The 223559-nt window shown below is 63.0% G+C and carries 222 protein-coding genes, 1 tRNA gene and 2 pseudogenes (2 of these 225 cut by a window edge); 113 read left to right on the forward strand and 112 right to left on the reverse strand.

Annotation, left to right across the window (positions count from 1 at the left end):
• The 3 genes from ACWBU6_RS26730 to ACWBU6_RS26740 all read right to left on the reverse strand — a co-directional run.
• Positions 1–385 carry the start of a DUF4331 domain-containing protein gene (locus ACWBU6_RS26730; protein WP_452646356.1) on the reverse strand. 1079 nt of this gene lie to the left of the window's left edge, so only the first 385 of its 1464 coding nucleotides appear in the window; it begins with the start codon at positions 383–385; the stop codon falls past the left edge of the window.
• A 66-nt stretch (positions 386–451) separates the two neighbouring features.
• Complete coding sequence (locus tag ACWBU6_RS26735; protein ID WP_452646357.1) at positions 452–1924, reverse strand: cyanophycinase; 1473 nt, start codon at positions 1922–1924, stop codon at positions 452–454.
• A gap of 80 nt (positions 1925–2004) precedes the next feature.
• On the reverse strand, positions 2005–2520 hold the full coding sequence (locus ACWBU6_RS26740; RefSeq protein WP_452646358.1) for a hypothetical protein: 516 nt from the start codon (positions 2518–2520) through the stop codon (positions 2005–2007).
• Positions 2521–2582: 62 nt separating this feature from the next.
• On the opposite strand from ACWBU6_RS26740, the gene argH reads away from it, so the two are divergent.
• Positions 2583–3980: an argininosuccinate lyase gene (gene argH / locus ACWBU6_RS26745; RefSeq protein ID WP_452646359.1), complete on the forward strand. Its 1398-nt coding sequence runs from the start codon at positions 2583–2585 to the stop codon at positions 3978–3980.
• Here the strand turns inward: argH and ACWBU6_RS26750 are convergent.
• The 3 genes from ACWBU6_RS26750 to ACWBU6_RS26760 all read right to left on the reverse strand — a co-directional run bounded on the left by ACWBU6_RS26750 (position 3962) and on the right by ACWBU6_RS26760 (position 5514).
• Positions 3962–4453 (reverse strand): hypothetical protein, encoded by a 492-nt coding sequence (locus ACWBU6_RS26750; protein ID WP_452646360.1) that lies wholly within the window; start codon positions 4451–4453, stop codon positions 3962–3964. The genes argH and ACWBU6_RS26750 overlap by 19 nt on opposite strands.
• Positions 4450–5118: a class I SAM-dependent methyltransferase gene (locus tag ACWBU6_RS26755; protein WP_452646361.1), complete on the reverse strand. Its 669-nt coding sequence runs from the start codon at positions 5116–5118 to the stop codon at positions 4450–4452. The genes ACWBU6_RS26750 and ACWBU6_RS26755 overlap by 4 nt, the downstream gene beginning before the upstream one ends.
• A gap of 81 nt (positions 5119–5199) precedes the next feature.
• Positions 5200–5514 (reverse strand): metalloregulator ArsR/SmtB family transcription factor, encoded by a 315-nt coding sequence (locus ACWBU6_RS26760; RefSeq protein ID WP_452646362.1) that lies wholly within the window; start codon positions 5512–5514, stop codon positions 5200–5202.
• Between the two features lie 253 nt (positions 5515–5767).
• On the opposite strand from ACWBU6_RS26760, the gene ACWBU6_RS26765 reads away from it, so the two are divergent.
• Positions 5768–6310 carry a TRAP transporter small permease subunit gene (locus tag ACWBU6_RS26765; protein WP_452646363.1) on the forward strand — a complete coding sequence of 181 codons (543 nt, stop codon included), beginning with the start codon at positions 5768–5770 and terminating at the stop codon, positions 6308–6310.
• Positions 6307–8007: a TRAP transporter large permease gene (locus tag ACWBU6_RS26770; RefSeq protein ID WP_452646364.1), complete on the forward strand. Its 1701-nt coding sequence runs from the start codon at positions 6307–6309 to the stop codon at positions 8005–8007. The genes ACWBU6_RS26765 and ACWBU6_RS26770 overlap by 4 nt, the downstream gene beginning before the upstream one ends.
• Before the next feature lie 42 nt (positions 8008–8049).
• On the opposite strand, the gene ACWBU6_RS26775 is transcribed toward ACWBU6_RS26770, so the two are convergent.
• Genes ACWBU6_RS26775 through ACWBU6_RS26785 form a run of 3 tightly spaced genes read right to left on the reverse strand, consistent with a single transcriptional unit; the run spans position 8050 to position 9606 of the window.
• The gene (locus ACWBU6_RS26775) at positions 8050–8520 is read right to left on the reverse strand and encodes a hypothetical protein (protein ID WP_452646365.1); all 471 of its coding nucleotides are present in this window, start codon (positions 8518–8520) and stop codon (positions 8050–8052) included.
• 5 nt (positions 8521–8525) lie between these two features.
• Positions 8526–8903 (reverse strand): glyoxalase superfamily protein, encoded by a 378-nt coding sequence (locus ACWBU6_RS26780; RefSeq protein ID WP_452646366.1) that lies wholly within the window; start codon positions 8901–8903, stop codon positions 8526–8528.
• Between the two features lie 40 nt (positions 8904–8943).
• Entirely contained in the window at positions 8944–9606 is a 663-nt protein-coding gene (locus ACWBU6_RS26785) for a hypothetical protein (RefSeq protein WP_452646367.1), read from the reverse strand.
• 348 nt (positions 9607–9954) lie between these two features.
• Here ACWBU6_RS26785 and ACWBU6_RS26790 point away from each other — a divergent pair, with 348 nt between their 5' ends.
• The 3 genes from ACWBU6_RS26790 to ACWBU6_RS26800 all read left to right on the forward strand — a co-directional run bounded on the left by ACWBU6_RS26790 (position 9955) and on the right by ACWBU6_RS26800 (position 16547).
• On the forward strand, positions 9955–12477 hold the full coding sequence (locus tag ACWBU6_RS26790) for a M4 family metallopeptidase (RefSeq protein WP_452646368.1): 2523 nt from the start codon (positions 9955–9957) through the stop codon (positions 12475–12477).
• A 195-nt stretch (positions 12478–12672) separates the two neighbouring features.
• The gene (locus ACWBU6_RS26795; RefSeq protein ID WP_452646369.1) at positions 12673–15195 is read left to right on the forward strand and encodes a M4 family metallopeptidase; all 2523 of its coding nucleotides are present in this window, start codon (positions 12673–12675) and stop codon (positions 15193–15195) included.
• 116 nt (positions 15196–15311) lie between these two features.
• Positions 15312–16547 (forward strand): M24 family metallopeptidase, encoded by a 1236-nt coding sequence (locus ACWBU6_RS26800; RefSeq protein WP_452646370.1) that lies wholly within the window; start codon positions 15312–15314, stop codon positions 16545–16547.
• Positions 16548–16562: 15 nt separating this feature from the next.
• Here the strand turns inward: ACWBU6_RS26800 and ACWBU6_RS26805 are convergent, their stop codons facing one another.
• Together ACWBU6_RS26805 and ACWBU6_RS26810 are read right to left on the reverse strand one after the other, a co-directional pair.
• The gene (locus ACWBU6_RS26805) at positions 16563–17006 is read right to left on the reverse strand and encodes a DUF2846 domain-containing protein (RefSeq protein WP_452646371.1); all 444 of its coding nucleotides are present in this window, start codon (positions 17004–17006) and stop codon (positions 16563–16565) included.
• Between the two features lie 9 nt (positions 17007–17015).
• Positions 17016–17417 carry a hypothetical protein gene (locus tag ACWBU6_RS26810; protein WP_452646372.1) on the reverse strand — a complete coding sequence of 134 codons (402 nt, stop codon included), beginning with the start codon at positions 17415–17417 and terminating at the stop codon, positions 17016–17018.
• A gap of 42 nt (positions 17418–17459) precedes the next feature.
• Here ACWBU6_RS26810 and ACWBU6_RS26815 point away from each other — a divergent pair, with 42 nt between their 5' ends.
• Complete coding sequence (locus tag ACWBU6_RS26815) at positions 17460–17969, forward strand: hypothetical protein (RefSeq protein WP_452646373.1); 510 nt, start codon at positions 17460–17462, stop codon at positions 17967–17969.
• A complete protein-coding gene (locus tag ACWBU6_RS26820) occupies positions 17959–18225 on the forward strand; it encodes a hypothetical protein (protein WP_452646374.1) in 267 nt (88 codons plus the stop codon). The genes ACWBU6_RS26815 and ACWBU6_RS26820 overlap by 11 nt, the downstream gene beginning before the upstream one ends.
• 102 nt (positions 18226–18327) lie before the next feature.
• On the opposite strand, the gene paaZ is transcribed toward ACWBU6_RS26820, so the two are convergent.
• From paaZ to paaA, 12 genes are all read right to left on the reverse strand, one after another.
• Positions 18328–20373: a phenylacetic acid degradation bifunctional protein PaaZ gene (gene paaZ, locus ACWBU6_RS26825; RefSeq protein ID WP_452646375.1), complete on the reverse strand. Its 2046-nt coding sequence runs from the start codon at positions 20371–20373 to the stop codon at positions 18328–18330.
• 14 nt (positions 20374–20387) lie between these two features.
• The gene (gene paaY / locus ACWBU6_RS26830; RefSeq protein WP_452646376.1) at positions 20388–21005 is read right to left on the reverse strand and encodes a phenylacetic acid degradation protein PaaY; all 618 of its coding nucleotides are present in this window, start codon (positions 21003–21005) and stop codon (positions 20388–20390) included.
• Positions 21006–21007: 2 nt separating this feature from the next.
• Complete coding sequence (pcaF, locus tag ACWBU6_RS26835; RefSeq protein WP_452646377.1) at positions 21008–22222, reverse strand: 3-oxoadipyl-CoA thiolase; 1215 nt, start codon at positions 22220–22222, stop codon at positions 21008–21010.
• A gap of 2 nt (positions 22223–22224) precedes the next feature.
• Complete coding sequence (gene paaK / locus ACWBU6_RS26840; protein WP_452646378.1) at positions 22225–23535, reverse strand: phenylacetate--CoA ligase PaaK; 1311 nt, start codon at positions 23533–23535, stop codon at positions 22225–22227.
• Between the two features lie 17 nt (positions 23536–23552).
• Complete coding sequence (gene paaI, locus ACWBU6_RS26845) at positions 23553–23999, reverse strand: hydroxyphenylacetyl-CoA thioesterase PaaI (RefSeq protein ID WP_452646379.1); 447 nt, start codon at positions 23997–23999, stop codon at positions 23553–23555.
• Positions 23992–25545 (reverse strand): 3-hydroxyacyl-CoA dehydrogenase PaaH, encoded by a 1554-nt coding sequence (paaH, locus tag ACWBU6_RS26850; protein ID WP_452646380.1) that lies wholly within the window; start codon positions 25543–25545, stop codon positions 23992–23994. Before paaH ends, paaI begins: the two co-directional genes overlap by 8 nt.
• Before the next feature lie 2 nt (positions 25546–25547).
• The gene (gene paaG / locus ACWBU6_RS26855) at positions 25548–26339 is read right to left on the reverse strand and encodes a 2-(1,2-epoxy-1,2-dihydrophenyl)acetyl-CoA isomerase PaaG (RefSeq protein ID WP_452646381.1); all 792 of its coding nucleotides are present in this window, start codon (positions 26337–26339) and stop codon (positions 25548–25550) included.
• Positions 26340–26430: 91 nt separating this feature from the next.
• Positions 26431–27507 (reverse strand): 1,2-phenylacetyl-CoA epoxidase subunit PaaE, encoded by a 1077-nt coding sequence (gene paaE, locus ACWBU6_RS26860; RefSeq protein ID WP_452646382.1) that lies wholly within the window; start codon positions 27505–27507, stop codon positions 26431–26433.
• Between the two features lie 4 nt (positions 27508–27511).
• On the reverse strand, positions 27512–28150 hold the full coding sequence (gene paaD / locus ACWBU6_RS26865; protein WP_452646383.1) for a 1,2-phenylacetyl-CoA epoxidase subunit PaaD: 639 nt from the start codon (positions 28148–28150) through the stop codon (positions 27512–27514).
• Entirely contained in the window at positions 28150–28902 is a 753-nt protein-coding gene (gene paaC / locus ACWBU6_RS26870) for a 1,2-phenylacetyl-CoA epoxidase subunit PaaC (RefSeq protein WP_452646384.1), read from the reverse strand. Before paaC ends, paaD begins: the two co-directional genes overlap by 1 nt.
• A 10-nt stretch (positions 28903–28912) precedes the next feature.
• Entirely contained in the window at positions 28913–29197 is a 285-nt protein-coding gene (gene paaB, locus ACWBU6_RS26875) for a 1,2-phenylacetyl-CoA epoxidase subunit PaaB (protein ID WP_055929062.1), read from the reverse strand.
• 11 nt (positions 29198–29208) lie between these two features.
• The gene (gene paaA / locus ACWBU6_RS26880) at positions 29209–30198 is read right to left on the reverse strand and encodes a 1,2-phenylacetyl-CoA epoxidase subunit PaaA (RefSeq protein WP_452646385.1); all 990 of its coding nucleotides are present in this window, start codon (positions 30196–30198) and stop codon (positions 29209–29211) included.
• 123 nt (positions 30199–30321) lie between these two features.
• On the opposite strand from paaA, the gene paaX reads away from it, so the two are divergent.
• Both paaX and ACWBU6_RS26890 read left to right on the forward strand, forming a co-directional pair.
• Positions 30322–31248, forward strand: coding sequence for a phenylacetic acid degradation operon negative regulatory protein PaaX (gene paaX, locus ACWBU6_RS26885; protein ID WP_452646386.1), 927 nt, complete (start codon positions 30322–30324; stop codon positions 31246–31248).
• A 151-nt stretch (positions 31249–31399) separates the two neighbouring features.
• Positions 31400–32527: a M14 family metallopeptidase gene (locus tag ACWBU6_RS26890; protein WP_452646387.1), complete on the forward strand. Its 1128-nt coding sequence runs from the start codon at positions 31400–31402 to the stop codon at positions 32525–32527.
• A 3-nt stretch (positions 32528–32530) separates the two neighbouring features.
• Here the strand turns inward: ACWBU6_RS26890 and ACWBU6_RS26895 are convergent, their stop codons facing one another.
• Positions 32531–33262: a helix-turn-helix domain-containing protein gene (locus ACWBU6_RS26895; protein WP_452646388.1), complete on the reverse strand. Its 732-nt coding sequence runs from the start codon at positions 33260–33262 to the stop codon at positions 32531–32533.
• A 131-nt stretch (positions 33263–33393) separates the two neighbouring features.
• On the opposite strand from ACWBU6_RS26895, the gene ACWBU6_RS26900 reads away from it, so the two are divergent.
• Together ACWBU6_RS26900 and ACWBU6_RS26905 are read left to right on the forward strand one after the other, a co-directional pair.
• A complete protein-coding gene (locus ACWBU6_RS26900; protein ID WP_452646389.1) occupies positions 33394–33792 on the forward strand; it encodes a hypothetical protein in 399 nt (132 codons plus the stop codon).
• A gap of 3 nt (positions 33793–33795) precedes the next feature.
• On the forward strand, positions 33796–34575 hold the full coding sequence (locus ACWBU6_RS26905) for a DUF2145 domain-containing protein (protein ID WP_452646390.1): 780 nt from the start codon (positions 33796–33798) through the stop codon (positions 34573–34575).
• Here the strand turns inward: ACWBU6_RS26905 and ACWBU6_RS26910 are convergent, their stop codons facing one another.
• The 4 genes from ACWBU6_RS26910 to ACWBU6_RS26925 form a co-directional block, all read right to left on the reverse strand.
• Positions 34576–34752, reverse strand: a complete 177-nt coding sequence (locus ACWBU6_RS26910) for a hypothetical protein (RefSeq protein ID WP_452646391.1) — start codon at positions 34750–34752, stop codon at positions 34576–34578.
• Positions 34753–34891: 139 nt separating this feature from the next.
• Complete coding sequence (locus tag ACWBU6_RS26915) at positions 34892–35449, reverse strand: hypothetical protein (protein ID WP_452646392.1); 558 nt, start codon at positions 35447–35449, stop codon at positions 34892–34894.
• A gap of 45 nt (positions 35450–35494) precedes the next feature.
• Positions 35495–36076 carry a DUF4241 domain-containing protein gene (locus tag ACWBU6_RS26920; RefSeq protein ID WP_452646393.1) on the reverse strand — a complete coding sequence of 194 codons (582 nt, stop codon included), beginning with the start codon at positions 36074–36076 and terminating at the stop codon, positions 35495–35497.
• 12 nt (positions 36077–36088) lie between these two features.
• Positions 36089–36919, reverse strand: a complete 831-nt coding sequence (locus tag ACWBU6_RS26925) for a type 1 glutamine amidotransferase domain-containing protein (protein ID WP_452646394.1) — start codon at positions 36917–36919, stop codon at positions 36089–36091.
• A 102-nt stretch (positions 36920–37021) separates the two neighbouring features.
• On the opposite strand from ACWBU6_RS26925, the gene ACWBU6_RS26930 reads away from it, so the two are divergent.
• The gene (locus ACWBU6_RS26930) at positions 37022–37921 is read left to right on the forward strand and encodes a LysR family transcriptional regulator (RefSeq protein ID WP_452646395.1); all 900 of its coding nucleotides are present in this window, start codon (positions 37022–37024) and stop codon (positions 37919–37921) included.
• An 82-nt stretch (positions 37922–38003) separates the two neighbouring features.
• Here the strand turns inward: ACWBU6_RS26930 and ACWBU6_RS26935 are convergent, their stop codons facing one another.
• Positions 38004–38243 carry a hypothetical protein gene (locus tag ACWBU6_RS26935; protein ID WP_452649623.1) on the reverse strand — a complete coding sequence of 80 codons (240 nt, stop codon included), beginning with the start codon at positions 38241–38243 and terminating at the stop codon, positions 38004–38006.
• Between the two features lie 82 nt (positions 38244–38325).
• On the opposite strand from ACWBU6_RS26935, the gene ACWBU6_RS26940 reads away from it, so the two are divergent.
• Positions 38326–39726: an aminotransferase-like domain-containing protein gene (locus ACWBU6_RS26940; protein WP_452646396.1), complete on the forward strand. Its 1401-nt coding sequence runs from the start codon at positions 38326–38328 to the stop codon at positions 39724–39726.
• A 55-nt stretch (positions 39727–39781) separates the two neighbouring features.
• Here ACWBU6_RS26940 and ACWBU6_RS26945 read toward each other — a convergent pair whose 3' ends face one another.
• Together ACWBU6_RS26945 and pmbA are read right to left on the reverse strand one after the other, a co-directional pair.
• Complete coding sequence (locus ACWBU6_RS26945) at positions 39782–40873, reverse strand: TRAP transporter substrate-binding protein (RefSeq protein WP_452646397.1); 1092 nt, start codon at positions 40871–40873, stop codon at positions 39782–39784.
• 51 nt (positions 40874–40924) lie between these two features.
• Positions 40925–42277 (reverse strand): metalloprotease PmbA, encoded by a 1353-nt coding sequence (gene pmbA, locus ACWBU6_RS26950; protein ID WP_452646398.1) that lies wholly within the window; start codon positions 42275–42277, stop codon positions 40925–40927.
• A gap of 95 nt (positions 42278–42372) precedes the next feature.
• Here pmbA and yjgA point away from each other — a divergent pair, with 95 nt between their 5' ends.
• The 3 genes from yjgA to ACWBU6_RS26965 are packed head-to-tail and all read left to right on the forward strand — an operon-like array spanning position 42373 to position 44244.
• A complete protein-coding gene (yjgA, locus tag ACWBU6_RS26955) occupies positions 42373–42978 on the forward strand; it encodes a ribosome biogenesis factor YjgA (RefSeq protein WP_452646399.1) in 606 nt (201 codons plus the stop codon).
• Positions 42971–43579: a molybdopterin adenylyltransferase gene (gene mog, locus ACWBU6_RS26960; protein WP_452646400.1), complete on the forward strand. Its 609-nt coding sequence runs from the start codon at positions 42971–42973 to the stop codon at positions 43577–43579. The genes yjgA and mog overlap by 8 nt, the downstream gene beginning before the upstream one ends.
• Positions 43576–44244 carry an alpha/beta hydrolase gene (locus ACWBU6_RS26965; protein WP_452646401.1) on the forward strand — a complete coding sequence of 223 codons (669 nt, stop codon included), beginning with the start codon at positions 43576–43578 and terminating at the stop codon, positions 44242–44244. Before mog ends, ACWBU6_RS26965 begins: the two co-directional genes overlap by 4 nt.
• A 29-nt stretch (positions 44245–44273) precedes the next feature.
• Here the strand turns inward: ACWBU6_RS26965 and ACWBU6_RS26970 are convergent, their stop codons facing one another.
• From ACWBU6_RS26970 to ACWBU6_RS27000, 7 genes are all read right to left on the reverse strand, one after another.
• Positions 44274–44828 (reverse strand): hypothetical protein, encoded by a 555-nt coding sequence (locus tag ACWBU6_RS26970; protein ID WP_452646402.1) that lies wholly within the window; start codon positions 44826–44828, stop codon positions 44274–44276.
• A 24-nt stretch (positions 44829–44852) separates the two neighbouring features.
• Positions 44853–45296, reverse strand: a complete 444-nt coding sequence (locus tag ACWBU6_RS26975) for a MarR family winged helix-turn-helix transcriptional regulator (RefSeq protein WP_452646403.1) — start codon at positions 45294–45296, stop codon at positions 44853–44855.
• Positions 45297–45328: 32 nt separating this feature from the next.
• Positions 45329–46084, reverse strand: a complete 756-nt coding sequence (locus ACWBU6_RS26980) for an alpha/beta fold hydrolase (protein ID WP_452646404.1) — start codon at positions 46082–46084, stop codon at positions 45329–45331.
• Between the two features lie 124 nt (positions 46085–46208).
• A complete protein-coding gene (locus ACWBU6_RS26985; RefSeq protein WP_452646405.1) occupies positions 46209–48419 on the reverse strand; it encodes a xanthine dehydrogenase family protein molybdopterin-binding subunit in 2211 nt (736 codons plus the stop codon).
• Entirely contained in the window at positions 48416–49402 is a 987-nt protein-coding gene (locus tag ACWBU6_RS26990) for an FAD binding domain-containing protein (protein ID WP_452646406.1), read from the reverse strand. The genes ACWBU6_RS26985 and ACWBU6_RS26990 overlap by 4 nt, the downstream gene beginning before the upstream one ends.
• An 11-nt stretch (positions 49403–49413) precedes the next feature.
• On the reverse strand, positions 49414–50004 hold the full coding sequence (locus tag ACWBU6_RS26995; RefSeq protein WP_452646407.1) for a (2Fe-2S)-binding protein: 591 nt from the start codon (positions 50002–50004) through the stop codon (positions 49414–49416).
• Between the two features lie 80 nt (positions 50005–50084).
• The gene (locus ACWBU6_RS27000) at positions 50085–50639 is read right to left on the reverse strand and encodes a carboxymuconolactone decarboxylase family protein (RefSeq protein ID WP_452646408.1); all 555 of its coding nucleotides are present in this window, start codon (positions 50637–50639) and stop codon (positions 50085–50087) included.
• Between the two features lie 95 nt (positions 50640–50734).
• Here ACWBU6_RS27000 and ACWBU6_RS27005 point away from each other — a divergent pair, with 95 nt between their 5' ends.
• Positions 50735–52072, forward strand: a complete 1338-nt coding sequence (locus ACWBU6_RS27005; RefSeq protein WP_452646409.1) for an aspartate aminotransferase family protein — start codon at positions 50735–50737, stop codon at positions 52070–52072.
• 94 nt (positions 52073–52166) lie between these two features.
• Here ACWBU6_RS27005 and ACWBU6_RS27010 read toward each other — a convergent pair whose 3' ends face one another.
• From ACWBU6_RS27010 to ACWBU6_RS27020, 3 genes are read right to left on the reverse strand one after another with little or no spacing between them, the layout of a single operon-like run.
• Entirely contained in the window at positions 52167–53012 is an 846-nt protein-coding gene (locus ACWBU6_RS27010) for a fumarylacetoacetate hydrolase family protein (RefSeq protein ID WP_452646410.1), read from the reverse strand.
• A gap of 30 nt (positions 53013–53042) precedes the next feature.
• The gene (locus ACWBU6_RS27015) at positions 53043–54356 is read right to left on the reverse strand and encodes an MFS transporter (RefSeq protein WP_452646411.1); all 1314 of its coding nucleotides are present in this window, start codon (positions 54354–54356) and stop codon (positions 53043–53045) included.
• A 9-nt stretch (positions 54357–54365) separates the two neighbouring features.
• On the reverse strand, positions 54366–55742 hold the full coding sequence (locus ACWBU6_RS27020) for a KamA family radical SAM protein (protein ID WP_452646412.1): 1377 nt from the start codon (positions 55740–55742) through the stop codon (positions 54366–54368).
• Positions 55743–55913: 171 nt separating this feature from the next.
• On the opposite strand from ACWBU6_RS27020, the gene ACWBU6_RS27025 reads away from it, so the two are divergent.
• Positions 55914–56363 (forward strand): cache domain-containing protein, encoded by a 450-nt coding sequence (locus ACWBU6_RS27025; protein ID WP_452646413.1) that lies wholly within the window; start codon positions 55914–55916, stop codon positions 56361–56363.
• Between the two features lie 9 nt (positions 56364–56372).
• A complete protein-coding gene (locus ACWBU6_RS27030) occupies positions 56373–58202 on the forward strand; it encodes a methyl-accepting chemotaxis protein (protein ID WP_452646414.1) in 1830 nt (609 codons plus the stop codon).
• On the opposite strand, the gene ACWBU6_RS27035 is transcribed toward ACWBU6_RS27030, so the two are convergent.
• Entirely contained in the window at positions 58131–58700 is a 570-nt protein-coding gene (locus ACWBU6_RS27035; protein ID WP_452646415.1) for a DNA-3-methyladenine glycosylase, read from the reverse strand. The two genes, ACWBU6_RS27030 and ACWBU6_RS27035, sit on opposite strands and share 72 nt — an antisense overlap.
• Before the next feature lie 121 nt (positions 58701–58821).
• On the opposite strand from ACWBU6_RS27035, the gene ACWBU6_RS27040 reads away from it, so the two are divergent.
• From ACWBU6_RS27040 to ACWBU6_RS27055, 4 genes are all read left to right on the forward strand, one after another.
• Positions 58822–59697 (forward strand): HDOD domain-containing protein, encoded by an 876-nt coding sequence (locus ACWBU6_RS27040; protein WP_452646416.1) that lies wholly within the window; start codon positions 58822–58824, stop codon positions 59695–59697.
• A 5-nt stretch (positions 59698–59702) separates the two neighbouring features.
• Complete coding sequence (locus ACWBU6_RS27045) at positions 59703–60818, forward strand: hypothetical protein (RefSeq protein ID WP_452646417.1); 1116 nt, start codon at positions 59703–59705, stop codon at positions 60816–60818.
• A 42-nt stretch (positions 60819–60860) separates the two neighbouring features.
• On the forward strand, positions 60861–62039 hold the full coding sequence (locus ACWBU6_RS27050; protein WP_452646418.1) for a tetratricopeptide repeat protein: 1179 nt from the start codon (positions 60861–60863) through the stop codon (positions 62037–62039).
• Positions 62040–62162: 123 nt separating this feature from the next.
• Positions 62163–64082, forward strand: a complete 1920-nt coding sequence (locus ACWBU6_RS27055) for a CocE/NonD family hydrolase (protein WP_452646419.1) — start codon at positions 62163–62165, stop codon at positions 64080–64082.
• Positions 64083–64090: 8 nt separating this feature from the next.
• On the opposite strand, the gene ACWBU6_RS27060 is transcribed toward ACWBU6_RS27055, so the two are convergent.
• A complete protein-coding gene (locus ACWBU6_RS27060) occupies positions 64091–64690 on the reverse strand; it encodes a YdeI/OmpD-associated family protein (protein WP_452646420.1) in 600 nt (199 codons plus the stop codon).
• Between the two features lie 87 nt (positions 64691–64777).
• Between ACWBU6_RS27060 and ACWBU6_RS27065 the strand changes: the two genes are divergently transcribed.
• Positions 64778–65623 carry an alpha/beta hydrolase gene (locus ACWBU6_RS27065; protein ID WP_452646421.1) on the forward strand — a complete coding sequence of 282 codons (846 nt, stop codon included), beginning with the start codon at positions 64778–64780 and terminating at the stop codon, positions 65621–65623.
• A gap of 79 nt (positions 65624–65702) precedes the next feature.
• Entirely contained in the window at positions 65703–65948 is a 246-nt protein-coding gene (locus ACWBU6_RS27070) for a DUF3297 family protein (RefSeq protein ID WP_130310317.1), read from the forward strand.
• Here the strand turns inward: ACWBU6_RS27070 and ACWBU6_RS27075 are convergent.
• From ACWBU6_RS27075 to ACWBU6_RS27085, 3 genes are read right to left on the reverse strand one after another with little or no spacing between them, the layout of a single operon-like run.
• Positions 65939–66277 carry a carboxymuconolactone decarboxylase family protein gene (locus ACWBU6_RS27075; protein WP_452646422.1) on the reverse strand — a complete coding sequence of 113 codons (339 nt, stop codon included), beginning with the start codon at positions 66275–66277 and terminating at the stop codon, positions 65939–65941. The genes ACWBU6_RS27070 and ACWBU6_RS27075 overlap by 10 nt on opposite strands.
• A gap of 45 nt (positions 66278–66322) precedes the next feature.
• Positions 66323–67606 (reverse strand): glycosyltransferase, encoded by a 1284-nt coding sequence (locus ACWBU6_RS27080; RefSeq protein WP_452646423.1) that lies wholly within the window; start codon positions 67604–67606, stop codon positions 66323–66325.
• On the reverse strand, positions 67603–68541 hold the full coding sequence (locus ACWBU6_RS27085) for an NUDIX domain-containing protein (RefSeq protein WP_452646424.1): 939 nt from the start codon (positions 68539–68541) through the stop codon (positions 67603–67605). The genes ACWBU6_RS27080 and ACWBU6_RS27085 overlap by 4 nt, the downstream gene beginning before the upstream one ends.
• Positions 68542–68674: 133 nt before the next feature.
• Between ACWBU6_RS27085 and ACWBU6_RS27090 the strand changes: the two genes are divergently transcribed.
• Positions 68675–69400 (forward strand): YebB family permuted papain-like enzyme, encoded by a 726-nt coding sequence (locus tag ACWBU6_RS27090; protein ID WP_452646425.1) that lies wholly within the window; start codon positions 68675–68677, stop codon positions 69398–69400.
• Here the strand turns inward: ACWBU6_RS27090 and ACWBU6_RS27095 are convergent.
• A complete protein-coding gene (locus ACWBU6_RS27095; RefSeq protein WP_452646426.1) occupies positions 69363–70136 on the reverse strand; it encodes a hypothetical protein in 774 nt (257 codons plus the stop codon). The two genes, ACWBU6_RS27090 and ACWBU6_RS27095, sit on opposite strands and share 38 nt — an antisense overlap.
• 11 nt (positions 70137–70147) lie before the next feature.
• Positions 70148–70660: a DNA-deoxyinosine glycosylase gene (locus ACWBU6_RS27100; RefSeq protein ID WP_452646427.1), complete on the reverse strand. Its 513-nt coding sequence runs from the start codon at positions 70658–70660 to the stop codon at positions 70148–70150.
• A gap of 76 nt (positions 70661–70736) precedes the next feature.
• On the opposite strand from ACWBU6_RS27100, the gene ACWBU6_RS27105 reads away from it, so the two are divergent.
• From ACWBU6_RS27105 to ACWBU6_RS27120, 4 genes are all read left to right on the forward strand, one after another.
• A complete protein-coding gene (locus ACWBU6_RS27105) occupies positions 70737–71174 on the forward strand; it encodes an Mpo1 family 2-hydroxy fatty acid dioxygenase (protein ID WP_452646428.1) in 438 nt (145 codons plus the stop codon).
• Positions 71175–71258: 84 nt separating this feature from the next.
• Positions 71259–72200 carry a DMT family transporter gene (locus ACWBU6_RS27110; RefSeq protein ID WP_452646429.1) on the forward strand — a complete coding sequence of 314 codons (942 nt, stop codon included), beginning with the start codon at positions 71259–71261 and terminating at the stop codon, positions 72198–72200.
• A complete protein-coding gene (locus ACWBU6_RS27115; protein WP_452646430.1) occupies positions 72197–72679 on the forward strand; it encodes an N-acetyltransferase family protein in 483 nt (160 codons plus the stop codon). The genes ACWBU6_RS27110 and ACWBU6_RS27115 overlap by 4 nt, the downstream gene beginning before the upstream one ends.
• Before the next feature lie 241 nt (positions 72680–72920).
• Positions 72921–73079 (forward strand): hypothetical protein, encoded by a 159-nt coding sequence (locus ACWBU6_RS27120; protein WP_452646431.1) that lies wholly within the window; start codon positions 72921–72923, stop codon positions 73077–73079.
• Here ACWBU6_RS27120 and ACWBU6_RS27125 read toward each other — a convergent pair.
• The 7 genes from ACWBU6_RS27125 to hutU form a co-directional block, all read right to left on the reverse strand.
• Positions 73033–74616 carry a glycine betaine ABC transporter substrate-binding protein gene (locus tag ACWBU6_RS27125; protein ID WP_452646432.1) on the reverse strand — a complete coding sequence of 528 codons (1584 nt, stop codon included), beginning with the start codon at positions 74614–74616 and terminating at the stop codon, positions 73033–73035. The genes ACWBU6_RS27120 and ACWBU6_RS27125 overlap by 47 nt on opposite strands.
• Before the next feature lie 2 nt (positions 74617–74618).
• Positions 74619–75875 carry an imidazolonepropionase gene (gene hutI, locus ACWBU6_RS27130; RefSeq protein ID WP_452646433.1) on the reverse strand — a complete coding sequence of 419 codons (1257 nt, stop codon included), beginning with the start codon at positions 75873–75875 and terminating at the stop codon, positions 74619–74621.
• Positions 75876–75878: 3 nt separating this feature from the next.
• Positions 75879–76463 (reverse strand): HutD/Ves family protein, encoded by a 585-nt coding sequence (locus ACWBU6_RS27135; RefSeq protein ID WP_452646434.1) that lies wholly within the window; start codon positions 76461–76463, stop codon positions 75879–75881.
• A complete protein-coding gene (locus ACWBU6_RS27140; protein ID WP_452646435.1) occupies positions 76460–77827 on the reverse strand; it encodes a formimidoylglutamate deiminase in 1368 nt (455 codons plus the stop codon). Before ACWBU6_RS27140 ends, ACWBU6_RS27135 begins: the two co-directional genes overlap by 4 nt.
• Entirely contained in the window at positions 77824–78612 is a 789-nt protein-coding gene (gene hutG, locus ACWBU6_RS27145; RefSeq protein ID WP_452646436.1) for an N-formylglutamate deformylase, read from the reverse strand. The genes ACWBU6_RS27140 and hutG overlap by 4 nt, the downstream gene beginning before the upstream one ends.
• 9 nt (positions 78613–78621) lie before the next feature.
• The gene (gene hutH, locus ACWBU6_RS27150) at positions 78622–80163 is read right to left on the reverse strand and encodes a histidine ammonia-lyase (protein ID WP_452646437.1); all 1542 of its coding nucleotides are present in this window, start codon (positions 80161–80163) and stop codon (positions 78622–78624) included.
• Positions 80164–80284: 121 nt separating this feature from the next.
• On the reverse strand, positions 80285–81991 hold the full coding sequence (hutU, locus tag ACWBU6_RS27155; RefSeq protein WP_452646438.1) for a urocanate hydratase: 1707 nt from the start codon (positions 81989–81991) through the stop codon (positions 80285–80287).
• 239 nt (positions 81992–82230) lie between these two features.
• Between hutU and ACWBU6_RS27160 the strand changes: the two genes are divergently transcribed.
• Genes ACWBU6_RS27160 through ACWBU6_RS27185 form a run of 6 tightly spaced genes read left to right on the forward strand, consistent with a single transcriptional unit; the run spans position 82231 to position 87472 of the window.
• Positions 82231–83025: a 1-deoxy-D-xylulose-5-phosphate synthase N-terminal domain-containing protein gene (locus tag ACWBU6_RS27160; RefSeq protein ID WP_452646439.1), complete on the forward strand. Its 795-nt coding sequence runs from the start codon at positions 82231–82233 to the stop codon at positions 83023–83025.
• On the forward strand, positions 83022–83906 hold the full coding sequence (locus ACWBU6_RS27165; RefSeq protein WP_452646440.1) for a transketolase family protein: 885 nt from the start codon (positions 83022–83024) through the stop codon (positions 83904–83906). Before ACWBU6_RS27160 ends, ACWBU6_RS27165 begins: the two co-directional genes overlap by 4 nt.
• Before the next feature lie 4 nt (positions 83907–83910).
• Positions 83911–85875: an NAD-dependent epimerase/dehydratase family protein gene (locus ACWBU6_RS27170; protein ID WP_452646441.1), complete on the forward strand. Its 1965-nt coding sequence runs from the start codon at positions 83911–83913 to the stop codon at positions 85873–85875.
• On the forward strand, positions 85872–86771 hold the full coding sequence (locus ACWBU6_RS27175) for a class I SAM-dependent methyltransferase (RefSeq protein ID WP_452646442.1): 900 nt from the start codon (positions 85872–85874) through the stop codon (positions 86769–86771). The genes ACWBU6_RS27170 and ACWBU6_RS27175 overlap by 4 nt, the downstream gene beginning before the upstream one ends.
• A 12-nt stretch (positions 86772–86783) precedes the next feature.
• Positions 86784–87149, forward strand: coding sequence for a DMT family transporter (locus ACWBU6_RS27180; RefSeq protein WP_452646443.1), 366 nt, complete (start codon positions 86784–86786; stop codon positions 87147–87149).
• Entirely contained in the window at positions 87146–87472 is a 327-nt protein-coding gene (locus ACWBU6_RS27185) for a hypothetical protein (RefSeq protein WP_452646444.1), read from the forward strand. The genes ACWBU6_RS27180 and ACWBU6_RS27185 overlap by 4 nt, the downstream gene beginning before the upstream one ends.
• On the opposite strand, the gene ACWBU6_RS27190 is transcribed toward ACWBU6_RS27185, so the two are convergent.
• Complete coding sequence (locus ACWBU6_RS27190; protein WP_452646445.1) at positions 87473–89131, reverse strand: amidohydrolase; 1659 nt, start codon at positions 89129–89131, stop codon at positions 87473–87475.
• 93 nt (positions 89132–89224) lie between these two features.
• Here ACWBU6_RS27190 and ACWBU6_RS27195 point away from each other — a divergent pair, with 93 nt between their 5' ends.
• A complete protein-coding gene (locus tag ACWBU6_RS27195; protein WP_452646446.1) occupies positions 89225–89863 on the forward strand; it encodes a glutathione S-transferase family protein in 639 nt (212 codons plus the stop codon).
• Positions 89864–90019: 156 nt separating this feature from the next.
• On the opposite strand, the gene ACWBU6_RS27200 is transcribed toward ACWBU6_RS27195, so the two are convergent.
• Both ACWBU6_RS27200 and ada read right to left on the reverse strand, forming a co-directional pair.
• Positions 90020–90748: a 2OG-Fe(II) oxygenase gene (locus tag ACWBU6_RS27200; RefSeq protein ID WP_452649624.1), complete on the reverse strand. Its 729-nt coding sequence runs from the start codon at positions 90746–90748 to the stop codon at positions 90020–90022.
• A complete protein-coding gene (ada, locus tag ACWBU6_RS27205) occupies positions 90748–91827 on the reverse strand; it encodes a bifunctional DNA-binding transcriptional regulator/O6-methylguanine-DNA methyltransferase Ada (protein WP_452646447.1) in 1080 nt (359 codons plus the stop codon). The genes ACWBU6_RS27200 and ada overlap by 1 nt, the downstream gene beginning before the upstream one ends.
• 117 nt (positions 91828–91944) lie before the next feature.
• Here ada and hutC point away from each other — a divergent pair, with 117 nt between their 5' ends.
• From hutC to ACWBU6_RS27250, 9 genes are all read left to right on the forward strand, one after another.
• Entirely contained in the window at positions 91945–92664 is a 720-nt protein-coding gene (gene hutC, locus ACWBU6_RS27210) for a histidine utilization repressor (protein WP_452646448.1), read from the forward strand.
• 58 nt (positions 92665–92722) lie between these two features.
• Positions 92723–97405 carry a PAS domain S-box protein gene (locus tag ACWBU6_RS27215; RefSeq protein WP_452646449.1) on the forward strand — a complete coding sequence of 1561 codons (4683 nt, stop codon included), beginning with the start codon at positions 92723–92725 and terminating at the stop codon, positions 97403–97405.
• Positions 97398–97805: a response regulator gene (locus ACWBU6_RS27220; RefSeq protein ID WP_452646450.1), complete on the forward strand. Its 408-nt coding sequence runs from the start codon at positions 97398–97400 to the stop codon at positions 97803–97805. Before ACWBU6_RS27215 ends, ACWBU6_RS27220 begins: the two co-directional genes overlap by 8 nt.
• Positions 97806–98048: 243 nt before the next feature.
• Entirely contained in the window at positions 98049–98375 is a 327-nt protein-coding gene (gene trxA / locus ACWBU6_RS27225) for a thioredoxin TrxA (RefSeq protein ID WP_057260987.1), read from the forward strand.
• Positions 98376–98512: 137 nt separating this feature from the next.
• Positions 98513–99775: a transcription termination factor Rho gene (gene rho / locus ACWBU6_RS27230; RefSeq protein ID WP_130310289.1), complete on the forward strand. Its 1263-nt coding sequence runs from the start codon at positions 98513–98515 to the stop codon at positions 99773–99775.
• A gap of 289 nt (positions 99776–100064) precedes the next feature.
• Positions 100065–100334 (forward strand): type B 50S ribosomal protein L31, encoded by a 270-nt coding sequence (locus ACWBU6_RS27235; RefSeq protein ID WP_130310288.1) that lies wholly within the window; start codon positions 100065–100067, stop codon positions 100332–100334.
• Positions 100335–100426: 92 nt separating this feature from the next.
• A complete protein-coding gene (locus tag ACWBU6_RS27240) occupies positions 100427–102151 on the forward strand; it encodes an ArnT family glycosyltransferase (protein ID WP_452646451.1) in 1725 nt (574 codons plus the stop codon).
• A 57-nt stretch (positions 102152–102208) separates the two neighbouring features.
• A complete protein-coding gene (locus ACWBU6_RS27245; protein ID WP_452646452.1) occupies positions 102209–102946 on the forward strand; it encodes a substrate-binding periplasmic protein in 738 nt (245 codons plus the stop codon).
• A 183-nt stretch (positions 102947–103129) separates the two neighbouring features.
• Positions 103130–105043 (forward strand): AAA family ATPase, encoded by a 1914-nt coding sequence (locus ACWBU6_RS27250; RefSeq protein WP_452646453.1) that lies wholly within the window; start codon positions 103130–103132, stop codon positions 105041–105043.
• A gap of 3 nt (positions 105044–105046) precedes the next feature.
• Here the strand turns inward: ACWBU6_RS27250 and ACWBU6_RS27255 are convergent, their stop codons facing one another.
• Positions 105047–105433 (reverse strand): hypothetical protein, encoded by a 387-nt coding sequence (locus ACWBU6_RS27255; protein WP_452646454.1) that lies wholly within the window; start codon positions 105431–105433, stop codon positions 105047–105049.
• Between the two features lie 430 nt (positions 105434–105863).
• Between ACWBU6_RS27255 and ACWBU6_RS27260 the strand changes: the two genes are divergently transcribed.
• A tRNA-Leu gene (locus tag ACWBU6_RS27260) sits at positions 105864–105948 on the forward strand.
• A gap of 232 nt (positions 105949–106180) precedes the next feature.
• Complete coding sequence (locus ACWBU6_RS27265) at positions 106181–107686, forward strand: hypothetical protein (RefSeq protein ID WP_452646455.1); 1506 nt, start codon at positions 106181–106183, stop codon at positions 107684–107686.
• Positions 107687–107692: 6 nt separating this feature from the next.
• Here the strand turns inward: ACWBU6_RS27265 and ACWBU6_RS27270 are convergent, their stop codons facing one another.
• The 6 genes from ACWBU6_RS27270 to ACWBU6_RS27295 all read right to left on the reverse strand — a co-directional run bounded on the left by ACWBU6_RS27270 (position 107693) and on the right by ACWBU6_RS27295 (position 116506).
• Positions 107693–109609 (reverse strand): hypothetical protein, encoded by a 1917-nt coding sequence (locus tag ACWBU6_RS27270; protein ID WP_452646456.1) that lies wholly within the window; start codon positions 109607–109609, stop codon positions 107693–107695.
• A complete protein-coding gene (locus ACWBU6_RS27275; RefSeq protein ID WP_452646457.1) occupies positions 109606–110037 on the reverse strand; it encodes a GtrA family protein in 432 nt (143 codons plus the stop codon). Before ACWBU6_RS27275 ends, ACWBU6_RS27270 begins: the two co-directional genes overlap by 4 nt.
• A gap of 10 nt (positions 110038–110047) precedes the next feature.
• Positions 110048–112036, reverse strand: a complete 1989-nt coding sequence (locus ACWBU6_RS27280) for a hypothetical protein (protein ID WP_452646458.1) — start codon at positions 112034–112036, stop codon at positions 110048–110050.
• Positions 112033–113601: an NAD(P)/FAD-dependent oxidoreductase gene (locus tag ACWBU6_RS27285; protein ID WP_452646459.1), complete on the reverse strand. Its 1569-nt coding sequence runs from the start codon at positions 113599–113601 to the stop codon at positions 112033–112035. The genes ACWBU6_RS27280 and ACWBU6_RS27285 overlap by 4 nt, the downstream gene beginning before the upstream one ends.
• 127 nt (positions 113602–113728) lie before the next feature.
• Positions 113729–114181 (reverse strand): DUF2214 family protein, encoded by a 453-nt coding sequence (locus ACWBU6_RS27290; RefSeq protein ID WP_452646460.1) that lies wholly within the window; start codon positions 114179–114181, stop codon positions 113729–113731.
• A 9-nt stretch (positions 114182–114190) separates the two neighbouring features.
• Positions 114191–116506 (reverse strand): NADP-dependent malic enzyme, encoded by a 2316-nt coding sequence (locus tag ACWBU6_RS27295; protein ID WP_452646461.1) that lies wholly within the window; start codon positions 116504–116506, stop codon positions 114191–114193.
• Between the two features lie 325 nt (positions 116507–116831).
• Here ACWBU6_RS27295 and ACWBU6_RS27300 point away from each other — a divergent pair, with 325 nt between their 5' ends.
• Together ACWBU6_RS27300 and thiL are read left to right on the forward strand one after the other, a co-directional pair.
• Positions 116832–117026, forward strand: coding sequence for a hypothetical protein (locus ACWBU6_RS27300; protein WP_452646462.1), 195 nt, complete (start codon positions 116832–116834; stop codon positions 117024–117026).
• A gap of 9 nt (positions 117027–117035) precedes the next feature.
• On the forward strand, positions 117036–118001 hold the full coding sequence (thiL, locus tag ACWBU6_RS27305) for a thiamine-phosphate kinase (RefSeq protein ID WP_452646463.1): 966 nt from the start codon (positions 117036–117038) through the stop codon (positions 117999–118001).
• On the opposite strand, the gene ACWBU6_RS27310 is transcribed toward thiL, so the two are convergent.
• Complete coding sequence (locus ACWBU6_RS27310) at positions 117991–118812, reverse strand: DUF6597 domain-containing transcriptional factor (RefSeq protein WP_452646464.1); 822 nt, start codon at positions 118810–118812, stop codon at positions 117991–117993. The two genes, thiL and ACWBU6_RS27310, sit on opposite strands and share 11 nt — an antisense overlap.
• A gap of 96 nt (positions 118813–118908) precedes the next feature.
• Between ACWBU6_RS27310 and ACWBU6_RS27315 the strand changes: the two genes are divergently transcribed.
• Together ACWBU6_RS27315 and ACWBU6_RS27320 are read left to right on the forward strand one after the other, a co-directional pair.
• On the forward strand, positions 118909–119295 hold the full coding sequence (locus tag ACWBU6_RS27315; RefSeq protein WP_452646465.1) for a DUF3224 domain-containing protein: 387 nt from the start codon (positions 118909–118911) through the stop codon (positions 119293–119295).
• Positions 119296–119733: 438 nt separating this feature from the next.
• Entirely contained in the window at positions 119734–120138 is a 405-nt protein-coding gene (locus tag ACWBU6_RS27320; protein ID WP_452646466.1) for a hypothetical protein, read from the forward strand.
• 104 nt (positions 120139–120242) lie between these two features.
• Here the strand turns inward: ACWBU6_RS27320 and ACWBU6_RS27325 are convergent, their stop codons facing one another.
• The 3 genes from ACWBU6_RS27325 to ACWBU6_RS27335 are packed head-to-tail and all read right to left on the reverse strand — an operon-like array spanning position 120243 to position 125373.
• On the reverse strand, positions 120243–122837 hold the full coding sequence (locus ACWBU6_RS27325; RefSeq protein ID WP_452646467.1) for an EAL domain-containing protein: 2595 nt from the start codon (positions 122835–122837) through the stop codon (positions 120243–120245).
• Positions 122834–124861, reverse strand: a complete 2028-nt coding sequence (locus tag ACWBU6_RS27330; RefSeq protein WP_452646468.1) for an ATP-binding protein — start codon at positions 124859–124861, stop codon at positions 122834–122836. Before ACWBU6_RS27330 ends, ACWBU6_RS27325 begins: the two co-directional genes overlap by 4 nt.
• Entirely contained in the window at positions 124858–125373 is a 516-nt protein-coding gene (locus ACWBU6_RS27335) for a YfiR family protein (protein WP_452646469.1), read from the reverse strand. The genes ACWBU6_RS27330 and ACWBU6_RS27335 overlap by 4 nt, the downstream gene beginning before the upstream one ends.
• 253 nt (positions 125374–125626) lie before the next feature.
• On the opposite strand from ACWBU6_RS27335, the gene ACWBU6_RS27340 reads away from it, so the two are divergent.
• Entirely contained in the window at positions 125627–126109 is a 483-nt protein-coding gene (locus ACWBU6_RS27340; RefSeq protein WP_452646470.1) for a CinA family protein, read from the forward strand.
• Here the strand turns inward: ACWBU6_RS27340 and ACWBU6_RS27345 are convergent.
• A complete protein-coding gene (locus ACWBU6_RS27345) occupies positions 126106–128073 on the reverse strand; it encodes a 3'-5' exonuclease (protein ID WP_452646471.1) in 1968 nt (655 codons plus the stop codon). The genes ACWBU6_RS27340 and ACWBU6_RS27345 overlap by 4 nt on opposite strands.
• Before the next feature lie 19 nt (positions 128074–128092).
• On the opposite strand from ACWBU6_RS27345, the gene ACWBU6_RS27350 reads away from it, so the two are divergent.
• The 9 genes from ACWBU6_RS27350 (at position 128093) to ACWBU6_RS27390 (ending at position 137412) form a co-directional block, all read left to right on the forward strand.
• Positions 128093–128995, forward strand: coding sequence for a metallophosphoesterase family protein (locus ACWBU6_RS27350; protein WP_452646472.1), 903 nt, complete (start codon positions 128093–128095; stop codon positions 128993–128995).
• Between the two features lie 14 nt (positions 128996–129009).
• On the forward strand, positions 129010–129738 hold the full coding sequence (locus tag ACWBU6_RS27355) for a hypothetical protein (protein WP_452646473.1): 729 nt from the start codon (positions 129010–129012) through the stop codon (positions 129736–129738).
• A complete protein-coding gene (locus ACWBU6_RS27360) occupies positions 129738–130160 on the forward strand; it encodes a hypothetical protein (RefSeq protein ID WP_452646474.1) in 423 nt (140 codons plus the stop codon). The genes ACWBU6_RS27355 and ACWBU6_RS27360 overlap by 1 nt, the downstream gene beginning before the upstream one ends.
• A gap of 115 nt (positions 130161–130275) precedes the next feature.
• Positions 130276–130593, forward strand: a complete 318-nt coding sequence (locus ACWBU6_RS27365; protein ID WP_452646475.1) for an ArsR/SmtB family transcription factor — start codon at positions 130276–130278, stop codon at positions 130591–130593.
• Entirely contained in the window at positions 130590–131612 is a 1023-nt protein-coding gene (locus tag ACWBU6_RS27370; protein ID WP_452646476.1) for a cation diffusion facilitator family transporter, read from the forward strand. Before ACWBU6_RS27365 ends, ACWBU6_RS27370 begins: the two co-directional genes overlap by 4 nt.
• A 219-nt stretch (positions 131613–131831) precedes the next feature.
• Positions 131832–133103: a dicarboxylate/amino acid:cation symporter gene (locus ACWBU6_RS27375; protein WP_452646477.1), complete on the forward strand. Its 1272-nt coding sequence runs from the start codon at positions 131832–131834 to the stop codon at positions 133101–133103.
• A 25-nt stretch (positions 133104–133128) separates the two neighbouring features.
• The gene (locus tag ACWBU6_RS27380; protein ID WP_452646478.1) at positions 133129–134223 is read left to right on the forward strand and encodes a porin; all 1095 of its coding nucleotides are present in this window, start codon (positions 133129–133131) and stop codon (positions 134221–134223) included.
• Positions 134224–134248: 25 nt separating this feature from the next.
• Positions 134249–136090, forward strand: coding sequence for a sensor histidine kinase (locus ACWBU6_RS27385; RefSeq protein ID WP_452646479.1), 1842 nt, complete (start codon positions 134249–134251; stop codon positions 136088–136090).
• A complete protein-coding gene (locus ACWBU6_RS27390; RefSeq protein ID WP_452649625.1) occupies positions 136090–137412 on the forward strand; it encodes a sigma-54-dependent transcriptional regulator in 1323 nt (440 codons plus the stop codon). The genes ACWBU6_RS27385 and ACWBU6_RS27390 overlap by 1 nt, the downstream gene beginning before the upstream one ends.
• A gap of 1 nt (position 137413) precedes the next feature.
• On the opposite strand, the gene ACWBU6_RS27395 is transcribed toward ACWBU6_RS27390, so the two are convergent.
• Entirely contained in the window at positions 137414–137938 is a 525-nt protein-coding gene (locus ACWBU6_RS27395; protein ID WP_452646480.1) for an FKBP-type peptidyl-prolyl cis-trans isomerase, read from the reverse strand.
• 33 nt (positions 137939–137971) lie between these two features.
• Between ACWBU6_RS27395 and thpR the strand changes: the two genes are divergently transcribed.
• Positions 137972–138481, forward strand: coding sequence for an RNA 2',3'-cyclic phosphodiesterase (gene thpR, locus ACWBU6_RS27400; protein WP_452646481.1), 510 nt, complete (start codon positions 137972–137974; stop codon positions 138479–138481).
• A 54-nt stretch (positions 138482–138535) separates the two neighbouring features.
• Here thpR and tcdA read toward each other — a convergent pair whose 3' ends face one another.
• A complete protein-coding gene (tcdA, locus tag ACWBU6_RS27405; RefSeq protein ID WP_452646482.1) occupies positions 138536–139396 on the reverse strand; it encodes a tRNA cyclic N6-threonylcarbamoyladenosine(37) synthase TcdA in 861 nt (286 codons plus the stop codon).
• A 62-nt stretch (positions 139397–139458) separates the two neighbouring features.
• Here tcdA and pdxH point away from each other — a divergent pair, with 62 nt between their 5' ends.
• The 6 genes from pdxH to ACWBU6_RS27435 all read left to right on the forward strand — a co-directional run bounded on the left by pdxH (position 139459) and on the right by ACWBU6_RS27435 (position 145393).
• Positions 139459–140643 carry a pyridoxamine 5'-phosphate oxidase gene (pdxH, locus tag ACWBU6_RS27410; RefSeq protein WP_452646483.1) on the forward strand — a complete coding sequence of 395 codons (1185 nt, stop codon included), beginning with the start codon at positions 139459–139461 and terminating at the stop codon, positions 140641–140643.
• 29 nt (positions 140644–140672) lie between these two features.
• The gene (locus tag ACWBU6_RS27415; protein ID WP_452646484.1) at positions 140673–141881 is read left to right on the forward strand and encodes a class I SAM-dependent methyltransferase; all 1209 of its coding nucleotides are present in this window, start codon (positions 140673–140675) and stop codon (positions 141879–141881) included.
• A complete protein-coding gene (locus ACWBU6_RS27420) occupies positions 141868–142302 on the forward strand; it encodes a GFA family protein (RefSeq protein ID WP_452646485.1) in 435 nt (144 codons plus the stop codon). The genes ACWBU6_RS27415 and ACWBU6_RS27420 overlap by 14 nt, the downstream gene beginning before the upstream one ends.
• A gap of 100 nt (positions 142303–142402) precedes the next feature.
• Positions 142403–144619, forward strand: coding sequence for a catalase/peroxidase HPI (gene katG, locus ACWBU6_RS27425; RefSeq protein ID WP_452646486.1), 2217 nt, complete (start codon positions 142403–142405; stop codon positions 144617–144619).
• 43 nt (positions 144620–144662) lie between these two features.
• Positions 144663–144845 carry a hypothetical protein gene (locus tag ACWBU6_RS27430; protein WP_452646487.1) on the forward strand — a complete coding sequence of 61 codons (183 nt, stop codon included), beginning with the start codon at positions 144663–144665 and terminating at the stop codon, positions 144843–144845.
• A gap of 17 nt (positions 144846–144862) precedes the next feature.
• Positions 144863–145393: an N-acetyltransferase family protein gene (locus ACWBU6_RS27435; RefSeq protein WP_452646488.1), complete on the forward strand. Its 531-nt coding sequence runs from the start codon at positions 144863–144865 to the stop codon at positions 145391–145393.
• A gap of 48 nt (positions 145394–145441) precedes the next feature.
• Here ACWBU6_RS27435 and ACWBU6_RS27440 read toward each other — a convergent pair whose 3' ends face one another.
• Positions 145442–148210, reverse strand: coding sequence for a M12 family metallo-peptidase (locus tag ACWBU6_RS27440; RefSeq protein ID WP_452646489.1), 2769 nt, complete (start codon positions 148208–148210; stop codon positions 145442–145444).
• A gap of 190 nt (positions 148211–148400) precedes the next feature.
• Here ACWBU6_RS27440 and ACWBU6_RS27445 point away from each other — a divergent pair, with 190 nt between their 5' ends.
• The 3 genes from ACWBU6_RS27445 to ACWBU6_RS27455 are packed head-to-tail and all read left to right on the forward strand — an operon-like array spanning position 148401 to position 149864.
• Complete coding sequence (locus ACWBU6_RS27445) at positions 148401–148919, forward strand: hypothetical protein (protein ID WP_452646490.1); 519 nt, start codon at positions 148401–148403, stop codon at positions 148917–148919.
• A gap of 3 nt (positions 148920–148922) precedes the next feature.
• A complete protein-coding gene (locus tag ACWBU6_RS27450) occupies positions 148923–149483 on the forward strand; it encodes an exonuclease (RefSeq protein WP_452646491.1) in 561 nt (186 codons plus the stop codon).
• Positions 149484–149492: 9 nt separating this feature from the next.
• Complete coding sequence (locus tag ACWBU6_RS27455; protein ID WP_452646492.1) at positions 149493–149864, forward strand: cupin domain-containing protein; 372 nt, start codon at positions 149493–149495, stop codon at positions 149862–149864.
• A gap of 117 nt (positions 149865–149981) precedes the next feature.
• Here the strand turns inward: ACWBU6_RS27455 and ACWBU6_RS27460 are convergent, their stop codons facing one another.
• On the reverse strand, positions 149982–150530 hold the full coding sequence (locus tag ACWBU6_RS27460) for a 2OG-Fe(II) oxygenase (protein ID WP_452646493.1): 549 nt from the start codon (positions 150528–150530) through the stop codon (positions 149982–149984).
• A 120-nt stretch (positions 150531–150650) separates the two neighbouring features.
• Here ACWBU6_RS27460 and ACWBU6_RS27465 point away from each other — a divergent pair, with 120 nt between their 5' ends.
• The 7 genes from ACWBU6_RS27465 to ACWBU6_RS27495 are packed head-to-tail and all read left to right on the forward strand — an operon-like array spanning position 150651 to position 153846.
• Positions 150651–151391 carry an NUDIX hydrolase gene (locus ACWBU6_RS27465; RefSeq protein ID WP_452646494.1) on the forward strand — a complete coding sequence of 247 codons (741 nt, stop codon included), beginning with the start codon at positions 150651–150653 and terminating at the stop codon, positions 151389–151391.
• 6 nt (positions 151392–151397) lie between these two features.
• Positions 151398–151850: a hypothetical protein gene (locus ACWBU6_RS27470; protein WP_452646495.1), complete on the forward strand. Its 453-nt coding sequence runs from the start codon at positions 151398–151400 to the stop codon at positions 151848–151850.
• Positions 151843–152181: a ribonuclease E inhibitor RraB gene (locus ACWBU6_RS27475; protein ID WP_452646496.1), complete on the forward strand. Its 339-nt coding sequence runs from the start codon at positions 151843–151845 to the stop codon at positions 152179–152181. The genes ACWBU6_RS27470 and ACWBU6_RS27475 overlap by 8 nt, the downstream gene beginning before the upstream one ends.
• Positions 152182–152183: 2 nt before the next feature.
• The gene (locus tag ACWBU6_RS27480; protein ID WP_452646497.1) at positions 152184–152615 is read left to right on the forward strand and encodes an HD domain-containing protein; all 432 of its coding nucleotides are present in this window, start codon (positions 152184–152186) and stop codon (positions 152613–152615) included.
• The gene (locus ACWBU6_RS27485) at positions 152612–153058 is read left to right on the forward strand and encodes a hypothetical protein (protein ID WP_452646498.1); all 447 of its coding nucleotides are present in this window, start codon (positions 152612–152614) and stop codon (positions 153056–153058) included. Before ACWBU6_RS27480 ends, ACWBU6_RS27485 begins: the two co-directional genes overlap by 4 nt.
• A gap of 25 nt (positions 153059–153083) precedes the next feature.
• On the forward strand, positions 153084–153488 hold the full coding sequence (locus tag ACWBU6_RS27490; protein ID WP_452646499.1) for a cupin domain-containing protein: 405 nt from the start codon (positions 153084–153086) through the stop codon (positions 153486–153488).
• 1 nt (position 153489) lies between these two features.
• Positions 153490–153846: a hypothetical protein gene (locus ACWBU6_RS27495; RefSeq protein WP_452646500.1), complete on the forward strand. Its 357-nt coding sequence runs from the start codon at positions 153490–153492 to the stop codon at positions 153844–153846.
• Here the strand turns inward: ACWBU6_RS27495 and msrA are convergent.
• On the reverse strand, positions 153839–154363 hold the full coding sequence (gene msrA, locus ACWBU6_RS27500) for a peptide-methionine (S)-S-oxide reductase MsrA (protein ID WP_452646501.1): 525 nt from the start codon (positions 154361–154363) through the stop codon (positions 153839–153841). The genes ACWBU6_RS27495 and msrA overlap by 8 nt on opposite strands.
• 151 nt (positions 154364–154514) lie before the next feature.
• Between msrA and ACWBU6_RS27505 the strand changes: the two genes are divergently transcribed.
• Positions 154515–155021: a flavin reductase family protein gene (locus ACWBU6_RS27505; protein ID WP_452646502.1), complete on the forward strand. Its 507-nt coding sequence runs from the start codon at positions 154515–154517 to the stop codon at positions 155019–155021.
• 35 nt (positions 155022–155056) lie between these two features.
• Positions 155057–156235, forward strand: a complete 1179-nt coding sequence (locus ACWBU6_RS27510; RefSeq protein WP_055933847.1) for an acyl-CoA dehydrogenase — start codon at positions 155057–155059, stop codon at positions 156233–156235.
• A gap of 38 nt (positions 156236–156273) precedes the next feature.
• On the opposite strand, the gene ACWBU6_RS27515 is transcribed toward ACWBU6_RS27510, so the two are convergent.
• From ACWBU6_RS27515 to ACWBU6_RS27525, 3 genes are read right to left on the reverse strand one after another with little or no spacing between them, the layout of a single operon-like run.
• A complete protein-coding gene (locus ACWBU6_RS27515) occupies positions 156274–156708 on the reverse strand; it encodes a hypothetical protein (protein WP_452646503.1) in 435 nt (144 codons plus the stop codon).
• Positions 156709–156719: 11 nt separating this feature from the next.
• Positions 156720–157268 carry a hypothetical protein gene (locus ACWBU6_RS27520; RefSeq protein WP_452646504.1) on the reverse strand — a complete coding sequence of 183 codons (549 nt, stop codon included), beginning with the start codon at positions 157266–157268 and terminating at the stop codon, positions 156720–156722.
• Entirely contained in the window at positions 157268–158704 is a 1437-nt protein-coding gene (locus ACWBU6_RS27525; protein ID WP_452646505.1) for a hypothetical protein, read from the reverse strand. Before ACWBU6_RS27525 ends, ACWBU6_RS27520 begins: the two co-directional genes overlap by 1 nt.
• Positions 158705–158844: 140 nt before the next feature.
• Between ACWBU6_RS27525 and ACWBU6_RS27530 the strand changes: the two genes are divergently transcribed.
• The gene (locus ACWBU6_RS27530) at positions 158845–159315 is read left to right on the forward strand and encodes a group II truncated hemoglobin (protein WP_452646506.1); all 471 of its coding nucleotides are present in this window, start codon (positions 158845–158847) and stop codon (positions 159313–159315) included.
• 106 nt (positions 159316–159421) lie between these two features.
• Here the strand turns inward: ACWBU6_RS27530 and ACWBU6_RS27535 are convergent, their stop codons facing one another.
• From ACWBU6_RS27535 to ACWBU6_RS27545, 3 genes are all read right to left on the reverse strand, one after another.
• Positions 159422–160102, reverse strand: a complete 681-nt coding sequence (locus ACWBU6_RS27535; protein ID WP_452646507.1) for an OmpW/AlkL family protein — start codon at positions 160100–160102, stop codon at positions 159422–159424.
• A gap of 21 nt (positions 160103–160123) precedes the next feature.
• A complete protein-coding gene (locus ACWBU6_RS27540; protein WP_452646508.1) occupies positions 160124–161497 on the reverse strand; it encodes an SGNH/GDSL hydrolase family protein in 1374 nt (457 codons plus the stop codon).
• A gap of 169 nt (positions 161498–161666) precedes the next feature.
• Positions 161667–162584, reverse strand: coding sequence for a LysR substrate-binding domain-containing protein (locus ACWBU6_RS27545; protein WP_452646509.1), 918 nt, complete (start codon positions 162582–162584; stop codon positions 161667–161669).
• A gap of 72 nt (positions 162585–162656) precedes the next feature.
• Between ACWBU6_RS27545 and ACWBU6_RS27550 the strand changes: the two genes are divergently transcribed.
• Positions 162657–164000: a S41 family peptidase gene (locus ACWBU6_RS27550; RefSeq protein ID WP_452646510.1), complete on the forward strand. Its 1344-nt coding sequence runs from the start codon at positions 162657–162659 to the stop codon at positions 163998–164000.
• Here the strand turns inward: ACWBU6_RS27550 and ACWBU6_RS27555 are convergent.
• Positions 163960–165441, reverse strand: coding sequence for an alpha/beta hydrolase family protein (locus tag ACWBU6_RS27555; RefSeq protein ID WP_452646511.1), 1482 nt, complete (start codon positions 165439–165441; stop codon positions 163960–163962). The two genes, ACWBU6_RS27550 and ACWBU6_RS27555, sit on opposite strands and share 41 nt — an antisense overlap.
• 326 nt (positions 165442–165767) lie before the next feature.
• Between ACWBU6_RS27555 and ACWBU6_RS27560 the strand changes: the two genes are divergently transcribed.
• Positions 165768–167459, forward strand: a complete 1692-nt coding sequence (locus tag ACWBU6_RS27560) for an esterase/lipase family protein (protein ID WP_452646512.1) — start codon at positions 165768–165770, stop codon at positions 167457–167459.
• A complete protein-coding gene (locus tag ACWBU6_RS27565) occupies positions 167452–168543 on the forward strand; it encodes a T6SS immunity protein Tli4 family protein (RefSeq protein ID WP_452646513.1) in 1092 nt (363 codons plus the stop codon). Before ACWBU6_RS27560 ends, ACWBU6_RS27565 begins: the two co-directional genes overlap by 8 nt.
• Before the next feature lie 14 nt (positions 168544–168557).
• Here ACWBU6_RS27565 and ACWBU6_RS27570 read toward each other — a convergent pair whose 3' ends face one another.
• The 10 genes from ACWBU6_RS27570 to ACWBU6_RS27615 all read right to left on the reverse strand — a co-directional run bounded on the left by ACWBU6_RS27570 (position 168558) and on the right by ACWBU6_RS27615 (position 178040).
• On the reverse strand, positions 168558–169613 hold the full coding sequence (locus ACWBU6_RS27570; RefSeq protein ID WP_452646514.1) for an L-threonylcarbamoyladenylate synthase: 1056 nt from the start codon (positions 169611–169613) through the stop codon (positions 168558–168560).
• Entirely contained in the window at positions 169610–170773 is a 1164-nt protein-coding gene (locus ACWBU6_RS27575) for a 5-(carboxyamino)imidazole ribonucleotide synthase (RefSeq protein ID WP_452646515.1), read from the reverse strand. The genes ACWBU6_RS27570 and ACWBU6_RS27575 overlap by 4 nt, the downstream gene beginning before the upstream one ends.
• Positions 170774–170789: 16 nt before the next feature.
• A complete protein-coding gene (purE, locus tag ACWBU6_RS27580) occupies positions 170790–171284 on the reverse strand; it encodes a 5-(carboxyamino)imidazole ribonucleotide mutase (protein ID WP_452646516.1) in 495 nt (164 codons plus the stop codon).
• A gap of 3 nt (positions 171285–171287) precedes the next feature.
• Positions 171288–172184, reverse strand: coding sequence for a phosphoribosylaminoimidazolesuccinocarboxamide synthase (locus ACWBU6_RS27585; RefSeq protein ID WP_452646517.1), 897 nt, complete (start codon positions 172182–172184; stop codon positions 171288–171290).
• 87 nt (positions 172185–172271) lie between these two features.
• On the reverse strand, positions 172272–173336 hold the full coding sequence (gene fba / locus ACWBU6_RS27590; RefSeq protein WP_452646518.1) for a class II fructose-bisphosphate aldolase: 1065 nt from the start codon (positions 173334–173336) through the stop codon (positions 172272–172274).
• A gap of 40 nt (positions 173337–173376) precedes the next feature.
• Entirely contained in the window at positions 173377–174846 is a 1470-nt protein-coding gene (gene pyk / locus ACWBU6_RS27595) for a pyruvate kinase (RefSeq protein ID WP_452646519.1), read from the reverse strand.
• Between the two features lie 64 nt (positions 174847–174910).
• Positions 174911–176104: a phosphoglycerate kinase gene (locus ACWBU6_RS27600; protein WP_452646520.1), complete on the reverse strand. Its 1194-nt coding sequence runs from the start codon at positions 176102–176104 to the stop codon at positions 174911–174913.
• Between the two features lie 90 nt (positions 176105–176194).
• Positions 176195–176923 carry a substrate-binding periplasmic protein gene (locus ACWBU6_RS27605; RefSeq protein WP_452646521.1) on the reverse strand — a complete coding sequence of 243 codons (729 nt, stop codon included), beginning with the start codon at positions 176921–176923 and terminating at the stop codon, positions 176195–176197.
• Between the two features lie 57 nt (positions 176924–176980).
• On the reverse strand, positions 176981–177310 hold the full coding sequence (locus ACWBU6_RS27610; RefSeq protein ID WP_452646522.1) for an AzlD domain-containing protein: 330 nt from the start codon (positions 177308–177310) through the stop codon (positions 176981–176983).
• Complete coding sequence (locus tag ACWBU6_RS27615; protein ID WP_452646523.1) at positions 177303–178040, reverse strand: AzlC family ABC transporter permease; 738 nt, start codon at positions 178038–178040, stop codon at positions 177303–177305. The genes ACWBU6_RS27610 and ACWBU6_RS27615 overlap by 8 nt, the downstream gene beginning before the upstream one ends.
• 98 nt (positions 178041–178138) lie before the next feature.
• On the opposite strand from ACWBU6_RS27615, the gene ACWBU6_RS27620 reads away from it, so the two are divergent.
• The 5 genes from ACWBU6_RS27620 to ACWBU6_RS27640 are packed head-to-tail and all read left to right on the forward strand — an operon-like array spanning position 178139 to position 182256.
• On the forward strand, positions 178139–178327 hold the full coding sequence (locus ACWBU6_RS27620) for a zinc-finger domain-containing protein (RefSeq protein ID WP_452646524.1): 189 nt from the start codon (positions 178139–178141) through the stop codon (positions 178325–178327).
• Positions 178328–178348: 21 nt separating this feature from the next.
• Positions 178349–178771 carry a YybH family protein gene (locus ACWBU6_RS27625; protein WP_090435536.1) on the forward strand — a complete coding sequence of 141 codons (423 nt, stop codon included), beginning with the start codon at positions 178349–178351 and terminating at the stop codon, positions 178769–178771.
• Between the two features lie 42 nt (positions 178772–178813).
• Positions 178814–179776: a YheT family hydrolase gene (locus ACWBU6_RS27630; protein WP_452646525.1), complete on the forward strand. Its 963-nt coding sequence runs from the start codon at positions 178814–178816 to the stop codon at positions 179774–179776.
• A gap of 3 nt (positions 179777–179779) precedes the next feature.
• Positions 179780–180385, forward strand: a complete 606-nt coding sequence (locus ACWBU6_RS27635) for a DUF2946 family protein (protein ID WP_452646526.1) — start codon at positions 179780–179782, stop codon at positions 180383–180385.
• Between the two features lie 56 nt (positions 180386–180441).
• Positions 180442–182256, forward strand: coding sequence for a DUF885 domain-containing protein (locus ACWBU6_RS27640; RefSeq protein ID WP_452646527.1), 1815 nt, complete (start codon positions 180442–180444; stop codon positions 182254–182256).
• On the opposite strand, the gene ACWBU6_RS27645 is transcribed toward ACWBU6_RS27640, so the two are convergent.
• Entirely contained in the window at positions 182257–183813 is a 1557-nt protein-coding gene (locus tag ACWBU6_RS27645) for a beta-barrel assembly-enhancing protease (RefSeq protein WP_452646528.1), read from the reverse strand. It abuts the gene before it with no gap.
• A 36-nt stretch (positions 183814–183849) separates the two neighbouring features.
• Between ACWBU6_RS27645 and moaC the strand changes: the two genes are divergently transcribed.
• Genes moaC through ACWBU6_RS27660 form a run of 3 tightly spaced genes read left to right on the forward strand, consistent with a single transcriptional unit; the run spans position 183850 to position 186299 of the window.
• A complete protein-coding gene (gene moaC, locus ACWBU6_RS27650; protein WP_057263124.1) occupies positions 183850–184326 on the forward strand; it encodes a cyclic pyranopterin monophosphate synthase MoaC in 477 nt (158 codons plus the stop codon).
• Positions 184326–185543, forward strand: a complete 1218-nt coding sequence (locus ACWBU6_RS27655) for an AGE family epimerase/isomerase (protein WP_452646529.1) — start codon at positions 184326–184328, stop codon at positions 185541–185543. The genes moaC and ACWBU6_RS27655 overlap by 1 nt, the downstream gene beginning before the upstream one ends.
• Before the next feature lie 57 nt (positions 185544–185600).
• A complete protein-coding gene (locus tag ACWBU6_RS27660; protein ID WP_452646530.1) occupies positions 185601–186299 on the forward strand; it encodes a flagellar brake protein in 699 nt (232 codons plus the stop codon).
• 476 nt (positions 186300–186775) lie between these two features.
• On the opposite strand, the pseudogene ACWBU6_RS27665 reads toward ACWBU6_RS27660, so the two are convergent.
• Positions 186776–187043: pseudogene (locus ACWBU6_RS27665) on the reverse strand (transposase domain-containing protein); the annotation flags it as partial.
• A gap of 73 nt (positions 187044–187116) precedes the next feature.
• On the opposite strand from ACWBU6_RS27665, the gene tnpA reads away from it, so the two are divergent.
• A complete protein-coding gene (gene tnpA / locus ACWBU6_RS27670; RefSeq protein ID WP_452646531.1) occupies positions 187117–187371 on the forward strand; it encodes an IS66 family insertion sequence element accessory protein TnpA in 255 nt (84 codons plus the stop codon).
• Positions 187346–187930: pseudogene (locus tag ACWBU6_RS27675) on the forward strand (IS4 family transposase); the annotation flags it as partial. The gene tnpA and the pseudogene ACWBU6_RS27675, both read left to right, overlap by 26 nt.
• A 141-nt stretch (positions 187931–188071) precedes the next feature.
• Here ACWBU6_RS27675 and ACWBU6_RS27680 read toward each other — a convergent pair.
• From ACWBU6_RS27680 to recA, 9 genes are all read right to left on the reverse strand, one after another.
• A complete protein-coding gene (locus ACWBU6_RS27680; protein ID WP_452646532.1) occupies positions 188072–188551 on the reverse strand; it encodes a pilin in 480 nt (159 codons plus the stop codon).
• A gap of 615 nt (positions 188552–189166) precedes the next feature.
• Positions 189167–189655 carry a pilin gene (locus ACWBU6_RS27685; protein ID WP_452646533.1) on the reverse strand — a complete coding sequence of 163 codons (489 nt, stop codon included), beginning with the start codon at positions 189653–189655 and terminating at the stop codon, positions 189167–189169.
• Between the two features lie 324 nt (positions 189656–189979).
• Entirely contained in the window at positions 189980–190468 is a 489-nt protein-coding gene (locus ACWBU6_RS27690; RefSeq protein WP_452646534.1) for a pilin, read from the reverse strand.
• Between the two features lie 189 nt (positions 190469–190657).
• On the reverse strand, positions 190658–191308 hold the full coding sequence (locus tag ACWBU6_RS27695) for an FHA domain-containing protein (protein WP_452646535.1): 651 nt from the start codon (positions 191306–191308) through the stop codon (positions 190658–190660).
• Between the two features lie 63 nt (positions 191309–191371).
• A complete protein-coding gene (sucD, locus tag ACWBU6_RS27700) occupies positions 191372–192253 on the reverse strand; it encodes a succinate--CoA ligase subunit alpha (RefSeq protein WP_452646536.1) in 882 nt (293 codons plus the stop codon).
• A gap of 13 nt (positions 192254–192266) precedes the next feature.
• Complete coding sequence (sucC, locus tag ACWBU6_RS27705) at positions 192267–193433, reverse strand: ADP-forming succinate--CoA ligase subunit beta (protein WP_452646537.1); 1167 nt, start codon at positions 193431–193433, stop codon at positions 192267–192269.
• A gap of 58 nt (positions 193434–193491) precedes the next feature.
• The gene (locus ACWBU6_RS27710) at positions 193492–194058 is read right to left on the reverse strand and encodes a DUF2889 domain-containing protein (RefSeq protein ID WP_452646538.1); all 567 of its coding nucleotides are present in this window, start codon (positions 194056–194058) and stop codon (positions 193492–193494) included.
• Between the two features lie 130 nt (positions 194059–194188).
• Entirely contained in the window at positions 194189–194647 is a 459-nt protein-coding gene (gene recX, locus ACWBU6_RS27715; protein ID WP_452646539.1) for a recombination regulator RecX, read from the reverse strand.
• A gap of 108 nt (positions 194648–194755) precedes the next feature.
• On the reverse strand, positions 194756–195829 hold the full coding sequence (gene recA, locus ACWBU6_RS27720; RefSeq protein ID WP_452646540.1) for a recombinase RecA: 1074 nt from the start codon (positions 195827–195829) through the stop codon (positions 194756–194758).
• Positions 195830–195962: 133 nt separating this feature from the next.
• Here recA and ACWBU6_RS27725 point away from each other — a divergent pair, with 133 nt between their 5' ends.
• The 8 genes from ACWBU6_RS27725 (at position 195963) to ACWBU6_RS27760 (ending at position 206393) form a co-directional block, all read left to right on the forward strand.
• Positions 195963–196655, forward strand: a complete 693-nt coding sequence (locus ACWBU6_RS27725; RefSeq protein WP_452646541.1) for a response regulator — start codon at positions 195963–195965, stop codon at positions 196653–196655.
• Positions 196652–198166: a sensor histidine kinase N-terminal domain-containing protein gene (locus ACWBU6_RS27730; RefSeq protein WP_452646542.1), complete on the forward strand. Its 1515-nt coding sequence runs from the start codon at positions 196652–196654 to the stop codon at positions 198164–198166. Before ACWBU6_RS27725 ends, ACWBU6_RS27730 begins: the two co-directional genes overlap by 4 nt.
• Positions 198159–198410, forward strand: coding sequence for a DUF4212 domain-containing protein (locus tag ACWBU6_RS27735; RefSeq protein ID WP_452646543.1), 252 nt, complete (start codon positions 198159–198161; stop codon positions 198408–198410). Before ACWBU6_RS27730 ends, ACWBU6_RS27735 begins: the two co-directional genes overlap by 8 nt.
• Entirely contained in the window at positions 198407–200443 is a 2037-nt protein-coding gene (locus ACWBU6_RS27740; RefSeq protein WP_452646544.1) for a sodium:solute symporter family protein, read from the forward strand. Before ACWBU6_RS27735 ends, ACWBU6_RS27740 begins: the two co-directional genes overlap by 4 nt.
• A 107-nt stretch (positions 200444–200550) precedes the next feature.
• Positions 200551–202533 carry an alpha/beta hydrolase family protein gene (locus tag ACWBU6_RS27745; RefSeq protein ID WP_452646545.1) on the forward strand — a complete coding sequence of 661 codons (1983 nt, stop codon included), beginning with the start codon at positions 200551–200553 and terminating at the stop codon, positions 202531–202533.
• 31 nt (positions 202534–202564) lie between these two features.
• The gene (locus tag ACWBU6_RS27750) at positions 202565–203011 is read left to right on the forward strand and encodes a DUF4124 domain-containing protein (protein ID WP_452646546.1); all 447 of its coding nucleotides are present in this window, start codon (positions 202565–202567) and stop codon (positions 203009–203011) included.
• Between the two features lie 125 nt (positions 203012–203136).
• A complete protein-coding gene (locus ACWBU6_RS27755; RefSeq protein ID WP_452646547.1) occupies positions 203137–205137 on the forward strand; it encodes an alpha/beta hydrolase family protein in 2001 nt (666 codons plus the stop codon).
• Between the two features lie 41 nt (positions 205138–205178).
• Positions 205179–206393 carry a 6-phosphofructokinase gene (locus ACWBU6_RS27760; protein WP_452646548.1) on the forward strand — a complete coding sequence of 405 codons (1215 nt, stop codon included), beginning with the start codon at positions 205179–205181 and terminating at the stop codon, positions 206391–206393.
• Here the strand turns inward: ACWBU6_RS27760 and ACWBU6_RS27765 are convergent.
• The gene (locus ACWBU6_RS27765; RefSeq protein WP_452646549.1) at positions 206390–207283 is read right to left on the reverse strand and encodes a LysR family transcriptional regulator; all 894 of its coding nucleotides are present in this window, start codon (positions 207281–207283) and stop codon (positions 206390–206392) included. The genes ACWBU6_RS27760 and ACWBU6_RS27765 overlap by 4 nt on opposite strands.
• A 101-nt stretch (positions 207284–207384) precedes the next feature.
• Between ACWBU6_RS27765 and ACWBU6_RS27770 the strand changes: the two genes are divergently transcribed.
• A complete protein-coding gene (locus ACWBU6_RS27770) occupies positions 207385–208347 on the forward strand; it encodes a cyclase family protein (protein WP_452646550.1) in 963 nt (320 codons plus the stop codon).
• 4 nt (positions 208348–208351) lie between these two features.
• Here ACWBU6_RS27770 and ACWBU6_RS27775 read toward each other — a convergent pair whose 3' ends face one another.
• Both ACWBU6_RS27775 and ACWBU6_RS27780 read right to left on the reverse strand, forming a co-directional pair.
• Positions 208352–209254 (reverse strand): hypothetical protein, encoded by a 903-nt coding sequence (locus ACWBU6_RS27775; protein ID WP_452646551.1) that lies wholly within the window; start codon positions 209252–209254, stop codon positions 208352–208354.
• Between the two features lie 125 nt (positions 209255–209379).
• Positions 209380–210102: a sterol desaturase family protein gene (locus ACWBU6_RS27780; RefSeq protein ID WP_452646552.1), complete on the reverse strand. Its 723-nt coding sequence runs from the start codon at positions 210100–210102 to the stop codon at positions 209380–209382.
• A 161-nt stretch (positions 210103–210263) separates the two neighbouring features.
• Here ACWBU6_RS27780 and ACWBU6_RS27785 point away from each other — a divergent pair, with 161 nt between their 5' ends.
• A complete protein-coding gene (locus ACWBU6_RS27785; protein ID WP_452646553.1) occupies positions 210264–210842 on the forward strand; it encodes a hypothetical protein in 579 nt (192 codons plus the stop codon).
• A 103-nt stretch (positions 210843–210945) separates the two neighbouring features.
• On the opposite strand, the gene purM is transcribed toward ACWBU6_RS27785, so the two are convergent.
• Both purM and ACWBU6_RS27795 read right to left on the reverse strand, forming a co-directional pair.
• The gene (gene purM / locus ACWBU6_RS27790; protein ID WP_452646554.1) at positions 210946–211989 is read right to left on the reverse strand and encodes a phosphoribosylformylglycinamidine cyclo-ligase; all 1044 of its coding nucleotides are present in this window, start codon (positions 211987–211989) and stop codon (positions 210946–210948) included.
• 95 nt (positions 211990–212084) lie between these two features.
• Positions 212085–213113 carry an ankyrin repeat domain-containing protein gene (locus tag ACWBU6_RS27795; RefSeq protein ID WP_452646555.1) on the reverse strand — a complete coding sequence of 343 codons (1029 nt, stop codon included), beginning with the start codon at positions 213111–213113 and terminating at the stop codon, positions 212085–212087.
• Between the two features lie 119 nt (positions 213114–213232).
• Between ACWBU6_RS27795 and ACWBU6_RS27800 the strand changes: the two genes are divergently transcribed.
• The 7 genes from ACWBU6_RS27800 to ACWBU6_RS27830 all read left to right on the forward strand — a co-directional run bounded on the left by ACWBU6_RS27800 (position 213233) and on the right by ACWBU6_RS27830 (position 219255).
• Complete coding sequence (locus ACWBU6_RS27800) at positions 213233–214318, forward strand: AI-2E family transporter (RefSeq protein ID WP_452646556.1); 1086 nt, start codon at positions 213233–213235, stop codon at positions 214316–214318.
• A gap of 51 nt (positions 214319–214369) precedes the next feature.
• The gene (hda, locus tag ACWBU6_RS27805; RefSeq protein ID WP_452646557.1) at positions 214370–215038 is read left to right on the forward strand and encodes a DnaA regulatory inactivator Hda; all 669 of its coding nucleotides are present in this window, start codon (positions 214370–214372) and stop codon (positions 215036–215038) included.
• Positions 215038–215709, forward strand: coding sequence for a histidinol-phosphatase (locus ACWBU6_RS27810; RefSeq protein WP_452649626.1), 672 nt, complete (start codon positions 215038–215040; stop codon positions 215707–215709). Before hda ends, ACWBU6_RS27810 begins: the two co-directional genes overlap by 1 nt.
• A complete protein-coding gene (gene pcnB / locus ACWBU6_RS27815; protein ID WP_452646558.1) occupies positions 215702–217198 on the forward strand; it encodes a polynucleotide adenylyltransferase PcnB in 1497 nt (498 codons plus the stop codon). Before ACWBU6_RS27810 ends, pcnB begins: the two co-directional genes overlap by 8 nt.
• Entirely contained in the window at positions 217198–217674 is a 477-nt protein-coding gene (folK, locus tag ACWBU6_RS27820; protein ID WP_452646559.1) for a 2-amino-4-hydroxy-6-hydroxymethyldihydropteridine diphosphokinase, read from the forward strand. Before pcnB ends, folK begins: the two co-directional genes overlap by 1 nt.
• 194 nt (positions 217675–217868) lie before the next feature.
• Complete coding sequence (panB, locus tag ACWBU6_RS27825; protein ID WP_452646560.1) at positions 217869–218711, forward strand: 3-methyl-2-oxobutanoate hydroxymethyltransferase; 843 nt, start codon at positions 217869–217871, stop codon at positions 218709–218711.
• Positions 218712–218715: 4 nt separating this feature from the next.
• Positions 218716–219255 (forward strand): UPF0149 family protein, encoded by a 540-nt coding sequence (locus ACWBU6_RS27830; RefSeq protein WP_452646561.1) that lies wholly within the window; start codon positions 218716–218718, stop codon positions 219253–219255.
• Here the strand turns inward: ACWBU6_RS27830 and ACWBU6_RS27835 are convergent.
• The 4 genes in view from ACWBU6_RS27835 to ACWBU6_RS27850 are tightly spaced (at most 49 nt apart) and all read right to left on the reverse strand, a layout consistent with a single transcriptional unit that may run on beyond the window.
• Positions 219252–220742: an aldehyde dehydrogenase gene (locus ACWBU6_RS27835; protein ID WP_452646562.1), complete on the reverse strand. Its 1491-nt coding sequence runs from the start codon at positions 220740–220742 to the stop codon at positions 219252–219254. The two genes, ACWBU6_RS27830 and ACWBU6_RS27835, sit on opposite strands and share 4 nt — an antisense overlap.
• 3 nt (positions 220743–220745) lie before the next feature.
• Positions 220746–222128, reverse strand: a complete 1383-nt coding sequence (locus ACWBU6_RS27840; RefSeq protein ID WP_452646563.1) for an aspartate aminotransferase family protein — start codon at positions 222126–222128, stop codon at positions 220746–220748.
• Positions 222129–222138: 10 nt separating this feature from the next.
• Positions 222139–223509, reverse strand: a complete 1371-nt coding sequence (locus ACWBU6_RS27845; RefSeq protein ID WP_452646564.1) for a glutamine synthetase family protein — start codon at positions 223507–223509, stop codon at positions 222139–222141.
• Between the two features lie 49 nt (positions 223510–223558).
• Position 223559, reverse strand: a 1-nt sliver of a protein-coding gene (locus ACWBU6_RS27850) for a gamma-glutamyl-gamma-aminobutyrate hydrolase family protein (RefSeq protein WP_452646565.1). It continues 755 nt past the right edge of the window; a 1-nt sliver of its 756-nt coding sequence is all that appears in the window; its start codon lies beyond the right edge, outside the window; the stop codon is cut by the window's right edge — 1 of its three bases falls inside, at position 223559.

Raw genomic sequence — 223559 nt, forward strand, 5'->3', positions numbered from 1 at the left:
CGCCATTGATTACCAGCGGAATCGGCACCTTTTTGCCGCCCACGGTGAACGCGGCATTCTTGAACGTATTGGTGAAGCGGAACTGGAAACTCAGGTCTTCCCGCGCGTCGCCATTGTTGTCGATGTGGATCTCGTACAGCGCATCAGGATCCATCATGAAATAGTTCGGCCCGCCGTACGCATCCTGCAGGGGCACGTAATTGGCGATCAGGGTCACGAATTGCTCGCGCCCCGGTTCATAACTGCGGAACATGTAGAAATCTGTCCCGTCAACCTTGGGTTCGCGCGCGATGAACGGTGCTTCGCGGTGGCTCGATGCCTGCGCTGCCGGCGCCAGGGCCGACAGCAGGGCTAATTGGACAGCAGCTTGCTTGATGGGTGCCATGGTTTCCTCCCGAGTGGTTGGTTGCCCTGGCATATACGCAGCGCCGGCGCTGCCGGATTCAAATCCTCATTTATATTTATAGAGCGGCCGCGTGATTTCGATAGGCCGGATATCCAGCCGGATATTCAGCACCGAATACGCCTCGGCAACGCTGGAGACATAACCCACGCTTTCCGGCGTCTTGGTGAAGCGGAATTCGAAGCCGACCTCGGTCCCGCTGGCACGCGGGTTGCCGCTGGCGATGCCGATTGCCTCCTCCTGGTTGCTGTCGATCAGCCGTTCCATCAAGTCGATCACAGCGTTGTTGCCCAGCACATCGTTGCTGAACACTGCACCCCGGCCCAGCGTACGGGTTGGGTCGATCCGGCCGCCAGCCTTGTCGTTGGACGGCAGGAACATATGGGTGCCGATATTGAACTTGTCCCCGCGGTCGAGATAGCTGATCACGGCATTGCGCACGCCAAAGTGCGGCGTCTCCCTGTCCCATTCCGCGCGCGACAGGTCGATCAGCAAGGCGCCCTTGTAGCCGATGATCTCCACCTCGCGCTGGGCATTGACCACCATGGCGCTGTCCTCGTCGATGCCAAGTCCGATCTGGTAACCCTTGGCCAGCATGGCGGGGATCATGCGCGCAAAGCGCCCGCGCACCAGCAAGTGCTGGTCCACGAACACGTCGTCGCCGATGAAGCCCAGGCCCGGGCCCAGCTCGCGGCCATCCGCAATACCGGTCTGCAGCATGGACAAGATGGCCTTCGGATTGGCGAACATGGTGCTGCTCATGATGGCCGCGCCGGCAGAAGAACCGGCGACCACACCGCCGCGGCGGTACACTTCCCATACCGCTTCCAGCACCGCGGTCTGGGTGCCGTCTTCACGCAGCAGCGCCTTGGTAATGCGCCCCTGGTCGCCACCGGCGAAGTAGATGCCGTCCGCTTCGCGGATTCTTTTGGCCAGCACGGCATCGTCCGCATTCTTCCTGTAGTCGCTGCCCGTCAGGCGCACTGCAACGGGTACCAGGAAAGCATCCGCACCCCACTTGCGCAGGTAGCCGATGATGGTCTGGGCCGAGCGCTCCGGATTGCCGGCCGCCGAAGGGAACACCGCGATGCGCGAGCCCTTGCCGCCAGCCAGTTTCACCACCCGCTGCCACACGTCCGCATTGTCGCCGCGCAGGCCGCCGCCGATGATGACCAGCGAACCCTGGTGCGCCGCAACGGGTGAAGGCGCGATCGCAGCCGATCCGCCGCTGACGGTGGCGCTGGCGCCGGCCACGATGCGCACGGGGGCGACCGTGTCGGGCAGGATTGCGGGAGTCGAAGGCGGTGCAGTTGGATGTCTGGACGGCGCCTCCGGCGGCGGCGTGGTGCTGGTGCGGCCGCTGGCGGCAGGAAGGGGATTCTTGGGCGGCGCTTCGCGGGCATGGATCGGGAGACCGCATGCGGCTAGCAAGGCCAGGCCCAAACGGGCCAGGCCGGCGGGGGAGTACAGCTTCACGATGGCCTCCTGTTCTGCTTGCTCGCTGGCATCGCTGCTAGACATCTGAGTAATACCTTTCCCACAGTGTAGCCGGACCCAACGGCGGAGTAAAACCCTATCGCGTATCCGCGCACACTTAATTTTTATTGCGGCTTCAGGTAGCGCTCGGGCAGCGGGGTCTTCGCCCCTTCCGGCTGCCACAAAAGTTGTGAAATCCACCAGCGCTTGCCGTCATTGACCAGCTGGATCGAATTGATGCCGCGCACAAAAGGCTGGTCCGCCGGCGCATGACGCGCCTCATAAGTACTGAAAACCTGGGCAATCTGTCCATATTCCTCGCCCTTGCGCGCCACTTCGGACTCGTAAAAACCTTCCTTCGCAAACACCGGCGTCACGCGGGTGATGTAGTCCTCCAGCGACAGGACCCGGGTATTGATCGCGCCATCCTTGCCGCTGCTGTGCACCACCATGCGGCCATCGTTGCGGAACAGGGAACGCAGGCGGTCCCAGTCCCGCGCCTTGCCGGCAGGGCCGGAAATGGTGTCGTACAGGGCGGCCACGATGCCGTCCACCGTCGCCACGTCGGACGGCCGCGCCCCTTGCGCCAGGGCGCTACTGCTGGCCAGCACCAACAGTAGCAAACTTGCTAACTTCTTCATTGACTCTCCTACTAATTTATAATCGTTTGAATTTCTCGTGCAAATCTCACCGCAAAGCCACTATGACAGATCAATTCTCCAAGAAGGCCGAAGCCTGGTCCGCTCGCTTCTCCGAACCTGTTTCCGACCTCGTGAAACGTTACACCGCCTCGGTGTTTTTTGACAAGCGCATGGCCAAGGCCGACATCCAGGGTTCCCTGGCCCACGCCGACATGCTGGCTGCGCAGGGCATCATCCCGGCCGCCGACCTGGCCGCGATCCAGAAAGGCCTGGCCCAGGTCGGCGCCGAAATCGACGGCGGCCAGTTCGAATGGCAGCTTGACCTGGAAGACGTGCACCTGAATATCGAAAAGCGCCTGACCGAGCTGGTTGGCGACGCCGGCAAGCGCCTGCACACCGGCCGCTCGCGCAATGACCAGGTGGCCACCGATATCCGCCTGTACGTGCGCTCGGCCATCGACGACATCACCGGCCTGCTGCAGCAGCTGCGCGGTGCCCTGGTCGACCTGGCCGAAAAGAACGCCGACGTGATCCTGCCGGGCTTCACCCACATGCAGGTGGCGCAGCCGATCACCTTCGGCCACCATATGCTGGCTTACGTTGAGATGTTCGGCCGCGACGTCGAGCGCATGCAGGATTGCCGCAAGCGCGTGAACCGCCTGCCGCTGGGCGCCGCGGCGCTGGCCGGCACCACCTTCCCGATCGACCGCCTGCGCGTGGCCCAGACCCTGGGCTTCGACGATGTGTGCCACAACTCGCTGGATGCGGTATCCGACCGCGACTTCGCAATCGAGTTCACCGCTGCCGCTTCGCTGGTCATGATGCACGTGTCGCGCATGTCGGAGGAACTGATCATCTGGATGAGCCCAAGGGTCGGCTTCATCGACATCGCCGACCGCTTCTGCACCGGCTCCTCGATCATGCCGCAGAAGAAGAACCCGGACGTGCCGGAACTGGCGCGCGGCAAGACCGGCCGCGTCTACGGCCACCTGATGGGCCTGCTGACCCTGATGAAAGGCCAGCCGTTGGCCTATAACAAGGACAACCAGGAAGACAAGGAGCCGCTGTTCGACACCGTCGATACCGTGGTCGATACCCTGCGCATCTTCGCCGACATGGCCGGCGGCATCACTGTCAAGCCGGAAGCGATGCGCTCGGCCGCACTGCAAGGCTATGCCACCGCGACCGACCTGGCTGACTACCTGGTGAAAAAGGGCCTGCCGTTCCGCGATGCGCACGAAGCGGTGGCGCACGCTGTGCGCGCCTGCGATGACCTGAAGATCGACCTGGCCGACATGTCGCTGGACCAATTGCGCGCCTTCTCGCCGCTGGTGGGCGAGGACGTGTTTGCGGTACTGACGCTGGAAGGCTCGGTAGCGGCGCGCGACCACGTCGGCGGCACGGCACCGAACCAGGTGCGTGCGGCTATCGCACGCGTGCGTCAGCAGCTGGCGGGTTGAATCTTGCGGGCATGGCGAATGCTTTCCGCCATGTCCCCCATGACGAAGCGGTGCATGGAACGAATGATGTGATCCACGATCAGCCGGCGCACCAGGTTGCCTGATCCCTTGGGCTGATAACTGGTGGCCATGCGCACCAGCGTCCGCCCGTCCGGCATGCTTTCCAGGTTGATGCTGCCGCCTTGCAAGTCAAGGTGGCGCCGGAACTGCTCGCTGGCATCCGTCACGCTGAATTCGAGCGCCGCGTTGTGCTCCGATTTCGTGATGCGCTTCATGATGTACTGCTCGTCGCCGTACTCGCAACGGCACAAGGTGCCCACGGTCTTGTGGTCGCCGACTGTCCTCACAGGCAAAGGCAAGGTCCATCGCAGGAACCAGTTTGGGCGGGCTTTGACTTCCTCATAAAAGCATACTTTGTCCCATACTTCCGCGATATCGGCGTTGATAATGCGTTCCGTTCGAGCGATGTTCATCTTGTAGCACCCCTATGGTTTTTAGCAGTAAAGAAAGCGTTACATCCAACCAGCCAGACCTCGGCCTGGCTGAATCGTTGCGATAATTCGGCATGCAGGGAATCCAGGGAGTCGCCGCGGTTGTTCACCACCTTCAGCCGGTTCATGAATCCCATCAGGACCCTGGCGTGCCAGGACATGACCGCGCCATTGCCGATCAGCGTGTAGCCGAACAGCGTCGTCGCGGGCGTGCACAGCGGCGCGATGGCGTCGAAAATCCGGCCCTTGTCCCGCATCGTTCCCGGCGCACAGTGGATCAAGCCGCCGATGCAAACCGAATCGACCTTGCGCCCGATGGCAATGGTCTCGAAGGCATTGCGTACGAAGCAGTCCGGCGAATAGCGCTGCAGGCGCTGCGCCGTGTGGCGCAGGCAGTTCCGATTCAGGTCGATCAGGGCGATCTGCTGCTCGCTTGCATCAAGCCCGGCATGGTCAAGGAAGTACCCGGTCCCCACGCCGATATCCGCGTGGCGCAGCCCTGCGTGCCGGCGGTAGATGTCGACGTAATGCTGCCCTGGGCACTTCCAGAAGCAGCGGGTGAAAATCCCGATCACCAGGAAATCGTACAAGTGGAGAAAAAAAGGCGTGTAAGCCTTGATCCCGTTTCGGTACGTTCCGACGTCCATACACCGCCCCTTCCGAAAAAAAGCATGCAGAAGCCCCTGGCCTGAAATCGGCCATGCCAGCAGTCCATGTGTATTGGCGAATTACGCTTCGCTGGCCTTTTTCCTGGCCTTGCTTTCGCGCTTGAGAGGCCCGGCGGCCGGGCACAGCGCAAAGGCAAACTGCGTCAGCGTATTCACGAGGTTGTCGGGCACCAGCCTGTAGTACACGTACTGGCCGCGACGCTCGCTGCTCACCAACCCTGCCCCTTCGAGGACGGATAAATGACGGGAAACCGCAGGCGCACTCATTTCAAAGCGGGCAGCAACCTCCCCAGCCGTCATCTCATGTTCAGAGAGATAGGCGAGAATCAGTCGCCGCGGCGACGATGCCAATGCTTCAAATACTTTGTCCGACATGCTGGTTTTCTGTTGAGGGCGCCGCAGTGCGCGGCGGAGCCTCTAGTCTATACCCGAAGGGCGCTCCAGCCAATGCCGGAGTACTACCTTTTCTTTAATTAAGCATTTAACGAATATCTTAAATATTTAATTGTCCCCCGTCCAGCTTTTTTGCATGGTTACAATGGCAAGTTCGCAATATCGCTGGTGGACGTGATTCGTGCGCAGAAGGCTGATATCCTTGCAACAACTAATCCAATAATCAGGAGATGCAATGCAGGGCTTTCTCAAGCTGTCGCATTGGCTCGACCGCATCGGCTATCGCTGCGGGCAACTGGCCAATGTGATGATCCTCGCTTCATGCTTCATCAGCGCCAGCAACGCCATGATCCGTTACGGCTTCGACTGGAGCTCCAACGCCCTGCTTGAAATGCAGTGGTACCTGTTTGGCGCCGCCGTCATGCTGGGCGCCAGCTACACCTTCCAGCGCAATGAACACGTGCGCGTCGACCTGATTTACGGCCATGTCTCCGAACGCAAGCAATTGTGGATCGACGTCTTCGGCATCATCTTCTTCCTGTTCCCGGCCTGCGTGCTGTTTGCCTGGCTGTCTTGGCAATCGCTGTTCCTGCCTTCCTGGGCCATCATGGAACAATCGAGCAACGCCGGCGGCCTGGCGCGCTGGCCGATCAAGTTCATTGTCCCCTTCGGCTTTGCCCTGCTCACGCTGCAAGGCTTGTCTGAACTAATCAAGCGCATCGCCCACCTCGCGGGCCGGGCAAACCTGGACAGCAAATACGAAAGGCCAGTGCAATGATTCCGTTGGAGATGATGCCGCCCCTGATGTTCGGCGGCCTGGTCGTATTCATGCTGGTCGGTTTCCCGGTGGCGTTCTCGCTGCTGGCGGTGGGCCTGTTCTTCGGTTTGATCGCCATCGCCGAAGGCTTTTTCGGCGTGCCCTTCCTGCAGGCGGTGCCGCAGCGCATTTTCGGCAGCGTGCTGGCCAATGACCTGCTGCTGGCCATCCCCTTCTTCACCTTCATGGGCGCAGTGCTGGAGAAGTGCCGCCTGGCGGAAGACATGCTCGACTCCATGGGTCGCCTGTTTGGCGGCGTGCGCGGAGGCCTGGGCTACTCGGTGATCATCGTCGGCTTCATTCTCGGCGCGATTACCGGCACCGTAGCGGCGCAGGTGATCGCCATGGCCATGATCTCGCTGCCGGTAATGATGCGCTACGGCTACCACATGCGTTATGCCACCGGCGTGCTGGCCGCCTCGGGCACCATTACGCAGCTGGTGCCACCATCGCTGGTGCTGGTGGTGCTGGCCGACCAGCTCAAAACCCAGACCGCAGCCGCCGACGTGGGCAGCATGTACCTTGGCGCCTGGGGTCCTTCGCTGATGCAGATCGGCCTGTTCGCCCTGTATACCTTTGCCCTGTCGCGCATCAAGCCGGCATGGCTGCCAGCTGCGCCGCAAAGTGAACTGGGGCCGCGCGGCTGGGCACTGTGGAAGCAGTGCCTGCAAGGCATCGTGCCGGCAGCAGTGCTGATCTTCATGGTGCTGGGCACCATGATGCTGGGTGTGGCCACCCCAACCGAGTCGGGGGCCATGGGTGCGCTGGGCGCGGTGATCCTGGCGGCGCTGCGCCATCCCGAATTCAACCGGCGCGACAAGATCTTTTTCCGCGTCGGCATGGCGGCCTTGTTCGCTGCCGCCTTGCTCGGCGCCTTTGTCGATGGCGCCAAGCCTATGGTGCAGGGCGCGCTGGGCGTGCTGTACGTGTGCGTGGCATGGGTGGTGTTTCGTGCCAGCCGTATCAAGCCACTGCGCGAACTGATCGTCCTGAGCTACCAATCCACCATGCGCCTGACCGCCATGGTGGTGTTCATCCTGATCGGCTCCACCTGCTTCTCGGTGGTGTTCCAGGGCGTCGATGGCGGGGTGTGGGTCGAACACCTGTTCAACGGCATCCCGGGCGGCTGGATCGGCTTCCTACTGGTGGTGAACCTGTTCGTGTTCTTCCTGGCTTTCTTCCTCGATTTCTTCGAGATCGCCTTCATCGTGGTGCCGATGCTGGCGCCGGTGGCGCAAAAGATCCTGGCGCCGCAGCTGGAACCGATGATGGGCAGCCCGGAGGCGGCGGCATCGGCGGCCCTGGTATGGTTCGGCGTAATGCTGTGCGTGAACATGCAAACCTCCTTCATGCATCCCCCGTTCGGCTTTGCCCTGTTCTACCTGCGCGGCGTGGCGCCGAAAGAAGTGAAGTCGTCGGATATCTACTGGGGCGCGCTGCCCTGGGTCGGCTTGCAAATGCTGATGGTGCTGCTGGTGGCTGCGCTGCCGCAAACCGTTACCGCCTTCCTCGACCGGGGCACGGGCGGCAAGGTGGAATCGGGCGACCTGCGCATCGAGCAGCCGGCGCTGCCTGATTCGCTGCCGGCGCAAAAGCAGGACGAGGAACAGCCGCCGGAACTCAATTTCTCGCAGCCGGAAGAAGAGAGCAAGAAGTGATGGCAGGCGCCGGCGCAGGCTGCGCCGGCGCATCGGCCGGAATCAGTCCAGCGGACCGCAGGCGGCCTTGGTGTATTCGGCTTCCAGCTTGTCGATGTCGTTCTGGGTCCTGGACATCGCATCGAGCTGGGAATTGCGCCGGTTATCGTTGCGCTGGCCGTACAGCTCCGCACGGCGGGTGCGCAGCGCGTCGCAGCTCTGCTTGGGTGCCGGCTTGCTGTCGGCAACATCGCGCGCCGGCTCCGCTTCCTCCCTGCTCTTCTTCTCGCGCGCCTCGCGGTTGCGCGCCGCCAGTTCGTCCGCACGCTCACGGTCTTCCTGGGCACGCGTCTGGGCCGCCTTGACCTGGGCCGCGGTTGGCGGCGGAGGTACGTCAAGGGCTTCCCCGCCTTTGGCGCACGGCATGGACTGGTATGTCACCTTGCCGTCTACCGTACACTTGAATAGCCCCTGCGCGCTGGCCTGCGATACGGCGGCCATGCCAAGGACTGCGAACAACAGCGCTTTCTTCATTGCGCTTACTCCCAATGGGTCTGGGTCAAAAATTTGAGCCGGTTGTTGTCTGGATCGAGAACGGACATGACGCGCAGGTCCGCTCCCAGGTCATTGTTCGGCGCTTGCTCGACGTTTACGCCGTACTCCAGGAAGTCGTCATACAAGGCATCGACGTCCGGAACATAAAAGTGTACCAGTCCGCCGGCTTGGCAGTCGCCCGAATGTTCTGAAAGGAAAATTTGCATGCCGTCGAGCATCATCGCGGCAAACGCCGGCAAGCCCGGCTCAAAGTGCTGGGTCCACTCCTCGCGAAAGCCAAGCGATTCATAGAACGGCTTGCTGGCGGCGTAGCTCGTCACCCGCAATGCCGGCACTACCCGCTGCGTGTCTTTCAAGCCCATGCTGGCTCCCCTGTAGGTTCTCCTTACAGGGAAGTGTACATCAGTGCTTGTGCGCGATCATGTTGGAGAGGACGCTGAAGGCGGCGCCGGTATGTTCCTTCTCCAGCAGCAGGGTGAGCTCGGTGTGGGTCGAGATCAGGTTGATCAGATTGACCTTGTCCCATGCCAGCTTTTTCAGGATGGCGTGGTAGATCCCCGGCGTGCGCCAGGAATCGGCGGTCAGTTGCAGCGTGACGGCGTTCAGGTTCTCCAGCCGCGCCAGCAGGCGTTCGCTGGCGAAGATCTGTTCGACCAGGCCGATGAACGGGCGGCTGCAGATCACCACCACTTCTTCGCTGCCGCGGGTCACGGTCAGGTACAGGCCGTGGCCGGTACCGGAGCGCTCCAGCAGCTGGCGGTGGCAGTCATCGATGCGGTCCGAGCGGCGGAAGGTGAACTCGACGAGGTCGGTGCGTGCCGTCAGCTGGCCGGACTGCTGGGCCAGCACCAGTTCCTGGGCATCCTTGTCCGGCAGGCGTCCGGCCACACGGCGCAAGGCCATGACCACGGCCGCCTGGCCGACAGGCTTCCACAGGTCGTTCTGGAGCTGCGGCTGCAGCTGGCGCGCCAGTTCCGACAGGTTGATCAGGCCACGACGCAATCCTTCACTCAGGAAGGGCGACTCCGTGACGATCCTTTCGACTTTGGTAGATATAGACAACATGAGTGATGCGCCCTCACTAAGTAGTACGTCAAACGAATGACGGGCTAGTGTAAATCGCAAAATTCAACTAGTGCAACATGAGTGTGACAATTTGATACATATTTCTGTTGCGTCAAACACGAAACTAGAAAATACCCTCTATTTCGTTGTAACTTCCCTACAAATCGCCCCAATCGTGCGCCATTTGGTCGCAAGGCGAGCTAGTTAAGCAACGCGGCAAATGTAATCAAATGTCTAAAACTGAACAAAAAGTGTAGAGCCGACTTATTTTGCAACTTTTTTGACTTGCATAAGGAACAGGCATAACTTCCCGCTCTCCCTACAACCCCACGCTCACAAGGAGAGCTGATGAAACTTCGCAAAAGCCTGCTGGCTGCAGCCGTAGCCGCTTCTTTCGCCCCCGCATATGCAGGCGTCCTGCCAGAAAACATGATGGCCGCACCGGCCCAGCCGATGAGCCTTGAAGCCAAGGCCAACCTGGCTTCCCGCCTGGATGCGCGCCGCGCCGCTGCTGGCCTGGACAGCGAGCATGGCTACAAGATGCGTGAACAACACCCTGGCGTCAACGGCCAGCGCGTCCTGCGCGCCGATCACACCTTCCAGGGCCTGCGCGTCTTCGGCTCCGATTCCGTGGTCGTTACCGATGAAAGCGGCGACATCGTCAGCGAGTCCGCTTCCGACCGCCGCAATGGCCTGGACACGCACCGTTCCGCCAGGGCCACCGGCAAGAGCGCACCTGAAACCACCCCAGCCTTTGGCGCCGACGAAGCGATCCGCATCGCCGTCTCGCGCAACGGCGGCAAAACACACCGCGTCAAGCCGCAAGCCGAACTGCTGATCTGGCCAGTGGTCAAGACCCAGCGCACCGCAGCTGCCGCCAACAAGGCCGAAAGCGCACTGAACGCACTGGACGTGGAAGACGTGGTCGACCACTACGAACTGGCCTATATGGTCAAGACGCGCATGAACAAGGATGGTCGTCCGGTGTTCCGCGACACCGTGATCAACGCCACCACCGGCGCCGTGATCAAGCAGTGGGATGCGCTGCAGACCGTGGTCGGCGTCGGGCGCAGCCAGTACAACGGCGATGTGCCGATCAACACCACCCTGTCCGGCTCCAGCTACAAGATGCTGGACTCCTCGCGCGGCGTGGGCGGCACCTTCGGCGGCATGGCGATCACCAACGCCAACCACTCGCCGGAAACCAACCCGCAGCCAGGCTCGATCTACACCAACAGCACCAACACCTGGGGCGACGGCCAGCAATACATCAGCGGCGGCAGCACCACCAACGCCAACGGCCAGACCGCTGCCGTCAATGCGCTGTGGGGCCTGATGAACACCTACGACACGCTGAAGAACGTGATGGGCTGGTCTTCGCTGGACGGCAACAACACCGCAACCTACATCGCAGTCCACGTCGACAACAACTACGACAACGCCTTCTTCGACCCGAACTGCAAATGCATGTACATCGGCGACGGCGGCTCCAGCTTCAACAACCTGGGATCGATCGACGTGATCGGCCACGAAATGGGCCACGGCGTGACCGACGCCACCTCCAACCTGACCTACTCCGGCGAGTCGGGCGGCCTGAACGAATCGAACTCCGACATCATCGGCGAAGCAGTGGAAGCCTATGCCCGCGCCGGCGGCACCGGCACCACCATCCCGTCGACCGGCAACGACTGGATGATGGGCAAGGAAATCGCCAAGAACGGCCAGCCGCTGCGCTGGATGTGGAAGCCATCCAAGGACGGCGCATCGAAGGATGCCTGGAGCAGCACCCTGGGCAACCTGAACGTGCACTACTCCTCCGGCCCGAACAACCGCATGTTCTACTTCCTGGCCAAGGGTTCCAACTCCTCCTCCTCGAGCGAGATGTACAGCCAGTACCTGAACAAGCAGCCGCTGGCCATGACCGGTATCGGCACCGACAAGGCCTTCCGCATCTGGTTCAAGGCCAACACCACCAAGTTCACCTCTTCGACCAACTACGCCAACGCGCGCCTGAAGATGATCGAATCGGCTGAACAGCTGTACGGCGTGGGCAGCCCGGAATCGATCGCGGTCAAGCGTGCTTACGCTGCGATCAACGTCGGCACCGACGTCGACGAAGCCGGCACCGGCAGCGGCGTGTCGATCAGCACCCAGCCGAACAACATCACCGTGGCAGCGGGCGGCACCGCCAGCTTCACCGTGGGCGCAACCGGCGGCACTTCGCCTTACAGCTACAAGTGGTACCGCAACGGCACCCAGATCTCGGGCGCCACTTCGGCTACCTACTCGTTCACCGCGCAATCTGCCGACAACGGCGCCGTGTTCAACGCCGTGGTGACCGATTCGTCTTCGCCGGTGAAGACTGCCACCTCGAACAACGCCACCCTGACCGTGGGCACCACCCAGCAAACCGAGAAGGTTGTAAACGGCGGTTTCGAGTCCGGCACGACGCCATGGGCCGGCAGCACCGGCGTGATCGGCAACTACAGCGGCCAGACCGCGTACGAAGGCACCCGCTTCGCATGGCTGGGCGGTAACGGCGCCACCGCTACCGAAGCGCTGTACCAGAGCGTGGCCATCCCATCGACCGCAACGTCGGCCAACTTCTCGTTCGCGCTGCATATCGATACCGCCGAATCGGGCAGCACCGCGTACGACAAGATGACCGTGACCGTGAAGAACTCTTCCGGCACCACCCTGGGCACCCTGGCAACCTATAGCAACGCGAATGCCGCCAGCGGTTACCAGATCCGCAGCTTCAACCTGCTGCCGTACAAGGGCCAGACCGTGCGCCTGCACTTCAACATGACCGAAGACTCGTCGCTGCAGACTTCCTTCGTGGTGGATAAGGTCAGCCTGCAAGTCCAGTAATCAGCGGATCAAGCAGCAAGACAGGGCGGCTTACGGGCCGCCCTTTTTTTTGCCGAGTCACTATAGGTATGTAATCTATTGTCTAAAAATATACAAAAACTGTAAAACTGACTCATTTCGCAAGTTTTTTGACTTGCACAAAAAACAGGCATAACTTCATCTCTCCCACCAACCCAAGTTCCCCAAGGAGAGTCGATGAAACTTCGCAAAAGCCTGTTGGCCGCAGCCGTAGCCGCCTCGTTCGCCCCTGCATTTGCAGGCGTCCTGCCAGATACCCTGATGGCCTCTCCAGCTCAGCCGATGAGTGTTGAAGCCAAGGCGAACTTGGTATCGCGCCTGGAGTCCCTGCGCTCCGCAGCCGGCCTCGATAGCGAGCACGGATACAAGCTGCGCGAACAGCACCCGGGCGTCAACGGCCAGCGCATCGTGCGCGCCGACCACACCTTCCAGGGCCTGCGCGTATTCGGTTCCGATTCCGTCGTTGTCACCGATGAAAACGGCAATATCGTCAGCGAATCCGCCTCTGACCGCCGCAATGGCCTGGACGCTTCGCGCGCCGCCAAAGCTTCCGGCAAAGGCGCACCTGAAACCACGCCAGCCTTTGGCGCCGACGAAGCGATCCGCATCGCCGTCTCGCGCACGCCAGGCAAGCAGCATCGCATCAAGCCGGAAGCCGAGCTGCTGATCTGGCCAGTGGTCAAGACCCAGCGCACCGCAGCTGCCGCCAGCAAGGCCGAGAGCGCGCTGAATGCGACCGATGTGGAAGAGGTAGTCGACCACTACGAGCTGGCCTACCTGGTCAAGACCCGCATGAACAAGGATGGCCGTCCGGTGTTCCGCGACACCGTCATCAACGCCACCACCGGCGCCGTGATCAAGCAGTGGAACGCCCTGCAGACCGTAGTCGGCGTCGGCCACAGCCAGTACAACGGCGATGTGCCGATCAACACCACCCTGTCCGGCTCCACCTACAAGATGCTGGACACCTCGCGCGGCGTGGGCGGCACCTTCGGCGGCATGGCAATCACCAACGCCAACCACTCGTCGGCCAACAACCCCAACCCTGGCGCGATCTATACCAACAGCACCAACACCTGGGGCGACGGCCAGCAATACATCAGCGGCGGCAGCACCACCAACGCCAACGGCCAGACCGCTGCCGTCAATGCGCTGTGGGGCCTGATGAACACCTACGACACGCTGAAGAACGTGATGGGCTGGTCTTCGCTGGACGGCAACAACACCGCAACCTACATCGCAGTCCACGTCGACAACAACTACGACAACGCCTTCTTCGACCCAAGCTGCAAGTGCATGTACATCGGCGACGGCGGTTCCTACTTCAACAACCTGGGATCGATCGACGTGATCGGCCACGAAATGGGCCACGGCGTGACCGACGCCACCTCCAACCTGACCTACTCCGGCGAGTCGGGCGGCCTGAATGAATCGCACTCCGACATCACCGGCGAAGTGGTGGAAGCCTATGCCCGCGCCGGCGGCACCGGCACCACCATCCCGTCGACCGGCAACGACTGGATGATGGGCAAGGAAATCGCCAAGAACGGCCAGCCGCTGCGCTGGATGTGGAAGCCGTCCAAGGACGGTTCGTCGCGCGATGCCTGGAGCAGCACCCTGGGCAACATCGACGTTCACTATTCCTCCGGACCGAACAACCGCATGTTTTACTTCCTGTCCAAAGGCTCGAACTCCTCCTCGTCGAGCGAGATGTACAGCCAGTACCTGAACAAGCAGCCGCTGGCCATGACCGGTATCGGCACCGACAAGGCCTTCCGCATCTGGTTCAGGGCCAACACCACCAAGTTCACCGCCTCGACCAACTACGCCAACGCGCGCCTGAAGATGATCGAATCGGCCGAACAGCTGTACGGCGTAGGCAGCGTTGAATCGATCGCCGTCAAGCGCGCTTATGCTGCGATCAACGTCGGCACCGACGTGGACGAAGCCAATCCCAACGTCGTGACGATCACCACGCAGCCGAACAACGTCACGGTCGCCGCGGGCGGCACCGCCACCTTCACGGTGGGCGCAGCCGGCGGCACCGCGCCTTACAGCTACGCCTGGTACCGCAACGGCACGCTGATTCCGGGCGCCACCTCGGCCACCTACTCGTTCACCGCGCAGACTGCCGACAACGGCGCCGTGTTCAAGGCCATCGTCAGCGACTCCTCGTCGCCGGCCAAGACCGCCACCTCGAACGATGCCACCCTGACCGTGGGCGTGATTCCGCCGACGAACGAGCTGATCGTCAACGGCGGCTTCGAGTCCGGCACTGCGCCATGGGCCGGCAATACCGGCGTGATCGGCAACTACAACGGCCAGACCGCGTACGAAGGCACCCGCTTCGCATGGCTGGGCGGCAATGGCACCACGGCTACCGAAAACCTGTACCAGACCGTGACCATTCCATCGACCGCAACCTCGGCCACCCTGTCGTTCGCGCTGCATATCGACACTGCGGAAAGCGGCAGCACCGTGTACGACAAGATGACCGTGACCGTGAAGAACTCTTCCGGCACCACCCTGGGCACCCTGGCCACCTACAACAACACCATGCCGGCCAGCGGCTACCAGATGCGCAGCTTCAACCTGCTGCCGTACAAGGGCCAGACCGTGCGTATCCACTTCAACATGACGGAAGACTATTCGCTGCAGACTTCCTTCGTTGTTGATAAGGTAAGCCTGAAAGTCCAGTAAGCTCACCCGCCTGGCCGGTGTGCGGCTATCGTCATCCACGGATACGATAGCTGCATAGCCGGCTTTTTCGCGTCCGGGCGGTGCTATGATGGCTCCCTTGTATTCAAGGAGGCAGCATGGGCATTGGTATTGGCGGCAAGACTATCGAAGAGGCATTGGCATCCCTGTCGGACATGACGGCGGGCGCCACACCGATCGGCAAGGACGAACACCTGGCACGTATCGAAAAGGCACAGGCCTTCATGCGCCAGCAAGGCATCGCGGCCATTTACATCAATGCCGGCTCCAGCCTGCTCTACTTCACCGGCACCAAGTGGTATCCGAGCGAGCGCATGGTCGGCGCCATCCTGCCGGCCCGCGGCGCGGTGGAGTACATCGCCCCCGCTTTCGAAGAAAACACCCTGCAGGACTTCATGCTGGTGGAAGGCGCGGTCAACTGCTGGCACGAGCACGAAAGCCCATACGCCTTGTTTATCGCAGTGCTGAAAAAGATGGGCATTATGCCGGACGCCGCACAGGCGCCGCGCATCGGCATCGACGAGAGCGCCGCCTTCTTCATCTTCGACGGCATCCGCCCGCTGGCGGAAGGCTACGCACTGGAAAACGCGCGCCCGGTAACGGCCCACTGCCGCACCCGCAAATCCAAGGCGGAAATCGCCCTGATGCAGCGCGCCAAGGACATGACGCTTGCCGTGCATATCGCCACCGCCAGCATCCTGCGCGAAGGCATCACTACCACCGAAGTCGCTGAATTCATCGACAAGGCGCACCGCAAGGTGGGCGCGCCGGCCGGCTCCTACTTTGTGATCGTGCTGTTCGGCGTCGCCAGTTCCTTCCCGCACGGCGTTTCGTATGTGCAGACGCTAAAGCAAGGCGACACGGTCCTGATCGACACCGGCTGCAAGCTGCACAACTACATTTCCGACATCACCCGCACCTATGTGTACGGCGAAGCCAGCGAGCGCCAGCGCGCCGTGTGGAATGCCGAGAAGGCGGCGCAACTGGCCGCCTTTGAAGCGGCCCGGCTGGGCGTGCCGTGCGAAGAAGTGGACCTGGCCGCGCGCCGTTCGCTGCAGGCTGCCGGTTTTGGACCGCAATACAAGCTGCCAGGCCTGCCGCACCGCACCGGCCACGGCATCGGCCTGGACATCCACGAATGGCCTTACCTGGTGGGCGGCGACAAGACCCCGCTGGACGTCGGCATGACGTTCTCGAACGAACCGATGATCGTGGTGCCGGGCGAATTCGGCGTGCGCCACGAAGACCACTTCTACATGGCGGAAGACGGCCCACGCTGGTTTACCAAGCCTTCGCACTCGATCGACGATCCCTTTGGATTACGGGCCGCCTGACGCCTGCGGGCTCGGTTAGTTGGCCTTGGCAGCGCCGGTGAAGCTAAGAGATGGCAGTTCCTTCTGGGCTTCGTCGGCGCTGACCAGTTCCGGGATCACGTGGCCAGCCAGCATGCCCATTTGCACTTTGGTGCGCACGTACTTGATCTCGCCCTTGTCCAGCACGAAGGTCAGCTTGTTGGTCGCTTCGGTGCTGGTGGCCGCTTCATGGCTGCCGGCGGCGGCGTCAACGAAGAAGTAGCCGCCCGGTACCGAATCGCCTACCGCAACGCCGTCCACCTTGACCGAGGGGCGCACGGCCGCACCCAACATGCTATCGACGCGGTAGAAGTATACGCGGCCCTGTTCCGCTGCCAACTTCGGCATCACGGATTCCTGTTGGGCGAACTTGGGGCCGGTCGCGGCGCAACCGGTCAACACTGCTGCAGCGGCAATCGCCGCCAGGGATGCAAACTTCATGTAAGTCCTTTAAGGTTTGAAAGAAAGGTGAACCGGATCTTGCGCTGAAAACGCGCGCTCCGCAGGCAAATAGAAACCAATCAGCTGGCCATCCCGGACCACGATCCAAGCTTCATGGATATGGCTGCCTTCCACTGTCAGCACGTGTTGGAAAGGGCGCAGAACTTCGCCTTGCGCGACCTGGCCGGCACGACGCCATTGGCTGCCCTCTTTCAGCGTGCGCCGGTAGCCCGTCGCCAGGCGCAGCGGTACTTCGGCTTCCAGCGTGAGCAGGCCGCCTTCTGCGATGGGCGTCATCGCGATGGGTTGGTGTACGACAGCGGCGCAGCCGCACAGGATTGCCGCGAGCAGCAGGAAGCAAGGGAAGGAAGATTTCATGGCGGGGCAAATGATAATCGCCAGCTTCGCCATAAATACTCACACATAAACACACTGTTGTAATTTTGGAACGCCATGTTGCCGCTGCAGCGCTTGCGGACAGCGGCGCGACTTCTCGCCCATTTCATACTGGCCGCACACTGGCGCGCTACAGTGCAGGCCATGGACATCTCTCATTCCCTGCAGCGCGTCGTGTACGCCCACCTTCTTGCGGTAAGCTGCGCCGCAGTCACTTTCGTCTTCGGCAATGAATTGTGGGACTTCGCCGTCAACGGCGACCGCACCTTCCGCTTTCCGCTTGCCACGCTTGTGCTGGCATGGATCATGGCATTCGCCGCTTCGGTCATGCCGTATGCTGCCGCGATGACGCTGGCCGTTCGCCGCAGGATCCGCAGCCCCTACTTCTTTATCGGCGGCGCAATCATCACCGGGCTGGCGTTCCTCCCGCTGCTGGCATGCGCCTACTCCCCACGTCACCTGTTGCGACTTGCCCCCATGCTCCTGATTGCCGGGCTCGCAGCGGGTAGCGCCTGCTCGCTTGTGCTAAAGTCGGCGCACGATGAAGATACTGTTCATGCTGTTTAGTGCGCTGCTCGTGGCGGCGCTGGTGACGGACCGGCTGCGGCAATGGCGCGGCCGAACGCGCAATCAACGCGGCGCCTGTGCACTGTGCGCCGCCGAAATCAAATGGAATACCTACGAAGAGCTGCCGTTGGCAAGCGGCGCTGGCGCGAAGATGCGGGTTTGCCAACGCTGCCATGCGCGCCATTACAAGTTGAAGTGGTCGGCAGTGGTGCTGATCATCCTGGCGTTTGCAGGCGTCGCGTATCTGATGGTGTAGCAGCGCTTCAAAAGAGTACTCGCCCGGAATGCTGAACCTGTTGCTTCAGATCGCCGCAAGCGGCGCCGCTGGCGGCACCGCCTGCTGGCTCGCACCGCGCCTTCAGGCGCGCTTGGACACCAGGGTGAGGATATCGTAGCTGGCTACGAGTTCCTCGTTCTGGTTGGTGACCTGCACGTCCCACGCCACAACGCCCTGGCCGCGGCCTTTGTCGTCGGTTCTGTTGCGGTCGACCTTGCGCTTGCAGGTCAGGCGGGCACGGATGGTGTCGCCGATCGCCACCGGGGTGATGAAGCGCAGGTTATCCAGGCCATAATTGGCCAGCACAGGGCCCGGCGCCGGCGACACGAACAGGCCGGCCGCAGCCGACAGCACGAAGTAGCCGTGGGCGATACGCTTGCCGAACTGGGTATCCTTGGCTGCGATCTCGTCGAAGTGCATGTAGAAGTAGTCGCCCGAAATACCGCCGAAGTTGACGATATCGGCTTCGCTCACCGTGCGGCGATGGGTCAGCAGCGAATCGCCGATTTCCAGGTCTTCAAAACACTTGCGGAACGGATGGATATCGCCTTCCTTGACCGCGCCGCCGCGCACATACTCGCCGGTGATGGCAGTCAGCATGGTCGGCGACCCCTGCACCGCAGCGCGCTGCAGGAAGTGGCGCACGGCGCGGATGCCGCCCAGTTCCTCGCCGCCGCCTGCGCGGCCGGGACCGCCGTGCTTGAGTTGCGGCAGCGGCGAACCGTGGCCGGTGGAGTCGACCGAAGCCTCGCGGTCCAGCACGTGCACGCGGCCATGCGAGGCAGCGGCAATCGGTACGGCGTAGGCGGCGGTGGCAGGGTCCCTGGTCACCAGGGTGGACACCAGCGAGCCCTTGCCGCGTGCGGCCAGCTCCAGCGCTTCATCGATGGAATCGTAGGTCATCATGGTGCTGACCGGGCCGAAAGCTTCCACGTCGTGCACCGCATCGTTGTCCAGCGCGTTGCGGCACAACAGCAGGGTGGGCGCGAAGAAGGCGCCGTGCTCGACACCCTGTCCCACCAGCTTCAACGCGCCCGCGCCGCCGAACAGGATTTCATTGCCCTGCGCCAGTTGCGCCACGCGTTCGGCCACATCGCGCTGCTGGTCTTTCGAGGCCAGTGCCCCCATGCGCACGCCTTCCACCGAAGGGTCGCCCACCACGACTTTGGCCAGGCGCTCGCGCAGTTTCTCCGCCACGGCGTCTGCATGCTGGCGCGGCACGATGATGCGGCGCACCGCGGTACATTTCTGCCCTGCCTTGGTGGTCATCTCGCGCTGCACTTCCTTCACGAACAGGTCGAACTCGGCATCGTCCGGGGTGACGTCAGGTGCCAGGATGGCGCAGTTCAGCGAGTCGGCTTCGGCCGTGAATGGTACGGAGCTGGCGATCAGGTTGCGGTTGGAGCGCAGCTTGGCCGCGGTGTCGGCGGAGCCGGTGAAGGTCACCACGTCGGCGCCGCCCAGGCGGTCCAGCAGGTCGCCGGTACTGCCGATGACAAGCTGCAGCGAGCCATCGGGCAGCAGGCCGGAATCATTGATCATGCGGATCAGGGCTTCGGTCAGGTAGGAAGTGGCGCTGGCAGGTTTGCCGATGCATGGCATGGCCGCCAGGAAGGACGGCGCGAACTTTTCCAGCAAGCCCCAGATCGGGAAGTTGAAGGCGTTGATGTGGACCGCGATGCCGCCGCGCGGCACCAGGATATGGGTGCCGGAGAAGCCGCCGCGCTTGCCCAGCGCCATGGCCGGGCCTTCATGCAGCACGTTCGACGACGGCAGCTCGCGGCTGCCCATGCTGGCGTATGCGAACAGGGTGCCGATGCCGCCCTCCACGTCGACCCAGCTGTCCGGGCGGGTGGCGCCGGTCAGGTGCGAGATGGCATACAGTTCTTCCTTGCGCTCCATCAGGTACATCGCCAGGGCTTTCAGGCGCTGGGCGCGGGTCTGGAAGTCCAGCTTCATCAGGGCCGGGATGCCGGTCTTGCGGCCGTAATGCACGGCTTCCGCGAAGTCCAGCTGCTCGGCGTGGGTGTGATAGATGACGCGGTTGTCCAGGGCGCTGTGCAGCGCGGTCGCCGCTTCCTTGCCTTGCCAGCGGCCGCCGATAAAGCTTTGCAGGGTGTGTACCATGTGTAGTCTCCGATTTACTGTTTATTGTCGAATGCTTGCTTATGCAGGTGCATCGGCAGCGAAGTGTCCCATTGCATGCGCTGGCGCCCCGGTGACGCCTCGCTGTCGGGCTGGCACTCCACCATGGTCTGCATCGAGCGCACGGCCAGTTCGTGGTACTGGCCGGTGCCCAGCGTTTTCCATGCGATCTCGCTGTCGCTGACCTGGCGCAGGATCTTGGCCGGTGCGCCGACCACCATGCTGCGCGGCGGGATTTCCATGCCGGCCTTGACGAAGGCCGCCGCGCCAACGATGCTCTCGGCACCGACCAGCGCGTTATCCATCACCACCGCGTTCATTCCTACCAGCGCATTGCGGCCGATGCGGCAGCCGTGCAGCACGGCGCCATGCCCGATGTGCCCGTCCTGCCCGACCACCGTGTCGCCCCCGGGAAAGCCGTGCATCACGCAGGTGTCCTGCACGTTGGCGCCTTCTTCCAGGATGAGGCGGCCGAAGTCGCCGCGCAGCGACGCCAGCGGCGCCACATAGCAGCGCGGGCCGACGATCACGTCGCCAACCAGCACCGCGGTCGGGTGCACATAGGCCGTCGGGTGCACCACCGGCCGTACGCCGTTGATTTCGTAGCAGGGCATGGTCAGGCTCGTTCGCAACGTTCGATAACCAGCGCGATGCCCTGGCCGACGCCGATGCACATGGTGCACAAGGCGTAGCGGCCGCCGATGCGTTCGAGCTGGTTCAGCGCCGTGGTTACCAGGCGGGCCCCGGAGGCGCCCAACGGGTGGCCGATGGCGATGGCGCCGCCGTTCGGGTTGATTCGGGCGTCGTCGTCCGCCAGCCCAAGGTCGCGGGTCACCGCCAGGCCCTGCGCGGCAAAGGCTTCGTTCAGTTCGATCACGTCCATCTGCTCGATGGTCATGCCCAGCTGCGCCAGCAGCTTCTTGCTGGCAGGCGCAGGGCCAAAGCCCATGACGCGCGGCGCCAGCCCTGCGGTGGCCATGCCAAGCACCTTTGCGCGCGGCTTCAGGCCGAACTTGTCGACTGCGGCAGCCGACGCCAGCAACAATGCGCAGGCGCCGTCGTTGACGCCGGAGGCATTCCCGGCGGTGACGGTGCCTTCGGGCTTGACCACGCCTTTCAGCTTGGCCAGCGCCTCGATGGTGGTATCGGGACGCGGATGCTCGTCGGTGTCGATCACCTTCGGCTCGCCTTTTTTCTGCGCGATGGTGACCGGCACGATCTCGCCCTTGAAGAAACCGGCTGCTTGGGCTGCGGCCCAGCGCTGCTGGCTGCGAATGGCGAAGGCATCCTGGTCGGCGCGTGCAACGGACCATTGCTCGGCCACGTTCTCCGCCGTCTCCGGCATGGAGTCGATGCCGTACTGCGCCTTCATCAGCGGGTTGACGAAACGCCAGCCGATGGTGGTGTCCTCGATCTTCGCACTGCGGGAAAAGGCGCTATCGGCCTTGCCCATCACGAAAGGAGCGCGTGTCATGCTTTCCACGCCGCCGGCGATGACCAGCTGCGCTTCGCCCGCCTTGATGGCGCGGGCCGCAATGCCCACCGCATCGAGCGAGGAACCGCACAGGCGGTTGATGGTGTTGCCCGGCACTTCCACCGGCAAACCGGCCAGCAGGCCTGCCATCCGTCCCACATTGCGGTTGTCCTCTCCGGCGCCGTTAGCGCAGCCGTAGTAGACGTCGTCCACCTGCTTCCAGTCCACGGCGGGATTGCGCGCCATCAGGGCGGCGATCGGGATCGCCGCCAGGTCGTCGGCGCGCACGCCTGCCAGTGCGCCGCCGTAGCGGCCGAACGGTGTGCGAACGGCGTCGCAGATGAATGCTTCGGTCATTGTTATTCCTTAGGTCGTTTGTCGATTACTCGTTTGGCCTTGCCGGTCGCCGTGCGTTCGATGCCGCCCACGCCAACCAGCGTAACGGTCGTGCTTACGCCGACATTGGTCTTGATGCGCTGTTCCAGCTCGCGCGCCACATCGCCAGCGTCGGCGCGGGCCAGCCCGGCGCGCAGTTCCACCAGCACTTCCAGCTTGTCGAGGTGGCCCTCGCGGCTCACCACGAGCTGGTATTGCGGCTCGAGCCTGGGCAGCTTGCAGATCTGTTCTTCGATCTGGGTCGGGAAGACGTTCACGCCGCGGATGATCAGCATGTCGTCCGAGCGGCCGGTGATCTTGCCGATGCGGCGCATCGAACGTGAAGTCGGCGGCAGCAACCGCGTGAGGTCGCGCGTGCGGTAGCGGATCACCGGCATGGCTTCCTTGCTGAGGGACGTGAATACCAGCTCGCCCTCTTCGCCGTCGGGCAGGACTTCGCCCGTTTCCGGATCGATGACCTCAGGGTAGAAATGATCTTCCCAAATCACCGGCCCGTCTTTCGATTCAATGCATTCGCTGGCAACACCGGGGCCGATGACTTCCGACAGGCCGTAGATGTCCACCGCGTCGATGCCGGCGCGCCGTTCGATCTCGCCGCGCATGGCATTGGTCCACGGCTCGGCGCCGAATATGCCGACCTGCAGCGATGACTTGGCGCAATCGAGGCCCTGGCGCTGGAACTCTTCGACGATGTTCAGCATATAAGACGGCGTCACCATGATGATCGACGGTTTGAAATCTTGGATCAACTGCACCTGCTTTTCCGTCTGGCCGCCGGACATCGGGATCACGGTGCAGCCCAGGCGCTCGGCGCCATAGTGCGCACCGAGGCCGCCCGTGAACAGGCCATAGCCGTAGGAGACGTGCACCATGTCGCCGGCGCGCCCGCCCGCGGCGCGAATGGAGCGTGCTACAACGTCGGCCCACATATCGACATCGCGCCGTGTATATCCGACCACGGTTGGCCGGCCGGTCGTGCCGCTGGACGCATGCACCCGGACGACTTTCTCACGCGGCACTGCAAACAGCCCGAAGGGATAGTTGTCGCGCAGGGTTTTCTTGTCCGTGAATGGAAACCTGGCCAGGTCCGACAGCGACTTCAGGTCGTTCGGATGCACGCCCTTCTCGTCAAAGGCCTTGCGGTAGTGCGGCACGTTCTCGTATGCGTGCATCAGCGACCATTTCAGGCGTTCGAGCTGGAGCGCCTGCAATTCGTCACGGCTGGCGCGCTCGATCGGCTCCAGGTCGGAAGGGGCGGGAATGCGTTGGACCACGGTGCTACCTCCATCAACTAGCTGTGGGTTGGAACCACCTCTCCGGCTACGCGGTGCGATTTGCCGCGGAAAGTGGCGATCATCTTGCCCTCCTGGTTGCTGACGGTGACATCGTAGATGCCGGTTTTACCGACCAGCGTGCGTTCAACCGCCTCCGCCGTCAACATGTCATCCATCCGCCCGGGAGCGAGGTAGTCGATCGAGCATCCCGCGCCAACCGTCGTGTGGTTATGGCTGTTGCACGCAAATGCGAAAGCACTATCGGCCAACGCAAAGATAAAGCCGCCGTGGCAACTCTGGTGCCCGTTCAGCATATCGCTGCGCACCGGCATGGTCATGCGCGCATAGCCGGGGCGGATTTCCACCAGTTTCATACCGAGAGCCTGGCTGGCGGCGTCGCGCGCGAACATGGCCGCGCCGGCCGCTTCGGCCAGGGCCTGCGGGTGCATCTTCGGGTTATGCATGGATCCGGGCTCCGCTCTGCTCGCGGCGGCGCAGCAGCGGCGACACGCGGTAGCGGTCCTCGCCATAGCTGTGTGCCAGGTTCTCCAGCACCTTCACGATGTGCCTGACGCCAACCATGTCCGCCCAGGCCAGCGGGCCGCGCGGATAGTTGACGCCCTTTTGCATCGCCACATCGGCCGCCTGCGCGCTGCAGACGCCCTGGTTGACGGCATCGGCGGCTTCGTTGGCCAACATGGCAACAGTGCGCATCACGGCCAGGCCTGGCACGTCGTCCAGGCGGGTGACGGTGAAGCCGGCCGCCTGGAACATGCCGATGGCGGATGCCATGGCGCGCGGATTGCATTGGTCGCTGCAAGCGATGGCGATGCGCGGCGATGCGTTGAAGTCGAACACCAGGTCGTACACCACCATGTCGTCATGTTTGTCGTCGCGCGCGCGCTGGGTTGCGCTGCGGCCGTCGGTCAGGTAGATGGCGGCGCCGTTGCAGTGAAAGGCCGGTGCTTCCGACGAGCGGTGGCCTTCGGCGGAATTGCGCCTGGTAACCGCGATGCCGCGCGCCTTCAGGCGTTCGATGATCATCGTCGCAATGGCAGTATGGTCGCCCGGCTCGAAGCTGTAGCCGATGTACTCGGGCAGCGGCTGCGGCGCTTCGGATCGCGGCAGCGGCGCCGCGGCGCCTACGCTGTAATCGTAGAACCCGCGGCCCGACTTGCGGCCCAGGAAGCCGGCATTCACCATCTCCTGCTGCAACACGCACGGCGTGAAGCGCGGATCGTTATAGTAGGCGCGAAATACGGACTCGGTGACGGAGTAATTCACGTCGTGGCCGATCAGGTCCATCAGCTCGAATGGGCCCATGCGGAATCCGCCGCCTTCGCGCATCACGGCGTCGATGGTGGCCGCATCGGAGGCCTGCTCGTTCAGCAGGCGCCATCCTTCCGCGTAGTAGGGGCGCGCTACGCGGTTGACGATGAAGCCCGGAGTGGACTTGGCGTACACCGGGTTCTTGCCCCAGGCGATGGACGTGTCGTACACGGTCTCGGCAACGGCAGCATCGGTCGCCAGGCCGCTGACCACCTCCACCAGCGCCATCAGCGGCACAGGGTTGAAGAAGTGCATGCCGGCCACGCGTTGCGGCTTGCGCAGCTTGGCGGCAATGGCGGTCACCGAAATCGAGGAGGTGTTGGTGGCGAGAATGGCGTCGTCGGCGACAATACCTTCCAGGTCGGCGAACAGGCTGCGCTTGACGTCCAGGTTTTCGACGATGGCTTCCACTACCAGCCTGGCATCGGCAACGTCGGCCAGGCCGGCTACGCCATGCAGGCGGCTGCGCGCTGCATCCGCATCGGCGCCGGACATCTTGCCCTTTTCAACCAGCTTGCCATACACCTTGCCGATGTCGGCAATCGCCCTCTCAACCGCTTCGGCACGGGTGTCGAACAGTTTGACCGTATAGCCGGAGGCCGCTGCGACCTGCGCTATGCCGGAACCCATTGCCCCGCTGCCGATCACGGCAACGACGCTGTCTTTCGCCAGAGCCGCCATGCTTATTCCCCCTTGAAGTTTGGAGCGCGCTTGTTGATGAAGGCATCCACGCCTTCGCGGTAGTCATGGCTGTAGCCAAGCTCGCGCATCATTTCGCCTTCCAGTTTCAATTGATCGGCCAGGGTGTTGCCATAGCTCGCTTGCAGTGCGTGCTTGGTAAAGGCCAGCCCCTTGGTCGGGGCGGCGGCGAAGTGCCGGGCCATGGCCATGGTTTCGTTCATCAGTTCTTCGTCCGGAACCGCCTTCCAGATCAGGCCCCATTGCTCGGCGCGTTCGGCGGACAGCTTTTCACCCAGCATGGTGAGACCGGTTGCGCGGGCATGGCCGATCAGGCGTGGCAGGTGCCAGGTGCCGCCGGTGTCCGGGATCAGGCCAAGCTTGCAGAAGGCTTCGATAAAGCTGGCGGATTTCGCCGCCAGCACGATGTCGCAGGCCAAGGCCAGATTGGCGCCGGCGCCGGCTGCGACGCCATTTACGGCGCAGATGACGGGCATGGGCAGTTCGCGCAGCGCCAGCACCAACGGGGCGTAGAATTTCTCGACGGATTCGCCGAGGTCGACGGCGGCGCCGCCTGGGGCGACAGCGCGGTCGCCCAGGTCCTGGCCGGCGCAGAAGCCGCGGCCGGCGCCGGTCAGCACCAGTACGCGCACGGATTTGTCGGCGCGCAGCTGGGACAGGGCTTCGCGCACTTCCAGGTGCATGGCCTGGGTGAAGCTGTTCAGCTTGTCGGGACGGTTCAGGGTCAGTGTGGCGACGCCCGCTTCGATTTCAAATTTGATGTTCTCGTAGCTCAATTCTTGTCTCCTCTCTTTAAAACCGGTAAATCAGTGTCTGACCCGCAGGGTCGGACACTGCTACGCGGCGGTCGCAGGCCAAGTGCCGGTTTTATTCCGCCTGGTCGAAATCGATAACCACTTTATCAGTGACCGGAAATGCCTGGCAGCTCAATACGAAGCCGCGCGCAATCTCGTAGTCTTCCAGCGCGTAGTTGACGTCCATGTCCACCTTGCCGTCCACCATCTTGCAGCGGCAGGTAGAGCATACGCCCCCTTTGCAGGAATAGCGCATGTCCAGCCCCGCGCGCAGGCCGGCATCCAGGATCGACTCCTTGTCCTTTTCCATGGTAAAGCTGGCGGCGCTGCCGTCCATGATCACGGTGACTTCGGTGAGGTGCGGCGTCGCGTCAGCCTGCACGCGGGGCTTATGCTGGTGCTTTGGAATGCTGGCGGCAAACAGTTCGATCTTGATGTCCGACTTCGGCATGCCAGCCTCCTGCAAGGCGGCGGAAACGCCAAGCATCATGTCTTCCGGACCGCAGATGAAGGCAGTGTCGTAGTCCTTGATATCGATCCAGTGCTGCAGGAATTGCTCGGTCTTTTCCTTCGTGATACGGCCATTGAACAGCTCAATGTCCTGCTGTTCGCGCGACATCACGTAGACGATGTTCAGGCGCTCGAGGTAAGCATCCTTCAGCTCCATCAGCTCCGTCTTGAAGATCACCGACGAGGAAGCGCGGTTCCCGTAGAACAGGGTGAAACGGCTGGTCGGCTCCGTCAACAGCGTAGTCTTGATGATCGACAGGATAGGCGTAATGCCGCTGCCGGCGGCGAAAGCCAGGTAGTTCCTGCATTGCGCGGCGTCGAGCGGCACGTTGAAGTGGCCCATTGGCGGCATCACCTCGATGGTGGCGCCGGCCTTCAGCGACTCATTGGCCCAGGTGGAGAACGTCCCGCCCGGCGTGCGCTTGATCGCCACGCGCAAGGCGCCGTCCTGCACGGCGGAGCAGATCGAGTACGAGCGGCGCACGTCTTCGTTATTGATGCTCGTGCGCAGGGTCAGGTGCTGGCCTTGCTGGTACTTGAAGCTGTCCTGCAGTTCGGTAGGCACGGCGAAAGTGACGGCGATGCAGTCGCGGGTTTCCTGCTGCACCTTGGCGACGGACAGTGGATAGAATTTGCTCATGGTGTCAGTGGCACTTGAAGTAGTCGAACGGCTCGCGGCAATCGAGGCACTTGTACAGGGCTTTGCAGGGCGTCGAGCCGAACTGGCTGGTGATTTCGGTGTGGTTGGAGCCGCAGTGCGGGCAGATCACTTTCGGCGCAGGCACGGCACCGCGCGCGACGCCGGCGCGCAGGGCCTCGGGCGAACCCGTTGCCGGCTGCACCGCATCGATGCGGCGCGGCGCATTTGCGCGAAGGCCGCTGATGTCGACCACCTTCTGCGCCGGCGGCGCGATGCCGTAGCCTTTCAGCTTGGCTTTGCCGGAATCGCTCATCCAGTCGGTCGTCCAGGCCGGTGAAAGGCGGGTGATGATGTCGACCTGCCCGATGCCGGCGTCTTTCAGCGCACCTTGCACCGCTTCGGCGATCACCTGCATGGCCGGGCAGCCGGAGTATGTCGGCGTGATCGTGACAGCGCACGACGAAGAGCCGGTAACCTGCACATCGCGCACGATGCCCAGGTCCACCACGGAAATTACCGGGATCTCAGGGTCGGAAACCTGTTCCAGCAGCGCCCAAACCCGCGCGGCATCGAGCGGCGTTGCGGCGGCGCCCTGGCCTGCCGGGGCTACTCCCGGCTGAAGACTGCGCTGCGGCGCGTCCATCACCACTCCGAACCGGGGTAAGCCCGCTGCAGGAACTGCATCTCGGCCAGCAGGTAACCCAGGTGCTCGGTGTGGCGTCCCTGCTTGCCGCCCTTCTGCATCCAGGCATCGGCCGGCGGCATGGCCAGCGTCGCCTCGCCGAGGATGTCCGAGACATGCGACAGCCACTGTTCGCGCAGCATGGCGGCCGGCGGCGCAACACCTTCGGCCACCATGGCCTCATCGATGGCGTCGTAATTGAATACTTCGCCGGTGTACATCCAGAGTTCATCGACCGCAGTCTGCGTGAACTGGTGCGAAGCATCGGTGCCGTCGCCCAGGCGCACTACCAGGTCGCCGCTGCGGCGCAGGTGGTAAGTGACCTCCTTCAGCGACTTCTCGGCGATTTCCGCGATGCGCTGATCGGACGAGCGGGTCAGCGCGCCGATCAGGAAGTAGTGCCAGGTATCGAAGAAGAACTGCCGCACCAGGGTGTGCGCATAGTTCCCGTTCGGCTGCTCGACCAGCAGCACGTTCTTGTAGTCGTGCGCGTCGCGCAGGTAAGCCAGCTTGTCCTCGTCGCGGCCGGCGCCCTCCAGTTCGGCGGCATAGCTGTACCACAGGCGGGTCTGGCCCAGCAGGTCGAGCGACACGTTGGACAGTGCCATATCCTCTTCCAGCGCCGGCCCCTTGCCGCACAACTCGCACAGCCGCTGGCTCAGCACCATGGCATTATCGCCCAGGCGCAGCAGGTAATTGACCTTGTTATCCATGGAGTTCGCCTTACAGGTTCTTCACTTCTTCCGGCATCGGGAAGAAGGTCGGGTGGCGATACACCTTGCTGTTGGAAGGCTCGAACAACGGCCCCTTGTCGGCCGGCGCGCTGGCAACGATATCGGCGGCGCGCACCACCCATATGCTCACGCCTTCATTGCGGCGCGTATAGACGTCGCGCGCATTGTTGATTGCCATCTCCGCATCCGGAGCGTGCAGGCTCCCCACATGCTTGTGCGCCAGGCCGTGCTGGCTGCGAATGAAGACTTCCCACAGTGGCCATTCTTTGCTCATCTTGTCTCCTCTCAGGCCGCGGCCCGATCCTTATTGTGTTTGTCGGCGTAGGCAACCAGCGCGTCGCGGAACCAGGCGCCGTCTTCATAAGCTTTGACGCGGGTGCGCAGGCGCTCGCGGTTGCAAGGGCCATTGCCCTTCAAGACCTGGTGGAATTCCTCCCAATCGATTTCTCCGAAGTCGTAAGAGCCGCGCTCCTCGTTCCATTTCAGGTCCGGGTCGGGAATGGTCAGGCCCAGGAATTCGGCCTGGGGCACGGTCTGGTCGACCATGCGCTGGCGCAGTTCATCGTTGGAGAACAGCTTGATGCGCCACTGCGCCGATTGGGCGCTGTTGACGGAAGCGGCGTCGGAAGGACCAAACATCATCAGCGAAGGCCACCACCAGCGGTTCAACGCATCCTGCGCCATCGCCTTCTGCTCCGGCGTGCCCTTGGCCAGCGACATCATGATGTCGTAGCCCTGGCGCGCGTGGAAAGACTCCTCCTTGCAGACGCGGATCATGGCGCGCGAATACGGGCCGTAAGAGCAGCGGCACAGCGGGATCTGGTTAATGATGGCCGAGCCATCCACCAGCCAGCCGATGGCGCCCATGTCCGCCCAGCTCAGGGTCGGGTAGTTAAAGATGGAGGAATACTTGGCTTTGCCGCTGTGCAGGGCCGCTAGCAATTCGTCGCGCGAGACGCCCAGGGTTTCGGCGGCGCTGTACAAGTAGAGGCCATGGCCGGCCTCGTCCTGGATCTTGGCCAGCAGGATGGACTTGCGTTTCAGGGTCGGCGCACGGGTCACCCAGTTACCTTCGGGCAACTGACCAACGATTTCGGAGTGGGCGTGCTGGGAAATCTGGCGGATCAGGGTCTTGCGGTAAGCCTCCGGCATCCAATCCTTCGGCTCGATCTTGACGCCGGCGTCGATGCGCGCCTGGAATGCGCGCTCCTGCGCGTCCATATCTTCTGCGGCCTGGACCTTTTTCAGGCCGGTTTCCACCATTTGTGCGTACATAAGGAGGGCCTCCTTGTTCGGGATAGCTTCATAATACGATACAAAAACTGCTTTGCAAACGAATTTTGTGTGTCATTTAAAAATTCTGTATCCAGATCAATGACAGTGTATAAAATCGGTTCTATGCAAAAAAACCAGAAAATCAATGGCTGGATCGAAGCATTCCTGGCCAGCGACCCGCCACGCTCGAAATCGCTGGTGATGACCATCTTCGGCGACGCCATCGTCCCGCACGGCGGCATGGTCTGGACCGGCAGCCTGATCGAACTGCTGGCCCCCTTCGGCGTCAACGACCGCCTGCTGCGCACCGCCGTATTCCGCCTGGCGCAAGAAGGGTGGCTCGGCGCCCAGCGCGACGGCCGCCGCAGCAGCTACGCCATCACGCCCGATGCCATGCGCCGCTTCAGCCGCGCCTTCCGCCGCATTTACGCCCCGCTGAACGTGCACTGGAACGGCCGGTGGACCCTGGTCCTGGCCACCGACGGCCTCGACGCCCCCGCACGCGGCCAGTTGCGCAAGGAGCTGTTGTGGGAAGGTTACAGCGTGATCGCCCCCGGCATTGCCGGTCATCCCGCCGGCGATGCCGAGGCGCTGGAAGCGCTGCTGTCGCGCCTAGGCCTGCTGCAGAAGGTGTATGTAGTGCAGGCCAGCGAAGTGCCCGGCCTGCGCGCGCGGCCGCTGGGCGAGATGGTGGCGGAAGGGTGGGATCTCAGCGAAGTGGCGGCCGGCTACGAGAAGTTCGTTGCCACCTTCAGCGTATTGCCCGCCCTGCTGGCTGACGCAAACGGGATCGATCCCGAGCAAGCCTTCGTGCTGCGCACCCTGCTGATCCACGCCTACCGCCGCGTGCAGCTGCACGACCCGCAGTTGCCGATCGAACTGCTGCCCGAACCCTGGCCCGGCGCCCGCGCCTACGAACTGGCCAGCCAGCTCTACCGCCAGCTCAGCGCCCCCGCCGAGCATCACATCTTCACCGCCCTGCGCCGCGAAGACCCCAGCGCCCCGCAACCCGAAACCAGCTTCCACCACCGCTTCGGCAGCCTGCAGTAGAGCCCGTGTCAACCTTGGGGTCAGACCCTTTGCTTGCCATAAATGGCAAGCAAAGGGTCTGACCCCAAGGTTGACACGGGCGCGGCCGTAGGGGCTGGTGTATCATGTCGGGCTTCGCGCGCCGCGCTTTATTTTTCCGACAGGACACACAATGTCTATCAAGATCAGCAGCCAGTTCGATGCTGGCGCCATCGATGTGGTCAGCGTTACCTCCGCTGGCGATATCGACGTCAATATCCGCAAGGATTCCCACGCGGACATCATCCAGTGGTTCTATTTCCGTGTTCAGGGCGCGCAGGCCGTGCCGCTGTCCATCCGTTTCCTGAACGCTGGCAAAGCTGCCTATGCCGAGGGCTGGAAGGGCTATAACGCTGTCGCTTCCTACGACCGCGACAACTGGTTCCGCGTCCCGACTTCCTTCGATGGCGAAGTGATGACCATCGAGCACGCGCCGGAGCACGATTCCGTCTACTACGCTTACTTCGAGCCGTATTCGTGGGAACGCCACCTGTCCCTGCTCGATTCCGCGCAATTGCATCCGCTGGCCGAGCTGGTCGACCTGGGCAGCACCGTGGAAGGCCGCGACATGAACCTGCTGGTCATCGGCGACCAGCAGGCCGAGAAAAAGGTGTGGGTTATCGCGCGCCAGCACCCTGGCGAAACCATGGCTGAATGGTTCGTGGAAGGCATGGTCGAAGCCCTGCTCGATGCGTCCAACCCGTATGCCCGCCAGTGCCTGCAGGACGCCTGCTTCTACATCGTGCCGAACATGAACCCGGACGGCTCCGTACGCGGCAACCTGCGTACCAACGCCGCCGGCGCGAACCTGAACCGCGAGTGGAACGAGCCGACCATGGAGCGTTCGCCTGAAGTGTTCCTGGTCAAGGAAAAGATGAAGGAAATCGGCTGCGACCTGTTCCTGGACGTGCATGGCGACGAAGGCCTGCCTTACGTCTTTGTGGCCGGCAGCGACGCCCTGCCGAATTTCACCAGGGAGCAGAAGGCGGCGCAGGACAAGTTCATCGCCGACTTCAAGCTGGCATCGCCGGACTTCCAGTCCGAGTTTGGCTACCCCGATTCGCCTTACACGCCGGAAGTGCTGACCATGGGTTCCCCGCACATCACCCACCTGTTCGGCTGCCTGTCGCTGACCCTGGAACTGCCGTTCAAGGACAACGCCAACGATCCGGACGAACTGGTGGGCTGGAACGGCGCCCGTTCCGCCAAACTGGGTGCGGACGTGCTGCAGCCGGTGCTGCGCTCCCTGCGCCGTTTTTAAGCTTTAGCGCAGCAGCGCCCTGAATGCCTTCGGTATCCACGGGCGCGCTGCCAGCATGATGGTCACGGCGCGGCGCTGTTCCCACGGCAGCCGCGCATCATCCTGGTGCTGCAGCGAGAATTCGTCTGCCACCTGCTTCAAACGGTCCAGCAAGAGACGCGTCGATTGCTGCGACAGCATCACGCTCACCAGCCGCTGCACCTCATGATGGCCGTCGAACCGGCTGTCGAAATAATCGCTGTATGCTTCGTCGCGGAAGAAACCCTGGATCGGCCCATTCGGCAGCCAGCTGAAGGTGCGCGACACCAGCAGCTTGACCTTGTTGTTCGGCTTGAGCATCAGGAAGCCGATCTTGTCCAGTCTTAGCAGGCAGGCCGTCGCTTCGGCGGCGCTGATCTTGTAGTTGGCCACCACTTCTTCAATCGGCACCTGGTTCAGCGCCAGCACCGCCACCACCAGCAGCTTGGTGTCGCTGATGATTTCCTTTTCCTGCGCATAGGTGAGCTGCGAGATCAGTTGCGGCGTGTCGGCGCTGGCTTGCGCCAGTTCGGCGAAATCCATCTCCAGCACCGCCAGGACCTGCTCCAGCCGGTCGAGGGTGAAATTGCGGGCTGCGAACATGCGCTTGATGCTGGGCTCGGAGAGGCCGATCTTCTGTCCGAGGACTGCATAGGTGATGCCGCGTGCCTTGAGCTGGCGCTTGAGCGCGTCGACCAGGCGGATGACGTTGGACATGCTTGAAATTCCCACAATAAGTATCGGAATATGATACCACCAGCATGAGCCGACGCTACAGTGCGCACGACGATTGCCCGGCCGCCGCCGCGGCAGCAAGATGGCCGCTCCTTTAACCTGTGGAGCAAAAAATGAAACGCACCCTGATCGCCGCCCTGCTCGCTGTCGCTTGCGCCAGCAGCCAGGCGGCGGATGGTTCGCAAGCTTTGAGCAAGGGCGTTGGCGGCTTGTCCGCTGTCGTGGTGGCGGGTTCCGTGCTGACCGTGTTTGCCGGCGGTTCGCTGGTGGTCGAATCGGTCGAGGTGATCGGCGAAGGCGTGGTGGTCGTGCTGAAGGCCGTGGGCGACGGCAGCAAGGCCACCGTCGAATTCAGCGGCAAGGCGCTGGAAGGCGTCTCGGTGGCTACCGGCACCGCAGTCAGCGCCGTGGCCATGTCGGCCGGCCACGCGTTGGTAGTATCGGGCAAGGTGATTGCCTTCATCCCGAACGAGTTGGGCAAGGCCCTGCTGCACCATAGCCGCGTGAGCTAAGCCATGAAGCGCCTGCTCCTTTCAGTTTCGTTGGCCTGCGCGATGGCCGGTACGGCCCATGCTGGCCAGCACTGCGAACACAAGCCGCTGTCGGTGGACGAAGTGCAACGCTCGCTGGACCTGGCCCAGCGCAGCATGCGCAAACTCGATGACAGCGGTGCGCAGGTTGCGATCATCGCCCGCGCCGGACAGGACCTGTCGAAGTACGGCCTGCGCTATTCGCACGTCGGCCTGGCGTGGCGCGATCATCCGGCAGGCCGCTGGGTGGTGGTGCAGCTGCTGAACGATTGCGGCACTGCGAACTCCGCGTTGTACAACGACGGCCTGGGCAACTTCTTCCTTAGCGGCCTGTATCAGTACAAATCGCAACTGATCCTGCCTTCGCCGGAGGTGCAGGAACGACTGGAACAGGTGCTGGCATCGCGCACACCCATGCGCCTGCACGAACCGAAGTACAGCATGCTGTCTTATGCCTGGTCGACACGCTACCAGAACTCCAACCAGTGGGTGCTCGAGACGCTGGCCGCCGCCAGTGCCGCGCCGGGCAAGGTGGAAACCCGCGCCGAGGCACAGAAATGGCTGAATGATGCGGGCTTTCGTCCGTCGGGCATCGACATCGGCCTCGGTTCGCGCGTCGGCGCGCGCCTGTTCCGCGCCAACGTCGCCTTCGACGATCATCCGACCGGCCCGCGCATCCGCGGCCACTTCGACACCATTACTGTGGATGAGATCGAGCAATTCGTGCGCAGCTACGACCGCGGCGCACGCGTGATCGAACTGTGACTATTTACGGCTGAGCTTACGCACGCGCGTGACGTGCTGGCGGCGCAGCCGTTCCAGTTCGCGTGCCTGCGGGTACCCGGGCTGGCCGGGAGCGCGCATATGCGGCGGGACAATGGATGGCGCCTCGGGCTCGAAATGCAGCGCAGGCAGGCGCTCAATCTGGCGTTTGCTGGTCATGCTTCATGTTAGGCGCGGGTCCGGGAAGTTGCCAGTTTCGAGCCCGCGCAAAGCCTGTGCTGTGAACTGCGCCGAACATGGGCCTTTCTGGACGCGAACAGGAAGGTATTCGTTTCCCCGCTGGCTTGCGCTTTGCTCCTTAACCCAGGCGCTGCCCGAATGGCCGCGTGTGGTGAGCCACGGAATGCGCTTTGCAAATGATCTCGTAGACCTTGCGCGCTTCGGCGATGGTGTCGAAACGCGGAAGCTCTTCAACGCCTGGCCAAGAGGCGAGCCCGCTGAACATATTCCCCGCCGGAGAAACGCCGAACGCGATCGTGCCTTCGCCCTTGCTGTTTTCGGTCAGTGAGAATTCGCCCAAGGCGCGCAAGTCCAGGGTTTTCATGCGGCGCTTGAATATGCCCGAGCGGATGACGATGCGCTCATTGGTCACCGTATAGTCGATATAGGCACGTTGCCAGGCTTCGACCGCGAAGCGGCCGGCAATCATGTACAGGCCAACCAGCACAAAGGGAATGCCCCACAGGCGGAACAAGAGCGGCGCATTGGAGCTGAAGACGGAATACTCCCAGAACAGCGCAAAGCCGCCCCACAACAGGCTGAATGGAATCATCAGCAAATCGGAAGCGCGCAGCACCAGGCCCTGTCGCGGGGCGCCGCTCCATAAGACGCGTTCATTGGTTGACAGATTATCCATACCGCCATCTTACCCGGCAGGAGTGCCTTCAATTCTGGCAGATTGTCACTTCCAGAAGAACAGTAAGCGTTTCCACCAACTGCGGCCCGACGGCGGTGCGTCGTGTATGTTGGGAACCACAGCGAAGTCCGTTACCAGGCTGACGACGCGGCCATCGGCGCTGTAACCGAAGTAGGAAGCGTAAGGGCCGCTTTCGCCGCCGGCGGGAAAAGTGACGGCATTTTCCGGACCGTCCTGGGGGTCCATGAAGCAGGCTGTTCCCGACTCCAGGCTGTAGCCGAAGACGTCGCCCGGCTTGAGCGTGCGCGCGTCCTGCGCGGCGGTCAGCGCCGGGTACCAATGGGCGACCGGCACGCCGCCAAGCTGTACACGGGCATATGCAATACGTTCGTCGCCGTTTTCCAATCTGGCCATGGCCAGCGTGACGGGATATACCCCGTTCGGCACGCATTGCGTGAATGGCTGCGGCGCACTTTCGGCCTTGGCATCGCCGGCAGCGACCTTGCCGGAGCAGATGGCCAGTTGGCCGGCTTCGGCCAGCGAGAATTGAATGGTTGTCTCTTCAAACGTGAAGCGCTCCGCAGCAAACGCGGAGCGCAGTCCTTCGGGATTGGGCGCATAGCTCATGCGCCCATCATATTACTTTTGAAGACGTGCCAGCAATTCCTTGCCCACCAGCGGGGCCGAAGCGGGATTCTGTCCGGTGATGAGTTCACGGTCGGTCACCATATTGCCCTGCCAGTTGGCGGCCTTGGAGAATTGCAGGCCAGCCTTTTGCAGCGCAGTCTGCGGGTAGAACTTCATCTCTCCGCCGCCCAGCTGGCCCTTGGATGCTTCCTCTTCATCATTGGTGAAGACGGTGACCTTGTAGCCGGAGTAGATCCATTTCGGCTGGGTTGGCGTGGCGCCTTGCGCCAGCTTCATGGTGAAGCCTTTGGCATCCGGCATGGCAGACAGCAGTGCGATCGGGCCATGGCAGACCAGGGCAGTCGGCTTGCCATCCCGGTGGAAAGCTGCCAGCACTTTGCCCAGGGCGGGGCTGGTCAGCAAGTCCTGCATAGGCGCGTGGCCGCCCGGCACATAGACCGCATCGTACTTGCCATAGCCTTGCTGCTCAACGCGCGCCAGGCTGACCACCGGCGAATGGGCGCTGTCGGTCAGGCGCAGTTGCTCCAGCAGCTTGCGGTGCGCATCCAGTGCTGCCTGGTCGCCGCCGAAAAACATGGCGTTGACCGAACCTTTGTCCAGTGTCGGCGCTTTGCCGTTGGGGGTGGCGAAGGTCACCGTGTGGCCCGCATCCAGCAGCATTTTCACCGGCTGCATCAGCTCATTCAGGTAAAAGCCGGTCTGGAAGGTCTTGCCGGCTTTCAGGTCCAGCGTGGCTTCGTCGGACAGCACGACCAGCACATTGCCGGCGTGCGCGTTCAGTGCAGCGGCAGCAAGGGTGATGGCAGCGAGTTTCTTCATCATTGTTGACTCCTTCGTATTCAGGGTTGATGCCGCCACTTTATTCACTACACCGAAGGATATAAACTGTCCAAAACTCACATTATTTTTCCCTTAAAGGCAAAAATGAGTCGCAAATACGACCATCTGAGCGATGTCGAGGCCTTTATCACCGTCGTCGAGCGCGGTTCGATCAGCGCTGCTGCAGTTGCCATGTCTACCACGCCATCGGTTATCAGCCGTTCACTTGCCCGCCTGGAGAAACGTTTGGGCCTCCAACTGCTTCGCCGAACAACGCGCAGCATGGGCCTGACCGACGCCGGCGCGCTCTACCACGAACAAGCTCGCGCTGCCCTGACCATGATCGACGAGGTGGAGCGCGCCGTGCAAAGCCAAGGCGGTGAGGTAAGGGGGCGCATTCGCATTAGCGCCCCCACGACTTACGGTCATTTCCGCCTTCCAGATCAATTACAGCGTTTCAAGCTGCGCTATCCCTCTGTGCGGGTGGATCTCAATATCAGTAATCGCAATGTCGACCTGGCGGCCGAAAAATTCGACTTCGCCATCCGGCAGGGAGAACTGAAGGACAGCAGTATGATTGCGCGCAAACTGGAAGATGCCGAACTGGTCCTCGTATGTTCGCCCTCCTATGTTCAACGACGCGGTCTGCCGCGCGACCTGGAGACGCTGGCGCAGCACGATTGCCTGACCTTCCTGCTGCCACGCACGGGGCGCGCCGTACCCTGGCAGTTCATGCGCAATGGCGATCAACTGGATTGGCCGCCTGCTTCGGCGCTGGAGGTGACGGAAGATGCGCTGGGCGTGGTATCGCTGGCGGAGGCCGGCCTGGGCATATGCCAGACCTTCCGCTTCATCGCACAAGACCGCCTTGAACGCGGCGCGCTGGTGGAAGTATTGCCGGAATTGAAGGGCCGCAGCCGGCCCTTCTCGCTGATCTACACGCCGCAGCGCCGCATGACGGCGGCGGCCCGCGCCTTCATTACTTGCCTCACCGGCCAGCCTTAAGGCTATGAACCAGATTACAACTCATATTCCATCGACCGTATTTTTCACCGATATCGATCTACACTAAGCGGCATCCTCGCCGTCATGGGAACGACAAGCCCAAACCGAGCATCCTGCTAAGGCCGACGGTGGCGCCCCCAAGGCATAAAAGCGATAGCAAAAAAACGACGGCCACTTGGCCGCCGGCGCGTAGCACCGCGCGCTTTTCCTTCCCCTTCTTCTTCACCCCTTGATCGTAATGCCACTTGATGGCGAAGAACATGCCGGTGCCGAGCACGAGAAACTTGAACGTAACTAAGACTATCGGGATCCAATCCATCATTTCGAGTATTTCCAGGCGATTACTTGACAGTTGCTGCACGTTTTGAGCATACTTGAAAGCAAGATCCATACATTGAGACAAAATGCCCCAGCTAAAAGCCATACAAGATAAGCATTTGCCAATGTGGTTGCCGCGATTGGCAGCGCAGGGCGGGCCACGTTTCTTGCAGATTGCGGATGCGTTGCAGGCCGCGCTGGCAGACGGATCGCTGAAACCAGGCGACCGCCTGCCTCCGCAGCGCCAGTTGGCAGCACAGCTGGACGTCGACCTGACGACCATCACGCGGGCATACGACGAAGCCCGGCGCCGCAACTTGCTGGAGGGCCGCGGCGCGCGAGGCACTTATGTGGCAGTGCCGAAAGTTGAATTGACCTCGCTCCTAGACCTCAGCATGAATACCCCACCGCCGCCGGATGGCGTGGACTTCGACGATATGTTGAAACAAGGTTTGTCTCAAGTACTGATGCGGGCAGATAATGAATTGCTGATGACTTACCACTTGGCTGGGGGCAGCGGTGCCGATCGCCAGGCGGGAGCCAAATGGCTTCAACCGATGTTTGGACACCTGGATTCTGGACAGATTGTGGTCTGTCCGGGTGCGCAAGCGGCAATTGCCGCATTGATCTTGGCGCTGACGGAGCCTGGCGATACTATCCTGGCCGAGCCAATGAGTTATCCCGGCTTGCGTGCCGCTGCGGCCCAATTCAGCCGTCACATCATTGCGGTGGAAGCGGACAAGCATGGGATGGTGCCTGGAATGCTTGAGGAAGCTTGCCGCCGGCACAGGCCTCGGCTGGTCTACCTCAATCCGACATTACAGAACCCGACCGCCATCACCATGCCCGAACACCGGCGCAGGGAAATCGCCAGCATCGCGGGGCACTGCAATGTACGCATCATCGAGGACGATCCCTACTGGCGCCTTGCCGATACGCCGCCGCCACCGATCGCCACGTTTGCCCCGGCACAGGTGTACTACATCTCAACCCTGTCAAAATGCCTGACGCCCGGCTTGCGTGTCGCCTTCGTGCTGATACGCGACCCGAACGAACGTGAGCGTTTTCTGGCCGCCCTGAGATCATTTGCGCTGATGGTGGCGCCTCTGACGGCAGCTCTGGCCACCCAGTGGATCTTCGAAGGTTCGGCTGACGGCTTGATGGAAGGCGTACGCAACGAGGCGCGGCTGCGCCACCGGATGGCTCGGGATATCCTGGCGGGGCGGTACGGCGGCGCTGGCGACGGCCTTCATGTATGGCTCGAGTTGCCGGGGTACTGGAGCGCCTCGCAGCTCGCACGCGCAGCCGACAATGAAGGCATCGCCGTTTCGCCGGCGGAGGCATTCGCCACCGGCAGCGCATCCGTGAATGCCATTCGGATCTGTTTGGGCAACATCAAGGACCGTGGGCGCTTGCAGGCGGGGCTTCAACGGCTGTCCCACCTGCTTGCGCGGCGGCCCGAGTCTGTCAACGCTGCAGTGGTTTAGCTGCCACTGGTCGACACGCCGCAGCGCCGGATGACTGCTGCGGCGCCTGCTGCGATTACTTGCCTCCTCGCCCGGCCTTGATCAAGAAGTTCTGCATGGTCGATTCCGCCACCGACGCCCATTGGTTCTGGTCGCTGCGGAAGCGCTTCCATGGCTCGTAGATCTTGGCGAACTTGGCGTTTTTCGACGCTTCCTCTGCCATCAGCTCATTGCTAGCCTTGTAGGCAGCTTCCATGATGTCGTTGGAATAGTTGCGCAGCTTGACGCCGTTCTTCATCAGGCGCCCCAATGCGCTTGGATTCTTGAAGTCATACTCGGCCTGCATCACCACGTGCGCCTCATAAGCCGCGGCTTCGATGGCGCCCTGGTATTCCTTCGGCAGCTTCTCCCACTCCTTGATGTTCACGTACAGCGTGAAGGAAGCACCCGGCTCCCACCATCCCGGATAGTAGTAGAACGGCGCGACCTTGTAGAAGCCCAGTTTTTCGTCGTCGTACGGACCGACCCACTCCGCCGCATCGATGGTGCCTTTTTCCAGCGCAGGATAGATGTCGCCGCCGGCCAGTTGCTGCGGCACCGCGCCCAGGCGCTCCATCACCTTGCCAGCCAGGCCGGCGATGCGCATCTTGGTGCCCTTCAGGTCGGCCACGGATTTCACTTCCTTGCGGAACCAGCCCCCCATCTGGGTGCCCGAATTGCCGGCGATGAAGTTCATCACGCCGTAGTCCTTATAGAAAGCGCGCAGCAGTTCCTTGCCGCCACCCTGGTCGTACCAGGCAGTGTGCTGGCGGGAAGTCAGGCCGAACGGCACCGCGCAGTCAAGGGAGAACGTCGCGTCCTTGCCGTAATAGTAGTAAGACGCGCTGTGGCCGCATTCCACCGTTCCCGCCTGTACCGCATCAAGCACCTGCAGGCCCGGAACGATCTCGCCGGCGGCGAATACGCGGATATTGAACTTGCCGCTGGTCAGCTGCGCGACGCGCTTGGTGAACGTGTCGGCAGCGCCGTAAATGGTGTCGAGGGATTTGGGAAAGCTCGATGCCAGGCGCCAGGTAATGGCCGGCAATTCGGCGGCGATAGCCGGTGCGGCGATAACTCCTGCGCCCGCACCTGCTGCGGCCTTCTTGATAAAGGAACGACGTTCCATACGTACTGTCTCCTTATAAGGGTTTTATCTCGGGACAGTGTATGGAAATATTTAGTTTCCGGCAACCACCATCTTTTCAAGCAAGATCGAGCCCGTTTGCTTGGTGCCACGCACCAGGACGTCGGTGCCGATACCGACGATATCCTTGAACATATCTTTCATATTGCCGGCGATGGTGATCTCTTCCACCGGATACTGGATCACGCCGTTCTCCACCCAGTAGCCGGAGGCGCCGCGGCTGTAATCGCCGGTGACATAGTTGGTGCCCTGGCCCATCAGTTCGGTGACCAGCAGGCCCGTACCCATCTTGCGCAGCATGCCCTCGAAGTCGTCGTTCTTCTTCGTCAGCGAGGAAGTAATGGACAGGTTGTGCGAGCCGCCGGCATTGCCCGTGGTTTTCATGCCCAGCTTGCGCGCCGAATAGGTGGACAGGAAATAGCCCTGCAGCACGCCGTTCCTGACCACGTCGCGCTTCTGGGTACGCACGCCTTCTTCGTCGAACGGCGCGGAGCCGATGGCGCCCACCACGTGCGGGTCTTCCTTGACCTGGATGTGCGAAGGGAAGATGTCCTTACCCAGCGAGTCGACTAGGAAGGAGGACTTGCGGTACAGTGCGCCGCCCGAAGTAGCCTGGACGAAGGCGCCCAGCAGGCCGGCGGCCAGTGGCGCCTCGAACAGCACCGGGCAGGTGCGGGTTTCCAGTTTGCGCGCATTCAGTCGCGCCAGCGAGCGTTCGGCAGCATAACGGCCGACGGCTTCTGCGCTGGCCATCTTTTTCGGGTCACGGACCGAGGTGTACCAGTCGTCGCGCTGCATCCTGGCACCCTTGCCGGCGATCGGGGTCACCGACAGCGTGTGGCGGGAGTATGGGTAGCCGCCGATGAAGCCGCGCGAGTTGGCCGACACGAAGTGCGACTGCTGCACGTGCACGCCGGCGCCTTCGCTGTTGGTCACGCGCGGGTCGACCGCGAAGGCAGCAGCTTCGGCGCGCTGCGCCAGCTCCACTGCTTCTTCCGTGGAGATCGCCCATGGATAGAACAGTTTCAGGTCTTGCGGATTCTTTTCCAGCAGCTCTTCTTCCGCCAGGCCGGCGCAATCGTCTTCCGCCGTGAAACGGGCGATATTGTACGCCGCCTCCACGGTGGCCTTGAGCGAAGCCGGCGAGAAATCGGAGGTGCTGGCATTGCCGCGCTTCTGCCCGATGAACACCGTGACGCCGATGCCCTTGTCGCGGTTTTGTTCGATGGTTTCGATCTTGCTCTTGCGGACCGAGACCGAAAGACCGCTGCCTTCGCTGATTTCGACGGCAGCATCGGTACCGCCCTGCTCGCGCGCGTACTTCAAGACGTCGCGGGCAAGCTGTTTCAACTGGTCCTGGGAGTAGGAGAAGGCGGATTCGCTCATGGGGTCTTTTTGGGGGTCTGGGCGTTAAAACAGTTATCATAGCAGCCGTTTACCGTTTTTACAGGTAGGGTGTGTAAGCCCCTACCCCTCCTATCATGCCTAATCCAAACCGCGGCTCCTGTGGCTTCCAGTCCAGCGAGTTCGAACAAGAATACGAACGCCCATCCAAAACCGAGATGAAACGCCAGTCCGACGCCCTGCAGGCGCTGGGCCAGGAACTGGTGGAAGCACCGCGCGACCGCGTCAAGCGCGTGCCGATGCCGGAAGATGTGCGCGATGCCATCCTGGAATGTCAAAACATCAAGAATCACGAGGGGCGCCGCCGCCAGATGCAGTTCATCGGCAAGAAGATGCGTTCCCTGAGCGAAGAAGAAGTGGCAGTAATCAAGCGCACCATTGAAGGCTGGAAAGGCGCTTCCAAAGCCGATACCGCCGCCCTGCACGCGCTGGAACGCCGCCGCGATAAGCTGCTGGCCGACGACAAGGCCCTCACCGCCCTGCTGGAAGAGGCGCCGCACCTGGACGTGCAGCACCTGCGCACCCTGATCCGCAACGCCCGCAAGGAACAGGCCGAAAACAAGCCGCCGAAAGCTTACCGCGAAATCTTCCAGATCCTGAAGGATCTGAACAAATCGGCAGCCGCCCCGTCGCCAGGCGAGGAGGCGGACGTTGACGCGCCTGAGGGCGATGAAGATGAGTGACGAAACCCTGCTCGTTGGCCTGGTATCGATCTCCGACCGCGCCAGCGGCGGTGTGTACCAGGACCAGGGCATCCCGGCGCTGGAAGAGTGGCTGCGCAGCGCCCTGACCACCCCGGTGCGTTTTGAGACACGCCTGATTCCCGATGAGCGCGCACAGATCGAATCGACACTGGTGGAGCTGGTCGACAATGTGCGCTGCCACCTGGTGCTCACCACCGGCGGCACCGGCCCGGCGCGGCGCGACGTGACGCCGGAGGCCACGCTGGCCATCGGCACCAAGGAAATGCCGGGCTTCGGCGAGCAGATGCGCCAGGTCAGCCTGGCCTTCGTGCCGACCGCCATTCTGTCGCGCCAGGTCGCCGTGATCCGCGAAACCGACGGCCACGCCGCCCTGGTAATCAACCTGCCGGGACAGCCGAAAGCCATCAAGGAAACGCTGGAAGGCCTGAAAGATGCCGATGGCAAGCAGCTGATCGGCGGCGTGTTTGCGGCCGTCCCCTACTGCATCGACCTGATCGGCGGTCCTTACGCTGAAACCAACGACGCCGTCTGCAAGGCATTCCGCCCCAAATCCGCCATTCGCAAGAAGGACAACGCATGACCCACCTGCTGGAATCCATTGTTCACGATACCAAGCCCAACCCGGAGGTCTCCGTCATCTGGATGCACGGCCTGGGCGACAGCGGCGCCGGCTGGGCCGGTGCAGTCCACGACCTGGATCTGGCCGGCCTGCCGGGCATCCGCTTCATCTTCCCGCATGCGAACCACATGCCGGTGACGCTCAATGGCGGCTATGTCATGCGTTCCTGGTACGACATCGTGCATACCGACCTCGGTCGCCAGGAAGACGAGAAGGGCCTGCGCGAATCGCAGATCCTGGTCGATGCCCTGATCGACCGTGAGATCGGGCGCGGGGTTCCAGCACATCGCATCGTGCTGGGCGGCTTCTCGCAAGGTTGTGCCATGACGCTGCAGGCCGGCCTGCGCTATCCAAAGAAGCTGGCGGGCTTGATGTGCCTTTCCGGCTACGTCCCGCTGGCCGACAAGGTGGCCGCCGAGCGCCACGCCGCCAACCAAGAGACTCCGATCTTCATGGCGCACGGTACGATGGATACGGTGATCCCGATTAACCTTGCCATGGCCTCGCGACACCTGCTGACGCAACTGGGGTACACGGTCGAGTGGCACGACTATCCGATGCCGCACGCTTCCTGCTCGGAAGAAATGCGTCACATCTCGGCATGGCTGAAGAAAGTGCTTGCCTGAATCCGTGACACGCGAGCCAGCCCCCGCCCTCATGTGGTCTTGCCAATGAGGGCGAGCTGTTCGGCTTTCAGGCTGCGAAACGCCTCCGCTGCATACTCTGAAACCTTGGCCGGATAGGGTATCAGGGCGAACTGTTCGGCTATGTTGCCCTCGTTCCATTTCTTGATGACTGCTTTCCAAGCCGCGATATGTGCAATAAGCTGAAGCAGGCAGTCGGGAACTTCATGCTCCCGAATCAGATGAGCACTATTGAGAATGAGCTTTTCCTGCGTTGCATTCATTGGCATCAGTACCTCCAGCACCCAAAGACGCCATTCCCGCATTGCAGGCGTGTCGCCATCCGTTGAACTCAGTGGAAAGCCTTGTCTGAATGTTGCGCCAAGCTTGGCCGTCATCGCTGAATAAGCAATGGCACTCGCCCGCGTTGAGAGATAGAGGGGACCGTAAAACTCATTGAGCTGCCTGGATACCAGGTCCAGGCGTTCGCGTCGGCGCGCCAGCAGCAGGTTGTTTGTATAGGTGGCCAGATAGCCAACGAATGCAACTGCAACTGTTGTTGCCAGCGAGATGTATGCAATTTCCATGATTGCGCCCCTTTGCCGACAGAATCATCCGCCCATCCCACCAAGGTTGCGGCTCAATTTATCAAGGCCTTCTGCCAGGCGCTCCACGTCGCCTGCAGTGATCGCGCAAGCCTTTGCAATCTGCTCGTTTACTTTCAAGCCTTCGGCGCGAAGCGCGCGGCCTTTCGCCGTTAAGGTCAGCACACGGTTACGCTCATCGTTCGGGTCGCGGTCGCGCACCAGGTAGCCTTCCGCCTCCAGCCGTTTGACCAGCGGCGTTATCGAGCCCGGGTCCTGCTGCAAACGCTCGGCCAGCCCCTTGATGCCCAGCCCCTCCTGCTCCCACAACACGACCATCACCAGGTACTGAGGATACGTCAGATTGAGCGGGGCCAGGATAGGTTTGTAAAGCTGCGTCATCTTCAGCGAAGTCGAATACAGCTTGAAGCAGAGATGCTGGTCCAGCGTAGGGGGCGTGCGTTTTTCCATGGCGCGTACTGTAGCACAGCCCCCAGCGGGATTTAACGTTTGACCGCGGCCAGAATCACCTTGGCCACAGCTTCAGGCTGCGACGCCATCGGCACGTGGCTGGCCGTCAGCGTGGTGGTGGTCGCGTTGATCTTGGCTGCAAAGGCTTTCTGCAGACCCGGATCGATCATGCGGTCCTTGCTGGCCACGATGTAGTAGCTGGGCTTGGTCTTCCATGCAGCCACGTCCACCTTGTCGCCAAAGGCGCTGGCCTTGATCGGGCCTTGGGTCGCGGTCATCAGGCGGTGCTCGGCCGGGGTCAGGTCTTGCGCGAAGTTGACTGCCATCGACTCGGCCGACAGGTAAATGAAGCCGCTATTGTCAGGTTTCAGGGATGCGATACCCGGTGGCAGCGGGAAGTCCTTGCCCAGTTCACCAACCACTTCACCTTCCGAGGGTGCGAAAGCTGCCACGTAGACCAGCGATTTCACCTTGTCGCTGGCGCCAGCCTGGGTGATCACAGCGCCGCCCCAGGAGTGACCCACCAGCACCACCTTGCCGCTTTGCGCATCGATCACGCGCTGGGCAAAAGCCACGTCGTCGGCCAGTGAAGTCAGCGGGTTCTGCACCGAAACCACCTTCACACCCTGCTTCTGCAGGATCGGGATCACCTTGTTCCAGGCCGAGCCGTCGGCGAAGGCGCCGTGCACCAGGACGACGGTGGTGTCTTCGGCTGCATGGGCGGGCGCCAGGGCGGCGCCGGCGATCAGGGAAGCAGCAAACAGGGCGGATTTGATGGTCGATTTCATGGCAAAGCTCCTTATGTATAGTGTGTTAATGATTAGCGCGCTTAGCTCTTAAGTTGAAATATAGCGCACAATTCATTAGCGTGCAAATTATTTTTGCAGCACGATCGTTCCTTTGGAATCCGGGTCAAAGCAGCTTGTCGAGGGTAATCGGCAGCTCGCGCACCCGTTTGCCGGTGGCGTGGTAGACCGCATTGGCCACCGCGGCGGCCACGCCGACGATGCCGATTTCGCCGATGCCGCGCGCTCCCAGCTCGTTGAAGCGGGTGTCGTTGCCCGGCAGCGCGACCACGTCGATATCGCCCACGTCCGCATTCACCGGCACATGGTAGTCGGCCAGGTTGGCGTTGGCGGCACGGCCGTAGCGCCAGTCCATTTCTGTCTTCTCCATCAATGCCATGCCCAGGCCCCACACAATGCCGCCAATGAACTGGCTGCGCGCGGTCTTCGCATTCAGCACAGTGCCCACGTCGTAGCAGGCCACGATGCGCGGCACGCGCACCGTGCCGAGGTCGGAGTCAACGTTGACCTCCACGAAGACGGCGCCGAAGGAATGCATGGAGTATTGCTTCTTTTCTTCGCCGGGCCCGGCTTCCGCATCGCCGGACACGGCCTGGCCGCCATTGCGCGCAATGACCGCCGCCACGGGTTCGCCGCGCTCCGGCGTGGCGCGCAGCCGCAGCCAGCCGCCTGCAGCTTCCACTTCGGCAGCATTAAAACCATGCAGCGGCGATGCCTTGTCGGTCACCGCCAGCGCCACCAGCTTGTCGCGCGCAGCCATGCAGGCACGGTGCACGGCCGGTGCTACGCTGGCTGCGGTCATCGAGCCGCCCGAAACGGGCGCCTCCGGCATTTTTGTATCGCCCAGTTCAAAGCGCACCTTTTCCAGCGGCAGGCCAAGCGCATCGGCTGCCACCTGGGTCATGATGGTGTAGGTGCCGGTGCCGATATCCTGCGATCCGCAACGCACCAGCGCAGAGCCGTCCGGCGCGATGCTGGCCGTGGCTTTGGCCGGCATGCGATTGGCCGGATACGTGGCGGTGGCCATGCCCCAACCGAGCAGGGTGCCGCCGGCCTGCATGGCGCGCGGCGCCGAAGTGCGCCTGGCCCAGCCGAAGCGTTCCGCAGCCACCTTGTAGCACTCGCGCAGTTGCTTGGACGAGAAGGGAATGTTTTTCTCGGGGTCCTGCTCAGCGTAGTTCTGCAGCCGCAGGGCTATCGGGTCCATGCCCAGCGCATAGGCCATTTCATCGATGGCGCATTCGAGGGCAAAGCTGCCGGTCGCCTCGCCCGGGGCGCGCATATAGGTCGGCACGCCCACGTTCAATGTCGCCAGTTGCTGCGTGGTCTGCAGGCTGTCGCTGGCATACATCATGCGGGTCGGCGAACTGCATGGCTCGGTGAAATCGTCCTGCACGGAAGTGTGCGAGATCGTGTCGTGCACGAGCGCCAGCAGGCGGCCGCCGGCGCTGGCGCCAACGCGCAAGCGCTGTTCCGTCATTGGCCGCGCACCCACGGGTGCGAACATCTGCGGCCGCTCGAGCGCCAGTTTCACGGGCCGGCCGGCTATGCGCGCGGCCATTGCGGCCAGCACCACGTGCGACCACATATTGCCCTTGCAGCCAAAGCCGCCGCCGACATAGGGCGACACCACCCTCACCTTTTCCGGCGGGATGCCTAGCGCACGGGCGCAATTTTTCTTCACGCCGGACACGTATTGCGTGGCGTCGTACAGCGTAAGGCGGTCGCCGTCCCAGGCTGCGATGGTGGCATGCGGTTCCATCGGGTTATGGTTCTCGATCGGGGTGGTGTACAAAACGTCGATGCGCTGCGCCGCCTGCGACAGGCTGGCCTGGACATTGCCTCGCTGCGTTTGCATGGGCCGGTCAGGCTGCTCTTTCGGCTTGCGCAGCCTGCGCTTGGCAGCCTGGAAGTCCAGCAGGGCCGGCTGCGGCGCGTAGCGCACCTTGATCGCGCGCGCCGCATCCTGCGCCTGTTCCAGCGTTTCCGCTATCACTACCGCAATCGGCTGGCCGTTGTATTTGATCTCCTCGTCCTGCAGCAGGTTCAATTTCGGCGGCGGCGGCTTTTGCTCCTCGCCTCCCGGCTTCTCGCGCGGCAGGCGCGGGGCATTCCTATGCGTCATGACCGCCAGGACCCCGCGCATGCTGCCTGCGCGCGCAGTGTCAATCACGCTGATGCGGCCCTTGGCGATGGTGCTGAGCACCAGCACGGCGTGGGCCACGCGCGGCAAGGCATGCTCGGCGGCGAAGGTGGCCGCGCCGGTGACTTTCTGGCGTCCGTCAGTACGGGGAATGGCTTGCCCGGTCTGTTTCATGCGCCTTCTCCTGCAATGCGCAGCGTACGCACAATGGCGCGCTGCGCGAGTTCGACCTTGAAGCGGTTGCCTTCCAGCGGTTGCGCCCCCGCCAGCAGCCGCTGGGCAGCGGCACGGCATTGCGCGTCGTCGAGCGGATGGCCGCGCAGCAGCGCTTCCGCCTCAGGGCGCCGCCACGGCTTGTGCGCCACGCCGCCCAGCGCAATGCGCGCTTCGCGCACCTTGCTGCCGTCCATTTCCAGCGCTGCGGCCACGGACACCAGCGCAAAAGCATAGCTGGCGCGGTCGCGCAGCTTGAGGTAGTGGCTGTGGCGCGCCATGTGCGACGGCGGCAGGTCGACGGCCAGGATCAGTTCGCCGGGCAGCAGCACCGTGTCCCGCTGCGGCGTATCTCCCGGCAGGCGGTGGAAGTCGCCCAGTGCGACTTCGCGATTTCCTTGCGGTCCGCGCAGCAGTACGACCGCGTCCAGTGCGGCCAACGCCACGCTCATGTCGGACGGGTTCACTGCCACGCAAGCGGGACTGGCGCCAAGGATCGCGTGCATACGCTGGTATCCCTGGCGGGCATCGCAGCCGGAGCCGGGCTGCCGCTTGTTGCAGCCGCTGAACGCCGTATCGGTGAAGTACGGGCAACGCGTGCGCTGCATCAGGTTGCCGCCGATGGTCACCATATTGCGCAGCTGTGCGGAAGCACCGGACAGCATGGCTTGCGACAGCAGGGGATAACGCTGGCGTACCAGCGCATGGCGCGCAGCGTCGGCATTGCGCACGCCGGCACCGATGCGCAGGCCGCCGCCGGGCAGCTCGTCGATCCGGTCCAGGCCTGCATGGGTGATGTCGACCAGCCGCAGGGGATGCTCGACATCGCCCTTCATCAAATCCAGCAGGTTGGTGCCGCCGCCGATAAAGCGGGCGCCGTCCTGCTGCGCCAGGCGCAAGGCGTCTTCCGCGTCGCGGGTACGTTCATAATGGAAGGATTGCATGGCGTGCCCGCTTAGCTGCGCCGCAATGCCACTGCGCGGATGGCGGCGACGATGTTGGGATAAGCGCCGCAGCGGCAGAGATTGCCGCTCATGCGCTCGCGAATCTCGTCGCCGGTACATCCGGCGCCGTCGGCACGCAGCTCTTCCAGCAGCGCCGTCGCGGAACAGATCTGCCCCGGCGTGCAATAGCCGCATTGGAAAGCATCGTGTTCGAGGAAAGCTTGTTGCATCGGCGTCAGCGTGCCGCCTTGCGCCAGGCCTTCAATCGTGGTGATGCGCTGGCCCTCGTGCATGATGGCCAGCGTCAGGCAGGCGTTGATGCGGCGGCCGTCCACCAGCACCGTACAGGCGCCGCATTGGCCGCGGTCGCAGCCCTTCTTGGTGCCGGCCAGGCCGATATGCTCGCGCAGGGCGTCGAGCAGCGTCACCCGTGGTTCCAGCGACAGGCTGTAGTCGCGGCCATTGATGCTCAGGCGGACCGGCCGGGGTGGCGCGGCCGCAGCTGCCGGGGTGGCCGGCGCAGGTGCGCCGGTGGCGGCGGGAACGTGCGTGGCGCCGACGACGGCCAACGCGGATTGCAGGAAACTTCGGCGGTCAGGCATCGTTCGCTCCCCTGAAAAAGCAGCGCTATCGATGGTGCCGCGTCGTGCGCCGGGCTTCCGTTAGCCCGCGCACACAAAAGCTAAACGTCCAGCGGCGCTGCCGTGGAAGGCGGCGCTGCCGAGCGCGCGCCATTCATCACCATGGCCAGCAGAGTGTAGTAGCCGTTGATGCCCATCAGGTCCGTCACGCCCTTTTCGCCGAACTGCAGCATGGCGGCGGCCCAGGTGGCGTCACCGACCTGCTTCGTGCTGTGCAGCTCATGGCAGAAGTCGTAGACGGCCTGCTCGTCCGGCTGCAGGCCCTGCGGCGCCTGCCGCGCCGCGATGGCATCGATGACCGGCTGCGGCACGCCCGCCTGTGCCGCGATGGGCGCATGGATCGCCCATTCCACCTGCTGGTCCCAATGGCGCGATGTCACCAGGATGGCCAGCTCGGTGAGCCGGGTGCCGATGGCGCTGCGGTAGCGCAAGTACTCGCCCAGCCGCTGGGTGCATGCCATCAGCTCGGGACTGTGCAGCAAGGGCACAAAGGGGCCGTACAGCGCGCCGCGCGGGCCATCAATGACCGCTTGCGCGGCCGCGCGCTGCTCGGCTGTCATATCGGAAGGGGGAATCGGGCCTAGTCGTTCACTCATAGCCACAAATGGTCGCACAGGACAGGAGAAAAATCAAAACGCCGCTGCGGCGCGCAGGCTAATGTCGCTGGACCACCAACCTGCGAGGAGCTGCCATGACCCACCTGATCCACCGTGACCTGCGCCGCACACCACCCGTTGCCGTCTGCGCTTTCGGCATGCAAGTACGCGACAGCGAAGGCAAGACCTATCTCGATGCCAGCGGCGGCGCCGCTGTCTCCTCGCTGGGGCATAGCCATCCGGACGTGCTGGCGGCAATGCAGTCGCAGCTCAAGGTGGCGGCCTACGCGCACACCTCCTTCTTCACGACCGAGGTGGCCGAAGAGCTGGGCGACCGGCTGGCGCAGGATGCGCCGGGCGACCTGAATCACGCTTATCTGGTGTCCGGTGGATCGGAAGCCATCGAGGCTGCGCTGAAGCTGGCACGCCAGTATTTCGTCGAGCACGGCGACAGCGAGCGCCGGGTTTTCATCGCGCGGCGCCAGAGCTATCACGGCAATACGCTGGGCGCGCTGGCGCTCGGCGGCAACGAATACCGCCGCCGTCATTTCGAACCCATGCTGATGGATGTGGCGCGCGTATCGCCCTGCTTTGAATATCGGGAACGCCGCGCCGGGCAGGACGTGCACGAATATACCGCCAACCTGCTGCAGGAACTGGAAGCCAAGATCCTTGACCTCGGGCCGCAGCATGTGATCGGCTTCTGCGCCGAGACGGTGGTGGGCGCCACCAGCGGCGCAGTACCGCCGACACCGGGCTACTTCAAGGGTGTGCGGGCGCTGTGCGACAAGTATGGGATCCTGATGATCGCCGATGAAGTGATGTGCGGCATGGGCCGCACTGGAACGCTGTATGCTATCGAGCAGGAAGGCGTGGTGCCGGATATCGTTGCATTGGGCAAGGGATTAGGCGCGGGTTACCAGCCGATCGGTGCGGTCGTTGCGCGTGACCATATCGTGCAGCGGCTTCGTTCGGGCAGCGGCGTGTTCCAGCATGGGCATACTTATGTAGGGCATCCGGTGGCGGCAGCGGCGGCACTGGCGGTGCAGAAGGTGATCCGGCGCGATTCGCTTCTGGGCGCCGTGACCGTGCGCGGGGCTTCCTTCAAGCGCATGCTGCGCGAAGCGTTTTCATTGCATCCGAATGTGGGGGATATCAGGGGGCGCGGCATGCTGCTGGCACTGGAACTGGTGCAGGACCGGGAGGGTAAGCGTCCGTTCGATCCGGATCTGCGGCTGCATGCGGCGGTGAAGGATGCCTGCATGGAGTGCGGCTTGATGGTGTATCCGATGGGCGGGACGATCGACGGCAGGCGCGGGGACCATGTGCTGCTGGCGCCGCCCTTTATTGCGACCGAGGTGGATTTGCAGCAGATCGTGGCACGGCTGAGCGATGGGCTGGAGCGGGCCCTGCTTCGCGTGCGGCCTGGCTAGAGCCGGTCACCCGGGGTCTGCCCCAAGGGTCAGACCCGATGCGAGGCTGCCGCGGGCCAGGGGCGGGGCCTTCGACCTGAGCGGGATTTGCCGTTTAAAACTCCTGGTAGCCGATCACGTCCTGCTGCTGCTCGCCCAGGCCGGCAATCCCCAGGCGCACGAAATCGCCCTTCTTCAGGAAGCGCTTGCGCGCCAGCCCTACGCCGGGCGGCGTGCCGGTGGCGATGATATCGCCCGGCTCCAGCGTCATGAAGCGCGAGATGTAAGCCACCAGCTGCGGCACCTTGAAAATCATGGTTTCGGTGCAGCCGGTCTGCATGCGCTTGTCGTTCACCTCAAGATACAGGTCCAGTTTGTCCAGGTCCCACACCTCATCGCGTGTCACCAGCCACGGGCCAACCGGGCCGAAAGTATCGCAGCCCTTGCCTTTGTCCCAGGTGCCGCCGCTCTCCATCTGGAATTCGCGCTCGGAGACGTCATTGACCACGCAGTAGCCGGCGATATGTTTTTCCGCGTCTTCCTCGCTGACATTGCGGGCGCGGGTGCCGATCACCACGCCCAGTTCCACTTCCCAGTCGGTCTTCTTCGAGCCTTTCGGCAGCATGATCGGATCGTCCGGGCCGGAGAGGCAGGTAATCGCCTTCATGAAAATGATCGGTTCGCTCGGGATCGGCTGGCCGGCCTCCTTCGCGTGGTCGGCGTAGTTCAGGCCCACGCCGATGAACTTGCCGACCTTGGCAACCGGTACGCCAAAGCGCGGGTTGCCGCGCACTACCGGCAGCGTTTCGGGATCGATTTTGGCCAGCTTGCGCAGCACCTTGTCGGACAGGTTGGCGCCGGCGAAGTCGCTGATCTCGCCGGACAGGTCGCGCAGTTTGCCGAATTCATCGATCAGGCCAGGTTTTTCTTTGCCTATACGGCCGTAACGAACCAGTTTCATAACGTCTTCCTTCTTGTTGAAGGCGACATTTTACCGGAAGCGTCGGAGCAGGTAGCGGCACAGGCCCGGCAACTGGATCAGCACCAGCAAAGCGAAGGCGAACTGGTAGGCGGCCTGGGGATAGTGTCCGAGCGGTGAAGGGGTCCACAGTCCAATCACCTGCCCGAAGCCCGCCTGCACCACGAAGGCGCCGACGAAGATCAGCAGGTTCAGGCAGGTCGAAGCGCGGCCCGTCAATGCTGGCGGCATGGCTTGCGCGACGATCGAATATTCCATGCCGGTGACGCAGCCGACCAGCATGAACAGCACTGGCAGAACCTGATGCGCCGGGCGCCATCCGGATGCGAAAGCGCATTGCAGCAGAACGAACAGCAGCACACCCGCAGCCGCCACGTCCAGCGTGCGCCAGCCACGCTTTGCCGCCCATTCGGTCAGCATGCCGACCGCGATCGAGCCGAAAATCACTGCCGCCATCCCGAGATAGAGCAGCCAGGCAATGGCTTGCTCGCCGTAGCGCGGCACGTCAGCCAGCCAGCGTGCGATCCACAGGCCCTGCACGCCGAAGAAGACAGTATGCGGCAGCAATACCAGCAGCGCGGTTTCGCGGAATACCGGATGGGTGAAAGTATCGGCCAGCGCACTGAGGGTGAATGGGCGCGGCGGCGCGGCCGGCGGCGTCGGGGCAAGCAGGAGGATCATCAGCGCAACCAGGACACAGGCGCCAGCAAGTCCTATCATCAGCCATTGCCAGCTCATATGGTGCAAGGCCAGGCGCACCGGCAAGGTGGCGGTTGCGGCGCCCAGACCGCCGGCTGCGATCAGGTAGCCCTGTACCGAAGGGACCTTGTGCGCTGGCAGCCATGTGGTCAGGGCTTTGATGGCGGACATGAAGCAGGCGGCGAAGCCCAAACCCATGAGCGCGCGGGCGATCGCCAGTCCGGTGAAGTCCCTGCCGCCGGCAAAGGCCAGGGTGCCAATGGCGGCGACCAAGAGCAGTACGAACTGCACTCGGCGCGGACCATAGCGGTCCAGCGCAATGCCGATCGGCAGTTGGGCGAAGGCAAAGGCAAGGAAGTAGGTGCTGGTCAGCATGCCAAGCTGTGCGGGGGTCAGGTTCGCCTGCGCCACAAGTTCCGGCGCCAGCATGGCGTTCACGCTGCGCAGCAGCCACGAGATGAAGTGGCCCAATGCAAACGGAATGAACACCAGGCATAGCGTAGCGGGGCCGGACAGCGTACCCGGCACCCGTTCCCGGCCGCGCCACCAGCGCACCGGTGCCGCCGCCCATCGCTCTCGCCAATCGCCGGGCGGCTGCGGCACGGGAGCGGCGGCGGGCGCGCGCATCGCATGCTCCTAGGCCACCAGCGGGATGACGCGGCGCGGCAGGACGGGCACCGTCGCCACACCGGGTAGGTGCCCTGCCCCTTGCTCGCCCTCCTCGAAGAAGAACTTGTCGCGCCCGAAGGCGGGACGAAGCTGGTCGAACCAGGTCGCCGTGGGGTCGTACTTCGCGTAGAACGGCTTGCGTACCCAGTCCGCATTGCGCGCCTGCAGGAACTGCAGCGCGAACACCTTCTCGCCGCCAATCTGCGCCACGCCATCGATCACCACCTTGCCGGGAAAGGCGCTCATGGACGGCCCGCGCACCGTGCGCGCCAGGCCGGACACCATCTGGTACGCCTGCTGGAACACTTCATGCGCGCGCGCCAGCGGCAACTGGAAGTATTCGCGCGGCCCGGTATCGCGTTCCACGAACATGTAATACGGGATCGCCCCCAGCCTCACGCCCGTGCGCCACAGCTCCGCCCAGCTGGCCGGGTCTTCGTTGATATGCCTGATCAAAGGTCCTTGCATGCGCAAGGTGGCGCCGGTGCCGACAATCCTCTTGACGGCCTGCTGCGCCACCTCGTGCCGCAGCTCCACGGCATGGTTGTAATGCCCCATGATCGCCATGTTCTTGCCCGATGCGACCACGCGCTCGAACAGGCGCAGCAAATCGTCGGCATCGCGGTCGCTGACGTAGCGCTGCGGCCAGTACGACACCGACTTGGTGCCGACGCGGATATTCTGGATATGCTCCAGCCCCGGCCCGAGCAGGGGCACGATGATCTCCTCCATCGATCGCGTGTTCATGATCATCGGGTCGCCGCCCGTGATCAGCACGTCCGTCACGTCCTTGTGCGTCTTCAGGTACTCCACCAGCTCGGTGGTCTCGCGCGCATCGAACTTCATGTCGTCCATGCCGACAAACTGCGGCCAGCGGAAGCAGAAGGTGCAGTAAGCGTGGCAGGTCTGTCCCGCGCTGGGAAAGAACAGGACCGTCTCCTTGTACTTGTGCTGCAGGCCGCGCAAGGGCGCATCGTTCACGCGCGGCACGTTGTGCGTCATCTGCCCGGCCGGATGGGGATTCATGCGCAGCCGGATCTGCCGCACCAGCTGTTGCGCGGCCGCGTCATCCTGCTTCACCAGCACCAGGTCGCGCAGTTGCCAGTATTCATGCGCCGGCAGCATGTCGCGATGCGGAAACACCAGGCGGTAAATCGGGTCGTCCGGCACCTTGTCCCAGTCGATCAGCTGGTCCAGCACATACTGGTTGGTGCGGAATGGCAGCACGTGCGAGATGACCTGCACCGCCTCCTGCTGCTCGGGCGTCAGCAGTTCCCACTGCGGCGCCTGGCGGATGGTTTGGCGGGTGTATGGCTTGAACTTGAGCAGGGCATCGGCGGTCATGACGTACTCCTGAGTGGGTGGGCTAGGACTTCATGATGGTCCGATTAAGAAACGGCCTATTGCCGTAGCTCAATACCTAGCCGGAAAAATCCTACGCGCTTGCGTTTGCGCAATTGCTGACCAGGTGTGCAGACGTACAGTTGGGCTTCCATCCCATCCAAGGAGCCCGGCATGAAACACATCCTGACCGCATCGCTGATCTTGCTGGCCGCAGCAGCGGCCCACGCCAGCGAACCAACTGAGAAAGACGCCATCGCCATGGTGGAGAAAGGCGCCGCCTTCATCAAGCAGCATGGCAAGGACAAATTTATCGAGAAGGTCGCGGCCAAGGATCCCGAATTCATCCAGGGCGCACTGTACGTCGACATCCGCGACCTGCAATCGGGCATCGTGCTGGCGCACCCGGTAAATCCGACCATCGTCGGCAAGGACCTGACCGACGTGCCGGACGCCAGCGGCAAGAAGTACCGGCGCGAGATCATCGAACTGGCGGCCAGGAAGGGCAAGGGCTGGGTCGACTACATGTACAAGAACCCCACCACCGGCAAGATTGAGCCCAAGACCACCTACATCCAGCGCGTCGGCGACGCGGTGCTGGAAGCAGGCATCTACAAAAAGTAGGAGGCCGCCATGCTGAACCGACTGCGGATTGGACCCAAGCTGTTGTTGGCGCCGGGCGTAGTACTGGCGCTGCTGCTGGCGACAGCGGCATGCGCCTGGTTCGGCATGGTGCGGCAGAACGCTTCGATGGAAAACCTGGTGCAGTTGCGTGCCGCGCGGCTGCAGGCGGTGGCCGACGTGGCGGGCGAGGCGCGCATGGCGCATGCCAACATCTATCAGCTCCTGGCCTGGATCAACGGCAGCTTTGCGCAAGCGCGGCTCGATGCGCTGACGGCGCAGATACGCAACCGGCATGGCGCAATTGGCACACGGCTGCAGCAGCTCGTCCGCGATGCCGCGGCCGACGAGCGCGGTTTGCTGGCGGGGTCGCAGGAGGCGCTGGCGAACTATCGCAAGGCGGTGCAGGAGACCATCGAACTGGCACAAGTGGACCAGTCGATTGCGACCAATGCCATGGCCAAGGCGGAGCGTCAGTTTGCCGCATTGGACCTGCAATTGTCGCAACTGGCCGCGCTCGAGAAGGCACTCAGCGAGGCGGCGTATGCGGGGGCGCGGCAGGAATTCCGCTTGCTGGGAATCACGATGGCAGGCTTGCTGGCGCTGTCGGTGGCCTTGTCGCTGGCGGTGTCGATGCTGGTACGGCGCGCACTGTTGCGGGACATCCACTCCATCGGCGAAGGCGTACGCAGCCTGGCGTCGGGCCGGCTGGCGCCGCGGCCGCCGGCGCGCGGGCGCGATGAGGTTGCCGATACGGCACGGGCGCTGGATGGCAGCGTGGCGCAGCTTAACAGCACCATCCGCGCGATCCGCGGCGCGGTGCAGCAGATCGATCTTGCCTCGCGCGAGATCGCTTCCGGGAATATGGATCTATCGGCGCGCACCGAGCTGCAGGCAAGCTCGCTGGAGGAAACGGCCAGCGCCGTCGACAGCCTGGCGGCGGCGGTACGCAGCAATGCCGAACATGCGCGCGAAGCCTGCCAGGTGGCGGCCAATGCCAATGACCTCGCGGCGCGCGGCGGGGCGGCGGTGTCGGATGCGGTGCAGACCATGGAAGCGATTCGTGCCTCGTCGCGCAAGATTGTCGAGATCATCGGGGTGATCGACGGGATTGCGTTCCAGACCAATATCCTGGCGCTGAACGCTGCGGTGGAAGCGGCACGGGCGGGCGAACAGGGGCGCGGGTTCGCGGTGGTTGCGGCCGAGGTGCGCACGCTGGCGCAGCGCAGCGGCACTGCGGCGCATGAGATCAAGGCGCTCATCAATGCCTCCGTGGCCACCATCGACAGCGGCGCGGCATCGGTCGGCATCGCCGGCGGCAGCATGGGCGATATCGTGGCCGCGGTGCAGCAGGTTGGCAGCATCATCCAGCGTATCAGCAATGCCAGCGCGGAGCAGGCGCGCGGGATTACGGAAGTCAACCAGGCGGTGGGGCAGATCGATGATGTCACGCAGCAGAATGCCGCCCTGGTCGAGCAGGCGGCGGCCGCGGCAGCAAGCTTGCAGGAACAGGCGGCGGGGCTGGCGCAGGCGGTGGCCGTGTTCGAACTGGGCGACGAGGCAGCACCCGGCGCGGATGGGGCCCCGGCCAGCGGCCAGCCCGGCGTCGGCAGTGGCAATGCCGACAATGCCGGCGCCGGGCCACGCCGTCGCAACGGCGCCGATGGCGGCGCGCAACAGGCGGCAGGCGACGACCCGGCTGCGTGGCGCGACGTGGCGCACGATGGCGAGCGGCGGGGCGCGGCCAGTCCGATGCGCGCGCGGCAAGGGCTAGCGGAATGGGCGGCTGACAAACGGCGAACCGGCCAGTCCAAAACGCCAGGGAACGTCCACCGCCTTTGAAATGCCGATGCGCGGCCCGGCCACGACCTGCACCCGTCCCTTGCGCGGCAGCAGTTCGAACGGCGCCGCGCCCAGCGACATGGCATTCTGCTCGCGCGTCACGCCCATTGCCTGCGCCAGCCGCCCAGGACCCGAGCACAGCAGCCGCACATCCTGCATGCCGCGCCGCGCCTGCATCTGCGCGATGCCTGCCAGCGGTTCGATGGCCCGGATCAGCACCCCGGCCCCATGTCCCTCTTCCCGGCAGACAAAATTCATGCACCAGTGGATGCCATGCGACAGGTAGACATAGGCATGGGCCGGCGGCCCGAACATGGCGAAATTGCGCGCCGTCCTGCCGACAAAGGCATGCGATGCCGGATCTTCCCGGTCATATGCCTCCACCTCGACAATGCGTCCGCCCACGCCATTGACGAGCACCGTCACGCCGATCAGGCGGCGCGCCACTTGCTGTGCGGGGGCACTGAAATCGATACCGGCCAAAATGTGGGAAGACATGCTATCGATTGTAGCAATCCTGCCATTTAGACATGAAAAAATTCTCAGTCGTGCCCCGGGTTGCAGGCAAAAAACAGGCGATAATGGCGGGGCCTACCAGCAGAACAACCCTCGAAGCAAAATGACAACAGCAGCAGCCCGGCTCCCGGCCCAAAACACGACCGTAGCGACCGCAGAAGACGCGCTGTTGCGCTCCATCCGCATCCCGCCGCGTCCCAGCCTGCTGGTCGACCTGCAGCGTGAACTGGCGCAAAACGACCCGTCGCCGCGCGCCATCGCGCGCATCATCGGCAACGACGTGGGCATGTCGGGCGCCCTGCTGAAGCTGGCCAACTCGCCCTTTTATGGCGCGGCGCGCAAAGCCAAGTCGGTCGAGCAAGCCATCAACTTCCTCGGCATTAACCAGTGCGCCGCCATGTTGACCGGCATCCTGGCGCGCGAAGCGGTGGGCGCCAACAATCCCGCCCTGAACCAGTTCTGGGAAGTGTCTTCCTGCCGCGCCCAGGCCATGGTCTTCATTTCGCGCAAGCTGCGCCTGGCGCCGCCCGATATCGCGCATACCTTCGGCCTGTTCTGTGACATCGGCATACCGATCCTGATGGCGCGCTTTGAAGACTACGGCCAGACGCTGGACATCTGCAACGGCGCCGCCACGCGCAAGTTCACCGAGATCGAAGACGGCCGCCACACCACCAACCACGCCGCCATCGGCTGCCTTCTGGCGCGCAACTGGGGCCTGTCGCCGGACGTCTCCTGGGCTATCCTGCACCACCACGATTACGAAGTGCTGGGCGACGACGCCACCGATGACGCAATTCGCTCGCTGGTCGCCGGCGCCGTGCTGGCCGAACGCGCCATCCAGCGCTACCACGGCAACAGCGCCGCGCTGGAGTGGGAAAAAGGCGGCGAGGCCGCCTGCCGCCACCTCGGCATGAACGAGGACGAAACCGCCGACCTGCTGGACGAACTGCACGAAACCTTCCACATTGAACACTGAGCCGCATGCAAAAGACGAAGAACAAGCGCCCAGCACCACGCAAACCGAATACGCCGCCCGCCGATAAAGACGAAATCCTGAGCCAGGAACTGTGCAGCCTTGCGCTGGCACAGGAAGACGACCTGCGCCACGCCGTGCGGCGCTACCTGCGCCAGGGCAAGGATGCCATCCTGTACGGCGCCATCGAACTGGCGCGCGGCGAGGATGCCGAGGCTTACCGCACGCTGAAGGAAGCCATCGAAGAGGACGCCGGCACCGTCATGCTGCGCAAGGGCGACGCACCGGAAATGGAAATCAATGCCTTTGCCATTCCCGTCTTCGTGCACAGCCAGGGCGGCCTGCGCGAGGCGGAAGGCTTCCAGGACGAAGCAGCCTACGCCGCCCTGCTGGAGAGCTTTACCGGCGCCGGCCTGGAAGGCCCGCAAGCCAGGGTGGTACTGGTGCAGCACGCCTACGACCTGGCCGAAATGGAACGCATCAGCGCCAGCCAGTTGAACGCGATGGTGCACGAAGCGGCAGCCGCCATGCTGGACAAGAAAGTGGCCGAAGCCCCGGCCCTGCTGCGCAGCATCGCCGGCTGGCAGCCCTCCGCTTTCGGCGCCGGCGACGAAGCGGTCGAGCTGCGCTTCCTGCTGGGCTTTGCCCTGAAGCGTGCCGACGATCCGTTCTACGCCATGCCGGCCGCCGGCAAGAAGCAGGATGCCTGGTTCGAGGCACGGATGCAGCGCTACCAGGACTGGACCGTTTCGGCCGCGCCGCTGGTGCAGCGCTGCCTGGCCGGCGCCGGCCGTGCCGCCGGACTGCGCCTGAACTTCCTGTACCAGGACCTGTTCTACGGCGCCCTGCAGCAAGGCAGGTCCGAGCACTGGATGCTGGCCATGATGGCCCAATTCGGCGCTGCCCTGGACAGCCACGGCCCTGCCCGCGCCGTCATCACCCTGGTGGAAACCGACGAAGATGCAGCCCTCGGCGTGCAGCTGATCGGCGCGGCCGGCGAGCTGGCGCATGCCGACCGCCGCCTCGATGTCGGCGACGATGTGGAAGCGGAAATCGACGACCTGCGCGACGCCCTGGCCACCCTCGGCATCGACGACATTGCCGTCGAATTGACAGCCCCCTGAGACGCGCACATACTAGTTTCATAGAGGTGAGGAGACGCCACCATGAAACTACTGTCAACATTGATGTTCGCTGCATTGCTGGCCGGCTGCGCAAGCGGTCCGCCGGCAGTCACCGTTCCCGAGCGCGCGCTCTTCGCCGACGCGGCTTTCCGCAAACCGGCCGACCTGATTACGCCAGAGCAGGTCTTTGAGCTCTCGCCTGAGATGAAGGCGTATGCCAACAAGCTGCGCACATCGCTTAGCACCAAGTCGAAACACCAGGCGCTGTATGAGGCGCTATACCAGCGCGACCAGCTTCGCCTCGAATACGACTCCGAAACGACGCGCACAGCCGCCCAGGCCTTTGAAGCCCGCGCCGGCAACTGCATGTCGCTGGTGATCATGACTGCAGCCTTTGCCCGGGAACTGGGGCTGGAGGTGCAGTTCCAGCGCATCACCAGTGAAGACACCTGGAGCCGTTCCGGCTCGCTTTACTTCAGCAGCGGCCACGTCAACCTGGTATTGACCAAGCCCAATCCAGCCTCGGAGCGCTCCTACGACACGGCGCGCTCGATAGTCATCGACTTCCTGCCGCCGCCGGATGCGGAATTGATGGCAACCGAAGTCATTTCGGAACGCACCGTGGTGGCCATGTACATGAACAACCGCGCCGCGGAAACGCTGGTGCAGGGCAAACTGGACGAAGCGTACTGGTGGGCCCGTTCCGCCATCGAGTACGAGCCCAGTTTCCTGATGGGGTATAACACCCTGTCCACCATCTACCAGCGCCACGGTGACATCGAGCAGGCCGAACGCACGCTGCGCTTCGCCCACCAGCATGCACCGCTCAATACGGTCATCCTGTTCAACCTGTCCGAAGTAAGCAAAGCGCTCGGCAAGACGGAAGAAGCGGCCAGGTTCAAGGCCGAACTGGAACGCCTGGAGCCTTATCCACCGTTCCACTTCTTCCACATTGGCCAGAAGGCGATGGCTGAGGGCGACTACCCGAAAGCGCGCTCCATGTTCGTGCGCGAAGTACAGCGGGCGCCGTATTATCACGAGTTCCACTTCTGGCTGGCCAAGGCCTCCTTCGCGCTGGGCAACCTGAAAGAAGCCGACAAGCATATGGCGCTGGCCCTGATGAACAGCACCACGCGCGGCGACAGCGCCATCTACGCCGGCAAGCTGGCCAACCTGCGCCTTTACGAAACCCGAGCCCGTCTTCGACCGGGAGAAATCTAAATAAACCCGGTGCCAGCTCTGGACACGCGTAGCGTGTTTGGACCTGGCATCGCCATATATAAACCCGGTGCCAGCTCTGGACACGCGTAGCGTGTTTGGACCTGGCATCGCCCCATATCCTCCATGCTCTCAAGACTCAGCCCCCTCGCCCTTTCCCTTGCACTGGCCTTCGCAGGCGCCGCCCATGCGGCCCCTGATGAAAAGCAGGATCTTCGCTCCTCCTACACCAAGTACGAATTCCGCATCCCGATGCGCGACGGCGTGCGCCTGTTCACCGCCGTGTACATGCCGAAGGATGCCAGCAAGACCTATCCCTTCCTGGTCGAACGCACACCTTACAGCGCGGGCGTCACCGTGGACGGCCAGCTCCGGTACGGGCCGGACTTCTTCCCGCGCCGCCTGGGCCCATCGCCCGACTTCAGCGACGCCGGCTACATCTTCGTCAAGCAGGACGTGCGCGGGCGTTACATGTCCGAAGGGAAGTGGCAGGAGATGACGCCGCATGCCAAGACCTCGCTGGCAGCGGGGGAAGGCAATGAGAGCCGCGACATGCACGACACTGTCGACTGGCTGCTCAAGCACGTGGCCAACAACAATGGCAAGGTCGGCATCTACGGCATCAGCTATCCCGGCTTCTACACCGCTGCCAGCATCATCGACTCGCACCCGGCGATCAAGGCCGCCTCGCCGCAAGCCCCGGTCACCGACCTGTACATGGGAGACGACTCCTACCATGGGGGCGCCTTCATGCTGGCGGCAAACTTCGACTTCTATGCCGCCTTCACCGAAGAAAAGAATCCCACGCCCCTGCCCAGGACCTGGAGCGATTTCGATTACGGCACCACCAGCGGCTACGACTACTTCCTGCAGCGGATGACGCTTTCGAACATCCTGGCCGGCTTGCAGCCAAAGCAGCTCGCCTATCTGAAGCCGACCATCGAGCACGACACCTACGACGAGTTCTGGAAATCGCGCAACCTGGCGCCGCACATGAAAAACGTCAAAGCCGCCGTCATGACGGTCGGCGGCTGGTTCGATGCGGAAGATCCGGCCGGACCGTTTTCCATCTACCGCGCAGTAGGCAGGAACAACCCCGGCACCTTCAACAGCCTGGTGATGGGCCCGTGGTCGCACGGCGGCTGGGCCAGCGGCGAAGGCAAGCGCCTTGGCCACGTGAAATTCGACAGCAAGACCAGCGAGTATTTCAACAAGAAGCTGCTGTTCCCCTTCTTCGAAGAGCATTTGAAAGGGGTCAAACCCGCGCAGCCGATTGCCCAGGTCAATACCTTCGAAACCGGCACCAATGTCTGGCGCCAGTACAGCGCATGGCCGCCAGTGCAAGCCAAGGCCAGGATGCTGTACCTGGGCCCGAACGGCACCCTGAGCTGGACCCAGCCTGCCGCCGGCAGCGCCGCCTTCGATGAATACGTCAGCGATCCGCGCAAGCCGGTGCCTTACATCGGCTATCCGGCAACCGGCGTACCGCGCGAGTACATGGTGTCCGACCAGCGCTTTGCTTCCACCCGCCCCGACGTGCTGGTGTACCAGAGCGAAGTGCTGGAAGAAGACGTAACCATCGCCGGTCCCGTGACGCCAAAGCTGTTTGTCTCCAGCACCGGCACCGACAGCGATTTCGTGGTCAAGCTGATCGACGTCTACCCGACCGACTACCCGCAGGATAAGGACGAAGAAAAGCACAAGGACGTAGCGCCGCCGTCAGTGAAGATGGGCGGCTACCAGCAGCTGGTGCGGGGCAATCCGCTGCGCGGCAAGTTCCGTAACAGCTTCGAGAGGCCCGAGCCATTTGTGCCTGGCAAGGTGGAGCCGCTCAGCTACCAGCTGGGCGAGGTGCAGCACACCTTCCGCCGCGGCCACCGCATCATGCTGCATGTACAGAGCAGCTGGTTCCCTCTGGTGGACCTGAACCCGCAGACATTCACCAGCATTCCGACCGCGAAACCGGAAGACTTCGTGAAGGCCACCCAGCGTGTCTACCGCGCGCCGGGCACCGCCTCCGGCCTGCAACTGATGGTGATGCCTTAAGCGGCAGCTTAGCAGCTCTCGTACTTCCAGTGCCGCTTCTTGCCCTCGGCAATCCACTCAACCGCCTGGGCCATGCGCTTGCCGCGCGTGGCCTCGGTCTTGGCTTGGGTCAGCCAGTCGCAATAATCACGTTTGGCGCTGGTTGAGAATTCGTTGAAAACTTCATATGCGGCGGGATTGGCCTCCAGCGCTGCGATGAAGTAATCCGGCACCAGCAACTCACGCGGCGCAGCTTTCGGCCGCGCGACCTTGACGCCCGCCTCATTGAGCTTCATCGCCTTCTTGATATAGGCCGTCAGCTCCTTCTTCGGCGGCAGGTCCTTGACGGAGGTAATGCGGCCAAACTGGCCCATCGCCTCCTTGCCCTTGTCGTCTTCTTGCGCAATCAACAGCTCGCCTTTCCAGAAATTCAAGGCGCAGTGCTGCTTGAAGGCAGCGAAGCTGCAGATGATCCCGTGATAGTCGAAATTCGGCATGCTCCACTTGATGGTTTCCTTAACCTCCGGACAGGCGGCGTGAATCACCCCGCGCAGGTGGGCCAGGATAGGCTGGGCGAATTCGGCAGCGTTGGCGATGTACTCGTCGACGCGCGGATCGGTAGTGGGCATGGTCGTCCTTATAATTGTGTTGCCGCAATCTGACATTCGTGCGTTGCATAACGCAGTTTGCTCAGCATTAGGAGCATACTAAAACACATGAACCATTCACGCAAAGTCGCCGCCGCCGCTGGCGCCGTGGGTTTCGTCTGGGCCGGATTGACCGCCCTTCTCATGGCCGGCCAGCGCAAGCTGCTGTTCAATCCAACGGTCAAGCGCGAGGTGCAAAGCCCGCGCAGCAGCGGCCACCGCACGCGCGCGATCGTGCTGCGCGGCGCCGACGGGACCCGTCTCGCCGGCTGGCTGATGACACCGCGCGAACCGGGTGTGCGGCCGGCAGTCGTGTATTTCGGCGGGCGTTCGGAAGAGGTGTCATGGCTGGTGCGCGACGCCGGTACCCTGTTCCCCGGCATGACGGTGTTGACCCTGAACTACCGCGGTTACGGCGATTCGCATGGCGAGCCCGGCGAAGAAATGCTGGTAGCCGACGCCTGCATGCAACTGGACTGGCTGTGCAAGCACCACAAGGTGGATCCGACCCGCATGGCGGTGGTGGGGCGAAGCCTTGGCTCCGGCGTGGCGGTGCAGCTGGCCATGCAGCGCCGGGTGCAGGCCACCGTGCTGATCACGCCTTACGATTCGATCCTGGCGCTGGCGCAACGCAGATTCCCGGCCCTGCCGGTGTCGATGCTGCTGCAGCATCGCTTCGAATCGGTCAAACACGCGACGCAACTGGCGGCGCCAACCTATGTGCTGCGCGCGGCCAGCGACGATATCGTGCCGCACTCCCACACCAATGAACTGGTCAGCAAATTGTCCTGCCTGCATCACGACGAAATCATCCCCGATTCCGATCACCTGAACATCCCCTACCTGCCGACCACCCAGCAGAAGATCGCCAGTTTCCTGCAGACGCAGTTCCTGCGCGCCGCCGCGGAAACCTAGACCGCCCTGCTTCCTGCCAGCACGGGCCGGGCGTGGCCAATCCGAAACCCGCGGCTGGCATCCGGTATAATCCTGCCTCATGAACGATACTACCCGCCCAGAACTCCCGGACCACCTGTCGATCGATCCACGCAGCCCGCACCACGTGGCAGCCGTGTTCGAGCACGACATTGGCATCAAATTCAACGACAAAGAGCGCTTTGACGTTGAGGAATACTGTATCAGCGAAGGCTGGATCAAAGTCCAGCACGCGACGGCCAAAGACCGCCGCGGCCAGCCGATGCTGATCAAGCTGAAAGGCAAGGTAGACGCCTTCTACCGCTGATATTCCTCCCCAGGCCAGCCTTCGCTGGCCTTTTTCATGGCCAACAGGCCATGGCCAGCTGCCGCGCCGGCCCGTAGCGCGGCGGCGATAAAGACCACTTCCGCGATTTCCTGCCGCGTGGCGCCTGCCGCGAGCGCGTTTTTTGTGTGCGCATCGATGCAATACGTGCATTGGGTGGTCAGCGCCACCCCGATCGACACCAGTTCGCGGTATTTGGCGGGAATCGCGCCATCCGCGCGCTCTGCCGCGCCCTTCAGGCCCAGGAAGGCTTTCGCCTCCTGTGGCGCAAACTCAATCAGGTCTTTGGCGTACTTCAGGTCGTCCATCATGTCTCCTTTGCTGGTTGAAATCACCAGCTAAGAGGCGGCGGGACGTCAAAAGGATTCGCGGCCGATGAGAATTTCGATTTGCCGCACCGCTTGCGCGACGCCATGCTCCTGCCGCATCGCTGCGCCGACGCGGCGCGCCCGCTCGCCCATCGCCGGCGCGCTGCGCAACTGGCGAATTTGCGCAGCGAGGCTGGCCGCCGTCACATTGCGGCGTTTAGCCGGCTTGCCTGCGATGCCGATACGTTGCAGCTCCCGCCCCCAGTGTTCCTGCTCACTGAGATTGGCGACCACTATCGAAGGTTTGCCGGCCAGCGTTGCGGACTGGGTCGTCCCTGCGCCGCCATGGTGAACGATCGCCTGGCAATGGGGGAAAATCTGGTGGTGCGGCGCCGCAGCGACGTACATGATCCGGTCGTCAGGGCCGAAGCCGCAGGCTTGCCAGTCGCTGCACTGGATGATCGCACGGCAGTTCGCCTTGCGCGCTGCATCGGTCAGCAAGCGCAGCGCCGAGGTTTGCCCCTTGATGTCTTTGGGCATCCAGCTGCCAAACGTCATATACACCGGTGCCTCCCCGCCCGCCAGGAAGCCGGCCAGCGATGGCGGCAACACGCCCTCCAGTTCACAGTTCGGCCGATCCAGGAAGCCGCAGACCTGGATCGACTCCGGCCAATCCGGCTGCCGTGGGCAGAGCTGGGGGCTGACCGCCACCAGCGCAAGGTGGCGCGACACCCAGACGTCCGACACGATGTCGCGCATGGGCGCCATGCCCAGTTGCTTGCGTAAGCGGTCCGGATAGTGCCGCAGCGTACGGTTCAGCAGAGTGCGAGTCAGCCACCACAACAGGCGATTGCCGTGCCGCCCGAGCATCGACAAGCCGAGCGGGTTGACGTAATCGCTCGGCACGCCGGCGTGGGACAACAGGACGCTGACGTAAGGCAGGCCGGCATGTTCCGCCGCGATCTGCAGTGGATGCATGAAGTAATGCCCAATCAGCAAATCCGATTCGGCGCACAGGCGCTGGGCGGCTTCAAACATGGCGTCTTCGGCGGGGGCAAACGCAATGCGCAAGATCGCCGCCATCTGTTTCATGGGATCGCGGATGCTGTACGCGGCCTGGCCGAAGGCCTCCGCCTGCTCGGGGCTGAACGTATGCGGCGTGAGGACGGTAATTTTCGCCCCCTCCGCGGAACGTACCTGGTCGTAGGTTCCGGCTTCGAGGCTGGTGATCACCAGGTGAACATCATGGCCGGCGGACTGCAGGCCGTCGGCAAGGGCAAGGAAGGGACGGATGTCGCCGTGGCTGCCCCATGTCAGCATGCCGATATTCATCGGACGTCCGGAATATCCGACAGTTCGCGATACACCAGCAGGCCGCGCTGGCGCGCCTGGTCCACCATCGCATCCGCGCCGGCGGAAGGGCCACCAATGCGCAGGACGGCATGGCAGTGAGCAAGTAAGCGCTCACAATGCGGATGGAAAATCTCTTCGTACAAGGCATCCCCAACGGCCTTCGAGCCGGCCGCGCGCAGCACAGGCAGCGCCAGCCACTCTCCCAGCACCGGCATATGGCCTTTGCGATACAGCGGAAGGACATAGGACTCCATCGCGGCCACGTTGGCGGCCATGCGCGCAGGGTCGTCGCCGGTGCCCGAGCGGTAGGGGCCGGCGACCAGGATCATCATGCTGCGCGGCGGCAGCAAGTGCAGGTGCAGGTATTGCAGCAGCATGACGGTCTTGGCATCCATGATCTCGCCATTGGCAGTCATCGCCAGCGCCTTGTCCGCATCCAGCTCGATCACTTCGATATCTTCGCCTTCCTGTTCCAGACCGCCGCCGCTGCCGATCTTCGACCCGGCATCGTACTCGCCGACGAAGAAATGCAGGCGCTCGGTGACGGAACCCGGACTCATGAACACATCGAAAACCTGGTGCAGCTGGTCCACCTTGTAGCCGGTTTCCTCTTCCAGCTCGGCATGCATGCGCTGTTCGGGATGGGCTTCGTCCAGCAGGCCGGCCGGTGCTTCGATCAGGTAGCCATCGTGCTGGTTGACGTAGGCGGGAAAGCGGAACTGGCGCGTCAGCAGCACCGTGCGGCGGGCGCGGTTATAAAGCAGGGCCACGGCGCCATTGCCGCGGTCATACGTTTCCCGGCTCATGGTCTGCCAGCGGCCATCGCGGCGCTTCAGATCGAAGGTGGTCGTCTTGAGCACGTACCAGTTGTCGGACAGCAGCTTGACCGCCTTGATGCGGACATATTCTTGCATGGGGTTTTCCTAGTAAGTATCGCCTGGTGATACCAAGCCAGCACAGCGATGATATCTTGGAAATAAAACTTCTGCTTTCCTCACCTTTTAGCCACACTCCGCCACATCATCGCTATCGCTCAAGGAGAACATCATGTGGGGATCAAACACTGTGCGGCGCCGCTGCCGCAGTCTCGCCTTCCTGGCCATCGGAATGCTCGCACTGGGTACGCCGGCCGCTTCCGAACTGCCATCGATTTCCAGGCCGGCTCTGGCCCAGCAATTGCTGGTCGGCGACCTGGTCTTCATCAGGGTCGGCGCCCTTCCCTTCCGCAAAGTCGCCGAGACGACGAACAGCTGGACCAACCATGTCGGCATCGTCATCGCAACCGATGGGGCCGAACCCGTAATCGCGGAAAGCACTTTTCCGGTTTCCAAGCGCGGCAGCCTTGAGCACTTCCTGGCGCGTTCCGAAGGTGGCCGCGTCGAAGTGGCCCGCCTGAATACGCCGCTGACCGCCGACCAGCAGCGAAGCCTGGTCCAGGCAGCACAGGCACGCATGGGAATCTTGTACGACACCGGCTTCAACCTGCGCTCGCCGCGTCAATTCTGCTCACGCTTTGTACACGAGGTGCTGCGTGAGGCGAGCGGCGTCGAAGTGGGCCAAGCCGAAACCTTCGCCACCCTGCTGGCGCGCAATCCCAATGCCGACCAGGCCTTCTGGAAGTACTGGTACTTCGGGCAGATTCCATGGGAGCGTGAGACCGTGACGCCGGCCAGCGTCATGCACAGCACGCAGGTGCATGCCGTCTTCGACGGCGTTGTCGCCGGCAACCAGGGGATTAAACATCCTGTTCGAACAGCTGGTCGAACAATGTGAAACGGCCTGTACATCTCGGGCAGCTTGCCTCACCGAAGAGGAAGGGAAGCTTGGCATGTACGAGCGCCAAGCTCGGGACATTGGCGCACTGCTGCTCAAGCCATCGCCAATCGTCCTGCCGTTTAGCCCGGCCGCGAATGCCAGGGACCAGCAATGTACGTTCGGCCGGCTCGCGGCTGGCTGGATCGTCGGCACCGACCAAGAAACCTTCCGGGCAGGGCCATACATACAGCTCTGACGAGCAGGCAGGGCATTCAAGCACGAATTCGTCGCTTGTGAAGCCCTCCAGGGCTCGCGCCAGGACCGGCATTTTCTGAAACGCCGCAATGGACTTGAGCAGGTAGGCTGCTGCGCTCGGATCCAGGCTCGTGCGCAGCGCAGCCTCGGCGAGAGCAATCGCAGGCGGCAAGGCCTCCTCTAGCGCAGCGGCAAATTCGGAGCTCTGCAGCTCATGCTCAAACTCCCGGCTTTCACAAATTGCGCCGGCGAGGCAAAGTATTTCCACCTGCAGCGAGGGATCCGATTCAAGCGTGGCCGAAATGGCAACCAGATGAGGGAATGCCGCAATCGATGCGGAATAAACCGTCATCTGGTGGCAAATGCAGCCGTAGAGGTCGTACAGCGGCTCGCTATTTCCACCGGCAAGATCTGCCAGCAACTGCGGGATTTCATTGGCGGTGCCATAGGCATCTTGCAGCCTGCTCCAGGCTGGTGAATTCAATTCGAGTGGCGACATGGGAGTGTGTATTAAGCGATGCTCGGCTCCGCGGCCAGGATGGCCTGCAAAGCCTGCCATCGCTGTGACTTTTCTGAGTATGGAAGGGTGTACGCAGGGCTACTCGATGGCAGCTGCACAATCTGGAAGCCGGTGGCTTGGGCACCGAGCGCCTTGACGCCCAAGCGCCCTGCCGTTCCACCATTAAACGCCAGCGCCCTGATATTGGGATGACGCGACAGCAAGCCGAGCAAGTCGTTGTCGTTGCGCTGCCGGATACGGCTGTCCAGGCTGCCGGGACGATGCGCTTGCGCGACCACGTCCCACAGCCCTACACGATGGGCCAGCAAGGTAGACAGGCGAGCGTCATAAGGCAGCGCGCGCAGGTCGGCATTGATGACGGCGCTAAGCAACTCCCAGAACCTGTTCTGGCGGTTGCCGTAATACTCCTGCACGGCCAGCGATTTGTCGCCCGGCAGGCTGCCCAGCACGAGCAGGCGGGTGCGTTCGTCAACAACGGGATCAAAGCAACGTTTCAGTTCCATTGGTGCATTTTAACGGGAGTTCGGGTGTAGAATCGAACGGTAGTGCTAAACAAACAATCACACGGAGACCGCAACCATGACCGAGCAGCGTGCCATTGTTACCCTGCTGTTGAAATACAGCGAAAGTCACCTCAATCCCACCAATGAGGCGATCCACTGCGTTTGCGTGCCGCTGATCGTGTTCAGCCTGCTGGGACTGCTCTGGGCCATCCACCCGCTGCTGGCGCTCGCGCTCACCGCGGCCTCGATGGTCTACTATTTCAAGCTGTCGCGCAATTTCGCTCTGGGGATGCTGCTGATGGCCGGCATCATGCTGGCCGTATTGCGCGCCCTGCCGCCGGCTTCGGTACTGCCGCTGAGTATCGTGATTTTCGTGCTGGCCTGGATCGGCCAGTTCATCGGCCACAAGATCGAGGGCAAGAAGCCATCGTTCTTCGACGACTTGCGCTTCCTGCTGATCGGGCCCTTGTTCGTGCTGGGCGTGCTGTACCGGCGCCTGAATGTGGCCTACTAGGGCCGCACGGCGCTGAAATGGCCGGGGTAACGCCGCCCCGGCCGGCGCCCTGCGCTGCGTCAAAGAAACACTTATACTGGCGGGATGCCTTCTTCGATACTCTTCATTCTCGCCTGCCTGATCTGGGGTTCCACCTTTTACGCGATCACCCTGCAGCTGGGCGAGGCCGCGCCTGCCGTTTCCATCGTCTACCGCTTTGCGCTGGCCTCGAGCGTGCTGTTCGCCTGGTGCATGCTGCGCGGCGACAAGCTGAAGCTGTCATGGAAAGCGCAGCGTTGGACCATCCTGCAAGGCTGCTGCAGCTTTGGCCTGAGCTATATCGGCACGTATAGTGCCGAGCAGTACGTCGTCTCCGCCCTGGTGGCAGTACTGTTTGCGCTGATGGTGTTCTGGAACCCGATCCTGAACCGCATCGCGTTCGGTACCGCGCTGACCTGGCGCACCTGGACCGCAGGCAGCGCGGCGATGGGCGGCGTGGTCCTGCTGTTCTACCACTCGATTTCCGCGTCGCTGCGCGATGTCATGGCCGGCGGCCAGGGGCACTTCATCCTGGGCCTGGCACTTGCGCTGGGCGCGACCATTGCCAGCTCGGTCGGCAACACCCTGGTGGTCAAGGTGCGCCAGCATGAGTCGAACGTGCTGCTGACCATGGCGTGGGGCATGTTGTGGGGCACGCTGCTGGTGGCGCTGTGGGCGCTGGTGCGCGGCGATGCCTTTGTCTTGCCGGCCACGGTGTCGTACTGGGGCAGCTTGCTCTACCTGTCGCTGCTGGGTTCGGTGATTGCCTTCGCCTGCTATTTCACCTTGATCGACCGTATCGGCACGCAAAAGGCGGTGTACATCGGCGTGGTGACCCCTGTGGTTTCCGTTCTGCTGAGTATCCGCCTCGAGAATTACCGGCCAGGCTGGATGGAAATCCTGGGCATGGTGGTGTGTATCGCCAGCGTGGCCTGGGCGCTGAAGGCGCCATCGATGCCGGCCAGCCGTATTTCTGTTGACCTTGAACCTTTGAAGAAAGCCTCATGAGCAATTTGCATATCCGCCCTGCCCGTCCGGAAGACGTGGCATCCATCATGGCCATGATCCGTGAACTGGCCGTTTTCGAGAAGCTCGAACACCTGGTGGTGGCTGACGAGGCCATGCTGCATGAAGAGTTGTTTGGCGCCAAGCCGGGCGTCGAAGGCATCGTGGGTGAAGAGGCGGGCGAGGTGGTGACCTACGCCCTGTTCTTCCACAATTTCTCCACTTTCCTATGCAAGAAGGGCCTGTACCTGGAAGACCTGTACGTCAAGCAAAACCGCCGCGGCGCCGGCTACGGCAAGCAGATGCTGGCGGCGCTGGCCAGGATCGCCGTCGCGCGGCAGTGCGGGCGCTTCGAGTGGTCTGTGCTGGACTGGAACGTGAACGCAATCAAGTTCTATGAACAAATGGGGGCGGACGTACTGCCTGATTGGCGCGTGTGCCGGGTGACCGGTCCGGCCCTGCAGTCGCTGGCGGCCGCCTGACAGGCGCCTGCAAAAAAAATCCCTCGCGGCTCGTGTGTGGTCGGGCGAGGGATAGCAAACCCAGGTGTCAGTTGGGAGGGGAGATGAATCGACGGTTTCAATATAGTCGCCCTGACCCGGCCTTGCCTGGTCCCTTACAAATTCTTACCGAACCCTCATTCTTGCTTACATTTGATTTTTCTCAAGACATTCTCTGAGGAAACTCGCAGAATCGGTAGTCCCGCCCCGGTGGAGACTGACGATGTTGAAAGCTGTTTATCGGGCTTATCTGCGCTTTTTGCTGAGCCGCTATACGCGGGAATTGCAAGTGCTGGCGGCGCAGCGTGCCAATGACGCGTTAGCTGAACAAGTGCTCACGTACGAAGCCGAGCAGGTGCGCGCGCGGCTGCTGATGCTTTGAATCCCTTTTCCATCCACTCGAACAGTCCCTGCGTGAGCAGGGCCAGGACCGCTGCCGGCAGCGCGCCGGCCAGCATCAGGGTGTGGTCGTTCAGGGCCAGGCCGGTGGTGATGCGTTCGCCGTAGCCGCCGGCGCCGATGAAGGCGGCGATCGTGGCGGTGCCCACGCTCATCACGGCAGCTGTCTTGACGCCGGCCAGGATCACGGGCGCTGCCAGCGGAAGTTCAATCTCTTTCAAGCGCTGCGTGCTGCGCAGGCCCAGCGCTTGGGCCGCCTGCTTCAGCCCCTGCGGAATCCCGCTGATGCCGGTGCAGGTGTTGCGGATGATCGGCAGCAGCGCATAGATGAACAGGGCGCACAGGGCGGGCATGGTGCCGATCGTGCCCAGTAGCGGGATCAGGATGGCCAGCAGGGCCAGGGAAGGGATTGTTTGCAGGATGCCCGCAACGGCCATCACCGGTTCGCGCAGCTGCGGGCGGCAGGCGGCCAGAATGCCAAGCGGGATGCCGATGGCGCTGGCCATTGCCACTGACAGGGCGACCAGGAGTATGTGCTGGCGGGTTAGCTGCCAGAAATCGTCGGCAAAGAGGCGCTGCCAGAGGGTGGGGGCCATGACTGCCGCCGCCCCCGCCGGCTGCGGCGCGGTGACCGGTCCGGTTGCGGCGGCATGGCTGGCATCCACCGCGGCCGACGCGTGGTGGCGCGCCAGCCAGTCGCGGGCAATGGCGTTGAAGGTCTGGCCGCGCAGTTCGGCGGCTGCGTTCATGGCGATCATGTCCGGCGCGCTGATGCGGCCCTCCAGCGCGCGCAATGCCCGCCAGGCGGCTGGGAAGCGCTGGGCGGCGTCCAGGCGGTATAGAAGAACGGCATCGTAGCGCGGAAAGTAGGCGCTGTCGTCCTCCAGCACGCGCAGGCCGTACTGGCTGATCTTGGCGTCGGTGGCGTAGACGTCGATGACGTCGACCTGCTTTTGCGCCAGCGCTTCGTAGGCAATGCCGTGGTCGAGGCCGCGCGGCGCGGCGCCGATGCCGTATTGCCTTGCCAGGCCCGGCCAGCCGTCGGCACGGCCGATGAATTCATGCGACAGGCCGTAGCGCAGTTCGCGCCGGGCGGCCAGCTCGCTTAAATTGCGCGGGCTGCCGGGGTCGCCGCGCACTGCCAGCGCATAGGTGTTGTTGAACCCCAGCGGGACGGCAACGCCCAGTCCTTGCGCGGCCAGCTCGCTCTGCATCTGCCGCAGCGTGGCCGGTTGCGCGCGCTTGAGGATTTCCAGGCTGATGGTGCCGGTGTATTCGGGGTAGACATCGATGCTGCCCGACTTCAGCGCAGCCAGCACGATGGCAGTATTGCCAAGGCCTTGCTTGTGCTCGACCCTGGCGTGCGGCGCGGCGGTTTGCGCGAGCAGTTCGGCCAGGATGTAGGACTCGGTGAAGCGCTTGGAGCCGATGCGCAGCACGGCCTCGGCGCTTGACGCGGCGGGGGCAAGGAAGGCGGCGGCCGCCAGGGCCAGGAGGACAGTGGCGGCGCGGCGCAGCAAGTTCAGGCGCCTGCGGCAGGGACGATAGCGGGGATGCCGACCACGGGATCGCGCCAGACACCGTGATTGACCACGGCCACGCAGGGGTTGAAGCCGAAGGCGTACGACAAGTCCGCCGGGCGCGCGATCTGCCACAGGGCAAAGTCGGCGCGCTTGCCGACTTCCAGCGTGCCAACCTCGCCGTCCAGCCCCAGTGCGCGCGCGGCGTGGATGGTGCAGCCGGCCAGCGCTTCGAGCGGCGTCAGGCGCCACAGCGTGCACACCATATTCATGGCCAGCAGCAGGGAAGTCATCGGCGAAGTCCCCGGATTATTGTCGGTGGCCACCGCCATCGGCACGCCGGCTGCACGCAAGGCGGCAACCGGCGGCGGCGTGGTGTCGCGCAGGAAGTAGTAGGCGCCAGGCAGCAGCACGGCCACGGTGCCGGCAGCGTCCATGGCGGCGATGCCTGCGGCCGACAGGTGTTCCAGGTGGTCGGCGGAGAGGCCGCCGAAGCGCGCCACCAGCGCCGCGCCGCCCTGGTCGGACAACTGTTCCGCGTGCAGCTTGACCGGCAGGCCATGCTCGCGCGCAGCGGCAAAGATGCGCTCCGTTTGCGCGGCAGTAAAGCCAATGCGCTCGCAGAAGGCGTCCACCGCGTCGGCCAGGCCCTCGGCGGCCAGCGCCGGGATCATGCCGATCACGGCGTCGACATATTCATCGGGGCGGTCCTTGAATTCCGGCGGCAGGGCATGGGCGCCAAGGAAAGTGGTGCGCACCGATACCGGCATCACCTGCCCGACGCGGCGCGCCGCGCGCAGCATCTTGCTCTCGGACGCGAGGTCGAGGCCGTAGCCGGATTTGATCTCCAGCGTGGTGACGCCCTCGGCCAGCAGCGCTGCGATGCGCGGCAGGGACTGGCGCAGCAATTGCTCTTCGGAAGCGGCGCGGGTGGCGCGCACGGTGGACATGATGCCGCCGCCGGCGCGGGCGATATCTTCGTAACTGGCGCCATTCAGGCGCGCCTCGAATTCGTCGCTGCGGTTGCCGGCATGGACGATGTGGGTGTGGCAGTCGATCAGGCCGGGCGTCAGCCAGCAGCCGCCGGCATCGTGTTCCAGTTCCGCGCAGCCCGCCGCGGCGGCGTCTTCGCGGCGGCCGATCCAGGCGATGCGGCCGTTATCGACCGCAATGGCGGCGTCGCGGATTTCGCCGTAGCCCTCGCCCACCATGGTGGCAAGGTGCACGTTGGTGATCAACAGGTCCCACTCTACTGCCATGTTTTACTCTTCGTTCGGGAAAATATCGACAATGAACACGGTCGCGTGGCCCGCTTCCAGCGTCCACACATCATCCTTGTCCAGCACCACCGCATCATAGCGTACCAGCGAGATGCGCTCGCTCGTGCTGGACAGGTTGAGGCTTTCGCCTTCGGCCAGGAACACCACGGTGGTCGGGCTGCGCCGCTCCAGCGTGGAGAAATCGCGGATGGTGCGCCGTTCAAGCTGGTGGTTGCAGATCGAACGCCGGGTCATGACGTTGAAATCGGTGGTCGGCGCCCCTTCCACCGTGGCAGTGACGGCATTCTCGCCCGGGAAGGCGATGACCGGCTCGCGCTCGGACAGCGCCACGCGCCTTTCGTTGCCGACGTCCAGCACCACGCCGCCGCCCTCGACCAGGGTCAGGGTGCGGTCGATGCCGGGAAAGACCGAGAACGGGCCGCTGTGCGCGATGGTGGCCAGCGACAGGCGCCATTCGAACTCGTCGAAGCCGGCGCCCGGCGGCATCACGCACAGTTCCGTGGTGCTGCCGCCGCCATTCTTCCAGGGCGTGGCGTGCAGGCTTGCATACTGGATGATTTGAGTCATGCTCGTAGCTCGCGCAGTTCGGCCAGCGTCTTTTTGAAGCGCGTGGTGATGGCCGGTTGCGCCACGTGCTCCTGGCCGCGCACCACCCACTGGCCGCCGACCATCACATCCCTGACTAGATTATCATTTCCGCTGAAAACGAAGCATCCCAGAACATCGGCGGCGTCGATCCCGTCAAGATTCGGGTGGTCGTCGTCCAACACTATCAGGTCGGCACGCTTGCCGGCCGCCAGCGCGCCGACCGGGCGTCCCGCCGCCTGGGCCCCGCCTTGCAAGGCGGCCTGCCACAGGAAGTCGCCCACGCGGCGCCGGGCGCCCGAGACGGCGATATTGCGGCGCTGCTGCACCAGGCGCTGCCCATATTCGAGCCAGCGCAATTCTTCCACCGCGCTTTGCGACACATGGCTGTCGCTGCCGACGCCGAAGCGGCCGCCCTGCTCCAGGAAGCTTTCAAGCGGGAACAGGCCGTCGCCCAGGTTGGCCTCGGTGGTCGGGCACAGGCCGGCCACCGCGCCGCTGCTGGCGATGGCGCTGACCTCTTCCGGTACCAGGTGGGTGGCATGCACCAGGCACCAGCGCGCATCGACCGGCAGGTTCTCGTAAAGGTATTGCACCGGGCGCTTGCCGGAAAAGTCCAGCGACTGCTGCACCTCGCCCTGCTGCTCGGCGATATGGATGTGCACCGGACGCGCTTTGGGCAGGTGGTCCAGCACTTCGCGGATCTGCGCCACCGAGGCCGCGCGCAGCGAATGCGGCGCCACGCCCACTTCCACCTGCGCGTCGCGCAGCGGCTCGAGCTCGCCGATGATCTTCAGCACGTCGCGCGCATCGGTACGAAAGCGCGCCTGTTCCGGCTTCAAAGGCTGCTCGCCGAAACCGGCCCAGGAATACAGCACCGGCAGCATGGTGATGCCGATGCCGGCCTGGCGCGCGGCGGCGATCACGCGCTGCGCCGTTTCCGACGCCTGCGGGTACATGCTGCCGTCCGGCGCCCGCTGCACATAGTGGAATTCGCACAGCGAGGTGTAGCCGTGGCGCAGGCACTCGGTGTACAGCTGGGCCGCGATGGCCTCCATCTGTTCCGGCGTGATATTGCGCGCGAAGCGGTACATCAGGTCGCGCCAGGTCCAGAAGCTGTCTTTCGAATCGCCCGCCACCTCGGTCAGTCCCCCCAGCGCGCGCTGGAAGGCGTGCGAGTGCAGGTTGACCATGCCCGGCATGACCAGGCGCGCCGCCGGGATGCCGGGCGCCGCTACGGCGTCGGCCTGCACGGCGGTGAAGTTGCCGCGCTCGTCCCACTGCAGCAGGACGTTCTTGCGCCAGCCGTCGGCCAGCAGGGCATTGTGCGCAAACAGGGCTTTCATTGGCGCACCCAGTCGGCGGCGGTTTGCACCAGCTGGCGCAGCAGCGGCTGGATGTCCGCCGCGCGGTCGGCACGGTAGCCGAACGGTGGTTCTTCGTCCATGTAGGTGGACTGGCACATCTCCAGCTGGATCGCATGCACGCCCTGCTCCGGCTTGCCGTAGAAGCGCGTGATATGGCCGCCCTTGAAGCGGCCATTGACTGCCACCGTGTAGCGCTCGTCGCGCCGCGCCACGCCGGCAATGGCGTCGGTCATGGCCTGGTCGCAGCTCGCGCCGTCGGCGCTGCCGAAGTTCAGGTCCGGCAGCTTGCCCTCGAAGAAGCGCGGCACCACGGAAGCGATCGAGTGGGCGTCCCACAGGGCGACCTTGCCGTGGATGGACAGCAGACGCGCCAGTTCCTCGCGCAACTGGGTGTGGTATGGCTGCCAGTAGGCGGCCAGGCGGCGCTCGACCTCGGCCTGCGACGGTTCGCGGCCCGGCTGGTACAGCGCTTCGCGGTGGAAGGTGTCAAGCGGGCACAGGCCGGTGGTGTCCTGGCCCGGATACAGGTTGGTGTTTTCCGGCGGACGATTCAGGTCGATCACATAGCGCGACCAGCGTGCCGACAGGGTGGACGCACCCATGCCCTGCAGGAAATCGTAGAGCTGCACCAGGTGCCAGTCGGTATCGGCCTTGCCGCTTGCCGCCGGCGTCATCGCGGCGGCGATATCGTCCGGGATGTCGGTGCCCACGTGGGGCATCGACACCAGCAAGGGAATACTGCCTGCATGGAAGCGGTAATCCATAGAACCTCCTTACGGATGCAAGGCGCTGAACAGGCTCTTGCAAGTCGAGCTCAGGTCGCCGTTCACCACCATCTGCTTGGCCGCCTCGATGTCGGGCGCGAAGAAGCGGTCGGCGTCGAAGAATGGTACCCTGGAACGCAGCTGGGCGTGCACATGTTCCAGTTGCGCCGACGTTTTCAGCGGACGGTGGAAATCGATGCCCTGCGCCGCCGCCAGCAGCTCGATGCCGAGGATGGTCGCGGTATTGTGCGCCATATCGTGCAGGCGGCGCGCGCCGTAGGTTGCCATCGACACATGGTCTTCCTGGTTGGCGGAAGTGGGGATGGTGTCCACCGATGCCGGATGCGCGATCGACTTGTTTTCCGACGCCAGTGCGGCGGCGGTCACGTGGGCGATCATGAAACCGGAGTTCACGCCCGGGTCGCGCACCAGGAATGGCGGCAGGCCGGACAGGGTGGCGTCGATCAGCAGCGAGACGCGGCGTTCGGAGATGGAGCCGATTTCCGCGATGGCCAGCGCCAGCGTGTCGGCGGCGAAAGCCACCGGCTCGGCGTGGAAGTTGCCGCCCGAAACCACTACCGGACCGTCGTCGTTCTGGAAGATCAGCGGATTGTCGGTCACCGCATTCGATTCGATCAGCAGGGTGCGGCCGGCGTTGGCGATCAGGTCCCAGCAGGCGCCCATCACCTGCGGCTGGCAGCGCAGGCAGTACGGGTCCTGCACGCGCTCGTCGCCCACCAGGTGGGAAGCGCGGATCGCGCTGCCCGACACCAGTTCGCGGTAGATGCCGGCGGCGGCGATCTGGCCAGGCTGGCCGCGCACTTCGTGGATGCGGGCGTCGAACGGCGAATCCGAACCCTTGGCCGCGTCCAGCGACATGGAGCCGGTCACCATGCCCGCTTCGAGCAGGCGCTCAGCCATGAACAGGCCATGCAGGGCCAGCGCGGTGGAAGCCTGGGTGCCGTTGATCAGGGCCAGGCCTTCTTTCGCGGCCAGCACCACGGGGGCGATGCCGGCGGCTTTCAGGGCGTCGGCAGCCTGCACCAGTTCGCCCTTTACGCGCACTTCGCCCACGCCCAGGATGGCCAGGGTCATATGCGACAGCGGCGCCAGGTCGCCCGAGGCGCCGACCGAGCCCTTGGCCGGGATGGCGGGCATGATGCCCTTGTTGTACAGGGCCAGCAGTGTGTCGATCACCACCGGGCGGATGCCGGAGAAACCGCGCGACAGGCTGCTGATCTTGGTCAGCATCAAGAGGCGCACCACTTCGTCGGACATCAGCTCGCCGGTGCCGACCGAGTGCGACAGGATCAGGTTGCGCTGCAGCTGCTCCAGCTTGTCGTCCGGAATGCGGGTCTTGGCCAGGAGGCCGAAACCGGTGTTGATGCCGTAGGCGGCGTCGCCCTTGGCGACGATGTCCTGCACGGCTTTGCAGGAGGCTTCGATGGCGGCGTAGGCTTCCTTGGCCAGGGCGATCGGGGTGTGGGCGCTCCATACCGCGCGCAGGTCGGACAGGGTCAGTTTGCCAGGGGTCAGGGTCAGTTGGGTCATTTGTTGGTGTCTCGTAGTCGTTTGCATTCGAACCGGTGCCTGACCCGCAGGGTCAGGCACCGGTTCGCGGCTGGCGCGGGCCAGGTGTCAGACCCTGCGGGTCTGACACCGGTTTACCGGTTTATTTGATCATCGGCAGGTTCAGTTTATTACGCTTGGCGCATTCGATTGCCGACTCGTAGCCCGCATCGGCATGGCGCATCACGCCCGAGCCGCAGTCGTTGACCAGCACGCGGCCCAGGCGCTTGGCGGCGGCTTCGGTGCCGTCGGCCACGATCACCACGCCGGAATGCTGCGAGTAGCCCATGCCCACCCCGCCGCCGTGGTGCAGCGAAACCCAGGTCGCGCCGCCGGCGGTATTCAGCATGGCGTTCAAGAGCGGCCAGTCCGACACTGCATCGGTGCCGTCGCGCATGCCTTCGGTTTCGCGGTTGGGCGAAGCGACCGAGCCGGTATCCAGGTGGTCGCGGCCGATCACGATCGGCGCCTTCAGCTCGCCGCTCTTCACCATTTCATTGAAAGCCAGGCCGGCGATGTGGCGCTCGCCCAGGCCCAGCCAGCAGATGCGCGCCGGCAGGCCCTGGAAGGCGATGCGCTCGCGCGCCATGTCCAGCCAGCGGTGCACGTTGGCGTGGTGCGGGAACAGCTCCTTGATTTTGGCATCGGTCTTGTAGATGTCTTCCGGATCGCCGGACAGGGCCACCCAGCGGAACGGACCACGGCCCTCGCAGAACTGCGGGCGGATGTAGGCCGGCACGAAGCCCGGGAAATCAAAGGCGTTCCTGACGCCTTGGTCCAGTGCCACCTGGCGGATGTTATTGCCGTAGTCGACCACCTTGGCGCCCAGCGCCTGGAAGTCCAGCATCGCTTGCACGTGCACGGCGCAGGAAGCGGCAGCCGCCTCGACCAGGCGCGCGTGCTGCGCGGCGTCGGCCTGGGCCGCCTTCCACTGCGCCACGCTCCAGCCCTGCGGCAGGTAGCCGTTGACCAGGTCGTGGGCGGAAGTCTGGTCGGTCACCAGGTCCGGCACCAGGCCGCCGGCCTTGGCGCGGCGCACCAGTTCCGGCAGCACGTCGGCCGCGTTGCCCAGCAGGCCGATGGAAATCGCGTCGCCATTGGCCGTGTGCTGCTTGATCATGTCCAGCGCCTCATCGATGCTGCCGGCCTGCTTGTCCAGGTAGCGGGTGCGCAGGCGGAAGTCGATCGAGGACTGCTGGCACTCGATGTTGAGCGAGACGGCGCCGGCAAAGGTGGCGGCCAGCGGCTGCGCGCCGCCCATGCCGCCCAGGCCGGCGGTCAGCACCCAGCGCCCCTTCAGGTCGCCGCCGAAATGCTGGCGGCCCGCTTCGGCGAAGGTTTCGTAAGTGCCCTGCACGATGCCCTGGGTGCCGATATAGATCCAGGAACCGGCCGTCATCTGGCCGTACATGAACAGGCCCTGGCGGTCCAGCTCATTGAAATGCTCCCAGTTGGCCCATTTCGGCACCAGGTTGGAGTTGGCCAGCAGCACGCGCGGCGCGTCTTCGTGGGTCTGGAACACGCCGACCGGCTTGCCGGACTGGATCAGCAGGGTTTCGTTGGCTTCCAGCTTTTTCAGGGAAGCGAGGATCTGGTCGAAGCATGCCCAATTGCGGGCGGCGCGGCCGATGCCGCCGTACACCACCAGGTGCTTCGGGTTTTCCGCCACTTCCTTGTCCAGGTTGTTCTGGATCATGCGGTAGGCTGCCTCGGCGCCCCAGGTCTTGCAGACCATTTCCGGGCCGCGCGGGGCGCGGATATCGCGGGTGGCATCGTAGCGGGGATCGTTGTCCAGGTGCTGGGTGCTCATGTCATCTCCTCAGGTTGGTGAGAACGGGCCGTGCAGCGGCCCGTGCATGTGCACAGCTTAAGTTGTATAGACAACCAAGTCAAACGCTTTTTCGTGGCTTGCCAGGCACGCTGTGCTGTGCACGCAAGCAAATTGGATGACGCCCCCTGCTGCTTCCGATTAAAATCTTACTACTCCCATAAGTTGCCGCAATGAATCATGCCGTAATGGATGGCAATCAAAACAAAACAAATTGAATAATGGCAACGCCTGAACAGAATTTCCGGGACCTCCTGCGCCTGACCAAGCTACGGTTGCTGCAAATGCACCGGGACGCGAACTGCGGCCATATCGGCGGCAATTTCTCGTGCATCGACGCGTTGATGACGCTGCACCACCAGGTAATGGGCCCGGCAGACCGCTTCGTGCTCTCCAAAGGCCATTCGGCCGGCGCGCTCTACGCCACACTGTGGAGCCTGGGCAAGCTGTCCGAGCAGGAACTGGCCACGTTCGCGCGCGACGACACCCTGCTGCCCGGCCATCCCAGCGGCGCGGCCATTCCCGGACTGATGTTCGCCACCGGCTCGCTCGGCCATGGTCCCTCGCTGGCGGCCGGACTGGCGCTGGCCGCACGGCACCAGGGCAGCGGGCGCCAGGTGTATTGCCTGTGCTCCGACGGCGAGTGGCAGGAAGGCAGCTGCTGGGAGGCGCTCAATTTCGCCATTCACCAGCGCCTCGACAACCTCACCATCCTGGTCGACCAGAACGGCCTGCAAGGTTTCGGCAGCACCGCCGATGTGATGTCCTGCGCCGACCTCACGCCCCGCTTTGCCGCCTTTGGCGCCCAGGTCCAGCATATCGACGGCCATGATCCCGCTGCCATCTGCAGCGCACTGGCGACGCCGGCCGCCGGCGCGCCGCGGGTGATCACGCTCAGGACCGTCAAAGGGCGCGGCCTGCATTTCGAAGGCATGCTCGAGTCGCACTACCTGCCCCTGTCGGCCGCCCATTACGAAGCCGCCCGCAGCGCCATCGAGCAGGAGGGCATGCAATGAGAAAGGCCTTTGCCGAGGCCGTCCTGGCGCAATGCAACCGCGACGACTGGTTCTTCCTGACCGGCGACCTGGGCTTCATGGCCCTGGAAGAAGTCCAGGCCGCGTTCGGCCCGCGTTTCGTCAATGCCGGCGTAGCCGAACAAAACATGGTCGGCGTCGCGGCCGGTCTGGCGCGCGAATCGCTGCGCGTGATCGTCTACAGCATCGCGCCGTTTTGCTACGCCCGTCCCTTCGAGCAGATCCGCAATGACCTGTGCCTGGGCAGCTTGCCGGTATGCCTGGTAGGCAATGGCGGCGGCTATGCCTACGGCCATATGGGGCCGACCCACCATGCGCTGGAAGACTGCGCCGCGATGAATGCGCTCGGGGTGCGCGTGCTGGTGCCGGCCTTCGACGACGACCTTGCCGCCCTGCTGCCGCAACTTGAAAAGCCGACCTACCTGCGCCTGGGCTACGACGCCCGGCCGACCGGCCACAGCGTGCAGGCATATGCGCCCTGGCGCCAGGTCTTGCCCGGCAAGCGCGGCGCCATTGCGGCCCTGGGACCGTTGGCGGGCGTGGCCTGGCAAGCCCTGGCCGAGGTGGCCCCCGAGGCGCGGCCGGCCGTCTGGGCGGTGTGCGAATTCAACGAAGCGGCTATCCCGCAGGAATTCCTGCAGCAGGTAGCAGGCCAGCCTTTGTACATACTGGAAGAACATGTGGCCCAGGGCGGGCTTGGCATGCACCTGGCCCTGGCCCTGGCCGCGCGCGGGCTAGCGGCCGCGCGCTTGGTGCACCGGCCGGCGCTCGGCTATCCTGGCGGGCGCTATGGCTCGCAGGCCTTCCACCGCGCCCAATGCGGGCTCGACGCGCCATCCATCCGCAGTATGGTCACCGATTGAGAACATGAATCTAGAAGACAAGCTAAAAAATCTCACCGGACCCGTGCTGGTGCTGGGCGCCAGCGGTTTCATTGGCGCCAACCTGCTGCGCCACCTGCTGGCAGTGCGCAGCGACGTCACCGGCACAGTGTTTTCCGGCGATACCTGGCGCCTCAACGACGTACCTTCGGCCAACATTGCCTTCCTCAATCTGCAGGACCCGGTCAGCGTACGCTCCGTGCTGCATCGCGTGGCGCCGCGCACCGTCTTCGACTGCTCCTCCTTTGGCGCCTACTCCTTCGAGCAGGATTACGAGCGGGTGCACGCGACCAACTATATGAGCTTCATCCGCCTGATGGAGGAAGTGGCGGACATGGAACTGGCGGCCTTTGTTCACGCCGGCAGTTCCTCCGAGTACGGTCTCAATTCGGCCGCGCCGACGGAAGATGCGGCCCCGCTGCCCAACAGCCATTATGCGGTAAGCAAGGTCGCCGCCAGCGCCGCCATCTCCTATTTCGGCAAGATGCGCGGCGTACCGGTGACAAACCTGCGCCTGTATTCGGTGTACGGGCCCTATGAGGACAGTTCGCGCCTGATTCCGGTATTGTGCGAAGCGAGCCTGCGCGGTGAGCTGCCCATGCTGGCGCGCGCCGAAGTGAGCCGCGACTTCGTGCACGTGGACGATGTGGTGGAAGCCTTTGCCGACGCGGCGCGCCTGATGGGGCCGGAGTTGGCGGGCGAATCGTTCAACATCGGCAGTGGCCGGCCCACCACCCTGGCCGAGCTGGCCGGCATCGCCATCGGCTCGTTCGGGCTGCAGGCCGAACCGCGCTTCAACCCGGCTGCCGGGCGGGCCTGGGATACCGACAACTGGTACGCCGACGGCGACAAGGCCAGGCGCCAGCTGGGCTGGCGCGCCGGGATCGACCTGGCCGACGGCCTGCGCCGCACGCGCGACTGGTGGCGCGGCCATCTCGAGCACGCCGACTTCCAGCGCCTGACCAAGCGCACCCAGTCGCGCCAGGAAAAGAACTCGATCTCCGCTGTCATCGCCTGCTACCGCGACGGCCAGGCCATCCCCATCATGCACCAGCGCCTGGTGGCAGTGTTCCAGCGCCTGGGGCTCGATTACGAAATCATCTTCGTCAACGACAACTCGCCCGACGATTCGGCCGAAGTGATCCGCGAAATCAGCGCGAGCGACCCGCACGTGATCGGCATCAACCACTCGCGCAACTTCGGCTCGCAGGCCGCCTTCCGCAGCGGCATGGGCATTGCCAGCAAGGAGGCCGTGGTGCTGATGGACGGCGATCTGCAAGACCCGCCGGAACTGATCGAAGCCTTTGTCGAACGCTGGCGCGCCGGGGCCGACGTGGTCTACGGCCGCCGCATCAAGCGCGAGATGCCGGTACTGGTGGAAGCGTGCTACCGCGCCTTCTACCGCCTGTTTGCCATGATGAGCGAAGTGCCGGTGCCGAAAGATGCGGGTGACTTTTCCCTGATCGACCGCAGCGTGGTGTACTGGCTGCTGCAATGCCAAGAGCGCGACTCCTTCCTGCGCGGGTTACGCGCCTATGTCGGCTTCCGCCAGGAAGGCGTCGACTATGTGCGGCCTGAGCGCATGTTCGGCGTCAGCACCAACAACTGGATCAAGAATATCGGCTGGGCCAAGAAGGGCATCTTTTCCTTCTCGCGCATGCCGCTGCACCTGCTGACCGCAGTCGGCGGCCTGGCCAGCTTCGGCACGGTGCTGTTGGCCATCTTCACCATTCTGGTGCGCATTGTCGACGCCGACCAGGTACCGCGCGGCGTCACCTTCCTGTCGCTGCTGGTGATGTTCTTTGGCTCCTTCACCCTGCTCGGCATTGGCCTGCTGGGTGAATACATCGGCAAGATCTTCGAAGAAACCAAGGCGCGCCCGGCGTTCATCCGCCGCAGCCTGACCGTGCGCGGCACCATCCGCCCGGCCGACCCGCGGAGCCAGCGATGAGCGCCGAACGCGCCTGCCCGGTCTGCCACGGCCGCAGCTACGCCCCGTTCGCCGCCGAACGCATCGACCCGGCGCGCGTCGGCGCCCTGACCTACGCCTCGCGCAAGCCGCCGGAATTCATGTGCCTGCGCCTGGTGCGCTGCCTGAGCTGCGACCTGGTTTACGCGCCCAGCCCGCCGGCTGAAGACTTCCTGCAGGCGGCCTACAGCGAAGCCGACTTCGATTCCGGCCCCGAAGCCCTGGCCGCTGCCCAGACTTATGCGCAGGCGCTGCAGGCCCATTTGTCCGGCCTGGCGCAGCGCCATGGCGCGGTCGATGTCGGCGCCGGCAGCGGGCCGCTGCTGCCCTTCCTGCAGGGGCAGGGCTTTGCACCGGTGATCGGCATCGAGCCGTCGCGCGCGGCTATCGATGCCGCGCCGCCGGCGGTGCGGCCGCTGCTCAGGGAGGGCATGTTCTCGGCCGCGATGCTGGAAAGCGTCCCACTATCCCTGATCACCTCCTTCATGACGCTCGAGCACTTGCCCGATCCGGGCCAGTTCGTCGGCACCGCGCAGGGCTTGCTGCAGCCCGGTGGCGCCATCGCGGTGGTGGTGCACGACTGGCGCGCCCCGCTCAATCGCCTGCTTGGCCTGCGCTCGCCCATCATCGACGTCGAGCACCTGCAGCTGTTCAGCCCGCGCGCGCTGCGCACGCTACTCGAACGCGCCGGCTTCGAGCGCATCGCGCTCCAGCCGATCCGCAACGCTTACCCGCTGCGCTACTGGCTGCGCCTGACGCCCCTGCCGGCCGGCGTCAAGGGCGCGCTGCTGCGCCTGTTTGAACGGCTTGGGCTGGCAGAGCGCACGCTTGCCCTGAACGTCGGCAATATGCTGGCCGTCGGCTTCAAGCCGCGCTGAGTGGACGGCATCGTGGCCCATCGCAGTAGCATCGTTTGGTTGGCGGGCATGATCGTCTGCATGACCGCGTCCCAGGTCTTTCTCAAGTTCGCGGGCCTGTTCTCGGCCGCGCATCCGGGCGCGCTTGCCGGCTTCGCGGCCAATCCCTGGTTGTGGGCCGCCATTGGCGCCTCCGGCGGCGGCATCTGCTGCTGGCTCCTGGCCCTGCGCCAGCTGCCGCTATCGGTTGCCTATCCGTGGACGGCCCTGGTCTACGTGCTCACGCCGCTGGCCGGCGCCTGGCTGTTCGCCGAAGTGCTGAATGCGCGCTACGCGCTCGGCATCGCCTTCATCCTGGCCGGCGTGCTGCTGACCAGCCGCGGCGCGTCGGCACGATGAGCCCGCTAGAACTGGGCCTCTGCCTGGCCTCGGTGGTTAGCGGCAGCGCCTCGCAACTGTGCATGAAGTCTGCCGCCCTGCCCGGCCAGCGCCTGCGCCGCCTGGCTCACCTGGCTGGCGCCGGCTGCCTGCAGTTGGTTTCGTTCGGCCTGGTGGTACTGGCCCTGCGCACCCTGCCGCTGTCCCAGTTGATCCCGTTTGCCGGCGGCGCATACTTGCTGGTCCCGCTCGCCAGCCGCCACCTGTTCGGCGAACGCCTCCACCCCCGCTTCTGGGCGGGGGCCTTGCTGATTGTGGCGGGAGTCATCTTCACGCAGGTGTGATCATTTGCGGAACACCTGCTGGCCACCGACCCAGGTTTCCAGCACGACGATCTTGCCGATCTCTTCGGCCGGCACCTGGAACAGGTCGCGGTCGGTGATGATGAAATCGGCCCGCTTGCCCTTCTCCAGCGAGCCGACCGATTGCTCCTGGTGCGCCGCCCAGGCCGCATCCAGCGTGAAGCAGCGGAAGGCTTGGGCCAGCGTCATGGCCTGTTCCTTGCGCCAGCCGCCTTTCGGCACATGGCGCATGTCCTGGCGCGTGACGGCGGCGTGGATGCCCTGCATGGGGTTGGGCGACTCGATCGGAAAGTCGGAGCCGCAGGCGATGCGGCTGCCCTGCTTCAAGAAAGTGTGCCAGGCGTAGGCGCCCTTGATGCGCTCGGGGCCGACGCGCTGCTCCGCCATGTTCTGGTCGGAGGTGGCGTGGGTCGGCTGCATCGATGGCACGATGGCAAGCTGCCTGAAGCGCGGGATATCGGCCGGCTGCACCACCTGCGCGTGTTCGATGCGATGCCGCATGGCGGCCAACGGGTACTGTTTGCCGAGCTGCTGGAAGCTGTCGAGGACCTGCTTGTTGCCGGCGTCGCCGATGGCGTGCACATTGACCTGGTAGCCGGCCTGCATGGCCTTTTCCATCTTGGCATGGATGGCGGCGTCGCTGTTGAACAGCAGGCCGCGCGTGTGCGGCGCGTCGCTGTAGGGATGCAGCAGGGCGGCGCCGCGGCTGCCCAGCGCGCCGTCGGAATACAGCTTGACGGCGGCCAGCGCGTAACGCCCATCGGCGTAGGATGGCAGCGGCCCGTTCTTCGACAGTTGCTCGAAGTCGGCGCCGACGTCGCCGATCATGGCGTAGACCCGGGTCGACAGCTTGCCCTGGCCGGCGTACTCGCGAAACAGGCGGTCGGCGCCGACATCGATGCCGGCATCGTGCACGCTGGTCAGGCCGACGCTGGACAGGATGCCCAGTGCGCCGTCGAGCATGGCGCGCGCTTCGGCCTCGGTCGGTTTCGGCAGCACCTTGTAGACCAGCTCCATAGCGGTGTCGACCAGGATGCCGGTGGCGTTGCCATTGGCGTCGCGCTCGATTTTTCCGCCTTCGGGGTCCTTGGTCTCTTTCGTGATGCCGGCCGCTTCCAGCGCCTTCGTGTTGACCCACATGGCGTGGCCGTCGATGCGCTCCATGGCGGCGGGACGGTCGCTGACCACCGCATCCAGTTCCGCCACGCTGGGGAAGCGCCCAAGCTTCCAGATTTCCTGGTTCCAGCCCTTGCCGATCACCCATTTGCGCTGCGGGTTCGCTTGCGCGAACTTGGCGACCGAAGCCTGCGCGGCCTGCAGCGACGCGGGGCTGTACAAGTCGGCGCTGGTTGCCACTTCGCCCAGGCCGAACACGTGGCCGTGGGCATCGATCAGGCCTGGCAGCACGGTCCTGCCCTGCACGTCGATGCGCCTGAAGCCTTTGGCCCTGGCCGCCACTGCGCGCGTGCTGCCGACGGCAAGCAGCTTGCCGCTGTCGTCGAAGGCCAGCGCCTTGAACTGCACCAGCTTGCCCTTGGCATTCAGCGTGTAGCCGTTGGCGTTATCGATCATGGTGCCGGCGTTGGCGGCAGTGGCGGTTGCCAGCGCGGCGACAGCCAGCAAGGTGCGGCGGAAGTACATGGATCCGGTCCTTTCGAAATTGAAAGCAAGATCCAGAGTGTAGCGCGCTTCGGACACTGCTCCAATGACGCTTTGCACCACGGAGCCTTGAACATGCTGACGCTTTTCGATTACCTGCCCTCGCAGAACGCCTACAAAGTCCGCCTGCTGCTGTCACAGCTCGGCCAGCCTTATCGCTGCGAAATGGTCAGCATCTTCGAGGGTGCCGGGCAGGAGCCTTCCTACCTTGCGCTCAATCCCACCGGTGCGGTGCCGGCTTTGCGCCTCGAAGACGGGCGGGTGCTGGCGGAGTCGAATGCCATCCTCACCTATCTGGCTTCGGGCACGCGGTATTTGCCTGCCGATGCGTTTGCGGCGGCCAAGGTGCAGCAGTGGATGTCGTTTGAGCAGGACTATGTGCTGAACATCGCTTCGCTGCGCCATTGGACCATGACGGGCAAGCTGGCGCGCCGCCCGGCGGCGCTGGTCGACATGCGGCGCGCGGGCGGCTTGCGCGCGCTGCAGATACTGGAACGGGAGCTGGCGGCGCGGCCCTTCATCGCTGGCGATACTTACACCATTGCGGATATTTCGCTGTTTGCCTACACCCATCGCGCGGACGAGGCTGGCTTGCCCTTGAGCGAATTTCCCCACGTTTGCGCGTGGATCGAACGCGTGCGGGCTCAGCCGGGATTCCTTGATGCGCATCACCCGTACTCCATCGATCCACATTCCGCAGGAGAACTCCCGTAAGCAGCAACAATAGCGCTGCCCCAGGCAAGCGCAACCACAGATCGCGCCCATAGACGTCCTTGACACGGGAGGGAAATCAACGTTCAGACCATTTCAGCAGCCATTGCAGACAACTGGTGCAGTCCCCCGAATCTAAACCCTTCGTCCGCCGTGCTGTTACAGTGCGTCGTGGAAAATGATGCCGAGCGTGTGGCGGTGGCCGCTGCGCAGGCGGCTGACGCCGTGGCGCATGTTGACGCGGTAAGTGCCGCGCGTGCCCGCAACAGGCCGGTGGAAAACGGGGAAAATCACGCAATCGCCCTGCTGCAAAGGCACGACTTCCACGCGCGACTGCATGCGCGGGCGCTGTTCGGTGAGTACGAATTCACCTCCCTCGAAATCGCGCCCCGGTTGCGACAGCAGGAAAGCCGCCTGCAAAGGAAACACATGCTCGCCGTACAAATCCTGGTGCAGGCAGTTGTAATCCCCGGCGCCGTACTGCAGCAGCAAAGGCGTCGGCCGCAACTGCCCCGCCGCATGGCAGCGCGCGATAAAGTCCGCATGATCATCCGGAAATCGCGGCGCCAGACCCATAGCCGCGTACCAGCGATTAGCGATCGACGCCAGCGGCGGAAACATCGACGCGCGCAATTCCGCGATCAAGCCAGGCAAGGGGTAACGAAAGTACTGATATTCCCCCTTGCCGAACCCATGGCGCTGCATGACCACCCGGCTGCGAAAGAGTTCCGGATCGATATAGCCCGCCGCCAAACCAGAACATCGCGCAGGCGACAGAACGCCCCGCACCAGCGCACAGCCAAATTCATCCAGGTCCGAGGCAATGCGCGGCCAATCGAACGCCGCGTGCGAGCCGGCCGCCGGCGGCGGCGCAAACAGCTCGCCCATCATGCCGCAGCCTCGGCAACCACTTCCGCTTCGCGCTCCAGCAACGCCGCCTTGCGTTCAACGCCCCAGCGATAGCCTGAAATCGAACCATCATTGCGCACCACCCGGTGGCAGGGAATCGCCACCGCAATCGCATTGGCCGCACATGCGCCGGCCACCGCCCGCGCACCGTTGGGCGCACCGACCCGCTGCGCCAGTTCGGCATAGCTGACCGTCTCGCCCGCCGGAATCTCGCGCAAGGCTTGCCAGACGCGCTGCTGGAAAGCCGTGCCGCGCACATCGAGCGGCAAGTCCAGTCCGATCTGCGGCGCTTCGACGAAGGCGATCACGCGCGCCACCACCTGTTCATAATCGGTCTCGGCCCCGCGCAGCTCGGCCTGCGGGAAGCGGTCCTGCAGGTCATGCGCCAGGGCCTGCGGGTCGTCGCCCAACAGGATGCAGCAGATACCCCGTTCGGTGCTGGCCACCAGGATCGCGCCCAGCGAACACTGGGCGATGGCAAAGCGGATCACCGCGCCGCGCCCGCCCGCGCGCCAGGCCGACGGCGTCATGCCCAGCGCGCCCGGCGTGGCGGCGTAAAAGCGCCCGCTGGAATTGAAGCCGGCGGCGTAAATCGCATCGGTCACGCTGGCCTGGTCGGCCAGTCCCTGCTGCATGCGCCGCGCGCGCGCCGCCGCCGCATAAGCTTTCGGCGTAAGCCCGGTGCAAGCCTTGAACACGCGGTGGAAATGGAAGCGGCTCATGCCGCCCGCCGCCGCCAGCGCGTCCAGGTCGGGCGCCACCTCGGAAGCGTCGATCAGGCGGCACACCTCGGCCACCATGGCGGCGTGGCGCTCGGCCAGCGGCGGCTGGTCCGGCTTGCAGCGCTTGCAGGGGCGGAAGCCGGCCGCGGCGGCGGCGGCGATGGAAGCGTGGAAGGCCACGTTCTCGCGCAGGGCCGGGCGCGCGCCGCAGGAGGGGCGGCAGAATACGCCGGTGGTGCGCACGGAATAATAAAACTGGCCATCGGCCGCGCTGTCGCGCGCCTGCACGGCGGCCCAGCGCTCGTTGTCGGTCAGATAAGGCTTCATCGGGTTCATCGCAAGCTCCAGTCGCTAGTATGCCACCATGCTAGGCAGCCGTTGGGCGGCCGGCACTCCGCCGCTTGCTATTGAATTCCCGGATGCTACAATCGGCGCACTCATCCGGAGGACGGCTTGGAAGAACACCAACAAAACGACACCCCCATCTTTCAACGCATCAAGGACTTCCTGCTGGCGCAAATTGCCGCCGGCGCCTGGAAGGAAGGCGAAGTCATCCCGTCCGAGCAGGCCCTGGTCAAGCAATTCGGCGTCTCGCGCATGACCGTCAACCGCGCCGTGCGCGAACTGACGGCGGACGGCGTGCTGACGCGCCGCCAGGGCGCCGGCACCTATGTCGCGCCGCAAAAAGTCCAGGCGACCCTGCTGGAAATCAAGAGCATTGCCGACGAAGTGCGGGCCCGCGGCCATGCCCACCGCAGCGCCTTGCAGCTGCTCGAGCGCGGCAAGGCCAGCGACTTGCTGGCCAAGGCGTTCGACTTGCCAGCCGGCCACGAACTTTATCATTCAGTCATCGTGCACTTTGAAAGCGGGGTGCCGATCCAGGTGGAGGACCGCTGGGTCAACCCGCTCTGCGCCCCGGACTACATGGCGCAGGACTTCACCCACACCACGCCCAACGAATACCTGGTGCGGGCGGCGCCGCTGCAGGCGGCCAGCTACAGCATCGAAGCCCTGGTGCCGCCGCGCGACGTGGCGGACATGCTGGCGATGGACGCGCGCCAGCCCTGCCTGGTGCTGAAACGCCAGACCCAGTCGGCCGGCCGCATCGCCTCCCTGGCTACCATGTGGCATCCGGGCCATCGCTACCAATTTGGCGGCAGCGTCCCCGCCTGAGCAATGCTATAGTTGTCCGCACGCCAGCGCCCCCCGGCGCCGGCCAGAAAGGGAAGCCTTGTCGCCACCGAGCCAGAAAGCCGCCCCGCCTGTTCCCGCCCGCGCGCAGCGCCGCGCGCGTCGCCTGCGCGCGCTCGTACTGGTGCTGGCCGCCCTGCCCCTGTTGCCCGGCGCCGCCGCCGAAGCCGTGACCGTCCAGCTCAAGCGGCAGCACCAGTTCGCCTTTGCCGGCTATTACGCGGCCCAGGCCAAGGGCTATTACCGCGACGCCGGGCTGGAGGTGACGCTGCGCGAAGCCCAGCCGGGCCAGGACGCGCTGCGCTATGTGCTCGATGGCGGCGCCCAGTACGGCGTCGGCAACGCGTCGCTGCTGCTGCACCGTGCCGCCGGCGCGCCGGTGGTGCTGCTGGCATCGGTGTTCCAGCATTCGCCCCAGCTGCTGGCGCTGCGGCTCGACGAGCAGGGCCGGCGCCGGCCCTGGCCCGGCGCCCGCGTCGCGCTCGGGCCCGACAGCGAGGAATTGCGGGTCTACCTGCGCCAGCTGGAAGTGCCGCTGGCGCAACTGGCCATCCTGCCCGGCAGCCGCAGCGTGGAAGACTTGCTGGCCGGCCGCGTCGACGCGATGTCGGGCTACCTGGGGGCCACCCCGTACCTGCTGGAACGCTCCGGCCTGCGCTATGAAATCCTGCACCCGCGCAGCGCCGGCATCGACTTTTACGGCGACAACCTGTACACCACCGAGAGCGAACTGCGCGAGCACCCGGCGCGCGCCCGCGCCTTGCGCGCGGCCACCCTGAAAGGCTGGCGCTACGCGCTGCAGCACCCCAACGAGATCGTCGACCTGATCCGCGCGCGCTACCCCGAGCGCCGGCCGCGCGAAGAGCTGCTGTGGGAGGCGGCCCAGATCGCGCCGCTGCTGGAACAGCACCTGATCGAACTGGGCTACAGCAACCCGCTGCGCTGGCAGGGCATTGCCGACAGCTATGCGGCGGCCGGCCTGCTGCCGCCCGGCTTCAAGCTGGACGGCTTCCTGTTCCAGGATACGCCCGCCACCCCGACCTGGCATTACGCGCTGGGCGTGGTGCTGGCCTTGCTGGCCGGCGCCGCCCTGTGGCGCCTGCTGCGCGTCTCGCGCGCCCTGCGCGGCGCCGAAGTGCGGGTCGGCGACGCCGAGCGCATTGCCAGCTTCGCGCTGGAAGGCGCCGGCGAAGGCTCCTGGGACTGGCAGCCGCAGCGCCCGGCCCTGCACCTGTCGCCGCGCTATTGCGAAATCCTGGGCTACGCGCCGGGCGAGCTGCGCCCGGCCAATGTCGAGCAATGGCTGCAGCTGGTGCATCCGGACGACCGCGCCCGCATCGCCGGCGAGGTCGCCGCACTGGACAACCCGGAAGTCGGGCGCACCCCGTTCACCATGGAATTCCGCATGGCCTGCCGCGACGGCAGCTGGACCTGGGTGCTGGCGCGCGGCATGGTGCTGACGCGCGACGCCGCCGGCCGCCCCTTGCGCATGTCGGGCACCCTGGGCGACATCTCCGACCGCAGCGCGGCCGAACTGGCACGCATGGCGGCCATGCTGGACGCCCTGCCCGGCGCCCTGCTGGTGGCCGACCGCGGCGGGCGCGTGCGCCAGGCCAACGCGGCGGCCGACGCGGTGTTTGCCGCCGACGCGGGCACGCTGGCCGGTGCCTCGATGGAACTGCTGATCCCGGACGTGATGCGCGACACCCCGGGCCGCCCGCGCGAGCTGTTTGCCCGCCCGCGCATGCCGGGCCGGGTGCTGACGGCGCGCCGCCTGGACGCCAGCCACTTCCCGGCCATGGTGCACCTGGCGCCGATCCAGCTGGGCGGACAGGGCCTGGTGGTGGTGTCGCTGCGCGACATGACCCAGCGCCAGAGGGCCGAGGAAGCGCTGCAGGCATCCTCCGAGCGCTACCGACTGATCGTGCAGACCGCGGCCGAAGGCATCTGGATGTGCGACGCCGCCGACCTCACCAGCTTCGTCAACCCCACCATGGCGCGCATGCTGGGCTACGAAGTCGAGCACATGCTGGGGCACCCGATGGCCGACTTCATGGACCCCGAGTGCCCGGCCCTGCAGGCCCAGCGCCAGCACGGCGGCCTGCCCGCCACCCCGCCCGAACCGGCCGAAGGGCGCTTCTACCGCCAGGACGGCTCCTCGCTGTGGGCCCTGCTCTCGACCACCACCGTCAACGCCGACAACGGCAGCTATGCCGGCACCCTGACCATGGTCACCGACATCAGCGACCGCCGCCTGGCCGAACTGGCGCTGCGCCATTCCAACCAGCGCCTCGCTTCCGTGTTCAACGCCGTCACCAACGGCCTGCTGGTGTTCGATGCGGCCGGCAATATCGTCGAATGCAATGCCGCCGCCAGCCGCATGCTGGGGCGCGCCGCCGCGCGCGGCGCCGGCCAGTGGGATGGCGTGCATGAGGACGGGCGCCGTTTCAGTGCGCCGGAACACCCGGTGGCGCAGGCGCTCGCCAGCGGCCAGCCGGTACGCGACGTGGTGATGGGGGTGCCCGCTGCCGCCGGCACCGGCGCCGGCGCCGACACCTGCTGGCTGTCGGTGAATGTGGAACCGCTGCGCGACGAGCACGGCCCCGGCAGCATGCTGGTGGCCAGCCTGACCGACATCACCTACCGCAAGCGCAGCGAAGATGCGCTGCGCCAGGGCGAGCAGCGGCTGCAGGAAATCATCCAGATGATGCCGATCGGCCTGTTCATCAAGGACAAGGACAGCCGCATGCTGCTGATGAACCGCGCCTGCGAGCAGCAGTTCGGCTACACCTTCGATGAGTTGAACAATGGCGACTACAGCGTGTTCCACGCGCCGGAGGAAGCGGCCGCCTTCCGCGCGCGCGACCTGGAAGCGTTTGCCGGGCGCGCCCTGATCGACTTCGAGGAAACCATCTGGAACCCGGCCCTGGGCCAGTCGCGCCAGCTGCGCACCTTCAAGAAGCCGGTGTACGACGCCCACGGCGCGCCGGCCTACCTGATCGGCATGTCGATCGACATTTCCGACAGCAAGGCCAACGAGCGCGCCCTGCGCGAACTGAACGAACACCTGGAAGAGCGGGTGGCGCAGCGCACCGCGCAGCTGGAGGAGGCGCGCCAGCAGGCCGAAGAGGCCAGCGCCGCCAAAGGCCAGTTCCTGGCCAAGATGAGCCACGAGATCCGCACTCCGATGAACGGCGTGATCGGCATGGCCTACCTGGCGCTGAAAACCGAGCTGGAACCGCGCCAGCGCGACTACCTGGAAAAGATCCGCTTCGCCGGCGAGCACCTGCTGCGCATCATCGACGACATCCTCGACATCTCGAAGATCGAAGCGGGCAAGCTGGAAATCGAGGACGTCGACTTCTCGCTCGACCACGTGATCCAGACCCTGACCACGGTGGTGGCGCCGAAAGCGGCCAGCCGCGGCCTGCGCCTGACGTTCGACATCGACCCGGCGCTGCCGCCGGTGCTGCGCGGCGACCCGCTGCGCCTGGGCCAGGTCCTGATCAACTACGTCAACAACGCGATCAAGTTCTCCGAGCAGGGCAGCATCGAAGTGAGCGTCAAGCAGCTGCTGGCCGACGATATCGCCTGCCTGCTGCGCTTTGAAGTGCGCGACCACGGCATCGGCCTGTCCGACGCCGAGCAAGGCAAGCTGTTCCAAGCCTTCCAGCAAGCGGACACGGCCATCACGCGCGAGTATGGCGGCACCGGCCTCGGCCTGGCCATCTGCAAGCAGCTGGCGCAGTTGATGGGCGGCGAAGTGGGCGTGCACAGCGCGCCCGGCGCCGGCGCCACCTTCTGGTTCACGGCGCGCCTGGGCGTGTCGCCGCGCGGCCTGCCGGACGTGATCAACGAAGTCAACGCCGCCGCCGCCGCCCTGCTCGACAGCGCGCGCAGCACGGCCGCCATGCAGGCGCTGAAGGATGCCCGCATCCTGCTGGTCGAGGACAACACCTTCAACCAGCAAATCGCCCTGGAGATGCTGGAAGAAGCCGGCTCCTCGGTGTGCCTGGCCAACAACGGCGCCGAAGCGCTCGACCTGTTGCACCAGGCCGAATTCGACTGCGTGCTGATGGACGTGCAGATGCCGCTGATGGACGGGCTGGAAGCGACGCGCCGCATCCGCGCCGATCCCGCCCTGGCTGCCACCCGGGTGCTGGCCATGACCGCCACCGCCACCAAGGACGACCGCGAGCGCTGCCTGCAGGCCGGCATGGACGACTTCATTGCCAAGCCGATCCAGCCGGCCCTGATGTACCAGAAGATCGCCAGCTGGCTGCCCGAGCGCGAAGCGGGCGCCGCTGCCCACGACGCCGTCCTGCCGCGCGGCGCCGGGCGTGCCGCCTTCCGCCCCACGCTGGCCGGCGACCCGGCCATCATCGACCTCTCGGTGCTGGCCCAGCTGCTGGGCTACCAGCCGCAAAAGATCCGCAAGTTCGCCTTCAAGTTCCTGCAAACCACCGAAGCGGGCTTCACCGAAATGGAAGCGGCGCTGGCCGCCGGCGAGCTGCAGAAAGTGCGCGAGCTGGGCCACCGCATCAAGAGCAGCGCGCGCGCCGTGGGCGCGCTTGGCATGGCCGAGCTATGCCTGCAACTGGAACAACTGGCGCCCGAGGCCGAGGCGACTGCCGCCCGCGCCGTGCTGGACCGCCTGTGGCCCCTGCTGCACGCGGTGAGCGAACACATCATGACCAACACCACCTTTGCCGACGATGACTGAGACCCCCACCACCCCGCTGCGCATCCTGCTGGTCGACGACGACCCCTTCATGCTGAGCATGCTGTCCGACATGCTGGAAGACCTCGGCCAGTTGAATGTGCGCAGCGAGAGCGACGCCCGGCAGGCCCTGCTGGTGCTGCCGCAATACCGGCCCGACCTTCTGGTGTGCGACCTGTCGATGCCCGAGATGGACGGCATCGAATTCCTGCGCAAGGCCGCCGACAGCCACTTCGGCGGCGCCGTCGCCCTGTTGTCCGGCATGGACGCCGGCATCCGCCAGGCCGCCGAAACGCTGGCCCGCGCCCACGGCCTGGCCCTGCTCGGCACCCTGGCCAAGCCCGCCACCCCCGCCGCCCTGGCCGAGCTGCTGAGCCAGGCCGCCACCCGCCGCCCCGCCTGAGTCCGTGGCAACCTTGGGGTCAGACCCTTTGCTTGCCACGCGTGGCAAGCAAAGGGTCTGACCCCAAGGTTGCCACGGGCTGGGCGGTGGCGGGAGTACACGGGGGGAAAAATCGGTTATTATTTGGGCCATTCCCGCCCTGATTCCCGCTTGACTTCCCAGTATTGAATTAGCGCAGTTCGTCGCCAGATGGGCGATAACAGCAAGGGATATTCCCGGGCGAACCATCAACTAAGGAAAAACATGAGCGACCTGATCAAACACATTACCGATGCATCCTTCGAAAGCGACGTGCTGAAGGCCGACCGCCCTGTGCTGGTGGACTTCTGGGCCGAATGGTGCGGTCCTTGCAAGAGCATCGCGCCGATCCTGGAAGAAGTGGCCAAGGAATACGACGGCAAACTGACCATCGCCAAGCTGGACGTGGACAGCAACCAGGCCGTGCCAGGCAAGTTCGGCATCCGCGGCATCCCGACCCTGATCCTGTTCAAAAATGGCGTGCCAGCGGCACAAAAAGTCGGCGCCATGGCAAAAGGTCAACTGACCTCTTTCATCGACAGCAATATTTGATGTAAGATAGGCGGTGCTGCGCCCGCAGCCCGCCTGATTGGCAGGGAAAGCGCCCAAAAACCTTTCCCTTAATACTTTTAGACCACGTAGTTCCCTCCCCTACCCTTACTTTCCCGTCACGGGACACTCAAACAGCTATGCACCTTTCTGAACTTAAGGCTATGCACGTTTCAGCTTTGCTGGAAATGGCAATCAGCCTCGATATCGATAATGCGGCCCGCCTGCGCAAGCAGGAACTGATGTTCGCGATCCTGAAAAAACGCGCCAAGGCCGGCGAACAGATTTTCGGCGACGGCGCCCTGGAAGTACTGCCTGACGGCTTTGGCTTCCTGCGCTCGCCGGACGCCTCGTATATGGCGTCGACCGACGATATTTACATTTCCCCGTCCCAGATCCGCCGCTTCAACCTGCACACCGGCGACTCGATCGAGGGCGAGGTGCGTACCCCGAAGGATGGCGAGCGCTATTTCGCCCTGGTGAAGGTGGACAAGGTCAACGGCGAATCGCCGGAGGCGTCCAAGCACCGCATCCTGTTTGAGAACCTGACGCCGCTGCACCCGAACGTGCCGCTGCGCCTGGAGCGCGACATGACCGGCACCGAGAACATCACCGGCCGTATCATCGACCTGGTGGCGCCGATCGGAAAAGGCCAGCGCGGCCTCTTGGTGGCTTCGCCGAAGTCGGGCAAGTCCGTGATGCTGCAGCATATCGCGCACGCCATCACCACCAACCACCCGGACGTGACCCTGATCGTGCTGCTGATCGACGAACGTCCGGAGGAAGTGACCGAGATGCAGCGCTCCGTGCGCGGCGAAGTGGTGGCCTCGACCTTCGACGAACCGGCCACCCGCCACGTGCAGGTGGCCGAGATGGTGCTGGAAAAAGCCAAGCGCCTGGTCGAGATGAAGAAGGACGTGGTGATCCTGCTGGACTCGATCACCCGCCTGGCGCGCGCCTACAACACCGTCATCCCGGCTTCGGGCAAGGTGCTGACCGGCGGTGTGGATGCCAACGCGCTGCAGCGTCCGAAGCGTTTCTTCGGCGCCGCCCGCAATGTGGAAGAAGGCGGCTCGCTGACCATCGTCGCCACCGCGCTGATCGAAACCGGTTCGCGCATGGACGATGTGATTTACGAAGAATTCAAGGGTACCGGCAATATGGAGGTGCACCTGGAGCGCCGCCTGGCTGAGAAGCGTGTGTATCCTGCGATCAACCTGAACAAGTCGGGCACCCGCCGCGAGGAACTGTTGATCAAGGCCGACCAGCTGCAGAAGATCTGGATCCTGCGCAAGCTCTTGTACTCGATGGACGAGATCGAGGCGATGGAGTTCATCCTCGACAAGATGCGCGCCACCAAGAACAACGGCGAGTTCTTTGAGATGATGCGCCGCGGCGGCTAATCCGCCAAAACCGGTAAACCAGAGTCAGACCCAAGGGTCTGACCCTGTCTAATCGGCAGCCGCGGGGTTGGGTCTAAGCCTTTGACTTTCGACGAACGTCAAAGGCCCGGACCCAACCCCGCGGCTTTTGCACACCTGGGGTCTGACCCTGCGGGTCAGACCCCGGTTTACCGGTTTTATGATGTATAATCGCGAGTTCCGTTAAACCCTGGCAAGTGATCGGCAATCGGGTCGAGAGGCAGTAAGGACCGACGAAGTGCTGTTTGGCTACCAACATTGAGAGAAAAGCATGAAAGCTGATACCCATCCAGATTACCGCGAAGTCCTGTTCCACGACGTGTCCTGCGACTTCAAGTTCATCACCCGCTCGACCATCCAGACCCGCGACACCGCGACCCACGAAGGTAAAGAGTACCCACTGGTGAAGATCGAGGTTTCCTCCGAATCGCACCCATTCTTCACCGGCCAGCACAAGATCGTCGACACCGCCGGTCGCGTGGAAAAATTCCGCCAGAAGTTCGGCAAAGTCGGTTCCAAGACCGCAGTTGCAAACGGCTAATTCCCGTCGCAGCGAAAAAGAAGGCAGCCGCGGCTGCCTTTTTTCTTTTTTACCCGTCATACTCCAGCTTTCCAAAGAATAAGCCCTGACCGATGAAGCCAGTCCGTCTGCCTGCCGCCGCCACCCGCACCCTGCCCCGCTGGGCATTTTTCGCCCTGGGCTTGCTGTACATCCTGCCGGGTCTGATCGGGCGCGAGCCATGGAAAAACGATGATGCGGCCAGCTTCGGCGTGATGTGGACCATGGCGCACGGCAGCTGGCAAGACTGGCTGTGGCCGAACATCGCCGGCCTGTCGGTGACCGGCGAAGGCCCGCTGGCGTTCTGGCTCGGTGCGCTGGGCATCAAGCTGTCCGGCTGGGCCATCGGCGATGTGCTGGGTGCGCGCGTGGCCACCCTCGGCGTATTCCTGCTGGGCGTGATGGCCGTCTGGTACGCCACCTTCAACCTGGGCCGCCGCCCGGAAGCCCAGCCGCTGCGCCTGGCCTTCGGCGGCCAGCCCGAGCCGGACGATTTCGGCCGCACCCTGGCCGATGCGGCCGTGCTGATCTACCTCGGCTGCCTGGGCTTGCTGGTGCACAGCCATGAAACCACGGCCGAGCCGCTGCAAGTGTCGCTGCTGGCGCTCACGCTGTACCGCAGCGTGCGCTATATGGAACTGGCTTCGCTGCGCAATGCCGCCCTGGCCGGCCTGGCGCTGGGCCTGCTGACCCTGGCCCGCGGCTGGGTCGTCCCGGCCGCCCTCATCGTCGCCCTGTTTGCCTGCACCCGCTTCCTGGCCATGCCGGCCGGGCGCTCCCTGCGCGACCTGGCCTTTGCCGTGGCAGTGGCCGCCGGCGTGACCGCACTGTGGGCCGTGCCGGCCCTGCTGGCCCGCCCCTATGGCCAGGCGCCCCTGACGGCCTGGATGGCGTGGAACGAGGCCCAGCTGGCGGTCGGCGGTGTCGAGGGCTTGCGCACCTTCTTCCGCGTCGGCGTCTGGTTCTTCTGGCCGGCCTGGCCGTTTGCCGCCTGGGCCGTGTGGGCTTGGCGCCGCCAGAGCAACCTGCTGCATATCGTGGTGCCGATCACCTTCGTCACCGCGGCCACCCTGCTGGTGCTGCTCAACCCTGCGCCCGAGCAAGGCCACCTGCTGATGCTGTTGCCGCCGCTGGCCATCATGGCCGCCTTCGGCCTGCTGACCATGAAACGCGGCGCCATCAATGCCATCGACTGGTTCAGCGTGATGGTGCTGACCCTGTGCGCGGCCGTGCTGTGGATCTTCTATTACGCCCAGCTCACCGGCTGGCCGGCCAAGCCGGCGCACAATGTGCTCAAGCTGCTGCCGGGCTTCACGCCGGAAGTGAGCTGGCTGTCGCTGCTGGTCGGCCTATGCGCCACCGCCGGCTGGTTCGTGCTGGTGCACTGGCGCCTGTCGCGCCGCCCGGCCGTGCTGTGGCGCGCCGTGGTGCTCTCGTCGGGCGGCCTGATCCTGATCTGGATTCTCCTGATGACCCTGTTCCTGCCGCATGTGAACTACAGCAAGAGCTACGCCGCGGTGGCGCGCGAAGCTGCCGCGGCCCTGCCGCCGGGCACCGATTGTGTGAAAAGCAATGTCACCCCGGCCCAACGGGCCTCCTTCGCCTTCTTCGGCCAGATGCCCTTCAACGGTGTCGAACAGCGCAGCTGCACCGTTATGCTGTTGCAAGATAGCATCAAATCTCGTGCCTATCAGCAACAACCTGGTGCAGAGTGGAAACAGCTATGGGAAGGGCGCCGCGCCTCTGACCGCAGCGAGCGTTTCCGTCTGTTCCAGCGCCGCCCGGCACCCGCCAACTGATTGTCGGCCGGCCCGCCTCCCTGCTATCCTGTGCCAGACGATAGCAAAGAGGCAGGCATGGTATCTGGGGTAGCGTATCTGGCAATGTTGCTGGCTACCAGCGTCGGCGCGCTGGCAGCCCCGCCCCTTGTCATCACGGCCGAGCATTCGCCGCCGGCCAGCATGCGTGTGGGCAACCAGGTGCTTGGCCGCGAGAGCGAGAAGATCCGCGAAATGCTGGCGCGCACCGGCTACGCCTACACCATCGACGTGCTGCCCTGGAAGCGTGCCTTCAGCATGGCGCAGCGCGATCCCTATACCTGCGTCTATTCCACCTCGCGCACCCCGGAACGGGAAAAGCAGTTCAAATGGGTCGGTCCCACCGATGAAGCGGAATGGGTGCTGATGGGGCGCGCCGGCCGCCATTACCGGGTGCACAGCCTGGACGATGCGCGCAAGCTGCGCATCGGCACCTATCTCGGCGATGCGCGCGACGAATTCCTGCGCGCCCGCGGCTTCGAGGTCGACGGCGCCCAGGTCGACGCTTCCAACCCGAAGAAGCTGCTGCTCGACCGCATCGACCTGTGGGCGGTGGGCGTGCGCAACAACGACCTGAGCGCGCTGGCCCAGTTCTCGGTGCCGCAGCAGATCGTGCCGGTGCTCACTTTCCACCACGTCAAGGTCTACCTGGCCTGCAACCCGTCGGTGCCGGACGCGATGGTCGAGCGCATGAATGCGGCGCTCGATGCGATGCGCAAGGACGGCACGTTCGCAAGATTGGAAAAGAAATATGGGCAATGGCAAGCCAGCAAGTAAATGCCATCTCTTACTGTTGCGCAACTAAAGTTTTTTTGGGGAGCAGCGAACGCGAGCTTGGTTTACGCGGTATAGTCACCATATGCGGAATGTTGCCGTGCGGCATTTTCGACAACACGGGGCCAGCCGAGGCATCAGCCGCCGGCCATAGGCCCACTAGAAACCCTAGCGATTTCCAGGCCTATGTTCAATATCTACAAGCTCCAACTCGCCCTCAAGAACCCATTGGTACGCATCACCCTGGTGCTGCTGGCGACTGCCGCCCTCGCGTTCGCGCTGCTGCGCGGCGACGTGGCGCAGGATAGCGCGCCGGTGGTACGTTCGCAGAATATCGGGGAAATCACGGCCCTGGTGGCGCAGCGCGACAAGCTCGACTATCTGCTGATCGCGCGCCCGCTGGCCGATTCGCCGCGCTATGTCTACAAGTTCAAGAACGACGCCACCCTGCACGTGGTGGTGGTGCCCAGCACCTCGCACCAGAGCCTGGAGCGCGAAGTCCTGCTGCGCAATAACATCCCCTACGCCATCGCAAAAGACGACTTCCTGGCCGCGCACAAGGGCGTGCTGCTGGACGACGGCGGCCAGTGGGCCAGCGTGCAAGCGTTCCTCAAGCGCCACGCCTTCGACATCTTCGTGATCGGCCTGCTGCTGTTCGTGCTGAAGTGGGGCATTCCCGGCATGGGCCCGAGCGCCGCCGTCATCGCGCCGGACAAGCTGAAAGGCTCGATGGACGACCTGATCGGCATGGAAGACATCAAGCAGGAAGTGCTGCACCTGGAAGACATGATCCGCAACCGCGAAGTCTACAAGCAGCACAATATCGACAAGCCGTTCAACGTGATGCTGACCGGCCCGGCCGGCACCGGCAAGACCAAGCTGGCCGGCTACCTGGCCAAGCGCCTGGGCTACCCGCTGATCCAGGCCTCCGGCTCGGCGCTGGAATCGGGGTACGTGGGCGGCGGCTCGAAGGCCCTGAATGCGCTGTACAAGAAAGCTTGCGCACGCGGCAACTGCATCATCTTCCTGGACGAGGCGCAAGCCCTGTTCATGCCGCGCGGCCGCGGCGAGAAGAAGTGGGAAGACGATACCGCGAATACCCTGCTGGGCCTCTTGGATGGCGTGAAGAGCGAACAGGGCCAGGGCGTGATCTGGATCGTCGCCTCCAACTTCGACGATGCCTCGACCGCGATGGACGAAGCAATGCTGCGCCGTTTCAGCGTGAAGATCAATTTCCGCCTGCCCAACAAGGGCGAGCGCCGCGCGCTGCTGGACTCCTTCCTGAAGCGCAAGCAGGACGGGCTGGTGGACTGGAACGATATGGACCTGGACCAGGTGGCGGACATCACCGCCAACCTCAGCCCGGCACTGCTGGAGACCGTGGTCGATCGCGCCTCCATGATTTCGATCCAGGAAAAGAGCGTCATCAATACCGACCTGATGTTCCGCGCCTTCGAGCGCGCCACCATCGGCCTGACCGACCGCGCCACCACCGCCGAAAAGACGCGCCAGCGCGAGCGTATCGCCTTGCATGAACTGGGCCACTTCTTCATGCAGATCGACCCTTACCTGCGCGCCGGCATGCCGCTGGCCGAGGTGAAGGAAAAATCGCACCTGCTGAAGATTTCCACCGAAGCGGTGTCGAAGATGAACGCCCTGGGCTATGTGCTGAGCGCCGGCGACGACATGTCGCTGCGCACGCTGGAAGAAATGGAACGCGACGTGATGCAATTGTACGGCGGCGTGGCGGCGGAAGAATTGTTCTATGGCGCGCGCGGCATTTCGGTGGGCAGCCAGAACGATATCGAGAAGGCCACCAAGATGCTGAACATGATGGTCAACCGCCTGTCGATGTACTCGCGCTCCAAGCTCGATTACAGCCAGCTGCGCGGCGAGACCGGCGACGAACATACCTTGCTGCAGGTGGAAGCCAAGGCCGACGAGTTGTACAGCACCACCCTGGCCGCGATGCGCGATTACCGCACGGTGATGGAATCCATCAAGGAAGAACTGATGGAGCGCTATGTGCTGTCGAAGGACGCCATCTTCGCCCTGCTCGAGGAGCGCCTCGACCCGGCGCCCCTGAATCAGGCGGCGTAAGCCTCAGCGCGAAGCCAGCACCGTGATGTTGCTTCCGCCGGCCGCGGCAGCCATCGCCAGCCTTTCGTAATTGCGGATCGCCAGGGCCGATCCATCCCCATTGAACTCCAGGCGCGCGCCGGCGGCAGTCACCAGCACGCCCGGCGCCACCGGGAACAGTTCGGCGCGCGGCTCATCCTCGAGCTGGGCGAAAAAGCGCTTGCTGAACTGGGAAAGCCGGATGCTTTTACCGTTGCTCAGTTCATAGCTGTAAGCGTAGTCGCGGAACTCACTACGCTGCATCGTATAGCTGCCGGGCGCCGGAACGCGCACCGTCAGTTCCTCTCCCGCCAGGGCGGAAGCGCTGCACAACAAGGCGAGTGCGGCAGCACTGGCTGCCAGGGTTTTCATGGCATCGCTCCTTGAAATAAAGCGTCGTGGCGCACCGCTTTGCTGCGCCACGGCCGCTCGATTGTCTGGTTTCATCGTCTCCGCCTGCTTACCCGTCAGTGCGGAATGGCGGTCCGGAAGGCGCCCTGGCCCGTATCGGGCGGGGCGCTCGGGGCCGGGGCGGGTGGGGTGCACCTGCGCCGGCTGTCCAAACCTGGTGCCCTGCGCCGCAGCCGGTAGGCTGGCGCCGTGGGCGCAAGCTTTCGCTCGCAGCGGTCCTGTGGTGGCCGCTGTCTTTCAGTCCTCGTCCATCCTACGCCCGGCTGTTAATGTTGAAAAGCTGGCCGGGCGCTCATTTTTTCCAATTTGCCCACCCTGGCCCATAGCTTAAATATTTGCTGCAGGGTTGCCGCCAGGTGGCAAATCGGTAATAATGCGTGTCGCGTTAATGGCCCGAGTGGTGAAATTGGTAGACGCAGCGGACTCAAAATCCGCCGCCGCAAGGCGTGCCGGTTCGATTCCGGCCTCGGGCACCATCCTCCTTCCCCCAAGCTTGCCTTCCTATTTTGCTGTGGCGCGCCACAGCATCCGCGGCGCAGCAGTCCGGCAATCGGGCAGCAACAACCCCACATTGCATCCAGGTCAAGCAGCCGCTTGCGCGCACCGAGCTTGCATCGCACCTTCGCGGCAAAGCATAGGGCATGCGCATTATTTGACGCACGGCAATTGTCGGTGCAATACTCAATAATTTCAGACTGTGGATGCTCGATGGGCGATACTGCAACAGCCAATACCGACACGGCGCACGCCGCGCGTTTCCAGCGCGCCAGCGCGCCGGTAGTCGCCCGCGAGCTTGACCTGCTGGAACTGCTGGCGGTCGCCTATCTGATATTGCCTCTGTTGGTCTTCCTGCTCGGCTGGCTGCGCTTGCCGTACGCGCTGCCACTGAGCCTTGCACTGCTGCCGGCCCTGTCCCGCATCTGGCAGACACGCCAGCGGTGCGCAGTCTTGCTGTCGCGGCGCGAGCTGCTGGCGGCGGCCGGCGTGACGGTCGTGTGGGTCTCCCTGAGCGGGCTGCTGCCCGGCTTTTTCCTTAACCTCGACTGGCTGACGCGCATGTCGGTGCTGCGCGACCTGGTGGTGGGCGCCTGGCCGGTGGCCTACAAGCTGCCGGACGGCGAACTGATCCTTCGCTGTCCCCTTGGCTACTACATGGTGCCGGCACTGGTCGGCAAGCTCTCGTCCCTGCAGGGCGCCCGCATCGCGCTCTGGTTGTGGACGGCACTTGGCACGGCCTTGTTCCTGTTCCTCCTGTTGGGCGCCAACGCGGCGCGCAAGCCTGGCGCCTGGCGCTCGGCCTTGCTGATTGCCGTGTTCTTTAGCGGCATGGATATTCTCGGCTGGCTGATATCGAGCCCGCTCAAGCTGGAAGCGGGCACACATATTGAATGGTGGGCGGTCATGAATGGCAGCCAAGTCCAATACAGTGCCAATACCACCCAATTATTCTGGGTCCCCAACCATTGCCTGCCCGGCTGGCTGCTGGCGCTGGTGGCCTGGCGCCACCGCCGGCACGGTTTGTCCGTCCCGGCAGCGGCGCTGCTATTGCTGGCGACGGCATTCTGGGCGCCCCTGGTCGCGCTGGGCGTCGCGCCTTTGCTGCTCTGGTGCGTGTGGCGCGGTCTGGGCTGGCGCCAACTGGCGCTGCACAGCCTGCGCCTGCCGGTGCTGGCCTTGCTGCCAGCCGGCTTGCTGGTAGTCCGCTACATGACCATGGGCGTAGCCCAGGCCGACACAAGCGGCGCCGCGCCGGCGCCCATCTACGCCATCATCATGTTTTCCGTACTTGAATGGGGCTTGCTGGCGTGGGCTGTGCTCGCGCGCAGCGAACGCTCGCCGTTGCTGATGCTGGCCTTGCTGGAACTGCTGCTGCTGCCCTTCCTGCATTTCGGTCCCGCCAACGACCTGGTGATGCGTGCCAGCATTCCCGCCCTGGCCATCCTGATGGTGGCAACGATCGAAGCGTGGCAAACCACGCTGCCGCCACTGCGGCGCGCCGCCATCGCGGCCCTGCTGGTCCTCGGCAGCGTCACGCCCCTGCTCGAGTTGCAGCGCGCCTTCCAGTCCGGGCCACGCTATGTGCATGAACAGGCGAACTTTATCGACGTCAGCGGCGCAGGCGTATGGCACTATCTGAGCCCGCTTACGCGGCCCGACATCAAGGGCATGTTCAAGCCGGCGCAGCCGGTGCCGGGCGCGGCTGGGCGGCCCTGAGGCGCCTCACTTACCGCCGCGCAGGCGGGCGCAATCGTATAGGTAGTAGGAATGCTGGTGTTCCCTGTCCTCGACCCGGGCGATGCCGCCGTCACCCAGGCGCCAGGTCAGCACCACGAAGTCCAGCAGCGGATCGCCGCAGACATAAGCCAGGCCGGTCTCGCTGGGCACCGGCAGCTGTGCCATGCGGCGCTTGGCCGAGGCAGCGTCCAGCTCGCGCACCGAATCCTTGACGCCAAGCCGCTGCAAGCGCGCCAGCCGGCGCGCCCCTTCCAGCGCTGTGCCGCGATTAAAAGCAGCGCCCGCCAGTTGGGTCGACGACACATAACTTGAGCGCTGCAGCAGGAACCAAGTGGCGCGTACATCGTTTTCCCAATACAGCACGGCATCGCGTGGAATAAGCGGCAGGAAAGCGGCCTGCACCGCGCGCTGCGCCTGTGGCGCCATAGGATAAGCGTAGTCGGGCGGCCCGATGCGCCAGCAGGCCGCGCCAGCCAAGCTGGCCAATGCCACCAGGCAAGCCGACAGGTAGCGCGAGGGCCGTGCCGCGGCCATCCAGCGCCATATCAGCAAGAGTATGCCGATGCCGGCCAGCCACAAGGCGCCAGTGCGCAGCAGGGTCCAGCCCCAGATGCGCGCCGCAGTATCCTCGATCAGCTGAGGCGCCAGTGCGCCCGCATCGGTGGCGTGCTTCAACACTTCTGCCAACCACGCCGCGCCGATGGCAAGCACCAGCGCCGTGAGTGCACGATTGGTCGCTGCGGCGAGCGCCAGCGGAGCTGCGCGGCCAAGCTGCCAGCACAAGCCCGCGCCGGCCACGGTGGCAAGCGCGCCGCCGACGCTGTTGCGCGTCAGTGTGGCGACCACCAGCGCCAGCAACAGGACGCGCACCACGCCGCCCCGTTGCCAGTAGCTTGCCAGCAGCCAGGCCAGGGCTATCCCTGCCGCCAACTGCAACAGCCACAACACACGCCAGGGCTGGGCCTGCATCAGCAGCAGGTTATGGGCCCAACCGGTACCCAGCCAGCTCGCCAGCAGGCCAAGACCGCCCGCGGCGGCCAGGCAAGCGAAAAAGCGCGCCTGCCCGCCTTCGGACAGGCGGGCAGCGGTCAGCACCAGGCTGAACGCCACGACAGTGCGGCCGAGCCATTGGTCGGCATGCCAGCCTTCCCAGGTGACCAGGGGAGCCAGCCGGGTGACCAGTGCCAGCCACTCGCCATCCATCTCCAGCAGGATACGGTCGAAAGGACTGATGCCGCTGGCGACGCCGGCAGCCATCAGGGCCGAGCCAGCGAGCACCCCGCCCAGGAGGATGACACGGCCGCGCCCGGCTGCGAAGGAAGCGAGGTACAGCAAGCCGACCAGGGCGGCCCCGGCCGCCATCAGCGGATGCAGCAGGAAGGCCAGGCCAAGCGCCGGCAAACTCCAGACCCACTTGCCGCGCAGCAGGCAGGCTAGCGCCAGCATACTCAACGCTTCGGCAAAGATGCGCGGCGTCGGGAACGGTTCGCCCAGCGTCAATATGCCGGCCAGGGGGCCGTAGTCCGAAGGCAGCAGGACCAGGCACAGCATTCCAAACCAGAATGGCAAAGCACGCAGGAAATACGCCAGCAGCAAGCCGGCCGCCGCCAGCCACAAGACGCTGCCTAGCGTGTACAGCAACAGCGCCGCGCCTTCCATGCCGAGGACCTCGATACACGCCGCAAACAGAGGGCTGAACACGGTGTAGGAATCCTGCGAACCGTACAGAAAGTACAGGTCATTGCGGAAGTTTTCCGGCAGGAGCCGGCGCAAGGCTTGCACCCCGTACAAGCGGCTGTCGTGCCAAATCCCGACCCAACGGTGCGCCAACAGCCAGGCTGCGCCAAGCAGCAGCAGGAGCGGCAGCAGACGCCGGTCCCATGCGCGCGGCAGCAGGCTCATCGGGGTTGCGTCCGGGCCGCGGAAAACAGCAGCACCTTGCGTGCCCCGAAGTTGAAGAACAGGATGAAGGCGGCCGCCACCAGCTTGGCCAGCATATAGGCCAGTCCCAGTCCTTCAACCAGCAGGCTGATGGCAAAGCCATTCAGGATCAGGCCCGCGATGCCGATCAGGAAAAAGATCACGAATTCGCGCTGCCATTGCGGTTCGCGGCGGAAATGGAACACCCAGTTGACCGAAATCAGGTAGTTGCACACCATGCCCAGCAGATAGGACAGGCTGGCTGCCAGCAGATAATGCAAGCCGGCGAAATGGGCCAGCAGGAACAGTCCGCCGTAATCGACGACGAACGCCATGCCGCCGACAAAGACGTATCGGATGAACTGGATCAGGCTGTTGGCGCTTGGCGCGCCCAGTAGTTTCTTCAACATCGTTCGGCCTTCAGAGCGACGCATGGCTGCCCCGCAGGGCGGCACAATCATACAGGAAATAGTGGCGGCCATAGACCGGGTCTTCGGCCATGGCAACATCGAGCTTACCCAGTTTTTGCGTGAGCACGACGAAGTCCAGCGCGGCATCGGCGCAAACATAGGCGATATCCGCGGCATCGGCCGGCTGCACCGTGGCCGGGAGAGTATTGGTATCGCGCTGGTACCTGCTCGAAACGACATCGGCGGTGCCTAGGCGCTCCAGGCGGCGCAAGCGGCGTACGCCCTCGATTGCATTGCCGCGATTGAAGACCATGCCATAGACTTGCGGATGCGATGCATAGCTGGCGCGCTGCAGGATGAACCAGCTGAATCGCACATCATCTTCCCAGTACACGCTTGCCGACGCCGGAATCAGGGGCAGAAATGCGGCCTGCACGGCCCGCAAGCCCGCCGCCGAAATCTTGATCTGCTCGTTGCTGGTGCTGGCCTGCCGCAGCCAGAGCGCGCCCGCCGCGGCCAGCACCGCCATGCCGCCGGCCAGCAGCCAGGCGCCAAGCTTGCGGCGGCCGGCCGCATGCCAGATTCCCAGCATCAACACCATGCCCAGCAAGGCATTTCCCCCCAGGCGCAACAGCGTAACCGCCCATTGCATGCGGTCGCCGCTCGCGACGCCATAGTTCCAGTAGAGCACATTCAGCGGGGTGGTGGACTGGGCATCGACCTCCGCCACCCAGATGGAAAGCAGCGCCACCAGCAGGCAGCAGGCACAGCCATACAGGCGGGGTGGCAACTGCGCCGGTGACGGCAGGCCGCCCTGCCAGCAGAGGAGCGCGCAAGCGAGCAGCGTCACCAGGCCGCCGTAGCTATCGCGCGCAAAAATGCCCAGCATGCAAGCGGCCAGCACAAGCTGGAACACGCGGCCGCGATGCCAGAATGCGGCTAGCAGTGAAGCCAGGGCGATCACGGACGCCAGCTGCACCAGCCACATTGCGCGCCACGTCTGAACCTGCAGCAATAAAACGTTATGGAAGACCGAGGTGCCAAGCCAGGTGGCCAGCAAGCCCAGTGCGCCCGTCGCCGCAGCGCAATAATAAAAGCGCGCGCGCCAGCCGGTGGACAGCCAGGCGGCCGTCAGCACCAGACTGAAGGCGACGGTGGCGCGGCTGGCCACTTCATGGAAGTTCCAACGGTCCCAGGTCACCAGGCCAGTCAGGCGCGACACCCCGGCATACCACTCCGGATCCATCGTTTGCGCCAGGCGCTGGAACGGCAGGAGGTCCAGCACGGCGCCGGCGCCCGCCGCCAGGACGCCGGCCACCAGCAGCGGAACGAGGCGGCGCGGGTCGTCGCTGGCCAGGTAAAGCAAGGCAAACAGCAAAGTCGCCAATGTCATCAAAGGATGGATGACCAGCGACACTGGCAATAGCAGCGCCAGCCAGCGCCATTTGCCGCGCAGCAGGCAGGCCATGGCAAATATGCCCAGCGCCTCGGCAAAAATGCGCGGCGTCAGGTAGGGTTCGGCCAGCGAGATGGCCCTGATCGGGTCGTAATCGGTCGGCAGCAGCAGCAGCCACGCCAGGCCCACCCACAGCATCGCGCCGCGCAGCAGGCCGGACAGCAAATACCAGGCCGCCGCCAGCCACAGCGCGCTGCCCAGGGTGTGCAACAGCTGCGTGCCGGCATCCAGGCCCAGGGCCCGGATGCAGACGCTGTACAAGGGGCTGAACAGGGTGAACGCGTCCTGCGAGCCGAACATGAAGTAGAGGTCGTGCTCGAACTGGCCCGGATTCAGCAGGCGCAAGGCTTGCGCCGCATACAGCCGGGAGTCGTGCCAGATGCCGGCCCAGGGGCGGGCATAGAGCCAGACAGCCAGCAAGGCCAGCAGCATCAAGCTCTGGCGCGTCCCCCAGCGCGGCGCCAGTTGCAAGGGCGGCGCCAGTTGCGAGGGTAGCGCCAGGGGCGAGGGCGCTGCCGGCAACTGAGGGGACGCTTGCGTCATGCGGCCTTTTTCTCTTCGTGGTATTCGTCGTCGATGTTAACGTCCCACAGCGCGTCCTTCGACACCTCGCCGCAAGCGATGGCTTCCGCTGCCAGCTTGGCGGTCAGCATCGAATGATCCTGGTTGTTATAGCGGTGCATGCCATTGCGGCCCACCAGGAACAGGTTGCTGATGGTGTCGGTATAGCGGCGCACCACGTCGAACTGGTCGTAGGAACCAAAGTAAGCCGGATATGCCTTCGGCACGCGCACCACAGTGCCATCCAGCACGTTGGTGCCGGTCAGCATGCCGATCTTGGCCAGTTCGGCGGCACCGAACTTGATCAGCTCCTGGTCGTTCATCTGCCACAGGTCATCGTCCTCGTTGCAGAAGTATTCCAGGCCCATCCACATGGTGCCTTCATCCTTGACCAGGTGCGGGCTCCAGTTGTTGAAGATCTGCAGGCGGCCGATGCGCACGTCCTTTTCCTGGATGTAGATCCAGTTGTCGGGCAGCGCCTCGCCGTCGGTGGTCAGCACGTCCGACTTGCGCACCAGCAGGCCGACGGTCAGGAAGTCGCGGTACATCAGGCCATCGGCCACCTTACGCACCTCGGCCGGCACATCGTTCATGCCCTTGATCAGCTCACGCACCGGCATGGTCGATACCGCATGCGCGCATTCCAGGCGGAAGCTGTCGCCACTCTTGCGGTCGGTGCCGCTGACGGCCACGACCTTGCCGTCCCTGGTTTCCACGCCGGTCACAGCCTGGTTGTAGCGGATTTCGCCGCCGCCTTCGGTGATCAGGCGCGCCACTTCCTGCCACATCTGGCCAGGACCGAATTTCGGGTACAGGAACTGTTCGATCAGGCTGGTCTCGGTGCCCTTCTGCGCTACCCCGCCCTTGCGCTTGAAGATTTGCTTGACCGCGTGCCACAGCGCCTTGCTGATGTTCAAGCCCTTGATGCGCTGCGCGCCCCAGTCGGCGCTGATCTGGTCGCACGGGATGCCCCACACCTTGTGCGTGTAATCCTTGAAGAAGGTTTCATACAACTCGCGGCCGAAGCGGTTGATCATGAAATCTTCCAGGTTCTTTTCCGGCCGGCGCGGGAACAGCATGATCCAGCCGTAAGTCAGCGCGACCTTGGTCAGGCGCCACAGGCCCAGCTTGGCTGCCGTGGAGGCATTCATCTTGATCGGGTAATCGAAGAAGCGGCGCAGGAAGAAGATGCGCGACAGGCGCGAACGCACCAGCATGCGGCGGTCGTCGTCGCTCGCGAGCGCATTGCCGGCCACCTGCACCGAGGTCTTCTTGTTCTGGTAAGTCAGGTCGAGCGAGGCATTGGCCGCCGCGTCGATCGGCAGGATCTCCTGCCACCAGTTCATGACCCAGTCGGATTTGGAAAAGAAGCGGTGGCCGCCCAGGTCCATGCGATTGCCATTATGGCAAACAGTACGGGAAATCCCGCCGACCTCAGCGCTGGCTTCCAGCACGATCGGACGGACATTCGTGGTCCGGATCAATTCCAGTGCCGCAGTCAAGCCTGCAGGTCCCGCGCCGATGATGACGGCTTGTTGCTGCCCCATACAACTTTTCCTTCAAGTTAATAAGATAAAAAGCCATTGCCCGCTAAACAGGCAATGGCCTCCAGAATTTTACCTTGTGGAAATTATTAATGCTATAAGTGCGGTTCCAATTGTGGCGTGGAACGCATCAGGCATAACCGTAACCGCGCGCCATGGCGGCAGCGGCCAGCGGCAGCAAGGCGAACAGATGGATCTCGGTCATCAGGGTTTTGCGTACCGAGCGGATTTCCACCTCTTCCGGCGCGAAGCCGGCGTCCGTCGCTTGCGCCTTGCGCCAGCGCAGGAAGGCGCGGGTCGGCTTGACCGACATCAAGCCAATCACGCCGAACAGCACCACCTTGCTCCAGAATACGTGGTTGTGAATGTAGAAATCGGCGCCCTTGGCGCCGAAGAACACGCGCAGGAAGCCGATCGCCACCAGCGACAGCGACATGACACCTAGCGCGATATCGTACCTGGCTGCGAGCTGCACGGCCGGCGGCTGCATGCCCGGCCGCACCAGCACCAGCTGGGCGGTGAGGGCCGCGGCAATGCCGAAGGCCAGCAGGTGGTGCAGGATCGCCAGCAGCAGGTCGACCATGGCCCCTCCTTAAGCGCGTTCCGACACCGCGTCGACCACGCACAGCGCCGTCATGTTGACGATGCGGCGCACGGTGGCGGACGGGGTCAGGATATGGACCGGCGCGGCGCAGCCGAGCAGGATCGGGCCGATCGCAATGCCGTTGCCGGCCGCGGTCTTGACCAGGTTGTAGGCGATATTGGCGGCATCGATGTTCGGCATCACCAGCAGGTTGGCATCCTGCTTCAGGGTGGTGGTCGGCAGCAGCTTGTGGCGGAACTTGGTGTCGAGGGCGGTGTCGCCGTGCATTTCGCCGTCCACTTCCAGCTCCGGCGCGCGCTGGCGCACCAGTTCCAGCGCGGCGCGCATCTTTTGCGCCGATTCGCTGTTGGAAGAGCCGAAGTTGGAGTGCGACAGCAGGGCCGCGCGCGGCACCAGGCCGAAGCGCTTCATCTCTTCCGCCGCCATGATGGTGATGGCGGCGATCTCGTTGGCGTTCGGGTTTTCGTTGACGTGGGTATCGACCATGCACAACTGGCGCTCAGGCAGCACCAGGATGTTCATCGCCGCGTACACGCAGGCGCCAGGGCGCTTGCCCAGCACCTGGTCGATGTAGTGCAGGTGCAGCTGGGTGGTGCCGAAGGTGCCGCAGATCATGCCGTCGGCGTCGCCCTTCTTGATCATCATGGCGCCGATCAGCGAATGGCGCCGGCGCATTTCCAGCTTGGCGTATTCCTGCGTCACGCCCTTGCGCGCGGTCAGCTCGTAATAGGCTTGCCAGTATTCGCGGTAACGCTCGTCGAAGTCGGGATTGATCACGTCGTAATCGAGGCCCTGCTTCAGGCGCAGGCCGAACTTCTGCACGCGCGCATCCAGCACGGCCGGGCGGCCGACCAGGATCGGACGCGCCAGTTTTTCGTCGACCACCACCTGCACCGCGCGCAGCACGCGCTCTTCTTCGCCTTCGGCGTAGACGATGCGTTTCATTTCCGGCGGGGTCTTCTTGGCCACCGAGAACACCGGCTTCATGAACGTGCCGGAACGGTAGACGAACTGCTGCAGGCTGTCGGCGTAGGCTTCCAGGTCCTTGATCGGGCGGGTGGCCACGCCGGAATCGGCGGCCGCTTTCGCCACGGCCGGCGCGATCTTGGTCAGCAGGCGCGGGTCGAACGGCATCGGGATCAGGTATTCCGGGCCAAAGGCCAGGTTGGCGATGCCATAGGTGGTGGCGACGATGTCCGACTGCTCGGCATGCGCCAGGTCGGCAATCGCGTGCACCACGGCGATTTCCATTTCGCGGGTGATGGTGCTGGCGCCGCTATCGAGCGCGCCGCGGAAGATGTACGGGAAGCACAGCACGTTGTTGACCTGGTTCGGGTAATCCGAACGGCCGGTACAGATGATGGCGTCGCCGCGCACGGCTTTCACGTCTTCCGGCAGGATTTCCGGATTCGGGTTGGCCAGCGCCAGGATCAGCGGGTTGGGCGCCATCTGCTTGACCATGTCCTGTTTCAGCACGCCGCCGGCGGACAGGCCGAGGAAGATGTCGGCGCCTTCGATGCAGTCGGCCAGGGTGCGGTGCGGGGTGTCGCGCGCGAAGCGTTCCTTGTCCGGATCCATCAGTTCGGTGCGGCCCTTATAGACCACGCCGGCCAGGTCGGTAACCAGGATGTTCTCGATCGGGAAGCCGAGGTCGACGATCAGGTCGAGGCAGGCCAGCGCTGCCGCGCCGGCGCCGGAGACCACCAGCTTGACCTCCTTGATATCCTTGCCAATGTATTTCAGGCCGTTCAGGATGGCCGCGCCGACGATGATGGCGGTGCCGTGCTGGTCGTCGTGGAAGACCGGGATCTTCATCTTCTCGCGCAGCTTGCGCTCGATGTAGAAGCACTCGGGGGCCTTGATGTCTTCCAGGTTGATGCCGCCGAAGGTCGGCTCCAGCGAGGCGATGATGTCGACCAGCTTGTCGGGGTCGGACTCGTTGATTTCGATGTCGAACACATCGATGCCGGCGAACTTTTTGAACAGCACGCCCTTGCCTTCCATCACCGGCTTGGACGCCAGCGGGCCGATATTGCCCAGGCCCAGCACGGCGGTGCCGTTGGAAATCACGGCCACCAGGTTGCCGCGCGCAGTGTATTTATAGGAATTGGCCGGATCGATGACGATTTCTTCGCAAGGCGCTGCCACGCCGGGCGAATAGGCCAGCGCCAGGTCGCGTTGGTTGGTCAGTTGCTTGGTGGGGGAAACGCTGATTTTGCCGGGCTTGGGGCACTCGTGGTATTCCAGTGCGGCGGCGCGCAGTTGTTGACGAAGTTCTTCTTTCTTGTCAGATCCCGAATCCATGCTGTACTGCCCCTTCTATCCTGTGTCCGAAAGCTTCCGATTCTAGCAGATAGAGTGGTTGCTCTAACGTAGGTATTTTTACCAATGCCGAATTTTCATCGGTTTCCATTGCCTTTTGATTAAGGATCATCCCGTGCCGCGGGATTTTTCTTCCGAACAAGTTAATAAACTGTCGCCCGGGCGACAATGCTGACTTGCGGCACGAAACCTTAAAATCTTGTTGCGCGAAACTGTATTTGCTTGGAATTTTCAGCGAAAGCAACTTTACATGTAGCATTTTCCTGCATAGACTGGATTTACTGGCACTTAACGGAAGGAAAATACCATGCGTAATGCAATCTGGCATTCCTGGTCCCGACTGTCCGGCGTCCTGTTCCCTGCGACTGCCGTCGCCCTTTTCTTCACCCCGCAAGATTCCGGTTATCTTGCTTTGCTGGCAATGACAGCCCTGGCCTCGGGCGGTACCTGGGTGTATCTGCGCGATAAGCCAAATAAGGACGAAGCGGGAGTGCCCCGCTAGAATGGCGGGATGCTCTCCGAATTCGACCTGATCAAACAATACTTCGTGCGGCCCCTGCCGGGCCGCGCAGCCCTTGGCATCGGCGACGACTGCGCGCTGCTGGCGCCGTCGCCGGGGATGCAGACCGCCATTTCATCCGACATGCTGGTCGAAGGCCGGCATTTCTTTGCCGGCGAAGACCCGCAGCGCCTTGGCCACAAGAGCCTGGCCGTCAACCTGTCCGACCTGGCCGCCATGGGCGCCCGCCCGGTGGCGTTCACCCTGGCCCTGGCCCTGCCGGCCGCCGAGCGAGCCTGGCTGGAAGGGTTCTCGCGCGGCCTGTTCGCGCTGGCCGATGCGCACGGCTGTGAACTGATCGGTGGCGATACCACCAAGGGTCCGCTGAATATCTGCATTACCGTGTTTGGCGAGGTGGCGCCCGGGCGGGCCTTGCGCCGCAGCGCCGCCCGTGCCGGCGACGATGTGTGGGTGTCCGGCACCCTGGGCGATGCGCGGCTGGCCCTGGCCGGCTACCAGGGCGACCTGGCCCTGCCTGCCGAGGCGCTGGCGGCAGCGGGCGCGCGCATGCATCTGCCAACACCGCGCGTGGCGCTGGGTGTGATGCTGGCCGAGCGCAGCCTGGCCCACGCCGCCATCGATATTTCGGACGGGCTGGTGGGCGACCTCGGCCACATCCTGGAAAAATCCCGGGTCGGCGCCACCCTGAATGCCGACGCGCTGCCGGCCGGTCCGGTGCTGGCGACCCAGCGGCAGGCCCTGCGCCGCGCCTTCAGCGCTGCCGGCGGCGACGATTACGAAATCTGCTTCACCGCGGCCGCTTCCTCGCGCGACGCCATCGTCGCTGCGGGCGCCGCCTGCGGCACAGCTGTCACCCGCATCGGCCGCATCGACGATGCCGCCGGCTTGCGCTGGACCGACGGCGGCGGGGCGCCGCTCGCGCTGGAGCTGTCCAGCTTCGACCACTTCACGCAATAGCGCGGCGGTATTCCCCCGGCGGCTTGCCCACCAGGGCGGTAAATTCCTTGATGAAGTGGGCCTGGTCGTAATAGCCCAGGCTCAGCGCGAGCCGCGCCAGCTCAGGTGCGGCGCCGGCCTGCAGCCGGGCTAGCGCCTCATGCATGCGGTAACGCTTGATCACCCACTTGGGCCCGACGCCGACGTAGTGCTGGAACAGGCGCTGCAGGGCGCGCTTGTTGATGCCGGCCTGCGCCGCCAGGGCATCCACCGTCAGCAGCGCCGGATCGCCGGCAATCGCCGCCACCAACGCTGCCGCGCGGCCGGCCTCGGCATCGGCCGGCGGCAGCCGGTGCAGCAGGAAGCGTTCGGCAGCCGCAACCATGGCGTGCGGCGCCGCTTGCCTTGCGCTGGCGCGCACTTCCTGCGCCAGGGCGTCGCCGTCGGCGCCAAACACCCGGGCCAGCGCGATGCGCTGGTCGGCCATGCCGGCTACCGCACGGCCGAGGAAAGGCCGGAAGCCGCCCGGCCTGAACTTGATGCCGAAGGCAAAGCCCTGCCCGGCCAGCAGCTTGGTGTAGCGCGCCGTATGCACGCCATACACGCCGTCGCTATCGTGTTCGACCACCAGGTGCACGTTCGGGTGCGGCAGCGTCTCCTGCTGCTGGGGCGGTTGGCCCCGCATGTCCCAGCCCACGAACCAGTAATGCTCGACCAGGCCGGCCAATTGCGCGCACGGCGCCAGCCGTTCGTGGCGAAATGTACCTGCCGCAAGACGCGGCACCAGAATGCCGCGCGCTTCAGTATCGATTTGTCGCGTTTTTCCAATCATCAGGCGCAGGAGACTAACATAATGGCCGGCATGAAAACACTGATCCCTTTACTATTCGCATTTGCCGCCGCTGCGGCCAACGCAGGAGACAAACCCATGCAAATCGAAGGCAGTTTCGACGTCAAACTCACGCCACAGCCGCCGGCCGAAGGCCAAACCTGGGGCCGGCAATCGATCGCCAAGACTTTCCACGGCGCGCTCGAGGGCAGCAGCCGCGGCGAAATGCTGGCCGCCGGCACCGCAGTCAAAGGCTCCGCCGGCTACGTTGCGATGGAACAGGTCACGGCCACGCTGGAAGGACGCAAAGGTACTTTCTTCCTGCAGCATTTCGGCTTGATGGACAAGGGCGCGCCCACGCTGAAGGTGAGCGTGATTCCCGACTCCGCGACCGGGGAACTGACGGGCCTGCAAGGCACGATGACCATCGACATCAGCGGCGGCCAGCACCGCTACACCTTCACCTACAGCCTGCCGCCGCGCTGACCTGCCTCAATGCCGCCGCAGCCCACGCCGCTTATGCTCATTCAAGCGGCGCAGTGGGGGCGGCGATGGCAGATCTTTCCGAGGAAGAAGCACTAGCATTGGTCGCCGTGCGCGGCCATTGCGACGATCTAGATACTTGGAAACTTGATCCCGACAATGAAGGAACTTGAGGAATCGCAGCGGGCGTACAAGACGAACTGAGTATCAGGGGCAATCAATTCATCCATCCACATGTGACTCAATCGCCGATACCGGGCTACGGGATCCGCTTCCTTTTCACTCTCTTTCGTAAGACAAAGGTTGAGAAAGAGCGCATCTATCAGCCCGACCTCCGTTTCGGTAGCCGAAAGAAAAAAGTTTCACACTTATGCTCACATGAACATATCTATCTAGCCCCAATGTCTCCAAGTCCGTTTTCTGAGCTGAAGGAGAAAAGACATGCTCGCAGACATCATTGAATCAATTACGGGGTTCAGGTGCGAGGCAACGGATGAGACCGGTGAATGTGTAGAAGTCTTTACCCCAAGGCCGTTTGTCGACGATCCCGAGGTCTTTCTGTTCATTCAGAATGTTGGCAAGCAACTTTTGCTGTCCGACGGTGCGGAAGTCTACTTTTATCATGGGCACTGCAAGGAGGCATTGAACGAGTTGGCATTGATCGTGCGCGGTGCAGGCCTCGAGTTCACGAATGCCACGGTCAAATTGTACTGCGATCTGGATGGCCTGGGACCGGCCGTTGAAAAGTTCCTATCCGTGATCTCGGCACTCGCCGCTCATGAGTGCGACTTCAACCGGATGTGGGCGCAGAGCGGGCCAGACCTGAACGCACTGGCTGCGAAATGATGTCATGAAGTGGTCACAAGCGCAGACTATTATCCTGCCTGTCTCCACATTCATACCACTCTCTCCCATGAATGTTTTCAGCCGCCCCACGGGGCGGCATTTTTTTACCCTGTGAGCGCGGTGTGGTCTTCGCCCGGTTCACCGGCGCGGCGGCCGCTGCCATGCATCAGCCAGTAATGGTGGAAGGCCAGGCGGATGTTGTCGCGCAGCTGGGTATCGTCCCACGGCTTGGTGTAGAAGCGGTAGATGGCGCCGCGGTTGATCGAATCGAGCACCGCTTCCAGCCCGGTGTAGCCGGAGAGGATGATGCGGATCGTGTCCGGGTACATTTCCTTCACCTTGGCCAGGAACTCGGTACCGCTCAGGATTGGCATGCGCTGGTCGCACACGATCACCTGTACCGGGTATAGCGCCAGCAGGTCGAAGCCTTCGGCCGGCGACACGGCCGTCAGGATGCGGTAGCCGTCGCGGCGGAACAGGCGGTGCAGCGAGGACAGCACGTTGACGTCGTCATCCACCAGCAGCAGGGTTTGCGGCGGTTCGGCCGCCACGTTCGGGTCGGGCGGGAGACTCTTGCCTGATTCGGCCAACGCGCCCATCTCCGGCGCAGCCAGTGGGCGGCTGAAGAAGTAGCCCTGGATTTCATCGCAGCGGTTGCGCCGCAGGTATTCAAGCTGCGGCCGCGTTTCCACGCCCTCCGCAATCACGCGCAGCTTGAGGCTGTGCGCCATGCTGATGATGGCCAGCGCAATGGCCGCGTCGTTGGGATTGGTGGTGATGTCGCGCACGAAGGCGATATCGATCTTCAGCTTGTCGATCGGGAAGCGCTGCAAATAGGCCAGCGAAGAATACCCGGTGCCGAAATCGTCGATCGCCACCTTGATGCCAAGTTCCTTCAGCGCGGTGAGTACCTGGATGGTGCGCTCGGCATTCGACATCAGGGCCGTTTCGGTCAGTTCCAGTTCCAGCAATTCGGGCGGCACCTTGTGCCGTTCCAGCGCCTGCCTGACATCGCTCTCCAGGTCGCCCTCGACGAACTGCCGGCTGGCCACGTTGACCGCCACATGCACGCCGCCCACGGGCGTGCGCAGCCACGTCGCAATCTGGCGGCAGGCGGCGTCGATGATCCAGCTGCCGACGCGCACGATCAGGCCGGTATCTTCCAGCACGCTGACGAATTCGGCCGGATAGACCAGGCCATATCCCGGCCGGTTCCAGCGCAGCAGCGCTTCCGCCCCGCTGATGCGGCCCGTGGTCAGGTTGACCTTGGGCTGGAAATGCAGTTCCAGCTCGTTGTTGTCCAGCGCGCGGCGCAAGGCCATTTCCAGGTCGAGCCGCGCCAGCACCTGCACGTTCATGCCGGCGGTGAAGAAGCGGTAGCCGTCGCCGCCGGCTTCCTTGGCGCGCTCCATGGCGGTGTTGGCGTACTTGACCAGCGTTTCGGGATCGTTGGCGTCGTCCGGGTACATGGCGATGCCGATGGAAGCAGTCAGCGTGGCCTGGTGATCATCCAGCTCGAACGGCGAACGCAGGGCTTCGCGCACTTCATTGGCCACCAGCACGGCATCCTGCTGGTCGCGCGTCATGGTCAGGATCAGCGCGAACTCGTCGCCGCCGAGGCGGCCCACCGTATCGCGCAGGCGCACGCACTGCACCAGCCGGTTGCTGAATTCATGCAGCAGCTGGTCGCCCATGGCCGCGCCCATCGAGTCGTTGACCTTGCGGAAGCGGTCCAGGCCGATGAACAGCACCACGATGCGCCATTCCTTGTCCTGCGCCAGTTCGATCGATTCGCCCAGGGTCTGGAAGAACAGGGTGCGGTTGGGCAGGCCGGTCAGGCGGTCGTAATGCGCCATATGGCGCAGGCGTTCTTCTGCCAGGCGCCGTTCAGTGATGTCGCGCGCCACGCAGATCAGGGTGTGGTGGGCCGACTCGCCTTCGCTTTGCAGCAGCCAGTAGACTTCCACCGGCACCGCAGCGCCGTCATTGCGCAGCAGTTCGATTTCCATCAGCTCCGGCGCACGGTGCGGGGCCGCCAGCGCCTGGCCGGCGCGTTCCGCCTGCGCCGACAGGGTCTCACGGCTGCCCAGCCCCAGGCGCACCGGCTCCAGCGACAGCAGTTGCAGTCGCGGGTGGCCCAGCATGCGGCAGGCGCCTTCGTTGACGTCCACCAGCGACAGGCTGTTGGTGTCGATCAGGAAGATGGCGTCGGCCGTGGCGTCCATGGCGCTGCGAAAGCGCTGCAGGTCGGCGGTGCGGGCACGCACGGTCTGTTCCAGCACTTCGTTGTAGTCGCGCGCCTGCTGGTGCAGCAGCCGCACTTCCAGCATGTTGTTGATGCGCGTTAGCACTTCGACCGGATCGAAGGGCTTGCTGACGAAATCGCGCGCGCCGGCATCGAGTGCCGGCAGCTTCTGGTCCGGCTGCGCCGTCACCACCAGCACCGGCAGGTATTCGGGCTCCAGCGGCTTCAGCGCCTCCATCACGTCGAAGCCGCTCATGCCCGGCATGTGCAGGTCGAGGATGATCAGGTCGTAGCGGTGCTCTTCGTGCCAGGGCGCCACCACGCGCGGATCGGTGGTGGAACTGACGTTCACATAGCCGCTGGTCTGCAGCAGGTATTCCAGCAACTGCACATTGACCGGCTGGTCGTCCACAATCAGGACTTTGGCGTTCAGGATATCGTCGCGGTTGATCACTTGGACGTACTCCCTTCCTCCTCCCTGCGAGCCAGGAAGGCCATGGTGCTGTTGATCGCTTCCGTGAACTCGTCGATGTTGATCGGCTTGATCAGGTAGCGGAAGAAGCCTGCCGCCAGGCCCTTTTCAACGTCGCGTGGCATGGCATTGGCGGTCAGGGCGATGACGGGGATATGCGCGGTGCGTGGATCGGTGGCCAGCAGCTTGACGGCGTCGATGCCGTTCAGGCCCGGCAGGTTGATATCCATCAGGATGATGTCCGGCTGGTGGGCGCGCGCCAGTTCGATGCCAAGGTGGCCGTCCGGCGCCGAAATCAGTTTCAGGTCGGGGCGGAAGCTGATGATTTCCTCCACCAGTTTGAGGTTGGCCGGGTTGTCTTCCACATACAGGACGGTGGCAGGCTCGCCTTCCGCGTGGCGATGCGGATGCGCCGGACGCTCGGCACTGGCGTCGATGCGCGACGGCGTCGGCTCGGTCGACTCCAGCTCGATCCAGAACATGCTGCCCACGCCCTGGCTGCTGGTGACGCCGATAGTGCCGCCCATCAGCTCTACCAGGCGCTTGGTCACCACCAGGCCGATGCCGGTGCCCTCCTCCGCCCCGCTCTCCTGGCCCAGGCGGTTGAAAGGCTGGAACAGCTGCTTGACCTGTTCCGGCCTGAGGCCCATGCCGGTGTCCTGCACCGAAACGCGCACCAGGTTAGGCCCGCTCGGGCTGCAATCGACCACCACGGCGCCGCCATCGCGGTTGTACTTGATGGCGTTGGACAGCAGGTTAAGCAGGATCTGCTTGAGGCGGGTGCGGTCGGCTGTCACGTTGGATGCGCAGCCGTCGGGGAACAGCAGGCGGATGCCGCGCGCGCTCGCCAGCGGCGCCACCATGCTCTCGCACTCCTGCAGTATTTCGTTGAGCGCGACCGGCTCCAGCGACAGCGCCACGGCGCCCGATTCGATCTTGGCCAGGTCGAGGATTTCATTGATCAGGGTCAGCAGGTGGCGGCCGGACTTCAGGATATGGTTGGCGAACTCGCGCTTCTGCACCAGCGTGGAGGGCAGCTTTTCCGAGGTCAGGATCTGTGCGAACCCCAGGATGGCGTTCAGCGGCGTGCGCAATTCGTGGCTCATGGAGGAGAGGAAAGCCGACTTGGCCTGGTTGGCGCTCTTAGCCTCCTGCATTGCCATGGCCAGCTCGCTGTTGGCCTGCTCGAGCTGCAAGGTGCGCTCATGCACGCGCAGCTCCAGTTCTTCGTTCAGGCGCATGACTTCCTGCTGCGCCTTGCTGCGCTGCTCCGCCTCGCGCGCGATTTCACTGTTGGAGTTTTCCAGCTCGCGCGTGCGGCTTTCGATTTCGCTCAGCATCTTGTTGAAGGAGTCGGCCAGCTCGGCCACTTCGTCGTTGCTGGTGCCAGGCGCACGGCGCGAATAGTCGCCGGTTGCCACCACCTCGCGCGCCACGTCGGCAATCGCCAGCACCGGCTGGGTGACCACCTTGTTCAGGGGCCGCATCAGCAGGTAGGCAATGCCCATCGCCAGGAAGGTGGCGATGATGGCGATCAGCAGGTAGTCGCCGAAGCGGTCCAGGATTTCGTAGTCCGCCTGCAGGTAGACGGTGCCCAGCAGCTCGCCGTTATCGCGGATGCGGCGGAACAGCATCATCTTGCCGTCCTCGAAAGCCACGCCCTCGGCCTGCGGCGCGGCCGGAACGCTGATATCCACTCCTGGCGCTATGTAGGTAGCGAACAACTGGCCCCGCGCATTGTAGATGGCGCCGGCGTTGACCTTCGGCCGCAGGCGCAGCAGCGCCAGGTTTTCCTTGGCCAGGCGCGGATCGTCGAAGGTCAGTGCCGGCGCGCTCATATGCCCCAGCAGCTCGGCCTGGGTCGTCATGTCCGAGCCCAGGGAATAGTGGTAAGCGCGCAAGTCATATGCAATGATGGTGCCGAGCGACACCAGCAGGGCCGCCAGCGTGACCAGCATGACCACGCCCAGCAGCTTTTGCGGCAAGGAGCGGCGGCGCGCCTTCATCCCGCCACCTGCTGCACGCGCAATGCGGCCGACAGCATGCGCGCACTGATTTTCAGGCGCGCCGCGGCAGCATGTTTCAGCGAGACTTCAAAGCGCAACCGCTCATTGGCGATGACGAAATTGATCATGCTGCCCATGCCGAAGGTCTCGTCGCCATCGGTCACGGTCAGCACCGGCTGGCCGCGGCTGGCGGCCAGCAGTTCCTGCGCCAGCGCCTTGTCCTGTGCCGGGATAAACAGTATGTGGAGGCCGGCCAGGCTGTCGCCGCGCCTGATGCGCCTGACTTGCAGCGGGCGGCCATTCGCCGTGTGGCCCGCCACCGTATGTTCCAGCTGCTCGGCCAGCGGGTCGGCGCCGGCCACACCGATCACGATAGGCGCATCGGGACGGATGAAGCTGCCTTCAGGCCATTCAACGAAGCCGGCAAACTTGTAAAGGTAGGCCGCCTTGACCTGGCGCTCCAGGCTGGAGCCGGACTGGGCATGGGCGAACAGGGGCCACAGCGCTAGCAAAAGCAGCACCACCCAGTAACCGGGACATCTTCCTTGGAGAGTCCTCACCGCCGTGCCTCGCGAACAGGGGATTGGGGGCATTCTATCGCTGAGTACCCGGCAGCGGCGCAATTATTGGTTTATCGCACCACAAAAGCCTTCCCAGGCTTGCAAGTTAGTTGTGACGCCACATTATTGCGCTGCAGCGTGGCCAAGCGGCACAGCAGCGCGCTAGAATGGGTTCAAACGCTTTTGTTTGCTAAAGGAGCCACACGTGAGTACAGACATCAACGAACTGGCCGCCCAAGTGGGTAAGGCCCTGCAAGACAAAGGCTTGCTGTTGGCAACCGCGGAATCCTGCACCGGTGGCGGCATCTCGACGGCGATCACGGAAATTGCCGGCTCCACCGGCTGGTTCGATTGCGGCTTCGTTTGCTACTCGAACGCTTCCAAGACCGAGATGCTGGAAGTGCCGGCCGCCATGATGGCGCAATTCGGTTCCGTCAGCGAAGAAGTCGCTGCCGCCATGGCGCAGGGCGCACTCGGCTCCAGCAACGCCCATGTGGCGGTATCGGTCACCGGGATTGCCGGCCCTACCGGCGCAGTGCCGGGCAAGCCAGTGGGAACGGTGTGTTTTGGCTGGGCCACTGCCGATACCGTGCACACCGAACGCCTGGTGTTCTCCGGCGACCGCCAGGCGGTGCGCGCGCAGACCATCGAGCATTCGCTGAAAGGCCTGCTGCGCTTCATTAATTAATTGAGCAGCCGGCTGCGGCGCTCCGCCGCGGCCGGCTCGAACAGGGTCAGGCCGGCAATGGCGCGGCTGATCGCCACATACAGGTAGCGCCGTTCCTCTGCGTATTCATCCCCATTGCGGGTGGCGCGCGGGAACTGGCCTTCTTCCAAGTACGGCAGCAGCACCTGCTGCCATTCCCTACCCTTTGCCGACTGCACGGTTGCCAGCGCCAGCGCCTTGCTCGCGCCACCACGCGCCGCGGGCTTGCCGCGCGTTGCCACCTGGCGCCGGCGCAGTTCGTCGAGGAAGGCCGGCGCTTTCGCATCGCCCTGGCGCTGGGCGAAGTCCATGAAGGCGCGTAACGTGCGCAGCACGGAATCGGCATGGGCGCGCTTGACGAAGGTACGGCGGGTGGCGGCCGGCAGGTCGAGTCCCGTGCTGGCCAGCTCCAGCAATTGCGCAGCGCTGTCCGTTGCGGCGCGCGCCTTCATTTGCGCCAGCACATCGGCCAGGCGCTGCTTCCAGCGCCGGGTGGCGCCGCTGTCGTAGTGCTGCTCGGCGCACAACAGGCCGCTGAACATGAATTCCAGGGTTTCCGGGTCGCGCACTACCGCGTCTTTCTGTTGCTGGTAGGCGTCGCCGGAGCCGTACATGGCGTGACTGGATTCGTAGTCGCGGCGGTCGCCGGAAACGGCGAAATAGGTTTGCAGGCCGTCGACCATCAGTTCGCAGCTTTCCTTATCCGCCTTCAGGGTGCTGTAGTCGCCGCTGGCCACGTGCAGCAGCGCGCGCAGGGCCATGATCTCCGGGCGCTTCAGGTAGGATGCGAAGCCGTCGCAGTTGTAGGGCAGGCCGGCGTCCAGCAGGGCGTTTTCGATCTCCACGCTCTGGTCGACTTCGCGCAGGATGATGGCCAGGCCGGGGCCGAGCGCCAGCTCCTTCGCTTTGGCAACCACGGCGCGGGCACAGGCCTGCGGATCGGCGTGGTCATATTCGAGGTGGCGCACTTCGGAGTAGGTGTCCGGATGCGATTCGAAGCCGCATTTCGGCAGCGCGCGTTCCAGCAGCTTCTTCAGCGACACGCCGCAGCGGCGCGACTGCGACAGCGGCAGGCGTTCCGCATCCGGGAAGGCCAGCTCGAAGCCGCCGCCCGAGAAGCGCGGGTCGGCGCCGCGTTCGGCATTGATCACCTGATGGCGGTCGCCCACCACCACCAGCCTTGCATTGCGGCGGAAGAGTTGCAGCAGCTCGAATTCGGCGGCATTCACGTCGTGCCATTCGTCGACCAGCAGCAGGTCGGCCCGGGGCATGTCGTGCACCGCTTCCGGGAAGCGGCGCAGGATGGAAACCAGGTCGGTCGCGTAATCGACCGGCGCCTGCCACAGGATGTGGCCGGCCTGGGGTTGGCGGCGGCGCTCGAATTCATGGAAGATCTCCACGATCTCGCGGTCTTCCAGCTGGAATTCGTTGCACAGTTCATCGAAGGTGAAATCGTCGAACACTTCATCCTCGAAGCGCAGCGTGGCCAGGGTAGCCTTCATCTGCGCCAGCAGCTGCAGCATCATTTCCACGCGCTGGGTGCTGCGCTCGAAATCGAAATCGAACTCCGTGTAGCGGCCTTCATGGCGCTGCCAGACGGTATTGGCGGCCGCCACCAGCATGGGGCGCATCTGCTCCAGGCTGGACCAGCGCTCCGGCAGGTCGAGCCAGTTGCCATGCTCGGCGATGCGGGTGAGCTGCGAGCGCGCCAGCGCTTCCACCGTCAGCACCTGCACCTTGCGCTCCGGGCACTCCAGCGCCAGCTTTTCGTAAAAGCGCTGGCGCGCGCCCTCCGAAAAGCACAGGCCCAGCACGACGCCCGGTTCCTGTGCCGCCAGCATGGACAGCGTGGTAGTCTTGCCTGTCCCGGCGCGCGCCTCGATCATCAGGGTCTGGGCGCGGGATTTCAGGATCGCTTCCTGCTCGCTGGATGGTGAAACTCGCATGCCTGTTCAAATGAAGCCAATGAAAACACGCATTCTACCTTGGCTGGCCGTCGCAGCCGCCCTCTGCACCCCGGCCGCCGGGCATGCGGCACGGCCGCTGACGGTGTACGCCGCCGGCGACATCGCCGACTGCCGCTACAACCGCGCCGCCGACTCCGGCGCAGCAGGCACCGCCGCCCTGATTGCCAAAGGCGACCCGGAGGCGCTGATCCTCACGCTCGGCGACCATACCTACCCGAATGGCGCCCCAGCCGAATTCAGCGATTGCTACGCCCCCACCTGGGGCCAGTTCAAATCCCGCACCCGCCCCACGCCCGGCAACCACGAATACACCAGCGGCAAGGCGACCGGCTATTTCGAATACTTCGGCGAACTGGCCGGCCCTGCCGACCGGGGCTATTACAGTTTCGACAAGGGCGGCTGGCACTTCATCTCCCTGAACAGCGACTTGAGAGCGGCCGAACACCAGCGCCAGCTCCTGTGGCTCAAAGACGACCTGGCCGCCAGCAAGGCGCGCTGTACCCTCGCCTACTGGCACGCGCCCATGTATAGTTCTGGCGGGCACACCCCGAGCAAAAAGATGCAGGACATCTGGCGCGCGCTGCACGCGGCCGGCGTCGAACTGGTGCTGTCCGGGCATGATCACGACTACGAGCGCCTGGCGCCGATGGATGCGGACGGGCAGCCCGACGCGGCGCGCGGTGTGCGCCAGTTCGTGGTCGGCACCGGCGGCGCCATGCTCACGCCCTTCTTCTGGCTGAACGACCAGAGCGAAGCGCGCTCCAACTGGCGCACCGGTGTGCTGAAACTGGTATTGAAGGAAAACAGCTACGAATGGGAGTTCCTGCCGGTCCAACCGAAGACGGCGCCGGAACGCCCGCAGCAGGAGGCCCGTGACAGCGGCACGGCCAACTGCCACTGATAACAGGAGCATCAATGCAAAACACGGTTCACTTCGTCCTGCAGGGCAAGGGCGGCATCGGCAAGACCTATGTATCGACCATCCTCGCGCAATGGCTGAAGGCCAAAAGCGAGGCCCCGCTGCGCTGCTACGATACCGACCAGGAGAACACCACCTTCTCGCGCTACAAGGCGCTGGATGTGAAGCATGTGCCGGTGATGACCGAATCGCGCACCATCGACCCCAAGCGTTTCGACGCGCTGATGATCGACATCCTGGAAGAAGACGGCAACTGCGTGGTCGACAATGGCGCCAACACCTTCTCGCCGCTGATGGCCTACCTGATAGAGAACGACTGTTTCAACCTGCTGGAAGAATCGGGCCGCAAGGTGTACATCCACACCATCGTAGGCGGCGGCGACACGCTGCACGATACGGCGATGGGCTTCGTGACGACGGCCAAATCGACCCAGGTGCCGCTGGTGCTGTGGGAGAACGAGCATTTCGGGCTGCTGCAATCGGCCTCCGGCAAATCCTTCCTCGAATCGCAGACCTACGCCGACAACTCGCAGCGCGTGCGCGGCCGCATCGTCCTGAGCGCGCGCAACGCCGATACCTTCGGCGCCGACGTGAAAAAGATGAACACCGGCCGCCTGACGGTGGACGAGGTGAAGGCCAGCGACAAGTTCAATGTGATGGAAAAGCAGCGTATCAAGGTCGTCTTTCGCGACCTGTTCGAACAACTCGACCTGGTGAACTGGTAATGGCCCTCGATCCGCAGAAACTGCGCCTGCACGTATTCGAAAAGACCGGCATCAAGGTAGATGTCGACGACCCGATCTTTGCCCTGGTGGCGCTGAATGAAGCGGTGCTGGACGAAGCGGTCGAACGCCAGCTGGCAAAGCTTGGAAGCGCGCAGCCGCCCGCTGCCGCCCCCGGCGCCGCCTACGTCCCCCCGCCCGGCGCCCGCCCCATCCCCACCTCACACGAGCCATTCTCGCGCCGCGAATTGCGCTTATTGGGCGCCGCCGCCGGCGTAGCGGTGCTGACCGCAGCCCTGGTACTGATCGGCCAGGCCATCTTCAGCAAACCGGCCGGCATCCCGCCCGCCAAGCTCGAGCGCGCCCTGCAAACCCTGGACGCCAAAGCCCGCGCCACCGTCGAAGCCGAACTCGCCAAACCTTAAAAATGTCCACCTTGGGGTCAGGAACGAAAGTGGACAAATTTTGTCCACTTTCGTTCCTGACCCCAAGGTGGACATTTTTCGTGCTAACATGTGAATACCTATTCATTTGTTTGCTATGGCCATCTATTCTGATAACGATGCTTCCGTCGCGGAGCTGGCGGACCTGTTCCATTTGCTGGGGGATGCGACCCGGCTGCGCATCGTGCTCGCCTGCCTGGAGCAGCCGATCGCGGTCAGCGATATTGCCGGCTCGCTGCAACTGAGCTCGTCGCTGGTCAGCCACCACCTGCGCCTGCTGCGCGCGGCGCGTATCGTCAAGTCCGAGCGCCAGGGCAAGCAAGTCTTCTATTCCACCGCCGATGCCCATATCAGCGGTGTCCTGCGCGATATGCTGGAGCACATCGCCGAACCATCCAACGGTAACGATCAATGAGCGCCCATCACCATCACGGACATGGCCACGACCACGGCCATCATCACCACCATCACGGCGAAGTGGGCCACGGCCGCGCCTTCGCCATCGCAATTGCGCTCAACGCGGCCTTTGTCGCGATCGAGTTCTTCTACGGTTTCCTGGCCAACTCCACCGCGCTGATGGCCGATGCCGGGCATAACCTGTCGGATGTCCTGAGCCTGATCCTGGCCTGGGGCGCCGCCATCCTGGCCAAGCGCGAGCCAAGCGGCCGCTATACCTATGGCCTGCGCAGCAGCTCCATCCTGGCGGCGCTGTTCAACGGCATGCTGCTGATGGCGGCGACCGGCGCCATCGCCTGGGGCGCCATCCAGCGCCTGCTGGAGCCGACGCCGGTGGCGGGGCTGACCGTGTCCGTGGTGGCCGGCATCGGCATCGCGGTCAACGGCATCTCGGCCTGGCTGTTCATGAAGGGCAGCAAGGATGACCTGAATATCCGCGGCGCCTACCTGCACCTGGCGGCCGATGCTGCCATCTCGCTCGGCGTGCTGATCGCCGGCCTGGTGGTCATGTACACGGGCTGGGCATGGATCGACCCGGCGGTCTCGCTGGTGATCGTGGTGCTGATCATGAAGAGCACCTGGTCGCTGCTGCGCGAGGCGCTGGATATGACCCTGGGCGCGGTGCCCGGCAATGTGGATGCCGGCCAAGTGGAGAAATTCCTGCTGGCCAGCCCTGGGGTGAGCGGCGTGCACGACCTGCATATCTGGTCGATGAGCACCACCGATGTGGCGTTAACTTGCCATCTTGTCATGCCTGGCGGTTATCCGGGCGATACTGCCATCGACCAGATCGCGCGCCAGTTGAAGGAACAGTTCGGCATCCACCACACGACCCTGCAAACCGAGCAGGGCACCACGCAGCATGAATGCTGCCTGCAGGGCCAGGCCCATGCGCACGAGGAGAAGCACGATCACGACCACGATCACGACGATCACTGCGGTCACGATCATGGCCACCACCATGGCCATGCCCATTGAGCACACGCGCCAGAGCAAACCAAAGAGTCAGACAAAGCCCCCTCGCCGCCGTCCAAACATCGGGACGACAAAATTGCCTGTTAGCATCATTGAGATGTTGACAGGCTTATAAATCAAGTACTTACCGGTCTCCGGCCCGCCAGATCAAGGCGGGCACACAGCTTGCTGTTGAGCCAGGACCCCGCCAGACGCGCGGGGGCCTATACAACGGAGACCGGAATGCAAAAGAAGCGCCCCCTCACCCTCTACATCCTGTTCGCGATGCTGCTTGGCATCGCCGTCGGCTACGCCTGTCACACGGTGTTCCCCGACAAAAAACTCACCGCCGACATCTCGGCCCACATCTCGCTGGTGACCGACATCTTCCTGCGCCTGATCAAGATGATCATCGCGCTGCTGGTGTTCTCCACCCTGACAGTCGGCATCGCCAACCTTAGCGATGGCAAAGCCGCGGGCCGCATCGGCGCCAAGGCCTTCGCCTGGTTCATCGTCGCGTCGCTGGTCTCTCTGGCGCTGGGCATGGTGCTGTCCAACCTGATGCAGCTGGGCACCAACCTCGGCCTGCCGCTGCCCGCCATCGACGCCAGCACCGGCCTGAAAACTTCGGCCTTCACGCTGAAGGACTTCATCACCCACGTGGTGCCGAAGTCGCCGATCGAGGCCATGGCCAACAACGAGATCCTGCAAGTGCTGGTGTTCTCGATCTTCTTCGGCTCGGCGCTGGGCGCGCTGGGAGCATCCGGCAAGCGCTTGCTGGACGTGGTCGACGAACTGGCCCAGGTGATGCTGCGCATTACCGGCGCCATCATGAACTTGGCCCCGCTGGCGGTGTTCGCTGCCATGGCTTCGGTGGTCACCACCAATGGCCTGGGCATCCTGGCCACCTTCGCCAAGTTCATGGGCGGCTTCTATTTCGGCCTGTTCTGCCTGTGGGTCTTGCTGATCGGCGCCGGTTTCGCGGTGCTGGGCCCGCGCGTGCTGCGCCTGGTGGGCCTGATCCGTGAACCGTTCCTGCTGGCCTTCTCCACCGCCAGTTCGGAAGCCGCGTATCCGAAACTGCTGGTCGCGCTGGACAAGTTCGGCGTGCAGCGCCGCATCTCCAGCTTCGTGCTGCCAATGGGCTATTCCTTCAACCTGGACGGCTCGATGATGTATTGCACCTTCGCCGTGCTGTTCATCGCCCAGGCTTACGGCATCGACCTGTCGCTCGGCACCCAGATCACCATGCTGCTGCTGTTGATGCTCACCTCCAAGGGCATGGCCGGCGTGCCGCGCGCTTCCTTGGTGGTGATCGCCGCCACCCTGACCCAATTCCACATTCCCGAAGCCGGCCTGCTGTTGCTGATGGGCGTGGACCAGTTCCTCGACATGGGCCGTTCGGCCACCAATGCCGTCGGCAACGCCATCGCCACCGCCGTCGTGGCGAAGTGGGAAGGCGCGCTCGGCGAAGAAGAACAAGCGGACGAACACAGCTACATTCGCGCCGCATAAGAACAACAACCTCAGGAGAACCCCAATGAAATACACTGCCACCACCCTGCTGGCCCTGGCTTGCTGCAGCGCGCATGCCCAATCTTCCGTAAAAATCTATGGCGTAGCCGACGCCGGCATCGTGCTCGAACGCGGTGACCCCGCAGGCAATACCAGCAATGTGAGCAGCGGCGTTGCCTCCGGCTCGCGCATCGGCTTCAAAGGCACGGAAGACCTGGGCAACGGCCTATCGGCCGGCTTCGTCATCGAGAGCGGCTTCGGCATGGATACCGGCGCCTCCGGCCAGGGCGGCCTGACCTTCGGCCGCCAGTCTTTCGTCTCGCTCAGCAGCCCGCTCGGCACCATCAGCGCCGGACGCCAGTACTCGCCCTATTACAAGGCGCTGCGCGATATCGCCGATCCCTTCGCCGATGGCCTGGCAGGCCAGGCCGCCAACCTGATGGTGCCAAACCGCCGCATGGACAACTCCTTGCGCTACGCCTCGCCCACGCTGGCCGGCTTCTCGGCCGACCTGGTCTACGGCGCGGGCGAAGTGGCAGGCGACAACACCCGCAAGCGCGCGCTGAGCGGAGCCTTGAACTATGACGAAGGGCCGCTGGCCCTGTCGCTCTCGCACTTCCGCCGCGAAAGCGCCAGCGCCGGCCTGCACGCCCGCAATACCCTGCTGGCGGCGCGCTACAAGCTTGGCAACTACCAGCTGCACGCCGGTTATGCCTTCAATCGCGGCATGGGCACGGTGGGCGGGGGCGGCAGCAGTACGCTGTCGAACGGCGCCAACGGCGCCAGCAGTGCCGTCACCAGCGCGACCAGCGTCATCACCAACGGCACCATCGGCATGCCCGGTGCATCCAGCCGTGACGCGATGCTGGGCCTGTGCGCGACCTTCGGGCCCCACAGTTTTGCCGGCTCGGTGGTGCAGCACATGGACCGCGGCGCGCTCAACCAGGATGCGCGCCAGTATGGCGTGGCCTACCTGTATTCCCTGTCGCAGCGCACCGACCTGTACGCCGCCTATGGCCGCATCAACGGCCGGAATGGCGCGCCTTTCACGGTCGGCAATGCCACCGACGACGGCAAGGGCAATCGTGCCTTCAACCTGGGCTTGCGACATCAACTGTAACGGAGGTTTGTTATAGTTGGCTGTAATGCCAGTCCAGCCCGACAACATCGCCATGCCCCAGGCGCATCCGCGCCCGACGCAACACGTCCGTACGTTGTGGGGGCTGGTGCTGCTGGCTGGCCTGGCCCTGCCCTATCTGTCCTACTGGTGGGCCGACAGCATTACCACCGAGCGACTGCGTGAAGCGGGCGCGCAAAGGCTGGAGGTGTACGCCACCAGCCTGGAGAACCTGCTCGACAAGTACGACCTGGTGCCACGCATGCTGGAGCTGGACAAGGACGTGGTGCGGCTGCTGGAAAATCCCGGCGACGAGGATGCGCGCAACAGCGTCAACGAATACCTGGAAGGCCTGAACCAGAAGGCCGACTCCAGCAATATCTATATCGTCAACCTGCAGGGCCGCACCCAGGCCGCCAGCAATTGGCGCCAGAAGGACAGCTTCATCGGCGACGATGTCAACTTCCGGCCCTATATCCGCAATGCGCTGCGCGGACGCCCCGGCGGCTTTTATGGTGTCGGCACCACCAGCCTGGAGCCGGGCTACTTCTACGCCCACGGCATATACAAGGATGGCCGCATGCTGGGCGTGGCGGCCATCAAGGTCAGCATCGAGAACCAGCAGCGCAGCTGGACGCAGGGCAGCGACAAGGTGGCCCTGGTCGATCCCAACGGCGTGATCTTCCTCAGTTCGGACCCCGACTGGAAATTCAAGGCATTGAAACCCTTGTCGGCCGCGGTGCGCGCGGAGCTGGAGCAAACCCGCCAGTACTTCGCGCAAGAGCTGCCGGCGCTGACGCTGAAACACGACGAAGCGCTGGCCAACGGCAACCGCTTGCTGGTGATCCGCGACAGCAACGCGCCCGGCGCGGAAACAACGCCGCTGATGCTGGCGCAGACACGCTCCCTGTCGCCGCGCGACTGGACTTTCATCTATCTGTCGGACCTGAACGCGGCACGCGGCAATGCCAGCGTGGCGTTCCTGTTCGCGCTGCTGGCGTATGGCTTCCTGGTGCTGCTGTTCCTCTACTGGCGCCAGCGCCTGCGTGCCAAGGAGGAGCTGGAACGCATGGTAGCCGAGCGTACCGCCAGCCTGGCGCGCATGACGCAGGACCTGAGCAAGGAAGTCGAAGTGCGGCGCCAGGCCGAACAGCAGCTGCAGATCACGCAGAATGAATTGTTCCAGGCCGGTAAGCTGGCGGTGCTGGGGCAGATGTCGGCCAGCATCACGCACGAGTTGAACCAGCCGCTGACGGCGCTGCGCACCATGTCGGACAACGCGGTGCTGCTGTTCGAGCGCGGCCGCATGGACGATGTGCGCAACAACCTGAAGACCATTTCGCAGGTGGTGGCGCGCATGGGCACCATTACCGGCAAGCTCAAGGGCTTTGCCCGCAAGTCCAACGCCGAACTGGGGCCGGTCTCGATCCACACCTCGATCTCCAACGCCCTGGTGCTGGTCGAGCGCCGCATCCAGCTCGATAAGGTTACCTTCCAGTTGCGCATCGACCAGGCCGATATCTATGCGCTGTGCGACAGCAACCGGCTGGAACAGGTCCTGCTCAACCTGATGACCAACGCGCTTGACTCGATGGCCGGCTGCCCGGTACGCGAGCTGGTGCTGGAGGTAAGCAGCAAGCCCGGCCGGGTCCTGATCCGCGTCGCCGACAGCGGCCCAGGACTGAGCGACGAAGCGCGCACGCGCCTGTTCGAGCCCTTCTACACCACTAAGCCGCAAGGCGAAGGCCTGGGCCTGGGGCTCGCCATTTCAGAACAGATTATCCGCGATTTCGGCGGAAGCTTAAGGGCGGAGCAGGCCAGTGCCGGTGCCTGCTTCGTGATCGAATTAAAAGCGGCGCAGGAGACATGATGGACAATATACAAGTGCTGCTGGTCGAGGACGACCCGACCGTGCGCGCCGGCAGCGAGCAAGCGCTGGAGCTGGCCGATTTCACCGTGAGCAGTTTCGAATGCGCCGAACCGGTCGCCCCGCTGCTGCAGGCGAACAGCCCGGTGGTGCTGGTAAGCGATGTGCGCCTGCCCGGCATGAGCGGGCTGGAACTGCTGGAAGCGGCGCGCGGCATCGACCCCGAACTGCCGGTGATCCTGGTCACCGGCCACGGCGATATCGCCATGGCGGTACAGGCCATGCACGACGGCGCCTACGACTTCCTCGAGAAGCCCTACTCTTCGGAACAACTGGCCGACGTGGTAAGGCGCGCCGTCGACAAGCGCCGCCTGCAACTGGAGGTACGCGCCCTGCGCCAGAAGCTTGAGCACAGCGAAGGCATCGAGGCCTGCCTGCTGGGCAACACGCCCGCCATGCAGGCTTTGCGCCAGGTGATCCTGGACGTGGCCGGGCAGCCGGCCGACGTGCTGATCTACGGCGAAACCGGCACCGGCAAGGAACTGGTGGCGCGCTGCCTGCACCAGTTCAGCGAGCGCGGCAAGCACCACTACGTGCCCCTCAATTGCGGCGCCATTCCGGAGACGATTTTCGAGAGCGAGCTGTTTGGCCACGAACAGGGCGCCTTCACCGGCGCAGCCAAGCGCCAGATCGGCAAGGTCGAACACGCCGACCATGGCACCTTGTTTCTGGATGAGATTGAAAGCCTGCCGCTGGCAATGCAGGTCAAGCTGCTGCGGGTGTTGCAGGAGCGCTCGATCCAGCGCCTGGGCTCGAATGCCCCGGTGCCGCTGGACATCCGCGTGATTGCCGCTTCCAAGGAAGACTTGAAGGAATTTTCCGACCAGGGCAAATTCCGCAGCGACCTGTATTACCGGCTGAACCTGATCGTGCTGCATATCCCGCCGCTGCGCGAGCGCCGCGAAGATATTCCGCTGTTGTTCGAACACTTCATGCTGGATGCCGCGGCACGCTACAAGCGCCCTTGCCCGGTGGTGCCTCCGGCGCAGATGCAGCGGTTGATGGCGCAGGACTGGCCGGGCAATGTGCGCGAGCTGCGCAATGCGGCCGACCGTTTCGTGCTGGGCCTGTCGGCCTCGACGGAGAGCGCGACGCCGGCTTCGCTGGCGGACCAGGTCGGCGCCTTCGAGCGCATGCTGATCGAGCAGGCGCTGCGCGCTGCCGGCGGCAACGTCGCCGCCGCCTGTACCGCGCTGAGCCTGCCGAAACAGACCATGTACCACAAGATGCAGAAGTACGGCCTGGCAGCCGAGGACTACCGCTGAATTACTTGACGTCCATCAGTTCCACGTCGAAGATCAGGGCCGAGTTGGCAGGAATGCCCGGCATGGAGCGCGAGCCGTAGGCCAGTTCCGATGGAATGATCAGGGTGCGCTTGCCCCCCACTTTCATGCCGACGATGCCCTGGTCCCAGCCCTTGATCACCTTGCCGGTACCCAGCTTGAAGTCCAGCGGTTCGCCGCGCGGGATCGAGCTGTCGAACTGGCGCCCGCGCTGGTTCTTGGCCAGTGGGCGGTACAGCCAGCCGGTGTAGTGCATGAAGACGGTGTTGCCGACATTCGCTTCGGCGCCCTTGCCGATCTTGTGGTCGGTGATGATCAGTTGCTCGGCCGCTGGGCCTGGCTGTGCCGAACCGGGGACGACCGGGCCTTGCTGGGCCGGCGCCGCAGCTTCAGCTTGCTGCGCTACTGGCGCGGCTGGCTGAGCCGGTGCAGGCTCTTGGGTCGGCTGCTGTGCCTGCGCCAGGCCGGCGGCGCACAGGAATGCGAACAGGATCGAAGTGCGTTTCATGTATATTCGTTAAGTGGTTTTAAAGCGGCTGCCATGATAGCAAAACAAGCTGTGCACAAACTGTTTTTTGCGCTCTGGCCGGACGACGGCGTCCGCCAGGACTTGGTGCGCCTGCAACAGCCAGTACGCGGGCGCTTGATTCCGCCGGAAAAACTACATCTGACCATGGCGTTTCTTGGGCAGCAACCAGCCGAGGCTTTGCCCGTTTTGCTTGGCATCCTGCATGCAACGCATATGCCGCCATTGCAGTTGACGGTTGATTGTTACGGCTACTTCAGGCGGCCGCATATTGCTTGGGCGGGGATGAGCGAGGTGCCGGGGGGCTTGCTGGCGGCGCAAGGGGAACTGATGTCGCGGCTGGAGGCGGCTGGGTTCAGCGCTGCGACGCATGGAGAGTTCAAGCCGCATATTACGCTGGCGCGCGAGGCGCAAGAGGCGCCCGCCGGATTCAGCGCGGCGCCGGCAGTGTGGAATGTTGCGGGGCTCGCGTTGGTAGCGTCGATGCCGGATGGGCGTTACGTGCCGCTTGCGCAAAACCGGTAAACCAGTGTCCGGCACAAGTGCCTGACACTGGCACGCGGCGGCCGCAGGCAAGTGTCAGACACTTGTGTCTGACTCTGGGTTACCGGTTTCAGCCTGCTCAGCCAACTTCCGCAACAGATGCCCCGCCGCCACCATGCCAAAAGTGGCCGTCACCACCATCGCCGAGCCAAAGCCCGCGCAGTTGATGCCGGTCAGGCCTGGCTTGGCCGCAGCCTTCTCGTCGCCATCGACTGTACAAGCCTCGCCCGTTTCCGGAAACTTGAGCGGCTCCATCGAAAACACCGCATCCACCCCCAGCTTGTTTTTCGAATTGGGCGGATAGTTGAACTGGCTGCGCAAACGCCGCCGCACCTTCTTCAGCAAAGGTTCCTGCTCAGTCTTCGACAAATCACGCACCTCGATGCGGGTCGGATCAGTCTGCCCGCCTGCGCTGCCGATCACAATCAACGGAATCTGCTTGCTGCGGCAGTAATGAATCAGCGCCGTCTTCGACTTGGCCGAATCGATCGCATCCACCACATAGTCGAACCGGTGCGCGCCCACCATCTCATCCAGGTTATCCGGCGTGATGAAATCCTCCACCTGTACCACTTCGCAGAACGGATTGATCTGGGCAATGCGCTCGGCCAGCGCGGAAATCTTAGCCATGCCAATGGTGCCGGACAGCGCCTGGATCTGGCGGTTGATATTCGACTCGGCAACGTTGTCGAGGTCGATAAGGGTCAGCTTGCCGATGGCCGAGCGCGCCAGCGCTTCCACAATCCATGAGCCGACACCACCCACGCCGATCACGCAGACATGTGCCCCACGGAAACGTGCGAGGGCTTTTTCGCCATACAAGCGGGCAATGCCGCCAAAACGGCGGTCAAAATCGATATCTTCCAGAACTGGATCAACTATTTGCGGGGAATTCATCCCGTCATTTTACCGGAGCCGGGCTACAATGTTTTCTCTTGCCAAGTACACCAGACCCGCACATGAGCAATTCCCTGATCGATACCGCGCCAGGCTATGACCAGCCGGTCGCCGTCCTGAAACACTGCCACGACAAAATCCGCAAGCAATTACAAACCTTGCAAAACCTGCTGGGCCACCTGCCGCAGCACGGCGCCGATGCTGCCGCCCAGCAAGCGGCGCAGGCCGTGCAGAAGTACTTCAACAAGGCAGCGCACCTGCACCATGCCGACGAGGAAAACGACCTGTTTCCCCTGCTCACCGCAGCCGCCCAAGGCGAGGACGCCGCCTTGCTGGCCAGGCTGGGACCGCAAATTCTGGCGCAGCATAAGCAGATGGATCTCGACTGGGCTATACTCGATTCGCAACTTGATAAGATTGCCAACGGTTCCAGCGCAGCCTTGAATGCTGCCGACGTAGAACGCTTCGTGCAAGCCTACACATCGCATATGGAAACCGAAGAGGCGCACATCGCGCCCATGGCTAAACGGATATTGAGTCCCGCCCAGATGACCATCCTGGGCGAGGCCATGCAGCAGCGCCGCGGCATCCTGCCGGCGGCCATTGCCGGCGGAATCGCCCTGGCCGACCTGCGCATGGATTATGGCCGCGCCAGCCTGTCGGAAGCCGACACCCTGGCCGACCCGATTGCGCAGTTTGCCAAGTGGTTCAATGAAGCCATGAAGGCGCAGGTGAACGAGCCCAACGCGATGAGCGTGGCCACGGTCGGCAGCAATGGCCGGCCCAGTTCGCGCATCGTGCTGATCAAGCAGTACGACGAGCGCGGCTTCACCTGGTACACCAATTACGAGAGCCAGAAAGGCCAGCAACTCGCGGAAAACCCGCACGCGGCAATCCTGTTCTTCTGGCCCGAGCTCGAGCGCCAGGTCAGGATCGAAGGCCGGGTCGAGAAGACTTCCGCCGAAGAGAGCGACAAGTATTTCTACAGCCGCCCGGTGAAGAGCCAGCTGGCGGCGATTGCTTCGCAGCAAAGCCGGCCGGTTGCCAGCCGCGCAGCAATGGAAGAGCGTTACGCCGCCGTCGAGGCGGCCAGCGGCGAGCAGCCGCAACGGCCCGAGCACTGGGGCGGATACCGCCTGGTGCCGGACCGCGTAGAGTTCTGGCAAGGGCGCGCTTCGCGCTTCCACGACAGGATAATCTATGACTTGCAGGACGGTAGCTGGCACAAGGAGCGCATCCAGCCCTGACCGTCCTCTCACAGGGAAGGGGCAGGCGCATGTTTGTTCAGAACCGCATCAATAGCTGGATCAGCAGCATTGCCCCGCAAGTCGCCCTGCCCCTGAGGATAGAGCTGTGGAATGGCCGCAGCTTCGACTTCTCGCAGGAAGCGCCGCGCGTGACGATCCGCGTTCCCAGCCCGTCCGCGGCGCGCTACCTGCTCAAGCCCTCGCTCTCCAGCCTGGGCACGGCTTATGTTGAAGGCGCCATCGAGGTGACCGGGCGCGCGGTCGACATGATCAAGGTGGTCAATGCCCTGGCGCGCAGCTCGCTCAAGGAAACCGGCAGCCTGGCCCGCATCACGCGCACCTTCCGCCACAACCGCAAGGAAGATGCGGAAGCAATCCGCTACCACTACGACGTATCCAACGAGTTCTACCAGCAGTTCCTCGACCCGAACATGGTGTATTCCTGCGCCTATTTCGAAAACGGCGACGAAGACCTGGCGACTGCGCAGATCAAGAAGATCGACCATATCCTGGCCAAGCTCAAGCTGCAGCGGGGACAGACGCTGCTCGATATCGGCTGCGGCTGGGGGGCGCTGGTGATCCGTGCCGCGCAGAAGTACGGCACGCGCTGCGTCGGCATCACGCTGAGCGAGAACCAGTACGCGCTGGCGCAGGAGCGCGTGCGCGCTGCCGGCCTTTCCGGCCTCATTGAGATTCGCCTGCAGGATTACCGCGATGTGCGAGGCAGCTTCGACCGCATCACCAGCGTGGGCATGTTTGAGCATGTGGGTGTCAAGCACCTTGTGGAATACTTCGGAATTATCAACAAGCTGCTGGCCGACGACGGCCTGGTAATGAATCACGGGATCACCTCGACCGATCCGGATAACGGCGAAACGCCGTATGGCGGCGGCGAGTTCATTGAAAAGTATGTCTTCCCGCACGGCGAACTGGCCCACATCGGCCAAGTGCTGCGTGCCATGCAGGAGGGACAGCTCGAAGCCTACGATGTGGAAAACCTGCGCCGCCACTACGCCCGCACCTGTGCCATCTGGGCCGAGAATTTCGAGGACCATGAAGAGAAGGTGCGCGAGCTGGCGGGCGACAAACGTTTCCGCATCTGGCACGTCTACCTCGCCGGCTGCGCCTATGCCTTCGACCAGGACTGGATCAGTCTTTACCAGATCGTGTGCGGCAAAGCGGGACGGCATCCTTCTTCACTGCCATGGTCGCGCAAATACATGTATGTCCAGGACTGAACACTTTGAAGGCGGCTGCCTGTGCGGCGCCATCCGCTACCGCGCGACGTCGCAACCGCTGCGCGCGGTCATCTGCCATTGCGAGATGTGCCGCAAGCATTCAGGCGCTCCAGCACTTGCGTTCGTCCATTTCGCGAAGGCATCCTTCGCATGGCTGCGCGCGGAGCCGGCCTGGTATCGCTCCTCTCCTTTCGCAGAGCGTGGTTTCTGCCCGATTTGCGGCAGTACCCTCGGCATGCGTGAGGAAGTCCTGGCTGACCGCGTACAGGTATGTGCTGGCAGCCTTGATCAACCCGGGCGCGTCGAAATCCAGGATCATGTCTGGACGTCTTCGCAAGTTCCCTGGTTCGAAATCCATGACAAGCTTCCCCGCTTTGCGGAGAGCAGTTCGGCGGTGCCATCCAAAGCGAAAGAGCAATAGCATTTACACTATCGATTTCATAACAACAATCAATTAGATCAATCGCAACCCTTGCTTTAGCCTAAGGTTTCCCCGACAACAATGACAAGGAGAAACCGTGATGAGCAATCGCAATCTCGCCCTGCTGGCCGTGCTGGCAGGCCTTCTTCCGCTTTTTGAACCGCAGCTCGCCTATGCCGCCGACAAGGTAGCCGGCGGGCAGAACTGGTGGCCCGAGAAACTGGACCTGCAACCCCTACGCCAGCATTCCTCAGAATCCAACCCCTACGGCGCCAGCTTCAACTACGCCAAAGAATTCCAAAGCCTCGACCTGAAGGCAGTCAAGAAAGACATCAACGCCCTCCTCACCAGCTCCCAGCCCTGGTGGCCTGCAGACTTCGGCAACTACGGTCCCTTCTTCATCCGCATGGCATGGCACAGCGCCGGCACATACCGCGTCGGCGACGGTCGCGGCGGTGCAGCCAGCGGGCAGCAGCGATTCGAACCTCTGAACAGCTGGCCCGACAACGTCAGCCTCGACAAGGCCCGCCGCTTGCTGTGGCCGGTCAAACAAAAATACGGCCGCAAGATTTCCTGGGCCGACCTGATGGTCCTGGCCGGCAATGTGGCGATGGAAAACATGGGCTTCAAGACCATCGGCTTCGCCGGCGGACGCACCGATGCCTGGGAAGCCGACAAGGTGTTCTGGGGCGCCGAGAACAAGTGGCTTGGCGCCGACCGTTTCAGCGGCAAGCGCGAATTGAAAGGCGCGCTTGCCGCCACGCAAATGGGCCTGATCTATGTGAATCCTGAAGGCCCGGAAGGCAAGCCTGATCCCATCGCCGCCGCAGCCGATATCCGCCAGGCCTTCGGCCGCATGGCCATGGACGATGAGGAGATCGTCGCCTTGATCGCCGGCGGCCACACCTTCGGCAAGGCGCACGGTGCCCATAAGCCCGAAGAATGCGTAGGTGCCGATCCCGCCAGCGCCGCGCTGGAGCAGCAAGGGCTGGGCTGGCAGAACAAGTGCGGCAAGGGAAATGCCGAAGACTCGGTGACCAGCGGCCTGGAAGGATCCTGGACTTCCAACCCGATCGCTTTCACCACGCAATACCTGGACAACCTGTTCGCCTTCGACTGGGTACAGAGCAAGAGCCCTGCCGGCGCCACGCAATGGGTGCCCAGCACGCCGGATGCGGCGAACCTGGTGCCTGACGCGCACATTGCCGGTAAGCGCCATGCCCCGATCATGTTCACCACCGACCTGTCCTTGAAAGAGGACCCCGAGTTCAGGAAGATCGCCAAACGCTTCCAGCAAGATCCGAAGTTGTTTGCCGATGCCTTCGCCCGCGCGTGGTTCAAGCTGACCCACCGCGACATGGGTCCAAGCGCCCGCTACATCGGGGCCGACGTACCGAAACAGACCTTCCTGTGGCAGGACCCGATCCCCGCCCCTGGTCACGCCGCCATCAATAGCCAGGATGCGGCCCAACTGAAGCACAAAATCCTGGCCTCCGGACTTAGCACGCAGGAACTGGTCAAGACGGCGTGGGCCGCAGCTGCCAGCTACCGTGCCAGCGATAAGCGCGGTGGCATCAACGGCGCCCGCATCCGCCTCGCGCCACAGAAGGATTGGGCGGTGAACGAACCGGAGCAACTGGCCAAGGTACTGGCCAAGCTCGAATCCATCCAGGGCGATTTCAATAAGGCCCAGAAAGGTGGCAAGAAAGTCTCGCTGGCCGACCTGATCGTCCTTGGGGGCAACGCGGCTATCGAGAAGGCGGCGAAGGCTGGCGGCCATGCAGTGCAAATGCCTTTCAAACCGGGCCGCGCGGATGTGTCCCAGGCGCAGACCGATGTGAAGTCCTTCGCAGTGCTGGAGTCGAAAGCCGATGGCTTCCGCAACTACTACGACAGCGACAGCAAGTCGTCGCCTGCCGAAGCACTGGTTGAAAAAGCCAGCCTGCTCAACCTGACCGTGCCTGAAATGACGGTGCTGGTTGGCGGCCTGCGCGCCCTGGATGCCAACCATGCCCATTCGGCCAACGGCGTGCTGACCAGCAAACCAGGTACCCTGAGCAACGACTTCTTCGTCAACCTGCTGACCATGGACACCAAGTGGAGCAAGGCGCCAGGAACAGAAGGCCTGTACGAGGGACGTGACCGGGCCAGTGGAGACCTGAAATGGAAGGCAACGCCGGTGGATCTGGTCTTCGGTTCGAACTCCGAACTGCGCGCCGTGGCTGAAGTCTATGCCGCCAACGATAGTCGTGATAAATTCGTCAAGGACTTCGTGGCCGCCTGGAACAAGGTCATGAACCTGGACCGCTTCGACTAAGAACCAGGGGCCCTAGGGCCCCTTATCACTTTCAGGAAAGCCTGTGCTCGAAAAGAAGAACCTCTCCAGCATCCTCAGCCAGCTCACGCATTTGCCGAACCGCACGCCGGAGATGGCTTTCGATGGCGTAGCTGACCAGGCTTTCGCCGACGTCGCGGCTTTTCGCGATGGCGGCATTTCGGTTGGCTATTATTCCGGCAGCAGCGAATGGGAACGCCATCCTTGAACTCCCCGACACCTGATTTGCAAGACGTTCGCATCCTCCCGCTGTCGATTGCGCATGCCGCGCAATATCGCGACCTGATGTTGCACGCCTTCGAACACGAACCGGACGCATTCACCTCGACGCCCGAAGAACGCGCGGCCCTGCCGTTCTCGTGGTGGGAGCAGCGCGTCGACGATCCACAGCAAAACAGTATCGTGTTCGGCGCCATCGCTGGCGGGAAGCTGGTCGGCACCGTGGGCCTGGAATTCTCAGTCAGGTGCAAGACCAGGCATAAGGCGCATTTGATCGGCATGTACACGCTGGCCGGATGGCGCGGAAAAGGAATTGGCAGGAAATTGCTTGGCGCCGCACTCGCCTGCGCCCGATGCAGGCCGGGAGTCGAAGTCATCACGTTGACGGCTACCGAGAATAACCAGCCAGCAATTGGCGTCTACCAGGCTGCAGGCTTTCGCAGCTTCGGGGTTGAACCAATGGCGATGCGGACCAGCGATGGCTACAAGGCCAAGGTCCACATGTGGCTGCATCTGAATGATGAAAGAGTGAGGTGAGATGCGGGCCCCGGCCCGTCACCAGCCGGAGCCCGCACGTGACGATCTTTAATTGATAGTGAAGTTGGCGTTTGAAACATCAAAGAACACATTACCGATCGCTTCAACCTTGACTCGCGCAGCCGTTGTCGCAAGAGCAGGCAACGTCACCGCCTTGCTGCCGTTATTTGGCGTACTGGCCGCCAGCACGTAAGGGAAAGTCAGGCCACCGTCCGTCGACAGGCTGATCTTCACATTGGCCGTATTCACCGGTGACGCAGCAGTATTCGCGACGTTCCACGTCACGTTCATTTGCGAACCGCGCGCCACCGCGACCGCGGTATTCGGCGCCGTCACCAGGAACGGTCCCGCTCCCGTCGCCAGCACCAGTGCCGTCGCTGCGCTGCCGACGCCGCCATGGCCATCGCGTGCCGTCAGGCGGAAGTTCAGGGTCGCCGGCCGCGCATTGACCTTGCTATAGCCGGTGTAGTTGGCCGTCGGCAGGAACTCCGAATAGCAGGCGATATTGGCAGCGGTCGGTGGCGATGCCGCAGCCGGGCAGGCCCCGGTCTCGGCGTTAGTGTTATTGGCCAGGATCTGCGCCATATCTGGGAAAACCCGGGTAGGGTCCGTGCTCACGATGTTCTCGCCAGGCGAACCATAAAGTAAAGCATCGCTATCGCTGACCACCGCCTGCACGCCAAACTGCCGGAACAGCGGCCCATTCGCCTTGCTATTGCTCATCAGGGCAGTGCCGCCGGTGCCGGCGCGGTCGTTCTGCTCCCACATATACGTCATCTGCTCGCCCTCCGCGTTGCTTGCGCTGCCGGTCAGTGCGAACGGCGTGCGCACGGGGATAGTGTAAGTTGGCACCACGCTGACCACTGGCGTGCTGTTTCCCGTCTGCGTGACTACGCCGCGCTTCCTGGTCGGTCCGCCAGCCACAATCTCGTTCACGTGGCCGCTGCAACCGCCACTGCAACTCCCCATTTGCAGTACCCCGGCCGTCACGCCGGCCAGCGAGCCGCCAAAGGTGACTGTGAAGCCAGCGTCGCTGACAGCGCTCACGGTGACACTGGCAGTCGATGGCCAACCGGGAATAGACTGGATTGCCGACTTGATTCCTGTAGTCGTGTAATTGGTGCCGCGGACGATCGGCGCCGAGGTGCTGCCGTTGTACGACAGAGTGAACTGCTGGCCATTGGTCGTGAAGCCGCGCAGTACGCCCATCTGCACCGAAGTCAGATTGGATTCAGTGCCCGCGGTATAGGCGGTGATTTCGTCGAAGCTGCGCTGCGACCAGTACGCGTCGCTGTGCGTCTGCAGGTTATCCGTGCCGCAGATGCCGGCATAGGCCATGATGGATGAACCGCTGCCCGGCTCCACGGAAGTCGTTGCGCTGCGGTTGCCGCCCGCGCAGCTTCCGGTGGTGCCGTTGAAGGTGTGGTTTCCAGCGAACTGGTGTCCCATTTCATGCGCCACATAATCCACCGCGTAGAAGTCGCCGACCGGAGTCGGAATGCCTGTGCATCCCTGCGCCTTGTAGCTGCCGCCGACCACACCCAGGCTGGCGATACCGCCGCCATTCAGGCCAAGGGCGATATGGCCGACATCGAAATTGCCCGCTCCCGCGAGCAGGCCAACGACAGTACGGTTGCGGGTCAGCGTGGAACCGCTGCAACCGGAAGCCTGGGCCGGCGTGAAGCAGGCCATGGCCCCGCACGGCCCGTTGGCGCCAGTCATCTGCGCGTCGGTGTCGAGGTTCAGCGCGTCAGTGTTGTTGATCAGGACTAAGCGGATCGACGTCTCATCTTCATAGACTTGCGTCACGCGGTTGATCAGGCTGACCTTAGCCGCCGTCACATTCGCGCTACCGCCGAAGTAATTGGCGTAGGAAGGATCGGTGAGCAAGGCCAGGCGATAGGTGCGGAGTTGCGAGCCGGTCGCCGCAGCGGCGTTGATCCCTTCCGGCACCACATGGTAGGAGCTGCTGGTCGCGCTCGAACCATCGGAGGCGGTTACCGCATAGGCGCCCACACCGCGCGTCGGATCCGCAGCAAAGGTTGCGCTTATTACCCCGTCTTTATCGGCCGACGCCACCATGCTGTGAACGGGGCCGAAATCCGAACCTTCGTTGCGTACCGTGAGGGTAACCGAGGCGCCAGGTGCGAAGCCGGCGCCGCGTACTTCCACCTCATCGCCGGCGTGGACAAAACTGCGCGTGAGGATCACCTGCGGTGCCTTGATTTCACCTTCCTTGAAAGGGCCGTGGCGGTTCGAAAGGTCGCGCGCGTTATAGCTGGTGTAGACGCTGTCATCCAGATGATGCGCCGGGTCCACGTACCAAGCCCCATTCGGCGAACGTACCGATGCGCGCAAGCCAAGCGGGGAAATGTCCATGCGCAGGGTCGCGGAAGGATCGTCGATACCCCGTCCGGCGTAGGTCCTGATCTCCGGATGCTTTGCTGCGAGTTCCGGCTCCATCACCGGCGAATCCACGACACGGAAGCGCTGGTAGCCGCCCTGTGGATGCGGCAGCGAGATGACCACGTCGCTTTGTTTTGCCGATTGCGCGCGCTCATGCGGTGCCCGCGCAAGCAGCTGCGCCAGGCCGGCGCGGTCCAGCGTCGCGGCATGATAGCGGCGCGGCAGCGCAGCAGCATTGGCGCTCTTGCCATGCACGCGCTGTACGTCGGCCTCGCCGGCATCGCGCCAGAAGGCACCGCTCGCCTGTACCGGGATGTGCCGCTTGCTTGAATTTTCTGCTGCCAGTGTGTTCACCGCACCGAGGATCAGTGCACTCGCGAGCGCGAGCTTCAGGGGGGTATGCGTAGTCATTCCGTGCCTTTTTAATTGGAAGGTTGTTGAAGGTCGAAACTGTGCAACTACTGCAATGGAGGAGTATTTCGGAATTGATGAGTTGCCTCAAGCGATGTTCGATTGGCGCGTCGCCAGAAGCCGACAGAGGCGTGCACAAGCGGCGTGCTACCATTTGCAAGAACGTTAACTAGCAACCTTTTGAAATAGCATGTTCTGGAACCGCAACAAGACATCCAAGGCTACTCCCGTCGATCCCCGGGATCATCACTACGTCTTCGCTCACATCCTGGTGAAAGAAGTTTGTGCGCAAGATCCGCTGCGGTTCTTTGCCTTGGTCGCATCGCCCGAGCAGAAAGACTTCGTGGCCTGGCTTTGGGAGATGACCGCCAAGCAGGTCGGACGTCCAATCACCGAATTCGACCCGGGCCAACTGGAAGTCAGTACCTTTCGCGTTAAGGATGCGCCGGCAATACTCCTGAAGATGCCCGATCCGATCGCGGCGGCCGAGGCGCACATGGTCGGAGTCATCCTCACAGACTTCCCCAAAGATGCAGCCGCTGAAAGCAAAGGAAGCTTCCGCTATTTCACCCTTGAGCACGGAGTGAACCTGGACGGCACGATCGGGACAGTCCTTTGCGAGTGGGATGATGAGGAACACAAAAATTTTGGCGATGGTCCGCCACCAACCGTCGAAGCCTTCGCCGGTGCGATTGAAGCGAGGCTTTAATCCTTGAACGAGATCTACATCAGTACAGACGTCGAAACGGACGGACCGATTCCCGGGCCGCACTCGATGCTCAGCTTCGGCTCCGCTGCATACACTGCGGATAAGAAGCTGATTTCAACCTTCTCGGCGAACCTTGAAACATTGGAGGGCGCGGCCCCACACCCGAAGACTGCCGAATGGTGGGCGACGCAACCGCAAGCATGGGCCGCCTGCAGAACGGACCTGCAGGCGCCAGCGGCGGCGATGCATGCCTACGTGAATTGGATCAAAGGACTCAAGGGCAAGCCGGTGTTTGTCGCATATCCAGCTGGCTTCGACTTCCTGTTCATTTACTGGTACCTCATGCGGTTCGTTGGCGAAAGCCCGTTCAGCCATTCGGCGCTGGACATGAAAACCTATGCGATGGCCGTCCTCAAGACCGGCTATCGGGACAGCACAAAGCGCAACATGCCGAAGGAATGGTTCGACAAGCTACCGCACACGCACGTGGCATTGGATGACGCGATCGAACAAGGGGCGCTCTTCTGCAATATGTTGAAGTTCAATCAGCACTTCCCTCATTGAGGTACTTCTATGACCGATGTCGTCTCTCCGAAGCAGATTGCAGCTGGCCTTACCGAGCACTGGTCGCCGCGCGTGGTGGCAGAATTTGAAGATTCGTTCGTCAAAGTAGCCAAGGTCCAGGGTTCGCTCGCATGGCACAGCCATGATAACGAGGACGAGCTCTTTTATATTCTCAAAGGCTCATTAACCATTGAGATGGAAGACAGAACGGTCGTGCTTCATGAAGGCGAGACTTTTGTAGTTCCCAAAGGCGTCAGGCACAATCCGGTCGCCGTTGAAGAGTGCCATCTCATGCTAATCGAACGCAAGTCGACACTGCATACCGGCACCGAAATGACAGCCAAAACGCGCAGCCTTGCAGAACAGCTGCGCCCCGTATAGCCACGATTCCGGCCCGGCCCGATATTTCGTGCGCTGACTTTCAGCTGATTTGCGGGTGTCAGGTTGCGTCGAACGCCTGACAACAGGTGGCGAGTCTTCCACATCCTAGCAGTTCACTTAATTGCACCTTTCGTACATCACGTCCGACCTCAATACATATTTGGTCCCCGCAGTAATCTCCGCGCCCTGGTGCGACTGGTTATGAGGGAAAACCAGCAGCATTCCTTCTCGTGGATGCACGGTCTCCCACCTGAACTGGGTGTCGCCGCCCTCGAAGCCGGCATTCAGGTAGATCAGGAAAGTCAGCAGGCTTACCTCGTCCGGCGACTTCTCGAACGAGCCGTCCTTGTGCCATTTGAAGTACTCGCCCCGGCCGTAGCGATAGAAGCGAAAGCGCTCGTTCAGGCCGTGCAGGCGCCATTCGCCAATGAACGCCGGCAGCAGCGGTGCCGCGCGCGCAAACAGCAGTTCTGCCAGGCATGGGTCGTCGAAGATCACCCGGTCGTTGTTGCGAATATCCTCGCGGCGCACTGAACCCGTGCGCAAGTTCACCTCAGACGGTTGATAGCCCATCTGCTCACCCATTTCGACGTAGTGGCGGCATTCGTCTTCGTTGAGGAACTGGTCCACCGTGAAAATGCCAAGTCCAAGTTGTTCCGCATGCATGATGTCGCCTTCGCCTTATGTTAGTGCACATAGTACACTAACTTAGTTATGTTTTGCACTAAGTTATTTTTATTTATCACTAAGGCGGGTAGAATGGCTGCTTAACAGAAGAGGACTCCCATGAGCGGCGGCGAAACAGAACAGGAATTCCTGCGGAAGTACAACATCCACGACTTTGACGTTCCGCTCACCAGCGTCGATCTCGTCATCTTCACCATTCGCGAGCAGGCCCTGCATGTGCTGCTGGTGCGGCGCGGCGAACATCCGCACAAAGGACGGTGGGCGCTGCCCGGCGGTTTCGTCGACGTTCATCGCGACAAGGATCTGGATGCGACGGCTTTGCGCAAGCTGCGCGAAAAAACCGGCGTTGAGGCGCCCTACCTGGAGCAATTGCAAGGCTTCGGCAGCGCCACCCGCGACCCGCGCGGCTGGTCTGCGACCTTTGCCTACTTTGCCCTGATCGGTTCGGACGGCGTGGAGTTGCGCCACGGCTCCGGCAGTGACGCAGCCAGCTGGCATCCGGTGGAAGGCCTGACTGCAAAGGATGCGCTGGCTTTTGACCATTCAACGATTCTCGACGTGGCCTTGCAGCGCTTACGAAACAAGGTTGAATACACCTCGATACCCGTGCATTTGCTGGCGGCTGAGTTTACCCTCTCCGATCTGCAGCGCGTGTATGAAACCATCCTCGGACGTGCGGTGGAAAAGAGCGCTTTCCGGAAGCGGATCAAGGAAGGCGACTTTCTCGAGGAGATTCCGGGTAAGCAGCGCCACGGCAGCAATCGCCCGGCGCAGTTATACCGGCTGCGCGCCGGCCATCCGACTGTGTACTTCAACCGCGTGATGGGCGCGGGCGGCTAACTACGCATGAATCCTGTTCTCTCACTATTTGTCGATAAAGAACCTATTGCACCGTGCCGCTTTTCGGTGCCAGAGATGAGCTTGAGCTCTGCGCGGACAAGGATGGTTCGGCACAACTTCTTGTTCGTGATTGGTAAAAACGAAGTGATCGAGTTCCTGGAGCCAGCATATGCCGCTTGGGTTGAAGAGTCGAAACGAGATGATGAAATCTGCGGAGGCCCACAGGATGATCTTGCCCTTGCCGGTTACCCTGAATTGGCGCGCGTAGTTGAAATCCCGCCTCTTCTGGAACTTGTCGTGGGAGGCTATCTACTGCGCGACCTGCTTGGGACGCTGACTTGGGACGGTAGCAGCCAAATTGAGTTTTGGTTTGACCAGGTCTCCGAATGCCAGGCCGACGATGAGCTGGTTCGGATTTCCGGCAACTGTTACAGCAAAATGAGAACGAAAAATGGATGATAACCATACACTTGAGCAAGACTGGCCGGCAGATGCCGATGGCGATGTGTTTCGACGAATGCATGCTGATGGCTTCGATTTTGCGACGCCAGCCAGCATCGACTTCAACGTCGACTTTGATGATTGGCCACCTTCCGGCGAACTGATTTCAGCATTAGCCCAACGCTACGCACAAGTCGAAGTTCACGAGCCGGACGAATATCGTGGATACGTTTCATTCGTGGTCACGGCAAAAGTGAGTTACGAACTCGTGATGTCCGTCCAGCGCTCGGTTTCCGAACTGGCGGCGCCGTACGGCGGCGTTTGCGAATCCTGGGGAGTAATGCAGTAACCATGGCTACACTAGAACGAGCAATTGAAATCGCTGCTGCGGCTCATGCAGGCCAAGTTGACAAGGCTGGGCAGCCTTACATCCTTCATCCCTTGCGCGTGATGCTTCGCGTCTCAAGCGACTACGAGCGCATGGCAGCGGTGCTGCATGACGTGGTTGAAGACACCCCCATCACGCTGGCGCAGTTAAGCAAGTCGGGCTTTCCGGCCGAAGTCCTCGCCGCCATCGAGGCGCTCACCAAGCGTCCAGGGGAAACCCGGCTGCAGGCTGCGGCGCGCGCTGCATCGAATCCGATTGCGCGCGTCGTCAAGCTTGCGGACAATGCAGAAAATATGGACCTTAGCCGCATCGCCAATCCAACGGAGAAGGACCTTGCGCGCCTCGATGAATATAAACAGGTTCGCGCGCTCTTGCTTGCATCGGAGTCAAATTGACACGCATTCTCGACATCGTGCTGGCACTGGGCCTGGGGGCGGCGCTGCTTACGGCAGTTTTCATCTTTGGTGATCCCGCTTATCTGGGGCCCTGGTATTACGTGCTTGCCTGGTGCGCACTGGTTGGCCTGGTCCAGATCACCAAGGCACCACCTTTATCTACGCTGGGCGCCGCAACTGCGTTGACCGCGACTTTCCTCGGCTATTGGGCTTGGCAGGCCTCGCTGTCCCGGCCGGAGGGCTTGCTGGGTCTCGGCCATCTGTTCTCGCTGCCCGGCCTTGCCGTGGCAGCGGTCGTCGCGGCCTTGTATGCACGACGCATTGGCCTCAGGCCCGCGACTGCTTTCGCGATGACCTTCGTTGCGTGTTGCGCCGGCTTTGGCGCTGCGCAGCTGGTAGTCTGCCGGACCGCCTTGTATTGCGGTCCGATTTCCGGGATGTGATTCCATCGTTGAAGGAGCAAGCGCCATGGTGACAACTGTTGGACCATTCAATGCTCTTGAAACCTACTTGCACCTGGGGCCTGGGGGAAGTTCGGTCCCACTCGAAGTCAACGAATCGTTCTGGCAAAAGCTGACTTCCGGTGGTTTCGCCCACCTCGGCCCAGGGCGGCTGGTATCGACTTACGACTTCAGCGAAGACTGGACCAGCTGGGAACAGCACCCTGCCGGCGAGGAAGTCGTCGTGCTGATCGCAGGCGCGCTCGAATTCGTGCTGGAAACGAGCGACGGCGAGCGCACGCTCACGCTGGACCAGCCCGGCCAATTCCTGCTCGTCCCGCGCGGCACCTGGCACACGGCAAACGTCGCGCGAAGCGCCAAGGTGCTGTTCATTACGCCCGGCGAAGGTACCGGCCATCGGCCAAGGGATTAAGATGCAAGGAAAAGCGGAAGCGCTGAAGCCTATCCTTTCTCTGATCAGCAAATCGGAAAAGGCGCAGCAGAAGGTGGCGGCAGGGACATGGCAGCACGCCATGCTCGGTGCCAACCTCAAGGCCTTGCAAATCGCGTCCGCCTTGATGGATGAGGATCAGGATGCCCTCGCCCGGTTCGCGCCAGGCGAACTGAAAGCCGCCCGGCAAAGCCTTGCATCAATGATCGGGAAAACGGCACAAGCTCAAACCAGGTTCGCAGCGGGAACGGCGCAACACTCGCTCCTGACGAACAGGCTCAGCGCCTTGCGCAGGGCTGAATCCGCCGTCAGCGAAGCGTGCGCCCACGAGATTATTTGAGCTTTTCAGCGTACATCTTGCGGAACTTGGACACCTTGGGCGCTACCACGAAGGCGCAATAGCCTTGCAGCGGATGCTGGGCGAAATAGTTCTGGTGGTAGTCCTCGGCCTTGTAGAACGGCGCCGCCGGCGCCAGTTCGGTGACGATCGGGGCATCCCAGACGTGGGCCATCTCGGCGATGACCTGTCGCGCCGTGGCCTCCTGTTCGGCGTCCTGGTAGAAGATCACCGAGCGATACTGGGTGCCGACGTCATTGCCCTGGCGGTTCAGGGTAGTTGGGTCGTGAATCGTGAAGAAGATGACCAGCAGGTCGCGGTAGCTGATCTGGGACGGGTCAAATTCCATCCGCACCACCTCGGCGTGGCCGGTTTCGCCGGTACACACCTGTTCATACGTGGGATGCGGCTGCGCGCCGCCCATGTAGCCGGATTCGACCTTGGTGACACCTTTCGCCTCCAGGTACACCGCTTCGGTGCACCAAAAGCATCCACCGCCCAGGATTGCTACTTCAGCCATATCGCCCTCCTCACGTACCGGAAGTATTACTGTAGCGCAAATCGGCGCGCACTGCTCGAAAAGTGCCGCCTTAGCTAAAATCCCCGTCGCTTTCGCCAAAGGTTAGACTATCGTTCTTTGGCATAATCTCTTTGAAACAAACAGGTCCCGCATGAATACCAGCTCCCCACGCGCCTCCTCGCGCGAGTTCGACAGTGTGCATTTTCGCCAGGCACTGTCGCAATTTGCCACGGGTGTGACCGTGATTACCACGCGGCTCGCTGATGGCAGTTTCCGTGGCTTGACGGCCAGTTCCTTCAATTCCGTCTCGCTCGACCCGCCATTGGTGCTGTGGAGCCTGGGCACCGGCGCCAACAGCCTGCCCATTTTCAGCGGTAACTCGCACTATGTGATCAATGTGCTGGGCGCCGACCAGGCCCATTTGGCCAAGCTGTTTTCGACCCGTACCGAAGACCCGTTCGGCACGGTCGAATTCGAGTTGTCGCGCACCGGCCAGCCTATCCTGAAGGGCTGCACGGCGTGGTTTGAATGCCACAACCGTAGCCGCTACCCGGAGGGCGACCACGTGATTTTCGTGGGCGAGGTCGAGCATTGCGAGTTCGCGGGGAACGCGCCGCTGGTTTTCCACGGCGGAAAGTTCCGGGACCTGTCGAAATGATTGATTTTTTATAAACAAAGAGAGACAGGAAGCATATGAGCAAAGCCGCATTCCACTGGGACGATCCCCTGCTGCTGAACGACCAGCTTACCGACGACGAGCGCATGGTGCGCGACGCCGCCGCGGCTTACTGCCAGGACAAGCTGCAACCGCGCATCCTGGAAGCCTTCCGCCACGAGCAGATGGACACTTCCATCTTCCGCGAGATGGGCGAACTGGGCCTGCTGGGCCCGACCATTCCTGAACAGTACGGCGGCCCGGGCCTGAACTACGTGGCCTATGGCCTGATCGCACGCGAAGTGGAACGTGTCGATTCCGGCTACCGCTCGATGATGTCGGTGCAGTCCTCGCTGGTGATGGTGCCGATCTATGAGTTCGGTACCGAAGCACAGAAACAGAAGTACCTGCCAAAGCTGGCTACCGGCGAATGGATCGGCTGCTTCGGCCTGACCGAGCCTAACCACGGCTCCGACCCGGGCTCGATGATCACCCGCGCCAAGAAAGTGCCAGGCGGCTACTCCCTGACCGGCTCCAAGATGTGGATCACCAACTCGCCGGTAGCCGACGTGTTCGTCGTGTGGGCGAAGGATGACGAAGGCGCGATCCGCGGTTTCGTACTGGAAAAAGGCATGAAGGGCCTGAGCGCTCCTGCCATCCACGGCAAGTTCGGCCTGCGCGCTTCGATCACCGGCGAAATCGTGATGGACGAAGTGTTCTGCCCGGAAGAAAACGCCTTCCCGGACGTGCGTGGCCTGAAAGGCCCGTTCACCTGCCTGAACTCGGCCCGCTACGGTATCGCCTGGGGCGCGCTGGGTGCGGCGGAAGCCTGCTGGCACACCGCCCGCCAGTACACCCTGGACCGCCAGCAGTTCGGCCGTCCGCTGGCAGCGAACCAGCTGGTGCAGAAGAAACTGGCCGACATGCAGACCGAAATCACGCTCGGCCTGCAAGGCTGCCTGCGCCTGGGCCGCATGAAGGACGAAGGCACGGCCGCCGTCGAAATCACCTCGATCATGAAGCGCAACTCCTGCGGCAAGTCGCTGGACATTGCCCGCGTGGCGCGCGACATGCTGGGCGGTAACGGCATCTCCGACGAGTTCGGCATCATCCGCCACATGGTGAACCTGGAAGTGGTCAACACCTACGAAGGCACGCACGACATCCACGCCCTGATCCTGGGCCGTGCGATGACCGGCATCCAGGCCTTCCAATAAAAAAATGGGGTACGTCCCCATTTTTTTGTTGTTTGCGCTTACATTGGCTGGGTCAGGAAGTTGAGGTTTGTCGCTGCGGTGGTCTTCTCTTTCGCGGCGCCCTTCTTGCCGTCGGTTGAAAGCTTCTGCCAGCGGTCCACGAAATCCGACAGCGCGTTCATCAGCGCAACCTGCTTGTCCGCCTTGGCGATGATTTCGCCAAGTGCCTTGTGCAGGCGGCTCGATTCATCCACGATCTTCTGCGTCGGCGCTTCGGTCGACACCGGACCGAAACGGTGCATGAACGCTTCATGCGCCTGGCGGAAGCGCGCAATCATATTGGCCATGTCGAGGTAAGCCGCCGCGGCTGCGGCGCGTGCGCCATCGGTGCTGCCGGGATCGGAGGCTGCGTCTTCGAACTCGTTCTGCTTGGCTTTAAGGCGCCGCAGGGAATCGAAGTAGTCCAGCATGTATTGTTCGGTGAGGGATGCCATCTTGGTCTCCATTACTCATTGGCTTTCTTTTCTGCTTCTTCAATTTTCTTCTTGCCTTCTTCTACGCTGTCTTTCACAGCCTTGATGAAGGCCTTCAGTTCACTGCGCCGGATATCCCAGCCGAGCTCCTCCCCCATTGCCGCCAGCTTCGCCTGGACGGCCGAGGTGGCGGCGCGGGTATCCGGGATCGGCGCCAGCAAGGCGGCAACCGCGGCCTCGTTCCGGGCATTCGTGTCCGAGTACTCGGCCTGGCTTAACGCCAGGCCTTCGGTATTTGCGACCAGCTTGTCGATCAGGGTTGACGACAGCTTGTCGCCCGCGGCAACGCGCGCTTGCAGGTCGCGCTGCTTCTCGCGGTCGATGAAGGCGATGGCCTTGCGCTGGGCAAGCAAGGACTCGGCCCGTGCGTTCAGTGAGTTGCGTTCAACCCGCCTGAATTCCGTTAGCGAAGATTCGAGCTGGGCGACCAGGCCGACGCCATGGTGCGCCTGTTCCATGGCAGGCTTGGGTGTGGAGCATCCGCCCAGCGCCAGCGCGGCGCACATCAGGAGCATACGCATTATTGAACTCCCTTCGCGATAAACAGCAGTGCAATTGCGTTCACCAGGCTTGCGATGTCTTCCTTGCGCACGCCGGCTTCGCCATAGTCCGCGAGCTGATTGATGGTCGATGAGATCAGCACATTCCACTGCGCGATATTGCCTTCCGCATAGGTGATGGCGCGTTCATGGTCCAGTGCATTGCGCTGGATATCGGTCTTGTTCACCTCCGCAGCCAGGCGGCCGTTGGCGTCGAGATAGGAGGCCGCGCTCTTCCAGACCTTGGTCTTGTCTTCAAAGGCTTTGCCGCTGGCGGCTTTCGCCGTTTCGACCGGCGCCAGCGCCGCCCGTACCTGCATCGCGGCCATGTCTGCGCTCACCGACTGCAATGCTTGATGGCCATAGCTCAGCGAGCGTAGCTGCTCGAGTTGCCAGGTCATTTTGGACTCGAGCAATTGCAATTCCATCGCCTGCAATTGCGCGTCCTTGGCAGCGGCATCCGCCTTTGCCTGTTCGAGGTTGCGCAGCAGGAGTGCCGCGGCCAGCCGCGGCTTCTTCGCATCGGCCAGCGCCACGCGCGACTGGTCGAACCATTCCGCGAGGCTGGCCAGGGCAGCGCTGGTGGTGCTGCTTTCGCCGCTGCTGTCGACATTCCCGGCCAGGGAAGCCAAGGTCGCATCAAGTGCTTTCACCCTTTGCTCGGACACGAACTGGCGCGATACGGGGTCGGGCAGCTTCTCGAGCTTTGCCAGCGCATCGCCAAGTTCCCTGGCGATGGACTTCAGCTTGTCCTGCGCGCGCGTGGGGTCGGCGGACAGCTTTTCCAGTTCGCCGCTGTATTCCTTCGACAGTTTTGAAACCTGGTTGCGCGCCGCAAGGCTGGCTGCCTTGGCGCCGCTGATCGCGGCCCTGGCTTCGGCCACCGCCTTCTGGGTGACAGCCAGCGCACCGCCCTTGAATTCGAAACTGGCGCCGGCAGTCAGTCCGGTGCCCGAGCATTCGTCAACGGCAATCGTCCAGGCTGCACGCAGGTGTGCCGGTGCGCCGGCATGAATCTTCGCCCAATCTTCGTACGCCTGTTGCGACAAGACGCTGCAAGCGGGCATCTCGAATCCAGCGCGCGTGAACTCGATTTCCGCATCATGCAGGTTGCTCTTCGCCCTTTCCTCCTTCTTCAGGGCCGCGGCCCAGGCGAGCGCAACTTGCGGCGAACCGGCCAGCGCTTCCAGCTGCTTCCCGATCGGGTCCTTCAGTTGCGACGCAACCGTACCTTCAAACACCATGGCGCGGATCAGCGCATCGCGCCGGGCTTTCTGCAAGGCCTCCTCCGTCTTGAGCTGTTCAGCCAGCAGGGCGGCTTCACTCTTGCGCGCCACGCTGAGCTGGGCAGGGATATCGACAGCCTTCCAGGCATCCCTGGCTGCCGCGCCCTGCTTGTGCCGCGTTTCGCTATACATCGCGCAACCGGTAAGGCTGAATAATGCCGGCAGCAAGGCGGCAAAACATATCGTTCGAACTTGCAAGCTATTCCCCTCCATCTTCCCGTTTTTCTTTATGCTAGCATCGACGTCGCTCCATCCTTCAAAGGACCGACACCATGCCCCAGGATCACGTTCCAACTTTGTACGAATGGGTTGGCGGCACCGAAGCGCTGAACCGGCTGACCACCCGTTTCTACCAGCACGTCAAGGCCGATGCACTGCTCGGCCCCGTCTTTGCCCATATGGGCGACCATCATCCGGCACACGTCGCAGCCTTCCTCGGCGAAGTGCTGGGCGGGCCGACCGCCTATTCCGAAGCGCACGGCGGCCACGCCCACATGATCCGGCAGCACCTGAACCGCCACTTGTCACAGCAACAGCGCCGCCGCTGGGTGGCGCTGCTGCTGGAGAGCGCCGACGAACAGGCCATGCCGGACGATCCTGAATTCCGATCGGCCCTGGTGGGCTACCTGGAATGGGGCTCGCGGCTGGCCGTGATCAATTCCCAGCCTGGCGCCACGGTCGATGCAGACCAGCCGATGCCGACGTGGGGCTGGGGCGAGGTCAAGGGGCCGTATCAGCCATAGCCGGTTGGACGCGATACCGCTCGATAATAGTGCAAATTTTGCATCTCCGCACATCCGCCGGACGAAAAAAAGCCGCCTCACGGCGGCTTTGCGGCGTTAGCCTGGCTTAGAAGCGGTAGCCGACCGACAGGCTGACTGCCAGCGGATCGAGCTTGATGTCCAGCGTCTGGCCGGTGGAGAAATGGGCCCTGGTCTTGAGCTTGGTCTTGACCACGTTCAGGTCGGCGTAATAACGCTCGCCGAGCTTGGCAGTGGCGCCAATCAACAGGCTGCCCGCGTGCTTGGAGTCCAGCGAGTAGGTTGCCGGCTGACCACCAGTGTTCAGCACTGCGGTCAACTGGGCCGAACCGGTCTCCTTCTGGAAGTAGGCATAGGTGTAGCCAACGCCAATGTAAGGACGCACGGTTGCAGTCGGCTCGAACATGCGGTACTGCAGGAAGATGGTCGGCGGCAGCGCTTCCGCGGTACCGAGTTCGCCGGTGCCTTCGATCGAGCCGGCGCCGTACAGGGTGTGCTTGTACGGCACGCCCAGCATCAGTTCGGTGCTCACGTGGTCGGTGATCATGTAGCCGATGCTGAAGATCGGCTTGGTATCGGAACCGACTTCGGCCTTGATGCCTGGCTTGGACGGCGCGGTCACGTCGCCGGAAGTGACATCCGGCGAAATGCGGTTGACGCCGACTTTGCCCAGCCATTCACCTTTGGATTGCGCCGATGCGCCGGTTGCTGCACCCAGCGCGGCCACCACGGCCAGCAGCTTTACAGCGGTGTTGATACGTTGTGTCATTGTGTCTCCAGTGTCCTTTGATTACAGCCAGCCCTTGGTTACCATCTTTTCCGATACATAGCGTGCCAGCAGCAGGTGCAGGAACGGGGTCGGGTGCACCGTATCGGCATAGGAGTAGTGGCTGACGTCGCCGGCCTTCAGGTTGCTGGCGCTGCAGCCCAGCGAGTTGCCCAGGATGTTCTTGGCAGGAGTCAGGTCGCAAGCGGTGTCGGTGACGTTGGTCAGGCCGTATGGGCCGGGATTGGTCGCCTGGTCGTGGCTGACGCTGAAGGTGTCCACCAGCAGGATCTTGGCATCGCCCGACAGGCCGGCCGACAAGGTGTCGTTGAAAGCTTTGACCATGCCGTTGATCAGCGCGCGGGTGCTGGCCGATTGCGCCAGTCCGGACGGGGTGTTGGCGATGTCCGGCATATTGTTCACCACCACGAAATTGGCGCCGTTGGCCACGATCTGGGTCTTGACCAGTGCCACCAGCTCGGCACCGGCCTTGGCGATCTCCTGCACCAGGATCGGGGCTTGCGCGGCGGCGTAGTCGGCGCCGGCCTTGGCGCCGGCAGCGGCGGCATCGGCCTGCGCCTTGGCGACCATCGGCTCGTACACGCTGGCCGAGACCGCGGCAGTATTGCCGGCCGTGTAAGCAGCAGTCACAGCGGCCTGCACGATGCTGGCGCTGGTGCTGCCGGCACGTGCCGCTTCGGTGGCGATGGCCAGCGAGATCGATTGCACGGCGGTGGCCGGGTTGGTAGCGCCGGCTGCCAGTTGGCTGGCCAGGCTGGTCGCGAAGACGGTATTGCCGGCTGCAGTGCCAGCGGCGGTAGCGCCGGCCGACAGGTGCTCGAGGCTGATCAGCACATCGTTGTTGCCGCCCATGACGTAGACGATTTCATCGCCTTTGAATTTGCCGCCGACGGCTGCCAGGTGGTTCTTGACCTGGGTAACCAGCGGCACGGTCAGGGCGCCCAGCGGGCTGCCGGTGGCCTTGTGGCCAGGGCCGACCGGATTGGTCACGCGGGCGCCGCCCTGCGCATAGCTGTAGCAGCCTGCCTTGGTCTGCACCGGCACGCTGAAGCCTTTGGCGACATCGCCATCCAGTCCGGTCATTGCCGGGCATGGTGCCGGCAGTCCCACTTGCGCGGCCATCAGTTCGGTCCAGTTCTTGCCGGTCAGCGCCGGGTTCGAAGCGGTGCTATTGCCGTTGATGGTGAAGGTGCCGCCGCCGATCGCGGCGACGGTGCCGACCTTGTAGGTGCCCACGTCCGACAGGCTGTCGCCGAAGGAAACCTGGGAGGAATATTTGAGCTTGGGGGTCTGATCGCCTGGACGAGGATCGTTGCCGCCGCAACCGGCAATAACTGCCGCTGCCATGACCGTCATGGCAAGTTTGAAATGACGCATTGTGTCTCCAGAGGGATGGTTTTTATTGTGCTTTGCGAACGTACGTGCTATTCGCTGCCGAACTAATATGCCAGCTAGGACTTGCTCGTTACAAGTAGAAATTTGTAAAAACAACAGCCTTACACAATCAAGGGGGGCGACTGTAGCAGCCGCGCATCAGCATTGCAAGTTACGCCTGTTCCAGCCAGGGCGGACAGGCAAATTCCTGCTTCAGGAAATCGAGGAAACGCCGCGTGCGCTGGGGGCGCTGCCGGGTATTGGCCGGCAGCAGCGCGACGATGTCGGCTTCCGGCAGCGCATGGTCCGGCAACACCCGGCACAGGACTCCGCTGCGCAGCTCGCTCGCAACGTCCCATTCCGAGCGCAGCATGATGCCGTGGCCATCCAGCGCCCATTGCTTGATGACGCGGCCATCGTTGCAGGCCAGGACAGGCTCGATGCGCATGGTGCGGTACTGGCTGGCGCCCGGTGGCAGCAGTTTCCAGCGTGTGGCGTCTTCGTCATTCTCGCGCAGGGCGAGACAGGCGTGGCTGGTCAGTTCCGACAGGTCGCGCGGGCTGCCGTGACGCGCGAGATAGGATGGCGCCGCGCACAGGTAGCGGCGGTTTGGCGCCAGCACTTGCTGCCGCAGGCTGGAGTCACGCATCGCGCCGATGTGGATCACCACGTCCCAGCCTTCGTGCAAGCGAAGGTTTGGCCGGTCCGATAGTTCCAGCTCGAAGGCCAGTGCCGGATGCTGCGTCCGGAAGCGCGCCGCCAGCGGGGCAATGTATGCGCTGCCGAACCCGATCGGCGCCAGCACACGCAAGCGCCCGGCCAGTTCATCGCGCTGTTCGTGCAGCGCCAGCTGCAAGGCGTCCATATCGGCCAGGAGGGCTTGCGCACGCTCGGCCAGGACCTGGCCTTGTTCGGTCAACGCGATGCCGCGGCCCTGGCGGTCGGCCAGTTTGAGGCGCAGCTTGTCTTCGATGGCTTGCAGGCGCTGGGTGACGGAAGAAGGTGTCACATCGAGAAGGCGCGCCGTAGCGGACAGCGAAGGCTGGCCAGCCAGGACGCAGAAAAAGCGCAGGTCGTCAGTGGAGAGCATTAAGGCCAGCCTTAATCATGGAAACATAAAATCTTAAGCACGGACTTTATTCTATTTATTAGAATTCCGGCAATGAAAATTCCTGCCCTTCTCGTCGCCCTTGGCGCGCTTTGCTGCGCCCCCGTCCACGCCGATCCGGCCCGGTTCACGCCCGCGCAGCTGCAGCAAGACCTGCAATTCATGCGCGATGCCATTGAAAACACGCATCCGGAACCGGCGCTGCGCACAGGGCGAGAAGCCTACGACCACGCGTTCCAGGTGGCGCGCACCAGGCTAAGCCAGTCCCTTTCGCGCGACGAAGCATGGCGCGTGCTGGCCGCCATGAATTCCGTTTTCAACGATGCCCACCTGGCCGTCGTTTTTCCCGACTGGCGCGCGGAAACACGGGCTCACCTGCAAACGGGCGGCAAACTGTTCCCTTTCGAAGTCATGATCGATGGCCAGCAACGATTGCGCATCGTAAATGCACTGGGTGGCGGTACCAGCACGCTGGCCGGCCGGCAGGTCGAGACCATCGATGGCATGCCGGCCTCGCGCATCCTGAGTGAGCTGGGGACACTGGTGCACGGCGATACGCCTGCCTTCCGCAATAAGCTGCTGGAGCGGCGCTTCTGGCTGTACTACTGGAAGAATTACGGGGCCAAGGATCGCTTTACGCTGCAGGCCGGCGGGCAGGTCCTGGACGTGCCTGCCGTGTCGGCGCTGCCGGCGGCGGTGGCGGGCGAGAAATCGTTCGAACAGACCTTCCAGTTCCGCATGCTGCCCGGCGGCGTCGGCCTTCTGACCGTCAATCAGTTCGCCTGGCCGGACAAGCAGCGCTTCTACGAATTCACCGAACGCGCCTTCACCGCCTTGCGCGATGCCGGCGCACACACGCTCCTGATCGACATACGCGAAAACGGCGGCGGCGACGACGATATGTGGAAGACGGGCATCCTGCGCTACATCGCGGATAGGCCCTTCCGCAATGGATCAAGCTATGTGAAGAAAGTACTGGAGGGCCGCGCCGGCCCCGGCGAAAAAGTGGGCGATATCGTCACCGGCAATGTGGATAGCTGGGTGCAGCCGGAGCCTGCGCATCCGCTGCACTTCAGCGGCAAGGTCTTCGTCCTGGTGGGCGACCTGACTTATTCGTCCGCCATCCTGTTCAGCAATACGGTGCAGGATTACGGCTTTGCCAGGCTGGTTGGCGCCGGCGGCTACGCCTATGTGCGGCAGACCGGCGGCACGCAAAAGGAACACCTGCTGCCTAATACAGGACTGGAAGTCGTGGTGCCGCGCTTCGTGCTCGACCGCCCTTCAGGCAAACGTAAACCGGCGCTGCTTCGGCCTGACATCGTACTGGCCGACGATCCATTCGATCGCGAGGCGCTGGTCAAGGCGCTCCTGAAGCATCCTGCGGCAACAAGGAATTGAAGTAGGTGCGGGCGGCCAGCAGGCACGGCGCGCCTGCCAAGCGCGCGTGATAGCTCTCCATCAGCAGCTCCTTGGCGCTGCGGTCGCTCTTGGCTGCCGCTTCCTCCGCTCGTTTCATGGATTCTTCGCTGATCAGGGCGAAGCTGCGGCGGGCCGTGCTGAAACCATCCTGGGCGCCCTGCTCTTCGAGGTCGACCACGATGGGAGGCGCGCCATGCTGGCTGAAATACTCGGCCGCCGCCGTCGCGTTAAAGAAGGGCACCGAAGGGTCCTTGCTGCCGCCGCACAGCAGCAAGGGGCTTTGCGGCGTGTAATTGCGCAAGTCGTTTTTCAGCATCCATTTGCGCAGGTTGTGGGCAGGCGTGCAAGCGCCGTCGTCGCAGGGATGCTGGGCCAAATCCTGCAGGTAGGCCTCGCGGTAACTGGTTCGCACCAGGTGCGGGTTACTGAAATAGACGGAAGCGCCATTTCCCTGCGGCTGCGAGTCGAGCGCGAAGAGGGCGGATTTGGGCAGTTTGCCTTGCTTGACCAGTTCCTTGCGCGTCATTTTGGTCGGAAACAGGGTTTCAATGCCGCTGGCGTACTGCAGTTCGTACAACTCTTCCGGCTTATTGTAGATGGCGGCGCCGGCACGCTGGGCAGAGGTGGCGATCAGCGGCAGGTAAATGGTGATGCCGGCATTCGGCTGGCCGCCGAACACCGTGTCGGCGAAGCGCGCCATGGCATATGGGCCGGACAGGCCTGCCGCCGCGGTGACCTTGAATTCGCTGCCGCGCTGCATGGCGCGCTGCGTGGCCAGCGTGACGTGGCCGCCTTGCGAGTAGCCCGCCAGGAATAGCTGCGGCCCCGGCCTGACCTTCAGGAGCGTCATCGCGCTGCGGGCGGCGCGCAAGGCATCGATCATGTCGGCCGATTGCTGCTCGGCGTTCAGGTAGGGGTGGTAAGGCAGCGAAGAGCCGTCGTAGCCTGCGTAATTGGGCGCTACGACAATGTAGCCCTGGGCGGTGAACAAGGCAGCCACCAGCTTGGCCTCACCGCGCAGGCGCGCCATATTGTGGTCCTTGGCGGTCGAGGTGCCGTGAGCGTACAGCAGCACCGGGCGCGGTCCCTGGCAGACAGGGTCCTTGCCCGATGGCAGGATCAATGCGGTACTGGCGTCGGTTGCCTCGCCACTGCCGCCGATAGTGCTGTAGCGCAGGCTGTACGTGGTGATGGTGCAGCGCGGTTTGCCGGCAGCTTCGGCCAGCGCGGTGCCGGCCTTTTCCAGCACTTCGGCCAGCATTTCGGGTTCGATGCGCTTGGAGGTGCTGAACACGCCGGTTTCGATGCGCGACAATGTGGGCCCCGAAAGCAGCGTGCCACGTTCAGGGGCGGACAGCATGGAGCGTGCGCCGGACGACGATTCGGCGGCAAAAGTAAAAAGCGGAAATGCGATCAGCAAGGTCGCAACACTAGGCGCGACTATCGGAATGCGGCACATATTCAGCCTCCGTACTCACGTGGGGAATGCCACTTGAGCTGAGTACGCGGCATCCATGACATAAGCATACTCCTCCGGCTCAACGGGCCGCGCCCGAAAATCACGGGGCAATCGCCAAATCGCCATGAGCCACATGACGCCTTCACAGACGCCAAAACGCAACTTCTTAAATGTCGCTAAGTGACAACACCATTGTCACCCCAAGTGAACGCTGGCTTGTCTCGCATCAAGATTCTCCTCGCCATGACATGTCACGATGGCTCCTCCCCCGCGACCAAGGAACTGTCATGGCTACACAGTTGCCCGTTGACTTGACTTCCGGTGGCAAACGAGCGGTAGGGAATGCTACGCCGAAAGAGGACAAAGCACCGCAAGTCATGCGGGTGCCTCCGAAGCGAGTCATCCCGATCGTATTCTTACCCGGAATCATGGGATCGAATCTGCGCTTGAGTTCAGAACGACAGCAGCAGATTAACAAGGGAAACAACATCGCTTGGCGGCCGGATCGGTTGAATGAAGTGACTGAGTTTCTGGAGGTAGCTCCCATTCGACGCCAATTGCAACTAGACCCTCGTACAACTGAGGTGGATAGCTACGACGCCGGGAATGCTCCGACAGGTAACGCAAAGGAAAGTTCTGGTACACGCCAAGATCACAGCAGGATCAGGGTGGCATTGCGCTTTGAGGTGGACTCGCCACTACTTTCCGACGATCCGCCTACCCGCATACCTCGCCGAACTAAAGAAGAAAAAGCGCGGGCACGGGGCTGGGGCGAAGTACTTTTCACCAGCTACCGCCATATTCTTGAACGCTGCGAACAGCATCTGAACCGTCCGAAACCTGACGGCTTTTGGGAGGACATTATCGGTAAGAATCCTGCAACATGGGGGGCTGTAGCGCCCCCCGTCGTCAGGCCGCTAAGTGCTGAAGAACTCATAGCGGCCACCAAAGGCTGCATTTTCCCCACTCATGCCATGGGATACAACTGGCTGCAATCCAATGAGGACTCAGCACGGATCGTCGCTAAAAGGATCGAGCGCCTGATAAGTCAGTATCAGCAAAGCGGCTTTGCATGCGAGAAGGTGATTCTCGTTAGCCATTCGATGGGAGGGCTACTGGCCCGTGCCTTGATTCATCCGCAGATGGGCAATATCAAAGACAAAATACTCGGCATTGTGCATGGCGTCATGCCGGCGCTCGGCGCACCAGCTGCATATCGACGCATGCGCTGCGGATTCGAAGAAGGCTCATTAGGAATAAATCCTGCGCCAAAATTCCTGGGCAACTTCGGTAACGAAGTCACTGCCGTTCTCGGCAATGCACCCGGCGGACTCCAGCTACTTCCCAACTGTGCATATGGAAATGGGTGGCTTGAGATTCGCCATCAAGGCATTCTACTTGAGCATTTCCCAAAGAACGGCGACCCTTATGGTGAGATTTACTGTGTAGGCAACAAGTGGTTTGGCCTGCTTCGCGAGGAATGGCTGAATCCTGCTGGAAGTGCAAATGCCGGCCTCGCATACACAATCAAAAAGCTACAAGAGGCTAAGCAGTTCCATTTAGACCTTGCCGATACCTTCCACGAGCAGAGTTATGCGCACTATGGTGCCGATTCTAAACGCCCATCATGGGAAAGAATTGTTTGGAATTTAAAGGGTCCAAATATTGCGCGGGAATGTACCGCCTATCGAATTGTTGACGATAACAGACAGGGAAAGCTAATTCTTGCAGAGACAACTAATGGTGGTGGATCGGTAAGTGGAATCAGCGCCGAGTTAGGCCCATCACAAGGACCAGGCGATCAAACGGTCCCGATTCGATCAGCGGATCGCCAGCTTCGCAGTGGTCGCTTTAGGGCGATTTTTCGGCAGACAGGATACGAGCACCAAGCCAGCTACAGCAATTCAGATGCCATACATTCAACCTTATTCAGCATTGTAAGAATTGCCGCCACGATGACTTGGAGGACACATGCATAACCTGGCCACATCCGTACTGGCGCTTCTTGCGACAGTGCTGCCCCTCTTGGCTAACCATACTTCAGCCGCCGAAAATTCGCAAAAACAGGGCCGTAAAATGACCGCTACCAAAAACAGGTTTGCCAACATCACTACGGAGATGAGAACCTTCTGCCTTGGCCGATTCCTGATAGATGTACCTAAAACCGCAACGATTGTCTACGGACCTGCGCGTGTCCCGCTCTATCTATCTCGAATCGAAGGCCAGGGATCCAATCTCGACGTCGAAGTGAAACGCGCACTCAAAAAGATCGAAGAGAACCGCGAGTATGCACATGGAGACTTGGTAGGCAATGACTCTATGCTGGGAAAAGTACTGCCTGGAATAGGACAACATCACAAGCTCGTTTTTGGTGTCGGGCGAGGCAGCTTCTCCGACTACAATGTTCAATCATTCATTGGCCTTGAAGATGACCTGTTTGTGCAGGAATACGAGATCGATGGCGGTGGTAACGCATACATCAAAGCAGTAGATCTCTTGAATGACGTTGCGCGCTCATTAATTCGTCGGCCGAACGATGAGATACCGAATGAACCAGGCATCTGTCTGGATGGCGCCTTCCTGCGCGAGCCTTCTCGATACATGTTGGAAGAAGTCACATTGGGCATCCGTTTGAAGGATTTCCCTGACGTCCACATGGCAATCGAAATGACGAAGAAGGAAATCTTCATCGAGTCAGACGCCTTGGAGCCCAGAATGAACCATGCGAAACAGGCTGCAATCAAGTCCGGTATGGGGAAGTGGTACTCGCAGATTAAGTTTCTGCGCAGCGGCTACCGTCAGCTTGGCGGTTGGCACGGCTACGAAGTCCTGGTGCGCAAGCCAGCGCAGAAGTTCGAAGGCGAAAACCATGAGTTTGCCTTCCAAAGCCATGGAGAGCCCAAGAACCCCTTATTGCCAGTGCTTCAGATCGAACTTCACACCGGTGTTAAAGGCAACACAACTGGCGGCATCAAACCTTCAATCACCGACGAGGAAGCCATATTCTTATGGGATACCTTCATTGGCTCGATCAGGCCGCGGCCAATGGCGGTGCGTCCCTAGCCGGTGATTCAGGCTCAGGATTGCAGGAAACGGTCAATAATGCCGGTCGAACCGAAGGCGGCGCGGCGCAGGCGGTCATTGACGCCCAGCCAGGCATCGTCGCTCGGCGGTGCTTCCACGAGGATCAGTTCCACCTGCTGCTGGTCCATCGCGCGCAACGCGGCATACACGCCATATGCATACCCTTTTGGCTCGGCCGGTAGCGCCACATTTGGTTGGGACAACACAAACGGCGTGTAGTGGATCAGCGCGGCACTACGCCCCCGCAGCTTGAGTTCCGCAAGGGTTTTTTCGATGTCGCTGGTCGGCAACAGTGCCACTGGCGCTTTCGGTGCGTAATGCGATTCCAGCGTGCCGGAAGCGCGCGGCGCGGCCTGGTCGGGCTGGCGCGGCATGGTGCCAATCACGTCGGCAATCTGTTGCGCAGTGATGTGGCCAGGACGCAGCAGCACCGGGCCGTGGCTGGCCAGGCGCGACATGTCGAGGATGGTTGATTCGATGCCAACTTGGCTCGATCCGCCATCGAGCACGGAATCGATGACATTGCCCAGCCCCACTTCGTCGTGGAACTCGTCGCGCACGTGCTGTGCGGTGGTCGGGCTGACGTTGCCGAACTTGTTGGCCGACGGCGCCGCCACGCCGCCCTTGCCGCCCTTGAATGCCTGCAGCAATTGCATGGCGACGGGATGAGAGGGGCAGCGGATGCCGACCGTGTCCTGTCCGCCGGAGACGGCGTCGGGAATGTGGGCATTGCGCTTGAGGATGAGGGTCAGGGGACCGGGCCAGAAGTGCCGCACCAGGGCGCGCGCTTCATCGGGTACGTCGCTGGTCCAGTAATCGAGGTCGGCGCCGGGGGCGACGTGCACGATCACGGGATGGTCTTGCGGGCGGCCCTTGGCGGCGTAGATCCTTGCCACGGCGGCCGGGTTTTCAGCGTCCGCGCCGAGGCCGTACACGGTCTCGGTGGGGAATGCAACCAGTGCGCCCGCTTCCAGTGCCGCTGCGGCAGCGGCGATATCGGCAGGCGCCGCTGCGGCGGCTGCAAGGGCGCGCGATGCTGCGTCGGTCATGCTTCGATCCCGAGGATGGCACAGGCGGCGCTGAGATGCTGCTGCGCTTCGGCCAGGGTTGGCGCGACGAAGGTCAGGTGGCCCATCTTGCGGGCACGGCGGGGTTCTTCCTTGCCGTACAGGTGCAGGTTGGCGCCTGGCAGGGCCAGTACCTTGTCCCACGCCGGTTCGCGCACGTCGTCACCCTCGCCTTCGTACCAGATGTCGCCCAGGATGTTCAGCATGACAGCCGGCGAATGCTGGCGCACGTCGCCCAGCGGCAGGCCGGCCATGGCGCGCACCTGCTGCGCGAACTGGCTGGTGACGCAGGCGTCGATGGTGTAGTGGCCGCTGTTGTGCGGACGCGGCGCCATCTCGTTGACCACCAGCGAACCGTCGGCCAGCACGAAGAACTCGATGCACAGCACGCCCACATAGCCCAGCTCCGCCACGATGGCTTGCGCTGCGGCTTGCGCCTTGCCGGCGCAATCGGCGGTGATATTCGGACCCGGCACCGTGGTGGTGAACAGGATGCCGTCGCGGTGTACGTTTTCGGCGATCGGGTAGACCACGGAGGCGCCGTCGGCGCCGCGTGCGGTCAGCACGGACACTTCATACGCCAGCGGCAGCATCTTCTCCAGCAGGCAGGTGACCTTGCCCATGCCTTCGAAGGCGGCACGCACCTCGTCGCGCGACTTCACACGCACCTGGCCTTTGCCGTCATAGCCCATGCGGACCGTTTTCAGGATGCCAGGCAGCAGATCGTCGCTGATGGCGTCGATGTCTGCGTCGGCCGCAATGACTTTGTGCGGCGCGGGCATCACACCCGACCTGGCGGCGCTGGCGACGAAGAAGGACTTCTCCGCGATCCGGTCCTGCGCCACGGACACGCCGTGCGCATTCGGCGCCACAAAAACCGATTGCGCCAGGCGCGACAGGCTGTCGGCCGGTACGTTCTCGAACTCGGTCGTGACGGCCACGCATTGCGCAGCCAATGCATCGAGGCCGGCGGCATCGCTGTAGCCGGCGCTGATCAGGCGGTTCGCCGCCTGCCCCGCAGGGCAGTCGGCGGCAGGCTCCAGCACGGCTACGCTGTAGCCCATGCTCTGCGCGGCGTGCGCGAACATGCGGCCAAGCTGGCCGCCGCCCATCACACCCAGCCACGCCGGAGGATTTTTCACATCAGTACTCATACTCTTACAACGGCAAAGTCATGGCCTTGGCGGCCGCAGTTTGCGAAGCGCGGAATTCTTCCAGCCTGGCAGCCAGCGCATCGTCGGTGGTGGCGATGATCGCCACGGCAGTCAGGCCCGCGTTGGCGGCGCCCGCTTCGCCGATGGCGAAGGTCGATACCGGCACGCCTTTCGGCATCTGTACGATGGACAGCAGCGAGTCTTCGCCGCGCAGGTACTTGGACGGCACCGGCACACCCAGCACCGGCACGATGGTCATCGCAGCCACCATGCCAGGCAGGTGGGCCGCGCCGCCGGCGCCAGCGATGATGGCACGCAAGCCGCGCTCGCGCGCGCTTTTTGCGTAGGCATACATCTCGTCCGGCATGCGGTGGGCGGAGATCACTTGCGCTTCATACGGCACGCCGAACTGCTTCAGCATGTCGACGGCGTTCTTCATCACATCCCAGTCAGAGGACGAGCCCATGATGATGCCGACCAGTGGTTTGTTCTCGGACATGGCTTATACCTTCAGCTTTTCGCCGGTCAGGCGTTCGATGGCTTCGAAGTACTTGGCCTGGGTCTTTTCGATCACTTCCGCCGGCAGGGCCGGTGCCGGTGGAGTCTTTTGCCAGTCCTTCAGGGTTTCCAGGTAGTCGCGCACGAATTGCTTGTCGTAGGAAGGTGGCGAGATGCCTGGACGGTAGGAGTCGGCTGGCCAGAAGCGCGAGGAGTCGGCGGTCAGCACTTCATCCATCAGGTGCAGCACACCGTTGTCGTCCAGGCCGAATTCGAACTTGGTGTCGGCAATGATGATGCCCTTGGTGGCGGCGTAGTCGGCCGCGGTGGTGTACAGCTTGATCGCCACGTCGCGGATCTTGGCGGCCAGTTCGGCGCCGATTTTCTTTTCCATCTCTTCGAAGGAGATGTTTTCGTCGTGTTCGCCCAGGTCGGCTTTGGCGGCCGGGGTGAAGATCGGCTGCGGCAGCTTGTCGGCTTGCTGCAGGCCTTCCGGCAGCTTGATGCCGCAGATGCTGCCGCTGGCCTGGTAGTCTTTCCAGCCGGAGCCGATGATGTAGCCGCGTACAACCGCTTCCACCAGGATCGGCTTCAGGCGCTTCGCCACAACGGCGCGGCCTTTCACCTGCTCTACCTCGTCTTGTGCCACGACCGACTCCGGCGTTACGCCGGTCAGGTGGTTAGGAACGATGTGGCCCAGTTTTTCGAACCAGAAGTCCGACATCTGGTTCAGGACCATGCCTTTGCCGGGGATCGGTTCGTTCATTACAACGTCGAACGCGGACAGGCGGTCGGTGGTGACGATCAGGATCTTGTCGGTGCCGACTGCGTAGTTGTCGCGCACTTTACCGTGGCCCAGCAGGGGGAGGGATTTGATGGAGGATTTGTACAGGCTGTTCATGGCGGGGGTACTTTGAGATTTTTAAACCGGTAAACCGGTGTCAGACCCGCAGGGTCTGACACCCGACGCGGCGGTGCACTGCCGGTTTTACTTGACGATCTGGGCCAGCTCGCCGGCCTTGTAACGCTCAGCCATCTTCTCCAGCGAGATCGGCTTGATCTGCGACGCACGGCCTTCGCAGCCGAACGACAGGAAGCGCGCCTTCACCACTTCTTCAGCAGCAGCACGGGCTGGCTTCAGGAAGTCGCGCGGGTCGAACTTCGATGGGTTCTCGAACATGTACTTGCGCACGGCAGCGGTCATGGCCAGGCGGATGTCGGTGTCGATATTGATCTTGCGCACGCCGTGACGGATGCCTTCCTGGATTTCTTCCACCGGCACGCCGTAGGTTTCCTTCATGTCGCCGCCAAATTCGCGGATGATGGCCAGCAGTTCCTGCGGCACGGAGGAGGAACCGTGCATCACCAGGTGGGTGTTAGGAATGCGCGCGTGGATTTCCTTGATGCGGTCGATCGCCAGGATGTCGCCGGTTGGCTTGCGGGTGAACTTGTAGGCGCCGTGCGAGGTGCCGATGGCGATTGCCAGCGCGTCGCACTGGGTCTTCTGCACGAAGTCGGCAGCTTGCGCCACGTCGGTCAGCAGCTGTTCGCGGGTCATGGTGCCTTCAGCGCCGTGGCCGTCTTCCTTGTCGCCCTTCATGGTTTCCAGGGAACCCAGCACGCCCAGTTCCGCTTCCACGGTCACACCGATGGAGTGGGAGAACTTCACCACTTCCTTCGACACTTCCACGTTGTACTCGTAGGAAGCGACGGACTTGCCGTCAGCCATCAGGGAACCGTCCATCATCACCGACGAGAAGCCCGACTTGATTGCGGCCATGCAGACTGCCGGCGACTGGCCGTGGTCCTGGTGCATGACGACTGGAATGTGCGGGTAAGCTTCGATCGCTGCGTCGATCAGGTGGCGCAGGAAGGCTTCGCCGGCGTACTTGCGGGCGCCAGCCGATGCCTGCATGATCACCGGCGCGTTGACCGCGTCGGCAGCGGCCATGATGGCCTGCACTTGTTCCAGGTTGTTGACGTTGAAAGCTGGGATGCCGTAGCCGTTTTCAGCAGCGTGGTCCAGCAGTTGACGCATGGATACGAGGGACATGGTAGTACTCCAATAACAATAAAGAAATCGTTAGCGTTCGTTATCGAGCCGAATCGGCGCGGTGAGTAAACTCACCTACTTTCACGATACGCAGTGCGTTCGTGCCGCCCACCTTGCCCATCGGCGCACCCCAGGTAACCACAATCATATCGCCCTTCTGGGCAATACCCTGTTTTACCAGGAGGTCTTCCGCGGCGCGCAGCACGACGTCGGTCGGCGCATCCTGCATCAGCATGTGGGTGCAAACGTTACGGTACAAGGCCAGCTTGCGCTGGGTGGTGGTGCTCGGCGTGAGCGCAATAATCGGGGTGTCGATGTTGTGGCGGCTCATCCACAGCGCGGTGGAGCCGGATTCGGTCAGGGCCACAATCGCCTTCACGCGCAGGTGGTGCGCAGTGAACAGGGCGCCATAGGCGATCGACTGGTCGATACGGGTGAAGCGGGCGTTCAGGAAGTCCGCATCGAGTTTGTTGTATTCGGATTGCTCGGCTTCGGTACAGATAGCCGCCATCATTTCCACGGTTTCCACCGGGTATTTGCCGGAAGCGGTTTCGGCCGAAGTCATCACGGCATCGGTACCGTCCAGCACCGCGTTGGCCACGTCCGACACTTCGGCGCGGGTCGGCACGGCATTGAAGATCATCGACTCCATCATCTGGGTCGCGGTAATGGCGATCTTGTTCGATTCGCGCGCCATGCGGATCATGCGCTTCTGCAGCGCAGGCACGGCGGCATTGCCTACCTCGACAGCCAGGTCGCCACGGGCCACCATGATGCCGTCGGAGGCGTTGAGGATTTCCTGCAGCGCAGGAATGGCTTCCGCGCGCTCGATCTTGGCGATCATCATCGGCTTGAAGCCGAATGGCTCGCCGGCAATATTTGCCAGCTGGCGCGCCATTTCCATGTCGGTGGCGTTCTTCGGGAAGGAAATCGCCAGGTAATCGGCCTGGAACGACATCGCGGTCTTGATGTCTTCCATGTCCTTGGCGGTCAGGGCCGGCGCGGTCAGGCCGCCGCCCTGGCGGTTGATGCCTTTGTTGTTGGACAGCTCGCCGCCGATCTTTACGGTGGTGAAGATCTCGCTGCCGACGATCTTGTCCACGGTCAACACGATCAGGCCGTCATTCAGCAGCAGCACGTCGGCCGGCTTGACGTCGGTCGGCAGGCTCTTGTAGTCCAGGCCCACGCGCTCCTGGTTGCCCAGTTCGCCGTTCTCGCCCCACTTGGCATCGAGGATGAACTTGTCGCCCTTGGCCAGTTCGATCTTGTTGTTTTCGAACTTGCCGATACGGATCTTCGGACCCTGCATGTCGGCCATGATCGCCACTTCCTTGCCGCATTCCGCAGCCGCCTTTCGCACCAGGGCAGCGCGATCGATATGATCTTGCGCCTTGCCGTGGGAGAAATTCAGGCGGACCACGTCGACGCCAGCCTTGATCATCTGGATCAGGATGCTGAGGTCGGTCGATGCTGGGCCGATAGTTGCGACGATCTTGGTACCACGTGCCATGAAGGTTTCCTTCGTGTGAGCTTAAAAAAGTTCAAAAGGCGCCTTGCGGGCGCCTTTTACCGTGTTACTGGGCGCGTTGCGCCAGGATTTCCACTGCCGGCAGGGTCTTGCCTTCCAGGAATTCCAGGAAGGCGCCGCCGCCGGTGGAGATATAGCCGATCTTGTCGGTGATCTGGTATTTGGCGATAGCTGCCAGGGTGTCGCCACCGCCGGCGATGGAGAAGCCCTTGGAGTTGGCAATTGCCATGGCCAGGGTCTTGGTGCCTTCGCCAAACTGGTCGAACTCGAACACGCCGACCGGACCGTTCCAGACGATGGTGCCGGCTTCGGCGATCTGGGCGGCCAGCTTGGCGGCGGTCTTGGGGCCGATGTCGAGGATCATGTCGTCATCGGCCACGTCAGCCACGGCCTTCACGGTTGCGGCAGCGCTTGGCGAGAATTCTTTCGCGCACACCACGTCTTCCGGGATCGGCACCTGCGCTCCGCGGGCAGCCATGATGTCGATGATGGCCTTGGCTTCCGCAACCAGGTCAGCCTCAGCCAGCGACTTGCCGATCTTCAGGCCGGCAGCCAGCATGAAGGTGTTGGCGATGCCGCCGCCGACGATCAGGTTGTCCACCTTGTCAGCCAGGGATTTCAGGATCGACAGCTTGGTCGACACTTTGGAACCGGCCACGATGGCCAGCAGTGGACGGGCCGGCGCGCCCAGGGCCTTGCCCAGCGCATCCAGTTCAGCAGCCAGCAGCGGGCCGGCGCAAGCGATCGGCGCAAATTTGGCGATGCCGTGGGTGGTCGCCTCGGCGCGGTGGGCGGTGCCGAAAGCATCGTTCACGTACACGTCGCACAGCTTGGCCATTTTCTGGGCCAGCTCATCGGAATTCTTCTTCTCGCCCTTGTTGACGCGGCAGTTTTCCAACAGCACAACCTGGCCGGCAGCAACTTCCACGCCATCGACCCAGTCCTGCTTCAGTTCAACCGGCTGGCCCAGCAGCTCGGACATGCGCTTGGCGATCGGCGCCAGACTGTCTTCGGCTTTGAATTCGCCTTCGGTTGGACGGCCCAGGTGGGAGGTAACCATGACCTTGGCGCCAGCGCCCAGGGCCGCCTTAATCGCCGGAATCGAAGCGCGAATGCGCGTATCTTCGGTGATATTGCCCGCATCATCCTGCGGCACGTTCAGATCTGCACGGATAAAGACGCGCTTGCCCTGCAGCGCATCCTGCGCTACGAGGTCTTCCAGGCGGTTGAATTTCAGCATGGTTACTCAGGGGTCACAGTTGGAAAGAGCGCTATTTTACCTTAAGCCGGGGCCCCTTAGCCGCTTGTTAAGCTCGCGCAAGGCCGATATTTAGTTGTCAACCCAGTCATATTTTTCACGAATGGAGCGGGTCGTGCCATCCTGCTCCATCTGCGCCAGCGCGTCCGCCAGGCGAGCGCCCATCTGCGCATCGCAGGCAAGTGAGCAGGCGAGATAATTGTAGGTGGGTCCCAGTGGCGGACTCACGAAGGTCTTCGACGCCCCCGCTGCAAAAAACAGCGCCCTGCCTTCGGCAATCGGGCCGTACCATGCGTCGATACGGTGCTGCAGCAACATCTTGGGCGGTGTCTGGGCCTGGTTCAGCTCACGGATCTGCGCATCGCTGAAGCGCTCTTCGCGCAGGATATGCAAGCCTGCGGTACCGCGCGAGACGCCAATGGCGTCGAAGCTGGCGCGGGCCTCGCCAAAGGTGCGGACATACTTCTTCAAGGAGAAAAAGGCCCGGTTGACTTTGACCAGCGGGGCGACCCAGGTGTACCTGGCTTCCCGCGCCGCCACACGGGCCAAGGGAATGATCAGCACGTTGCGCGCAGCCGGATGTGCAACGATAGTCAATGCGCGGTTGCTCGGAACAACCTCCAGCCGGACCTCGTACCCTGCGCGCCGGAGCGCTTCGAGGGCAACATCGCCTGCCACGCCTTTGCGCCCTGGCTCGTTCAGTGTCAGCGGCGGCACCTCCATCAGGTACATGGTGACCGGTTCCGCCCGGCAGCCGGCGGCAACTCCCCCCAGCAGCAGCGCCAGCAGCACTCTCCCCATGTTCGCCTCCAGCATTTACTTCATTGTAGGGCGGAAAAAGCCCGCAGGGGTACGGATTCAGGACAACAGGAGGCGCAGCGCGGTGAAGCACGCCATGCCAAACACAATGGTCTCCAGCATATTGCGGCGCGCCAGGTAGTAGGCGATGGCTGCAGCGCCAGCCAGCAGCTTGTAATTGTGGAAGCTGAAGTCGACCGCGCCTTGCGGGTCAAGCAGCAGGTCAGGCCCGATGATGGCGGCCAGCGCGCAGGACGGAGCGTAGCGCAGCATCTCCTGCACGCGGGTCGGGATCGAGACGTGCTCGCCGATCACCCAGAACGAAGATCGCGTGACCGCGGTGGCGCAAACCAGGGCAGCAATCGTCAGCCAGATTTCAAGATCAGACATTGGCGGCCTTTCGTCGTTCGATCATTCCTTCCACCACCATGGCAGTCACCATGCCAACCAGCACGGCGGCCAGCAGGCCCAGTTTGTAAGGGAAACCGTGCGCCAGCACGGCGGTCACGCCGGCGACCAGCGCGCCGCACAGCGCGGGACGGGTCGCCACCATCGGCACGGTAATGCAGACAATCGCCAGCGTGCCGGCAAAGCCAAGACCCCATTCGGCAGGCACGGCGTTGCCAAGGAAAATGCCGGCGATGGAGCCGGACTGCCACGCGACAAAATTCGGGTAAAGCAGGCCGCGCAGGTAAGAGACCTTGCCTTCCGCCGGCTTTTCGGTCGGGTAGCGCTGCAGGAACATGGCAGTTGTCATGTCGCCGGCGCCATAGCCAAGCAGGAAGCGGCGCCACAGCGGCAGCCTGGCGAAGTGCGGCGCCAGCAAGGCGGCGAAAATCACGAAACGGAGATTGACCACCACCGCGGTCAGGAAAATCACCCAGATCGGCGCGGCCGCCGCGATCAGGGGCAGCGAGGCCAATTGCGCCGAACCGGCAAACACCAGCAGGGTCATGCCCAGCGCCTGCATGACGGTCAGGCCGGACTTGACCATGGCCACGCCAACCACCAGGCCCCAGGCGGCGATGCCGAACAGGGTTGGGGTGCCGTCTTTCAGCCCGGCGCGCCAGGAAGGCTCGTGGTGGGCCGCGACATCGGGCAGGCTATCTGGAGAACTCATTGGCGACCGCATGGGAAAGCCGACATTCTACCGACGAATGCTTTTCGCTGCCGGGATGCATTAAAATCTTGGTTTTTGATCTCGCGGAGTGTTATAAAATGAGCAACGCCACCCATCCAGTCGAACTCGATGGCAAAGACCTGCCGGCCTACTGCCCGAATCCGGCCATGCCGCTGTGGTCTTCGCACCCGCGCGTGTTCCTGGACTTCAAGCATGGCGAAGCGAAATGCCCTTACTGCGGCACCCAGTACAAACTGAAGCCAGGCGCCGACGCCGGCCACCATTAATCACCCTTCCCCGGAGCCCGGATGGCAGCGCGTAAACACCAGAATGGCAGTGCGGCAGAAGTCGAAGCGGCCTTTTACGATGCCTTGAACCGGGCCGACCTGGAAGCCCTGATGGCGCTGTGGGCGGACGACGAGGAAATCGTCTGTGTCCACCCTGGCGGCCCGCGCCTGATCGGGCACGGCGCCATCCGCGATTCCTGGAGTGCACTTTTGGAACACGGCGGGTTGCAAATTCGCCCGTCCCAGCTGCATGAGACACACAACCTGATGAGTTCGGTGCATACTGTGATTGAGGGCGTCACAGCGGCAAGCGGCGAGCCGGCGCACCTGATTGCGACCAATGTGTACGTTAAGACACCGAAGGGTTGGCGCATTGTGTTGCATCATGTGTCTGTAGCGCCGGGACCTGTTCCCGTCGATCCGCGCGCTCAAATACTGCACTAAAAAAAGGGGGATCAGGCCCGCTGGGCCGGTCCCAGCCGCGCCATGAACTACATCGCCCCATTCTGGCTGCCGAGCGGCCATTTGCAGACCATCTATCCGGCTACCTGCATAGCCAAGCCCGACGTCCGTTTCCGCCGCGAACGCTGGCATACGCCGGACGCCGATTTCATCGATGTCGATTTCGTCGACGGCCAGCCTGGCCAGCCATTCGTGGTGCTGTTCCATGGGCTGGAAGGCTCGTCCGACAGCCATTACTCGCGCGCCCTGATGGCGGAAATCACGCGCCGCGGCTGGTCCGGCGCCGTGCCGCATTTCCGCGGCTGCTCCGGCGAGCCGAACCTGGCGCCGCGCTTTTATCATTCCGGCGATTCCGGTGAACTGGACTGGATCATCCGCCGCCTGCATCCGCACGCAACCGGCAAGTTTTACGCTTGCGGTGTATCGCTGGGCGGCAATGTCCTGCTGCGCTGGCTGGGCGAGTCGCAACACCAGGCCGAGTTTGTCGACGCGGCCTGCTCGGTCTCGGCGCCGCTCGACCTGGCGCAGGGCGGCAGCGCCCTGTCGCGCGGCCTGAGCCGCCTGTATACGCGCATGTTCCTGCAAACGCTGAAACCGAAATGCGTGGCCAAGCTGCAGCAGTTTCCCGGGCTGTTCGACCTCGATGCGCTGATGGCGGCGCAGGACCTGCACTCCTTCGACAATGTGGTGACGGCGCCGCTGCACGGCTACCGCGATGCGGACGATTACTGGGACCGCGCCAGCGCCAAGCACGTGCTGACCGATATCACCGTGCCGACCCTGGTGCTGAATGCGAAGAACGATCCCTTCATGCCCGGCCAGTACCTGCCGCGCCAGGCCTCGCGCCACGTGGTGCTGGACTATCCGGAGGAAGGCGGCCATGTGGGCTTTGCCACCGGGCGCATGCCGGGCAGCCTGGATTGGCTGCCGCTGCGCATGCTCAACTTCCTGACCGCCATTGAGGCGCGCGAAGTGGCCGAGGCTTGAACCATGGATGAAATAGTCAAACAGGCGATGGCCAAATGGCCGAATGTGCCGCACTGCTACGGCTGGCTGGCGCTCGATGCGCGCGGCAACTGGCGCATGCGCGATGAGCGCGCGCAGCACTTCAACGAGGCGGGCGACAAGCTGACCAACCCGGCGCTGGTCGGCTTCATCACCCGCAATTACCAGAGCGATGAACGTGGGCGCTGGTATTTCCAGAACGGGCCGCAGCGCGTCTACCTGAACCTGGAAACAACACCCTTCATCGCGCGCACCGATCCGGTCCAAGGCTTCGTGCTGCATACCGGCGCTCCGCTTGGCGAGGTCGATACGGCCTGGCTGACCGAGGCGGGCGAGCTGCTGCTGCGCAGCGGCGACGTGCTGGCCCAGCTCGACGACCGCGACTTCGCGCAGGTCTTGCCGCAACTGGAATTGAATGGCCGTCCGGTGGGCGACAACGCCCTGCTGGCATGGCTCGATGCAGCGGCCGGTGACCCTGCCAGCCTGTCGCCGCTGACTTTGCGCATCGGCGAACGCGCAGTGCCGCTGGCCGCCATCGCGCGCGGCAGCGTACCGCAAACATTCCGTTTCGAGCGCCTGCCGCAGCCTTGACCGGCCGCCCGCTCCGGGGCATGATGTTAAGAGAAAAACAACCCGGAGAACCCCTGATGAAACGTGCAGCAAAATGGCTGGGCGGTATCGCGCTCGGCCTGGTCGTACTGGTACTGGCCCTGGTGGCCCACACCTGGTATTTCAAACCCCTCAAGCTGGACTGGTTCTACGCCCGCGTCTTTGCTGCCTACGCGATCGAGAGCCCGGAAATGCTGTCGAGCATGCGCATCCTGCCCGGCTGGCTGGACTTCTACAGCAAAAAGCTGGATGACGCCTCTCCTGCCCACACTGCGAAGCAAATGGCCCAGCTCAAACAGGACCTGGCAGTACTGGAAAGCTACGGCACGGACGGCCTCGATGCCGAAGGCAAGCTGTCCTACGAGACGCTGCGCTTCTTCCTGAAAAGCCAGGTCGAGGGCGAACCGTTCATCGACCATGGTTTCCCGGTCAACCAGATGATGGGCGTGCAAAGCATGCTGCCGCAATTCATGACCGACGTGCACCAGGTCACCAGCAAGGGTGAGGCGGAAGCCTATATCGCGCGCCTGAACCTGTTCCCGCTTAAGTTCGGCCAGGTGGTGGAAGCGATCCGCCTCAGCGAGGGCAAAGGTATCGTGCCGCCCAAGTTCACCGTCGACAAAGTGCTGGCGGAAATGAAGGCCGTTGTCGCCAAGCCGGCCGGAGAGCATGTGCTGGTGACCAATATGCGCGACAAGCTGGCCAAGGTGAAAGAGCTGTCCGATGCCGACCGCACCGCATTGATGGCACAAACCGAGAAGGCGGTGCAGGAGGCGGTCTATCCTGCCTACGGCAAACTGATTGATGCTTTCACCGCGCTGCAAGCCAAGGCCACCGCCAACAACGGCGCGTGGAGCCTGCCGAACGGCGAGGCCTACTACGCCTGGGCGGTGCGCTCGCATACCACGTCGAACATGACGCCGCAGCAGGTGCATGAACTGGGCCTGGCGGAAGTCGAGCGCGTTGGCGCGGAGATGGATGCCATCCTCAAAGGCGAAGGCCTGAGCGAAGGCTCGATCGGCAAGCGCGTGCAGATCCTGGCCTCGCGCCCGGAACAGCAGTACCCGAATACCGACGAAGGCAAGAAAGCCATGCTGGCGCAATACCAGGCAATCCTGGACGAAGTGAACAAGGGCCTCGACCCGGTGTTTGACGTACGTCCGAAACTGGGTGTTGAAGTGCAGGCGGTGCCGGTCGCATCGCAGGCGACCGCGCCAGGCGCCTACTACATGCAGGGCTCCTTCGACGGCAGCCGCCCGGGCGTGTTCTACGCCAATATGCGGGCACCGGGCGAGACGCCGAAGTTCGCCATGCGCACGCTGGCCTACCACGAAGGCATCCCGGGCCACCACTTCCAGATCGCGATCCAGCAGGAGATGACGGGCGTGCCGTTCTTCCGCAAGATCATTCCGTTCACCGCCTACCATGAAGGCTGGGCGCTGTATGCGGAACGGCTGGCAGCCGAGCAAGGCTTCCAGAAAACCCCGCTGGACAACCTGGGCCGCCTGCGCGACGAAATGATGCGCGCCACCCGCCTGGTGGTCGATACCGGCATCCATTACAAGCGCTGGACGCGCGAGCAGGCTATCGATTACATGCTGAACACCACCGGCATGGCGGAAGGCGACGTTACGGCGGAGATCGAGCGCTACTTCGTCAATCCGGGCCAGGCGCTGGCTTACAAAGTGGGCATGCTGAAGATCCTGGCGCTACGCGAACAGGCGAAGAAGGAACTGGGCGACAAGTTCGACCTGAAGCAGTTCCACAACGAAGTGCTGGTGCACGGCGCCCTGCCAATGACCTTGCTGGAAGGCGTGGTCAATGACTGGGTCGCCAGGCGCAAGGCTGCCTGATCAATCCTTCTCTTTTTTCTTATCGCCCATCATCTCCCGACGCTTCGCCTGCAGCTCACGCTCGCGGGCGTCGATCACCGACTGGTCGTAGTAAGTCGCGTCGGGCGCTTTGCGGGCCAGCGCCAGCTGGTCCAGTGCCGCCAGCACACCACCCAGCAGCACGTAGGACTCCGCCAGGGAGATGTGCTGCAGGGCGATCTTGCCCTGCTTGGCATAGGCCTGCGCCATGTAGTCGTGCAGTTCCGGTTCGCGGCGGTACATCTGCTGCTGGTCGCGCAGGAAGCGCGTGGCTTCGTCATATCTGCCGCCCTTGATCAGGGCATCGGCGTACTGCCACACCAGGCCGCGCGATAGCGGGTAACGGCCCTGCGCCTGTTTCGCCTCCTCGATGGCGGCGGCGATCACGTCCGGCTTGTTCTCCTGCGCCAGCTTGATCTCGAGCGACAAATACGCCAGCGCGGAATCCGTCATGCCGCGCGGGATCGGGGTGCTGAACGCGCCAGCCGCAGGCGCCTTGTCGATGGTGGTGCGTGCCTTGTCCAGCCAATCCTGCGCGGCGGCGAATTCGGAACGCTTGAGCGCCACCATGGCCATGCCGTACTGGCCAGCGGCCACGTTCTGGCGGCCCGGCTGCTGCATCTGGTTCCTGAATACGGCTTCCGTGTCGGACAAGCCCTTGCTGCTTTCGTCCTGCAGGACGCGGGCCCGGGCGCGGATCAGGTGGAAGTCCATGCCGTCCACGCGCTGGGTGAATTTCTGCTCGCGGATGCGGGCCTGGATATCAGCGATACGCTCGGTGGTCAGCGGGTGGGTCAGGAGCCAGGGCGGCATCAGGTCACTGTACATGCGCGTGCTGTTCTGCATGCGCTGGAAGAACGACACCATGCCGCTGGCGTCATACCCTGCCGCATTCATGATCTGGAAGCCGACGCGGTCGGCCTCGCGCTCGGCATCGCGGCCGAAGTTGAGCTGGCGCTGGATCGCCAGGCCCTGCCCGCCCATGAATACCCCGATTGCCGCATCCGAGCTGGACTTGGCGGCCAGCGCCGCCAGCAGCATCGCGGCCAGGGGGATCAAAGCGTCGTTCTTCTGCGCTCCAAGCTGGCGCGCGATATGGCGCTGCGCCACGTGGCCGATTTCATGCGACAGCACCGAGGCCAGTTCGGATTCGTTCTGCGCCGCCAGCAGCAGTTGCGAGTGCACGCCGATATAGCCGCCCGGCATGGCGAAAGCATTCAGGTTCTTGTCGCGGATTGCGAAGAAGTAGTACTCGAGGTTGGCGTCGCCGCGCGCGCCCGGACGCGCATCCACCAGCCTGGTGCCGAAATTATTCAGGTATTCGATGATGGGCGGGTCATCCAGGTAGTCGCGCTCGAAGCGCAGGCTTTGCATGATCTCTTCGCCCAGGCGCTTCTCCATCACCGGGGACATGTCCTCGCGCGACGCATCGCCCAGCGTAGGCAATTCAGTCTGCTGCGCCTGCCCTGCCGGGGCGGCGATCAGGAGGCCGGAAACCAGTGCCGCCAGCAGGGGACGGCGAAAATGTAGTGCATTCACAGTGCTATCATACCCGTTCAACAAGAGAGCTACGCGATGACCGAACACCTTACTCATTTTGACGCTGCCGGCCAGGCCCATATGGTCGATGTCGGCGCCAAGGCCGAAACCCACCGCATTGCCGTTGCCACCGGCAGTATCCGCATGAAGCCGGAAACGCTGGCGCTCATTCTATCGGGAACCGCCAAGAAAGGGGATGTACTCGGCATTGCACGCATTGCCGCCATCATGGCGTCCAAGCGCACGGCCGACCTGGTGCCCCTGTGCCACCCGTTGGCCCTGACCCGCGTTGCTGTGGACTTTACCACTGATGAACCCGGCAACACTGTCCATTGCCGCGCCCAGGTTGAAACCTACGGCAAGACCGGCGTGGAAATGGAAGCCTTGACCGCCGTGCAGGTCGGCCTGCTCACCGTGTACGACATGTGCAAGGCAGTCGACCGCGGCATGGTGATGACGGATATCCGCGTCACCGAAAAAGCGGGTGGCAAGTCCGGCGACTGGAAAGCCTGATGCTGCGCCGCGCTGTGGCCGCAGCATGCCTTGCCCTGCTCGTAGCGTGCGACAGCGATAACAACGGACGCAGCGCGATGGCCGACGTAGCGAATGCCGACTGGCACCGCAAGGACCTCAACGCACACCTGTCACGCTGGCTGGCGCTTGCCCCCACGCCGTCCGGCCTGCTGCAGGGACAATTCGATCGCAACTGGCAGCCGCCAAACAAAATCAGCGGCGACCTGACCCTGCACAGCCGGCTGGTGTACACCATGCTGGTGGGCTACGAGGCCACTGGCGACGCACGCTACCTGGAGGTGGCAAAGCGCGGCACGGATTTCCTGCTCACGTCTTTCCACGATCCGCTCCACGGCGGTTTTTTCCAGGTTGTCGATGCCGGGGGCAAGCCGGTGAGCACAACGAAAAACAGCTACGGCCACGCATTTGCATTGCTGGCGCTCTCGCACGCAGCACGCGTGACGGGTGAGCCGAAGTACAAGGCAGCGGCGCTGACGGCGTGGCAGGATGTTCGCCGCAACCTGCGCGAGCCGGGCGGCGGCTTACGCGGCGCGGCGCCGCGCGATTTTGCGCCGAGGCAGGAAGCCAAACACACACAGAACCCCGTCATGCACATGTTCGAAGCCCTGCTGGCCCTGATCGATGCCACCGGCGACCAGCAAGTGGTGGCCGACGCACGCGAATTGGGCGACTTCGTGCTGAACCAACTCATGGTTGGCCTGCCCGACGGCGGCGCCTACATCCCGGAGTGGTATGACGCGCAGTGGAAACCGCTGACTGGCAACGACGGCTTTACCGACCTCGGTCACCAGTTCGAATGGAGCCACCTGTTGCGCAGCGCGGAGCAGCGCGGCCTGCCGCCAATCTATGCCGACGTGGCGGAGCGCCTGCTGAAATTCGCCGTGGCAAAAGGCTATGACGAACAGGATGGCGGCATCTTCAACCGCATGTCCACCAGCGGCCACGTGGACCGCAGCAAATTCTGGTGGCAGCAAGCGGAGGGCATGAAGGCTTTCCTGGCGGTAGCGCAACGGCCGGACATGGCGCGGCGCTACCATGAAACACTGGAGCTGGTGGACAAGGAAATCATTGACCGCGACAACGGCGGCTGGCGCTTCGGTGCGAAGGAAACCTGCGCCGGCGGCTGCAACAAGATGCAGCCCGACCCCTACCACCTGGTCGGCCTGGACTGGATGGTCCTATCGACGAAGCAATAGTTGATACGCGGCCCTATTGTACAATGGGCAATTGCTCATAATTAGACAATAACGACGATGGCGGGCGAAAACAAATTGCAGGAATACGCGTTCGAACAGATGAACCTGCAGGTTGGGGGGCGCATCCAGTTGATCACCCATCGCACCCTGCGGCCCATGCAGCACTTTTCGACTGTGATCGGTTGGGTGCGCGACGAGTACATGATCGTCAAGATCCCGATGGAGAATAACGGGCCGATTGCGCTTACCGAAGGCGACAAGCTGACGGTGCGCGTATTCTCCGGCGTGAATGTCTGCTCGTTCTCGACAGTCGTGCAGCGGGTTTTCCTGCGGCCGCTGATGTATGCGCACGTGGCCTTCCCTTCCGAGATCCAGGGCACCAGCCTGCGTGCTGCGATGCGGGTGAAGGTCGAGATCCCGGCCAAGATGTCGCGCGAAGATGGCCACCATGCTTCCGTCTTCCTGGTGAACCTGAGCGTGTCCGGCGCGCTGATCGAATCGGCCCAGCCCTTGAGCCGCGAGGGCGAGACGGTGCAACTGGACTTTACCTTGCTGGCGCCGCCGGATGACAGGCAAGTGCGCATTAATACCTCGGCGCTGGTGCGTAACGCCTCGATGGCACAGTCGCTGAAAGGGGACGGGAAGGACGTGTTCAGCTACGGCGTGCAATTCACGGGACTCGATCCCGCGCACTTCACCCTGTTGCAGAACCTGACGTACGAGGCCATGCTGGCTGATCGTCAAAAAATCGTGTAAGCAAATACGTCAATGCTGCTGGCTTCGGACATCGCCAGCCAGCAGCGCCGTGAGGCGTTCCGCCCCATGTTCATCTTGGCTGCGCGAACAACTTAAAACTCACTTTCATGACATAACGGTCATCAGGCCGCCGCCTCACTACAGCCTGGCTGCGTCGTCCAACACGCGGCGTCCTAGCCACCATTTCTAGCGAAGCAATGCGAATGCAAAGGCGGCAAGTAGGCACCGACACATTGGGGAGAAAGATGTGAAAATCATTAAGATTGTAATGGTTGCGATCTGCGTTTCGCTTGTATTGCTGGGTATTGTTTATAACGTATTCATTACGCCTTTGTCGAACCCAACACTCGACTTTATACTCTGGACCCTGATCGGATTAGCATTTCTCATTTTGTATTTCATCGGTCGATCCAAAGGACCATAGCGAATAAGTACAGGAATGGTAAGCGGCCAGCCGTCCCACCTGTTCAGCGAGTTTAAGACTGCGTAGGGTTCGGCAATAGCAATAACGAATCGACCTGGCTGTTAGGGCACGTCGGGAGACGTTCCAATACGCTGGCCAGCCAACGCAACGGATCAAAGCCATTGAGCTGGCGGTACCCAGCAAAGTCTGAATGGCGGCAGCGCTTCGGCCGGCGCGCTCCGAACCGGCGAGATGCCAGTTTTCTTGCCGATGGCAATCGGGCGGATCGCATTCTCGACCGCGTTGTTGTCGATCGGGAGCGTGCCCGAGCCAGCGTAGCGTAAGCGTCCAGCGCCACCACATATAAAAGTCCGACTTGCTTGGCCATACTCCAATTTTACTTCGGAGATCAGGATGGCAAACGGGGAGCGCGAGCAGTTATGGCAGGAACGCATCGAGCAATGGCGTAGCAGTGGCCTCTCGCAACGCGGCTTTGCAATGCAGCTGGGCTACGCGGTTCGCCAGGTCGGATACTGGGTGCGCCGCCTGGCGAAAAATGCACCGCCTAACATGGCAATGGTTCCCGCGAAGGTGAAGCCCGCACCGGCACCGGTCGCGCCAGCACTGGTACTGCGCGCGCCACCAGCAATTGTGGGTGCAGCGGATTGATCTGCGCAACGGTGCCAATGGCCCCCTGGCCGTGACCAGCATCGTGGCGCGCGAAATCGATGCGCCAGCCGGCGTTAAGCCAATTGAATGGCGCTTGCTGACCAACCGTTGTGCCAATAGCCATGCGGAGGTAGTGGAATTGATCGACTGGTATCGCGCCCGCTGGGAAATCGAAATGCTGTTCGACATCCTGCAGAATGCTTGCCGTATCGAGTCGTTGCAGTTGGAGCATATCGGCAAACTGGAACGGGCTATCGCGATGTATCTGGTAGTGGCATGGCGCATCGCGCACCTGATGCGGCTGGGGCGAACCTGCCCTGACCTGGAGGCCAGTCGCTTCTTCGACTGGGCCGAGATTCGCGCTGCATACATGCGCTCCAAGGCTGGGCCGCCAGCAAAGCCGACGCTGAATGAGGTGCTACGTTTGATCGCCGGATTTGGCGGTTTCCTTGCCCGCAAAGGCGACGGTGAGCCCGGTGTGCAAACGATTTGGAAAGGACTGCGGAAAGTGCGCGTGGCGGCGGAAGCATTACGCTATGCAGCTACGCCTGCTTCCTGATTTTGGACTTGTGTATAAGGGCATGACTTGAACCTTGCTGCCCACCCTGACCTAAGAGGCAACGCTGACTGATCGTCAGAGAAACGTTTGAGCAAAAGAAAACCGGGCCGAAGCCCGGCTTTCTTCTACTACCTAGCTAAATTAAGTAGCTACGTTGTTCTTCACGACCGCAGCGTACACAGCTGGCGCATCTGCCTCAACGATGTCGGTGGTGTTTTTCCACTTCATGCTCGAATCTTTGGTATCCAAGAACGGAGTGAAGGTAATGGTCTTGCCGTCAGCTGCGGGGAAGATGCCGGTAGCCAGCTTGATCTTGATTTCGCCATTGTTAACTGATTCCAGCGAAGCAACTTCCTTGGTTGGCTTGAAGTCGGCGATCTTGGTGATGCTATTGGAGCCAGCGTCGCAGCTGTCGAACACGCCGCCTGCTTCTTGAACGCACACTGCAACTGCGGTCTTGATCGAGTCGACCGCAGTCAGCGCGTTGGCAATCTTTGCTTTGCCGGTGTAGTCCGAGTAAGCTGGGATTGCTACAGCGGCCAGAATACCGATAATGGCCACGACGATCATCAGTTCGATCAGGGTGAAACCGGCTTGTGCTTGACGCCTAATGGATTGCATTTGGTGCTCCTTCAAGTAAATTGACTCTGATACGGGGGTTATAGCAATCGCCATGCCAGCTCAATTATTCCGACTCGGGGCCATGAGTCGGTGCCAGGGCTGTCATTCGGACAGCTTGCGCCATCTTTAACATATCTTAATAAGCGAATTTGGCCATTTTCGCGTATTGAGATCATCAAGGCTGCTGTTTGAGTGTCCGGAAGGCGGCCAGCTACCGCTTGCGAGTCAAGTTAAGTGGCCTACCCATTGGTGCCACGATGATTTCAGTACCATTCATTTTCCCCATCGACGTCCAGCTACGTCGCGCCCGTTTTCTCAGTTACTGGTTGCGAGGCAATCGCGCCAGTCCCCCATCAGGATCAAAGCATTTCCGTCGTGTTCGATGGGATGCGCAGCGCGTTTCCCGCTCTCAGAAAAACACTGGTGCCGTCGTTTGTCCCGTAAGCTTCTTCTGGGGTATGTTCAGCTGTAGCGTGCAGTTCACTGGCTGCACCGTACGCACTTCACCTTGCTGCGAATCGTTTCGTACGAGGCACGCTGGCTAACCGGCAGAGAATCGCTTGAACAAATAAAAAAAACCGGGCCGAAGCCCGGTTTTCTCACCAGTTAGGTAGATTAGGTACCTACGTTGTTCTTGGTGATTGCAGAGTAGACTGCTGGTGCATTGGCTTGGGTGATGTTGGTGGTGGTGGTCCACTTCACGGTCGAGTCTTTAGCGTCCAGAGTTGGAGTGAAGGTGATGGTCTTGCCATCAGCTTCCGAAGAGATGCCGGTAGCCAGGGTGATGGTGATAGCGCCGTCCGTTACTGAAGCCAGGTTGGCGACTTCTTTGGTTGGCTTGAAGTCAGCGGTTGCAGTGATGCCATTGGAACCCGCGTCGCAGCTATCTTTCACGCCGCCTGCTTCCTGGATGCAAACGGAAACTGCGGTCTTGATCGAATCAGCAGCGGTGATCGCATTGGCGATCTTGGCCTTCGCGGTGTAGTCCGAGTAAGCTGGGATTGCTACTGCAGCCAGGATACCAATAATGGCCACAACGATCATCAGTTCAATCAGGGTGAAGCCGGCTTGTGCTTGACGCTTAATCATTTTCACGGATTTCATTTGCAACTCCTTCAGGGGAAAGAAACAAAAATTGGGTGCGACACTGGAGTAACAGCAATGCGTGTGCCATCTCAAATTGTCAACAAAAACCACGGATTTCTGTCAAAAACTGTCAAATTTCCCTGCTGAGATGACGTTTTTGGTCAATTGGCCTCCAATTTTTGTCAGCTCTTCTGGAGTGGGGTGCCAAAATTTAGCGATACAAAGCGAATCGTGTATTCGGCGGATGCGGGGCCTGAGGACCGATCCCAGGAACTTTTACTTACCCCAAAAGAAAATGCCCCGCTTTCGCGGGGCATTTCATATTACTGCGGAACAGGTAGATTAGGTACCTACGTTGTTCTTAACGATTGCGGAGTGGACCGCTGGGGCATTTGCCTGAACGATGTTGGTGGTGGTGTTCCACTTCACGGTCGAATCTTTTTCAGTGATAACTGGGGTGAAAGTGATGGTCTTGCCGTCAGCTTCCTTGGAGATGCCGGTACCCAGGGTGATGGTGATCGCGCCGTCAGTAACCGAAGCCAGGCTTGCCACTTCTTTGGTTGCCTTGAAGTCAGCAGTTGCGGTGATGCCGTTCGAGCCTGCATCGCAGGTGTCTTTCACGCCACCAGCTTCTTGAATGCACACGGAAACTGCGGTCTTGATCGAATCAGCAGCGGTGATCGCGTTGGCGATCTTGGCTTTAGCGGTGTAGTCCGAGTATGCTGGGATTGCAACAGCAGCCAGGATACCGATAATGGCCACAACGATCATCAGTTCGATCAGGGTGAAGCCAGCTTGCGCTTGTTTCTTAATCATCTTCATCGATTTCATTTACTAGTCCCTAAGATTTTAAAAATTGCTCAGTGAGTTGAGGCACGGAAAGTAAAGCAATCACCGTGCCAGGCCATTTTGGTGCAAAAAATCCAAGTTAACCACCAATTTTTGTCAGCTTTAGGGCAAGCAGTTGACGCTTTGTGTCAAAAGGAAAACAAAAATTGTCCAAATGCCTGACAAAAATCGTCAGCTGGCGCGGAAGGCCATCAGGATGCCGCTGAGGTCGAGGATGTCGCCAACGTTTAGCGGATGAGGCTGGCGCGGCATCGGGTCACCGTTCAGCAGGGGAGATTTGTCGCCTTCCACGTGGGCGACGGAATATCCTTCGGGGGCACGGGCAATCACCACGACCTGCACGCCGGGGCGGCCCAGGCTGGTGACGGCCTTGGTCAAGCTCAGGGTTTTGCCGGCATTGCTGCCGTTCAGGACTTCTATATGAGCCAGTGGCAATTCGGCGAACTGGGTGTGCGGCGCGGCGGCCGAGGACGAGGCCGACGGCGGTGCCGGCATGGCAGGGATGGTGGCGGCGGCGGCGGCCAGTGGGCGGATGCCGTCGCTGACGAATTCGAGGTGGTACTTGGCCATCTTGATCACATCCTTGTTCTGCAGGAAGTGCTTGCCGATGCGGTGGCCATTCACAAATGTACCATTTGTGCTTTGCAGGTCTTCCAGGAACGAGTCGTCCAGGATGGTCGTGACGAGCGCATGCTCACCACTGACTGCGGGGTGGCTCAGGACAATGTCGTTATGCTTATGGCGGCCGACCGTCATGCGCTCCTTGGTGAGCTGCACGGTCTGCTCGATAACACCTTCTCGCATCACGAGTAGTTTTGCCAAATCAATATCCTCCGGGTAAACGCAAACGGGGAGCCGAAGCTCCCCGTTATCATACAGCTACTATTACAACATTGCCTTCAACAGGCGACCCATTTCGGATGGGTTTTTGGTGACCTTGATGCCGCAGGCTTCCATGATTTCCAGTTTGGCTTGTGCCGTGTCGGCGCCGCCGGAGATCAGCGCGCCGGCGTGGCCCATGCGCTTGCCTGGAGGAGCGGTCACACCGGCGATGAAGCCAACCACTGGCTTCTTCATGTTGTCCTTGATCCAACGGGCTGCGTTGGCTTCGTCTGGACCGCCGATTTCGCCGATCATGATCACAGCGTCGGTGTCAGGATCGTCGTTGAACATGCGCATCACGTCGATGTGCTTCAGGCCGTTGATCGGGTCGCCGCCAATGCCAACTGCAGAAGACTGGCCCAGGCCCAGGGCGGTCAGCTGTGCCACCGCTTCATAGGTCAGGGTGCCGGAGCGGGAAACCACGCCGATGCGGCCCTTGCGATGGATATGGCCAGGCATAATGCCGATCTTGATTTCGTCCGGGGTGATCAGGCCTGGGCAGTTAGGGCCCAGCAGCAGGGTCTTGGAACCTGCCTTGGCCATGCGGTCTTTCACTTCCATCATGTCGCGGACCGGGATGCCTTCGGTGATGCAGATGGCCAGGTCCAGTTCAGCTTCCACGGCTTCCCAGATTGCGGCGGCGGCGCCTGCTGGTGGAACGTAGATTACGGAAACGGTCGCGCCGGTTTCCGACGCTGCTTCCTTGACGGATGCGTAGATCGGGATGCCTTCGAAGTCTTCGCCGGCTTTCTTCGGATTCACGCCTGCAACGAAGGCATTCTTGCCGTTCGCGTAGTCGCGGCACATACGGGTGTGGAACTGGCCGGTCTTGCCGGTGATGCCCTGGGTGATGACTTTGGTGTCTTTATTGATCAGGATAGACATATCGATTCCTTAATTATTTACCGGCGGCAGCGGCAACAACGGCCTTGGCTGCTTCTTCCATGGTGTCAGCGGCGATGATAGGCAGGCCCGATTCGGCCAGCATCTTCTTGCCCAGGTCTTCGTTGGTGCCCTTCATGCGCACGACCAGCGGCACGGACAGGGAAACGGCCTTGGCGCCGGCGATCACGCCTTCGGCGATCACGTCGCAGCGCATGATGCCGCCGAAGATGTTCACCAGGATGGCTTTCAGTTCCGGGTTCTTCAGCATCAGCTTGAAGGCTTCGGTCACTTTCTCGGTGGTGGCACCGCCGCCCACGTCCAGGAAGTTGGCTGGCTCGCCGCCGAACAGCTTGATGGTGTCCATGGTTGCCATGGCCAGGCCGGCGCCGTTCACCAGGCAGCCGATATTGCCGTCCAGGGAGATGTAGGCCAGGTCGAACTGGGATGCTTCAACTTCAGCTGGATCTTCTTCGTCCAGGTCGCGGTAAGCCACGATTTCCGGGTGACGGAACAGGGCGTTGGCGTCGAAGTTGAACTTGGCGTCCAGTGCGATGACCTTGCCGGAACTGGTCAGAATCAGTGGGTTGATTTCGGCCAGGGAAGCGTCGGTTTCCCAGTAGGCTTTGTACAGGCCTTGCAGGTTGGCGACGGCGTCGGCTACGGAGGCTTCCGGTACGCCGATCTTGCGTGCCACGTCGGCAGCGTCTGCGTCGGACAGGCCGGTCGCTGGATCGATCACGACGTTGTGAATCAGTTCAGGGTGCTTTTCAGCGACTTCTTCGATGTCCATACCGCCTTCGGAGGAGGCCATCAAGACAACGCGCTGGGTGACACGATCGGTCACCAGGGAAACGTACAGTTCCTTCTTGATGTCGGCGCCTTCTTCGATCATCAGGCGGCGGACTTTCTGGCCTTCAGGGCCGGTCTGGTGGGTCACCAGCTGCATGCCCATGATCTGGTCGGCGTATTCCTTGACCTGTTCCAGCGACTTGGCTACTTTCACGCCGCCGCCTTTACCACGGCCACCTGCATGGATCTGTGCCTTTACGACCCATACTGGGCCGCCCAGGGTTTCAGCAGCTTTCACCGCCTCTTCCACAGACATGCACGGAATGCCGCGCGGTACGGTCACTCCGAATTTTCGGAGGATTTCTTTGCCTTGATACTCATGGATTTTCATGCTGGCTTTCCCTTCTTTCGAATACCTGTTTGTTGGTTAGATGTATTTTGTACAGCACCTAGGCTGCTTCCGTCTTGTTGACGTACCAGCGTGGGTAGAACTCGGCAACTGCCCCGCCATCGGTCTTGAGGGCGTGGCACTTATCAAGTTGGAACGGTTTCTCTGTCGCAGTGCTGGAGCGCTCGTTCACTGGCCAGACATCATTGGCAAAGGCTTGCATGGCTGCCGTCGGCAGCACCTGGGCCAATTCCGTCAGGTGGGTACAGCCTTGTACACCGCCCAGCCTTTCCTTGACCGCTTGGCGAAAACCCTTCGTCAGGTTGAGGCCGATCAGGGCTTTGTAGGCTGGGCCAATCGTGTCGCAATGGCCAGGATAGGGAACGGCGTCCGAACTTGCTTCGGCATCGACGATGGTGAGCTGCTTATCGACGGTCACGCGCAGCCACAGGTCGTGCAGGGCTTCGTTGCCCTTGCGCGGGCCGGATGCCAGCATGGTGTCGAAGGATTTGATGTCCGTGATATGGGCGTCAAGATCCCACAGGCCATCCTCGCGTGAATACGCCTGGATGTCTATGGCGCGCGTATGCCGCAGCGCACGTCGGGAGACAGGATTTGACAAGGACATAAGACCGATGCCACAAAACGTGGCCAAAATTATAAGCAGCTAATCAGTACGCCGCAGCTTCTACGGACAACCACCGCACCCGCGGTGCTGCATAAAACTCTCGAAGTGTAGCACACCTTGCCAGGCCAATTTAAAAGTCCTCGTCCGGCATCGTGCCCTTCATGGCGGTGCGGATGGCTTTCTGGGAGAAGCCGCGCGACATGAGGAAGCGTAATTGTTTCTGGCGGCCTTCGGGATCTGCGGCGACTTCGCCGAACTTGCGGCGCCAGACCTCGCAGCAGCGCTCGACTTCGTCTTCCTTCAGGCTTTCCTTGACTTCGGCCAGCATGTCGCCGCCGATGCCGTGGTGCTGAAGTTCTGCCACGATGCGGCTGTTGCCGTAGCGGGCGGCACGGCGGTGCACCAGGTTTTCTGAGAAGCGCTCTTCAGAGAGCCATTTGTTTTGTTCGAGGAAGTTCAGCAGGGCTTCGACGTCGTCGCCCTCTTCCGCGTGGCGGTGCAGCTTGCGGGCGAGTTCGAGGCGGCTGTGCTCGCGCTGGCTGAGCAGGCGCAGGGCGCGGGCTTTTAGGGTGGGTTTGGGGAGGGGCATGCTTTCTAAAACCGGTAAAGCGGTGCCTGACCCGCAGGGTCAGGCACCGGTCTGCGGCGGCCGCGTATCGGTGTCTGACCCTGCGGGTCAGACACCGGGGTACCGGTTTTAGTCGACCGCACGCAGCTTCGGCGCTTCTTCGCCATCATCGGTCACCGCCGGCAGCTCGCGCACGCCCAGCGCCGCACGCACCTTGTTCTCGATTTCACGCGCCAGCGCCGGGCGTTCCTTCAGGAACGAGCGGGCATTGTCCTTGCCCTGGCCGATACGCTCGCCACCGTAGCTGTACCAGGAGCCCGACTTCTCAACGATCTTGGCTTCCACGCCCAGATCGATGATCTCGCCTTCGCGCGAGGTGCCTTCGCCATACAGGATGTCGAAGTGGGCTTCCTTGAACGGCGGCGCAATCTTGTTCTTGACCACTTTGACCTTGGTCTCGTTACCGATTACTTCGTCGCCCGACTTGATGGAACCGGTACGGCGGATGTCGAGGCGCACGGATGCATAAAATTTCAGCGCGTTACCGCCGGTGGTGGTTTCCGGCGAGCCGAACATCACGCCGATCTTCATACGGATCTGGTTAATGAAGATCACCAGAGTGTTGGTGCGGTTGATGGTGCCGGTCAGCTTGCGCAGCGCCTGGGACATCAGTCGTGCCTGCAGGCCTGGCAGGGAATCACCCATATCGCCTTCGATTTCAGCTTTCGGGGTCAGCGCCGCGACCGAGTCGACCACGATCAGGTCCACGGAACCGGAGCGCACCAGCGCATCGCAGATTTCCAGGGCTTGTTCGCCGGTGTCCGGCTGGGAGATCAGCAGTTCGTGCAGGTTGACGCCCAGCTTCTGCGCGTAGACCACGTCCAGCGCGTGTTCCGCGTCGATGAAGGCGCAGGTGCCGCCCATCTTCTGCATTTCAGCAATGGCCTGCAGGGTCAGGGTGGTTTTACCGGAAGATTCAGGACCGTAGATTTCCACGACGCGGCCGCGCGGCAGGCCGCCTACACCCAGCGCGATATCCAGGCCCAGGGAGCCGGTGGAGACAGTCTGCACTTCCTCGATCGGGGCGGATGCGTCCATGCGCATCACGGAGCCTTTACCAAACTGCTTTTCAATCTGGGCCAGCGCCGCGGCCAGGGCCTTGGCTTTTTCCGATGCAGGTACTACTGCTTTTTTGTCGTCCATGATGATCTTTCGCGGCTAAATGAATTGGGTCACTACGTTTGTACAGGTGATACTGTATAAAATTACAGTGCTTTTGACAACCCCTTTTTTGCAAACTTTGCGAAAAGTCAAACGGCTGGAGTACAGTTACCCTATGCGTATCCTATTAGCCGAAGATGACAGCGTCCTCGCGGACGGCCTGACGCGCTCCCTGCGCCAGTCCGGCTATGCGATCGACTGCGTAAAAAACGGGCAAGAGGCGGACACGGCCCTGTCCACCCAGGAATTCGACCTGCTGATCCTGGACCTGGGCCTGCCCAGGATGTCCGGCCTGGAAGTGCTGCGCCGCCTGCGCACGCGCGGCTCGCTGCTGCCGGTGCTGATCCTGACCGCGGCCGATTCCGTGGAGCAGCGCGTCAACGGCCTTGACCTGGGCGCCGACGATTACATGGCCAAGCCTTTCGCGCTGTCCGAGCTGGAAGCGCGGGTGCGCGCCCTGACCCGGCGCGGCCAGGGCGGCGGCTCCACGGTCGTCAGGCATGGCCCCCTCACCTACGACCAGGTCGGGCGCAGCGCCTATATCAATGAGCAGATGCTGGATTTGTCGGCACGCGAACTGGGCTTGCTGGAAATCCTGCTGGCGCGCACCGGCCGCCTGGTGTCGAAGGAACAGCTGGTAGACCACCTGTGCGAGTGGGGCGAAGAGGTCAGCAACAACGCCATCGAGGTGTATGTGCACCGCCTGCGCAAGAAGATTGAAGTGGGCGGCATCCGCATCGCCACCGTGCGCGGCCTCGGCTACTGCCTGGAGAAATTCAACCCGCCGCAGCCGCCGGCCGCCACGTGAACGGCGAGCAGCAGGCCGCCGACTGGGACCACACCCCGGCCGCCGAAGAGAACGAGATCCAGCACTCGCTGTTCGGCGAAATCCTCGACTGGATGCTCGCTCCCCTGCTGCTGCTGTGGCCGATGAGCATCGCCATCACCTACCTGGTGGCCAAATCGATCGCCAACCAGCCTTTCGACCATGCGCTGGAGGATACGGTCACCGTGCTGACGCAGCAGGTGCGCGAAGTGGGCGGCGCGATTCCCCGCCTGCCCGGCCCGGCGCGCGACATCCTGCGCGCCGATGACGTCGATAATATTTATTACCAGATCAGTGCCCCCAACGGCAGCCATGCCGATGGCGACCGCGACCTGCCGCCGCCCCGGCAAGACCCGGAGCTGCAGGAATACCGCTCGGGCGAGGTGATTTTCCGCAACGCCAACCTGCACGGCACGCCGATCCGCATCGCCCACACCTGGGTCAACCTGGAAGAGGACAAGGCGCAGCCGCCGCGCTGGGCCCTGGTGCAGGTGGGCGAAACGCTGGAAAAGCGCGCCAAGCTGGCCAATGAAATCATCAAGGGCGTGATCCTGCCGCAGTTCATCATCCTGCCCATCGTGCTGGCCCTGGTGTGGTTTGCACTGTCGCGCGGCCTGCTGCCGCTGCGCGAGCTGCAGGAGCGCATCCGCGCCCGGCCTTCGGACGACCTGAGCCCGATTCCGCCGCGCCAGGTGCCGGAAGAAATCACCCCGCTGGTCAAGTCGCTCAATGAAATGCTGGAGCGCCTGAAGCTGTCCATCGATTCGCAGAAGCGCTTTATCGCCGATGCCGCGCACCAGATGAAAACTCCGCTGGCCGGCATGCGCACCCAGTCGGAACTGGCGCTGCGCCAGACCGACGAGGCCGAGGTGCACCGCTCGCTGGAGCAATTGGCAAAGTCGTCGGAGGCGGCAACCCGCCTGGTCAACCAGCTGCTGGCACTGGCGCGCGCCGAAAACCAGCCGCAGGCCGGCACTGCGATGGAAGCGCTGGAACTGGGCGAGCTGGCGCGCAGTACGGTGCACGACTGGGTGCAGGCTTCGTTCAGCTACGGCATCGACCTTGGCTACGAGCCGCCTCACGAAGACGTCCCCATTTCCGGCAACCCGATGATGCTGCGCGAAATGCTGTCCAACCTGATCGACAACGCACTGCGCTACACACCGCGCGGCGGCGCGGTCACGGTGCGCGTGCGCCGCACCGGCAAGCAGGGCTTGCTCGAAGTGGAGGACAACGGGCCCGGCATCCCGGCGACCGAACGCGGCAAGGTGTTCGAACGCTTCTACCGCATCCTCGGCAGCAATACCGAAGGTTCCGGCCTGGGCCTGCCCATCGTGCGCGAGGTGGCACAGCAGCACGAGGCGGAAGTCGACCTGTTCGCCAATCCACGCACCACCGACCCGAAATATCCCGGCTGCCTGTTCCGCGTGACGTTCCCGCTGCGCGCACCGGACACGCCGCCCGAAGAAGAAGAGGTACCGCATTTTGGATAAGCTCGAGCGCCACTGGCGCCGCGTGCGCCGCATGACGGGCTGGCTGCTGGCCAGCTGGCTGCTCGCCACGTTCTGCATCATTTTCTTTGCGCGCGAATTGAGCGGGCTGTCCATCTTCGGCTGGCCGCTGTCGTTTTACCTGGCGGCGCAGGGCGCCTCGCTCATCTACCTGGCCATTATCGGTTTCTACGCCTGGCGCATGCGCGCACTGGAGCGGCTTTATCGCAGCGAGGATGCGGCATGAAAACGCCCTTCTTCCGCAAGCTGCAGCGCTACTACATGATCTTCACCGGCTGCTTCGCCATGTTCCTGCTCGCGCTGGCGATGCTGGAAAAGGAAGGCATGCCGCGCCTGTGGATCGGCTACCTGTTCATGTTCGCCACCATCATCCTGTATGCGGCGATCGGTGTCATCAGCCGTACCTCGAACGTGGCCGAGTATTACGTGGCGGGGCGGCGCGTGCCGTCGCTGTTCAACGGCATGGCCACGGCGGCCGACTGGATTTCCGCCGCCTCCTTCATCTCGCTGGCGGGCGGCCTGTACTTGCATGGCTTCGACGGCCTGGCCTACATCATGGGCTGGACCGGCGGCTATTGCCTGGTCGCCTTGCTGATCGGGCCTTACCTGCGCAAGTTCGGGCAGTACACGATTCCCGACTTTTTCGCGGCGCGCTATGGCGGCGGCTTCAACGGGCGTGCGGTGCGGCTGATGGCGGTCGGCGCCACCATCATCGTTTCCTTCACCTATGTGGTAGCGCAGATCTACGCCGTGGGGCTGATCGCCTCGCGCTTTACGGGCGTCGATTTTTCGGTCGGCATCTTCCTCGGCCTGGCATCGATCCTGGTGTGCTCTTTCCTGGGCGGGATGCGGGCGATCACCTGGACCCAGGTGGCGCAGTACATCATCATCCTGGTGGCCTTCCTGATGCCGGCCATGTGGCTGGCCGTCAAGCATGGCGGCAACCCGGTGCCCCAAGTCGCCTACGGCAAGCTGCTGCCCAAGCTTAGCGCGCGCGAGGCGCAACTGGCGCACGACCAGAAGGAAGCCGAGGTGCGTGAAGTGTTCCTGCAGCGCGCCGAGGATTTCGGCGTGCGCCTGCACGGCTTGCCGGCGTCCTGGGATTCGGGGCGGCTGGAAGCCCAGCACAACCTCGACATGGTCAAGCAGCGCAATGGCTCGCTGCTGGAGATCCGCGCCGCCGAGCGGGCGCTGGCCGGCTATCCCAAGACCGTGGAAGACGCGGCTGCCGTGTGGACCGCACAGCGCAACTACAACCTGGCGCGCGCACGCGAACTGGTCAAGCACGCCGAACCCTTCCCCGGCGCCGACCGCGAACAGTCCGACCAGAAGCGCAACAACTTCCTGGCGCTGGTATTCTGCCTGATGGTGGGCACGGCCGCCCTGCCGCATATCCTGATGCGCTCCTACACCACGCCTTCCGTGCACGAGACGCGCGTGTCGGTGTTCTGGACCCTGTTCTTCATCCTGCTGGTGTACCTCACCATCCCGGCACTGGCAGTGCTGGTCAAATACGATATCTACAGCTCGCTGGTAGGCAGCGATTTTACGCACCTGCCGACCTGGGTCTCCTACTGGGCCAATGTGGACAAGGCCAGCCCGCTGCTGTCGATCAGCGACATCAACCTGGACGGCATTGTGCAACTGGCCGAGATCCAGATCGACAGCGACGTGCTGGTGCTGGCCACCCCGGAGATTGCGGGCTTGCCGTATGTGGTGTCGGGGCTGGTGGCAGCGGGGGGCCTGGCGGCAGCGCTGTCCACGGCGGATGGCCTGCTGCTGGCGATCTCCAACGCGCTGTCGCATGACGTGTACTACAAGATCGTCGACCCGCAGGCATCGACCCAGAAGCGGGTGACGATCTCAAAGCTGCTGTTGCTGGCGGTAGCCTTTATCGCTGCCTATGCCGCCTCGACCAAGCCGGGCGACATCCTGTCGCTGGTGGGGGCGGCCTTCTCGCTGGCCGCATCGACGCTGTTCCCGGCCCTGGTGGCCGGCGTGTTCTGGCAGCGCGCCAACCACCAGGGCGCGATTGCCGCGATGGTGGCAGGCTTCTTCACCTGCCTGTATTACATGCTGCATGCAAACCCGGTGCTGGGCGGCAGCATCAGCGGGCAGTGGTTCGGCATCGCGGCCAATTCGGCTGGCGTGTTCGGCGTCCCGGCCGGGCTGGCCGCGCTGGTTGCAGTCAGCCTGCTGACGCCTGCGCCCGACGCGCGCACGCTGTCGCTTGTACGCCACATACGCACGCCAGAATAGGCGATTGTTGCATTGGAGTAGCACTTCGTATTGCCATTCTGGTAACATTCATTTCTTTTGAATATAAACCAGTGCATTCTTTGCGCTGTGTGCCCATAAAAAACTCGATGATCAAGTACTTCCTGGCCGGACTGGCCACCGTGGCCGGTCTGGCCCATGCCGCCCCCTCAGCCCAGCAATTCTTCGAAAACGCCCACTACAAAGACGCCAAGCTGTCGCCGAGCGGCCGCTACCTGGCCCTGCGCGTCGGCAGCAACGACAGGCGCGATTCGGTGCTGGTGTTCGATAACGAGACCCTGAAAGTGGTGGGCGGAGGACGCCTGGCCGACTACGACGTCGGCACCATCCGCTGGGTCAACGATAACCGCCTGCTATACACGGTGGCCGACAGCATGACGGCCCCGGGCGACAGGCGTTTCGCGCCGGGCCTGTACGCCATGAGCCGCGACGGCAAGGAAATCCGGCAGTTGGTCGAACACCGGGCCAGCGGCTCCGGCACCGGCACCCATATCAAGTCGCGCCTCGAACCATGGAACACTTTCCTGATGGATGAGGTAGGCGCCCAGGACTCCGACACGGTGTACCTCGAACGCCCGATCTGGTCGGATCGCGCCGGCTATGAAATCGAGCGTACCGAGCTGGTCAAGCTGAATACCGCGACCGGACAAGGGGTAACGCTCAGCCATCCAGGCAACGCTGAAAGCTGGATGCTGGACCACAAAGGCGAACCCACGATCCTGATTACCTCCAAGGATGGCAAGGAAACCATCCATTACCGCGACGCCGGCGGTGAATGGCGCGACATCCTCACGCAGGCGGCCTATGGCAGCGACATGGACGCCTTCGCCCCGATCGGCTTCTATGACGACAAGCACCTGCTGGTCAAGGCGCGGATGAAGGGCGATAAGGCCGCGCTGCACCTGATGGACCTGGCCACGGGCAAGCTCGATCCGAATCCGCTGGTGGCGCTGGCGGACTTCGACTTCGGCGGCAGCATGGTGTATTCGAAGAAGCGCCTGGTCGGCCTGCATTACCTTGCCGACGCCCGCTCCAGCGCCTGGTTCGACCCGGCGCTGAAAGCAGCCCAGGCGGAGGTGGACAAGCAGCTCGGCGGTATGATCAACATTATCACCCCGCCAACCCAGCCGGAAAGCGACTGGCTGCTGGTGGTGAGCTACTCGGACCGCCAGCCGCGCTTCTATTCCGTCTTCAACAGCAAGACCCATGAGCTGAAGGGCCTGGGCAGCGCGCGCCCCGATATCAAGTCCAGCGAGATGGGGCGCCAGGACTTCGTCAAATACAAGGCACGCGACGGCCTGGACGTTCCGGCCTGGCTGACCCTGCCGGCCAACGCCGGCAAGAAGCTGCCGATGGTGGTAATGGTGCACGGCGGACCTTACGTGCGCGGCAATGAATGGGGGTGGGATGCCGAGAGCCAGTTCCTCGCTTCGCGCGGCTACGCCGTGCTGGAGCCGGAATTCCGCGGCTCGACCGGCTACGGCATGAAGCTGTTCAACGCCGGCCTGAAACAATGGGGCCTGAAGATGCAGGACGATATCGCCGACAGCGTGAAGTGGGCGGTGGAGCAAGGCATCGCCGATCCTGGGCGCATCTGCATCATGGGCGGCAGCTACGGCGGCTACGCGACCCTGATGGGCCTGGTCAACGATCCAGCCCTGTACCGCTGCGGCATTGCCTACGCTGCCGTCACCGACATCCCGCTGCAGTATTCCAGCGGCATGGCCGTCCTGTCCGACCTGCCTTCCGACTACAAGTCCTACGGCGTGCCGGTGCTGGTGGGCGACCTGGAGAAGGACGCTGCGCAGTTCGTCGCGACCTCGCCGCTGAAGCAGGCCGCCCGCATCAAGCGTCCGCTGTTGCTGGCACATGGCACCGACGACCGCCGCGTCCCGGTCCCACACTACAACAAGCTGCGCAGCGCGCTGCTGGACGCCAAGGCCGATGCCGAATTCGTCGAGTATATCGGCGAAGGCCACGGCTGGAGCACGCTGAAGACGCGCCTCGACTTCTGGGGCCGGGTCGAGAAGTTCCTCGACAAGCATATCGGCGCTGGCGCAAAAGCGGAGTAAGCTGGCGGCTCGTCCGGTAAGATGCTGCCTCATGAAAATGCTGAACCTTACCCTCTCATTCGCGATCTTTGCCGCCGCGGCGGCAAACGCCGGCAACGCGCGCGCCGATACGATGTACAAGTGTACTGACGTAAGCGGCAAAGTCACCTTCACCGACCAACCCTGTGCAGGCAAAGGCAAGACGAGCACGCTGGATGTCAGGGCCCCGCAACGGGAAGCCGAGGTCGCGCAAAAGACGGAAGCGGACGCGGAGAAGCTCAAACGCGCCAACGAGCAATTCAAAGTGCGCGCGGCAGAACGCGAACGGATTTACGCCGATCAGGAACAGAGGGCCGCGCAGGCCCGCGCCGACCGGGAGCGCTGGGCCATCGAAGCGCGAATCAGGCAAGAGGCGAAGGATCGGGAGACGGCGCGGCAAGGAGTGCTGGCAAGGCGCGAACGGGAGCGCTTTCTCGGGTGCCAACCGGGTACCTGCTAGTACTGGCCGCCACGCGCGCAGCTGCGGGGGCGATGCCGCCGGCACGCCCAGCTCGCAGGCAAAAATCGATGGTCGTTACATTCGGCGAGTCTTTAGCCTTGCCATTCCGGTAACATTCGATTTCCATGAAAATCCTCTCCCTCACTCTCGCAATTTCGCTCGGGATGGCCGCCGCACCGGCCGCCGCAGCGGCGGTGGCACCGCCATCGGTGGAAGCATTCTTTGAAAACCCGGCATTCAGCGACGCCATCATCTCCCCCAGTGGCAAGCATGTCGCCGCCAAAGTCGGCGCCAAGGGCAAGCGCAATATGCTGGCCGTGGTCGACCTGGCCACCCAAAAGGTCCAGATCGTGGCCCACTTCAGCGATACCGATATCGCCAACGTTCAATGGGTAAGCGAGCAGCGCCTGGTGTTCGATACCAATGACCGCCAAGTGGCGCAGGGCGATGCGATGTATGCGCCTGGCCTGTACGCGGTGGACCGCGACGGCGCCCGCTTCAAGCAGCTTGCGTCGCGCCGCAGCCAGGGACTCAAGCAAAGCTCGGCGCAACGCGACATGCTGCCATGGCACACTGCGATGCACCGCCAGACCGGCCTGCCCGATTCCGAGTGGACCTATGCGCAGGACCTGCAGTTCAGCGGCAAGGGAACTGTCAACGACGCCAGGCTGCTGCGCGTGAACACGGTCACCGGTCGCAGCCAACTGGTAGAGCGCCCCGGCGACGTTGTGGCCTGGCTGCTGGACCAGGAAGGACGCGCGCGCCTTGCCTATATGCTCAACAAGGACGTGATTGAAATCAAGGTGCGCGACGACGAAAAAACGCCGTGGCGCACCCTCACCAGCTTCAAGGCCTTCGCGCCTGACGCCAACGCCATGGATGCCCTGGCCTTCGGCGCCGACAACATCCTGTACGTCAGGACCAACCAGGGCGCCGACAAAGCCTCCATCTTCCGTCTCAACCTGGCAACCGGCAAGCTGGATGACAAGCCCCTGATTGCACTGGAAGGCTTCGACTTCGACGGCCGCCTTGTCATACGCGGCGGAAAACTGGTCGGCGTGCACTACCTGCAGGATGGCGAAGGCACGCAGTGGTTCGACCCCGCACTGCAGGCCCTGCAGGCCGACATCGACAAGCTGCTGCCGCAGACCGTGAACATGCTCGACCTGCCAACCGACCTGCAGGCCCGGAACGTGCTGGTGCGCGCCTTCTCCGACACCCGCCCATCGGGCTATTACGTGTTCGACCGCGGCACGAAAAAGCTCAACAAGGTCGGCGACACCCACCCCGGCATCGCCCCGGACCAGATGGGCCAGCAGGAGCAGGTGCGTATCGTGGCGCGCGATGGCCAGGAAGTGCCTACCATGCTGACGCTGCCGCCACAGAAGGAGGCGAAGAAACTGCCGATGGTGGTGTTGGTGCATGGCGGGCCGTACACCCGTGGCACGAGCTGGGGCTGGAAGCCTGAAGTGCAATTCCTGGCCTCGCGCGGCTATGCCGTGCTGGAACCGGAATTTCGCGGCAGCACCGGCTATGGCCAGCGCCACTTTTTCTCGGGTTGGAAACAGTGGGGCCTGAAGATGCAGGATGACATCGCCGACGCTACCAAATGGGCCATCGCCAAAGGCTATGCCGACCCGCAGCGCATCTGCATCGCCGGCGCCAGTTACGGCGGCTATGCCACGCTGATGGGACTGGTCAACGATCCCGCCCTGTACCGCTGCGGCATCGACTGGATCGGCGTCACTGATATCAAGCTGCTGTTCACCGGCCACTGGATGTACCGCGACGACGCCAGCGAAACCTGGCGCCGCTACGGCATGCCCGAGCTGATCGGCGACCCGCAAAAGGATGCCGAGCGCTTCCTGGCCACCTCTCCGGTAGAACAGGCGCACCGCATCACTCAGCCGCTGTTGATGGCCTATGGCGGCGCCGACCTGCGCGTGCCGCTGGTGCACGGCATCCGCCTGCGCGACGCGGTGCAGAAGAATAACAAGCAGGTGGAATGGGTTGAATACGAGAAGGAAGGCCATGGCTGGCAACTGCCGGAGAACCGTATCGATTTCTGGGCCCGCGTCGAGAAATTCCTCGACAAGCATATCGGTGTGAAGCCGAAAACGGAGTAAGCTGGCGGCTCGTCCGTCACTCAACCGAAGGAGGCAGCGCGATGTCGTCTGGCAAAATCCTGGTCGCACAAGGGGGCGGTCCGACCGCCGTGATCAACCAGTCGCTGGTCGGCGTCGTGCTCGAGGCGCGGCGCTTTCGCAATGTGACGCGCATCTACGGCGCGCTGCACGGCGTGCGCGGCATCGTCAACGAGGAATTCGTCGACCTGACGCAGGAGACCAGCCATAACCTGGAACTGGTCGCCGCCACGCCCTCCTCCGCCCTCGGCTCGACGCGCGACAAGCCGGACCTGAAGTACTGCGAAGAAATCTTCAAGGTGCTGAAGGCGCACGAGATCGAACACTTTTTCTACATCGGCGGCAACGATTCCTCGGATACGGTGCGCATCGTGGCCGAACAGGCGCAGGCTGCGGGATATCCGCTGCGCGCCATCCATATTCCCAAGACCATCGACAACGACCTGGTGGGCAACGACCACACGCCGGGCTTTCCTTCCGCCGCGCGCTTCGTGGCGCAGGCCTTTGCCGGCGCCAATCTCGATAACGCCTCGCTGCCGGGCGTCTACGTGGGCGTGGTCATGGGCCGCCATGCCGGCTTCCTGACTGCCGCTTCGGCATTGGGCAAAAAATTCCCGGACGATGGGCCGCACCTGATCTACCTGCCGGAGCGCGTGTTCTCGATCGAGCAATTCCTGGCCGACGTGAAGGACAACTATGCGCGCTACGGGCGCTGCGTGGTGGCGGTGTCCGAAGGCATCCACGATGCTTCCGGCGAGCCGATCGCCACCTTGCTGGCCAAGGAGGTGGAGCGCGATGCGCATGGCAATGTGCAGCTCTCCGGCACCGGTGCGTTGGCCGACCTGCTGTGCGATGAGATCAAGGACAAACTGGGCATCAAACGGGTGCGCGGCGACACCTTCGGCTACCTGCAGCGCTCCTTCATCGGCTGCGTATCCGATGTGGACCAGCGCGAGGCACGCGAGGTCGGCGAAAAGGCCGTGCAATTCGCCATGTGGGGCGAACGCAATGGTTCGGTAGCGATCAAGCGCACCGGTTTCTATTCGGCCGATTACGAGTTGCTGCCGCTGGAAGCGGTGGCGGGCAAGACTCGCACCATGGAAGATGAATTCATCGACGAGAAGGGTACCGGCGTGACCGATGCCTTCCGCATGTACCTGCGTCCCTTGCTCGGTTCCGGCATGCCGGACGCCTACCGCCTGCGCCCGGCCCCGGTGCCGAAGATCCTCAAGCGCTAGAGCAGCGCCGGCAGCTCCGCCGCCAGGAAGTCGGACAGGGCGCGCACCTTGGTCTGCAGGTGGCGGTTGCCGGGGTAGACGATGTAGGCGATGCGCGGCTGCAGCTGCCAGGCCGGCAGCACGCGCTCCAGCGCACCCTGCGCCAGCATGGGCCGCGCGATGAATGAGGGCAGCGAACCGATGCCCTGCCCGGCCGCCAGCATCTGTCCCAGCATCAGGCTGTTGTCCAGCCACATGCGCACCGGCGGTTCGATTTCGGCCATGCCGCCCTCACCTTCCAGCCGCCACAGGCCAGGCGCTTCGGCCAGGCGGAAGGCGAGCGCGCGGTGCGCCAGCAGATCGTGCGGCCGCTGCGGTGCACCGCGCCGGCGCAGGTAGGCCGGGGATGCGCACAGCCACTGCTCCACCTTGCCGGCGGAGCGCACCACCAGCGAGGAATCGGGCAGCGTGGTGCGCACGCGCAGCGACAGGTCGAAGCCTTGCGCCACCACATCGAGCAGACGGTCGGCCATGGTGAGCTCGACGTCGATCTCCGGGTATTGGTCCATGAAGCGCGCCAGCAGCGGCGCCAGCACCGTCAGGCTGAGCGACATCGGGGCGTTGATGCGCACCCGCCCTTTCATGGCGGCCTGCTCGCCGCTGGTGCTGCGCTCGAGTTCGTCCAGCTCGTCCAGCAGGCGGCAGCATTCCTGGAAATAGGCGCGCCCGGTGTCGGTCAGGCGCATGGTGCGCGTGGTGCGCAACAGCAGCGCGGCGTGCAGGCCCTGCTCCAGCCAGCGCACCTGCTTGCCGATGCCCGCCGGCGACAGGCCCAGCTCCTCGGCTGCCTTGCTGAAGCTGCCGCGCTCGACTACGCGGCGAAAGGCGTGCATGGCCGCCAGCTTGTCCATTCGATCCTCCAGGTAAAAAGTCTTTATCAAAAACGCCTGATTATCTTAGCAGCAGAATCAAATATGCTGGCTTCACTGTCATTTCTTTCAAAGGAACCAAGATGAAACTCGCAAGTGCCCTTGCCGCCCTGCTGCTGTCCGCCCATGCCATGGCTGCCGAACCGGGCACCAGTCCCTGGGGGCCGAAGGATGAAATCGGCCGCCTCAACCTGGTCACCCAGGCGTCCAGTGCGGCCATTCTGGCCCGCATCAGTGGCGGCCGTGCGTATGACCTGTCGGTGGACTATTTTGTCGGCATGCCGAGCTGGCAGGCGGCCGGCGATCCGCCTTACCTGATGTGGATGACCCATACGCCGCACGGCAATGTGCTGTCGGACCCGATGGAAACCGGCAAGGCCATGAACCAGCACGTCAGCTACTCGGGCAGCGCGATCTCGATGTACGCGCATATGGGCACCCATATCGACGCGCTGAATCACTTCGGCCTGAATGGCAAGATCTGGAACGGCTTCAAGGCTTCCGAGCACCTGGGCGACCGTGGCTGGAAGGTGGCCGGGGCGGAGAAGCTGCCGCCGATCGTGGCGCGCGGGGTGCTGATCGACGTGGCGGCGGCCAAAGGAGTCTCCATGCTGCCGGATAACTACCGCGTGACCGGCAAGGACCTGGCCGAGGCTTTGGCCAGGCAGAAAGTGCGGCTGCAGAAGGGCGACGTGGTGCTGATCCGCACCGGCCGCATGCAGCAGTTCGAGAAGGCGCACGCCTTCATGCAGAACCCGCCGGGCATGGGCCTGGATGCGGCGCGCTTCCTGGTGGAGCAGCATGGCGCGATGGTGGTGGGCGCGGATAACCTGAGTTTCGAAGCCTTCCCTTCAGAGGCCAAGGACAACTACATCCCGGTCCACACCTACCTGCTGGCCGAACACGGGGTGCCGATCATGGAGCTGGTCAACCTGGAGGAACTGGCGCGCGACAAGGTATATGAGTTTGCGTTTATCGGCGCTTCGCTCAAGCTGCGCGGTGCCGATGCGGCGCCGATGCGGCCGATCGCATTGCCGCTGCGCTGATACTTCAAGGTACCGCGCCAGGCGGAGCGTCCCGCTTGCAACGCTGGGAGTAGCCGGGGTCGGCGCCCAGCGTACGCAAGGTCTCCGCCAGTGGCTTGTTACCGCCCTGCAGCGCCAGCGAGTACGGGGTGTCGCAGAGCGTTTGCACGGAAGAGCGCCCGTCCGGGTCGGCGCCACGCCCGATCGCGAACCGGGCGAACGATATCGTGGTTTCCGCGCATTGCCGCCGCAATCGCTCAAGCTCTTGCGGCGGCATACCGTCACCAAAGTTCCAGCGTGCACAGCGCTCGGCGACGTGGTGCAGCGGGCCGCGCCAGTCGTAGATTGCCCCGTCGGGATCCGCGCCAAGCTCGATCAGCCTGCGCGCGGCGTCGTAGTATCCGAATTCGACCAGACTGGTCAACAAGGGAGCACTGCTTGCGATATGGGCCCCGTTCCTGACCAGCAAAGGGATCAGCTCCACGTCGGCTTCGCAATGCCTGCAATTGCCCAGGCTGACGTTGCGGGCGCTCGCACCGTGTGCGAGTGCCGCCTGGACAAGGGCCAGCCGGCGCTCCGCATATTTTTCGGATGACTCGTATGTGTAATGGAAATCCGCGATCGATTTTTGCAGGAACGAGCTGCCGTATTCGCCGCGCAGGTCGATATTCCCGAGAATGTAGTTGACGATCTCCAGCCTTGCCGGCTGCTTTGCCGCTTCCTTATCCTTCAGATAGGCCTGGGCAGCGGCATCCAGGTAGGGCATCTTTTCAGCGTCCGGCTTACGGCGCATTGCTTTCTTCAGCAAACGCTGCGCTTTGTCCGCATCGCCTTGCTCCAGCGCGGCTGCCAGGCGCCGGTCTGTCGAACCTTGCTGCAGCGCTTTCCTGGCAATGACCGCCGCGGCGATGGGGGCACAAACAATCATTGCGGCGCCGTCGCACCTGGGGCCAGTTGGCACGGTTTGCGCCGATGACTGCGTGGCGAATGCCGCAAGGATTGCGGCAAGAAGAAGGCGCGATGTCATATTTTGCATGACAGGATTATATGTTTTTAGCCTTGCCGGTGTACGTCCTTGTAGGCCAGCATGTCGGCAAGCCGCTCTTCCTTGTCGGGATCGAAGCCACAGGTGGATTCGAACTTCGCCGGGTTTTCATAGGTGCCGAAAAGCATGTCCCACCACACGATGTCGCCGTAGTTATTCTTGTGGCGGCCGTACTGGTGGTGGATGCGATGCATCTCGGGCCGCTGGAAGAACCAGCCGACCCAGCGCGGCGTGGTGACGCTGGTGTGGTAAAAGAATTCGCCCAGCGCGGTGCACAAGGTATAGACCGCGCCCGCTTCCGGCGACAGGCCAAGGAAGGCATATACCAGCAAGCTGCCGATGATCGAGTTGACGATCATTTCGCCGGGGTGTTTGTAGAAGGAGGTGATGACTTCGATGCGCTGCGGGCTATGGTGGATCTGGTGGAACAGGCGCCACAGCAGGTCCGATTCGTGGCGCATCCGGTGCCACCAATAGAACACGAAGGTGGCGATGAAGTAGGCCAGCAGGCCTCCGGCCACCGGGCCGACATGGTCGGACAGGTGCAGCAGCGAGCCTTGCGAGGCCCAGCGCTCCCAGCTCACGCCGGCCAGCAGGACTACGCCGAGCTGCACGGCGTTGATGGCAAGTACGCGCACCGGCCAGGTGCGAACCTGCGGCAGCTTCCATCCGGGGCGCAGGCGCTCCAGTACAAAACAGGCGGCGAAGACGATGAAGATAGTGGTGAGCATGGCGTGTCCTTTTGTTTGTCAGGACGCGATCATCGCGCTGGGCCTGCGGCGCGGCCTAAGGAAATCCCCTTGGTATCGGATTTAGATACCGCACGTCATATAGGGCAAGTTCTCGCCTGTTGGCCGCCTAGCATGGTGGCTCTTTGACACAGGAGACAAGCATGAAAAAACTGATTGGGGCACTGGCCCTGGCGGCAAGTGGCGCGGCTGGCGCCGTGGGCGGGACGGCTGCGGCGGGCGCCGACATCGAACGTGCCCGGCACGCCTTCGACTTCCTGCACGGCGACTGGACGGTACAGAACCGCCGCCAGTCCGATTACGCCAACCCGGACAGCCCATGGGAGAGCTTCAGCGCCAGCAACCTGGTGCATGCGCTGCCGGCCGGCATCGGCAACTATGACGAATACCGGCCGCTGGGCAATTGGCGTCCCGGCTTCGTGGCAATGACGCTGCGCGTATTCGATCCGGCCACCGGGCGCTGGAGCATCTACTGGCTGACCAACCGCGACGGCGGGCTCGATCCCGCCACCGGCACCTTGCTGCCGCCGGTGGTCGGCCGCTTCGATGCCGACGGCGTGGGACGCTTCGAAGGAGAGGAGGTCTACAAGGGCCGCACGGCCCGCGTACGCTTCACCTGGACCCGCAGCAGCGAGCGCCAGGCGCGCTGGGAGCAAGCCTATTCCTGGGATGATGGCACCAGCTGGCAAACCAACTGGATCATGGATTTCACGCGGAAATAGTCCACCTTGGGGTCAGGAACCTAAGTGGACATTCCGCCGGAAAATGTCCACTATCGTTCCTGACCCCAAAGTGGACAAAAAAATGGGGTACGTCCCCATTTATTTATACAACGATGGTTTGGTGCTCGCCTTCGGCGCGGGTGCGGATCTTGCCAATGCGGGAGACGGTCTCGCCGGCTGCGGTCAGCTGGGCGACGGCTGCGTCGGCGTTTTCAGCGGACACGATCACGGTCATGCCGATACCGCAGTTGAACACGCGGTGCATTTCTGCGTCGGCCACGCCGCCGTGCTGCTGCAGCCACTTGAACAGCGGCGGCATGGTCCAGGAGGCGCCGTCCAGTTCTGCGGTCAGGTTGTCGGCCAGCACGCGCGGGATGTTCTCGACCAGGCCGCCGCCGGTGATGTGCACCAGGCCTTTGACTTCCATCGCTTCCATCAGCGCCAGCAGCGGCTTGACGTAGATGCGGGTTGGTTCCATCAGCACGTCGGCCAGCTTGCGGCCGTGGAAATCGGCTTCCAGGTCCGGCTTGGCCACTTCGATGATCTTGCGCACCAGGGAGTAACCGTTGGAGTGGGCGCCCGAAGAAGCCAGGCCCAGCACCACGTCGCCCGGCTGGATCTTGGAGCCGTCGATCAGCTTCGACTTTTCAACCGCGCCCACTGCGAAGCCGGCCAGGTCGTATTCGCCGTCCGGGTACATGGATGGCATTTCCGCGGTCTCGCCGCCGATCAGTGCACAGCCGGAGATTTCGCAACCTTTGGCGATGCCCTTGATCACGTCGGTGGCGGTGGCCACGTTCAGCTTGCCGCAGGCGAAGTAGTCGAGGAAGAACAGTGGCTCGGCGCCCTGCACCAGAATGTCGTTCACGCTCATGGCCACCAGGTCGATGCCCACGGTGTCGTGGCGGTTCAGTTCAAACGCCAGTTTCAGCTTGGTGCCGACGCCGTCGGTACCGGAAACCAGGACAGGCTCCTTGTATTTCTTGCTGATCTCGAACAGCGCGCCGAAGCCGCCGATGCCGCCCATCACGCCTTCGCGCATGGTGCGCTTGGCGAATGGCTTGATCGCTTCAACTAGGGCGTCGCCGGCGTCAATATCGACACCTGCGTCACGGTAGGACAGGGAAACATTCGAAGGTTGGCTCATGGTGTTGTCGCAACAGAGGCGGAAGAATGGAAAAGCGGTGGCCGAATACGGCAAGTCCGCTATTTTAGCATTTTTGCCCCCGGAACCGCCGTTTTTCAGCCCCCGGAGCGGCAAATTTGCCCAAATCCCGGGCGCGCGCCGAGCTTGACCAGGCGTTGCGCCAGTTCTTCGTTCTTCTTTTCCAGCGCCACCTCGTAAGGGGTCAGGCACTCGTTGTCCGGGCTGGCCTTGCCGTTCGGATCGGCCCCTTGTTCGATGGCGAAGCTGACCCGGGTTGTCACTGCCGACACGCATTTCTGCCATTCCGCTTCGAAGCGCTCGGGCGAAACCAGCTTGCGCGTCATGTCCTGGTCGCATTCGCTGACCAGGCGCACCAGCATGCTGCGCTTGCCCCAGGTGCTGCCGTTGGGGTCGGCGCCCAGGGCGACCAGGCGTTTGGCGGCGTCGAACTGGTCCTTGCGGATAAAGCGGTTGAGCAGGGCCGAATAGCTGGTCGACTGCACATTCGGGTTGGCGCCGGACTGGATCAGCAGCGCCAGGAATTCGTTGTCTGTTTCGCAATAATCACAAGTCGACAGGTTGATGCCCCTGGCGCTGGCGCCTTGCTTGACCAGCAGGTGGGCCAGTGCCAGGCGGCGCGGCCAGCTCTCCTGCGGGGCATTGCGCGTGAAGTAAGCGTTGTTCACGGTTTCCTGCAGCAGCACGGTGCCCAGTTCCCCCGAGATATCGGCTTTGCCGACCAGGTATTCGAGAACGGCGAAGCGTTTGGCGTCCTTAGCCGGATCGGGTTTGGTCAGGTAGGTCGTGACGGCAACGCCCAGCATGTTTTCCGGCGCGAAGCTGGGATCCTTCCTGTGGTCGAAGCGCTTGATGCGGGCCAGGTCGCCCTCGTCCGTCGCATCTACCACCTTGGACGATGGCTTCTTGAAGTTCACCGCCTCGACGACGCCGGCTGCAGCGTCGGCTGCGGCGCCGGCGACGCTGGCCGCGGCAGCCATGGGCATGCACAGCAAGCGGTTGAAGCCTTCGCATTTTTCGCCGTCGTCCGCTGCCATGGCAGGGGAAGGCGCGGCAAATGCCAGGGACAGGGCCGCTACGGCGGCATGGGTACGGACAGACAGCATGGCATCACATCAGAGTTTATTTATGGAAATATTAAACTACTGGTAGGCCCGGCGCATGGTGTTTTTAACAGCAGAGGCGTTAGAATAGCCCTTCCTTCGTCCCGACCACGCCCGCGCAGATGCCCCTTCCCCTCTCGGCAGAACAAAAACAAACGCTTTTCTGGGTGTCGGTCTGGGCTGCCTTTTTCTTCCTGCTCTGGATATTGGGGCCGGTGCTCACGCCCTTCCTGGCGGCCGCCATTTTCGCCTACGCACTGAATCCTGCCGTCGACAAGCTGTGCCGCTTACGCCTGCTGCGGCGCTGGCGGATGCCGCGCGCATTGGCGGTGTCGATTGTCATCACGCTGTTTGGCGCCGCCGTGCTGGCGCTGCTGCTGATCGTGGTGCCGGTGCTGCAGAAGGAAATCCCGCTGCTGCAGGCGGCAATTCCCGCCTTCCTGGCCAAGCTGAACGACACGCTGGGCCCGCGCCTGCAGCAGCTGGGCGTTGAGTTCACTCTCGACGGCGCCAGCATCAGGGCCCTGGTGGCGGAGAAGATGGCCGAAAGCGGCAACCAGATCTGGACCGCCGTGCTGAATTCCGTGCGCACTGGCGGCAGCGCGGTGCTGGGCTGGCTGGCGACCCTGGTGCTGATCCCGGTCGTGCTGTTCTACCTGCTGCTGGACTGGCATCAACTGCTAGCCCGCATCGCGGGCGCGGTGCCGCGCCGCTATATCGGCGCCACCATGGAGATGGCGCGTGAGTCGGACGCGCTGCTGGCGCAGTATCTGCGCGGCCAGCTGATGGTGATGCTGGTATTGTCGGTTTATTACTCCACCGCGCTGGCGGTGGCAGGTTTCGACGTCGCCCTGCCGGTCGGCATCCTGTCCGGCGTGCTGGTGTTCATCCCCTACCTCGGCTTTGGCCTTGGCCTGCTGCTGGCGCTGATGGCGGCGGTACTGCAATTTTCGGATTGGAGCGGGCTGGTGGCAGTGGCCATCATCTATGGCCTGGGCCAGGTCATCGAAGGCTTTATCCTGACGCCGCGCCTGGTGGGCGAGCGTATCGGCCTCGATCCGCTGGCCGTGATCTTCGCCCTGCTGGCCTTCGGCCAGCTGTTCGGCTTCGTCGGCGTACTGCTGGCTTTGCCCGCTTCCGCCTTGCTGATGGTCGGTTTCCGGCACCTCCGCCGCCACTACCTACGCAGCAGCTTTTATAATGCGTAGTGTGAAGATCGATTACGTTAGCAAAAATTCCACAAAGCCGGGACAAGTCCAATGAAACAACTGGTGCTTGACCTGGGTGCGGAGCCGGTGTGCACCCTCGAGTCCTTCGAGGTGGGCCGCAATGCCGAGGTGGCGGCGCTGATGCGCCAGTTCGCCGAACGCAGCTCCCGCGAGCATTTCGCCTACCTGTGGGGGGAAATTGGCGCAGGCAAGTCGCACCTGCTGAAGGCGCTCGCCTCGAGCGAACGCGCCCGCTATATTTCGCCGTTTTCGATTGAAACCGAGTTCCTGTATTCGCCGGACGTGGACCTGTACCTGCTGGACGACTGCGAAAAGCTGTCGCCGGTGGCCCAGATCGATGCCTTTGCCCTGTTCAACGAGATCCGCGCCAACAATGCCTTCATGGTGAGCGCGGGCTCGGTCGCCCCGGCCGTGCTGCCGGTGCGCGAGGACCTGCGCACGCGCATGGGCTGGGGCCTGGTGTACCAGATCCACGGCCTGACCGACGAGGAAAAGCTTGCAACACTGACGCAGATGGCGGAAGCGCGCGGTTTGACCCTCTCGCCCGGTGTGCTACCTTACCTGCTGTCGCACTTCCAGCGCGACATGGTATCGCTGTCCTCGATGCTCGACTCGCTCGACCAGTATTCCCTGGAAACCAAACGCCCGATCACCCTGCCCCTGCTGCGCGAATGGCTGCAGGAGGAAGCGAAAGAATGATGAAACTCGCCCTGTTCGACCTTGACCACACCCTGCTGCCGATCGATTCCGATTTCGAGTGGGGCCAGTTCCTGTGCCGTATAGGCGCTGTCGACGCTATCGAATTCAAGCGCCGCAACGAGGAATTCTTCGCCCAGTACCAGGCGGGCACACTGGACCCGGTGGAATACCTGGAATTTTCGCTCGGAACCCTGGCGGCCTTCGAGCCTGAGCAACTGGCCGCACTGCAGCAGCAGTACATGACCGAAGTGGTGATGCCGAACATCCTGCCGCCTGCCCGCAAGCTGCTGCAGCAGCACCTCGACGCGGGCGACCTGGTAGCGATCGTGACGGCGACCAATCACTTCGTGGTGGCGCCGATTGCACAGGCTTTCGGCGTCGAGCATGTGATTGCCGCGATGCCGGAGCGCGATGCCGCCGGCCGCATCACCGGCAAGCTGCTCGGCACTCCCACCCAGGGCGAAGGCAAGATCGTGCACACCAAGGCATGGCTTGAGAAAATGGGACATACGCTGGACAGCTTCGAAAGCGTCCATTTCTACAGCGATTCCCACAACGACCTGCCGCTGCTGTCGATCGTCAGCCATCCGATTGCGACCAACCCGAACGCCAAGCTGTCCGAGCACGCGACCGCGCAAGGCTGGCCACTAATTCACCTGTTCAATGATTAAGAAATTCATCCGCAAGATCCTGGGCGTCAAGAACGCGAGACCCCGCAACGAACCGCTCGTGCTGGGCGCCAAGGACCATGGCATCGACCCGCGCATGGTGTCGAACAATGCGATCCGCGTTACCAGCACGCTGCAGGAAGCCGGCTTTGAAGCCTTCGTAGTCGGCGGCGCCGTGCGCGATCTGCTGCTGGGCGTTAAACCAAAGGACTTTGACGTCGCCACCAACGCCACGCCGGAACAGGTCAAGCGCCTGTTCCGCCGCGCCTTCATCATCGGCCGCCGCTTCCAGATCGTGCACGTGATGTTCGGCCAGGACCTGCTGGAGGTGACCACCTTCCGCGGCACCGCCACCGACAATGCGCCGAAGGACGAGCATGGCCGCGTGCTGCGCGATAACACCTTCGGTTCGCAGGCGGAAGACGCGGAGCGCCGCGACTTCACCATCAACGCCATGTACTACAACCCTGCCACGCAGGAGGTGCTGGACTACCACGGCGGCATCGAGGATATCCGCGCCAAAACGCTGCGCATCATCGGCCAGCCGGAAGCGCGCTATCGCGAAGACCCGGTGCGCATGCTGCGCGTGGTGCGCTTTGCCGCCAAGCTGAAATTCTCCATCGAACGCTCCACCGCCGAGCCGATCGGCGTGATGGCGCCCCTGATCGACAACGTGCCCGCGGCGCGCGTGTTCGACGAAATGCTCAAGCTGCTGACTTCCGGCCAGGCCCTGGCATGCCTGCAGCAGCTGCGCAAGGAAGGCTTGCACCATGGCCTGCTGCCGATGCTGGACGTGGTGCTGGAACAGCCAATGGGCACCAAGTTCGTGACGCTGGCGCTGGATTCCACCGACAAGCGCGTGATGGCCGGCAAGACCGTGTCGCCGGGCTTCCTGTTCGCCTCCCTGCTGTGGCACCAGGTGCTGGAGAAGTGGCAGGCCTACCAGGCGGCTGGCGAATTCCCGATTCCTGCGCTGCACCTGGCGGCCGATGAAGTGCTGGAGTCGCAGACCGAGAAGCTGGCGATCCAGCGCAAGATCGGTTCCGACATGCGCGATATCTGGGCCATGCAGCCGCGCTTCGAGCGCCGCAATGGCAAGAACCCATACAAGCTGCTGGAACACCTGCGCTTCCGCGCCGGCTATGACTTCCTGCTGCTGCGCTGTGCTTCCGGCGAGATCGAGCGCGAGCTGGGCGACTGGTGGACTGCCTTCTACGAAGGCGACGAGACTATCCGCGCCGAACTGGTGTCGGCCGCGTCGTCCGGCGGCGGCAAGAAGAAGAAACCTGCTGCACGCCGCAGCCGCGCCGCCTCGCTCGACGACGCTCCGGCCGACGCACCAACTGACGCCGACGAAGGCGACGAGTCGGATGACGATGAGTTCCTGAATCCGCGCCCTGAGGGCGAGGCGCCGGCGCGCAAGCGCCGCCGCCGTCCGCGCCGTGGCCGCCGCAGCGGCGGTGCCGGCAACGCGCCGGCCGGCGAAGCTTGATGCCGGTTACCGCCTTCGTCGGCATCGGCGCCAATCTCGGCGACGCGCGCGCCAATGTGCTGGATGCCGTCGAGCGCCTGCGCAAGCTGCCGGGCGTTTCGCTGGAGGCGGTGTCTTCGCTGTATCGCACCGCGCCGATCGATTCTTCGGGCGACGACTACATCAATGCCGTTGTGCGACTGGGCACCGACTTGGCCGCACAGGCTTTGCTTATGGGGCTGTTCGACATCGAGCAAGCCCATGGCCGCGAACGGCCTTATTTCAACGCCCCGCGCACGCTGGACCTCGACCTGTTGCTGTACGGTGATGAGCGGATCTCCACTGCCACGCTGACTGTGCCGCACCCGCGCATGCATCAGCGGGCGTTTGTTCTGATGCCTTTGCTCGAGCTGGCGCCGGATGTTGTGCTGCCGGGGCTGGGACCTGCCGCCGATTTCGCGCCTTCCGTTTCTGAGCAAGGTATCGTCCGCCTTTAAAACCGGTAAACCAGGGTCAGACCTCCGACGGCCTTAGGGTCTCCCCCGCGGCGGCTGAGCTGACGGGGTCTGACCCTGCGGATCAGACCCCGGTTTACCGGTTTGAAGGACCTCTCTAAGTCTCAGCCCCGCCCCCCCCTGTGCACTTCATTTTCCGCAGTTAGAATAGCGTTTTACGAATTTAAGGACATACCATGTCTGGCAACCTGCAAAACCCTTACCCGGCGCCTGCGCGTGCCGTCCCTACCAAGGCGGTCACCATCCCTTCGATTAACGCCCTGAAGGCAGCCGGCGAGAAGATCACCATGCTGACCTGCTACGACGCCAGCTTCGCCTCCCTCATGGACGGCTGCGGCGTGGAAGTCCTGCTGATCGGCGATTCGCTGGGCATGGTGTGCAACGGCCACCAGTCCACCCTGCCGGTAACCGTGCAGGAAATCGCCTATCACACTGCCGCGGTAGCACGCGGCGCGAAGAATGCCCTGATCCTGGCCGACATGCCTTTCGGCTCCTACGCCACGCCCGAAGCAGCATTCAACAATGCAGTGCAACTGATCCAGGCCGGCGCGCACATGGTGAAGATTGAAGGCGGCGCCTGGGTTGCTGAAACCGTGCGCTTCCTGGTGGAGCGCTCGATCCCTGTCTGCGCGCACCTGGGCCTGACCCCGCAGTCCGTGCACACGCTGGGCGGCTACAAGGTGCAGGGCAAGACCATCGAGAGCGCCGAGCTGCTCAAGCAGGATGCACTCAAGCTGCAGGCTGCCGGTGCAGCCATGGTGGTGCTGGAGGCGATTCCTACCGCGCTGGGCAAGGAAGTCACCGACATGCTGTCGATGCCGACCATCGGCATTGGTGCCGGTCCTGATTGCTCGGGCCAGGTGCTGGTCATGCATGACATGCTGGGCGTGTTCCCAGGCCGCAAGGCGCGCTTCGTGAAGAACTTCATGGAAGGCCAGGTGTCGATTCAGGCTGCAGTGTCGGCGTATATCGACGCCGTCAAAGGCGGCACCTTCCCGGCAATTGAACACTGCTTCTGAAGCGATGAGCACACCGCTTGACGACGACGAGTACGACCGGCTCGATGACCTGCTGGCGGCAATGGGCCCGCAGAGCATGGACGTCGCCAAGCTGGAAGGTTTCCTGACGGCGCTGGTGGTCGGTCCGGCCGAGGTGGCGCAGGAGGCATGGCTGACCGAAGCCTGGGGCGGCGCGGCCGGCAGCGAGGAAGCTGCCGCGCTGGCCGTGCGCCATTACAATTACATGCGTTTATGGATGCAGAAGGACCCGGGCAGCTTTGAGCCGATCTATGAATGCGGCGGCAGCTGGACGGCGGAGGCGTGGTGCGACGGCTTCATGGCCGGCGTCGCCATCGCAGCCGATGCCTGGGCGCCGCTGCGCGCGCAGCAGCCCGCATTACTGCTGCCTTTCCAGGCGCCGCTGAACGCCGCCAAGGTGCCGCAGGCCGTCATCCGGATCAACGAATTCTTCCACTCGCCCCAGCCGAAAGTGGCCAAGGCCGGCCGCAACGATCCCTGCCCTTGCGGCAGCGGCAAGAAATTCAAGAAGTGCTGCGGCGCCTAGATCTGGATCCAGGTCGTTTTCAGTTCGGTGTACTTGTCGAAGGCGTGCAGCGATTTGTCGCGTCCATTGCCTGACTGTTTGTAGCCGCCGAAGGGCACCGTGATATCGTCGCCATCGTACTGGTTGACGTGCACTGTGCCTGCCCTCAGCGCACGCGAAGTGCGGATCGCCTTCGAGATGTCCGACGTCCATACCGCTGCGTGCAAACCATACGGCGTATCGTTCGCCTGCTTCACGGCTTCGTCGAGATCCCTGAACGACAGCACCGACAGCACCGGCCCGAAAATTTCCTCCCTTGCGATCTTCATCGTGTTCTGCACGCCGTCGAACAAGGTCGGCTCCACGTAGAAGCCACCAGTTTCCTTGCGCACTGCATTGCCGCCGGCGAGCAGTTTCGCGCCCTCGTCGCGGCCCGCTTCGATATAGCCCATTACGGTCTTCATCTGGATCGAATCGACAATCGCACCCATGACGGTCTTTTCGTCGAGCGGGTCGCCCGGCGCATACGAAGGCACCATCGCGAGCGCCTTTTCGAGGAATTTGTCCTTGATGGACTCCTCCACGAACAGGCGTGAGGGCGCGTTGCAGCTTTCGCCCTGGTTGAAATAGATCGAGCCAACCGCCGCGGCGACGGCGGCGTCGAGATCGGGACAATCGGCGCAGACGATATTGGCGGACTTGCCGCCCAGCTCCGTCCACGCCCGCTTCAGGTTCGACTGGCCTGCCATCTGGATTATCTGCTTGCCGGTGCGGGTGGAACCGGTGAAGCCGATGCAATCGACATCCATGTGCATGGCCAGCGCGGCTCCCGCCTCGTTGCCGTAACCGGGCAGCACGTTGAACACGCCCGGCGGAATGCCTGCCTCCACTGCCAGCTCCGCCAACCGCAGCGCCGACAGCGGCGACTTCTCGGATGGCTTGAGCACCACACTGTTGCCGGCCGCCAGCGCGGGCGCGATCTTCCATGCCGCCATCAGCAGCGGGTAGTTCCACGGCACGATGGCTGCCACCACGCCGACCGGTTCGCGCGTGATCAGGGCCAGGGAATTGCCCGGGGTTGGCGCGATCTCGCCGTACACCTTGTCGATTGCCTCGCCGTACCAGCGGATGCAATTGGCAGCGAGCGAGACGTCGACCACCTGGCTGTACTTGATCGGCTTGCCCATGTCGAGGGTTTCCAGCAGCGCGAGTTCGTCCTTGTTCTGCATCATCAAGTCTGCGAGCCTGACCAGCACACGCTTGCGCTGTGCCGGCGCCTGCCCCGCCCAACGTCCGCTTTCAAAGGCGCGGCGAGCCACGGCAACCGCCTGGTCGACGTCAGCCGCGTCGCAGCGCGCTGTCTGCGACAGGTAACGGCCATCGATGGGAGAGAGGTTGTCGAACTTGCGCTCAGCGCGTGCCCAGGTGCGTTCGCCGTTGACGAACGCGCGCCCGTCGAGTGTCAGCATCTTTGCACGTTCGTGCCAATTGATCGCTTCTTTTGTCATGGCTTACATCCATCCTCTCTGCTGCAAGTCCACATGTGTATCGTCAAGGCAGCTCCGGATCAGGGCCACCATCTCGTCTATCTGGTCGCGCGCCATCACCAGCGGCGGAGCAATGATCATGCGGTCGCCCACAGCGCGCATGATCATGCCGTTGTTGAACATATAGCCGCGGCACACCATGCCGACTTCGAGTTTTGGATCGAAGTATTCGTGGCCATGGATGGCCGGGCCCTTGCGCCGCACAAGATTAAGGCCAGCCACGAAACCGCAGCTATTGGCATAGCCGACCAGCGGATGGTCGCCCAGCGTGGCGAAGCGTTGCGCCAGGTAAGGGCCTGTGTCCTCCGCCACGCGCTGAACCAGCTTTTCATCCTCGATGATGCGAATCGTCTCCAGTGCCGCCGCACAGGCGACGGGATGGCCGGAGTACGTGAAGCCGTGCGTGAATTCGCCGCCCTGCCCGATCAGCACCTCCGCCACGCGCTCTCCAACCAGCACGCCGCCAAGCGGAATATAGCCCGAGGTGACACCCTTGGCGAACGTGATCAGGTCCGGCCTGAAGTCGAAGTATTCGCAGGCGAACATGCGGCCGGTGCGGCCAAATCCGGTGATGACTTCATCCGCTATCAGGAGAATGCCGTATTTGTCGCAGATGCGCTGGATCTCCGGCCAGTAAGTGCGCGGCGGGATGACCACGCCACCCGCACCCTGGATTGGCTCGCCGATAAAGGCCGCGACTTTCTCCGGGCCGACATCCAGGATTTTCCGCTCAAGCCACGACGCAGCTTCGATGCCGAATTCATCCTCCGACATGCCGCGCCCGGATTCGAGGTAGTTCGGCTGGCGGATGTGCGCGATGCCGGGAATCGGCAAGCCGCCCTGCGCATGCATGCCTTCCATGCCGCCCAATGACGCTCCCGCCATGGTGCTGCCGTGATATGCGTTGAAGCGGCTGATGATGGTGTGCCGGTGCGGCTGGCCCTTCAAGTCCCAGTAGCGGCGTACCATGCGCACATTGGTGTCGTTCGCCTCCGAACCGGAGCCGGTGAAGAACACATGCCTGAAGCCCGCAGGCGCAATTTCGGCCAGCTTGGCGGCCAGCGTCACAGCGGGCACATTGGTCGTGTTGAAGAAACTGTTATAGAAAGGCAGCGTCTCCATCTGGTCGAACACCGCTTTCGAAATACTATGCCGCCCGTAGCCGACGTTCACACACCACAAGCCGGACATGCCGTCCAATATCTTCTTGCCTTCCGAATCCCACAAGTAGATGCCTTCGCCACGCACCATCACACGCACGCCACGTTCACCGAGCGCCTTGTGGTCGGTGAAGGGGTGCAGGTAATGCGCGTGATCGCGCGCCTGGATGGTTTTGGTATCGTCCATGATCGCCTCCTCATACATGCAGCAGCAGGTGCTCGCGCTCCCACGGGCTGATGACGGTCATGAACTCCTGGTGCTCCAGGTCCTTGATGGCGGCATAAACATCGATGAAGCGCTCGCCCAGCACGAAGCGCAGCTTGTCTTCTCCGCGCAGTATCTTCAGCGCTTCCGGCAAGCCTTGCGGCAGCTCGTACTTCATTTCGTAGGCGCTGCCGGTGGTTGGTGCAGTCGGTTCGAGCATCTCCGTCATGCCGAGGTAACCGCAAGCCAGCGTCACGGCAAGCGCCAGGTAAGGATTGGCGTCGGCGCCGATGATACGGTTTTCCACGCGCCGGTCCTGCACGCCCGATTCCGGCACGCGGAAGCCGACGGTGCGGTTATCCATGCCCCACTGGATGTTGATCGGCGCGGCCGTGTGGCGCACCAGGCGGCGGTACGAATTCACATAGGGCGCCACGATCGCCAATGCGCTCGGCATATAGCGCTGCAGGCCGCCGATGTAGGCCTTGAACAGTTGCGACGGCGAACCATCCTGGTTGCTGAAGATGTTCCAGCCGCTGCGCGCATCGACCACGCTCTGGTGGATATGCATCGCCGATCCGGGCTCTCCCGCCATCGGCTTGGCCATGAAGGTGGCGTACATGTGGTGCTTCAGTGCCGCTTCGCGCAGGGTGCGCTTGAAGAAGAACACCTTGTCGGCCAGGCCAAGCGGCTCGCCGTGAAGGAAGTTGATCTCCATCTGGCCGGCGCCGATCTCATGGATCAGCGTGTCGACATCAAGACCCATCATGTCGCAGTAATCGTAGATGTCTTCGAACAGCGGATCGAACTCGTTCACGGCGTCGATGCTGTACACCTGCCGGCTGGTCTCGGCGCGGCCGCTGCGGCCAATGGGCGCCTTCAACGGCAGGTCGGGATCGGAATTCTTGTCCGTGAGGTAGAACTCCAACTCCGGTGCAACGACGGGCTTCCAGCCCTTATCCTCGAACAGCTTCAAAACGCGGCGCAGCACTGAGCGCGGGGCGAAATCGACCAGCCGGCCATCGCTGAAATAGCAGTCGTGGATCACTTGCGCCGTCGGATCGGCTGCCCACGGCACCATGGTGATGGTGGTAGGGTCGGCCTTCAGGATCATGTCGCGGTCGGTGCTGGAAATGGCGCGATCATAGGCATCATCCTCGGTCGGATAATTGCCGGTGACGGTCATGCCCAGCACAGCTTCAGGAATGCGCATGCCGCGCTCCTGAGTGAACTTGCCGCGCGGGAGAATTTTCCCGCGTGCGACGCCGGTCAGGTCAGGCACCAGGCACTCGATTTCGGTGACTCGCTTTTCATTGAGCCACTCGTCCATGTCGGTATAACTGAAATTTTCGCGGATTGCCATAGCTTCCTCTCAGGTAGTTTAGAAAACAGCACTACTGAAGGAAAGCCACC

The sequence above is a fragment of the Pseudoduganella sp. HUAS MS19 genome (assembly GCF_053615455.1).

Coding starts and splice junctions, on each gene's coding strand:
- ACWBU6_RS26770 (WP_452646364.1), top strand. CDS start 6,307: ATGATTCCGTTGGAGATGATGCCGCCCCTGATGTTCGGCGGCCTGGTC.
- ACWBU6_RS26890 (WP_452646387.1), top strand. CDS start 31,400: ATGTCTATCAAGATCAGCAGCCAGTTCGATGCTGGCGCCATCGATGTG.
- ACWBU6_RS27095 (WP_452646426.1), bottom strand. CDS start 70,136: ATGTCGCCACTCGAATTGAATTCACCAGCCTGGAGCAGGCTGCAAGAT.
- trxA (WP_057260987.1), top strand. CDS start 98,049: ATGAGCGACCTGATCAAACACATTACCGATGCATCCTTCGAAAGCGAC.
- yjgA (WP_452646399.1), top strand. CDS start 42,373: ATGCCTAATCCAAACCGCGGCTCCTGTGGCTTCCAGTCCAGCGAGTTC.
- ACWBU6_RS27600 (WP_452646520.1), bottom strand. CDS start 176,104: ATGCTGAAATTCAACCGCCTGGAAGACCTCGTAGCGCAGGATGCGCTG.
- ACWBU6_RS27515 (WP_452646503.1), bottom strand. CDS start 156,708: ATGGCATCCCTCACCGAACAATACATGCTGGACTACTTCGATTCCCTG.
- ACWBU6_RS27120 (WP_452646431.1), top strand. CDS start 72,921: ATGTTGAAAGCTGTTTATCGGGCTTATCTGCGCTTTTTGCTGAGCCGC.
- hda (WP_452646557.1), top strand. CDS start 214,370: ATGAAACAACTGGTGCTTGACCTGGGTGCGGAGCCGGTGTGCACCCTC.
- ACWBU6_RS26820 (WP_452646374.1), top strand. CDS start 17,959: ATGCTGTTTAGTGCGCTGCTCGTGGCGGCGCTGGTGACGGACCGGCTG.
- ACWBU6_RS27710 (WP_452646538.1), bottom strand. CDS start 194,058: ATGTCCTTGTCAAATCCTGTCTCCCGACGTGCGCTGCGGCATACGCGC.
- moaC (WP_057263124.1), top strand. CDS start 183,850: ATGACCGAACACCTTACTCATTTTGACGCTGCCGGCCAGGCCCATATG.
- ACWBU6_RS27275 (WP_452646457.1), bottom strand. CDS start 110,037: ATGTTGAAGAAACTACTGGGCGCGCCAAGCGCCAACAGCCTGATCCAG.
- pmbA (WP_452646398.1), bottom strand. CDS start 42,277: ATGAGCGAATCCGCCTTCTCCTACTCCCAGGACCAGTTGAAACAGCTT.
- ACWBU6_RS26985 (WP_452646405.1), bottom strand. CDS start 48,419: ATGAAACAGACCGGGCAAGCCATTCCCCGTACTGACGGACGCCAGAAA.
- ACWBU6_RS27020 (WP_452646412.1), bottom strand. CDS start 55,742: ATGACCGCCGATGCCCTGCTCAAGTTCAAGCCATACACCCGCCAAACC.
- ACWBU6_RS27360 (WP_452646474.1), top strand. CDS start 129,738: ATGGCCCTCGATCCGCAGAAACTGCGCCTGCACGTATTCGAAAAGACC.
- ACWBU6_RS26975 (WP_452646403.1), bottom strand. CDS start 45,296: ATGGAAAAACGCACGCCCCCTACGCTGGACCAGCATCTCTGCTTCAAG.
- ACWBU6_RS26920 (WP_452646393.1), bottom strand. CDS start 36,076: ATGAGCTATGCGCCCAATCCCGAAGGACTGCGCTCCGCGTTTGCTGCG.
- ACWBU6_RS27795 (WP_452646555.1), bottom strand. CDS start 213,113: ATGCTGTCTGTCCGTACCCATGCCGCCGTAGCGGCCCTGTCCCTGGCA.
- ACWBU6_RS27060 (WP_452646420.1), bottom strand. CDS start 64,690: ATGCCCACTACCGATCCGCGCGTCGACGAGTACATCGCCAACGCTGCC.
- ACWBU6_RS27585 (WP_452646517.1), bottom strand. CDS start 172,184: ATGAACAGCCTGTACAAATCCTCCATCAAATCCCTCCCCCTGCTGGGC.
- ACWBU6_RS27655 (WP_452646529.1), top strand. CDS start 184,326: ATGCTGCGCCGCGCTGTGGCCGCAGCATGCCTTGCCCTGCTCGTAGCG.
- ACWBU6_RS27265 (WP_452646455.1), top strand. CDS start 106,181: ATGGGCGATACTGCAACAGCCAATACCGACACGGCGCACGCCGCGCGT.
- ACWBU6_RS27375 (WP_452646477.1), top strand. CDS start 131,832: ATGCAAAAGAAGCGCCCCCTCACCCTCTACATCCTGTTCGCGATGCTG.
- ACWBU6_RS26940 (WP_452646396.1), top strand. CDS start 38,326: ATGCCCCAGCTAAAAGCCATACAAGATAAGCATTTGCCAATGTGGTTG.
- ACWBU6_RS27170 (WP_452646441.1), top strand. CDS start 83,911: ATGAATCTAGAAGACAAGCTAAAAAATCTCACCGGACCCGTGCTGGTG.
- ACWBU6_RS27010 (WP_452646410.1), bottom strand. CDS start 53,012: ATGAAACTGGTTCGTTACGGCCGTATAGGCAAAGAAAAACCTGGCCTG.
- hutU (WP_452646438.1), bottom strand. CDS start 81,991: ATGAGCACCCAGCACCTGGACAACGATCCCCGCTACGATGCCACCCGC.
- ACWBU6_RS26915 (WP_452646392.1), bottom strand. CDS start 35,449: ATGGATAATCTGTCAACCAATGAACGCGTCTTATGGAGCGGCGCCCCG.
- ACWBU6_RS27440 (WP_452646489.1), bottom strand. CDS start 148,210: ATGACTACGCATACCCCCCTGAAGCTCGCGCTCGCGAGTGCACTGATC.
- ACWBU6_RS26785 (WP_452646367.1), bottom strand. CDS start 9,606: ATGTTGTCTATATCTACCAAAGTCGAAAGGATCGTCACGGAGTCGCCC.
- ACWBU6_RS27525 (WP_452646505.1), bottom strand. CDS start 158,704: ATGTATAGCGAAACGCGGCACAAGCAGGGCGCGGCAGCCAGGGATGCC.
- ACWBU6_RS27255 (WP_452646454.1), bottom strand. CDS start 105,433: ATGAAAACCCTGGCAGCCAGTGCTGCCGCACTCGCCTTGTTGTGCAGC.
- ACWBU6_RS27570 (WP_452646514.1), bottom strand. CDS start 169,613: ATGACCGACGCAGCATCGCGCGCCCTTGCAGCCGCCGCAGCGGCGCCT.
- ACWBU6_RS26900 (WP_452646389.1), top strand. CDS start 33,394: ATGAAACGCACCCTGATCGCCGCCCTGCTCGCTGTCGCTTGCGCCAGC.
- ACWBU6_RS26750 (WP_452646360.1), bottom strand. CDS start 4,453: ATGAACATCGCTCGAACGGAACGCATTATCAACGCCGATATCGCGGAA.
- ACWBU6_RS27245 (WP_452646452.1), top strand. CDS start 102,209: ATGGTATCTGGGGTAGCGTATCTGGCAATGTTGCTGGCTACCAGCGTC.
- ACWBU6_RS27565 (WP_452646513.1), top strand. CDS start 167,452: ATGCATAACCTGGCCACATCCGTACTGGCGCTTCTTGCGACAGTGCTG.
- ACWBU6_RS27835 (WP_452646562.1), bottom strand. CDS start 220,742: ATGACAAAAGAAGCGATCAATTGGCACGAACGTGCAAAGATGCTGACA.
- ACWBU6_RS26970 (WP_452646402.1), bottom strand. CDS start 44,828: ATGGAAATTGCATACATCTCGCTGGCAACAACAGTTGCAGTTGCATTC.
- ACWBU6_RS27535 (WP_452646507.1), bottom strand. CDS start 160,102: ATGACACAACGTATCAACACCGCTGTAAAGCTGCTGGCCGTGGTGGCC.
- ACWBU6_RS27685 (WP_452646533.1), bottom strand. CDS start 189,655: ATGAAATCCGTGAAAATGATTAAGCGTCAAGCACAAGCCGGCTTCACC.
- ACWBU6_RS27240 (WP_452646451.1), top strand. CDS start 100,427: ATGAAGCCAGTCCGTCTGCCTGCCGCCGCCACCCGCACCCTGCCCCGC.
- ACWBU6_RS26795 (WP_452646369.1), top strand. CDS start 12,673: ATGAAACTTCGCAAAAGCCTGTTGGCCGCAGCCGTAGCCGCCTCGTTC.
- katG (WP_452646486.1), top strand. CDS start 142,403: ATGAGCAATCGCAATCTCGCCCTGCTGGCCGTGCTGGCAGGCCTTCTT.
- ACWBU6_RS27350 (WP_452646472.1), top strand. CDS start 128,093: ATGAAAACACGCATTCTACCTTGGCTGGCCGTCGCAGCCGCCCTCTGC.
- ACWBU6_RS26765 (WP_452646363.1), top strand. CDS start 5,768: ATGCAGGGCTTTCTCAAGCTGTCGCATTGGCTCGACCGCATCGGCTAT.
- ACWBU6_RS27320 (WP_452646466.1), top strand. CDS start 119,734: ATGCTCGCAGACATCATTGAATCAATTACGGGGTTCAGGTGCGAGGCA.
- ACWBU6_RS27115 (WP_452646430.1), top strand. CDS start 72,197: ATGAGCAATTTGCATATCCGCCCTGCCCGTCCGGAAGACGTGGCATCC.
- ACWBU6_RS27235 (WP_130310288.1), top strand. CDS start 100,065: ATGAAAGCTGATACCCATCCAGATTACCGCGAAGTCCTGTTCCACGAC.
- ACWBU6_RS27760 (WP_452646548.1), top strand. CDS start 205,179: ATGTCGTCTGGCAAAATCCTGGTCGCACAAGGGGGCGGTCCGACCGCC.
- ACWBU6_RS27755 (WP_452646547.1), top strand. CDS start 203,137: ATGAAAATCCTCTCCCTCACTCTCGCAATTTCGCTCGGGATGGCCGCC.
- ACWBU6_RS27830 (WP_452646561.1), top strand. CDS start 218,716: ATGAGCACACCGCTTGACGACGACGAGTACGACCGGCTCGATGACCTG.
- ACWBU6_RS26735 (WP_452646357.1), bottom strand. CDS start 1,924: ATGTCTAGCAGCGATGCCAGCGAGCAAGCAGAACAGGAGGCCATCGTG.
- ACWBU6_RS27050 (WP_452646418.1), top strand. CDS start 60,861: ATGAAACTACTGTCAACATTGATGTTCGCTGCATTGCTGGCCGGCTGC.
- ACWBU6_RS27495 (WP_452646500.1), top strand. CDS start 153,490: ATGCAAGGAAAAGCGGAAGCGCTGAAGCCTATCCTTTCTCTGATCAGC.
- ACWBU6_RS27200 (WP_452649624.1), bottom strand. CDS start 90,748: ATGGGCGAGCTGTTTGCGCCGCCGCCGGCGGCCGGCTCGCACGCGGCG.
- ACWBU6_RS26780 (WP_452646366.1), bottom strand. CDS start 8,903: ATGGGCTTGAAAGACACGCAGCGGGTAGTGCCGGCATTGCGGGTGACG.
- ACWBU6_RS26805 (WP_452646371.1), bottom strand. CDS start 17,006: ATGAAGTTTGCATCCCTGGCGGCGATTGCCGCTGCAGCAGTGTTGACC.
- ACWBU6_RS27465 (WP_452646494.1), top strand. CDS start 150,651: ATGAGCGGCGGCGAAACAGAACAGGAATTCCTGCGGAAGTACAACATC.
- ACWBU6_RS27475 (WP_452646496.1), top strand. CDS start 151,843: ATGGATGATAACCATACACTTGAGCAAGACTGGCCGGCAGATGCCGAT.
- ACWBU6_RS27040 (WP_452646416.1), top strand. CDS start 58,822: ATGACAACAGCAGCAGCCCGGCTCCCGGCCCAAAACACGACCGTAGCG.
- ACWBU6_RS27845 (WP_452646564.1), bottom strand. CDS start 223,509: ATGGCAATCCGCGAAAATTTCAGTTATACCGACATGGACGAGTGGCTC.
- ACWBU6_RS26800 (WP_452646370.1), top strand. CDS start 15,312: ATGGGCATTGGTATTGGCGGCAAGACTATCGAAGAGGCATTGGCATCC.
- ACWBU6_RS27520 (WP_452646504.1), bottom strand. CDS start 157,268: ATGCGTATGCTCCTGATGTGCGCCGCGCTGGCGCTGGGCGGATGCTCC.
- ACWBU6_RS27105 (WP_452646428.1), top strand. CDS start 70,737: ATGACCGAGCAGCGTGCCATTGTTACCCTGCTGTTGAAATACAGCGAA.
- ACWBU6_RS27135 (WP_452646434.1), bottom strand. CDS start 76,463: ATGACTCAAATCATCCAGTATGCAAGCCTGCACGCCACGCCCTGGAAG.
- panB (WP_452646560.1), top strand. CDS start 217,869: ATGTCTGGCAACCTGCAAAACCCTTACCCGGCGCCTGCGCGTGCCGTC.
- mog (WP_452646400.1), top strand. CDS start 42,971: ATGAGTGACGAAACCCTGCTCGTTGGCCTGGTATCGATCTCCGACCGC.
- folK (WP_452646559.1), top strand. CDS start 217,198: ATGCCGGTTACCGCCTTCGTCGGCATCGGCGCCAATCTCGGCGACGCG.
- ACWBU6_RS27000 (WP_452646408.1), bottom strand. CDS start 50,639: ATGAGTGAACGACTAGGCCCGATTCCCCCTTCCGATATGACAGCCGAG.
- pcaF (WP_452646377.1), bottom strand. CDS start 22,222: ATGACCGAAGCATTCATCTGCGACGCCGTTCGCACACCGTTCGGCCGC.
- ACWBU6_RS27280 (WP_452646458.1), bottom strand. CDS start 112,036: ATGACGCAAGCGTCCCCTCAGTTGCCGGCAGCGCCCTCGCCCCTGGCG.
- thpR (WP_452646481.1), top strand. CDS start 137,972: ATGATAGCAAAACAAGCTGTGCACAAACTGTTTTTTGCGCTCTGGCCG.
- ACWBU6_RS27745 (WP_452646545.1), top strand. CDS start 200,551: ATGATCAAGTACTTCCTGGCCGGACTGGCCACCGTGGCCGGTCTGGCC.
- msrA (WP_452646501.1), bottom strand. CDS start 154,363: ATGGCTGAAGTAGCAATCCTGGGCGGTGGATGCTTTTGGTGCACCGAA.
- ACWBU6_RS26905 (WP_452646390.1), top strand. CDS start 33,796: ATGAAGCGCCTGCTCCTTTCAGTTTCGTTGGCCTGCGCGATGGCCGGT.
- ACWBU6_RS27620 (WP_452646524.1), top strand. CDS start 178,139: ATGAGCAACGCCACCCATCCAGTCGAACTCGATGGCAAAGACCTGCCG.
- ACWBU6_RS27660 (WP_452646530.1), top strand. CDS start 185,601: ATGGCGGGCGAAAACAAATTGCAGGAATACGCGTTCGAACAGATGAAC.
- ACWBU6_RS27080 (WP_452646423.1), bottom strand. CDS start 67,606: ATGAATATCGGCATGCTGACATGGGGCAGCCACGGCGACATCCGTCCC.
- paaH (WP_452646380.1), bottom strand. CDS start 25,545: ATGGCGGCTCTGGCGAAAGACAGCGTCGTTGCCGTGATCGGCAGCGGG.
- tnpA (WP_452646531.1), top strand. CDS start 187,117: ATGGCAAACGGGGAGCGCGAGCAGTTATGGCAGGAACGCATCGAGCAA.
- ACWBU6_RS27445 (WP_452646490.1), top strand. CDS start 148,401: ATGTTCTGGAACCGCAACAAGACATCCAAGGCTACTCCCGTCGATCCC.
- purM (WP_452646554.1), bottom strand. CDS start 211,989: ATGAGCCAACCTTCGAATGTTTCCCTGTCCTACCGTGACGCAGGTGTC.
- ACWBU6_RS27085 (WP_452646424.1), bottom strand. CDS start 68,541: ATGCAAGAATATGTCCGCATCAAGGCGGTCAAGCTGCTGTCCGACAAC.
- ACWBU6_RS27315 (WP_452646465.1), top strand. CDS start 118,909: ATGCAAATCGAAGGCAGTTTCGACGTCAAACTCACGCCACAGCCGCCG.
- ACWBU6_RS27175 (WP_452646442.1), top strand. CDS start 85,872: ATGAGCGCCGAACGCGCCTGCCCGGTCTGCCACGGCCGCAGCTACGCC.
- ACWBU6_RS27195 (WP_452646446.1), top strand. CDS start 89,225: ATGCTGACGCTTTTCGATTACCTGCCCTCGCAGAACGCCTACAAAGTC.
- ACWBU6_RS27510 (WP_055933847.1), top strand. CDS start 155,057: ATGAGCAAAGCCGCATTCCACTGGGACGATCCCCTGCTGCTGAACGAC.
- ACWBU6_RS26815 (WP_452646373.1), top strand. CDS start 17,460: ATGTTGCCGCTGCAGCGCTTGCGGACAGCGGCGCGACTTCTCGCCCAT.
- ACWBU6_RS27840 (WP_452646563.1), bottom strand. CDS start 222,128: ATGGACGATACCAAAACCATCCAGGCGCGCGATCACGCGCATTACCTG.
- ACWBU6_RS27455 (WP_452646492.1), top strand. CDS start 149,493: ATGACCGATGTCGTCTCTCCGAAGCAGATTGCAGCTGGCCTTACCGAG.
- ACWBU6_RS27615 (WP_452646523.1), bottom strand. CDS start 178,040: ATGAGTTCTCCAGATAGCCTGCCCGATGTCGCGGCCCACCACGAGCCT.
- rho (WP_130310289.1), top strand. CDS start 98,513: ATGCACCTTTCTGAACTTAAGGCTATGCACGTTTCAGCTTTGCTGGAA.
- ACWBU6_RS27270 (WP_452646456.1), bottom strand. CDS start 109,609: ATGAGCCTGCTGCCGCGCGCATGGGACCGGCGTCTGCTGCCGCTCCTG.
- ACWBU6_RS27810 (WP_452649626.1), top strand. CDS start 215,038: ATGAAACTCGCCCTGTTCGACCTTGACCACACCCTGCTGCCGATCGAT.
- ACWBU6_RS27345 (WP_452646471.1), bottom strand. CDS start 128,073: ATGCGAGTTTCACCATCCAGCGAGCAGGAAGCGATCCTGAAATCCCGC.
- ACWBU6_RS26755 (WP_452646361.1), bottom strand. CDS start 5,118: ATGGACGTCGGAACGTACCGAAACGGGATCAAGGCTTACACGCCTTTT.
- paaE (WP_452646382.1), bottom strand. CDS start 27,507: ATGAGCAAATTCTATCCACTGTCCGTCGCCAAGGTGCAGCAGGAAACC.
- pcnB (WP_452646558.1), top strand. CDS start 215,702: ATGATTAAGAAATTCATCCGCAAGATCCTGGGCGTCAAGAACGCGAGA.
- ACWBU6_RS26760 (WP_452646362.1), bottom strand. CDS start 5,514: ATGTCGGACAAAGTATTTGAAGCATTGGCATCGTCGCCGCGGCGACTG.
- ACWBU6_RS27295 (WP_452646461.1), bottom strand. CDS start 116,506: ATGGATTCGGGATCTGACAAGAAAGAAGAACTTCGTCAACAACTGCGC.
- ACWBU6_RS27190 (WP_452646445.1), bottom strand. CDS start 89,131: ATGTACTTCCGCCGCACCTTGCTGGCTGTCGCCGCGCTGGCAACCGCC.
- ACWBU6_RS26740 (WP_452646358.1), bottom strand. CDS start 2,520: ATGAAGAAGTTAGCAAGTTTGCTACTGTTGGTGCTGGCCAGCAGTAGC.
- ACWBU6_RS26935 (WP_452649623.1), bottom strand. CDS start 38,243: ATGATGGATTGGATCCCGATAGTCTTAGTTACGTTCAAGTTTCTCGTG.
- ACWBU6_RS27110 (WP_452646429.1), top strand. CDS start 71,259: ATGCCTTCTTCGATACTCTTCATTCTCGCCTGCCTGATCTGGGGTTCC.
- paaI (WP_452646379.1), bottom strand. CDS start 23,999: ATGCATAACCCGAAGATGCACCCGCAGGCCCTGGCCGAAGCGGCCGGC.
- ACWBU6_RS27635 (WP_452646526.1), top strand. CDS start 179,780: ATGGATGAAATAGTCAAACAGGCGATGGCCAAATGGCCGAATGTGCCG.
- ACWBU6_RS27395 (WP_452646480.1), bottom strand. CDS start 137,938: ATGAAACGCACTTCGATCCTGTTCGCATTCCTGTGCGCCGCCGGCCTG.
- ACWBU6_RS27090 (WP_452646425.1), top strand. CDS start 68,675: ATGTGGGGATCAAACACTGTGCGGCGCCGCTGCCGCAGTCTCGCCTTC.
- pdxH (WP_452646483.1), top strand. CDS start 139,459: ATGAGCAATTCCCTGATCGATACCGCGCCAGGCTATGACCAGCCGGTC.
- ACWBU6_RS26775 (WP_452646365.1), bottom strand. CDS start 8,520: ATGAAGAAAGCGCTGTTGTTCGCAGTCCTTGGCATGGCCGCCGTATCG.
- ACWBU6_RS27560 (WP_452646512.1), top strand. CDS start 165,768: ATGGCTACACAGTTGCCCGTTGACTTGACTTCCGGTGGCAAACGAGCG.
- ACWBU6_RS27610 (WP_452646522.1), bottom strand. CDS start 177,310: ATGTCTGATCTTGAAATCTGGCTGACGATTGCTGCCCTGGTTTGCGCC.
- ACWBU6_RS27725 (WP_452646541.1), top strand. CDS start 195,963: ATGCGTATCCTATTAGCCGAAGATGACAGCGTCCTCGCGGACGGCCTG.
- ACWBU6_RS26995 (WP_452646407.1), bottom strand. CDS start 50,004: ATGCCTGACCGCCGAAGTTTCCTGCAATCCGCGTTGGCCGTCGTCGGC.
- ACWBU6_RS27015 (WP_452646411.1), bottom strand. CDS start 54,356: ATGCGCGCGCCCGCCGCCGCTCCCGTGCCGCAGCCGCCCGGCGATTGG.
- ACWBU6_RS26895 (WP_452646388.1), bottom strand. CDS start 33,262: ATGTCCAACGTCATCCGCCTGGTCGACGCGCTCAAGCGCCAGCTCAAG.
- ACWBU6_RS27385 (WP_452646479.1), top strand. CDS start 134,249: ATGCCAGTCCAGCCCGACAACATCGCCATGCCCCAGGCGCATCCGCGC.
- ACWBU6_RS26790 (WP_452646368.1), top strand. CDS start 9,955: ATGAAACTTCGCAAAAGCCTGCTGGCTGCAGCCGTAGCCGCTTCTTTC.
- paaZ (WP_452646375.1), bottom strand. CDS start 20,373: ATGGTACACACCCTGCAAAGCTTTATCGGCGGCCGCTGGCAAGGCAAG.
- ACWBU6_RS26945 (WP_452646397.1), bottom strand. CDS start 40,873: ATGGAACGTCGTTCCTTTATCAAGAAGGCCGCAGCAGGTGCGGGCGCA.
- ACWBU6_RS26910 (WP_452646391.1), bottom strand. CDS start 34,752: ATGACCAGCAAACGCCAGATTGAGCGCCTGCCTGCGCTGCATTTCGAG.
- ACWBU6_RS27355 (WP_452646473.1), top strand. CDS start 129,010: ATGCAAAACACGGTTCACTTCGTCCTGCAGGGCAAGGGCGGCATCGGC.
- ACWBU6_RS27505 (WP_452646502.1), top strand. CDS start 154,515: ATGAATACCAGCTCCCCACGCGCCTCCTCGCGCGAGTTCGACAGTGTG.
- ACWBU6_RS27490 (WP_452646499.1), top strand. CDS start 153,084: ATGGTGACAACTGTTGGACCATTCAATGCTCTTGAAACCTACTTGCAC.
- ACWBU6_RS27140 (WP_452646435.1), bottom strand. CDS start 77,827: ATGAAAGCCCTGTTTGCGCACAATGCCCTGCTGGCCGACGGCTGGCGC.
- ACWBU6_RS26810 (WP_452646372.1), bottom strand. CDS start 17,417: ATGGCGAAGCTGGCGATTATCATTTGCCCCGCCATGAAATCTTCCTTC.
- ACWBU6_RS27070 (WP_130310317.1), top strand. CDS start 65,703: ATGAACGATACTACCCGCCCAGAACTCCCGGACCACCTGTCGATCGAT.
- ACWBU6_RS27365 (WP_452646475.1), top strand. CDS start 130,276: ATGGCCATCTATTCTGATAACGATGCTTCCGTCGCGGAGCTGGCGGAC.
- ACWBU6_RS27285 (WP_452646459.1), bottom strand. CDS start 113,601: ATGGGGCAGCAACAAGCCGTCATCATCGGCGCGGGACCTGCAGGCTTG.
- ACWBU6_RS27545 (WP_452646509.1), bottom strand. CDS start 162,584: ATGCTCTCCACTGACGACCTGCGCTTTTTCTGCGTCCTGGCTGGCCAG.
- ACWBU6_RS26930 (WP_452646395.1), top strand. CDS start 37,022: ATGAGTCGCAAATACGACCATCTGAGCGATGTCGAGGCCTTTATCACC.
- recX (WP_452646539.1), bottom strand. CDS start 194,647: ATGCCCCTCCCCAAACCCACCCTAAAAGCCCGCGCCCTGCGCCTGCTC.
- ACWBU6_RS27300 (WP_452646462.1), top strand. CDS start 116,832: ATGCGTAATGCAATCTGGCATTCCTGGTCCCGACTGTCCGGCGTCCTG.
- ACWBU6_RS27765 (WP_452646549.1), bottom strand. CDS start 207,283: ATGGACAAGCTGGCGGCCATGCACGCCTTTCGCCGCGTAGTCGAGCGC.
- ACWBU6_RS26965 (WP_452646401.1), top strand. CDS start 43,576: ATGACCCACCTGCTGGAATCCATTGTTCACGATACCAAGCCCAACCCG.
- thiL (WP_452646463.1), top strand. CDS start 117,036: ATGCTCTCCGAATTCGACCTGATCAAACAATACTTCGTGCGGCCCCTG.
- argH (WP_452646359.1), top strand. CDS start 2,583: ATGACAGATCAATTCTCCAAGAAGGCCGAAGCCTGGTCCGCTCGCTTC.
- purE (WP_452646516.1), bottom strand. CDS start 171,284: ATGTCCGAGAACAAACCACTGGTCGGCATCATCATGGGCTCGTCCTCT.
- recA (WP_452646540.1), bottom strand. CDS start 195,829: ATGGACGACAAAAAAGCAGTAGTACCTGCATCGGAAAAAGCCAAGGCC.
- sucD (WP_452646536.1), bottom strand. CDS start 192,253: ATGTCTATCCTGATCAATAAAGACACCAAAGTCATCACCCAGGGCATC.
- ACWBU6_RS27330 (WP_452646468.1), bottom strand. CDS start 124,861: ATGAAGGCGCGCCGCCGCTCCTTGCCGCAAAAGCTGCTGGGCGTGGTC.
- paaX (WP_452646386.1), top strand. CDS start 30,322: ATGCAAAAAAACCAGAAAATCAATGGCTGGATCGAAGCATTCCTGGCC.
- ACWBU6_RS27045 (WP_452646417.1), top strand. CDS start 59,703: ATGCAAAAGACGAAGAACAAGCGCCCAGCACCACGCAAACCGAATACG.
- ACWBU6_RS27005 (WP_452646409.1), top strand. CDS start 50,735: ATGACCCACCTGATCCACCGTGACCTGCGCCGCACACCACCCGTTGCC.
- ACWBU6_RS27165 (WP_452646440.1), top strand. CDS start 83,022: ATGAGAAAGGCCTTTGCCGAGGCCGTCCTGGCGCAATGCAACCGCGAC.
- ACWBU6_RS27065 (WP_452646421.1), top strand. CDS start 64,778: ATGAACCATTCACGCAAAGTCGCCGCCGCCGCTGGCGCCGTGGGTTTC.
- paaB (WP_055929062.1), bottom strand. CDS start 29,197: ATGAGCAAAGAATGGCCACTGTGGGAAGTCTTCATTCGCAGCCAGCAC.
- fba (WP_452646518.1), bottom strand. CDS start 173,336: ATGTCCCTCGTATCCATGCGTCAACTGCTGGACCACGCTGCTGAAAAC.
- ACWBU6_RS27470 (WP_452646495.1), top strand. CDS start 151,398: ATGAATCCTGTTCTCTCACTATTTGTCGATAAAGAACCTATTGCACCG.
- ACWBU6_RS26980 (WP_452646404.1), bottom strand. CDS start 46,084: ATGAAATCGACCATCAAATCCGCCCTGTTTGCTGCTTCCCTGATCGCC.
- ACWBU6_RS27160 (WP_452646439.1), top strand. CDS start 82,231: ATGGCAACGCCTGAACAGAATTTCCGGGACCTCCTGCGCCTGACCAAG.
- hutG (WP_452646436.1), bottom strand. CDS start 78,612: ATGGATTACCGCTTCCATGCAGGCAGTATTCCCTTGCTGGTGTCGATG.
- ACWBU6_RS27250 (WP_452646453.1), top strand. CDS start 103,130: ATGTTCAATATCTACAAGCTCCAACTCGCCCTCAAGAACCCATTGGTA.
- ACWBU6_RS27380 (WP_452646478.1), top strand. CDS start 133,129: ATGAAATACACTGCCACCACCCTGCTGGCCCTGGCTTGCTGCAGCGCG.
- ACWBU6_RS27220 (WP_452646450.1), top strand. CDS start 97,398: ATGACTGAGACCCCCACCACCCCGCTGCGCATCCTGCTGGTCGACGAC.
- ACWBU6_RS27290 (WP_452646460.1), bottom strand. CDS start 114,181: ATGGTCGACCTGCTGCTGGCGATCCTGCACCACCTGCTGGCCTTCGGC.
- ACWBU6_RS27530 (WP_452646506.1), top strand. CDS start 158,845: ATGCCCCAGGATCACGTTCCAACTTTGTACGAATGGGTTGGCGGCACC.
- hutI (WP_452646433.1), bottom strand. CDS start 75,875: ATGGCAGTAGAGTGGGACCTGTTGATCACCAACGTGCACCTTGCCACC.
- ACWBU6_RS27605 (WP_452646521.1), bottom strand. CDS start 176,923: ATGGGGAGAGTGCTGCTGGCGCTGCTGCTGGGGGGAGTTGCCGCCGGC.
- hutH (WP_452646437.1), bottom strand. CDS start 80,163: ATGACCCAACTGACCCTGACCCCTGGCAAACTGACCCTGTCCGACCTG.
- ACWBU6_RS27800 (WP_452646556.1), top strand. CDS start 213,233: ATGCCCCTTCCCCTCTCGGCAGAACAAAAACAAACGCTTTTCTGGGTG.
- ACWBU6_RS27420 (WP_452646485.1), top strand. CDS start 141,868: ATGTCCAGGACTGAACACTTTGAAGGCGGCTGCCTGTGCGGCGCCATC.
- ACWBU6_RS27775 (WP_452646551.1), bottom strand. CDS start 209,254: ATGATTGTTTGTGCCCCCATCGCCGCGGCGGTCATTGCCAGGAAAGCG.
- ACWBU6_RS26990 (WP_452646406.1), bottom strand. CDS start 49,402: ATGCAATCCTTCCATTATGAACGTACCCGCGACGCGGAAGACGCCTTG.
- ACWBU6_RS27460 (WP_452646493.1), bottom strand. CDS start 150,530: ATGCATGCGGAACAACTTGGACTTGGCATTTTCACGGTGGACCAGTTC.
- ACWBU6_RS27740 (WP_452646544.1), top strand. CDS start 198,407: ATGAAAACGCCCTTCTTCCGCAAGCTGCAGCGCTACTACATGATCTTC.
- paaD (WP_452646383.1), bottom strand. CDS start 28,150: ATGGACGCGCCGCAGCGCAGTCTTCAGCCGGGAGTAGCCCCGGCAGGC.
- ACWBU6_RS27480 (WP_452646497.1), top strand. CDS start 152,184: ATGGCTACACTAGAACGAGCAATTGAAATCGCTGCTGCGGCTCATGCA.
- ACWBU6_RS27640 (WP_452646527.1), top strand. CDS start 180,442: ATGAAACGTGCAGCAAAATGGCTGGGCGGTATCGCGCTCGGCCTGGTC.
- ACWBU6_RS27785 (WP_452646553.1), top strand. CDS start 210,264: ATGAAAAAACTGATTGGGGCACTGGCCCTGGCGGCAAGTGGCGCGGCT.
- ACWBU6_RS27780 (WP_452646552.1), bottom strand. CDS start 210,102: ATGCTCACCACTATCTTCATCGTCTTCGCCGCCTGTTTTGTACTGGAG.
- ACWBU6_RS27540 (WP_452646508.1), bottom strand. CDS start 161,497: ATGCGTCATTTCAAACTTGCCATGACGGTCATGGCAGCGGCAGTTATT.
- ACWBU6_RS27075 (WP_452646422.1), bottom strand. CDS start 66,277: ATGATGGACGACCTGAAGTACGCCAAAGACCTGATTGAGTTTGCGCCA.
- ACWBU6_RS27100 (WP_452646427.1), bottom strand. CDS start 70,660: ATGGAACTGAAACGTTGCTTTGATCCCGTTGTTGACGAACGCACCCGC.
- pyk (WP_452646519.1), bottom strand. CDS start 174,846: ATGGCACGTGGTACCAAGATCGTCGCAACTATCGGCCCAGCATCGACC.
- ACWBU6_RS27055 (WP_452646419.1), top strand. CDS start 62,163: ATGCTCTCAAGACTCAGCCCCCTCGCCCTTTCCCTTGCACTGGCCTTC.
- ACWBU6_RS27390 (WP_452649625.1), top strand. CDS start 136,090: ATGGACAATATACAAGTGCTGCTGGTCGAGGACGACCCGACCGTGCGC.
- ACWBU6_RS27630 (WP_452646525.1), top strand. CDS start 178,814: ATGAACTACATCGCCCCATTCTGGCTGCCGAGCGGCCATTTGCAGACC.
- ACWBU6_RS27690 (WP_452646534.1), bottom strand. CDS start 190,468: ATGAAATCGATGAAGATGATTAAGAAACAAGCGCAAGCTGGCTTCACC.
- paaA (WP_452646385.1), bottom strand. CDS start 30,198: ATGTACGCACAAATGGTGGAAACCGGCCTGAAAAAGGTCCAGGCCGCA.
- ada (WP_452646447.1), bottom strand. CDS start 91,827: ATGAACCCGATGAAGCCTTATCTGACCGACAACGAGCGCTGGGCCGCC.
- ACWBU6_RS27750 (WP_452646546.1), top strand. CDS start 202,565: ATGAAAATGCTGAACCTTACCCTCTCATTCGCGATCTTTGCCGCCGCG.
- sucC (WP_452646537.1), bottom strand. CDS start 193,433: ATGAAAATCCATGAGTATCAAGGCAAAGAAATCCTCCGAAAATTCGGA.
- ACWBU6_RS27025 (WP_452646413.1), top strand. CDS start 55,914: ATGAAACACATCCTGACCGCATCGCTGATCTTGCTGGCCGCAGCAGCG.
- ACWBU6_RS27310 (WP_452646464.1), bottom strand. CDS start 118,812: ATGATTGGAAAAACGCGACAAATCGATACTGAAGCGCGCGGCATTCTG.
- tcdA (WP_452646482.1), bottom strand. CDS start 139,396: ATGAATTCCCCGCAAATAGTTGATCCAGTTCTGGAAGATATCGATTTT.
- ACWBU6_RS26925 (WP_452646394.1), bottom strand. CDS start 36,919: ATGATGAAGAAACTCGCTGCCATCACCCTTGCTGCCGCTGCACTGAAC.
- ACWBU6_RS27625 (WP_090435536.1), top strand. CDS start 178,349: ATGGCAGCGCGTAAACACCAGAATGGCAGTGCGGCAGAAGTCGAAGCG.
- ACWBU6_RS27680 (WP_452646532.1), bottom strand. CDS start 188,551: ATGCAATCCATTAGGCGTCAAGCACAAGCCGGTTTCACCCTGATCGAA.
- ACWBU6_RS27030 (WP_452646414.1), top strand. CDS start 56,373: ATGCTGAACCGACTGCGGATTGGACCCAAGCTGTTGTTGGCGCCGGGC.
- ACWBU6_RS27550 (WP_452646510.1), top strand. CDS start 162,657: ATGAAAATTCCTGCCCTTCTCGTCGCCCTTGGCGCGCTTTGCTGCGCC.
- ACWBU6_RS27415 (WP_452646484.1), top strand. CDS start 140,673: ATGTTTGTTCAGAACCGCATCAATAGCTGGATCAGCAGCATTGCCCCG.
- ACWBU6_RS27185 (WP_452646444.1), top strand. CDS start 87,146: ATGAGCCCGCTAGAACTGGGCCTCTGCCTGGCCTCGGTGGTTAGCGGC.
- paaY (WP_452646376.1), bottom strand. CDS start 21,005: ATGCCCTGCTACGAAATCAACGGCGTACGGCCGGTGGTGCACCCGACG.
- ACWBU6_RS27035 (WP_452646415.1), bottom strand. CDS start 58,700: ATGTCTTCCCACATTTTGGCCGGTATCGATTTCAGTGCCCCCGCACAG.
- paaC (WP_452646384.1), bottom strand. CDS start 28,902: ATGGATAACAAGGTCAATTACCTGCTGCGCCTGGGCGATAATGCCATG.
- ACWBU6_RS27370 (WP_452646476.1), top strand. CDS start 130,590: ATGAGCGCCCATCACCATCACGGACATGGCCACGACCACGGCCATCAT.
- ACWBU6_RS27770 (WP_452646550.1), top strand. CDS start 207,385: ATGAAACTCGCAAGTGCCCTTGCCGCCCTGCTGCTGTCCGCCCATGCC.